This window comes from Billgrantia aerodenitrificans, assembly GCF_021404405.1.
In the GTDB taxonomy this organism is placed as follows: Bacteria; Pseudomonadota; Gammaproteobacteria; order Pseudomonadales; family Halomonadaceae; genus Halomonas; species Halomonas aerodenitrificans.
Map to the genome: position 1 here is coordinate 1 of NZ_JABFTV010000010.1, position 218,179 is coordinate 218,179.

Consider the following 218,179-nt stretch of genomic DNA (forward strand, 5'->3'; position numbering starts at 1 on the left):
TCAAAGCTTCTCAAAAGACCCGAAGGTCTCGACGAGTCGCTTGCCTTGAAATGGTGTGACTTCTCACCACCTCATCGACAAGCGCCCACATGAATTACCTGATCGATTGTTAAAGAGCGGCCCCGGGCTCTATAGAGAGTGGAGCGTCTCGCTTGCTGTCGGGGCCGTCGATCCTGTGACCGAGGGGCCTCGCCAGCGCCCTGCGAGGAAGGCGTATTCTACTGAAGCGCCGGAGTTTGTCAACTCTCTTCGAGGCCGTCACCGAGGTGACCCTGACATCGAAGACCAGCCGGAGCCGGCGACCGCAAGCCCGCTTCCGGACTTGCTTTCGAGTGGGGCGCATTCTACCGAATCCGCCGCGGGCGTCAAGTGCGAATTCTGCGAAGCGAATCGAAAAACTCAAACAACGACAACCACTTACCACTCTCCCCACCGCCTGCAACGTTGCTCGTCACCGGCAGCGGATGCGTACTTTACGGCTTTCCCCCGAGCCCCGCAAGGGCCGGCTGTAAAAATATTTCAGGATGATGGCGAAGCGGTGACGAGACGCGGGCGAGTCAGCTATCCACAGCCGCTCGCAGGCGAGGGGCTGTGGATGGTTTTGCCCCAGGAGTGAAGACGACGACGCCCGCACGGGGCGGGCGTCGGTAGAGCAACTGACTTGTCATCAGTTGGCCTGAGAGCCGGTGGAATGACTCAGCGTAGCGTGACCCGGGCATAGCGCTTCTTGCCGGCCTGAATCACGTAGCTCTTGCCGGTGTCGAGCATGGCATCCTTGGCCGCTACTTCGCCGTCGACCTTGACCCGACCGTTGCCCAGCATGTCCTTGGCCTGGGCGCTGTTGTTGGCCAGCCCCGCCCGGTTGAGCACCGCGGCGATGGGCGCCTGGGCGCTGCCCTCGAAGTCGACCTCTACCTCGGGCAGGTCTTCGGGCAGCTCGCCTTCGGCCAGGCGGTTGCCGGCCGACTTGTGGGCATTGGCCGCGGCCTCTTCGCCGTGGTAGCGGCCGATCAGCTCGCGGGCGAGGATCATCTTGATGTCGCGCGGGTTGGCACCGGCCTCGACGTCGCGCTTGAGCGCTTCGATCTCTTCGTTGGATTTCAGCGAGAGCAGTTCGAAGTAGCGCCACATCAGGCTGTCGGGCATGGAGACGAGCTTGTTGAACATCGAGCCCGGCGCCTCGTCGACGCCGACGTAGTTGCCCAGCGACTTCGACATCTTCTGCACGCCGTCGAGACCTTCGAGCAGCGGCATGGTGATGACCACCTGCGGCTCCATGCCGAAGTGCTTCTGGATCTCGCGCCCCATCAGCAGGTTGAACTTCTGGTCGGTGCCGCCCATCTCGACGTCGGCTTCGAGCGCCACGGAGTCGTAGCCCTGCACCAGCGGGTAGAGAAACTCATGAATGGAGATCGGCTGACCCGACTTGTAGCGCTTGTCGAAGTCGTCGCGCTCGAGCATGCGCGCCACGGTGCTCTGGGCGGCCAGCTCGATCATCTTGGCCGCGGTGAGCTCGCCGAACCACTCGGAGTTGAAGCGCACCTCGGTCTTGTCGGGATCGAGGATCTTGAACACCTGCTCCTTATAGGTCTGGGCGTTGGCACGGACCTCTTCTTCGGTGAGCGGCTTACGAGTGACGTTCTTGCCAGTGGGGTCGCCGATGCGCCCGGTGAAGTCGCCGATCAGGAAGATGATCTGGTGGCCCAGATCCTGGAACTGGCGCATCTTGGTCAGCAGCACACTGTGGCCGAGGTGCAGGTCGGGAGCCGTGGGATCGAAGCCCGCCTTGATGCGCAGCTTGCGGCCGGACTCGAGCTTCTTGATCAGCTCGTCCTCCAGCAGGATCTCCTGGGTGCCTCGTTTCAGCAGCGCCAGTGCGCTTGCGACCTCGCTCATCTCTCCCACTCCAAATACGTTGATCGCCCGTGCGGGCTGGGTCCATCGAATGGGGCACGATGGTAGCATGACTTGATGCCTCGCGGTCCCCCCAGCCTTAGGGAGAAGTAGAGATGCCACTATTCGTTGGTCTGATGTCCGGCACCAGCCTGGACGGCATCGATGCCGCCCTGGTCGAGATCGATTCCACGGGGAGCGCGAGCCTGCTTGCCACCCACGCCGAACCGATGCCCGAAGCGCTGCGCGAGCAGCTGCTCGAGCTCTGCCAGGCCGAACGGGTCGCCTTTGCCGAGCTGGCCAGCGCCGAGGATGCCTTCTGCCGGCTTCAGGCCGTCGCGGTCCAGCATCTGCTCGAAGGCTATCTATCCGAAGGTAAGGGCATCGCCATCGGCGAGATTGCCGCCATCGGCAGCCACGGCCAGACCATCGAGCACGCCCCCTGGGGCCACGCCGACGGGCCGGCCTATACGCTTCAACTCGACAATCCCAGCCTGCTGGCCGAGCTGACAGGCTGCACGGTGGTGGCCGACTTTCGCCGTCGTGACCTGGCCGCCGGCGGTCAGGCCGCTCCGCTCGCGCCGGCCTTCCACGAGGCGCTGTTTCGGCGTGCGGGGCAGTGGCAGCTGGTGCTCAACCTGGGCGGCTTCGCCAACCTGACCCTGCTGCCCCCCGCGGAGAGCGAGGCCGAGGTGATCGGCTTCGATACCGGCCCGGCCAACGCGCTGCTGGATGCCTGGCACGCCCGCCATCGTGGCGGCCGCTACGATCCCGACGGCGCCTGGGCCGCTTCGGGCCAGGTGGATGACTCCCTGCTGGAGCGCCTGCTTGCCGAGCCCTTCTTTCATCGCCCACCGCCGCGCAGCACCGGGCGCGAGGTGTTCCACCTCGACTGGCTCGAAGGCCATCTCACGGGAAAGGAGAGTCCTGCTGACGTGCAGGCAACCCTGGCGGAGCTGACCGCCACCAGTGTGGCTCTGGGCATCGAGATGGCACGCGAGCTGGCCGGCGCTCCGCCGGCCTCGGCGCTGATCCCCTGCGGCGGTGGCGCCCACAATAGCGATCTGCTCGGCCGTCTGGCCCGCCACCTGCCGGAAACCGCCCTGGTACCCAGCAGCGACTGGGGATGGCCGGCCGACTGGCTGGAAGCCGGCGCCTTCGCCTGGCTCGCCTGGCGCCGCCTGGAAGGGCTGCCCGGCAACCTGCCCAGCGTCACCGGCGCTGCCGGCCCGCGCATCCTCGGCGGCGTCTACGCGCCCTAAACTATTCGAGGCTAAAAGTCGTCGTCGTCGCGCAGTGACAGCCGCTGCGCCGACTCCTGCGCCTTGGCCAGCACGTCGCTCTTCTCGTCGCCGTACTTGATCATCATGCGCAGCTCGTTGGCCGAGTCGGCGTGCACCATGGCCACTTCCTCGCTGATCCTGCCCGCCTTGTAGAGGTCGTACAGGGCCTGGTCGAAGGTCTGCATTCCCTGATCGCGGGAGCGGCCCATGACGTTCTTGATCTCGCCCACGTCGCCCTTGCGGATGAGATCGGCGATGAGGGGCGTGCGCTGCAGGATCTCGATGGCCGGACAGCGACCGCCGTCGCGGGTGGGCAGCAGTTGCTGGGCGACGATGGCGTGCAGGTTGAGCGACAGGTCGAGCCAGATCTGCTCGTGGCGCTCGTGGGGGAAGAAGTGAATGATGCGATCCAGCGCCTGGTTGGCGTTGTTGGCGTGCAGCGTGGCCAGGCACAGGTGGCCGGTCTCGGCGAAGGTCAGGGCGTGCTCCATGGTCTCGCGGGTGCGCACCTCGCCGATCAGCACCACGTCCGGCGCCTGGCGCAGGGTGTTCTTCAGCGCCACTTCGAACGACTCGGTGTCGATGCCCACTTCACGCTGATTGATGATCGCCTTCTTGTGCGGATGCACGTATTCGATGGGGTCCTCGACGCTGATGATGTGGCCGCCTACGGTCTCGTTACGCTGCTGGATCATCGACGCCAGAGTGGTCGACTTGCCGGTGCCGGTACCGCCGACCACGAACACCAGCCCGCGCTTGAGATTGGCCAGCTCGCCCAACTGAGGCGGCAGCGATAGTTCTTCGAGATGGGGAATCTCATAGGCGATGCGCCGGATGACCATCGCCAGCTGATTGCGCTGCTGGAAGGCGCTGACCCGGAAGCGACCGCGACCGCTGAGACTCAGGGCGAAATTGGCCTCACGCTCCTGCGCGAAGCGCTCCTTGAGTCCTTCAGGCACGGCCACGTTGACCAGCTCGCGCACCTGCTCCACCGAGAGCCGCTGATCGCCCAGCGCGGTGAGCTTGCCGGCGGTCTTGATGGTGGGTGGCGCCTGAACCGAGATCAGCAGATCCGAGGCCTCCTGCCGGGCCATGATGTCGAGCAGCTGCTCAAGCCATTCCTGTGCTTTCATCTCCCCACCCCCTTGTCGTCATCATCGAACACTCAACTGGTCAGTGCGCTCTTGGCCCGGGCCTGGGCTTCATCGCGATTGACCACGTTCTCCGCCACCAGCTTGGCCAGCGCGGCGTCGAGTGTCTGCATGCCGATGTTGCCGCCGGTCTGGATGGCCGAGTAGATCTGCGCCACCTTGTCCTCGCGGATCAGGTTGCGTACCGCCGCGTTGGCGATGAGGATCTCGTGGGCCGCCACGCGTCCGCCGCTGCGCCGCTTGAGCAGCGTCTGGGAAATGACCGCCTGCAGCGACTCCGACAGCATCGAGCGCACCATGGCTTTCTCTTCGCCGGGGAAGACGTCGATGATCCGGTCGATAGTCTTGGCCGCCGAGGTGGTGTGCAGGGTGCCGAACACCAGATGGCCGGTTTCGGCGGCGGTGAGCGCCAGGCGAATGGTCTCGAGGTCGCGCATCTCGCCCACCAGGATCACGTCGGGGTCCTCGCGCAGGGCGCTGCGCAGCGCCTGGGCGAAGCCGTGGGTGTCGCGATGCACCTCGCGCTGGTTGATCAGACAGCGCTTGCTGCGATGCACGAATTCCACCGGGTCCTCGATGGTGAGGATATGGTCGTAACGGTGATCGTTGATATAGTCGATCATGGCGGCCAGGGTGGTGCTCTTGCCCGAGCCGGTAGGCCCGGTGACCAGCACCAGCCCGCGGGGCAGCAGAGCAAGGCGGCGGAAGACCTCACCCAGCCCCAGGTCCTCCATGGTCAGCACTTCGCTGGGGATGGTACGGAATACCGCGCCGGCGCCACGCGCCTGGTTGAAGGCGTTGACACGAAAGCGCGCCACGCCCGGAACCTCGAAGGAGAAGTCGGTCTCGAAGAACTCCTCGTAGTCACGGCGCTGGCGGTCGCCCATGATGTCGTAGATCAGCTTGCGGACTTCCTTGTCATCCATGGCCGGCACATTGAGGCGGCGAATGTCGCCGTCGACGCGGATCATCGGCGGCAGGCCGGCCGACAGGTGCAGATCGGAGGCGTTCTGTTTTGCCGAGAACGCCAGCAGTTCGGTAATATCCATGCGATTCCCCTGCTCCCGATTAAGGTTCCAGCGAGTATGACAGACCTTGCGGACATGAAGGACTTCATGTGGCTGAGATGACGGATACCATGCTTTCCGAGTCGCTGGCCAGCGCTCGCCGACGTTTGGCCACCGCCTTGTCGGCGGCCGGACGCACGCCCGATGCGGCCCGGCTGCTGGCCGTGAGCAAGACCAAGCCGGCCGGCATGATTCGCGAGGCGTGGCAGCTCGGCCAGCGGGAATTTGGCGAGAACTACGTCCAGGAAGCGCTGGAGAAGCAGACCGAACTGGCCGACCTGAAGGGCATCGTGTGGCACTTCATCGGCCCGCTGCAGGCCAACAAGACACGCGCCGTGGCCGAGCACTTCGACTGGGTGCATAGCGTCGACCGCGTGAAGATCGCCCGACGCCTGAACGACCAGCGCCCCGAGGCACTGGGCCCGCTCGAGGTCTGCCTGCAGGTCAACGTCAGCGGCGAGGCCAGCAAGTCGGGCGTGGCTTTTGACGAACTGGAAAGCCTGGCGCAAGCGGTGGTTTCACTGCCACGCTTGCGTCTGCGCGGGCTGATGGCCATTCCGGCGCCGGCGGCAACCGTGGCCGAGCAGCGAGCCCCGCTGGCACGCCTGCGCCAGGCCCTGGAAGCGTTGCAGCAGCGCTTCCCCGAGGCCCCGCTGGACACCCTGTCGATGGGCATGAGCGACGACCTGGAAGCCGCCATTCTCGAGGGCGCCACCCTGGTACGACTGGGCACGGCCATTTTCGGCGCACGGAACACATCGCGTCGCTAGACGCACTCGCACCGGCACGTGGCCGGTCGCTGGATAACAGAAGAAGGACGAATCGCAATGGCCAGCAGAGTCACCTTCATCGGCGCAGGCAACATGGCCAGCGCCATCATCGGCGGCATGATCGACAACGGCCACCCGGCCACCGCCATCACCGCCACCTCGCCCAGCGATGCCTTCCTGGCGCCGGTGCATGAGCGCTACGGCATTCGCACCAACACCGACAACCAGGCCGCGGTGCGTGACGCCGACATCGTGGTGCTGGCGGTGAAGCCTCAGGTCATGCGCGAGGTCTGCGAAGGGCTGCGCGACACCCTGCAGCGCCAGCGCCCGCTGATCATCTCGGTGGCGGCGGGACTCACCGCCGAGTCGCTGCAGGCCTGGATGGGTGGCGGCCTGCCGCTGGTGCGCTGCATGCCCAATACGCCGTCGCTGGTCGGCGCCGGTGCCGCCGGCCTGTACGCCACTGTCGAAGTGAGCGACGAGCAGCGCGCCCAGGCCACCGAGCTGCTCGAGGCCGTGGGTCTGGTCGAGTGGGTGGCGGAAGAGTCCCTGCTGGATGCCGTGACCGCCGTTTCCGGCAGCGGCCCGGCCTACTTCTTCCTGATGTTCGAAGCCATGGAAGAGGCCGGCGTCAAGCTCGGTCTGCCGGCCGAGACGGCACGGCGACTGGCGATCCAGACGGCGCTCGGCGCGGCGCGCATGGCACAGCAGAGCGAGCTCACCCCGGACCGCCTCAAGCGCAACGTGATGTCTCCCGGTGGCACCACCGAGCGTGCCGTGGAGCACATGGAGCAGGCCGGCCTGCGCGGCATCGTGGCCGACGCCATGGATGCCTGCGCCGCCCGCGCGCGGGAGATGGCCGAAGAGCTCGGCCAGCGATAGCCTTCTCGGCCAACGATAGTCTTTCAGGCCGCTCCCGCTGACGGAGCGGCCATCTCGACGACATGGAGGAGCCCACATGGGCCAAATGGGAAATGCCGGCCTGCTGCTGGTCAACACCCTGATCAACATCTACCTGTTCCTGATGATGCTGCGCTTTCTGCTGCAGGCATCCCAGGCCGACTACTACAACCCCATCAGCCAGTCGGTGGTGAAGATCACCCAGCCAGTGGTGCGCCCCTTTCAGGGCTTCCTCGGCCCGGTGATGGGACGCTTCGACATGGCCACCCTGGCCGCGGCCTTCGTGCTCAAGGCGGTCAGCATCGTGGCGATCCTGCAGATCGCCGGCATCGGCATGCCGCCGATCACCCAGGTGGCGATCGGCGCCATTGCGGCCATCGCCAACGCCATTCTCAAGATCTATTTCTTCGCCTTGATCGTGATGATCATCCTGAGCTGGGTCGCGCCCAACGCCAGCCATCCCGGGGCGCTGCTGGTGATGCAGTTGGTGGAGCCGATCATGGCACCGGTGCGCAAGGTCATTCCGCCGCTGGGCATGATCGACCTGTCGCCGATCGTGGTCTTCATCGCCATCAGCATCGTCGATGGTATCGTGGTGGGCGCGCTGACCCGTGCCGCCGGTATCGCCGGCGCTCTGGTGGGGCTGTGATCCACACTGTCGCCGTGATGGACCTCAACGACTGGACCCTCAACGACTGGACATAGAACGACAAGATGCCCGAGCTTCCCGATGACTCGGTCGGCCTGGTGACGCCGCAGACGGCGCACTTCGACGACCCCCTGGCCCTGGCCTGCGGCAGAACCCTGCCCGCTTACGATCTCGTCTACGAGACCTATGGCACGCTCAACGCCGAGCGTTCCAATGCGGTACTGATCTGCCATGCCCTGTCGGGACACCACCATGCCGCCGGCTACCATGACGCCGACGAGCGCAAGCCCGGCTGGTGGGACGCCCATATCGGCCCGGGCAAGTCGATCGATACCAACCGCTTCTTCGTGGTGTCGCTGAACAACCTGGGCGGCTGTCACGGCAGCACGGGGCCGATCAGCACCAACCCCGCCACCGGCCGTCAGTGGGGGCCCGACTTCCCCATGGTCACGGTGAGCGACTGGGTGCACAGCCAGGCGCGCCTAGCCGATCGCCTGGGCATCGAGCGCTTCGCCGCTGCCATCGGCGGCAGTCTCGGCGGCATGCAGGTACTGCAGTGGACCCGCCTCTATCCAGAGCGGGTCGCCAACGCGGTGATCATCGCCGCCACGCCCAAGCTCTCGGCGCAGAACATCGCCTTCAACGAGGTGGCGCGCCAGGCGATCCGCTCCGACCCGGACTTCCACGACGGCTGGTACGCCGAGCACGGTACCGCCCCCCGACGCGGCCTCAAGCTGGCGCGCATGGTGGGGCACATCACCTACCTCTCGGAAGACGCCATGGGCAGCAAGTTCGGCCGCGACCTGCGCAGCGAGGACCTCAACTTCGGCTACGACGTGGAGTTTCAGGTCGAATCCTACCTGCGCTACCAGGGCGACACCTTCTCCACCGCCTTCGACGCCAACACCTACCTGCTGATGACCAAGGCGCTGGACTACTTCGACCCAGCAGCGGAGCACGGCGGCGTGCTGGCCGATGCCGTCGCGCCCAGCCAGTGCCCATTCCTGGTGGTGAGCTTCACCAGCGACTGGCGCTTCCCGCCGTCGCGCTCCCGCGAGCTGGCCAACGCCCTGATCCGCGCCGGCAAGCGGGTGAGCTACGTCAACATCGACTCGCCCCACGGTCACGACGCCTTCCTGCTGCCGGAGCCGCGCTACCAGGCGGTGTTCGCCGCCTTCATGTCTCGCGCCGCCCGCGAGCTGGGCTTGGAGGAGACCGCATGATGCGTGCCGACCTGGAGCTGATCCATCGCTGGGTGCCCGAAGGCGCCCACATTCTCGACCTGGCCTGCGGCGACGGCACCCTGCTCGAAGCCCTGGCGCGGGACAAGGGGGTCACCGGCTACGGCCTGGAGATCGACCCGGCGGGCATCACGGCCTGTATCGCCAAGGGGGTGAGCGTCATCGAGCAGAACCTCGACGAGGGGCTGGTGCACTTCGAGGACGACACCTACGACCTGGTGGTCATGACCCAGGCCCTGCAGGCCCTGCGCCGCCCCGACCGCATGCTCGACGAGATGCTGCGGGTGGCCAACGAGTGCATCATCACCTTCCCCAACTTCGCCTACTGGCGCCATCGGGTGCACCTGGGGATCCGCGGCTACATGCCGGTCTCCAAGTCGCTGCCTCATGCCTGGTACGATACGCCCAACATCCATCTCTCGACCTTCAACGACTTCGAGCACCTGTGTCGCGAGAAGGGGCTACGCATCACCGACCGTGCCGTAGGCATCGGCGATCACGAGGGCCATTGGGCCACCCGGCTGCGGCCCAACCTGTTCGGCGAGATCGCGATCTTTCGCGTCGAACGCCAGGATCGCCGCTGAGGCCGTACCGCGGGCCCGCCATTTCAAGGCAGGCCCGCCATTTCAAGGAGAGAGTGCCATGTCGAGCCATCGCATCCTGCCGCTTCGTCACCTTGCCGCCGGTCTGCTGCTGGCTCTGGGCCTGCTGTCGCTGTCGGCGCAGGCCCAGCAGTACGAACAGGTCGGCGCCTACCAGATCCACTACAGCGCGGTGAGCACCGACTTCCTGCCCGCCTCCGTGGCCGAAGCCCACGGTATCCAGCGCAGCCCGGCCATGGCACTGCTCAACGTCAGCGTGCTGGAGGAGGTCGAGGGCGAACTGCGACCGGTCAATGCGCCGGTCAGCGGTACGGTCGGGGAGCTGCAGGGACAGAATCGCACGCCGCTGGAGTTCCGCACCCTGCGTGAGGGCAATACCCAGTCGCAGGTGGCGGTGTTCCGCATTCGCGACGACGAGCCCATGCGCTTCGACCTGGAAGTGCGCTACGACCGCAACCGGCAGCCGGCCGAAGTGGGCTTCGTCCAGCGCTTCCATATCGACCGCTGAGCCATGTCCCAGCCCATTGCCCACCTGGCGCAGTTCGACACCTCGTCCTCGCGGGGTGTGGCGCTGCCCGACGGACGCCACGCCTTCCTGGTGCGCGTTCACGGCCGGGTCAGCGCCTTCGTCAACCGCTGCCCGCATCAGCAGGTGCCGCTCAACCTGCCGGAAGGCGACTTTCTCGAAGCGAGCGGCGAACTGATCCAGTGCGGCATGCACGGTGCGCTGTTCCTGCCGGAAAGCGGCGAGTGCGTGTTCGGCCCCTGCCAGGGCCGCTTCCTGGAGCCGCTGGCGATCTCAATCGACGCCGAGGGCAATATTCACTTGGCGAGTGAGTGACACCGCAAGCCGCTCACCCAGCGCGACCGACACCGGCCGTGACTCGTGCCAGCCGAACTCGCAGCCGTAGGCCAGCACTTCCACTCCCCGCGCTGCCACGGCCTCGAGCGTGGCGGCATAGGCCGGGTCGAGGTGTGCTGCCGGCGCCACGTCGCGAATGCCGCCGTGGGCAACGCAGAACAGCAGCACCGCACGCTGCCCCTGCTCGGCAAGGGCCGCCAGCGCCAGCAGGTGCTTGCGCCCGCGCTCGCTCACCGCATCGGGAAAGTAACCGTGGCCGTCCTCTTCCTTGAGCGTGACCTGCTTGACCTCGACGAAGGCGGTGCCGCGCTCGGGGTCGTCGAGACGAAAGTCGAGCCGCGCGCCCGCCACCTTGGCCTCGCGCCGGAGTTCGGCATAGCCGGCCAGCGCGGCAATTCGCCCCCCTGCCAGCGCCTCCTCGACGATGCGATTGGTGCGCCCGGTATGCACCGACGCCAGCGCCACGCTGCCGTCGGGCTGGGTCAGCTCGATTAGCTCCCAGGTCCAGGCCAGCTTGCGTGCCGGATTGTCGCTCGCGGCCAGCCATACCCGACAGCCGGGCACATTGACCGCCCGCATCGAGCCGGTATTGGGGCAGTGGGCCACCACCTCGCGGCCGTCGTCGAGGCGCACGTCGGCCAGAAAGCGCTTGTAGCGGCGCAGCAGCACGCCGGGAACCAGTTGGGGATAGTCCATCTCGCCGCCTACCGTCGCGCCAGGAAGCGCTCGAGCCGTCTCACCGCCTCCTCCAGGCGTTCGACCCCGGTGGTGAAGGCGATACGCACGTGGTGCTCGCCGCCCACCACGGCAAAGTCGATGCCGGGCGTGATGGCGACGTTCTCCTCTTCCAGCAGGCCCTGACAGAACGCCTGGCTGTCGCGGCTGTAGCGCGAGATGTCGAGCCACAGGTAGAAGGCCCCCTGGGGCGGCAGCGAGGGCACCAGCCCCAGGCGGGCGAGCCCGGCCAGCAGCGCATCGCGGCGGCGGCCGAGTTCGCTGCGTCGGGCTTCGAGCAGCTCCCGGCACTCGGGGGTGAAGGCGGCAAGCGCCGCATGCTGGGCCGGGGTGGGGGCGGCCAGAAAGACGTTCTGCGCCAGCCGGGTCAGCGGCTCCACGGCCTCCTGCGGCGCCAGCAGCCAGCCCAGGCGCCAGCCAGTCATGCCGAAGTACTTGGAGAAGCTGTTGACCACGAAGGCATCGCTACTCAGCGAGGCCACCGACAGCGGCGCGATGTCGTAGCTGAGCCCCTGGTAGATCTCATCCACCAGCAGGTGGCCGCCGCGCTCGGCCACCATGTCGGCCACCGCCTGTAGCTGTGCCGCATCGAGCATATGGCCGGTGGGGTTGGACGGCGTGGCGAGCATCGCCAGTCGGGTCGCCTCTTGCCAGTGCTGCGCGACGAGGCTGGCATCGAGCTGCCAGCCGCTCTCCGGGCCGACGGGGACGGTATCCACCTCGGCCCCTGCCAGCGCCATGAAGTGGCGATTGCAGGGGTAGTTGGGGTCGGCCATCAGCACCCGGTCGCCGGGCCCTACCAGCAGTTGACTGGCCAGCAGCAACGCCCCAGAAGCCCCGGGCGTGACCAGAATCCGCCTGGGGTCGACGTCGGCACCGAAATGCTCGCTGTAGTGGCCGGCGATCGCCTGGCGCAGGGCCGGCAGCCCCGCCGCCGGGCTGTAGCGCGTGTACCCTGCGGCCAGCGCCGCCTGCCCGGCTGCCACCACCGGCTCGGGAGTGGCGAAGTCGGGCTCCCCCACCTCGAGATGAATGACGTCGTGGCCGGCCGCCTCGCGCGCCTGAGCGGTCTCCAGCAGGCTCATCACACGAAAGGGGGCGACGCGATCAACGCGCGGATTCCACGACATGGCTGACTCCTGAAACACAAGATAGATGACCGACGTTGGGCACTTTTCCCGTTCCCACGGTCAAAAAACCATACCATTGATTTGACTCACCTGGGGATGCCAGGCGTTGCTGCCAGGTATTGCAAAGTTGGTCAATATCCGATAAACAAGCATGCCTTTGGCGTGAGATACCTTGCACCAGGTTGCGGCGGGTATTGATCAGCAGTCACTCAAGTAATGAGGCAGTCCCATGCCAGTAGCAGACAAGAAAACGGAAGCGCCCAAAAAGTTCACCCCGTACGAGTCGGCACCGGGTGAAGAGTACATGAACGAGCAGCAGCTTGAGCACTTCCGACAGATCCTGCTGGGCTGGAAACAGGAGCTCATGGAAGAAGTCGATCGCACCGTGCGCCACCTGCAGGAAGAGGCGAACAACTACGCCGACCCTGCGGACCGGGCCACCCAGGAAGAGGGGTTCAGCCTGGAGCTGCGGACCCGCGATCGCGAGCGCAAGCTGCTCAAGAAGATCAACGAGACCCTCGAGAAGATCGATGAGGAGGACTACGGCTACTGCGAGGCGTGCGGCGTCGAGATCGGTATTCGCCGGCTGGAGGCTCGCCCCACCGCTACGCTGTGCGTCGACTGCAAGACCCTGGCCGAACTGAAGGAAAAGCAGCTCGGCGGCTGAGGTCCCTAGCGTGTGGGTCGCGTCACTTCGCAACGGGCACCCCTGGGTGCCCGTTCGCATGTCGGCCATCGTCTCCGGGAGCGCGTCATGACCGGTTATCGCGGTCGCTTCGCCCCGACCCCCTCGGGCGCCCTGCACTTCGGTTCGCTGATCGCCGCCCTGGCCAGCTTTCTCGATGCGCGCCGGGCCGGCGGCGAGTGGCTCGTACGCATCGAGGACATCGACCCGCCGCGCTGCCCCGCAGGAGCCGCCGATACCATCCTGCGCCAGCTCGAGGCGTTCGGCCTGCACTGGGACGGTCCCGTGCTGTGGCAACACTCACGCGACTCGGCTTATGCTGCGGCACTGGAGCGGCTCGAGGCGCTGGGGCTGGCCTATCCCTGTAGCTGCTCGCGCAAGCAGTGGCGTGACTTTTCGGTCTACCCCGGCTGGTGCCGTGAAGGTCCGCGCGAACCGGACAAGCCGCTTGCCTGGCGCCTGCGCAGCGACCTCGGCCTGCGTCCGGTGGTATGGCAGGACCGCCTGTTCGGCGAGCAGCGCTTCGATCCGGCCGAGCTCGGCGACGTGGTGCTCAAGCGCAAGGACGGCCTGTGGGCCTACCAGCTGGCGGTGGTAGTCGACGACGCCGATCAGGGCATCACGGATATCGTTCGCGGCTTCGACCTGCTCGACAACACGCCCTGGCAGCGCCAGCTGCAGCAGGCGCTGGAGTTGGCCGAGCCGCGCTATCTGCACCTGCCCTTGATCGTCAATCGCGACGGCCAGAAGCTCTCCAAGCAGAATCTGGCCCCGGCGCTGCCGTGCGAGGAGAGCGCCGTACGGCCGCTGCTGTACCGCGCCCTGGCGGCACTCGACCAGGCGCCGCCCGCCGAACTGGACACGGTGCCGGTGCCAGAGCAGCTGGCCTGGGCCATCGACCACTGGGAACCGAGCCGAATCCGCCCCGAGGCCCACCGCCAGGAGTGAGGAGCGCCCATGTACGTCTATCGCATCATGCTGTTCCTGGTTCTGGCCGGCTATCTGCTGTCGCCGCTGCTGATGAGCGGCTGGTCGAGCCCCGGAGTCGCCTGGTACCGCCCCTTCGTCATCTGGGGCGTACTGATCGCCCTGACGCTGTGGCTGGAGCAGAAGAGGAAGCTCGATGAACGCTAGCCTGGTCAGCGTGTTCGCCCTCGGTACCGGCTTCCTGCTGCTGATGTTTCTCTGCGCCCTGGCGGTGGAGCGGGGCTGGCTGAGCCGCCGCGTGACCCGTCATCCGGCCGTCTACACCCTGGCGCTGGGCGTCTATGCCAGCGCCTGGGCGATCTACGGCAGCCTGGAGCTGGCCTCGAGCTCGGGCTACGGCTATCTCGCCTATTACCTGGGCGTGGCCGGCGCCTTTCTGCTGGCCCCGGTACTGCTGGTGCCCATCCAGCGCATGACCCGTACCCACCAGCTCGCCTCGCTGGCCGACCTGTTCGCCTTCCGCTTCCGCTCGCGCTGGGTCGGCACCATGATCACGGTGATCAGCCTGCTGGCGGTGATGCCGCTGCTGGCGCTGCAGGTGCAGACCTTGGGCGATGCCATCTTCCTGATGACCGGCACCGCCTCACCGTCGCTGCTCGCCCTGGCGCTGTGCGCCCTGATCGCGCTGTTCGCGATGATCTTCGGCGCCCGCCACGGCAAGGGCCCGGCGCGGCACGATACCCTGCTGGCGGTCATCGCCCTGACCTCGGTAGTCAAGCTCTTCGCCATGCTGGCACTGGGCGCCATCGCCCTGTTCGTCGTCTTCGATGGCCCTGCCGACCTGCAGCACTGGCTCGACGGCCCCGGCCAGCTGTACCAGGCCGGCGTGGTGCAGCCGGACGCCGCCCACTGGCGCACCCTGCTGCTGCTGTTCTTCGCCGCCGCGCTGCTGATGCCGCACATCTTCCACATCACCTTTGCCGAGACTCTGTCGCGACATACTCTGCTGCAGGCGAGCTGGTCGCTACCGCTGTTCCTGCTGCTGATGGCGATTCCGGTCCCGCTGATTCTGTGGGCGGGCCAGCGGCTGGGCAGCCACGAGCTGGTGGGCGCCGCCTACCTGGCCTTCGGACTCTCCGACGCCTTCTGGGTCCAGGCGCTGGCGTTCCTCGCCGGCCTGGCCGCCAGCAGCGGCACCATGGTGATCATCGCCATGGCGCTCTCCGGCATGATCCTCAACCACGTGCTGCTGGTGGCTCACCCGCCCGAGGCCCAGCCCAACCTCTACCGCTGGCTGCGCTGGCTGCGCCGGGCGCTGATGGCCGCCGTCATCCTCAGCGGCTGGCTGTTCTATCGCACGGTCGGCGTCAACCACGACCTGACCACCCTGGCCCTGGCGGCCTTCGTCGGCATGGCCCAGTGCCTGCCAGGGCTGCTGGCGCTGCTCTACTGGCCGGGCGCCAACCGCAAGGGCATGGTCTCGGGCCTGGTCGTCGGCGTCGTCATCTGGCTCGTCGGCCTGTGGCTGCCGCTGCTCACCGGCCTGCCCACCCTGATCCTGATCCCGCCGGGCCTGGAACTGCTCGACGGCGAGCCGGACTGGTACGTGGTCACCCTGGTGTCGCTGGCGCTCAACGTGCTCGTCTTCATCATCGTCTCGCTGGCCACGCGCACCTCCGAGGGCGAGCGCGCCGCTGCCGAAGCCTGCTCGGTGGATGCCGTGATCCGGCCCAAGCGCATGCAGCTGATCGCCGCCACCGGCGAGGAGTTCAAGCAGCCGCTCGCCCAGGCGCTGGGCGAGGAGGTCGCCCAGCGTGAGGTGGAGCGCGCCCTGACCGACCTCGGCATGTCGCCGCTGGACGGCCGCCCCTATGCCCTGCGCCGGCTGCGCGATCGTATCCAGGCCAACCTCTCCGGCCTGATGGGCCCCTCGGTGGCCCAGGACATCGTCGACCGCTACCTGCCCTATCGCCGCAGCGGCCAGGAGCCCACCGACGACATCCACTTCGTCGAGAGCCGGCTGGAGGCCTACCGCTCGCGACTGACGGGACTGGCCCGCGAACTCGACGGTCTGCGCCGCTACCATCGGCGCATCCTCACCCGCCTGCCGGTGGGGCTGTGCGCCTTCGGCGTCGACGACGAGCTCTTGATGTGGAACGACGCCCTGGCCGAGCTCTCCGGCATCGACGGCGGCAGCGTCGTGGGGGCCAGACGCGACGGCCTGCCGGCGCCCTGGTCCGAGCTGCTGGGCCGCGCCCTGGTCGAGCCCAACGACCACCTCTACAAGCAGCCGGTCGAGCTGAGCGGCAACATCCGCTACCTGACCTTCCATCGCGCCGAGCTGCAAGCCGACGACGACGTGCGCGGTGGCACCGTGATCCTGGTCGAGGACCACAGCGAGATGAAGTGGCTCGAGGACGAGCTGGTGCATGCCGCCCGGCTGGCCTCGATCGGTCAGCTGGCGGCCGGGGTCGCCCACGAGATCGGCAATCCGGTGACCGGCATTTCCTCGCTGGCCCAGAACCTGCGCTATGACACAGACGACCCCGAAGTGCTGGAAACCGCCCGGCAGATCCAGCAGCTGACCGACCGTATCTCGCGCATCGTCAGCTCACTGGTGGGCTTCGCCCACGGCGGTCGTCATGTGAAGGACACCACCCTGGCGTCGGTCTCCATTGCCGCCATCGCCGACGAGGCGCTGCACTTGATCCGGCTGGCACGCTCGGGCGAGGATGTCAGATATCGCAATCTCTGTCCTCCCGCGTTGAAGGTGCTCGGCGACACCCAGCGGCTGCAGCAGGTGATGATCAACCTGCTGAGCAATGCACGGGATGCCAGCGAGCCTGGCGGCAAGGTGGACATCGATGCCGAGCCGGATGGCGACACGGTGAAGGTTACCGTGACCGATGAGGGGCATGGGCTCGACGACCGGGTGCGCGAGCACCTCTTCGAACCCTTCACTACCACCAAGCCACCGGGCGAAGGCACGGGACTCGGTCTGCCTTTGGTCTACAGCATCGTTGCCGAGCATCATGGCAGGATAGAGATCGAATCGCCGCCCCCCGGGGCTGAGCGGGGCACCCGCATCTGTCTGTGGCTGCCCACCGAACGAGAGGATGGTGAACATACCGATGAGCCGGATTCTGATCGTTGAAGACGAAGCCATCATCCGCACCGCACTGCGCCGGCTGCTGGAGCGCCACGACTACCAGGTGAGCGAGGCCGGCTGCGTGGACGAGGCGCTGGCGCTGGAGCCGCGCGGCTTCGATCTGGTGATCAGCGACCTGCGCCTGCCCGGCGAGCCCGGCACCGACCTGATCGAGCACGCCGCGCCGACCCCGGTACTGATCATGACCAGCTATGCCAGCATGCGCTCCGCGGTGGAGGCGCTCAAGCAGGGCGCCGTGGATTACGTGGCCAAGCCCTTCGACCATGACGAGCTGCTGGAAACCGTGGCCCGGGTGCTCCATCAGCGGTCGACCCACAGCACCTCTCCCCCCGACATCACCGATGCCGGCGGTACACGCCAGCCGATGATCGGCGAGTGCGCAGCAATGCAAGCGGTCTATACCCGCATTCGCAAGACAGCCCCCGCCGACGTCACCGTGCTGATCCAGGGTGAGTCGGGCACCGGCAAGGAGCTGGTCGCGCGTGCCATCCACCAGCAGAGCCAGCGCGTCCACGCCCCGCTCATCTGCGTCAACTGTGCTGCCATTCCCGAAACCCTGATCGAGTCGGAGCTGTTCGGCCACGAGAAGGGTGCCTTCACCGGCGCCAGCGCCGCCCGCACCGGCCTGGTCGAAGCCGCCGATGGCGGCACGCTGTTTCTCGACGAGATCGGCGAGCTGCCGCTGGACGCCCAGGCCCGCCTGCTGCGTGTGTTGCAGGAGGGCGAGATCCGCCGCATCGGCTCGGTGGAGACCCGCCATGTCGACGTGCGTCTGATCGCCGCCACGCATCGCGACCTGCGCGCACTGTCGAAGACCGGCGAGTTCCGCCTCGATCTCTACTACCGGCTCAACGTGATGCAGATCGACCTGCCGCCGCTGCGCGAGCGCGAGGACGACATCCTGCTGATCGCCGACGTACTGCTGGAGAAGGCCTGCCAGCGCCACCATCGCGACGGCTTGCGCCTGTCGCGAGCGGCGCGGCGCGAGATACGCGACTACCCCTGGCCTGGCAACGTGAGGGAGCTGGAGAACGCGCTCGAACGCGGCGTGATCCTCGCCGAGGGCCATCTCATTCACCCCGACGATCTGGGCCTCAGGCCGAGCCTGGCACCGGCGCCCCGCAGCATCGTCGAATCCCAGCCGGCCACCGCCCAGGTCGAAAGCGAAGCGCTGGACGCCGAAGAGGACCTGTCGCTGGAGGACTATTTCCAGCACTTCGTGCTCGAACATCAGGATCACATGAGCGAGACGGAGCTGGCCCAGAAGCTCGGTATCAGTCGCAAGTGCCTGTGGGAGCGGCGTCAGCGCCTGGGCATCCCGCGCAAGAAGCAGGCCCGCCGCAGCAGCGCCTGACCGCTTCGCCCCTTTCTACGACTAATGTCCAAGCGTCTCGTGCGGCTTCGCCGAGGCGCTTTTTTGTGCCCTTCCATGCGCCCATGCACCAAGTGTTACCTTCCCACCCAGAACCTGCCCCCTCGTGGCGCAACCGGGGTAACACATTCTCCGCGCCATGCCGGGACGCATCCGAGACGACGAAATAACCCATTGTTTTGCATGAATTAAAAAAACCTTGGCATATGCCGTGCAACATTCATGGCAAGAAAAACAACATCCGGCTGCATCCCGAGCCAACAACAATAACAAGGCATCGGGGGAGCAGGGCCTGCGCCAACAACAACAATGGCAGGCTGTGATAGAGACGCGGCGAGGGGCAACAACAACAAGATGCCCCGGAGAACGCTGCCCTTCGCTTCGACTGCAACAACAACAAGACACGAGCGAAGCACCGGATCCATCAGGACGCGACGCGCCAACCCCGGCCACCAACAAGAACAATGGCCGCAAACGCGCACCTTCGGCAACAATGCCAACAAGCCGAAGGGAGGCATATCTTCCATGCCGTCGTGGTTGGATTATTGTTTTGAATACGAGGCGGTCGCATAACCAGGAACGTCAACAATCACAACAACACTGTTTGCCTGTGACTCTTGGTGACTGTGGTGCGTATTCAAGGCGATGCGCCATCACGAAGAAGAAACAGCCGCAAGGACGCAGCAACATTTTTGCTTGTGAGAGGAGGCCCACGGGCCTCCTCTTTTGCATATCTCTGCTGCGATACCGTCGCGATGATCCGTGCGCCGCTTTGCAAGGTGTCGGCGGTCCGCTACACTCTAGTACTTTCGCACACTGCGAGTCGATATCGCCGCATGTTCAAAGGATTTACCCGCTTTCTGCAGAGCCCTGGCGCGCATTTCAGGACACTTTTCGGCCCCCAGGATGCCTCAGGGGGGCACGCAGGCCCTCGAATCATTCCTCGTGATCAGCACCCCGTGTCGCGTCAGCACTTCAGCGAGCCGGCGCTCAAGGTGCTCTATCGCCTGCACAATGCCGGGTTCGAGGCCTACCTGGTCGGCGGCTGCATTCGCGACTCGCTGCTGGGCAAGATGCCCAAGGACTTCGATGTCGCCACCGATGCGACGCCCGAGCAGGTACGCGAACTGTTTCGCAATTCGCGCATCATCGGCCGCCGCTTTCGCATCGTGCACGTGCGCTTCGGCCGCGAGGTGATCGAGGTCACCACCTTCCGCGGTACCCACAGCGACGACCATGGCGACCATATCGCCCAGCAGTCGGAGCACGGCCTGCTGCTGCGCGACAACGTCTGGGGCAGCATCCAGGAAGACGCCATCCGCCGCGACTTCACCGTCAATGCCCTTTATTACAGCATCGCCGATTTCTCGATTCACGACTTTGCCGACGGCATGCGTGACATCGAGTCGCGCACCCTGCGGCTGATCGGCGATCCGGCCGTGCGCTACCGCGAAGACCCGGTACGCATGCTGCGTGCGGTTCGCTTCGCCGCCAAGCTGGACTTCCATATCGCCGCCGATTCGGAAGCGCCGATCGAGAAGCTGGCACCGCTGCTGCTGCAGATTCCGTCGGCACGGTTGTTCGATGAGGTACTCAAGCTGTTCATGGCCGGCCATGGCGTGGCAACCTTCCGCCTGCTGCGCCATTACGGCCTGTTTGCCATGCTCTTCCCCGAAACCGATGAGGCGATGGTGGAGCAGCCCTGGGCCGAACCGCTCATCGAGCACGCCCTGGCCAGCACCGACAAGCGCATCCATGAGGAGCGCCCGGTCACGCCGGCTTTCCTCTTCGCCGCCCTGCTGTGGGGGCCCGTGCAGCGCCGCCAGGCCGCGCTGGAGGCCGACGGCATGCCACCCATTCCGGCACTGCAGCTGGCCTCGCAGCAGGTCCTGTCGCGCCAGCTGCAGCACATCTCGATCCCCAAGCGCTTCAGCATGCCGATGCGCGACATCTGGGACCTGCAGCAGCGCCTGCCCCAGCGGCGCGGCAAGCGCGCCCTGCAGACCCGCGAGCATCCGCGCTTCCGTGCCGCCTACGACTTCCTGCTGCTGCGTGAAGCCGCCGGCGAGATCGAGGCGGGACTGGGCGAATGGTGGACCGCTTATCAGGAAGGCGACGAGCACGAGCAGCGGCGTCTGCTCGAGAAGGCCGGCGCCGATGCCGGACCCGGCGGTAGCGACTCGCGCCGTCGGCGCCCACGCAAACGTCGCCGGCGCAGCTCCTCCGGCCCCTCATGACGCCTCTCGTCGACGTCTATGTCGGGCTGGGCAGCAATCTCGAAGACCCCATCGCCCAGGTGCGCCTGGCGCTCGAAGCGCTCGGCACACTGCCGTTGACCGAGCGCGTCGCCGCCTCGCGGCTGTACGTCAGTCGGCCGCTCGGTCCACAGGACCAGCCCGACTTCATCAATGCCGTCGCCCATCTGCGTACCCGTCTGTCCCCTCTCGCCCTGCTCGACCAGTTGCAGGCCCTGGAACAGCGCCATGGCCGTGTGCGCCGGCGCCACTGGGGGCCCCGCACGCTCGACCTCGACCTGCTACTGTACGGTGACGAGTGCCTGGAATTGCCGCGCCTGCGGGTGCCGCACCCCGAGATGACCGCGCGCAGCTTCGTCCTGCTGCCGCTCGCCGAGCTGTCGCCGCAACTGCAGCTGCCGGATGGGCGCCCTGTGGCGGCCCTGGCGAGCGCTCTTGCGACAAGCGATGAGATCGAAGTGTTACCTGAGTAGCGCTGAGTGAGGGACCAAGTGTTACCAGTCGACACGACTGCCTTATTCTGGTAACAATCATGCGCAGCATTGGTGCAGGCGGCTCCAGACCGCTCGCCCGAGACACAACGAGAGCACGCCATGAAAACCGTCACGCTAAGCACACTGCAGGCCTACAAGCGCGCTGGAGAAACCTTCAGCTGCCTGACCGCCTATGATGCTACCTTCGCCCGCACCGCAGCCGAGGCGGGTATCGAGGTACTGCTGGTCGGCGACTCCCTGGGCATGGTGCTGCAGGGGCATGACAGCACGCTGCCGGTGACCCTCGACGACATCTGCTACCACACCCGCTGCGTGGCGCGCGCCAAGGGCGCCAGCCTGCTGATGGTCGACCTGCCCTTCATGAGCAACGCCACCACCGAGCGCATGCTCAACGATGCCGGTGAGCTGATGCGCGCCGGTGCCGAGCTGGTCAAGGTCGAGGGCGAAGCCTGGATGGCCGAGGGCATTCGTGAGCTGACCCGTCGCGGCGTTCCCGTCTGCGCCCACCTGGGCCTGACACCACAGACCGTGCATCAGCTCGGCGGCTACAAGGTGCAGGGGCGCGATGCCGAACGTGCCGCACAGATCCTCGAGGATGCCCGCACCCTGGCCGATGCCGGCGCCTCGGTCATTCTGCTGGAGTGCGTGCCGGCCAGCCTCGGCCGTGCCGTCACCGAGGCCCTCGACGTACCGGTGATCGGTATCGGTGCCGGCCCCGATACCGACGGTCAGATCCTGGTCATGCATGACGTACTGGGCGTCACCCATGGGCGCACACCGCGCTTCGTCAAGAACTTCCTGGCCGAGGCCAACGACATCCCTGATGCGTTCCGCCGATACCACGAAGCGGTCAAGGCGCGCCGCTTCCCGGCCAAGGAACACAGCTTCTGATACTGCGCTTTCCTTCCAGGAGTCATGCCGATGCGTACTCTGCGAGACATTCCGGCGCTGCGTGAGGCACTCGGCGAGTATCGCCGACGCGGGCAGCGCATCGGCCTGGTGCCGACCATGGGCAATCTTCACGCCGGCCACCTGTCCCTGGTGGAAACTGCCAGGCGACATGCCGACGTGGTGATTGCCACCGTTTTCGTCAATCCGCTGCAGTTCGGCGCGGGCGAGGATCTGGATGCCTACCCCCGCACCCTGGCCGACGATCAGGCCAAGCTCGAGGCCGCCGGCTGCGATCTGCTCTTCGCCCCCAGCGATGCCACGCTCTACCCCCGCGGCCTGCAGGGCCTCGCCCAGGTGCGCGTACCGGTGGTCAGCGAGGGGCTTTGCGGCGGCTCGCGCCCCGGCCACTTCGACGGCGTCGCCACCGTGGTTTCCATTCTCTTCAACCTGGTGCAGCCCGACGTGGCCTGCTTCGGCGAGAAGGACTACCAGCAGCTGGCAGTGATCCGCAAGATGGTGGCGGATTTGCACTTCCCCATCGAGATCGTCGGCGTGCCCATCGTGCGCGCCGAGGACGGCCTGGCACTCTCCTCACGCAACGGCTACATCGACGCCCGTGAGCGCGACACGGCAGCGGAGCTGCAGCGCACCCTCGTCGCCCTGCGCGAGGTCCTGGAAGCCGGAGCGCCGATCGAGGCGACCCTAGAGACGGGGCTGGCCCGGCTGCGCGAGGCCGGCTTCGAGCCCGACTATCTGGAACTGCGCGCCGCCGACCTGACACCGGTGGATGCCACCACCCGTGGCGCCGTGCTGCTCGCCGCCGCACGCCTGGGCAAGACCCGCCTGATCGACAATCTGACCCTGACCCTGCCGCACTGAGGCGGTTCCCAGCGCTACCTGGAGGTAAAAACCCGCATGTTCACCATCATGCTCAAGGCCAAGCTGCACATGGCCCGCGTCACTCATGCCGTCCTCAACTATGAAGGCTCATGTGCCATCGACGGCGAGCTGCTGGACATGTCCGGCATTCGCGAGAACGAGCAGATCCAGATCTACAACGTCGAGAACGGCCAGCGCTTCACCACCTACGCCATTCGTGCCGAAGAGGGCTCGCAGGTCATCTCCATCAACGGCGCCGCCGCGCATCTCGCCGGTCCCGGCGACCGCGTGATCATTTGCAGCTATGCTCATTACAGCGAGGCCGAACTGGAGCACCACCAGCCACGCCTCGTTTACCTGCAGGAAGGTAACGCCGTCAGCCACACCAGCAACGCCATTCCCGTCCAGTTCGCCTGAACTGAGGGGTGACTCGCGGCAGTGTCGTGCACCGTCACGCCAGCGGGGGATTGCCGCGCTGCACAATAGTCGCCTATGCTGGTCGGGCTGACGCCAGTGAACGACTCGGGAGAATGACAATGCAAGACGTGGTGATCGTTGCCGCCCGCCGCACCGCCATCGGCGCCTTTGGGGGCTCACTTTCCGGCATCGCCGCCAGCGACCTCGGTGCGCTGGTAATCAAGGACATACTGGCCACCACAGGCGTGGCCCCGGAGCAGGTAGACGAGGTATTGCTCGGTCAGGTGCTGACCGCCGGCGTGGGCCAGAACCCGGCCCGCCAGGCCGCCATCAAGGCAGGCCTGCCCGCCGCCGTACCCGCCATGACCATCAACAAGGTGTGCGGCTCGGGCCTCAAGGCCCTGCACCTGGCAACTCAGGCGATCCGCTGCGGCGACGCCGAGCTGATCATTGCCGGCGGGCAGGAGAACATGTCGGCCTCGCCCCACGTACTGCCCAACTCGCGCAACGGCCAGCGCATGGGTGACTGGAAGGCCATCGATACCATGGTGCACGACGGCCTGTGGGACGCCTTCAACAACTACCACATGGGCATCACCGCCGAGAACCTGGCAGAAAAGTACGGCATCACCCGCGAGGAGATGGACGAATTCGCCGCTGCCTCGCAGCAGAAGGCCGCCGCCGCCATCCGGGAGGGCCGCTTCAAGGGTCAGATCGTGCCGGTGGAGATCCCCCAGCGCAAGGGTGACCCGGTGGTGTTCGACACCGACGAGAACCCGCGCGAAGTGAGCGCCGACAAGCTCGCCGGCATGCGCCCCGCGTTCAAGAAGGACGGCACCATCACCGCCGGCAACGCCTCCTCAATCAACGACGGCGCCGCTGCGGTGATGCTGTGTTCCGCCGACAAGGCACGCGAACTCGGACTCGAGCCGCTGGCACGCATCGTGGCCTACTCCAACGCCGGCGTCGACCCGGCGATCATGGGCATCGGCCCGGCACCGGCGACCCGACGCTGCCTGGAGAAGGCCGGCTGGAGCCTGGACGACCTCGACCTGGTCGAGGCCAACGAGGCCTTCGCCGCCCAGGCGCTGGCGGTCAACAAGGAGCTCGGCTGGGACGTTTCCAAGGTCAACGTCAACGGCGGCGCTATCGCCCTGGGTCACCCCATCGGCGCCTCCGGCTGCCGCGTGCTGATCAGCCTGCTGCACGAGATGATTGCTCGTGACGCCAAGAAGGGCCTGGCCACGCTGTGTATCGGTGGTGGGCAGGGTGTCGCCCTCGCCATTGAGCGCTAAGCACGTACCGCGGCACGAGCGGCGCCGGGGGCAGGACGTAGCGGAGGTCTTTTGCCAGGGAAGGCAAAAGTAGCGCCCAGGGAAGGGTTTACAGCGCCTCCGCAAAGGCCTGTCGCCGGATCAGCCGCGATGCTAAAAAACCGCCCCCATGGCCAGAGGCCATGGGGGCGGTTCGCGTTTCGGCGTCGGGTGCGGCTTACAGCGCGACCTCGGCCTCGGCGGCTTCGAAGGCAGCCTTCTCTTCCGCGCCGATCTCCTTGATGGTGAGCTTCACGCGGTTGCGGTTGTCGATGTCGAGCACCTTGACCACCACCTCGTCACCCTCATTGAGGAAATCACGCACGTCGTTGACCCGCTCGGGCACGATCTGCGAGATGTGCACCAGGCCGTCGGTACCCGGCATGATGTTGACGAAGGCGCCGAAGTCGGCGATACGCACCACCTTGCCGCGGTAGAGCTTGCCGATCTCGGCCTCGGCGGTGATCGACAGCACGATGTCGATGGCCTTCTTGGCCGCCGCCTTGTCCTCGGCGTAGATGCGCACGGTGCCGTCGTCGTCCAGATCGATGGAAGCGCCGGTGTCCTCGCAGATCTTGCGGATGGTGGCGCCGCCCTTGCCGATGACGTCGCGGATCTTCTCCGGGTCGATCTTGATGGTGGCCATGGAGGGTGCGTTCTCGGAGACCTCGGAGCGACTCTGGCCGATCACCTCGTTCATCTGCTCGAGAATGTGCAGACGGGCCTCGTGGGCCTGCTGCAGGGCGATCTCCATGATCTCCTCGTTGATGCCCTCGATCTTGATGTCCATCTGCAGCGCGGTGACGCCGGCGGCGCTGCCGGCCACCTTGAAGTCCATGTCGCCCAGGTGGTCTTCGTCGCCGAGGATGTCGGTGAGCACGGCGAAGCCGCTCTCATCCTTCACCAGGCCCATGGCGATACCCGCCACCGGCGCTTTCATCGGCACACCGGCGTCCATCAGGGCCAGCGACGAGCCGCACACCGAGGCCATGGAGCTGGAGCCGTTGGACTCGGTGATCTCGGAGACCACACGGATGGTGTAGGGGAAGTCCGCCTCATCGGGCAGCATGGCCTGCACGCCGCGGCGCGCCAGTCGGCCGTGGCCGATCTCGCGACGCTTGGGTCCGCCCATGAAGCCGGCCTCACCCACACTGTAGGGGGGGAAGTTGTAGTGCAGCAGGAAGCGGTCCTTGCGCTCGCCTTCCAGCGACTCGATCAACTGGGCGTCGCGCAGGGTGCCCAAGGTGGCGATGACGATGGCTTGGGTCTCACCGCGGGTGAAGATCGCCGAGCCGTGGGTCTTGGGCAGGCTGCCCACCTCGATGGCCAGCGGACGCACGGTCTTGTGGTCGCGGCCGTCGATACGCGGCTCGCCCTTGACCACACGGCTACGTACTACGCGCTTCTCGAGGCCGGCGAAGGCGCCCTTGACCTCGTCGGCGTCGAACTTACCCTCTTCCTCGCCGGCCAGCTGCTCCACCGCCTGCTCCTTGAGCGCGGCCAGCGCGTCCTGACGCGCCATCTTGTCGGTGATGCGATAGGCTTCGCCGACCTTGGCCTCGAAGGCGTCAGCGATGGCCTGCTTGAGCGCGGTGTTCTCGGCGGGGGGCTGCCAGTCCCACTTGGGCTTGCCGGCCTCGGCGACCAGCTCGTTGATGGCGCGGATGGCAACCTGCATCTCCTGGTGGCCGAAGAGCACGGCACCCAGCATCTCGTCTTCGAGCAGCTCTTCAGCCTCGGACTCGACCATCAGCACGGCCTTCTCGGTACCGGCGACCACCATGTCCAGCTCGGAGCTGGCCAGCTCTTCCACGGTGGGGTTGAGGAAGTAGCCCTTCTCCTCGTCGAAGCCGACGCGGGCGGCACCGATGGGGCCGTTGAACGGCACGCCGGAGATCGCCAGCGCCGCCGAGGTGCCGAGCATGGCAGCGATGTCCGGGTCATGGTTGCGGTCGGTGGAGAGCACCGTACAGATGACCTGCACCTCGTTCATGAACCCCTTGGGGAACAGCGGGCGGATGGGGCGGTCGATCAGGCGCGAGGTGAGGGTTTCCTTCTCGGTAGGACGCCCCTCACGCTTGAAGAAGCCGCCGGGGATCTTGCCCACCGCATAGGTCTTCTCCTGATAGTGCACGGAGAGCGGGAAGAAATCCTGCCCGGGCTTGGTGTCCTTGCGGGCCACGACGGTACACAGCACCACGGTTTCGTCCATGGTGACCATGACGGCACCGGTGGCTTGGCGGGCAATGCGCCCGGTTTCCAGGGTGACGGTGCTGCGACCGTATTGAAACGTTTTCTTGACCGGATTCACGGCGACTTCCTTCAACTTTTCTCTACATGTATGGGTCGTTTTGACTCGGCGACCATTTTAGGGGTTGACGCGCGTGAGAGCCACCTATACCGCCGCTTTCGTCCTGAAAACGCAAAACGGGCAGCCCCCGGTGGGGACTGCCCGTTTCGTTTCCAGCTTCGCGTCGTTTAACGACGGAGACCGAGGCGCTGGATCAATGCCTGATAGCGCGCCAGATCCTTGCGCTTCAGGTAGTCCAGCAGCTTGCGGCGCTGGTTGACCATGCGGATCAGACCACGACGGGAGTGGTGATCCTGCTTGTTGGTCTTGAAGTGGTCCTGCAGGCCGTCGATGTTGGCGCTCAGCAGGGCCACCTGAACCTCGGGGGAACCGGTGTCGTTGTCGCCACGGGCGAATTCCTTGACGATCTCGGCCTTCTGTTCAGCGGTAAGTGCCATCTGTTTCTCCAGTAAGCAATATGCCTGAAACGTGAATGTGTGAGACCACGCATATTTGCAGTCTCGGGCGTCTCTCCTTACGGGACGGCGCTCGCGCCACCCCTCAATCGGCTGCCGTATTGAGCAGCCGCTTCGGTGCCACCTCCTGTGGCCCCGTCACCACGCCGAGCCCGATGAAGGTCTCGCCGCAGTAAAGTCTCGTCAGCTTGCCGGCCTGCTCGCCGCCGGCATCGACGCTTGCCGCCTGACCGTGCACGAGCCGCTGCCTGGCGCTCTCGTCGACGTCGAGCTTGGGCAGATGCGCCACCAGCACGTCGACCGGCAGCAGCGCCGCCTCCCGCTCGTCCTGACCCGACAACGCTTCCAACGCCTCGATGGGCAGCATGCCCTCGCTGTCGAAGGGGCCGGTGGCCAGCCGCCGCAGGGCGGTAATGTGCGCTCCGCTGCCAAGAGCCCGGCCGATGTCCTCGGCCAGGGTACGCACGTAGGTGCCCTTGCTGACCCGGACTTCCAGCTCGAAGGCATCGCCGTCGAAGGCAAGCAGCCGGGCATCATACACCGTCACGCGGCGCACTGCACGCTCGACGCTCTTGCCCTCGCGGGCCAGTTCGTAGAGCTTGCGCCCCTGATGCTTGAGTGCCGAGTACATTGGCGGCGTCTGCTCGATCTCGCCGCGAAAGCGCTCGAGCACACGCTCGACGTCCGCCGCCGTCAGCGGCGGCACCGCGCAGCGCTCGATCACCTCGCCTTCGGCGTCGCCGGTGTCGGTCACCGCGCCCAGCTGGACCCGGGTGCGATAGACCTTGTCGGCCTCTAGCAGGTGCGCCGAGAACTTGGTCGCCTCGCCCAGGCACACCGGCAGCAGCCCGGTGGCCATCGGGTCCAGGGTGCCGGTATGGCCCGCCTTCTGCGCCTGCAGCAGGCGTCGCACCCGCTGCAGGGCATGATTGCTCGACGCGCCCTTGGGCTTGTCGAGCAACAGCACGCCGTTGACCGGCAGGCCGCGACGACGCCGCGCCATCAGCCGCGCTCTCCCTCGCCGCTGCCGTCCGGGCCGTGCTCGTCATCGTCGTGACGGGCACGGTCGCTGGAAACGGCCTCGTCGATCAGCGAGGAGAGCCGCTGGCCACGCACCACGCTCTCGTCGTAGTGGAAGCGCAGCTCCGGCACGTGACGCAGCTTGATGCGTCGGGCGATCTGACTGCGCAGGAAGCCCGCCGCCTGCTTGAGAACCTTGAGGTTCTCCTTGATGCGCTCGGGGCTGTCCTCGCCCAGCAGGGTCACGTAGACGTCGGCGTAGCCGAGGTCACGGCTGACCGTGACCCCGCTGACGGTGACCATGCCCAGGCGCGGGTCCTTGACCTCGCGCTGGATCAGCACGGCCAGCTCCTTCTGCAGCTGGTCGCCGACCCGATCGGTACGCTTGAACTCGCGCATGCACTACTCCCGCTGCGATTACAGCGTCCGCTCGACCTTGACCTGGTCGAAGACCTCGATCTTGTCGCCGACCTGGACGTCGTTGTAGTTCTTGACGCCGATACCGCACTCCATGCCGCTGCGCACTTCCTGCACGTCATCCTTGAAGCGGCGCAGCGATTCGAGCTCGCCCTCGTAGATGACGACGTTGTCGCGCAGCACGCGGATCTTCTTGTTACGGAAGACGGTACCCTCGACCACCATACAGCCGGCCACGGCGCCGATCTTGGGCGCGCGGAAGACGTCGCGAACCTCGGCCACGCCGACGATCTCTTCCTTCCACTCCGGTGCCAGCATGCCGCTCATGGCCTGCTTGACCTCGTCGATCAGCTGGTAGATGACGCTGTAGTAGCGCAGATCCAGCCCTTCGCGCTCGATGATCTCGCGGGCAGCGGCGTCGGCACGCACGTTGAAGCCGACCACGATGGCCTCGGAGGCCAGCGCCAGGTTGGCGTCGGTGCCGGTGATGCCGCCCACGCCGGAGGAGACCACGGAGACCTGCACCTCGTCGGTGGAGAGCTCCTCGAGAGCGCCCTTGATCGCTTCCAGCGAGCCCTGCACGTCTGCCTTGAGCACGATGTTGACCTTGGCCACTTCGTCCTGACCCATCTGGCTGAACATGTTCTCCAGCTTGGCCTTCTGCTGACGCGCCAGACGCACCTCGCGGTACTTGCCCTGACGGAAGTTGGCGACCTCGCGAGCCTTCTTCTCGTCGGCCACGACCATGAAATCGTCACCGGCATCCGGAGTGCCGTCGAGGCCCTGGATCTCCACCGGCATGGCGGGGCCTGCCGAGTCGACCTGCTGGCCGAGCTCGTTGGTCAGCGCGCGCACGCGGCCGTAGTGCAAACCGGCCAGCACGATGTCGCCCTTCTTCAGGGTGCCGTTCTGGACCAGCACGGTGGCCACCGGGCCGCGGCCACGGTCGAGGCGCGATTCGACCACCACGCCCTTGCCGGGCGCTTCCGGCACGGCCTTGAGCTCGAGCACCTCGGAAACCAGCTGGATCGCCTCCAGCAGGTCCTCGATGCCTTCGCCGCTCTTGGCCGAGACGTGGACGAACTGGGTGTCGCCGCCCCACTCCTCGGAGATGACGCCGTGCTGGGACAGCTCGTTCTTGACCCGGTCCGGATCGGCCGCCGGCTTGTCGATCTTGTTGACCGCCACCACCATCGGAACCTCGGCCGCCTTGGAGTGCTCGATCGCCTCGATGGTCTGGGGCATGACGCCGTCGTCGGCCGCCACTACCAGGATGACCACGTCGGTGGCCTTGGCGCCGCGCGCACGCATGGCGGTGAACGCCGCGTGACCCGGGGTATCGAGGAAGGTCACGCCGCCGTGCTCGTCCTCGACGTGGTAGGCACCGATGTGCTGGGTGATGCCGCCGGCTTCGCCGGTGGCCACCTTGGCCTTACGGATGTAGTCGAGCAGCGAGGTCTTGCCGTGGTCGACGTGACCCATCACGGTCACTACCGGCGAACGGGTGATCTCCTCGCCCTCGTAGGAGATGCCTTCGAGCATTTCGGTCTCGAGGGCGTCGTCCTTGATCAGCTTGGGCTTGTGACCCATCTCCTCGACCACGATGGCCGCGGTGTCCTGATCGATGGTCTGGTTGATGGTCACCGCCGCGCCCATGGTGAACATGGTCTTGATGACCTCGTTCGCCTTGATCGACATCTTGTCGGCCAGCTCGGCAACGCTGATCGATTCGGGGATGGTGACCTCACGCACGATCGGCTGCGTCGGCTTCTGGAAGCCGTGCTTGCCGCCGCCGCTCTGGCCGGAACCGCGGCGGCCGCCGCGACGCTCGGCGCGCTTGACCTTCTTGCCGCCGCCACGGCGACGCTCCTCGCGGTCGCCACGGTCGTCGTCGTCGCGGTCGTGACGCCCCTTCTTGGCCGAAGCCTTCTTGGGCGGCGCGGTACGACGGTCGGTACGGCCCTCCTTGGGCGGCGCCGGCGGCTCGGGCTGGGCAGCCGGCTCTTCTTCCGACTCCACCAGCTCGGGCACCGCAATCTCGGGCGCTTCAGCCTTGGCGGCTTGAGCGGCCTCGGCAACTTCGGCCTTGGCGGCCTCTTCGCTGGCGGCCTGCTCAGCGGCGCGCGCCTTGGCTTGCTCGACCTGCTCGGCCTCGCGCTTGGCCTGGGAGTCGGCCATATCGCCTACCAGTTGGCGCGGCCCGGTCTCTTCCACCGGCTCCGCCTTGGGTGCCTCTTCCTCTTCGGCACGCTTGACGTAGGTACGCTTCTTGCGCACCTGCACCTCGATGGTCTTGCCACGCTCGCCGGTCTTGATCTTGCTGCGCGTCTTGCGCGTCAGCGTGATGCGATTGCGCGCACCGGCACCGGTGCCGCCATGGCTCTTGGTCAGGTAGTCGAGCAGCTTGCGCTTGTCCTCCTCGGACACAGCGTCGCCCTCCGACTTGTGCTCGAGCCCGGCTTCTTTCATCTGTTCCAGCAGTCGGGGCACGTCGCGCCCAACCTTCGCTGCAAAATCCTTAACGGTCATTTCCGACATCTCGACCCTCCTCAGCCCGTGACCCGTTTACTGTTCGTTCTCGAACCAGGGCGCACGGGCAGTCATGATCAGTGCTGCAGCGCGCTCCTCGTCCATGCCCTCGATGTCCATCAAGTCGTCGACGGACTGCTCGGCGAGATCCTCCATGGTAACGATGCCCCGGCTGGCCAGAATGAAGGCCAGATGACGCTCCATGCCATCCATCTCCAGCAGGTCGTCGGCCGGCTGAGCGCCGTCGAGTTCCTCTTCGGAGGCGATGGCCAGCGTCAGCAGCTCGTCCTTGGCGCGGGCACGCAGCTCTTCCACCAGTTCTTCGTCGAGCTCCTCGATCTCGAGCATCTCCTCGAGGGGCACGTAGGCGATCTCTTCCAGCGTGGTGAAACCCTCTTCCACCAGCAGCCGGGCGAGGTCGTCCTCGATCTCCAGATGCTGAATGAAGTTCTCGACCAGACTGTCGATTTCCTGCTCGCGCTTGTCTTCCGCCTCGCTCTCGGTCATGACGTTGATCCGCCAGCCGGTGAGTTCGGAAGCCAGACGCACGTTCTGACCGCTGCGGCCGATGGCCTGAGCCAGGTTGTCCTCGGCCACGGCCACGTCCATGGCATGCGCATCCTCGTCGACCAGGATCGAGCCGACATCGGCCGGTGCCATGGCGTTGATCACCAGCTGAGCGGGATTGTCGTCCCACAGGATGATGTCGACCCGCTCGTTCTGCAGCTCGCTCGACACCGCCTGAACGCGTGAACCGCGCATGCCGACGCAGGCACCGACCGGATCGATGCGGCGGTCGTTGGTCTTGACCGCGATCTTGGCGCGGGAGCCCGGGTCGCGTGCGGCGCCCTTGATCTCGATGAGCTGCTCGGCGATCTCCGGCACCTCGATCTTGAACAGCTCGATGATCAGCTCCGGGCAGGTGCGCGACAGGATCAGCTGGGCGCCACGCGCCTCGGCGTCGACCTTGAGCAGCAGCGCGCGAACGCGATCGTTCATGCGGTAGCGCTCGCCGGGAATCATCTCGCTGCGCGGCAGGAACGCCTCGGCGTTGTCGCCCAGGTCGATGATCAGACCGTCGCGGGTGGTCTTCTTGACGATGCCGGCAACCAGCTCGCCCTCGCGCTCGGCGTACTGCCGTACCACCTCGGCGCGCTCGGCCTCGCGCACCTTCTGCACGATGACCTGCTTGGCGGTCTGGGCGGCGATGCGACCGAAGGCAGCATTCTCGATCTGCTCCTCGACCACATCACCCAGCTTGAGCGGCGTCTCGCGACGCGCGGCGAAGGACTCCTTGATCTCGGCGTCGGGGTTCTCGAACTCGTCGTCCTCCACCACCTCCCAGCGGCGGAAGGTTTCGTAGTCACCCGTTTGACGATCGATATGCACGCGCACGCTGACCTCGCGACCTTCGAAGCGCTTGCGTGACGCGCTGGCCAGCGCCGCCTCCACCGCCTCGAAGATCACTTGGCGGGGTACGCCCTTCTCGTTTGAGATCGCATCGACGACCATCAGAATTTCTTTACTCATGCCTTTGCCTCGCCAGAAAACCTGTTCTTGTGCACCGAACCTGGCCTGCGCCTCAGTCCTCGAATCGCGGGACTACCCGTGCCTGATCGATGCTTTCGATGGGAAAGCAGTATTCCTCGCCGTCGAGCTGCAGCAAGACCTCGTCTTCCTCGATACCGGCCAGCAACCCCTGGAACTTGCGCCGTCCGTCGAAGGCCACGCGCAGTTTCAGTGCTACCTCGTGCCCAGCGTAGCGAGCGAACTGATCGAGGGTGTAGAGCGGACGATCCATCCCCGGTGACGACACCTCCAGGCGATACTCGCCCGGGATGGGATCCTCCACGTCGAGCACGGCACTGACCTGACGGCTCACGTCGGCGCAGTGGTCCACGCTCACACCGTCGGCATGATCAATGTAGATCACCAACTGGGAGTGCTTGCCCTGGGGGCGATACTCGATGCCCCAGAGCTCGAATCCCATGGCGGTGACCACCGGTTCGATCAGCGCATGCAGCGCAGCGTCCTTGAGTGCCACAGAAAAAGCTCCTACAGCCGTTGCATCAGGCACCTGGCCGGGAGTGAACAGGAAAGCTAGGTGGCTGATTGGCATTGCCCGGATAAGCACTGCCGACCCATGCCGGCAGTAAGCTGCTAACAAAAAGCCCCTTCGCAGGAAGGGGCCTTTCACAAGAAACCTGTAGTACCACTTTCGCCACTCTGCATCCCTTATAGGAACACCTGGCTGAAAATGGTAGCGGGGACCGGATTTGAACCGATGACCTTCGGGTTATGAGCCCGACGAGCTACCAGACTGCTCCACCCCGCAACATTCCAGGTCGGCGATTGTAGGCGTGGAAAGCGCTTGCGTCAAGGAGACTTGCGCTAACACGGACCTGCAATCTTCCTGGTGCCAATCCTGCTTCTGACGACTCACGACCCCATTGGGCTCGCAGCGTTTCAGATGGTGCCGAAGGCGGGACTTGAACCCGCACGACCTTACGGTCACTACCCCCTCAAGATAGCGTGTCTACCAATTCCACCACTTCGGCTTGCTTGACTGCCGGAAGCGCGACTCAGTCGCCGCTTTCCTCCAGCACTGGCGCGGTATTATCCACGTCGCGGGCTTCATCGTCAAGCGTTGGCAAGCCGCGCTGCTGTTCGATCAGGCGCGCATCGGGAATTCCCGCTTCCGGCGCCTGCCCGGCCTGGGTGGCGAAGTAGGCCAGTGTCAGCGAAGTGGCGAAGAAGGCCGCCGCCAGCACCGCCGTGGTGCGCGAAAGAAAACTGCCGGTCCCGCGCGAGCCGAATACGGTCTGCGAGGCACCGCCACCGAAGGCGGCACCGGCTTCGGCGCCCTTGCCCTGCTGAAGCAGGATGAGAACGACCAGGGCGACGGCAATCGCCACATGGATCATGAGAATGGCAACTTGCATGAGTTCAACCTGCTGACTGACAAATGGCTAGGAAATCGTCGACCTTGAGCGAAGCACCGCCCACCAGGCCGCCGTCGATGTCGGGCTGAGCCAGCAGCTCAGCCGCGTTGTCGGCATTCATGCTGCCGCCGTAGAGCAGACGCAGGCCCGCCGCTAGAGCACGATCATAGCCGGCCTGGTATTCGCGAATACCGGCCATGACCTCCTGGGCCTGCTCGGGCGTGGCCGTGCGGCCGGTACCGATCGCCCAGACCGGTTCGTAAGCGATGACGACACGCTCACGCTGATCGGGCTCCAGCCGGGCCATCACATAGCCCACCTGACGCAGCACCACTTCCATGGTCTTGCCGGCATCGCGCTCTTCCAGCGTCTCGCCCACGCACAGAATCGGGGTTATCCCCACGTTCAGCGCGGCCAGCAACCGGTCGAGCACGGCCTCGTCATCCTCGCGATAGAGCTGACGACGCTCGGAGTGGCCCGCGAGGGCGTATTCCACGCCGAACTCCTTGAGCATGCGCCCGCTCACCTCGCCGGTGCGGGCACCGGAGTGCAGCGGGTTCAAGGTTTGCGCCCCCAGGCGGATCGGCGTGCCATCGAAGGCGCGCCGGGCCGCGTCCAGATAGGGAAAAGGCGGCAGAACGACCACGTCCAGCGACGCCGGGAGCGTCTTTTCGGCGAAACGCTGACCGAACTCCTCGACCAGCGCGGCCGAACCGTTCATCTTCCAGTTCCCGGCAATCAGCGGCGTGCGCATGCTGCATCCTCTTTCAAAGTGGAGCGAAATGGTATAGGAGGTGCCTAGTCAAGACAACCGTTGCGGCGGTTGTCAACCCAACTCTCCCTCGACCTGAGCGGCCAGGCGCTGCGCCAACCCCTCGACGTCGAGATGCGCGCGCCCTTCGACCATGACGCGAATCAGCGGCTCGGTGCCCGAAGGGCGCAGCAGTACGCGTCCCTCGTCGCCCAGCTCCGCCTCCGCCTCGGCCACGGCATCCTTGACGGCCGGGCTCGCCATCAGCGCCTTGGCATCGCTGCCCGGCGTCAGGCGCACGTTGACCAGTACCTGCGGCACCTTCTCCAGCCCGGCGAGCAGCGTGTGCAGAGGCTTACCCTCGCTGATCATGATCGCCAGCACCTGCAGCGCCGAGACGATACCGTCACCGGTGCTCTGCACGTCGGCGCAGACGATGTGACCGGACGACTCGCCGCCCAGCTGCCAGTCATTGGCCAGCAGGCGCTCCACCACGTAGCGGTCGCCGACCTTGGCACGCTCGAAGGGAATGCCCATGTTCTCGAGCGCCATGGCCAGGCCAAAGTTGGTCATCAGGGTGCCGACCACGCCGCCCACCAGCTGGCCGCGCTGATGGCGGTCGCGGGCGATCAGGTAGAGGATGTCGTCGCCATCGATCTCGCGACCGTCGGCATCGACCATCAGCACCCGGTCACCGTCGCCGTCGAAGGCGATGCCCAGGTCGGCGCTCTGTTGAATCACCGCCGCCCGCAGGGAGGCCGGCGAGGTGGAACCGACGTCACGGTTGATGTTGAGGCCGTCGGGGCTGGCCCCGACCAGGCTGACCTCGGCACCCAGCTCGCGGAACACGCTGGGCGCAATGTGGTAGGTGGCGCCATGGGCACAGTCGAGCACCATGCGCAGCCCGTGCAAGCTGACCCGGTTGGGAATGGTCGACTTGCAGAATTCGATGTAGCGACCGGCCGCGTCGTCGATGCGCATCGCCTTGCCCAGCCTGTCCGCCGCCACCGTGGTCAGCGGCTCGTCCAGCATCGCCTCGATACGCTCTTCGAGCTCATCGGCAAGCTTGGTACCCGCGGTGGAGAAGAACTTGATGCCGTTGTCGGCAAAGGGGTTGTGCGACGCCGAAATGACGATACCGGCATCGGCGCGGAAGGTGCGCGTGAGATAGGCGATCGCCGGGGTGGGCATCGGACCGAGCAGCGCCACGTCGACGCCGGCGGCGGAGAGGCCCGCCTCCAGGGCCGATTCGAACATGTAACCCGAGATGCGCGTGTCCTTGCCGATCAGGACTCGTGCGCGCCCCGACTCACGGGCCAGCACCCGCCCCATGGCCCAGCCCAGCTTGAGCATGAAATCCGGCGTAATGGGGTACTCGCCGACCGTCCCACGAATGCCATCCGTACCAAAGTATTTTCTAGTCATTCTCGCAGCCTTCCCTAAGCACGGCCCAGGTCATGTTCACCGCATCCATGGCAGGGCCAACGTCATGGACGCGCAGGATACGTGCGCCGCGCTCGATCGCCAGCGACGCCAGCGCCAGCCCGCCGGGCAGACGCTCCTCCACCGGCCGTCCCAGCACCTTGCCGATCATGCTCTTGCGCGACATGCCCACCAGCAGCGGCAGCTCGAGTTCGGCCAAGCGCTCCATGCGGTTGAGCAGGCGCAGATTGTGCTCCACGGTCTTGCCGAAGCCGAAGCCGGGGTCGAGCAGCAGCCGCTCACGACGCAGCCCCGCGGCCTCGCAGGCCGCCACCCGGGCGGCGAGGAATCCGGCCACCGCCTCCTCGATAGGCTCATCGTAGTGGGGCGCCTGCTGCATGTCGCGTGGTTCGCCCTGCATGTGCATCAGGCACACCGGCAGGCCGGTACCGACTGCCGCCTCCAGCGCACCCTCGCGCTGCAGGGCGCGCACGTCGTTGAGCATACCGGCGCCCAGCTGAGCGACCTCGCGCATCACGTCGGGATTGCTGGTATCCACCGACACCAGCGCATCGAGTTCGCACACCAGCCGCTCGACCACCGGCGCCACGCGGTCCAGTTCCTCCTGCGTGGCCACCGGCTGCGAGCCGGGGCGGGTCGATTCGCCGCCCACATCGATGATCGCCGCGCCCTCAGCCAGCATGCGCTCGGCGTGACGCAGGGCATCGTCGATGGCGACATGGCGGCCGCCGTCGGAGAAGGAGTCGGGAGTGACGTTGAGAATCCCCATCACGCGGGGGTAGGAGAGGTCCAGACGATGCCGCCCACACGGCAGCCAAATCGCTGAAGGAGAATCTGTCATGTCATGCATCCTGTGACATGGGTCGGGTCAGGTCGCCCCACGGCAAAGGCGCCCCGGTGGGGCGCCTGTGTCGGCATCGCGGCTCACGATCCGGCGGGACCGCCCAGCGGATCGGAGGGACGGCGGCGAGGCTCGTCGTCCTCATCCTCGTCACCGTGGTCTCCGCCATCGCCGCCGTCGCCACTGCTATCGGTCGGCTGCGGTGCCGGCTCCGCTTCGGGCTTGGGCTCTGCCTCGCCGCTTACTGGCGCGCCGGTGCCCGAGTCACCGTCTTCCCAGTCCTTGGGCGGACGCGGCGTACGGCCTTCCATGATGTCCTTGAGCTGATCGGCGTCGATGGTCTCGTACTGCATCAGCGCTTCGGCCATGGCGTCGAGCTTGTCGCGGTTTTCCTCGAGGATCTGCTTGGCCTTGGCGTAGCACTCGTCGATGACCTTGCGCACCTCCTTGTCGAGCTTGGAGACGGTCTCGCCGGACTTCAGCTTGCCGCCGCCCTGGCCCGGGCCGCCGAGGAACTGATGCGACTCGTCCTCGTCGTACATGATCGGGCCCATCTCCTCGGAGAGGCCCCACTTGGCGACCATGTTGTGGGCCAGCTCGGTAGCGCGCTTGATGTCGTTGGAAGCCCCGGTGGTGACACCGTTCGGCCCCAGGGTCATCTCCTCGGCGATACGGCCGCCGAACAGCGAGCAGATCTGACTGAGGATCTGCTGACGCGACAGGCTGTAGCGATCCTGCTCGGGCAGGAACATGGTCACACCCAGGGCACGACCGCGCGGAATGATGGTGACCTTGTAGACCGGGTCGTGCTCCGGCATCACCAGACCGATGATGGCGTGGCCCGACTCGTGGTAGGCGGTGTTGAGCTTTTCCTTGTCGGTCATGACCATGGAGCGGCGCTCGGCGCCCATCATGATCTTGTCCTTGGCCAGCTCCAGCTCTTCCATGCCCACCAGGCGCTTGTTGCGCCGCGCGGCGAACAGCGCCGCCTCGTTGACCAGGTTGGCCAGGTCGGCACCGGAGAAGCCGGGGGTACCGCGGGCGATCAGTGACGGCTTGACGTCGTCGGCCAGCGGCACCTTGCGCAGGTGCACGTTGAGGATATGCTCACGGCCGCGGATGTCGGGCAGCGGCACCACCACCTGACGGTCGAAGCGGCCCGGACGCAGCAGCGCCGGGTCGAGCACGTCGGGACGGTTGGTGGCGGCGATGACGATGATGCCCTCGTTGGCCTCGAAGCCGTCCATCTCCACCAGCAGCTGGTTCAGCGTCTGCTCGCGCTCGTCGTTGCCGCCGCCCATGCCGGCGCCGCGCGAGCGGCCCACGGCGTCGATCTCGTCGATGAAGATGATGCAGGGGGCCTGCTTCTTGGCCTGTTCGAACATGTCGCGCACGCGGGACGCACCCACGCCGACGAACATTTCGACGAAGTCGGAGCCGGAGATCGAGAAGAACGGCACCTTGGCCTCGCCGGCGATGGACTTGGCCAGCAGCGTCTTACCGGTACCCGGCGGCCCCACCATCAGTACGCCGCGGGGAATGGTGCCGCCCAGACGCTGGAACTTGGAGGGGTCGCGCAGGAAGTCGACCAGCTCCTCGACCTCTTCCTTGGCCTCGTCGCAGCCGGCGACGTCGGCGAAGGTGGTCTTGATCTGATCCTGGGAGAGCAGCTTGGCCTTGGACTTGCCGAAGCTCATCGGCCCGCCCTTGCCGCCGGCGCCACCCTGCATCTGGCGCATGAAGAACATGAAGATGGCGAGAATCAGGAGGATCGGGAAGCTGGCGATCAACAGCCGGGTCCACAGGCTCTGCTCCTGCGGCTCGCGACCTATCACGGTGACGTTATGGGTGAGCAGGTCGTCGATCAGCTTGGGATCTTCCGCCGCCGGACGGATGGTCTGGAACTGCGAGCCGTCGGCGCGCTCGCCGGTGATCCGGTAGCCGTCGATGGTCACGCTGCGGACCTGCTGGTTCTGCACCTGCTGGACGAACTGGGAATAGTTCATCGTCTGCGGTGTCGTATCGACGGTGAAATTGTTGAACACCGTCAGCAGCACTGCCGCGATGACCAACCAGAGGATCAGATTCTTCGCCATATCATTCAAGGGTCTACCCTCATTGCAAGCTACTCTCGGCCAACGATGCCTGGCTCTAAGACCACGAATGGAGCGGCCATGTTCCGCCTCGCGGGCCGCACCCGCGCCACCACACACTGTGGCACAGTTGGGCGGCCATGTCTGGTCATGGAGCTGTTAGTCTTAAGCTATTGTCGATCGCCCAGGGACGGCACCGCCGCACCCTGGCTCGTGTCGTCGGGCCGAGCCGCGGCTCAGCCCCGAAATCCGTCTGCCAGCAGGTAGACCTCGCGCGAACGGGCGCGGGATGCCTCCGGCTTGCGCGTCACCACCTTGGTAAAGCTCTCACGCAGCTCCTTCAGGTAGGCATCGAAGCCTTCGCCCTGGAACACCTTGGCCAGGAAGCGACCGCCGGGGCGCAGGGTCTGGCGCGCCAAGTCCAGCGCCAGCTCCACCAGGTACATGGCCTGGGGTTGGTCGATGGCGCTCATACCACTCATATTGGGGGCCATGTCGGACATAACAAGGTCCACCGGCCTGCCATCGAGGGTGGCGAGTATCGCCTCCAGCACGGCCTCCTCGGTGAAGTCGCCCTGAATGAACTCGACGCCGGCCAGGGCATCCATCTCGAGGATGTCCGAGGCGATCACCATGCCTTCAGGACCCACGCGGTCGGCCGCCACCTGACTCCAGCCGCCCGGGGCCGCGCCCAGGTCGATCACGCTCATGCCGGGCTTGAACAACCGGTCCTTCTCGTCGAGCGCCAGCAGCTTGTAGCTGGCACGGGAGCGATAGCCGTCCTGCCAGCTCTGCTGCACGAAACGGTCGTCGAAGTGCTCCTTGAGCCAGCCGGCGCTGCTCTTGCTGGCATTGCTCTTGCTGGCATTGCTCTTGCCGGCGCTGCCCTTGCTGGCACTGCCTTTGCTGACACCAGGCTGCTGACGGCGCGAGCCGTCGGATGCGCCGTTGCGGGACGAGGAAGTGGATCGAGCCACACGATCACCTTGACTGAAGACGCCGAGCGGAGCGCAGACATGCCGGCCCGGTTCGGTGTGATGCAGAGCTGGACGAGGGCCCGGCGGGCCTTGCCATGCTTTCGCCGGCGCGCATTTCACCGTACCATGACAGGTTACGCGCAACCGGGAAGACGCAAGATACCATGAGCTTGTCACAGGCACAAAAGAAAGCATTTCGCAGCATCGGCCACCATCTCAACCCGGTGGTGACGGTGTCGGAGAACGGTGTCTCCGAGGGCGTGCTGGCGGAACTCGACCGGGCGCTGTCCGATCACGAGCTGATCAAGGTCAAGCTGGCCCTGCCGGAGCGCGACGACCGCGCCGCCATGCTCGAGGAGCTGCTGGCGGCCAGCGGCGCCGAGCGCGTGCAGACCATCGGCAAGATGGCACTGCTCTACCGCAAGAGCCCCCAGGCCAACCCGAAGCTCTCCAACGTCAAGCGCTTCGAGAACCACCACGGTCGGCACTGAAGCAAGCCGCAGAGGCAAGGCCCAAAAAGAGCCAAGGCCTAAAAAAACAAGCCCGCGACATGATGTCGCGGGCTTTTTCGTACCGGCCCGGGCTGGACTGAACTCAGCTGGGCTCAGCGGTGATCGACGCTGGAAATCTCGTACTCGACCTCGCCGCCCGGCGTGCTGACCACCACCACGTCGCCCTCTTCCTTGCCGATTAGAGCACGGGCAATGGGTGAAGTGACGGAGATCTTGCCGGCCTTGATGTCGGCTTCGTCCTCGCCGACGATCTGGTAGCTGACCTCCTCGTCGTTGCCGAGATTGATCAGCTCCACGGTGACACCGAAGATCACCTTGCCGGTCTGCGGCAACTTGGCCACATCGATCACCTGGGCGTTGGAGAGCTTGCTCTCGATCTCCTGGATACGCCCCTCGATGAAGCCCTGCTGCTCACGCGCCGCATGGTACTCGGCGTTCTCCTTGAGATCGCCATGCTCACGGGCTTCAGCGATGGCCGCGATCACCTTGGGCCGCGCCTCGCTCTTGAGCTCCTCGAGTTCCTTGCGCAGGCGTGCTTCGCCGGCAACGGTCATCGGGACCTTGTTCATTGCGTTGCTCCTGCATGCAGTTCCTGTAACCGCCGCACCGTGATCTCGTTGCCATATTCCAGTGCCATGCAAACGGCACTGGCCCCTGCCAACGTAGTGGCATAGGGCACCTTGCGGGCCAGTGCGGTGCGGCGGATCACCGAAGAGTCGTTGATCGCCTGGCGACCCTCGGTGGTATTGACGATATAGGCGATGTCGTCGTTCTTGAGCAGATCGACGATATGCGGACGACCTTCATAGACCTTGTTGACGACTTCCACCTCGAGGCCGGCGGCTTCGAGGGCTGCGGCGGTGCCGCGAGTCGCGCACAGGGTGAACCCCAATCCTAGCAGAGAACGGGCGATCTCGATAACTCCCGCCTTGTCCGGTTCACGTACCGAGAGGAACGCCTTACGCTCGCCTTCGAGCTTGGGAATCGCCTCGCCGGCACCCAGCTGCGCCTTGTAGAAGGCCTCGGCAAAGGTTTCGCCCGAGCCCATCACCTCGCCGGTGGACTTCATCTCCGGCGACAGGATCGGGTCGACGCCGGGGAACTTGTTGAACGGGAACACCGCCTCCTTGACGCTGTAGAAGTGCGGCACGATCTCGCGGGTGAAGCCCTGCTCGACCAGGCTCTTGCCGGCCATGCAGCGTGCGGCGATCTGGGCCAGCGAGGTGCCGATGCACTTGGAGACGAAGGGCGCGGTGCGCGAGGCGCGCGGGTTGACCTCGATGACGTAGATCTCGCCGTCCTGCCACGCCAGCTGCACGTTCATCAGGCCCACCACGCCGAGCTCGACGGCCATGCGCTTGACCTGATCGCGCATCTCGTCCTGCACCTCGGCGGGCAGCGAATAGGGCGGCAGCGCACAGGCGGAGTCGCCGGAGTGCACGCCGGCCTGCTCGATGTGCTGCATGATGCCGCCGATTACCACTTCGTGGCCGTCGGAAACGGCATCGATGTCGATCTCGATGGCAGCATTGAGGAAGTGGTCGAGCAGCACCGGCGAGTCGTTGGAGACCTTGACCGCGTGGGTCATGTAGTTCTCCAGCTCGTCGGCGGAGTAGACGATCTCCATGGCACGACCGCCGAGCACGTAGCTCGGCCGCACCACCAGCGGGTAGCCGATCGCCTCGGCCTTGGCGAAGGCCTCGTCGAAGCTGCGCGCGGTGGCGTTGGGCGGCTGCTTGAGGCCCAGCTTGTCTATCATCTGCTGGAAACGCTCGCGGTCCTCGGCACGGTCGATGGCGTCCGGGGTGGTGCCGATGATCGGCACGCCGGCGGCCTCGAGCTCACGGGCGAGCTTGAGCGGGGTCTGGCCGCCGAACTGCACGATCACGCCGACCGGCTGCTCCTTGTCGGCGATCTCCAGCACGTCCTCCAGGGTCACCGGTTCGAAGTAGAGGCGGTCGGAGGTGTCGTAGTCGGTGGAGACGGTCTCCGGGTTGCAGTTGACCATGATGGTCTCGTAGCCGTCGTCGCGCATGGCGAAGGCGGCGTGGACGCAGCAGTAGTCGAACTCGATGCCCTGACCGATGCGGTTGGGCCCGCCGCCCAGCACCATGATCTTCTGACGGTCGCTGACCTCGGCCTCGCACTCCTCCTCATAGGTGGAGTACATGTAGGCGGTGTCCGAGGCGAACTCGGCGGCACAGGTGTCGACGCGCTTGTAGACCGGGCGGATGCCGGCCTTCTGGCGGGTCTTGCGGAATTCCTTCTCGGAAACGCCGAGCAGCTTGGCCAGGCGCGCGTCGGAGAAGCCCTTGCGCTTGAGACGGAACAGCTCCTGGGCGCTGAACTCTGAGAGCGAGCGCTTGGCCACGTCCTGCTCGATACGCACCAGTTCCTCGAGCTGGACCAGGAACCAGGGGTCGATATTGGTCAGGGTGAAGATCTCTTCCACGCTCAGGCCGGCGCGCATGGCGTCGGCGATGTAGAAGATGCGCTCGGCGCCGGCGGCCTGCAGCTCACCCTTGATGTGCTGCATCGCCTCTTCGGTGAACTCGCTCACCTTGGGGTCGAGGCCGTCATTGCCGGTCTCGAGCCCGCGCAGCGCCTTCTGCAGCGACTCCTGGAAGGTACGCCCGATGGCCATCACCTCGCCCACCGACTTCATCTGGGTGGTGAGGCGGTCGTTGGCCTGGGGGAACTTCTCGAAGGTGAAGCGCGGAATCTTGGTGACCACGTAGTCGATGGAGGGCTCGAACGAAGCCGGGGTGCGGCCGCCGGTGATGTCGTTGGAGAGCTCGTCCAGGGTGTAGCCCACCGCCAGCTTGGCGGCGATCTTGGCGATCGGGAAGCCGGTGGCCTTGGAGGCCAGCGCCGAGGAGCGCGACACCCGCGGGTTCATCTCGATGACCACCATGCGCCCGGTCTTGGGGTCGACGCCGAACTGCACGTTGGAGCCGCCGGTCTCGACGCCGATCTCGCGTAGCACCGCAAGCGATGCGTCGCGCATGATCTGGTATTCCTTGTCGGTCAGCGTCTGCGCCGGGGCCACGGTGATGGAGTCGCCGGTATGCACGCCCATGGGGTCGAAGTTCTCGATCGCGCAGACGATGATGCAGTTGTCGTTCTTGTCACGAACGACCTCCATCTCGTACTCCTTCCAGCCCAGCAGCGACTCGTCGATCAGCAGCTCCTTGGTGGGCGAGAGGTCGAAGCCACGATCGCAGATCTCCTCGAACTCCTCCTTGTTGTAGGCCACGCCGCCGCCGGAGCCGCCCATGGTGAAGGAGGGGCGGATGATCACCGGGAAGCCGAGCTCGGCCTGGATCTCCCAGGCCTCTTCCATGGAGTGGGCGACCTTGGCCCGCGGGCACTCCAGTCCGATGTTCTTCATCGCCTTGTCGAAGCGGTCGCGGTCTTCGGCCTTGTCGATGGTGTCGGCGTTGGCGCCGATCATCTCCACGCCGTACTTCTCGAGCACGCCGTGCTTGTCGAGCGCCAGCGCACAGTTCAGCGCGGTCTGGCCGCCCATGGTGGGCAGGATGGCGTCGGGGCGCTCGGCCTCGATGATCTTCTCCACCGCCTGCCAGGTGATCGGCTCGATATAGGTGGCGTCGGCCATCACCGGGTCGGTCATGATGGTGGCCGGGTTGGAGTTGACCAGGATGACCCGGTAGCCCTCCTCACGCAGCGCCTTGCAGGCCTGGGCGCCGGAGTAGTCGAATTCGCACGCCTGGCCGATGACGATGGGGCCGGCGCCAATGATCAGGATGCTGTTTATGTCGGTACGCTTGGGCATGTCGGTTCCCGCGGCTGGATTCGTTGATAGCAGGCGATAAGACGAAGGCGGCGCCGCTCAGCGGCGCTCACGCATCATCGTCACGAAGCGGTCGAACAGCGGCGACACGTCGCGCGGTCCGGGGCTCGCTTCCGGGTGGCCCTGGAAGCTGAAGGCCGGGCGGTCGGTCAGCTCGATGCCCTGCAGCGTGCCGTCGAACAGCGAACGGTGAATGGCGCGCACGTTGCCCGGCAGGCTCGCCTCGTCGACGGCGAAGCCGTGGTTCTGGCTGGTGATCATCACGTGGCCGCTGTCGAGATCCTGCACCGGGTGGTTGGCACCGTGGTGGCCGTGGTTCATCTTCACCGTCTTGGCACCGGCGGCCAGGGCCAGCAGCTGATGGCCGAGGCAGATGCCGAACACCGGCACGTTGGTCTCGAGAATCTCCTGGATCGCCTTGATGGCGTAGTCGCAGGGGGCGGGGTCGCCGGGACCGTTGGCCAGCAGGATGCCGTCCGGATTGCGCGCCAGCACGTCGCTGGCCGGGGTCTGCGCCGGCACCACGGTGAGGCGACAGCCGCGGGAGGCCAGCATGCGCAGGATGTTGTACTTCACGCCGTAGTCGTAGACCACCACGTGGAAGGGGCGCTCGCTGCCACTGGCATCGACGTTACCCTGGCCCAGCACCCACTCTGCCTCGTTCCACTCGTAGGCCTGCTTGCAGCTGACTTCCTTGGCCAGATCCATGCCCTTGAGCCCGGGGAACGCCCGCGCCGCGGCCAGCGCACGCTCGACGGCGTCTTCGCCCTCGGCCTCCCGCCCCGCCAGGATGGCGCCGTTCTGGGCCCCCTTGTCGCGCAGGATGCGGGTCAGGCGGCGGGTGTCGATATCGGCGATGCCGAGCACGTTCTGGCTCTTGAGGTAGTCGGAGAGCGACTGCTCGGAGCGGAAGTTGCTGGCGATGAGCGGCAGGTCGCGGATCACCAGGCCGGCGGCGGCGATCGAGCCCGACTCGACGTCTTCGGCGTTGACGCCGGTGTTACCGATGTGCGGGTAGGTCAGGGTCACGATCTGTCGGGTGTAGGAGAGATCGGTGAGGATCTCCTGATAGCCGGTCATGGCTGTATTGAACACCACCTCGCCGCTGGTCTGCCCATCGGCGCCGATGGCGGTGCCGTGAAACACGCTGCCGTTTTCCAGGGCCAATATCGCGGGTCTGCTCAATGCGGGGCTGTTCAAGACAAGGTCCTCCCATGCTGGTGCGAGCCTGAGGGGCGCAGGCTCGGCGGCTATCGTCGCGGCGACAGATTTGGCTCGTAAAAAAGCGGGACGAAGCCGATGGAACCGGTTTCATCCCGCTTGTTGTCTCTGTTTGCTCGGGGCTGGCCACGCAACAAGCGCGCAGTTGGACTGCTGTATTTCAGGCGCCCGGCCAAAATTTTGGAGATGTTACAGGAAATGGCGCTCAGCGGCTACCCCCATCGGGCAGTCCAGAGCAGTTGGCGATGTCCTCGGGACTACCCCGTCGACAGCTCCCTCTCTCCTTTTTTCAACCTGTCCCCGGCGTCTCGCGTGGCTTGCCCTGCGCTTACAGGCCCAACACGTCCTGCATGCCGTAACGTCCATTACTCTGGTCGGCGACCCAGCGCGCCGCCCTCACCGCGCCCTTGGCGAAGGTCATGCGGCTCGAGGCCTTGTGGGTGATCTCGATGCGCTCGCCCTCGGTGGCGAACATCACCGTGTGCTCGCCGACGATGTCGCCGGCGCGCACCGTGGCGAAACCGATCTCCTTGGGGTCCCGCGGCCCGCACTGGCCGACACGCTCGAACACGCCGTGCTCCTTGAGCGTGCGCCCCAGCGCCTCGGCCACCACCTCGCCCATCTTCAGCGCGGTGCCGGAGGGCGCGTCGACCTTGTGCCGGTGGTGAGCCTCGATCACCTCGATGTCGTAGCCCTCGTCGCCCAGCGCCCGGGCCGCAGTCTCGAGCAGCTTGAGGGTCAGGTTCACTCCGACGCTCATGTTGGGGGCGAAGACGAAGGGCAGCCGCTCGCGATAGCCGTCAAGCTCGGCCAGCTCGTCGTCGGCAAGTCCGGTGGTGCCGATCACCATGCGCTTGCCGTGCGCCGCGCAGAAGGACAGGTTGGCCAGCGTGACCTGGGGGGCGGTGAAGTCGATCAACACGTCGAAGTCGTCGACGATGGCCTCGAGGGAGTCCACCGCGGCGACGCCCAGCTTGCCGAGCCCCGCCAACTCGCCGATATCGGCCCCAACCAGCGAACTGCCCGGCTCGACGATACCGCCGGCCAGGGTGGCGCCGGCATCCTCCTGCACGGCGTTGACCAGGGTGCGGCCCATGCGGCCGGCGACACCGACGATGGCGATACGGGTCATGCGGACTCCTGCGAAAGCTGACGAGTGGGAATCGAAGCAGTATATCAGAGCATCGACCGGGCTGGCCGGGCGCTTGGGCAGCGGCGGCGGAATCGCCCACACTGGGCATGACGCCCCCACACAAGGAACGCCATGTCTGAGCCGATGCCGCCCGACACCACCCGCGTAGCCGCCTTGGTCGAGCTGCTCGAACGACATCCGCGCGTGCTGCTCACCGGCCCACCCGGCAGCGGCAAGAGCACCCTGGCACGAAGCGCGGCGGCGGCCCTGGCCGAACGCGGCCAGGTGTGTCGTTGCCTGGCCGCCGACCCCGGTCTGCCCGGCTTCGGCCCGCCCGGCGCCGTATGCCTGGGGCACTGGGATGAGCGCCTGGGGCGCTGGGATGCGCGCCTGGGCGACTGGCAGCTGGAAGCCATCGAGGCACTGGCCACGCTGGACAGCGCCCGCTTCCGCCTGCCGCTGATAGAAGCCGTACGCCGCATGGTCGCACGGCTCGACGCGACGCCGCTGCTCATCGACGCTCCTGGCGTGGAGCGCGGTATCGGCGGCGCCGAGCTGCTGCCGGCACTGGCCAACGCCGGCCGGGTGAGTGCCGTGGTACGCCTGGCGCCGGCGCAGGAGCGCGATCCGTATCCACATGAGCGCTCCGCCCTTGGCCTGGCGACGCTGAACCTGCCCGCGCACCCTCAGGCGCGCCACCCCGGCAAACAGCTGCGCCGCCAGTGGCGCACCGGCGCCTGGGACGCCTATCTCGACGGCGCCGAGACGCGGGAACTCGACCTGTCGGCGCTGATCATCGTCGGCGCCCCGCCGCCCGGCGATGCTCCTCATGCCTGGCCAGGACGCCAGGTCGGCCTGCTCGATGCCGCCGGGACGAGCCTGGCCATGGGCGAAGTCATCGCTGTGGAGAGCCATCGGCTCAGCGTGCGCACTCCGCCCCTGACGAACACGCCGCGCACCCTGGTCATTCGCGATGCCCGGCGCAACGCCGAGGGTCAGCTCGGCACGGCGCGCCCCCATCCTCGCCCCTCGTCGACCGCATCCGGCGAAGAGCCGACGCTCTCGACTACCCCTCAGGAAAACACCACCGGCCCCCGCCCGACGCTGCGCTTCAATGGACTGCGCGCCACGCTGGTCAACGGCGTATTCGGCGACCCGCTGCTGCATCTGCGCCTGCGCCACCGCAAGCGCAGCCTGCTGTTCGACCTGGGCGACCCCGGCCGACTACCGGCGCGGCTGGCCCACCAGATCAGCGACGTCTTCATCAGCCACGCCCACGTCGACCATGTCGGCGGTTTCCTGTGGCTGCTGCGCTCACGCATCGGCGACTATCCGGCCTGCCGTGTCTACGGCCCGCCCGGGCTCGCCACTCACTTGGATGGTTTTCTGCGCGGCATCCTGTGGGACCGGGTCGAGGAGAAGGCGCCCCGCTTCGAGGTCTTCGAGCTGCACGGCGAGCGCCTGGCCCACTATCGCCTCGTTGCCGGGCAGCCGATGCAGGTACTCTCCCCACGCGAGGTGGATGGCGGCGTGATCCACGCCGAGCCCGGCTTTCGCGTGCGCGCCGCCACGCTGGATCACGGCACCCCGGTGCTGGCCTTCGCCTACGAGCCGGCGACGCAGCTCAAGGTGCGCAAGGAGTGCCTGGACGCCCACGGCTGGGCGCCCGGCCCCTGGCTCGGCGAGCTCAAGCAGCGCGCGCTGGAAGGCAACGCAGACGAGATTGCCCTGCCCGACGGCAGCCGGCACTCCGTCGTCGAACTGGCCGAGCAACTGCTGTTCGCGCAGCCGGGCCAGCGCCTGGTCTATGCCACCGACTTCGGCGACACGCCGGAAAACCGCGAGCGCCTAGGTGCGCTTGCCCACGGCGCCGAGGTGCTGTTCTGCGAGGCTTCGTTTCGTGAAGACCAGGCCGAGCAGGCCCGGCTTACCGGCCATCTGACCGCCCGCGCCTGCGGTGAAATCGCCGCCGCGGCCGGGGTCGGCCAGCTGGTGCCGTTCCACTTCTCGCGCCGTCACGTGGAGGACGTGAGCGAGCTCTACGCCGAAATTCGCCGCCATTTTGCGCGGCTGGCCGCGACGCCAGGTAGCGAAGCCACGGATGACGACAAGCTGGATTAACGGGCCGCTTTGCCATCCTGACACAGCAGCAGCCCGATGGCGGCGAGCACCAGAGCGCTGCCCGGCAGCCAGTGCCAGCCGAGCTGCTCGGGGGCGTTGACGAATAGCAGCAGCATGGAGACGAAGGGCACCATGTAGCCGTAGGCGGTCACGGCTCCCGGCGTGAGCACCGAGGTAGCGCGCTGCATCAGCCAGAAGGTGAGCGCACTGGAGAAGAGCCCGAGATAGACCACCAGAGCCAGATCCTGCCAGCGCATGGTAACGAGCTGCGTGGCGGGTTCGATGGCGAGTCCCAGCAGGCCGATGGCGATGCCGCCCAGCCCCAGGCTCCAGAAGGTGCGTACCGCCGCCGACTCTGGCAGCCACTCCCGCGCCAGCCCCCATTTGCTCAGCACCGGATAGAGCGCCGACGACACGCAGCCGAGGAAGAACACCGCCTCGCCGACCCCCACCCGCATGCCTTCGCCGTGGCTGCGGGCCTCAGCGAAGGCGAGCGCCAGTGCCCCAGCAGCTCCCAGCGCGAGAATGGCCGGCAGCTGCCAGCCCAACCGCTCGACGCGAAAACCGAGCCCCAGCAGGTAGGCCAGCAGCGGCACGGTGACGTAGAGGGTGGCCATGGAGAGCGCGGTGGCGTGATGGGCGGCCCAGAACATGGCGCCGAAGAAACCGGCCAGGCACAGCCCCATCAGGGTGTAGAGCGGCAACACCCGCCAGGGCGGGAGGAAGTCGGACGAGCGCCGCGCCAGCCACCACAGCCCGGCACAGGCGATGGCAAAACGCAGGGCGGTGAGCGACAGCGGCGGCAGCTCGCTCATCAGCCCCACGGCGGGAAACGACAGCCCCACCAGCAGGGCCCACAGCAGCATGCCGAGGTGGGCCAGGCGGAGCGACGTCGGCGCGCTCAATTTTCCCAGACGATAGCCAGTTCCTCGTCGCCCGCCATACGCTGCAGGTGGGAATCCACCACGCCCTCGAGCTGATCGAGCACCTCTTCGTCCAGCGCCTCGATGGCTACCAGCAGCTTGCCCGGCTCGACGCGCATCACACAGGAGCCGCCCTCGAACGCCACGCGACTCTGCTCCGCGCCCTGCTCCACCTCCAGCTTGTGCGCCCAGTGCTTGCACAGCCGGTTCATCACCCTCGCCCCGGATTCGGTGGCGATCACCGCACGCGACATCGGCATAGCAACGATCTCCATTCGTATCTGAGCCAACAGACTAAGACGCCGGAGCGGGTTGGCGCCAGCCCCGATGCACAGCGCAGGGCGGAACGCTGGGTTCGAAGGAACCGTTCACGCCGAAAACGCAAAAGCCCCCGACACCGCCAGGGCTCGGGGGCTTTCGTGGCGCAGTTCCGCCTTACGGCTTCATGTCTTCGAAAAACTTCTTCACGCCGTCGAAGAAGCCGCTCTTCTTCGGCGAGTGGTGAGCGCTGTTGCTGCCCCCCAGGCTCTCCTGAAGCTGGCGCAGCAGCGCCTTCTGGTCTTCGCTGAGGTTGACCGGGGTCTCCACCACCACCTTGCACAGCAGGTCGCCGGGGGGGCCCCCGCGAACCGGCTTGACGCCCTTGCCGCGCAGGCGGAACAGCTTGCCGGTCTGGGTCTCGGGCGGAATCTTGAGCTTGACCCGGCCATCCAGGGTGGGCACTTCGAGCTCGCCACCGAGTGCGGCATCGACGAAGTTGATCGGCACCTCGCACTGCAGGTGCTTGCCGTCGCGCTGGAAGATACGGTGTGGCTTTATCGCCACCTGCACGTAGAGATCGCCGGGCGGGCCGCCGTTGATGCCGGACTCGCCCTCGCCGTTGAGACGAATGCGGTCGCCGGTATCGACCCCAGCGGGAATCTTCACCGACAGGGTGCGGGTCTCACGCACACGGCCTTCACCGTGGCACTTGTGACACGGCACCTTGATGTGCACGCCGCTGCCGTGACAGGTGGGACAGGTCTGCTGCACGGCGAAGAAGCCCTGCTGCATGCGCACCTGACCCAGGCCGTTACAGGTGGGGCAGGTCTCCTTGGTGGAGCCCGGCTCGGCGCCCTCGCCGTCGCAGCGGCTGCACTCCACGTGACGCGGCACGCGAATGTCCACCGTGGTGCCGGCCACCGCGCTCTCGAGATCGAGCTCGAGGTTGTAGCGAAGGTCGCTGCCGCGCTGCGGCGCATGGGGGCTGCGCCGACCGCCGCCGCCACCGAAGATGTCGCCGAACACGTCGCCGAAGATGTCGCTGAAGCCGCCGGCACCCGCACCGCCGAAGCCGCCAGCGCCGAAACCTCCGGCCTGTCCGTCTACGCCGGCATGGCCGAACTGGTCGTAGGCGGCACGCTTCTCGTTGTCGGAGAGGATCTCGTAGGCCTCGGAGACCTCGCGAAACTTCTCGGCGGCCTTGTCATCGTCCGGGTTACGGTCCGGATGATACTTCTGCGCCAGCCGCCGGTAGGCCTTCTTGATCTCTTTGGTGTCGGTCCCTCGTTCGACACCGAGCACCTCGTAATAATCGCGTTTGGACATGGGTCCATGCGCCTCCTGGTCTAGGCAGTGCTGCCCGATCCGCGGAAACGGCAACGCGGGAGTCGTCCCCCCGCGCTACCGTCGTCCGTGGCATCGCCTTGGCGATTACTGCTTCTTCTGATCGTCGTTGACTTCTTCGTACTCGGCGTCGACCACGTCGTCTTCCTGCTTGGCACCGGCCTCCTGGCCCTCGCCACCGGCCTGCTGGGCGGCCTCGGCCTGGGCGGCATACATCTTCTGCGCCAGGTTACCGGAGAGCTCGGTCAGCTTGTCCAGCTTGGCCTGGATGTCGTCCTTGTCGTCGCCCTTGAGCGCTTCCTCGAGTTCGGAGGCGGCCGTCTCGATGGCCTGCTTCTCCTCGTCGGTGCCATGCTCGCCGGCTTCCTGCACGGTCTTGCGCGCGGCGTGGACCATGCCGTCGGCCTGGTTGCGCAGCGCCACCAGCTCCTCGAACTTCTTGTCCTCGTCGGCGTGGGCCTCGGCGTCGCGCACCATCTGCTCGATCTCTTCATCGGTCAGACCGCTGGAGGCCTTGATGACGATCGACTGCTCCTTGCCGGTGGCCTTGTCCTTGGCGGACACGTTGAGGATGCCGTTGGCGTCGAGGTCGAAGGCCACCTCGATCTGCGGCACGCCGCGCGGCGCCGGCGGAATGTCGGCCAGGTCGAAGCGGCCCAGCGACTTGTTCTGGCCAGCCTGCTTGCGCTCACCCTGAAGCACGTGAATGGTCACGGCAGTCTGGTTGTCATCCGCGGTCGAGAAGGTCTGGGTCTTCTTGGTCGGGATGGTGGTGTTCTTCTCAATCAGCGGAGTCATCACGCCGCCCAGGGTCTCGATACCCAGGGTCAGCGGAGTGACGTCGAGCAGCAGCACGTCCTTGACGTCGCCGCCCAGCACGCCGCCCTGGATCGCCGCACCCACGGCCACGGCCTCATCCGGGTTGACGTCCTTGCGCGCTTCCTTGCCGAAGAAGTCAGCAACCTTCTTCTGCACCAGCGGCATGCGGGTCTGGCCGCCGACCAGGATCACGTCGTCGATCTCGGAAGCGGACAGGCCGGCGTCGGACAGCGCGGTCTTGCACGGCCCCAGCGAGCGCTGCACCAGCTCTTCCACCAGCGACTCCAGCTTGGCCCGGGTCACCTTCACGTTGAGGTGCTTGGGCCCGGTGTTGTCGGCGGTGATATAGGGCAGGTTGACGTCGGTCTGCTGCGCGCTGGAAAGCTCGATCTTGGCCTTCTCGGCGGCTTCCTTGAGGCGCTGCATGGCCAGGTTGTCGCCGGACAGGTCGATGCCGCTGTCGGCCTTGAACTGATCGACCAGGTAGTTGATCAGCGCCATGTCGAAGTCTTCACCACCGAGGAAGGTGTCGCCGTTGGTGGCCAGCACCTCGAACTGGGTCTCGCCGTCGACGTCGGCCACCTCGATGATGGAGATGTCGAAGGTACCGCCGCCCAGGTCGTACACGGCGATGGTCTTGTCGCCGCGCGACTTGTCCATGCCGTAGGCCAGCGCCGCCGCGGTGGGCTCGTTGATGATGCGCTTGACTTCGAGACCGGCGATACGACCGGCGTCCTTGGTGGCCTGACGCTGGCTGTCGTTGAAGTAGGCCGGCACGGTGATCACCGCCTCGGTGACCGGCTCGCCCAGGTAGTCCTCGGCGGTCTTCTTCATCTTCTTCAGCACTTCGGCGCTGACCTGCGGCGGTGCCAGCTTCTTGTCCTTCACCTGCACCCAGGCGTCGCCGTTGTCGGCCTCGGTGATGCCGTAGGGCACCATCTTGATGTCCTTCTGCACCACGTCATCCTTGAAGCGACGACCGATCAGGCGCTTGATGGCGTACAGGGTGTTCTGCGGGTTGGTCACCGCCTGGCGCTTGGCCGACTGCCCCACCAGAATCTCGCCATCATCGGTATAGGCGATGATGGAAGGCGTGGTGCGGGCACCTTCGGCGTTCTCGATCACCTTGGCGCTGTCGCCGTCGAGCACGGCCACACAGGAGTTGGTGGTCCCCAGGTCAATACCGATGATGCGTCCCATAGGAAATCCTCGAAAATTCGTTTGCCTTGAATCCATCGCTGCGGCAGTTGCCGCGGTTGACGTCTATCTGGGGGCGCCGGGTGGCTTTTCAAGCCCCGCCCCCGTTTTCATTCGCTAGGCCTCAGCCGGTGGCCTGACTGACCACCACCATGGCCGGACGCACCAGGCGCCCGTTGAGCAGGTAGCCCTTCTGGATCACTTCCATCACGCTATTGGGCTCGAGCTCGGGGTTGGGCACCATGGCCATCGCTTCGTGGAACTTCGGGTCGAACGGCTCGCCGGCCGGCTCGACCGTTTCGACGCCGAACTTGGCCAGCACGTCCTGCTGCATCTTCAGCGTCATGGCCACGCCCTCGCGGTGAACATCGCTGGCGTCCTCGCCCATGGCGTCCAGCGCCTTCTCCAGGCTGTCGACCACCGGCAGCAGTTCCTTGACGAAGCGCTCCAGGGCGAACTTGCGCGCCTTCTCGGCCTCCTGCTCGGCGCGGCGCCGCACGTTCTGCGCTTCGGCGGCGGCGCGCAGCGCCTGGTCCTTGGCCTCGGCCAAGCTCTGCTCCAGCTCCTCGACCTGGGCTGCCAGCATGTCGGCCTCGGGGTTGTCGCTCACCTCCGTCGGCTCCTCGGAAGCCGCGGCGTCGTCCTCCACGAGGCTAGCCGCATCGTCCAGCTCGCCTTCCAGCGGCTCCGGACGGGCCTCTTTCTCGCGCCGCGCCAGCTCGTCGTCAAGCGGGGTCTGGGGTTCTTTAGCCATGCGCATCTCCTGAAGCAGCACCGGCCCAGCGAGGCCGGAAAGATTTCGAATCGGCAAATGCCTTGTAAGGTCTGCGGCCTATATGGGGGTCCTCGCCGCAAACTCAAGTGATCGGGCATCAACGATGGGGTCTGTTTTGCGCATGTGTTGTGAGCGAACCTCGACTACTGTATAAAAACGCAATAACGTGTATGGATATCCAGCTCACCAGGATACCGGCCGCCGGGAGGTCCCATGCTGACTCAGCTTGCCATTCGCGATTACGCCATCGTCGATACGCTCGATCTGGAGCTTGCCGGCGGCATGACCGCCATCACCGGCGAGACCGGCGCCGGCAAGTCGATCCTGCTCGGCGCCCTGGGGCTGTGCCTGGGCGAGCGCAGCGACGCCGCCAGCGTACGCCACGGCTGCGAGCGCGCCGATCTCTCGGCGCGCTTCGACATCGCCGCCCTGCCCGCCGCCCGCGCCTGGCTCACGGAGCGCGAGCTGCCCGACGACGACTGCCTGCTGCGCCGGGTAGTGACCGCCAGCGGCCGCTCCAAGGCATGGATCAACGGCCAGCCGGCCACGGTGGCCGATCTCAAGGCACTGGGCGAGCACCTGGTCGAGATCCACGGTCAGCATGCCCACCAGCTGCTGCTGCGCGAGGAGACCCATCTGCGTCTGCTCGACGACTTCGCCGGCAACCGCGCCGCGGTGAACGAACTCAGCGAGACGTTCCGCCGCTGGCAGGCGACCCGCAAACGCCTGAAGCAGCTGACCGAGAGCGGCGACGAGGTGCAGGCGCGCCGCCAGCTGCTGCGCTATCAGGTCGAGGAGCTCGATCTCCTGGCGCTAGGTGACGAGGAGCTCACCACCCTGGAGCACGAACAGGAGCAGCTCGCCCACGCCGAGGAGACGCTGCGCGAGGCGCAGCACGCCGCCGAATGCTGCGACAACGACGAAGGCGGCGTATTGACTCTGCTCAATCAGGCGATGCATCGGCTCGATCCGCTGCCGGGCAGCGACCGCGGCGCACTGGCCGAGATCCTCGCCATGCTGGGCGAGGCGCGTATCCAGGTCGAGGAAGCCGTGCGCGAGCTGCACCGCTTCGCCGACGCCACCGAGCTGGACCCGGAGCGCCTGGCCTGGGTCGAGTCGCGCCTGGGCGAGGTGCATCGCATCGCGCGCAAGCATCACGTCATGCCCGAGGAGCTGCCCGCCCTGCACCGCCGGCTGCAGGTCGAGTTGGAAAGTCTGGAAGGCGGCGAACACGACCTCGAGGCTCTGCGCGCCGAGGTCGAGAGCCTGCGCGACAGCTGGCGCGAGCAGGCACGAAGCGTTGGCGAGACCCGCCAGCAGGCAGCGGCCAGGTTCGGCAAGGCGGTGCAGGAGCAGCTCGCCTTCCTGGCCATGGGCAAGGCGCGTTTCGAAGTGGAAGTCACGTCGCGCCAGAGCCCGCAGGCAGACGGCATGGAGGAGGTGCGCTTTCTGATCAGTGCCAACCCCGGCCAGCCGCCGCGCCCGCTGGCCAAGGTCGCTTCGGGCGGCGAATTGTCGCGAATCAGCCTGGCGATCCAGGTGGTCGCCGCGCGCCACTCGACCATCCCCAGCCTGGTGTTCGATGAGGTCGACGTGGGCATCTCCGGCGCCACCGCCGAGATCGTCGGTCAACTGCTGCGCCGGCTGGGCGAGCAGGGCCAGGTGATGACCGTGACCCACCTGCCCCAGGTGGCGGCACAGGCCCACCACCACCTGCACATCGAGAAGCAGGCCAAGCGCGACACCACCCTGACCCGCATGGCGCTGCTCGACGAGGCCGGCCGGGTCAGCGAACTGGCGCGCATGCTGGGCGGGGTGAATCTTTCCGACCGCACCCTGGCCCACGCACGCGAGATGCTGGATGCCAGCCAGCAGGGTGCGTCGCACTGAGGGCCCACAGCCTGCGACCGGTTGACGCACCGTAAAGCAAAGCGGCCCCGATCGATGATCGGGGCCGCTTTGCCATCAAGCTTTGATAGCTGATGATAGCTGATCGCTTATTTTCGCGGCGTGCCGTCCTGGCGAGTGGCATTGGAGCCGCGCGGGCGCACGTAGAGCACCAGAGCGTGATCGACCAGCTCGAAGCCGTGCTCTTCGGCGATCTCCTGCTGGCGCCGCTCGATGGTCTCGTCGAAGAATTCGATGATCTCGCCGCTGTCGAGACACACCATGTGGTCGTGATGCTCCTCCTGGGAGATCTCGAACACGGCATGGCCGCCATCGAAATTGTGACGAATCACCAGGCCCGCCGACTCGAACTGGGTCAGCACGCGGTAGACGGTTGCCAGACCGACATCCTCTCCGGCTTCCAGCAGGGTCTTGTAGACATCCTCAGCGCTCAGGTGGTGCTGACCCGTGGCATTCTCGAGGATCTGCAGGATCTTCACTCGGGGCAAGGTGACCTTCAGGCCTGCCTTGCGCAGTTCATGGTTCTGGTCGGCCATGTTCGCTCTTCGCAGTATCAGGTAGGGTCGGGTATGATCGACCGAATCCACGATAGTGAAGAACGGACACAAATGCAAAAGCTGATCAAAACCCTCCCTCTCGTCATCGCCCTGACCATGGCCGGCGGCTGCGTCTACAAGCGGGATCTGCCCCAGGGCAACTACATCACCGAGGGCATGGTGCAGCAGCTCCAGCCCGGCATGAGCCGCTCTCAGGTCATCGACGTGATGGGCCGCCCGCTGCTGGAAGCGCCTTTCAATGCCAACCAGTGGGACTACGTGTTCCGCCTCGACGAAGCCTACGGCGGCGTACAACAGCGCCGGGTCACGCTGACCTTCGACGGCGAACGCCTGGTCAACGTGCAGCGCGAAGGCGACTTTTCCGAGGATATCGAGCTGCGGCCGCAAAACGGTGTCGGCCCGGCCATCGAAGGCGCCGACCCCATGGGCGAACTGCCGGCCACCCAGCCGGAAGCCGCTCCCGAGGCCGCACCTGACGCTGGCGGCACTCTGCCCCAGGGCGGCGAGCCGGCAACCACCGAACCGCTGGCACAGTAACGCGAACGCGCAGCCGGGTTAACGCCCGGCGCGCCGGAGTCGTGCCTCCTTGGGGTCGATCTCGAGGGGGCGATAGACCTCGACCCGGTCGCCGGCACGCAGGCGGTGGGTGTCGGGATCGCGCAGCAGTTGGCCGAAGATGCCCAGATCCGCCGCGGCGAAGTGCGCCGCCGGCAGTTCCGGGAAGTGCTGCTCCAGCTTGGCCAGAGCGACTGCCTGGCGCGCCGTGGTGCCCGCGGGCACCTCCAGCGTCACGATGCGCTGCCGCTCGGGCAGCGCGAAGGCGACCTCTACCTGAAGCCCCACCTTAGCGTCCGTACAGCTCGTCGGCACGACGGGTGAAGGCGTCCACCAGCTGGCCGGCAACCTGCTGGAACAGCTTGCCGAAGGCCATGCCCAGCAGCCGGTTGGCGAACTCGAACTCCAGCTCGAGGCACACCTTGCAGGCGCCCTCGCCCATCGGCAGGAACAGCCAGCGCCCACGCAGACGCTTGAAGGGGCCGCTGACCAGCGACATTTCGATGCGCTCGGGTTCGATCAGATCGTTACGCGTGGTGAAACTCTGCTCGATACCCGCCCGTCCCAGGGTCATCTCACCGATCAGGTGCGACTCGTCGCGCTCGAGCAGCCGCGCCCGCCGACAGCCGGGCAGGAATTCCGGATAGCGCTCGAAGTCGTTGACCAGTTCGAACATGTCCCGAGGGGTGTGCCGCACCAGGGCGGACCGATTGACCATTGGCATTGAGCTCTCCGCTGACTTCACAGTGCCCAGGGCGTATCATGAGCGGTTATTTCATGCCTTGAATGGTAACACGCTTCCCCTCATATCGAAGGAAGGGTGCCATCAGCAGAACGTGACAAGAGGTTCCATGGCCGACAAGAAAGGCAAGGGCAAGGGCCCCGGTGGCGGCGTCATCGCCCAGAACAAGAAAGCTCGCTTCGAGTACCACATCGACGAGACCTTCGAGGCCGGCCTGGTGCTGGCCGGCTGGGAGGTGAAGAGCCTGCGCGCCGGCAAGGCCCAGCTCACCGACACCTACATCCTGATCAAGGATGGCGAGGCCTGGCTGTTGGGTAGCCACATCACACCGCTCAACACCGCCAGCACCCACGAGATCGCCGACCCGTCCCGCACTCGCAAATTGCTGCTGCACCGCAAGGAGATTGCCAAGATCTTCTCGCGCTCCCAGGAGAAGGGCCACACCTGCGTGCCGCTCAAGCTCTACTGGAAAGGCAACAAGGTGAAGTGCGAGCTGGCCCTGGTGACGGGCAAGAAGCTGCACGACAAGCGCGCCACCGAGAAGGACCGCGACTGGCAGCGGCAGAAGGGCCGCATCATGCGGGAACATACCAAGGCCTGAGGCGTCATAGCGTAGGAGACATTGGTTGGCTCCCCGAAAACGGCAAGAATCGGAGAGATGAGGGAACCAGCCCCGCCAACAGGTGTCATAGACGTACCCATGCTGGTAAGATGGGACTGCTACGGGGGCGACATGGCTTCGACGCCGATGACAACCTCCTAGGTGCATGCCGAGAGCGTGATGTATCTCGTAAATCCAACATCACGACTAAATAGTCGCAAACGACGACAACTACGCTCAGGGCGCGCTGGCAGCTTAATAGCTGTTAGCTTCTAGTCCGGCCCCAAAGCGATGTGCCCATTCATCGCGGAGGGGATATGAGCCAAGACTGATGGGATCGCGGTTGGTGGTGTCCTCTCGCCAATCGCTAAACTTTAGAGGAATCGCGTAGCTGGATCCTGCCCGTTGGAGCCAGATGCGTTAAACCAAAAAACGGACCTAAGCATGTAGAGCCGAAGAGCGAGTGTCGGCGGACGCGGGTTCGATCCCCGCCGCCTCCACCAATCGAGTAACGAGAAAAGCACCCCTAGGGTGCTTTTTTCGTTTCGGCCGTCCTAACCCTCGTCGCCCGCGCCTTCGTCGCCGATGCAGCATGAGCCAGTGAAGAACCCAATGAAATGCTGGGCTAATGAAAGCCGTGGAACGCCGGGGAAAGCGTTTCGTCGATATAGGTATCGTTGAACTCGACCAGCCGCGCCAGCGCCTGCGGGTCGGGCAGCACCACGTGCTGGCGGTCGCGCACCACCAAGCCCTCGTCACGCAGCATGGAGAAGGTCCGACTCACGTGCACGGCACTCAGCCCCAGCGCATCGCCGACCTGCTCCTGCGACAGCGGCATCACGAAGCCGTTGTCCGTCACCGCACCGATCCGCTTCAATCGCAGGTAAAGCTCGTAGAGAAAATGCGCCAGCCGCTCGTGGGCCGCATAGCGACCGAGATAGACCAGCCGCTCGGTGAGCATCGCCTGCTGACGCACGACGGTGGCGATGATGCTCGCCGCCAGCGCCGGCGAGCGTCCGATGAGCTCGAACAGCTGCTGATGCGTGAACGGGCTGATCACCCCATCGTTGATCATCGCGACACCCGCCAGCCGCCGCGCGAAGCCAAAATCCCGCATGCCGATGATGTCACCGGGCAGGTAGACCTTGAGAATCTGCATCGAACCGTTGCCGAGGTTGCGGTAGGAGTAGGCCCAGCCCTCCTTGACCACGCAGAACAGGTCCACGTCCGCACTCTCCTGCCACAGCACTTCGCCGGCAGCGGCTCGTCTGGGATTGAGTTCCAGGTCCAGCAGCAGGGTCTTTTCTTCTGCCGTCAAAGCGCCGTGTCTGCCCAAGCCCTGCATCACTATACTGTCCAGTAGGGTCACGCTCTGCCTCTCCGGCTTATGGTTGATTCTGCGCAATACTAAAACACAAGCTTATATAGAGATTCATAACGCAGGTTATAGACGAGAAATAATGCTAAAACGCCCCACAGCTCATGGGCTCCGAGCGGCGCCACCCCCTTCTTTGGTCTAACGTGTCATGACAAAATCACTTGCCCCCGGCTTCGCTGGGGGCCATCATCAGCGCGCAAGCGACGAGCGAGACCGGGGTGGCATCGGGCACGGGCATGCGAGATGGCCGAAACACCGATAAGACCCTACGCTTTCATACACATCCCCGATCTGGATTCGAGAGGCCCATGAGCAAAGTCCTGATTATCGGCGCCGGCGGCGTCGGAGGCGTCGTCACCCATAAGTGTGCCCAGCACCCCGAAGTGTTCAGCGAGATCTGCCTGGCCAGCCGCAACGAAGCGAAGTGCAAGGCCATCGCCGCCCAACTGGATCGCCCGATCCAGACCGCCCAGGTGGACGCCGACAGCGTCGACGACCTGGTCGCGCTGATCGAATCGTTCAAGCCGGACGTGCTGATCCACGTGGCCCTGCCCTATCAGGACCTGACCATCATGGAGGCGTGCCTGCAGACTGGCGTGCCCTACCTCGACACTGCCAACTACGAGCACCCGGACGAGGCCAAGTTCGAGTACAAGGAGCAGTGGGCCTTCCACGACCGCTACGTCAAGGCCGGTAACATGGCCACCCTGGGCTGCGGCTTCGACCCGGGCATGACCAACATCTACTGCGCCTACGCCCAGAAGAACCTGTTCGACGAGATCCACCGCATCGACATCCTCGATGCCAACGGCGGCGACCACGGCTACCCCTTCGCCACCAACTTCAACCCGGAGATCAACATTCGCGAGATCACCGCGAAGGGTCGCTACTGGGAGAAAGGCGAGTGGAAGGAGACCGACCCGCTGGCGGTGAAGCGCAAGTTCGACTTCGACGGCATCGGCGAGAAGGACATCTACCTGCTCTACCACGAGGAGCTCGAGTCGCTCAGCCAGAACATCAAAGGGCTGGAGCGCATTCGTTTCTGGATGACCTTCTCCGAGAAGTACATCACCCACCTCAAGGTGCTCGAGAACGTCGGCATGACTAGCATCGAGCCGATCGAAGTGGGCGGTACCAGGATCGCCCCGCTGGAGTTCCTCAAGGCGGTTCTGCCCGACCCGGCCTCGCTGGGCCCGCGCACCAAGGGCAAGACCAACATCGGCATCATTGCCGACGGCATCAAGGACGGCAAGCGGCGCAAGGTGTACATCTATAACATCTGCGACCACGAGGCCTGCTACCGCGAGGTCAAGTCCCAGGCGATCTCCTACACCACCGGCGTGCCGGCGGTGACCGGCGCCATGCTGATGCTGGAAGGCATCTGGAAGGGCGCGGGCGTGTTCAATGTGGAGCAGCTCGACCCCGATCCCTTCATGGAGCGCATCGGCGACATGGGCCTGCCGTGGCAGGTGGTCGAACTCGACCCGGAGCACGACCCGCTGGCATGAGTAGCATGACGAGCCCCGACTTCGACATCCACGCCTGCCCGTCGCCGGCCTACGTGGTCGACGACAAGCTGCTGCGCAAGAACCTGGAGCTGCTGCGGCAGGTCCAGGAAGCGAGCGGCGCGAGGATCCTGCTAGCGCTGAAGGGCTTCGCCATGTGGGACACCTTCCCGCTGGTCAGCCAGTACCTGGTGGGCACCACCGCCAGCGGGCAGGACGAGGCGCGCCTGGGCGCGGAGACCTTCGGTGGCGAGGTGCACGTCTACTCGCCGGCCTTCACCCCCGAGGAGATGGCGGTGGTGCTGCAGTACGCCGACCACATCAGCTTCAACTCCCCGGGGCAGTGGCGCCGCTTCCGCGAGACCGTCGCGGCGGCGCCGCGTCAGGTCTCCTGCGGCTTGCGAGTGAACCCCGAGCACTCCACCGGCGCGGTACCGCTCTACGATCCCTGCGCACCGGGCTCGCGGCTCGGCACGCGGGTGTCGGATCTCGCCGAGGGCGACCTGGAAGGACTCGAGGGGCTGCACTTCCACACCCTGTGCGAGCAGAACAGCGACGCCCTGGAGGAGACCCTCGCTGCGTTCGAGGAGAAGTTCGGCCAGTACCTGGCCGGGCTGAAATGGGTCAACTTCGGCGGCGGCCATCACATCACCCGCACTGACTACGACATTGAGCGGCTGGTGCGGGTGGTGCGCGGTTTCCGCGAGCGTCATCCGCACCTCACCGTCTACCTGGAACCGGGCGAGGCAATCGCGCTGAATACCGGCTATCTAGTGTGCTCGGTGCTGGATATCGTGGAAAACGACGGTCCCAACCTCATCCTCGACACCTCGGCCACGGCGCACATGCCGGACGTGCTGGAGATGCCCTACCGACCGCACATCATCGGTGCCGGCGAGCCGGGCGAGAAGCCCTTCACCTATCGCCTGGGCGGCACCACCTGCCTGGCCGGCGACGTGATCGGCCGCTACTCGTTCGATCAGCCACTCGCCATCGGCGACCGCCTGGTGTTCACCGACATGGCCCACTACACCATGGTCAAGACCACCACCTTCAACGGCATTCGTCTGCCCTCGATCTGCCGGATCGACGAGCGCAGCCGCGAGGTGCGTACGGTGAAGACCTTCGGTTACGAGGACTACATGCAGCGGTTGAGTTGAGACACCGCTGCACGAAGAAAGCCCCTGCGGGGGCTTTTTTCGTATCTGCACCGTCACTTGCACGGCATGCCGGGCGCCCCTTTCGCTGGCCGCCGTTATGACCCATGGTGTAGGGCACGACGTCACCAGACAGGGAGAGCCCGACATGACGACCGTATTCAAGTTCGGCGGCGCCTCGATCAAGGATGCCGATGCCATACGCCACCTGACTCCGCTGCTTGAGCAGCATCGCGACCGCCCGCTAATCGTGGTGGTCTCGGCCATGGGCAAGACCACCAACAAGCTGGAAGCGCTGCTGGCCGCCGCCCGCGGCGAGGGTGGAACGCAGGGAGACGAGTACCGCCAGTGCTTCGACGCCCTGCAGGCCGAACACCGCGAGGCGCTGGAGGCGCTGTTCGGTGACACCGCCGACTCACCGCGTGAGCGCGTCGACGCCCTGTTCGACGAACTCGACGCCCAACACCGCAGGCACCGCGAAAGCGCCTATGCCAGGCACTACGACCAGACCGTGTGCTACGGAGAGCTGATCTCCACCACCATCGTCGCCGCCTGGCTCAACCACTGCGGCATTGCCAGCGACTGGCACGATGCCCGCGAACTGGTACGCACCGATGCCTGCCATCAGGCCGCCAATCTCGACTGGTCCGCCACCGCCGAGACCGTTCGCCAGCGCCTGGCGAACAGTGACCGCGTCATCCTGACCCAGGGCTTCATCGGCGGCACCGAGGAGGGCGAGGCTACCACCCTGGGCCGCGAGGGCTCGGACTTCAGCGCGGCGATTTTCGCCCACTGCCTCGATGCCCGCGAGGTGGTGATCTGGAAGGACGTCACCGGGCTGTTCAACGCCGACCCCCGGCGCTTCGACAACGCCGTGCAGCTCGAGCGGATCTCCTACGCCGAGGCCACCGAGCTGGCCTGGCACGGCGCCAAGGTGATCCATCCCAAGACCCTGGGGCCGCTGCAGGAGAAGTCGATTCCGTTGACGGTGCGCTCCTTCGAGACGCCCGATGCCGAGCCCACCGTCATCGACGCCGAGCGGCGCTTCGACAGCGACGTGGCCAGCTGTATCCTGCGCGAAGAGCAGGTGTGGGTGGAAGTGAGACCGCGCGACTTCTCCTTCATGGACGAGCCGCGCCAGCATGACATTCTCGGCCGCCTGGTAAAGGCCGGCATGCACGCCAACCTGGTCGACAGCGGCGCCATGCGCTTCGCCTTCTGCCTCGACGACAAGCCCGAGCGGCTCGAGCCCCTCATCGAGTCCCTGCAGGGCGACTACGAGGTCGGCCGCGAAGACGCGCTGACACTGCTCACCGTGCGCCACCCCCACCCCGGCATGATGGATACCCTCAGCGAGGGGCGCGAAGCGCTTGCCGAACGCCGCAACGCCACCACCGCCCAGCGGCTGTTTCGCAGTCGGGAGTGCCCAGAGACCTGGCACATTCCCGAGTAAGGCCGCCTCAAGCACGAAAAGACCGCGCATGCTCACATGCGCGGTCCATCGGTAGTTGCCTGACGGCAGCGAAATCAATCGCTGAGATCGATATCGTCCTCGTCGGTCGCCGCACCGGTCGCGGCACCTGCGCCAGCGCCGATCGCCGCCCCGGTAACCGGGCTTCCGCCAGTAGCGGCACCTGCCGCCGCCCCGGTGGCGGCGCCTACACCGGCGCCGCTGGCGGCACGCTCGCCGGTTCCGGTACCACAGCCCGCCAAGCCCAGCATCAGCGATGCGGCAAAGACCACCAGGGCGCTACGCATTCCATAACGGCTCATGAGCTACCTCCTATTCCATGGATGTACCCATTAACCGTAGTCAATGGTCCCGGTGAGAAGCCAAGCGAAGCGGCGGGCAGAGGCCTCAGTGCAACGCGATCCAACTGCCCACGACATGCGAATGCTCAATGGCTTCAATGAGGCGATTGACTCGCCAAGCCTCACGAAAGTCGGGATAAAGCGGCTTGTTACCCGCTATGCCCACTACCAAATCCCGGATCTCGATGATTTTTTGATCGTTGTAGCCCAACCCATGTCCAGGGGCCGGGCTGAAGGCGGCGTAGTCGGGATGCGCAGGGCCAATCAGAAGGGTGCTGAAGCCTCGCCGACCCGGAAGGCCTTCACTCTTGTAAAGCTGGAGCTCGCTCAGGCGTTCCTGGTCGAAGATGATCGAGCCCTTGGTGCCAGTCAGGGTATATGCCAGTCCCATCTTGCGCCCGGTGGCGACACGAGAAGTCTCGATATTGCCGATCAGGCCACCATCGAAACGCAGCAGCGCCTGGGCCTGATCATCGTTCTCGACCTCCCCCATGCCGCCACTGCCATCGGGTAAAGGGCGCCTGGGAATCAACGTCTGCAGCTGGCCGAACACCTCACTGATGCGCTGACCGGTCAAGTATTCCGCCATATTGAGGATGTGTGAGCCTACGTCGCCCAGTGCCCCGGCACCCGCAGTGGCCCGCTGAACATGCCAGTCCAGCGGTTTGGCTGGATCGCTTAGATAGTCTTCGTTATGGCGGCCGCGGAAATGGATCAGCTCGCCGATCTCGCCGCTGGCGACGATCTCCCGGGCCAGTTGGGTGGCCGGGTTGCGAATGTAGTTGAAGCCCACCAGCGTCTTGACCCCGGCCTTCTCCGCCGCCTCGGCCATTTCCCCGGCATCAGCGGCGGTGAGTGCCAGCGGCTTCTCGGCGTAGACGTGCTTGCCCGCAGCAATGGCGGCCAGGGCCATCTCTTTGTGCAGGTAGTTGGGGGCGCAGATATCCACCACGTCTACCTCAGGGTCCTTTACCAGCAGCCGCCAGTCACCTGTAGCGCGGGCGAAACCCAGCTCGAGAGCTTTGCGCTCGGCCAGCGCGTCATCGACCTCGGCAAGCAGATCGCAGAACGGCTGAGCCGGCAGGTCGAACACGGCGGGAGCGGCCTTGAGGGCAATGGAATGCGCTTTGCCCATGAAGCCGGTGCCGATCAAACCGATATTGAGTGTCTCCATCTCGTCCATCCTTTCATCACCAGGCATATCTCACCGAGCCGGGCTGGGATCCGACTCGGTGCGAAATGAGGGGGGTAGCAGCGCGATCAGTGGGTCGGCATGGTGAAGTGGTTGGTTTCCTCGCGAATGCCGCTGGGCCAGCGCTGGGTGACGGTCTTCATGCGGGTGTAGAAGCGCACACCGTCAGGGCCGTGCATATGTAGCGGACCGAACAGCGAGCGCTTCCAGCCGCCGAAGCTATGGAAGGCCATGGGTACCGGGATCGGCACATTGACGCCCACCATGCCTACCTGGATCTGTTCGCAGAACTGGCGTGCGGCATCGCCGTCGCGAGTGAAGATGGCGGTACCGTTGCCGTACTCGTGATCGTTGATCATCGTCACGGCGGCATCGAAGCTGGGCACCCGGGCGATGCAAAGCACCGGACCGAAGATTTCCTCGCGGTGGATGCGCATGCCCGGCTTGACGCGATCGAACAGGGTGCCACCAACGAAGTAGCCGTTGCCGGCCCCTTCGATGCGCGCCTCGCGGCCATCCACCACCAGCTCCGCTCCCTCATCCACGCCGACCTGGATATAACCAAGCACCTTCTTCAGATGCTCGCGAGTCACCAGCGGCCCCATATCGTTGTCGGGGCCATCCACCTGTCCCGGGCCGACGCGCAGCTTGTCGAGTTCCACCACCAGCTTCTCGCGCAGGCGCTCGGCGGTCTCCTCGCCTACCGGCACGGCCACCGATATTGCCATGCAGCGCTCGCCGGCGGAGCCATAGGCAGCTCCCATCAGGGCGCCCACGGCCTGGTCGAGATCGGCGTCGGGCATGATCACCATATGGTTCTTGGCGCCGCCCAGGGCCTGGACCCGCTTGCCATGGGCCGAAGCGGTGGCATAGATGTATTCGGCGATGGGAGTCGAACCGACGAAGCTGACCGCCTGCACCCGCTCGTCGGTAAGCAGCACGTCCACCGACTCCTTGTCGCCGTTGACCACGTTGAAGACACCGTCCGGAAGGCCGGCTTCCCCAAGCAGCTCGGCCAGCCGCATCGGCGTAGACGGGTCCTTCTCCGAAGGCTTCATGATGAAGGTATTGCCGCAGGCGAGCGAGATGGGGAACATCCACATCGGCACCATGGCAGGAAAGTTGAACGGTGAGATACCGGCGCAGACGCCCAGCGGCTGCATGAGAGAGTAGCTGTCCACCCCGGTGCCTACATTGAGCGAGTGCTCGCCCTTCAGCAGGTGCGGGATACCGCAGGCGAACTCGACCACTTCCAGGCCGCGGGTCAGCTCGCCCTTGGCGTCGGATAACACCTTGCCATGTTCGCTCGAGATCAGCCGCGCCAGCTCGTCGGCGTTGGCTTCCACCAGTTCCTTGAACCTGAACAGAATGCGCGCCCGCTTCAGCGGGGACACCCTGGACCATTGGGCGAATGCCTCCTGGGCCAGGCGAATCGCCTCGCGGGTCTCGTTGGCCGTGGCCAGAACGACCTGAGCGCTCTGCTCACCGGTGGCGGGGTTGTAGACAGGCGCAAAACGGCTGCTCTCGCCCTGGGCAACGCTGCCACCGAGGTAGTGGTGAATCTGATTCATGGAAGGCTGCTCTCTCGTGTCTGTCATCGGAAAATCAGTCGGCAACGGTGAATCCGGCCTGTTCGGCCAGAGCACGCAGGTTGCGATAGCCCATGCGGGCGTAGGTGAGCGGATGCGCCACTTCGGGGTCCTGCTCGGCCTCCACCACCAGCCATCCCCGGTAACCAGCCTCGTACAGGTGGGTCAGGGCCGGCAGGAAATCCACGTTTCCATCCCCGGGCACAGTGAAAAGGCCATCGAGCACCCCGTCCAGAAAGCTCTTGTCACGATTGCGAAGCTCTTCCAAGACCGGCAAGCGCAGGTCCTTGCAATGCACGTGATTGATCCGAGCGGCATAGCGTCGTGCCACTGCCAGAGGATCACCGCCGGCACCGCTCAGGTGGCCGAAGTCGAGCAGCAGGCCGACAGAATCGCCGGTGCTGTCGAGCATCCGCTCCACGTCCTGCTGGCTCTCCACCACGGTGCCCAGGTGGTGGTGGTAAGCCAGCTGTATCCCCTGCTCCTTGAGATAATCCCCCACCGCGTCGAGCCCCGTGGTCAATCGTTCCCAGTCGGCGTCGCTGAGCAGGGGGCGTCGGGACAGGGGTAGCGCCTGGTGACCATGGATACAGCGGCTCACCTCGCAGAACACCATCACCTTGGCGCCACAGGCCTTGAGCAGCCCGAGATGCTCCTGAATCGCGGCGATCTCCTCCTCGGGGCTGCGCTCCAGCAGCCGGGCGGAGTACCAGCCGGAGACCAGCTCCAGGTCATAGCGGCCCAGCACCCGGGAAAGCACTTCCGGGGTGCGGGGAAACTTGTTGCCGAGTTCGAAGCCTGCAAACCCGGCCTCGCGTCCTTCTTCCAGGCAGACCTCGAGCGGGGTGTCGGCTCCCAGGCTCGGCAGGTCGTCGTTGGTCCAGGTCAGGGGATTGATCCCCAGGCGTACGGTAGACATGACGTGCTCCTTGCGAGCGGGCCGCCCGGCCCGCCCATGGCTGAGTGAACGAGTGAGTCGCTGAGCGCCGCTGCGTACTCAGCGGTACTGGCGCCGTTTGGCCTCGCGGTAGCCGGCATAGGCCTCGCGCACCTGCTCGCGCTCGGAGACCTCGGGTACCGCCACCTCCCACCAGGCGCCACCCTCAGCGGTGCTGGGCCTCGGATCGGTATCCAGGGCGATGACGTAGGTCGTGTCGGCCTGGCGGGCACGTCGCAGCGCCTGTTCCAGCGCCTGGATACCTCTCACGCTCTCCGCCTGGCAGCCCAGCGCCCGGGCGTGGGCTGCGAAATCCAGCTTGGGTGCGCCTTGCGGCACCGTGCGACAATCCTCGAGCAGATTGTTGAAGCCGGCACCTCCGGTGGCCTGCTGCAGGCGGCTGATACAGCCGAAGCCGCGGTTGTCGAGCACCACCACGATCAGCTTGTGACCGAGCATCACCGAAGTGGCGAGCTCCGAGTTGTGCATCAGATAGGAGCCGTCGCCCACCATGACGAACACTTCGCGCTCGGGGTGTGCCATTTTGACCCCGAGGCCGCCGGCGATTTCGTAGCCCATACAGGAGAAGCCGTACTCCACGTGGTAGCTTCCCGGCCCTGCGGCCTGCCACAGCTTGTGCAGCTCGCCGGGCAGGCCGCCTGCGGCGCAAACTACCGTGCCGTCATCCCCCGCCTGGCGGTTGACCGCGCCGATCACCTGGGCATCGGTGGGTAGCTCGCGTCCCTCATCGGCAGTTACACGGCTCACTACCTCAGCCCATTCACGCTTGAGGCTACCGGCCTGCTCCCGCCAGGCATCGCCGGCCCGCCACTCCCCCAGACCGGCATCCAGCGCCGCGAGGCCGTCGAGGGCGTCGCCGGTCAGCGGCAGGGCGTGATGCTTCAGGCTGTCGAAGCGGCCCACATTGAGGGCCACCAGGGAAAGATCTTGGCGCTCGAAGAGCGCCCGGGAGCCGGTGGTGAAGTCCTGCAGCCGGGTGCCCACAGCGAGAATGACGTCTGCCTGCTCGGCGAGCCGGTTGGCGGCAGCGCTGCCAGTGACGCCGATGGCCCCCACCGCGCAGGGATGGGCATCAGGCAGTGCGCCCTTGCCGGCCTGGGTCTCGGCGACCGGGATGCCGCGCATGCGGGCCAGTTCTGCCAGGCGCTCGCAGGCCCCAGCATAATGCACGCCGCCCCCGGCAATGATCAGCGGGCGCTCGGCCCGAGCCAGGGTGATGAGGGCTTCCTCCAGCTCGTGGGGGTCCGGCTGGGGACGCCGAATCCGGTGCACCCGAGGCGTGAAGAAATGCGCCGGATAGTCGTAGGCAAAGGTTTGAACGTCCTGGGGCAGTGCCAGGGTCGCGGGGCCGCAGTGTTCGGGGTCGAGCAGGATGGCGATGGCCTGGGGCAGGCTGGTCAGCAGTTGTTCGGGACGGGTGATGCGGTCGAAGAAGCGCGACACCGGGCGGAAGCAGTCATTGACCGTGATGCCGGGGTCACCGAAGTGTTCCACCTGCTGCAGCACCGGGTCGGGTTCGCGGGTAGCGAAGGTATCCCCCGGCAGCAGTAGGATCGGAAGACGGTTGGCATGGGCCAGGGCCGCAGCGGTCACCATATTGGTAGCCCCCGGCCCGATGGAACTGGTGGCCGCCATCAGGCGCCGCCGGCCGTTGGCCTTGGCGAAGGCGATGGCAGCGTGGGCCATGGTCTGCTCATTGTGGGCACGCAGGGTCGGCAGCCTATCCTGAGCGTGATAGAGCGCCTCGCCGAGGCCGGCCACGTTGCCGTGACCGAAGATGGCGAAGATCCCTTCGAACAGCGGGAGCTCGCGCCCCTGATGCTCGATGCGCTGGGCCGCCAGGTACTTGACCAGGGCCTGGGCCATGGTGAGTCGAAGAGTACGCATCTCAGGCTTCCTCCAGTTGGGGGGCGGTGCTGCGCAGGCGTCGCCACGCCTGGATCAGTTCGGCATAGTTGTCGGCAACCCGGCTTACCAGGGTGGCATCGTCAATGCGCCCGGCCAGCCACTCGCGGCTGGCTGCGGCGAAAAGGGTGCGACCCACGGTGAAGCCCTTGCAGCGCGCCTGGCGCGCGGCGCAGCCGAAGCCGCGCTTCATCTCCTCCATGGGGGCATCCAGGCCCAGCAGCACGACCCCTCGACAGTGAGGATCCTGGGCATCGATGATCCGCCCCACGGCCCGCCACGCAGACTCGGACATGGCCGGCAGCTTCCACCAGTCGGGACGAATACCCAGGTTGTAGAGACGCTGCAGACTGCGCGGCAGGGTGGTGTCATCCTGCGGCATGCCGGCCGGCGGAATAACCTCCACCAGCAGCTCCAGGCCGTTGTCGCAGGCCGAGCGGTAGAGCTGGCGCAGACGCGCCTCCTGCTCCAGACGCAGGCCAATGGCATCGTCCGGGTGATAGAACACCAGGCACTTGATGATGTGCTCGGCGGGCCAGTGGCGCAGGCAGCTGCCCAAATCGTCACCATGCTGGAAGCGCAGCGGGCGAGAGCCGGGCAGCTCCACCGGGCGGCCGATCCACCAACCGCGCCCCGACGCCTCGCTGAGGGCATCCTGACCGAGCACGTCGTCCACCAGGATGGCCGGCTTGGCCAATCCACAGCGCCGCCCCCCCTCCTCCGCCGCTTGTACCAGCAGGCGCTTGAGCTGCGGCAGACACGCCGGGTCGGCGTGCTCTTCGCGGGCCATGTCGGTAAGCTGGCGGCGGTGGTCGAAGGCCAGGCCGCACACCTCGGGCCACGCGGTGGGCACTCTAGTGGTGACACGATGCAAGTGGTTGAGACGTTCGTCTCCGTCGGGGCGGGGCACCTCATCACGGCGCTCCAGGTAATCGAACAGCTCCTCCTCGGTGGGCATGGCCGGTGCACAGCCATGGCGAGAAACCACTAGCGCCCCGCAGGCATTGGCGTAGCTGGCACTGGTCGCCCAACCCTCGCCGCGCAGCCAGCCTCGCAAGAGACCGCTCATGAAGGCGTCACCGGCCCCCAGCACGTTGAGTACCTCGACCGACACGCCACGAACCAGGATGCCTTCCTCGATCCGCGCGGGAATCTCGCCCTCGATTACCACACAGCCCAGGGGCCCGAGCTTACAGACCAGGGTGGCAGCGCTGATCCGGCGCACCGCTCGCAGCGCCGCCAAAGTATCGGTGCTGCCACCGGCGATGTGGAACTCCTCCTCGGTGCCGACAATCAGATCGAAGTCGCCGAGCCACTGCTGCAGGTCGCCGGTGACCCTCTCATCGGCCACGAAGCGAGTTTCACCGTCGCCCGGCGCAGTAAGGCCCCACAACACCGGTCGATAGTCGATATCGAGCACCCGCTTGACGCCATGGGCGACGGCTGCGTCCAACGCCTTGCGGCAGGCAAGCCGCGTCGTCTGGGTCGAGAGATGGGTGCCGGTGATGGCCAGCGCCCGGGCTCGCCCGATGAAAGCTGGATCGATTGCCCTATGATCGATGGCCATGTCGGCGCAGTCCCGCCGGTAGAAGAGCAGCGGAAAGGTGTCGCGATCCTTGAGCGCCAGCAGTACCAGGCCGGTGTGGCGCTCTGGATCGGTCTGCAAGGCCGAGGTGTCGACCCCTGCGCGCTGCAACTCCTCGCGCACGAAGTTGCCCATCTGCTCATTGCCGACCCGCGACAGCATCGCCGACTTGAGCCCCAGCCTCGCCGTACCGTAGGCCACATTGCCGGAGCTGCCGCCCAGGTATTTGGCGAAGCTGGTAACATCCTCAAGGCGGCTACCGACCTGTTCCGCATAGAGGTCGACGGCGACGCGGCCCAAGCAGATCAGATCCAGGGGGCGGTTGTCGGTGTTAACATCTTGCATGGCGTTCCTCCGCGTCGCGTGTCGTCTGGCGCCCAGCAGGCTGGGTGGTCAGACAGCATCCGTCGAGCACTGCGCCGACGTTCCATTCACAGGGTGGATAATGCGGACCAGGCCCGGGCCTGCTCTGCCGCTCTCTTAATAACCGCCGGCCAGGCGAGCCTGGGACCGGGAGGAAGGGGCGGTGGCTGCGGATGATGCATGCGCTTTTCGAGGCGACCCCCGTGACTCCTGATCGCTGCGCTGAAACTCGGCCAGTTCGGCATCGAGACTCTCGAGCTCGGCACCTCCGGCCATCATGTTGAGCACCTCCTCGCGGCTCACCTCCTCCTTGCGGAAGGTGCCCAGGCTCGAGCCACGCTTCAACAGAGTGAAAGCGTCGGCGACCGGGTAGGCATGATGAACGTTATGCGTGATGAAGATCACCGCCAGCCCATCGGCCCTAGCCTTGGCGATATAGCGCAGCACCACCGAAGCCTGCTTGACCCCCAGCGCCGAAGTCGGCTCATCGAGTATCAGCACCTTGGCCCCGAAATAGACCGCTCGGGCGATGGCTACGCACTGGCGCTCGCCGCCGGAAAGGGTGCCCACCGGCTGAGTCGGGTCACGCACGTCGATGCCGATCTTAGCCATCTCCTCCATGGCGACCCGGTCAGCGTACTTCCAGTCGATGCGCTTGAAAGGCCCCCAACCCACGGTGGGTTCGCGCCCCATGAAGAAGTTGCGTGTGATCGACATCAGCGGAATCATTGCCAGGTCCTGAAAGACCGTGGCAATACCGGCATCCAGGGCATCCGCTGGCGATGTGAAGTCGGCGGGCCTGCCATCCACCAGGAACTCTCCCTGCGTGGGCGGATGCACGCCGGAAAGCGTCTTGATCAGAGTCGACTTGCCGGCACCGTTGTCCCCTAGCAAGCACATCACCTCGCCGCTGTGGACTTTCATTGAGATATCGCTCAGAGCAATGACGCTGCCGAAGTGCTTGTGCACACCGCGCATCTCTATCATCGGGGTCTGGGTGCTCATCAGTGGGCCTCCAGTGCTTTCTTGCGCACGAAATTGTTGAACAGCACGGCCACCAGCAGCATCGCGCCGAGGAAGACTTGGAACCAGTCGGTGTTGACGCCGGTATAGAAAATGCCCATCTGGACCACACCGAAGATCAGCGCACCGAAGGAAGCACCGATGGCGGAGCCGTAGCCGCCGGTGAGCAACGCCCCGCCGATCACCACGGCAATGATCGCTTCGAGCTCCTTGAGCATGCCGCGCATACTGTCTGCCGAGCCGGTGTCCATGACCTGCAGAGCGGCGTAGACGGTGGCGCAGAAGGCGGTGAACATGAACAGGGTTATCTTGACCAGGTTGACCGGCACACCCACGTTACGCGCGGCGTTCTTGTCACCACCACAGGCGAAGATCCAGTTGCCGAAGCGGGTCCCCAGCAGCACCCAAGTGGCCAAGGCCGTCAAGCCGACCCACCACACCACGGCGACCGGAATGCCGGACACCACCGGGTTGCCGGCGAAATTGGTAGCCAGCAAGCCGACCTCCGCTAACCACTGGAAAAGACTCGCCCCCACCACACCGGAAAAGAGTGGCGCCAGCCAGTCGCCGGCCATGGTCTCGTGAATGCCACCGATCTGGGTACGCCCGGTGAACAGCCGCGGCAGGCCGATGGCCAGGCCTCGCAAGATGAACAGAAAGCCCAGGGTGACGATGAAGGAAGGCAGGCCCGTCCTGACCACCAACCAGCCGTTGATCGCCCCCACCAGCAAAGCACTGGCAAAGGCGAACAACAGGGCAGCCCACAGCGGCCAGCCGTACTGCACGGCGGGAATCGCAATCAGAATGCCAGCAAAACCGATCATCGAACCGATGGAAAGGTCGAACTCGCCACCTATCATCAGCAGGGCGGCAGCCACTGCGATGATGCCGAGCTGAGCCGAGACCTCGAGAAAGTTGATCATGCCCCGGGCCGTGAACATGCCGGTACCGGCGGCGACGACGCTGAAGAAGGCGATCACCAGGATGGCGCCTGCCACGGCGCCAAACTCAGGGCGACTCAGCGCCTTTTTCAGCGGACTGGCCTTCTTCAACCGCTCGTCATCTGACATTTGCTTGGCAGAGGTAGCTGTCATGGTAGGAGTCTCCAGAGGTGATTAACGAGACATCCGCCTCAGCGGATGCCGCGTTCGGTCAGCTCGATGACCTGTTCGGCAGTCTCAGGGGTGACAAAGGCAGGCCCGGTGAGCAGGTCGGTAGCCGGCATCAGCAGGTGCTTGACGTACTGATTGATGGTCACGACGCCTTGATAGCCCTGCAGGTAGGGCTGCTGGTCGATAGCGAAATCCATGTCTCCCGCCGCCACCGTCTGCAGAATGCGCGGTGAGAGATCGAAGGTACCGAACTGCAGCTGCCCTAGAGCGCCTTCGCTGCGCAGAGCCTCGATCACCGGCTCGGTGCTCAGCGGCCCAAGGCCGAGGATGGCGTCTACTTCACGATTCTGGTCGAGGTATGCGATCAAGGAGTTGCGAATTTCGGTAGGGTCAATGGTAGTGGCCAGTTGGGAGGCATTGCCCCCGAACCCCTCCAGAAAACCCTCACAGCGCTGGTCGAGGCCCACATTGCCCTGCTCGTGGTTGACGCATAGCCCATGGCTGGCACCGTTCTCGATCATGCGCTCGGCGGCCATCTTGCCGGCCAGATGTTCGTCCATGCCGATATAGAGATCGGCACCGTAGTCTCGGGCCACATGCCCCCCGGAGTTGATCACCACGACCGGTATTCCTTCGTCCTTAGCCCCCTGCATCAAGCTGCCCATGGCATCGGGGCTGGTCAGCGTCAGAATGATGCCATCAGGCTCGGAAGCAATGGCCGCTTCGAGCAGCTGTCGCATGCGTGCCACGTCGAAGGTGGTAGGCGCGCGATACTCCAGACGCACACCAAGCTCATCGGCGGCATCCTCAGCCCCCGTCTTGACGATGGACCAGAAGGGATCGGCAGCCTGGCCGTGGGTGATCATGATGTAGCGCTGGCTGTCGGCCTGGGCGGCGGCGCTGAGCAGAGTCGCTGTGGCCGAGGCGGCCAGCAGATAGGAGAGACGTGCCATGGTGGTTTCCTCGCGGTTGTCGTTATGTGGTGCTCGCTAGGTGAAACGCATTTACGGCATGAAATATAGATTCCACCCTCCGGGTAAATCAAATCATTTATTCCATACTTTGGTTTAAATGGAATTTTCATTCCAATACACCTAGACTGCTCACTAAGCATTCGAGCCAGCCCCATGCGACGGCAAGGAACCAGGACAAATGACCACACCCCAGGACTTCGACGAGTTGGAGGCACGTATCACGACGGACTACCCGTCGCTAAGCCGGCGCCTACAACAGACGGCTCGCTTCCTGCTTGACCACCCTCAGGAGGTGGCATTCGCCACCGTGGCAAAACTTGCCGAGCAGGCCGGGGTCACCCCCTCGACTCTGATCCGCTTTGCCAACAGCTTCGGCTTCAAGGGTTTCTCGGAGATGCAACAGCTGTTCCGCACACGGCTAGTGGACGAACTGCCCAACTACACCGAGCGGATCCGTGCGGTGCGCAGCGCCACTGGCGAGACACCCGACAGCACCCAACTGCTGTGGGAGTTCGCCGATGCCAATCGAGAGGTCTTGGAGCAGTTGCCGGGGCGCATCGATCCCCGCCAGTTGGAACAGGCCCTGGACATCTTCGAACGAGCCCAGGCGGTCCATGTGATGGGCGCCCGGCGCAGCTTCGTGGTGGCCAGCTATATGACCTATGCGCTGCACCACATCGACAAGAGAACTGTGCTGGTCAACGGCCTAGGTGGGATGTACGGCGAACAGGTACGCGCCATCGGCAGTCAGGACGCCCTGCTGGTGATCAGCTTCTCGCCCTATGCGGAAGAGAGTCGGCAGGTGGCGGAGGCTGCCAGGGAACGCGGCCTACCCCTGGTAGTGATCACCGATTCCAACCTGAGCCCGCTGGCCCGTCTGGCCGACGTAGCGCTGGTCGTGCACGAAGCCGAGGTCAAGAGCTTCCGCGGCCTCACCGCCTCGTTCTGCTTGGCTCAGACCCTGGCCATCTCATTGGGTGTACGTCAGGACAAGGCGCGTGATCGACTTCCCGCTGGAGACACCGCCGGACGGGCCTGATATTGCCCTGTTCACGGCTCGCTTCGACCAACCACAACTCATCAGGAGCCACCATGAAAATTGCCCTGATCGGCGCCGGTCGCATCGGCAAGGTGCATGCGTTTTCCATTGGCCAGCACCCAGCCGTGACGCTAGCCGCCGTTAGCGACTGCCACGCACCCGCCGCCGAGGCACTGGCCGCCCACTATGGCACCCGAGCTCTGAGCGCCGAGGCTATCTTCGCCGATAGCGACATCGATGCCGTGCTGATCGCCTCCAGCACTCCAACCCACGCCGAGTATTTGGAGCAGGCAGCCCGTGCCGGCAAGGCGATCCTCTGCGAGAAGCCCATCGCCCTGGATCTGGACCGCACCCGGGTGGCCTTGCAGGTGCTTGAAAGCCACCCCGTCACCTGTGCCCTGGGTTTCAACCGCCGACACGACCCCCAGTTCGCCGCCCTCAAGAAGGCACTGATGGAGGGTCGCATCGGCACTCTCGAAACGCTGACCATCATAAGCCGCGATCCAAGCCCACCCCCGGCGGAGTATGTCGGCGCCTCCGGCGGCCTGTTCCGTGACATGACGATCCACGACTTCGACATGGCCCGCTGGCTGCTCGACGAGCCCATCAGCCATGTCCACGCCGAGGGCAGCTGCCTGATCGACCCTGCCATTGGCGAGGCCGGCGATGTGGACACCGCCATGCTGACCCTGACCACTGTCAGCGGCCGGCTTTGTCATATCGGCAATTCGCGCCGCGCCTGCTATGGCTATGACCAGCGCATCGAGGCCTTCGGCAGCGAGGGTATGCTGCAAGCCCAGAACGAGAGCGAGACCCGCCTGCGCTTCACCGGCGAACCGGGCCAGGTAGAGGAGAAACCCAAGTGGTTCTTCCTGGAACGCTACGCCGAGGCCTACAGCCGCGAAATCGGCGACTTCGTCGAGGCATGGCAGACACAGCGCCCTCCACTTGCCGGCGTCAACGACGGCCTGGAGGCTCTGCGCCTGGCCGAGGCCGCCGAACGTTCGCTGAAGGAGGGCCGCCGCATCGCCCTCGACGACATTCACTGAATGCCACAGGAGCGCCCCATGACGTCACTACTGGTACACCCCCACGAGCCCGACGCCCAGGGCAAGGTGCTGGAGGTCACCCCGCAATCCGCCGGCTGGGAGCACGTCGGCTTTCGCGTGCACGAGCTAGCTCGTGGCCAGCGCCTAGAAGCCAATACCGAGGATCGCGAGCACTGCCTGGTGCTGCTCTCCGGCCGCGCCACCGTGACCAGCGGTGAGCATCGCTGGGAAGAAATCGGCAAGCGCATGGACATCTTCGAGAAGATCCCGCCCTATGCCGTCTACCTGCCGAATGGCGTGAGCTACAGCGTCGAAGCTACTACCGACTTGACGCTGGCAGTCTGCAGCGCTCCGGGGTTCGGCAGCCACCAGCCGCGACTGATCGCCCCGGAACAGATCAAGCGCAGCACCCGTGGCAGCGGCACCAACACCCGCCATATCCAGGACATCCTGCCGGAAACCGAGCCGGCGGATAGCCTGCTGGTGGTGGAGGTCTACACGCCGGCAGGCAACTGGTCGAGCTATCCGCCTCACAAGCATGACACGGACAACCTGCCCGAGGAGTCGGTCCTCGAGGAGACCTATTACCACCGCGTGAACCCGTCTCAGGGCTTCGCCTTCCAGCGGGTCTATACCGATGACCGCTCCCTGGACGAAACCATGACGGTGGAGAACGGCTGCTGCGTGATGGTGCCGTACGGTTATCACCCGGTGGGTGCCGCCCACGGCTACGAGCTCTACTATCTCAATGTAATGGCCGGACCCAAGCGGGCATGGAAGTTTCAGAACGACCCTGCCCATGAGTGGATCGTCGAGCAGCAAAGCAGTTGAGAAAAGCTGTGGCCCGGCAGCACCGGTCTGACCGTCTCTATCACCAAGCCCTCAGCTAGCCCCAAGCCAAGCGAAGCGGCGGGGTCAGCAAAATCTGAATGGTCGAGCGCCGGCGCGAATCTTCGCTCCGGCGCTCACGGTTCCGGCCACTCGGTCCGTATCGACGTGTCAGGCCGCTTCGCGCTTGGCATCGCCCGCGGCATGCATGGCCAGCGCCGTGTCGAGCATGCGGTTGGAGAAGCCCCATTCGTTGTCGTACCAGGCCATCACCTTGACCAGGCGACCGTTCACCCGGGTGTGGTTGCTGTCGAAAGTGGAAGAGTTGGCGTCGTGGTTGAAGTCGATGGAAACCAGCGGCTGGGCGTTGACCGCCAGCACCGGCGAGGCCTCGGCGGCCTTGGCGAGGATCTCGTTGATCTCTTCTCTGGTGGTGTCGCGTCCGGCGGTGAACACCAGATCCACCAGCGAGACGTTGATCACCGGCACCCGCACCGCCAGGCCGTCGAACTTGCCCTTCAGTTCCGGCAGCACCAGCCCCACCGCGGCAGCAGCGCCGGTCTTGGTCGGGATCATCGAGTGAGTGGCACTGCGCGCCCGGTAGGGGTCGCTGTGGTAGACGTCGGAGAGGTTCTGATCGTTGGTGTAGGCGTGCACCGTGGTCATTAGGCCATTCTCGATACCCACCGTATCGTTGAGCGCCTTGGCCACCGGCGCCAGACAGTTGGTGGTGCAAGAGGCGTTGGAGACCACCTTGTGCTCGGGCTTCAGCACCTGCTCGTTGACCCCGAACACGATAGTGGCGTCGGCGTCCGGGCTCGGCGCCGAGATGAGCACGCGCTTGGCCCCCGCCTCGAGATGCTTGGCGGCGGCCTCACGCTTGGTGAACAGGCCGGTGCACTCCATCACCAGGTCCACGCCCAGCGTCTTCCACGGCAGTGCGCCCGGATCGCGCTGGGAGAAGATGGCAATACGGTCGCCGTCCACGCTGAGGCTCTCCTCGTCGTGCTCCACCTTGAACGGAAAATGGCCGTGCACGGTGTCGTGGCGCAGCAGGTGGGCGTTGAGCGCGGGATCGCCCAAGTCGTTGATGGCGACGATCTGGACCTGCTTGCGATAGCCGTTCTCGTACAGAGCGCGCAGCACGTTGCGGCCGATGCGACCGAATCCGTTGATGGCGATCTTGAGCGTCATGGTGGGTGTCCTCCGTAAGCAGTGTTGTCGGTATGGAGACGAGCCGATAGGTGATAACTCCAAATGTGACGCAGCAGGGCGACAGACTCAAGATTTTTTTAGTAACTTTACAACATAAAGAATGAGCCCCTCGTTCGCTACGGCACTGAAGATTCATATCATTTTCGCTTTCATGCTCGCGAAAATGTCGCCAACCCCGGCATTGCTCCGCAGTTGACGGTTTCTTTCCTCGCCGCTTTTTGTAGTAATATTACCTTGTTAGCGTTACCGTATACGAACAATACGCCACCTCGCCGGAGGAACCCCATGTCACCCCAGTCGCCACATACCCCCATCCGCCGCACCAAGATCGTTGCCACCCTGGGCCCGGCCAGCGATCGCGAGGGCATGCTGGAAGCCATGATCCGCACCGGCGTCGACGTGGTGCGCCTCAACTTCTCCCACGGCAGCGCCGCCGACCACCGCCGCCGCCTGATCGCCGTGCGTCAGATTGCCGACCGCCTGGGGCGCAGCGTGGCCGCCCTGGGCGACCTGCAGGGGCCCAAGATTCGCATCGCCCGCTTTCGTGACGGCGCCGTGACCCTCGAGGTGGGCCAGCCCTTCGTGCTCGACATGGCGCTGGACAGCGACGCCGGCGACGCCAGCCGCGTCGGCTGCGACTACAAGCAGCTGATCGACGACGTCGCCCCCGGCGACCGCCTGCTGCTCGACGACGGCCGCCTGGTGCTCGACGTCGAGCGCATCGAGGGGCAGCAGGTGCATACCGTCGTGGTCACCGGCGGCAAGCTCTCCAACAACAAGGGCATCAACAAGCAGGGCGGCGGGCTCTCGGCCCCGGCCCTCACCGACAAGGACAAGGCCGATCTCGAAACCGCCATCGAGATCGGCGTCGACTATCTGGCCGTCTCCTTCCCGCGCCACGCCGAAGACATGCGCGAAGCCCGTCGCCTGCTCGGCGAAGCGGGCAAGGAGATCGGCCTGGTCGCCAAGCTCGAACGCGCCGAGGCGGTGGCCGACGACGAAACGCTCAACGGTATCATCGAGGCCAGCGAGGCGGTGATGGTGGCCCGCGGCGATCTCGGCGTGGAGATCGGCGACGAGAAACTGATCGGCATGCAGAAGCGCATCATCAAGCGCGCCCGCACCCTCAACCGTGCGGTGATCACCGCCACCCAGATGATGGAGTCGATGATCGGCTCGCCGCTGCCCACCCGCGCCGAGGTGTTCGACGTCGCCAACGCCGTGCTCGACGGCACCGACGCGGTGATGCTCTCCGCCGAAACCGCCGCCGGCGACTACCCGGTCGAGACCCTCGAAGCGATACGTCGGGTGTGCCTCGGCGCCGAGCGCGAGCGTGTGGCTCAGGAGTCGGGGCACCGCATCCACGAAGGCTTCTCGCGCATCGACGAGACCATCGCGCTGTCCGCGATGTACGCCGCCAACCACCTCACCGGGGTGGCCGCCATCGCCTGCATGACCTCCACCGGTTACACGCCGCTGATCGCCTCGCGCATCCGCTCGGGGCTGCCCATCGTCGGGCTGGCCCACAGCCCCATCGCCCAGCGGCGCATGGCGCTCTACCGCGGGGTGGTCTCGCTGCCGTTCGACACCAGTGCGATGGCGGCCAGCGAACTCAACGACCGGGCGCTGGCGCTGCTGGTGCAACAGGGGATTGCCGAACCGGGGGATCATGTCATCCTGACCCGGGGCGATCACATGAACGCCCACGGTGGAACCAATACCCTGAAGATTCTCGAGGTAGGCCAACCATGACCGACAACCGCCCCCAGCGCAGCGTGCGCCGTACCCTGCCGGCACGCAAGCGCATCGCCCTGATCGCCCACGACGGCAAGAAGGCCGAACTATTGGAGTGGGCCACACGCTGGCGCGATACCCTGGCCAGGCATGAGCTGGTCGGCACCGGCACCACGGCGGGGCGCCTCTCGGCCAGCCTGGAACTCGCGGTGGAAGGCTTGATGAGCGGCCCGTTGGGGGGCGACCAGCAGATCGGGGCGCGCATTACCGAGCAGCGCCTCGACCTGCTGATCTTCTTCTGGGACCCCTTCGCACCCCAGCCCCACGACCCGGACGTCAAGGCGCTGCTGCGCCTGGCGGCGCTGTGGAACGTACCGGTGGCGTGCAATGCGGCCAGCGCCGATTTCCTGGTCAGCTCGCCCTGGCTCGACCAGCCCTACGAGATGGCCATTCCCGACGCCGAGGCCTGGGTGGCCTCACGCAACCCCTGACAACGAGATGGCGGGCCGCGCCCGCACGTGCGAGGAAACCATGTTCCATCTGACCCGCAGCGTCACCTGGCAGGCTCTCCAACGGCTGCAGCAGGCCACCGCCCAAGACCGCATCAGCGACTATTTTGCCGCCGACCCGCAGCGCTTCGACAAGATGAGCCTGCGCGTCGGCGGGCTGTTCCTCGACTACTCCAAGCATCACGTCTCCGAGGCGGTGCTGGCCAAGCTGCTCGAACTGGCCGACCACTCGGCGCTGGTGCAGCGCCGCGCCCAGATGTTCTCCGGCGACATCATCAACGTCACCGAAGACCGCCCGGTGCTGCACACCGCCCTGCGCAACCTCGGCGAGGGCCCGCTTATGGTCGACGGCAAGGACGTGATGCCCGAGATCCAACGCACCCGCGAGCAGATCAGGCTGTTCTCCGAGGCGGTGCGCAGCGGCGAGTGGCGCGGCTACAGCGGCGAGCGCATCCGCGACGTGGTCAACATCGGTATCGGCGGCTCGGACCTCGGCCCCAACATGGCCTGCCGGGCGCTTCTCAAGTACCGCCACAGCGAGCTCAATTTCCACTTCGTCTCCAACGTCGACGGCACCCATATCCAGAAGGTGCTCAAGCGGCTCGACCCGGCCACCACGCTGTTCATCGTCTCGACCAAGACCTTCTCCACCCAGGAGACGCTGCTCAACGCCAAGACCGCCCGCCGCTGGTTCCTCGACAATGCCGGCGAGGGTGCCGACGTGGGCGCTCACTTCGTCGCCGCCTCGACCAACAGCAAGGCGGCCATGGAGTTCGGCATCCGCGAGGAGAACGTGTTCGAGTTCTGGGCCTGGGTCGGCGGCCGCTACTCGATGTGGTCCTCCATAGGCCTGCCCATCGCGCTCTCCATCGGCTTCGATGGCTTCATGGAGATGCTAGAGGGCGCCTATGCCATGGACCAGCACTTCATCGAGGCCCCCAACGCCCGCAACATGCCGGTGCTGATGGCGCTGATCGGTATCTGGTACATCAACTTCCTCGGCGCCGAGACCCAGGCCATCGTGCCTTACGACCAGGCACTGCATCAGCTGCCGGCCTTCCTGCAGCAGCTCGACATGGAGTCCAACGGCAAGTCGGTGGACATCTTCGGCCATCCGGTGAACTACAAGACCGGGCCCATCGTCTGGGGCCAGACCGGCTCCAACGGCCAGCACGCCTTCTTCCAGTTGCTGCACCAGGGCACCCGCTACGTACCCATCGACTTCATCGCCTCGCTCAAGCCCGAGCCCGGCGTCGAGGAGCACCACTTCGCCCTGCTCACCAACATGCTGGCCCAGGCCAACGCCTTCATGATGGGCAGCCAGGAGGGTAGCCAGCTCGACCCCTACAGCTGCCCCGGCAACCGCCCCTCCAGCGTGCTGCTGCTCGACGAGCTGACGCCGCGCAATCTCGGTGCGCTGATCGCGCTCTACGAGCACAAGGTGTTCGTGCAGGGGGTGATCTGGAACATCAACTCCTTCGATCAGTGGGGGGTGCAACTGGGCAAGCGCATCGCCGGCGAGATCAGCGAGCGCATCGACGAGCGCAGCCAGGAGTTCGATGCCTCGACCCAGGGCCTGCTGGCGCTGGTGCGCGAGCACTTCCGCTCCGCCCCCGAGACGGAGGAGACGGTGGAGCCGGCCAAGACCGGCAAAGCGGAGAAGAAGGTGGCAAAGGCCAGGCGCTGACAGCGCCGGAGAAAAAGGGAGACAGCGCCGCAGGGAGCCAGGCGCGGGCCCGTCAGGCGTGACGGGCTCGCACGAAGCGGTCGCCCCACCAGGCCGCTGCCAGCCACAGCGGAACGCTGAGCAAGACGTAGAGCAGCGCCAGGCCGGGGCGGCCGAGTTCGAGCAGGAAGAGCGTCTCCAGGCTGAACAGCGAGAAGGTGGTGAAGCCGCCGCAGAAGCCGGCCACCAGGAACGGCTGCCAGCGCGCCACTCTGCCGCCGACCCGCAGGGCAGCATAAGCGGCGAAGGCGGCGATCAGCCACGAGCCCAGCAGGTTGACCGCCAGCGTGCCCCAGGGGAAGGCCGGGCCTAGCGTGGCATGGGTGGCCAGCGATACCAGATAGCGCAGCGTCGTGCCCAAGGCGCTGCCCAGCCCCACCGCCGCATAGGCGCGCCAGCCGTTCATGTCAGTCGCCCCGTCAGCCACCAGCCAAACGCTGCCAATGCCAGCCCGGCTACCAGGGTGACGGCAACGTTGCCGATCGCCCCCCGGCGGTGGCCGCTCTGCCACAGGGTCAGGCTCTGCAGGCTCAGCGAAGAGACGGTGGTATAGCCGCCCAGCAGGCCGACGACCAAAAACAGCCAGCCGCCCGTCATCTCGCCCCCTCGGGCCAGGCCGAACCAGCCGGCCAGCGCACCGGCCAGCAGCGCCCCGCTGAGATTGACGAACAGAGTGCCCCAGGGAAAGGCGGTACCCACCCACCTGGCAAACAGGTTGGTGATTGCCAGGCGTGCCATGCCACCCAAGGCACCGCCCGCTGCTACCATTAGCACTAGCCCCACGCTCGCATTCATGCGCCTCTCTCGTCGCTGTCGCCAGCCGATGCTAGCCGACTCGGGTGGCCGAGACAAAAAGAAAGCCACCCAGGGGATGGGTGGCGAAGAGGGATGTCGAACTTGGTGCAGGGAATCGCGCCACAAGGGGGATGGCGCAGGTTAAATATTACACAACAATCAAATGATGTACAATAGCTGAATAAGAAAGCCGGGCGTGCAGCACAAGCATTCGTTCCTCACGCCTTGAACCCGTATGATTGGCTCAGTACGCTTCGCTGCCCGCCGACACGCCCGAAATGGAGGACCTGCGTGATTGCCCAACGGATTCTTGCCTGCCTACTGGTCTGGCTATCTATCGCCCTGCTGGCGTCTTCGCCGGCCTTGGCGCAACCCGCCGACAACGGCGCCGCTCCGGCCCCTGAAGTACTGGCCGAGCTGCTCGAGAACGAGCAGACCCGTCAGCAGCTGATCGAACATCTGCGTCGTCAGGCTGCCGCCGACCCGGGGCTGGCTGCCGAACCGGATGGCGCGATATCGCTGCCCAGGCAGCTGGCCGAAATGACTAGTCGCGTCGTCAGCGATATCGGTGGCGAGATGCGCAACCTGTTCGACGTGGTGGCCGGCCTGTTCACCGCCGAGACCGACACCACCGCCATCGACTGGGGCGACTTTCTCACTGCGGCGATCAACCTGGGGCTGGTCATCGCCGCCACCTTCGCCCTGTTCATGGTATTCCGCCGCTTTGAGCGGCCACTCTTCGTTCGCTTGAGCCATTGGAAACAGCAGAAAGGTGGGCTCAATCCCACCATTCGACTCGTTCTAGGGGTACTGGCCGCTGCCGTTGCCGACGTGCTGGTGGTGGCGCTGGCCTATGTGGGCGGCAACCTGATCGCCACCTTCGCCGTGGGCGAGACCGGCGAACTCTCGACCCGCGCCTCGCTGTTCCTCAACGCCTTCTTGATCATCGAGCTGATCAAGGCGGCCGTTCGCATGCTGTTCGCCTCGCGCTACGAGGGGCTCAGGCTGCTGCCCATCTCGGCGGCCGAGGCCTCCTACTGGAACCGCTGGCTGGCCCGGCTGATCGGCCTGGTCGGCTACGGCCTGCTGGTGGTGGCGCCACTGACCAGCGTCTATCTGGCCCCGACCATGGGCCAGGCGGTCGGCGTGCTGATCATGTTCGGCGCCTTCATCTATGCCGTGGCAGTGGTGCTGAAGAACCGCCTGCGCATCCGCGATGAGCTGAATGCCATGGCGGCGCGCTCCGACTTCACCGCGACCCGGGTCACCCTGCAGTTGTTCGCACGCACCTGGCACCTCTTTGCTTTGCTCTATTTCCTGATAGTGCTGGTGCTGACCCTGACGCGCCCGGTCGATGCGCTGCCTTTCGTTCTGATTGCCACCCTGCAAACCTTGGCGGTGGTGATCGTAGGCATGCTACTTTCCAACCTGCTGACCCACTCCATCGGACGGCGTATCCGCCTCTCCGACGACCTGCGTCGCAAACTGCCGCTGCTCGAGCCACGGCTCAACAGCTACGTGCCCAATGCGCTGCGGTTCATCCGCACGATCATCCTCATCGTCGTGGTGCTGCTGATACTTAATGCCTGGGGCGCCTTCGACCTGGCCGCCTGGTACGCCTCCGAAGCCGGCCGAAGCGTAGTGGCCATGGTCGCCAGCGTAGCCACGATTCTGGCCCTGGCCGTTGCCGTATGGCTGGCACTAGCCAGCCTGATCGAGCACAAGCTCAATCCGGAGACCGGTACCGGTGAGCCCGATGCCCGCGCCAAGACGCTGCTGACCCTGTTCCGCAATGCGCTGGCCATTGCGCTGATCACCATGACCGGGATGATCGTGCTGTCGGAGATCGGCATCAATATCGGCCCACTGATCGCCGGTGCCGGGGTGCTGGGTCTTGCCATCGGCTTTGGCGCCCAGAGGCTGGTGCAGGACATCATCACCGGCATCTTCATTCAGGTGGAGAACGCCATGAATACCGGCGACGTGGTCTCGGTGGGCGGCATCACCGGCACCGCCGAGCGGCTCAGCATTCGCTCGGTTGGCATCCGCGATCTCGCCGGCACCTACCACATCGTGCCCTTCTCCAGCGTGGATACCGTCTCCAACTTCATGCGTGATTTCGGCTACCACGTCGGCGAATACGGCATCGCCTACCGCGAGAACATCGACGAAGCGATCATCGCCTTGCGCGAGGCATTCGATGAACTGGCCGCCGACGAGACCCACAAGATGAACATCGTGGCACCGCTGGAGGTGGCTGGCGTCACGGCTCTGGCAAACAGCTCGGTAAATCTTCGCGTGCGCATCAAGACCACGCCCGGCACTCACTGGGGCATCGGTCGCGCCTACAATCGCCTGGTCAAACTGCACTTCGACGCCAGGGGCATCGAGATTCCCTTCCCGCACACCACGCTCTACTTCGGCCAGGACAAGACCGGCTCGGCCCCGCCCGCCAACCTGCGGGTCATGCAGCAGGACTTCACCATCGACGGCAGCCCCGCGGGCCAACCCAAATCGGAAGATAGCCATACCGACGACCGCTACGACCCCAGGGCAAGACCCAATCCGAAATTCAAAGGGGATTTCGACGAGGAAACCTGACCTTCCACACCTCGGCGGATGAGCTACTGGTGTAGTCATCCGCCATAGCGACTGCCTTTTTAAGCGCGCCCCGGCAACTGCCGACAGCGACTTCAGCCAGGCTTGCCCAACAAAGCTGCACTCGTTATATTAATCAACCACTTAAAATCAAAGCGCACGTTAAACCACAGTGCATTCATAAACGCTACTCACATACACGGGCTTATGGACAAGGATATGAGTCTCTGATAGCGCCGACTCGGGGCCTAGCGAATGGACACTATCAACACCCTGTTTCTACTTTCCGGCTCCTTGCTGGCGCTGAGCATCCTGGCCAGCCGGCTCTCCTCCCTGTTCGGCTTGCCCTTGCTGGTTCTCTTCCTCGCCTTGGGCATGCTGGCAGGCGAGCAGGGCCTGCTTGGCATTCGCTTTGACGATTATCCCCTCGCCTTTACCATCGGCCACCTGGCATTGGCGCTGATCCTATTGGACGGTGGCCTTCGCACCCGCCTTTCGACCTTTCGCTCGGCCTTCAAGCCGGCTCTCTCGCTGGCCTCCATCGGAGTCTTTCTCACCAGTGGCATCACCGGCCTGATCGCCATGTGGGTCTTCGACCTCAGCTTGATCGAGGGACTGCTGATCGGTGCCATCGTCGGCTCTACCGATGCGGCTGCCGTCTTCTCGATGCTGAGCGGAAAAGGCGTGAACCTCAACGAACGGGTCGGGGCGACGCTGGAGATCGAGTCAGGTACCAACGACCCGATGGCGATATTCCTCACTATCATGCTGATTGAAGTGCTGGTCGGGGATATCGGGGGAGTAGTGGAAACCACGCTTTTCTTCTTCCAGCAGTTCGGTGTCGGAGTGGCAATGGGGGTCGCGGGTGGCTGGCTGATCGCGCGCTTCATGCGCTGGGTCGACCTGGAGCCCGGCCTCTACTCGCTTCTCGCCCTCGCTTTGGGCTTCTGCGTCTTCGGTCTGACTAGCGTCGCGGGTGGCAGCGGCTTCCTGGCCATCTATCTTGCCGGCTTGATGATCGGCAACCAGCCGGGCAAGCACTTGAATTTCATACTGCCCGTCAATGACGGCCTGGCTTGGCTCAGTCAGATAGGCCTGTTCCTGGTGCTGGGCCTACTGGTCAATCCCACCGACCTACTCGAGTATGCCTTACCGGCCACCATCGTGGGACTGGCCCTGATCTTCGTGGCGCGCCCGCTGGCCGTAGTGCTCACGATCAAGCCTTTCTTCAAGTTCCGCTGGCACGAAATCGGCTTCATCTCCTGGGTCGGGCTGCGTGGCGCGGTGCCCGTCGTTCTGGCGATCTTTCCCGTAATCGGCGGAGTCGAGAACGCCTCGCTCTACTTCAACGCAGCCTTTGCCGTGGTACTGATGTCGCTGCTGATCCAAGGCGGCACCATTCCCTTGATGGCCCGTCTGCTGAAGGTCGAGGTACCGCCGGGGGTGACACCCGAACAGCGCGGGCCGCTCGGCATCCTACCGGAGGACGATTACGAGTTGTTCGTCTATCGGGTCGAGAACCAAGCGCTGGACGATGTGCCAATCCGTATGCTGCGCTTTCCCTCCGGGGCCTTGATTTCGGCGCTATTCCGCGAGCGCGACATGCTCCATCCCAAGGGCAGCACCCGTCTACAGCTTGACGACGTAGTCTGCGTGATTGGCCGCAACCATGATCTGCCGGCGTTGAACAAGCTGTTCAGCGGCGAGAAGCGCCTGAAGAAAGCCCAGGAATTCTTCGGCCCCTTCGTGATTGACGCTGAGGCCCGCATGGCCGATATCGCCAAGGCGTATGGGCTCTCGGTGACGCCCGGCGAGGGTGACGTTTCGCTTGGTGATTTCATCTCCAAACGCGTAGGCGGCCATCCGGTAGTGGGCGACGACGTCAGTTGGCATGGCATCCACTGGGTGGTCAGCGAGGTGGCGGGCGACAAGGTGCTCAAGGTAGGGGTACGCTTCTATTGAGCCGGCGCTTGCCTTGGCCAGGCCAACCACAGCGCCTTGACCAGGGTGGCCAGGGGAATCGAGAAGAACAGCCCCCAAAAGCCCCAGATGCCGCCAAAGAACAGCACCGCCACGATGATAGACACGGGATGCAGGTTCACCGCTTCGGCGAACAGCAGCGGCGCCAATACGTTACCGTCCAGCGCCTGGATCACGCCGTAGGCCAGGATCACGTAGAGAAAGGGCTGGGTGAGACCAAAGTGGAAGCCCGCCACGGCGGCAACGGGAAGGGTGACGACGGCAGCACCGATATACGGAAGCAGCGTCGAGAGCCCTACCAGGATGCCCAGCAGCAGCGCATAGGGCAGCCCGAACAGGGCAAAAGTGGCATAGCTGACCGTGCTGACGATGAGGATCTCGAGCGCCTTGCCCCTCACGTAGTTGCTCAACTGCACCTCCATTTCCGCCCAGACCTGGCTCATCAAGGTGCGCTTCTCCGGTAGGAAGGGCAGGAAGAAGCCCAGCAGCACTGCGCGATCCTTGAGCAGGAAGAACACCAGGATCGGTACCAGCACCAGATAGATGATGAGCGCCATGACATTACCCAGCGAAGCCAGCGACAGCGCCAACAGCCGCTGGCCGAGCTGGGTGGCCTCGCGTCCGGCCATGGCGGTCCACACCTGCATCTGCTCAGGGCTCACCAGATTGGGGAAGCGCATCTCCAGTTGCCCCAGCAGCTCCTGGCCCTGACCGACGATGTAGGGGATCTCCTGCACCAGGGCAGTCAGCTGTGACCACACCAGCGGAATCAGCAGTAGCACGACCTTGAGCAGCAGCCCGATGAACACCACGAAGACCGTGATCACCGCCGTCAGGTGCGACATGCCCCGCCGCGTGAGCCGCGTTACCGCCCCCTGTAGCAGAAAGGCGAGCACCAGTGCCGTGAGGAAAGGCGCCAGCATGCGCCCCAGCCAGAGTACGGTGGCAAAGCCGACGATGAGCAGGACGAGCAGGATCACCGCCTGTTCGTCGGAAAAGTATCGGGACGTCCAGCGCTGCCAGACCTGCTTGAGTGCCACGGTGTCCTCCTGCGACACGGGAAAGGGGCGCCGTGGCGCCCCTTACGTTGCCTTGCGACGGTTTGAAGCCGACTCAGCTAGCCTTGGGAGAGGCCGGCTTCGCATTCGTTGCCTCGGCGGGTTCGGCCGGCTGCGGCAGCGAGGGTAGCGACTTGTCGAGCAGTTCGACGCTCTGGCGATAGTAGAGCTGGCTCTTGTTGTGCTCGCCCAGGTTGGCATAGAGCCGCGCCAGCTCGGCGCAGACCAGCCCGCTGGGTCGCTGGCGCTGGCTCGCCTCGAAGTACTCCTGGGCCTTGCCCCAATAGGCGTTGCGCAGTGCCAGACGGCCCAGGGTCAGCAGCAGGTCGGGGTCGTTGGGGCGCTCCTGAAGCCACTTCTCGGCATGCACCAGCTGACGTGCTGGGTCGACGTTTAGCAGCCCGTAGCGCAGCACCAGGCGACTGTCCCAATGCTCCTTGAGCGAATGGCGCAGCAGACGCTCGGCGATACCCTCCTCGTCGCCCCGTACCAGCGCTTCGGCATACAGCACGATCAATTCGACGTTGCCGCGTAGCGAATCCGGCATATCGGCCCACAGGCTGCGAATGCGCTCGACATTCCCCGGGTCACGCGACTCGTGTACCAGCAGCTCCTTGTAGGCGCGCAGCTCCAGTTGGCCGCGCTCCTGGGGCGAGATCAGTTGGCGCGAGGCCAGACGCGGCATCAGGCGACGCAGACCCTCCCAGTCGTTGACGCTGAGATAGGCCTGCTTGAGCTGCTTGAGCACCTGAGGGTGGTTGGGCAGCTGACGGTCGAGGCGGGTCAGGATGGCCAGCGCTTCCTCGTACTGCTGACGGTCCAGCATCAGTTGGACCTGCATCAGCCCCACTGCGGTGTCGGCGCCTTCGGTGGAGAGGTGGGCACGCTTGAGCAGCGTGTCGGCCTGCTCGTAGCGGCCCTGATAGTGGGCCGCCAAGGCGGCGGAAAGATAGTTGACCAGGGGCGTGCTGGAGTCGTCGGCGGCCTTGACCAGTGACTTCTCGGCGCGCTTCCAACGTCCTTCGGCCAGCGCCACCAGGCCGCGCACGGTGCGCTTCATGGCGTTGCGATGTCGCGTGCGGCGATTCCACACCTTGAGCCGGCTGACGGGATGGCTCATGCGCATCAACAGGCGCAGCACGAAGTGCAGGACGAGGAAGGCGGCCAGCAGCAGTACCAGGCCGAACCAGAACGAGGTCTGGTAGGAGGTATCGCCCACGCGCACCAGCCAGTAGCCCGGCACCGATACCATCAGCTGGCCGAGCAGCGCTCCCAGCGCCAGGCCGAAGAGAACGATCAGCAGCAGCTTTCTCATGCCTCATCTCCCCGCTCGCCGCGCGAACCGAAACGACGCTCGATGAACTCGGCCAGAGCCTGCTGGGAGCCGCTGATGTCGGGCAGTTCGGGCTGGATGTTCTCGCCCTTGAGCTCCTCGAGCCGCGCGATGACGGCCTGGACTTCGTTACGCTCAGTGTCGTAGTAGCCTTCGATCATGGCCAGGGCCTTGTCGAGGCTGGCCTCGTAGAGTTCCTGCTCCTCCTTGAGCAGCGCCAGCTGGGCCTGCTCGAGAATCAGGCGAGCGCTTTGACGCAGGTAGGACTCCTGCTCCGGCGTGACCAGCGCCTCGAGCGCCTCGTCGTGATGACGGATCACCACGAGTTCGCGCAGCTCCTGACCGAAGCGGGAGAGCTGATCCTGCCATCCGCCGGTGGGCGCTTCCTCGATGCCGGGGCGTGCCGGGATCTCCTCCAGCTCGCGGGACAGCGGCAGCTGTGCCAGACGCTGTTGCTGGGCGTTGAGCGCCAGATAGAGGCCGCTGCGGTCGACGCGGGGCACGCCGTCGAGTACCGAAAGCTCGGCGGCGATAGCACGTCGTACGGAGAGCAGCGCCGGGTTGTCGGCCTCGTTCAGACGGGCATCGGCGGTACGCAGCAGCGCCGCGGCTCCTTCTACGTCACGCTCCAGTTGCAGCCGCTGGTTGGCCAGGCGCAGCAGGTAGGCGGCTTCGGCATGGAGCCATTCGCGCTCGTCGGCATCCTGCTCACGGGAAAGCTCGGCCAGCACCTGGTCCAGGGCGCCGTCGACTTCGCTGCGGTAGCTGGCGAATTCGCTGCGCATGGTTTCGATCGCCTCGGCTACCTCGGCGTCGCGGGTCTCGTCGGCACGCTCCAGCTCCTCGCGCAGGGTGGCGACCTCGTCGGCGGACGCCGCGCCTTCGGCGCGCTGCTCGAGTTCGGCCAGGCGCTGCTGCTGTTCGTCGAGACGCTCCCAGGCGTTCCAGGCGAACAAACCGGCGCCGATGCCCAGAAACAGCACCAGGATCAGGGCCAGAACACCGGCGGCACGGCCACCACCCTGGCCGCCGCCGCTGGCAGTAGCTGCCGGCGGCGGGGTCGCCGCGCCGCCGACCGGTGCCGCCTTGGCAGCGGCGCCGTCGCTCTTGCCGGTGCTCTTCCCAGCGCTCTTGCTGCCACTGTCGCTGGCCGCAGGCTTGCCCGCTGTGGCCGGTTTGTCGGCAACCTTGTCAATAGCCTTGTCGCTACCGGCAGGCTTGGCGGGCTCGGGCTTGGCCGCAGCCGGCTTGTCGCCGTCCTTCTCCTGAGCGGCCTTTTCCTGGGCGGCCTTGGTCTCGGCAGGGGCCGGGGCGGCGGGCTGGGCCGGCTTGTCGGCAGCGCTGGCAGTATCTTTGGCAGCAGCAGGGCCGACTTCCTTCTTGTCAGCAGGGCCGCTGGCGCTCGGGGAGTCGCCCGCAGGCGCGGCGGCGGGCTTCTCGCCGCTCTTGGCGTCGCTGCCCGGCGCTGGCGAAGACGCCGCACTCTTGCCGCTGTCGCTGGCGGGCTTCGCCTTTGCCTCCGCCTCGCGGCCCTTGCCGTCCTGTCCCTTGCCGGAAGACGCCTTCCGTTCATCCTGATCGTTGGTCTGCTTGCTCATCTGTCGCTAGCCCTTTTCGAGATCGTCTTGATCGACATCGGCATCCTCCTGGTTACAGGCCGCGGCCACGGCACTGGCGAGAGCCGCCGGCGTGGCACCCGCCGCTACCACGGGAGTGCGAAAACCCAAGTTGCTGGCCAGTGTAGCCAAACGGCGACTGGACACGATTAGCGGTTGGTTCAAGGTGACCCTGGTGCACCATCTTGCCAGATGTTCGAGCAGTTCGCCGCTGCTGACCACCAGCGCCCGAAACTCGCCGCGTGCCAGGCGCTGCTGAAGCTCCGGCGGGGGCGCCTGCAGCCGCCGACGGTAGAGCGCCACCCGCGTGACCCTGGCGCCGCGCGCTGCCAGAGTATCGGCTAGCAGCGTACGCCCCCCTTCGCCGGCCACCAGCAGCACGCGCTGATCGTTCAGCGAGCGCAGCGAGGCGAGTTCGAGCAGCGCCTCGCTGGTGTCCTCGCCGGCAGCGGCCGAGGGCAGGTGCACCCGTACGCCGAGCCGCTCATGGAGAGCCTCGGCGGTCGCCGCACCCACCGCATACCATTGGGTGCCCAACGGCAGCTGCGGCCAGTAGCGATCCAAGGCGTGGTAGAGGCATTCGGCAGCGAAGGGGCTGACCACCACCACCTTGTGGAAATGATCGAAGTCGAGCCAAGCCTGGCGCAGCGCCGGATCCTCCGGTAGCGCTTCCAGCGTCATCGCCTCGAGGTTGATCGCCGGATAGCCCACGGCCTCAATGGCCGCCGTCAGCGCAGCGGCGCGCTCACCCGGGCGGCAAATGAGAACGGCGGGCCCGGCAGCCATTCAGGCGCCGTAGACCTGCGCCAGGATGTCACCGGCACCCTGCTCCAGCAGCTCTTCGGCCACCCGAACGCCCAGCGCCTCCGGCTCATGAATCGAGCCGCGCCCCTCGGCGCGCAGCACCTGGGTGCCCTCGGGGTTGCCCACCAGCGCTCGCAGCCAGAGCGTCTGGCCGTCGTTCTCGAAGGTGGCGTAACCGCCGATGGGCACCTGGCAGCCGCCCTCGAGGCGGGTGTTCATGGCCCGCTCGGCGCGTACCCGGGTGGCGGTGATGGGGTCGTCCAGCGGCGCCAGCAGCGAGATCAGCTCCGGGTCGTTGATACGACACTCGATTCCCAGTGCCCCCTGACCACAGGCCGGCAGACACACCTCCGGCGCCAGCTCCTGGGCGATACGCTCGCCGAGCCCCAGCCGCTTGAGGCCGGAGGTCGCCAGGATGATGGCATCGAACTCGCCGGCATCGAGCTTGGCCAGGCGGGTCTGGACGTTGCCGCGCAGGGTCAGGATCTCCAGATCGGGGCGCTGCTCGCGCATCTGCAGCCCGCGACGCAGGCTGGAGGTGCCGATGCGGGCGCCCTCGGGCAGCTCGTCGAGCGAGCCATAGTCGTTGGAGACGAAGGCATCGGTGGGCTCGGCACCGGCAAAGATCACCGACAGGCCGAGACCCTCGGGGAAGTGCATGGGCACGTCTTTCATCGAGTGCACGGCGATGTCGGCGCGGCCGTCCAGAATCGCCTCCTCGAGCTCCTTGACGAACAGGCCCTTGCCGCCGATCTTCGCCAGCGGCGTATCGAGAATCTTGTCGCCGCGGGTGGAGAGCGCCACCAGCTCGACCTCGAGCCCCGGGTGTTCGGCCATCAGCAGATCGCGAACGTGTTCGGCCTGCCACATGGCCAGTAGACTCTTGCGGGTGGCAATGCGCAGCGTGTTGATGGATCGCACGTGGTTCTCCCCAGGCAGCGGGCCCCGGCGGCCCTGCTCAACGATGATTGCCGCAACATTATCGGTCACGGTCGGCAGTCGGTCATTGACGTTCATCATAAAGCACCGGGCGAGGCAGGAAAAATCGAGCGCCCCGAGCACGCCTGCCGCCCCTCGCCACCCGCGCCGACTCTGGTACACTGCAAGACCTGACTGCCGCCGCCGCAGGCGGCTTCCCGATGAACGCCACAGCACGCAACGCGCAGGATGTCCACGCCGATGAGCTCTAGTCCCACAACCCCCGGCACCAACCAGTCCTGGGGCGGTCGCTTCAGCGAACCCACCGATGCCTTCGTCGAACGTTTCACCGCTTCGGTCGGTTTCGACCAGCGCCTGGCTCTTCAGGACATCCAGGGCTCCATCGCCCATGCCACCATGCTGGCCCGGGTCGGCGTGCTGACCGACGACGAGCGCGACGCCATCGTCGCCGGGTTGACGGAGATCCGCGGCGAGATCGAGCGCGGCGAGTTCCAGTGGTCGGTGAAGCTCGAAGACGTGCACATGAACGTCGAGGCGCGCCTGACCGACAAGATCGGCATCACCGGCAAGAAGCTGCACACCGGCCGCTCGCGCAACGACCAGGTGGCCACCGACATCCGCCTGTTCCTGCGCGACGAGATCGACGTGGTCGAGGCCGAGCTCAGCCGCCTGCGCGAGGGGCTGATCGCGCTGGCCGAGCGCGAGGCCGACACCATCATGCCCGGCTTCACCCACCTGCAGACCGCCCAGCCGGTGACCTTCGGCCACCACCTGCTGGCATGGCACGAGATGCTCGCCCGCGATCACGAGCGCCTGCTCGACTGCCGCAAGCGGGTCAATATCATGCCGCTGGGCGCCGCCGCACTGGCCGGTACCACCTACCCCATCGACCGCCACGTCACCGCCGAGCTGCTGGGCTTCGAGCGCCCGGCCGAGAATTCGCTGGACGCGGTGAGCGACCGCGATTTCGCCATCGAGTTCGCCAGCTTCGCCAGCATCCTGCTGATGCACCTGTCGCGCATGAGCGAGGAGCTGGTGCTGTGGACCAGCGCCCAGTTCGACTTCATCGACCTGCCCGACCGCTTCTGTACCGGCAGCTCGATCATGCCGCAGAAGAAGAATCCCGACGTGCCCGAGCTGGTGCGCGGCAAGACCGGGCGCGTCTACGGTCATCTGATGGGCCTGCTGACGCTGATGAAGTCGCAGCCGCTGGCCTACAACAAGGACAACCAGGAGGACAAGGAGCCGCTGTTCGACACCCTCGACACGGTGCGCGACTGCCTCAAGGCCTTCGCCGACATGGTGCCGGCCATCGAAGCGCGCAAGGAGAGCATGTACGAGGCGGCCCGCCGTGGCTTCTCCACCGCAACCGACCTGGCCGACTACCTGGTGCGCCGCGGCGTGGCCTTCCGCGACGCCCATGAGATCGTCGGTCAGTCCGTGGCCTTCGGCATTCGCGAGAAGAAGGACCTCTCCGAGATGAGCCTCGACGAGCTGCGCCAGTTCTCCGACGTGATCGAGAGCGACGTGTTCGAGGTGCTGACCCTGGAGGGCTCGGTGGCCGCGCGCAACCACATCGGCGGCACCGCCCCGGACCAGGTGCGCGCCGCGGCAAGCCGTGCCCGCGAGGCCCTGAACGCCCTGCGAGGCAGCCGCCCATGAGCCGGCTCGCCCTGGCTGCGCTGACGCTGGCGGCCAGCCTGCTGCTGGCCGGCTGCGGCCAGAAGGGGCCACTCTATCTACCCGACGACGAGGCCGCCGCCGAACGCTACGGCACGGGCGCTGCCGCCCCCAACGACGACGAGAGTTAACGGACCCACATGGATCACTTCGAATACCGCGACGGCGTACTCTACGGCGAGGAGGTCCCGCTGACCCAAGTGGCCGACGAGATCGGCACGCCTTGCTACGTCTACTCTCGCGCCACCCTGACCCGCCACTACCGGGCCTACACCGAGGCGCTGGGCAGCCACCCTCACCTGATCTGCTACGCGGTCAAGGCCAACTCCAACCTGGCGGTGCTGAACCTGCTGGCGCGCCTGGGCGCCGGTTTCGACATCGTCTCGCTGGGCGAGCTGGAGCGCGTGCTGGCCGCCGGTGGCGACCCGGCCAAGGTGGTGTTCTCCGGCGTGGCCAAGCAGGAGCACGAGATGGCCCGGGCGCTCGAGGTGGGCATCAAGTGCTTCAACGTCGAGTCGCGCGCGGAGCTCGAGCGCCTGTCCGCCGTGGCCGAGCGGCTGGGCAAGGTGGCGCCGGTGTCGCTGCGGGTCAATCCCGACGTCGACGCCGGCACTCACCCCTATATCTCCACCGGGCTCAAGGACAACAAGTTCGGCATTGCGGTGGACGAGGCGCTCGAAGTATACGAGCTGGCCGCACGCCTTCCGGGACTGAACGTCGTCGGCATCGACTGCCACATCGGCTCGCAGCTCACCGAGCTGGCGCCCTTCCTCGACGCCCTGGACCGCCTGCTGGTGCTGCTCGAGCGTCTGCACGAGCGCGGCATCAAGGTGGAGCACCTCGATCTCGGCGGCGGTCTCGGCGTGCCCTACCGCGGCGAGCGGCCGCCCCAGCCCTTCGACTATGCCGCCTCGCTGCTGGAGCGCCTGGCCCAGTGGAAGCACGGCGAGAACCTGACCCTGCTGTTCGAGCCGGGCCGTTCGATCGCCGCCAATGCCGGCGTGCTGCTGACCCGGGTCGAGTTCCTCAAGCCCGGCGAGACCAAGAACTTCGCCATCGTCGATGCCGGCATGAACGACCTGATCCGGCCCTCGCTGTATCAGGCGTGGCAGGCGATCATTCCGGTGGACACCCGCCACGTGCGCGAAAGCGCCGTCTACGATGTAGTCGGCCCGGTGTGCGAAACCGGCGACTTCCTCGGCAAGGAGCGTGAGCTGGCCATCGGCCCCGGCGACCTGCTGGCGGTGCGCTCCGCCGGCGCCTACGGTTTCGTCATGGCCTCGAACTACAACAGCCGTCCGCGTCCCGCCGAGGTCATGGTCGACGGCGACGGCTATCACGTGGTGCGCCAGCGCGAGAGCGTCGAGTCGCTGTGGGCCGGCGAAGCGCTGCTGCCCCATGAGAGCAAGACGAGTGAAGGAGGCGCGCGCTGATGCTATTGCACTTCACCAAGATGCATGGCCTCGGCAACGACTTCATGGTGATCGATCTGATCACCCAGCGGGCGCGGCTGCGCGACGAGCAGATCCGCAAGCTCGCCGACCGCCGCTTCGGCATCGGCTTCGATCAGCTGCTGGTGGTCGAGCCGCCGCGCAGCCCCGACATGGACTTCCGCTATCGGATCTTCAATGCCGACGGCAGCGAGGTGGAGAACTGCGGCAACGGCGCTCGCTGCTTCGCCCGTTTCGTGCTCGATCAGCGTCTGACCCACAAGCGCGAGATCCACGTGGAGACCGCCGGCGGGCCGCTGACGCTAGTGGTCAATGACGACGACCAGATCACGGTGGACATGGGCACCCCGCGCTTCGAGCCCACGGCCCTGCCCTTCGATGCCGCCGAGGATCGCCCGCTGCATGCGCTCGAGGTCGACGGCGAGCGCTACGAGATCGGCGCCGTTTCCATGGGCAACCCCCACGCCGTGCTGCGCGTCGACGATGTCGACAGCGCTCCCGTCGAACGCCTCGGCCCGCTGATCGAGCGCCATCCGCGCTTCCCGCGCCGGGTCAACGCCGGCTTCATGCAGGTGGTGTCTCCCCACGAGATCCGTCTGCGGGTGTTCGAGCGCGGTACCGGCGAGACCCTGGCCTGCGGCACCGGCGCCTGTGCCGCGGTGGCCAGCGGCATCCGTCAGGGTCTGCTGGAGAGCCCGGTCACGGTCCATCTGCGCGGCGGCGACCTGCGCATCGAATGGGCCGGCGACGAGACGCCGCTGCTCATGACCGGCCCCGCCGAACGCGTCTTCGAAGGGCGTATCGCCCTGGCCTGATGTGACGGGCCAACCCCGAACCGTAGGAGTCACTGCATGACCCGAGCCGTTCCCGAACCGCGCAAGACCCTCGATCCGGACCGGGTAGCCGAGTGGCTGGCCCGCCATCCGGACTTCTTCGTCGGCCGCGAGGGGCTGCTGCAGCAACTCAAGGTGCCCCATCCGGAGGCCCACGGCACCACCTCGCTGCTGGAGCGTCTGGTTCACGACCTGCGCCGCCGCGCCGAACAGGCCGAGTGGCGGCTGGAGCAGCTGCTGGAGTCGGCGCGCCACAACGAGGTGCAGTACCGCCGCACCCGCGAGCTGGTGCTGGCGTTGCTGGATGCCGAGGATGCCGACGCCCTGGGCCAGGCACTGGCCACGCAGATCGCCGAACGCTTTCAGATCCCCGCCGTGGCCCTGTGGTGTCCCGCCCAGCTCACCAACCACGAGCCGCTGCCGCCGCAGCCGCCGCGCCACGTGCTCGACGAACACGCCGGCGTACGCCTGGCCGCGCTGCTCGACGGACGCACCAGCCGCTGCACCCGACTCACCCCCACCGACTGGGGTCGCCTGTTGCCCCACGCCAAGCCGCCGCGCCAGGCCGGCTCCTGCGCCCTGACCCGGCTGACCCTGGGCGAGCCGATGGGCTACCTGGTGCTGGCCAGCCCCGATCCTGACCATTTCCGCGCCAGCATGGACACCCTGTTCACCGAGTACCTGGGCGACGTGCTGGCCCGGCTGCTGCTGCGCCATGCGCCCAGCGTGCATGACAGCCCCCCGGCCCATGGCTGAGAGCGCGCTGCGCCACCAGCTGGGCGCGTGCCTCAAGCGGCTGGCGCAGCAAGCCAGTCCGGCCACGCTGAGCGCCTACCGCCGCGACCTCGAAGCGCTGGCGGAATTTCTCGAGACCCGCGACATCCATGACGCCGCGCACCTGGACCTGAGCCTGGTGCGCCGCTTTCTCGGCGCCGAGCGCAGCCGCGGGCTGGCCCCGCGCAGCCTGGCCCGCCGCCGTGCCGCCGTGTCGCACTTCGGTGCCTTCCTGGTGAACGCCGGCGTGCTCGGCCACAACCCCGCCGAACTGGTGCCGACGCCCCGCCAGGGCGCCCACCTGCCCAAGCCACTGGATGCCGACCAACTTGCCCAACTGCTCGATACGCCCCACGACGGCTCGCCGCTGGCGCTGCGCGACCAGGCGATGCTGGAGCTGTTCTACTCCAGCGGCCTGCGTCTGGCGGAGCTGGCCGGACTCGACCTGGGCGACGTCACCAGCCGCCGCGTTCGGGTCATGGGCAAGGGCAGCAAGCCGCGTCAGGTGCCGGTCGGCCGCAGCGCACGGCGCGCCCTGGAGGCGTGGCTAGCCGTGCGCGGCAGCCTGACCGGCGATGGCGAAACGGCGCTGTTCGTCGGCCGCGGCGGCAGCCGGCTCGGTCATCGGGCGATTCAGAAACGCCTGGCCGAGGTGGCCCGCCAGCGCGGCCTGCCCGAGCACCTGCATCCGCACCGGCTGCGCCACTCCTTCGCCAGCCATCTGCTGGAGTCGAGCCAGGACCTGCGCGCGGTGCAGGAGCTGCTGGGACACGCCAACCTCTCCACCACCCAGGTCTACACCAAGCTCGACTGGCAGCACCTGGCGGCCAGCTACGACGCCGCGCACCCCCGCGCGCGGCGCCGCCGCGACGACTCTCCGGGCACCTGACACCATGCTTCGAACCGCGCCGCTCCAGGCCATCACCTTCGACCTCGACGACACCCTGTGGGACAACCACGGCGTCATGGTCGCCACCGAGACCGGCCACTACGCCTGGCTCGATCGCGAACTCGGCGCCTGGCTGAGCATGCGCGGGCAGCAGGGCTCGCCCTCGTTCGCCGAGCGCTTCCCGCTGGAAGCCTTCGAACAGCACCGCCGCGCCCTGGCGCGCTCCCACCCGCTGCGCCGCGGCGACTTCACCTGGCTGCGCGAGCGAGCCCTGCGCGAGATGCTGGCGGAGTTCGGGCTCGACCCGGCCGCCGCCCGACTCTGGGCCGAGGCGGCCATGGAGCGCTTCATGGAGCTGCGTCATCGGGTCGAGCCGCACCCCGAGGTGGAACCGCTGCTGGCCGGGCTGAGCCGGCACTACCGCCTGGCCAGCATCACCAACGGCAACGTGGCGGTGCAGCGCCTGGCGCTGGGCCGGCACTTCCCGGTGGCCATTGCCGCCGGTGAGATGTTCGCCCCCAAGCCGGACCCGCGACCCTTCCTGGCGGCCCTGGGGCGCCTGGGTGTGACGCCGGCCCGCGCCATGCACGTGGGCGACTCCTGGCGTGAGGACGTCGAGCCGGCCAGACGCCTGGGCATGCAGGCGGTGTGGATTTCTCCGCAGGTGGATACCTTGCCCCTGCCGCCCGGCGTGCATCACCTCGACCACGTACGCGAACTGCCCGCACTGCTGCGCCGGCTGGGTCAGGAAGCTCCGGAGCTGCCCGATTCCTGATTCCCGGTGGGCTCATTCAACCACTGGTCCAGGCGGGCGCACGCCTCGTCGACTCCCTCGCGCTTGAGCGAGGAGAACAGCTGCACCGTTACCAGGTCTTCCCACTCGCGCAGGCGGCTGCGCACCTGCTGCAGGGCGTTCTTGGCCGCGCCGGACTTGAGCTTGTCGGCCTTGGTCAGCAGGATGTGCACCGGCTTGTCCTGGTCGTCGGCCCAGCCCAGCAAGGTCTGGTCGAACTCGGTCAGCGGATGGCGCACGTCCATCACCAGTACCAGACCGCGCAGCGAATGCCGCCCCTCAAGGTACTCGGCCAGGTGACGCTGCCACTCGAGCTTGACCGCCTCCGGCACCTTGGCATAGCCATAGCCGGGCAGATCGACCAGCCGACGGCTGATGTCGTCGCCCAGCGAGAAGAAGTTGATCAACTGGGTACGGCCCGGCGTGCGCGAGGTGCGCGCCAGCGCCTTCTGCCGGGTCAAGGTGTTGATCGCGCTCGACTTGCCGGCGTTGGAGCGGCCGGCGAACGCGACCTCGGCACCGTCATCGACCGGGCACTTGGCAAGCGTGGGGGCGCTGATCAGGAAACGCGCGCTCTGGTAGTTAAAACGGGACATGACCTCGACTTCCTACGGCATGGGCATCAGGGAACAGCGCCGGGTTCTTGACCTGCATTCCCGATGCCGGCTTGTTTCGTTATAATGCGATGTCTTTTGTCTGCGACCTGGGCGCGCTAGTGTACCACCGTGCTCTTGCCGGCAGCGACCGACGCACGCGGCGCTCGCTTCGGCAGGGTGAACCCGGCCTGGCTCGTGAGAGGCTCGGGCAGCTCCCAGGATGCGTACCGGTACAACCCATAACGGCATAGTGAAACAGCGATGAGAAAGTTACTGGCAAGCCTGGCATTTACCATCGGCGCCGTTGGCGTCGCCCACGCCGATCTGGAAGCAGACGCCGATCCTGCCGCCGGACGTGAGCTGGCACAGCCCTGTGCCGCCTGTCACGGTCAGAACGGCATCAGCTCCGCTTCTTCCTTCCCGCATCTCGCCGGTCAGAACATGACCTATACGGCCAAGCAGATCATGGACATCCGCGATGGCAACCGCGTGGTGCCGGAGATGGTCGGTCAGGTCGACGACTTCTCCGACGAGGATGCCTGGGACGTGGCCGCCTTCTATGCCGAGCAGGACCCCCACGTCGGCCAGGCCGATGCCGACGAGGAAGCGCTGATGCGCGGCCAGGAGCTCTACCGTGCCGGCGACATGACCAAGGGCATCCCCGCCTGTGCGGCCTGCCATGGCCCCACCGGGGCCGGCATCAACACTGCCGTCTACCCGGCGCTCTCCGGCCAGTTCCCGGCGTACACCGTGTCGACGCTGCAGGACTTCGCCAGCGGCGAGCGAGCCAACGACCCGAACAACATGATGGCCGACATCGCCGCCAAGATGAGCGATGCCGACATGCAGGCCGTGGCCAACTACATCTACGGTCTGCACTGAATCGCTGCCGACAGGCATGCGCCGGCTCCGAGCCGGCAGCGGAAGGCGGCTTCGGCCGCCTTCTCCGTAGGCAGCGGCAGAGGGTTCGTGGGGAACCGTAACCGACTCCAGCCCTCAAAGTGAGCAGCAAATTCGCTATGCTGGCATTGCCGCCCTAACCTGCGGCATCTCAAGGAGTTCAATCCATGTTCAAGCCTTTCCGCCTTCTTCAGTCAGCCGTGATTGCCGTGGCCGGCCTCGGTCTGGCATCGCTCGCCTCGGCCAATGTGGTCGAAGGACAGCACTACGAGCGCCTGCCCGAGCCCGTCGAGACCCGCGTCAAGGAGGATCAGATCGAGGTGGTCGAAGCGTTCTGGTACGGCTGCCCGCACTGCTACAACCTGCAGAGCAGCGTGACGGCGTGGTACGAGACCCTGGGTGACGACGTCAGCGTGGAGCACCTGCCCGCCACCATGGGCGGCGAATGGAACACCCATGCCGCGGTGTTCTATGCCGCCGAGGAGCTAGGCATCCGCGAAGAGGCCCATGCCGACATCTTCAACGCCATTCATCAAGAGGGACGCCGGCTGACCGATACCGACAGCATTGCCGCCTTCTTCAGCGAATACGGCGTCAGTGAGGAAGAGGCTCGTAAGGCACTGGACTCCTTCGGCGTCAAATCGCAGGTCAACCAGGCCCATGCACGGATGCGCAGCATGCGCCTGATGGGCGTTCCGGCGCTGATCATCGACGGCCGCTATCTGGTCACCCCGAGCAGCGCCGGCAGCCTGGAGAACATGCCGCAGGTGGCCGATGCCTTGATCGAGCGCGTGCGTCAGGAGCGCGAAGACTGACCGTGACTGCCGAGAACTCGCACCTGGCCCAGGCCAGGACCCCGACCCTCGAAGGTGGGCACCTCAAGCTGCTCACCTTCAACATGCAGGTCGGTATCCAGACGTCGGCCTATCACCACTACCTCACCCGTAGCTGGCAGCACCTGCTGCCGCACCCGCATCGGGCGCGGCGGCTCGACATGGTCAGCAGCGTGCTGAGCCGCTTCGACATCGTCGGCCTGCAGGAGGTCGACGGCGGCAGCTTTCGCTCGAGCAACGTCAACCAGGTCGAGTACCTGGCCACCCGGGGCGGCTTTCCCCACCATTTCCAGCAGCTCAACCGCAACCTGGGACGCTTCGCCCAGCACAGCAACGGTCTGCTGTCGCGGCTCGCCCCGACGCTGGTCGAGGAGCACCGCCTGCCCGGCACGCTGCCGGGCCGCGGCGCCATCCACGCCCGCTACGGCGACGGCCCGGACGCCCTGCACCTGTTCGTCGCCCACCTGGCCCTGAGCCACCGGGCGCGGATGCGTCAGTTCGACTATCTCAGCGAGATCATCCAGCCGCTGCGCCACGTGGTGGTGATGGGCGACCTCAACTGCACGCCGGAGCAGCTGCACTCGCATTCGCGCTTCTGCGCCTCGCTGCCGCTGCATCCCGTGCGTCCGCTGCTCAGCTACCCCTCCTGGCAGCCGCGCCGCGCGCTGGACCACATCCTGCTCTCCGATTCGCTGGAGGCGCGGGACGTGCGCGTGCTCGATCACCTCTTCTCCGACCACCTGCCGATCGCCGTCGACGTCGCACTGCCGTCATCCTGCCAGGCGGTGCTGGAGGCGCTGCACAAGAAGCAGACCCTCTAAGGAAACACTGCACAAATGCCTGCGCGAGCGAATCGCTGCGTTGCGCGGTGCTCGGAATCCTCACATATACCCCATATGCTCCGGTTCCTGTGCTCCGTGCGCCTTGCGCTTCATCTCGCTCGTCAATTTGTTCAGCGTCTCCTAGTTCCGCATCCTATAGACCGGGGCGTTGAGGACCAGGGATGACGCCCGCGGCGGAATCGGCGATGATGCGGTCCCTGAATTCGCTTCGACACGAGACCCTCCATGCCTACCGCGAACCGTGATCCGGTCCTGCTCGCATGGCTCGACGGCTTTACCGAGGTCGTGGGCCGCTCCATCGCCTGGCTGGTGATCATCATGATGGCCGTACAGTTCGCCATCGTGGTGATGCGCTACGTCTTCAGCATCCATAGCATCGTGATGCAGGAATCGGTCATGTACATGCACGCCATGGTGTTCATGCTGGGGGCCGCCTGGACCCTGCGTCACGACGGCCATGTGCGGGTCGACATCTTCTACCGCAAGCTCTCCGCCCGCGGCCGCGCCTGGATCGACCTCGGCGGCACGCTGTTTCTGCTGTTCCCGGTGGTGCTGTTCATCGCCTGGTCGAGCTACGGCTACGTGCGCAGCAGTTGGGCGATCCTCGAGCGCTCCCCCGACGGCGGCATCCCCGGCGTCTATCTGCTCAAGACGCTGATCCTGGTGATGATGGCGCTGCTGCTGGTGCAGGGCGTGGCTCAGGTGATGCGTCAGATTCTGATCCTGCGCGGCAAGGCGCCGGGTAATACTCCCGACCACGACGAGGTAGTCTGACGTGGAAGCCCTGCTCGAGTTCATGCCGCTGTTCCTGTTCCTCACCGTCTGCGCCGTGCTGATGCTGGGCTATCCGGTGGCCCTGGCACTGGCCGGTACCGCGCTGATCTTCGCCGGCCTCGGCCACCTGCTGCTGCAGATGGGCGTGCCGGTGCCCTTCGAGGCGCGCATGATGGGTGCGATGCCCAACCGCCTCTACGGCATCATGACCAACCAGACCCTGCTGGCGGTGCCGCTATTCGTGCTGATGGGGGTGCTGCTGGAGAAGTCCCGCGTGGCCGAGACCCTGCTCGACGCCATGGCGCTGCTGTTCGGCACCCTGCGCGGCGGCCTGGGCATCTCGGTGATCCTGGTCGGCATGCTGCTGGCCGCCTCCACCGGCATCGTCGGCGCCACCGTGGTCACCATGGGCCTGCTGTCGCTGCCGACCATGCTCAAGCGCGGCTACTCGCCGGCGCTTGCCACCGGCAGCATCTGCGCCACCGGCACCCTGGGCCAGATCATCCCGCCCTCCATCGCCCTGGTACTGCTCGGCGACGTGCTCTCCAACGCCTACCAGCGCGCCCAGTTGGCCATGGGCGTGTGGAGTCCCAAGACCGTCTCGGTGGGCGATCTGTTCGTCGGCGCGCTGATTCCCGGCCTGCTGCTGGTAGTGGCTTATATCGTCTACATGATGGCCGTCGCGTGGCTGAAGCCGGAAAGTGCTCCGGCCGCAGACCGGGACGTACTGAAACAGGAGCTTGGCCACACCGGCAGCATCCTGCCGCTGCTGATCAAGGGGCTGATTCCGCCGGTGCTGCTGATCGTCGCCGTGCTGGGCTCGATCCTGGGCGGTTTCGCCACCCCCACCGAGGCCTCGGCGGTGGGCGCCACCGGCGCCTTCCTGCTGGCGCTGGTCAACCGCCGGATGAACCTGCCGATGCTGCGCGAGGTGGTGTTCACCACCACCAAGGTCACCAGCATGGTGTTCCTGATCCTGATCGGCGCCGCGCTGTTCTCGCTGGTGTTCCGCGCCTACGGCGGCGAGGAGCTGGTCAAGGAGATGTTCGAGGCGCTGCCCGGCGGCGTGGTCGGTGCCACCCTGGTGGTGATGCTGGTGATCTTCCTGCTCGGCTTCATTCTCGACTTCATCGAGATCACCTTCGTGGTGGTGCCGATCGTCGGCCCGGTGCTGCTGATGATGGGCCTCGACCCGATCTGGCTCGGCATCATGATCGCGGTGAACCTGCAGACCTCGTTTTTGACGCCACCGTTCGGCTTCGCGCTGTTCTACCTGCGTGGAGTGACGCCGGAGTCGGTGCCCACCTCCGCGATCTACCGCGGCGTGGTGCCCTTCATCCTGATGCAGCTCGGCATGCTGGGGGCGCTGGCTCTGTTCCCGGGGCTGGCCACCTGGCTGCCTTCGGTATTGAGGTAAGCTTGGCCCGGTCTTGAGCCTGGCTTGGTCTGACATTACTGGCAGAGCGGGGCCAGCCACGCCTGGGCCAGGTAGAGCACTACGGCGTAGCGCGTCCCCTTGGCCACGGTGATCAGCAGGATGGCCCGCCACCAGGGCAGGCGGAAGATGCCGGCCAGCACGGTGAGCGGGTCGCCGATCACCGGTGCCCAGGAGAGCAGCAGGCTCCACTCGCCGAAGCGGTGATACCAGCCCTCGGCGCGGGCCAGGCCCTGGGGCGAGGCGGGAAACCAGCGCCGGTCCTGGAAACGGCGCGCATAGCGACCCATCCAGACATTGACCACACTGCCCAGGGTATTGCCCGAGGTGGCCACCAGCCACAGCGCCAGCACCGGCTGTCCCAGGCACCACTGGCGCGCCAGCCACACCTCGGAGCCACCCGGCAACAGGGTGGCACTGACGAACGCCACCACGAAAAGACTCAGCATCCAGCCCCCTACACACCGCCATTCTGTTTGCGAGAGGACGCCATGACGACCCACCGCCCCGCTCCCAATGCGCTCACCATCGCCGGCTCCGATCCCAGCGGGGGTGCCGGCATTCAGGCCGATCTCAAGAGCTTCTCGGCGCTGGGCGCCTATGGTACCAGCGTCATTACCGCGCTGACCGCCCAGAACACCCTTGGCGTGCGGGGTGTGCAACCGATACCGGTGGAGTTCATTCGTCTGCAGCTCGAAACCCTGCTCGATGACGTGACCATCGATGCGGTGAAGATCGGTATGGTTGCCAGCCGCGAGGTGGCCGAGGCCATCCGCGACGCACTCGAGGCCAGGCGCCCCCGCTGGGTCGTGCTGGACCCGGTGATGGTGGCCAAGAGCGGCGACATCCTGGTCGACGACGTGGGCATCGCCGCGGTGCGCGAGGTGCTGGTGCCGCTGGCCGACCTGATCACCCCCAACCTGCCCGAGGCCGCGGTGCTGCTGGGACGTTCGGCGCCGGCCAGCCGCGACGAGATGCTGGCCATGGCACCCGCGCTGGCCGGCCTGGGCGCCGGCGCCGTGCTGCTCAAGGGGGGCCATCTGCGCGACGAAAGCTGCCCCGACCTGCTGATCGAGGCCGGCGAGAGCCGTTGGATCGAGGGCACCCGCATCGCCACCTCCAACCTGCACGGCACCGGCTGCTCGCTCTCTTCCGCCATCGCCGCCCGCCTCGCCCTGGGCGATGAGCTGCCCGCCGCCATCGCCGCTGCCAAGCGGTGGCTCGAGACGGCGCTGACCGAGAGCCGGCGGCTCGCGGTGGGCCAAGGCCACGGGCCGGTTCACCACTTCCATCGCTGGTGGTAACGAAACGGCCTTGCAGCCTCGCCAAGTGGCGCCCATGCTGAAGTCTGCCTCGCCAGGCTCATCGCATCGGAGAGACGCCATGACCCAGACCCTGCTGTTCGCCTGCGACCTTTCGGCCGAGAACCGCGCTGCCTTCGCCCGGGCCATTCGCCTGGCCACCGAGAGCGGCGCACGCCTTGACGTGATCCACGTTCTCGACCCCTATCTGCCGCGCCGCGTGCTGCACGATCTCGAGGCCGCCGTGGTCGACGACATGCAGGCCATCATGACGGACATCCGCGAGGACTATGCCCTACCGGAGCCCAGCGTCATGCTGCAGACCGTGGCCGGCGCCACCTATGCCGAGATCGTCCGCGAAGCCCACGACCGTGAAGTGGACATGATCGTGCTCGGCTCTCACCGCAAGCGCGGGCAGAACGATCTGATCGTCGGCACCACCCTGGCTCGCGTGCTGCGCAGCGCACCCTGTCCGGTACTATCGGTGATCCAGCCGGCCAACCGCGACTGGCAGGAGGTGCTTCTGCCCGTGGACTTCTCGCTGGCCAGCCGCAACACACTGCGCGAGGTGCTCAAGCGCTTCCCCGAGAGCCACCTGACCCTGCTGCACGCCTGGGACATCCCCGGCGAACGCGAGATGGGCTCCGACAGTGACTATGCCCGCTGGCGCGACCGCGAGGTGGAGCGCCTGCGCTGCCAGCTCGAACGCGAGACTGACCAACTGATGGGCGAGCTCGACAGCGTGCCCGACGTCGACCTGGTGTTGGAACAGGGCGACCCGCTGGAAGTGCTGGTCACCCGACTGCGGCGCCAGCCGCCCGACCTGCTGGCGCTGAGCAGCCGCGGTCAGTTGGGGCGTCAGAGCCCCATCACCGAGGCGCTGCTGGCGGAGCCGCATTGCGACATCATGTTGTGCCGCGCCTGGTAACACCCTCTGCCGGGCGTGATACCCTTTCGACCAACTTGAGTCAGAAAGGGAAACTCGCCGCATGAAGGCCCTGATACAGCGCGTGCGACGCGCCAGCGTGACGGTGGACGAGCGAACGGTGGGCGCCATCGATCATGGCCTGCTGGCCCTGGTGGGCGTGGAGAAGGGCGACGACGAAGCCGCCGCCGAGCGCCTGCTGCACAAGCTGCTGCGCTACCGGGTGTTCAGCGACGAGGCGGGCAAGATGAACCTCGACCTGCAGCAGGTCGAAGGCGGGTTGCTGCTGGTCTCGCAGTTCACTCTGGCCGCCGATACCCGCAAGGGGCTGCGCCCGAGCTTCTCCAGCGCCGCGCCGCCGGCCGACGGCGAGCGGCTGTTCCACTACCTGCTCGACCGCGCCCAGGCGACCTGGCCCAGGGTCGAGAGCGGTGAGTTCGCCGCCAACATGCAGGTCGAGCTGATCAACGACGGGCCGGTAACGTTTCTGCTAGAGAGCTGAAGGCACCATGCTAGCCGTATCCCGCGGCTGATCCGGGGACAGGCCATATTTCAAGCCCCACTTTCGAGCAGCTCCGCCTCCATCGCCTCGAGCGCCTCTTCAGCGGCCAACCAATCGGCTTCCAGCGTCTCCAGCCGTGACTTGAGCTCGCCCTGCCGGGCCAGCCGCTCGGTGAGCTCGGCCTTGCGCGCCGGGTCGGTGTAGAGCTCAGCCTCACCCAGCGCCTCCTCCACCGCAGTCAGCTCCGCCTGGGCCTTCTCCAGCGCCTGCTCGGCGCGGTCGCGCGCCTTCTTCAGCGGCCGTAGCTTCTCGCGCAGCTCGGCGGCGGCGCGGCGGCTCGCCTTGCGGTCCTCCTTGGGCGCGGCGCTCTCCGCCTGGCGCTCGGCCTTGTCGGCCCGCGCCTCGCGCCGCTCGCCCTCCAACCGCGCCTTGAGCCAGGCGCGATAGTCCTCCAGGTCGCCGTCGAAGGGCTCGACGCGATGGTCGGCCACGCGCCAGAACTCATCGACGGTGGCACGCAGCAGGTGGCGGTCGTGGGAGACCAGAATCACCGTGCCCTCGAAAGCGGCCAGCGCCTCGGTGAGCGCCTCGCGCATCTCCAGGTCAAGGTGGTTGGTGGGCTCGTCGAGCAGCAGCAGGTTGGGCTTGCGCCAGGCCACCAGGGCCAACGCCAGGCGCGCCTTCTCGCCGCCGGAGAAGCGCCCCACCTCGCCGAAGGCGTCGTCGCCCTGGAAACCGAAGCCACCGAGGAAGGTGCGGATCGACTGGTCGCTCGCGGTAGGCGAGAGCCGCTGCACGTGCATGAACGGCGTGGCCGCCATGTCGAGCCCCTCGAGCTGATGCTGGGCGAAGTAACCCACGGCGAGATGCTCGCCCGGGATACGCTTGCCCGCCAACAGCGGCAACTCACCGATCAGCGACTTGATCAGTGTCGACTTGCCGGCCCCGTTGGGCCCCAGCAGACCGATGCGCTGCCCCGGCAGGATGGTCAGCTTGACCTCATCGAGCTGGAGCTTTTCTTCGCCTGCGGCGTCGCGGTAGCCAAGCCGCGCCTGGTCGAGCACCAGCAGCGGATGCGAGGTCTTGTCCGATGAGGGAATGGTGAAGTGGAACGGCGAGTCGGCGTGGGCCACGGCGATGTCGCCCATGCGTTCGAGCATCTTCATGCGGCTCTGGGCCTGGCGCGCCTTGCTCGCCTTGGCCTTGAAGCGCGCCACGAAGCGCTCGATCTCCTCGCGCCGGGCCTGCTGCTTGGCCGCCTCGGCCTGCTGCAGCGCCAGCTTCTCGGCGCGGGTACGCTCGAAGGTGGAGTAGTTGCCGCGGTAGAGCACCAGCCGGCGCCGGTCGAAATGGACGATGTGGTCGCATACCGCGTCGAGAAAGTCGCGGTCGTGGGAGATCAGCAGCAGGGTGCCGGGGTAGCGCACCAGCCACTGCTCGAGCCACAGCAGGGCGTCGAGGTCGAGGTGGTTGGTGGGCTCGTCGAGCAGCAGCAGATCCGACGGCATGAACAGGGTGCGCGCCAGGTTGGCGCGCATGCGCCAGCCGCCGGAGAAGGCCGAGAGCGGGCGGCTCAGATCGGCCTGGCCGAAGCCCAGCCCGATCAGCAGCTGAGCGGCCCGCGACGGCGCGCTGTAGCCGTCCAGCGCCTCGATGTGGCCGTGCAGCTCGGCTTCGCGGTTGGCATCGCCCTGGCGACGCGCCTCTTCCAGAGCGGCCTCGGTCCGGCGCAGCTCGTGGTCGCCGTCGAGCACGTAATCGACGATGGGCCGGTCGAGGGCATCGACTTCCTGGGCCATGTGGGCGATGCGCTGGCCGCCGCTCATCTCGATCTCGCCGCGGTCGGGGGCAAGCGTGCCCAGCAACAGCCCGAACAGGCTGGACTTGCCGGCACCGTTGGGGCCGACGATACCGGCCTTGTGGCCGGCGTGCAGGGTCAGTTCGGCTTCCTCGAGCAGGGTCTGGGTGCCGCGTTGCAGGGCAACCTGGCGCAGTGCAATCATGCAGGCTCCAACTGGCGATACAGGGTACGGTCGCGGCCCGGTGCTCACTATCGAGAGACAGCGGCGGCGACATCCGAAACATGAGCGACGATTCTACCGCAACCATGGCGTCTCTGCGGGCCGGGCTTGCCGCCGACCCGCTGTGGGACTTCGCCCTCTCCTTCTATGCCCGCCCCGGGGTGGAGGCGGCCTGCCTGCTGCTGCAGGATGACGCCGGTGTCGATGTCTGCGAGCTGTTGTGGCGCTGCTGGCTGCATCGTCACGGCTTGGCGCCTGCCGGAGAGCTCGACGAACTGTCAGCGATACGCCGCTGGCAGGACGAGGTGACGGTGCCGCTGCGGACGCTGCGCCGACAGTTGAAGGCCCAGGCCGCCCACGACCCCGGCACCGCCGAGGTGCGCCGCTGCATTCAGCAGGCCGAGCTTGCAGCCGAACGCGAAACGTTGCTGCGACTGCAACATCTGGCCCTGCGCACGACGCCGCCGACGGCCCTGTCCGCCGCCACTCCCAACCTCGAAAATTCCCTTGCAAGTCGCTGGAAATTACAGAAAAAAGAGCAACTTTTGGCGGTTCAAACCCTCGAATGCCAGCTTGACCCTCTGTAGGCGGCACGCTAGCCTGAAAAAAGATGTGTAGCGTTTTGTGGCTACCAATGCCTGTCGATGCCGCTTATTTCACGGGCCAAACCTGCAAGGAGAACATAATAATGAAGGCAACCAAGCTGTTGACCACTGCCAGTATCGGCGCACTGCTGTTCGGCATGTCGGCTGCCGCCCATTCCGCCAACTGGCGCTATGCGCATGAGGAATTCGAAGGTGACGTTCAGGACGTTTTCGCCGTCGCCTTCAAGGAGTACATCGAGGAAAACTCCGATAATACCGTCCAGATTTACCGCTTCGGCGAGCTGGGTGAATCCGACGATATCATGGAGCAGACCCAGGCCGGCATCCTGCAGTTCGTCAACCAGTCGCCCGGCTTCACCGGCGCCCTGATTCCCGAAGCCCAGATCTTCTTCATCCCCTATCTGCTGCCCACCGACGAAGAGACCGTTCTGCAGTTCTTCGACGAGAGCGTGGCGATCAACGAGATGTTCCCGGAGCTCTATGCCGAACAGGGCCTGGAGCTGCTCAAGATGTACCCCGAAGGCGAGATGGTCATCACCGTGGATGAGCCGATCCGCACTCCGGAAGACCTGCGCGGCAAGAACATCCGCACCATGACCAACCCGCTGCTCTCCGAGACCTATCGTGCCTTCGGCGCCACGCCGACCCCGCTGCCCTGGGGTGAGGTCTACGGCGGCCTGCAGACCGGCATCATCCAGGGTCAGGAGAACCCGATCTTCTGGATCGAATCCGGCGGTCTCTATGAGGTGTCCCCGCACCTGGTCTTCACCGGTCACGGCTGGTTCACCACCGCGATGATGGCCAACCAGGACTTCTTCGACGGCCTCTCCGAGGAGGAGCAGCAACTGGTGCGTGACGCCGCCGAGGCGGCCTACGAGCACACCATGGAGCACATCTCCGGCCTGGCCGACGAATCGCTGGAGAAGATCCAGGCCGCCTCCGACGAGGTCACCGTGACACGTCTCGACGAGGACGAGATCGAGGCCTTCCGTGAGCGTGCACCGCGGGTCGAGGAACGTTTCATCGAGATGACCGGCGATCGCGGTCGCGAACTCCTCGAGCAGTTCAAGGCAGACCTCGAAGCCGTCACCGGCGACGAGTAAGCCGCGAGCGATTCGACGTGCAAGCATGCGAGGGGGTAGCCGGTCGGCTGCCCCCTCGGCGTTTGGACGGCTACCCGACCGAGACTCAACCCAACCCGACTCTGCGCATCATCCCGCGCAGCGGAGCCTGGAGCCTGCCGCCATGGACATGAGTGAAGAAGACATCGCCGAGAAGAACTACCGTTCCACGCTCCCCGGCCCCCTCGGCGTCGTCGATACCTGGATCAGCCGCGTCGAGGCCATCATCCTGGCCATGGGTGTGATCCTGATGGCGATCAATACCGTTGCCAACGTGATCAGCCGTTTCGCCTTCGGCGAGAGCCTGCACTTCGCCGAAGAGATCAACCGTATCCTGATCATCATGATCACCTTCGCCGGCATCGGCTATGCGGCGCGCCACGGACGCCATATCCGCATGTCCGCCTTCTACGACGCTCTGCCCACCGGCGGCCGTCGCACCCTGATGATCTTCATCTGCCTGTTCACCGCGCTGGTGATGTTCGTGCTCTGCTACTTCTCCATCGGCTACATCCAGACGCTCTACGGACGCGGCCGGGTGCTGCCCTCGCTAAGCATCCCGGTGTGGACGATCTATCTCTGGGTACCCATCGGCTTCGCCATCACCGGCATCCAGTATCTGCTCACCGCGTTCAAGAACCTCACTTCACGCGACGTCTATCTGTCGACCCATGTGGTCGACGGCTACAAGGATACCGAGACGGAAGTCTGACGCAGGGCGACAAGGAACAATAACCATGACAGCCATCATTCTCTCCATCATGATCGTGCTGCTGCTGCTGGGGTTTCCGATGATGATTCCCCTGGCCACGGCGGCCTTCGTCGGCTTCTACATGACCTTCGGCGGCATGGGTCAGATGGAAACCCTCATCCAGCAGATGATGGGCGGCATCCGGCCCACGGCGCTGATCGCCGTGCCGATGTTCATCCTCGCCGCCGACATCATGACCCGCGGCCAGTCGGCCGGCCGTCTGATCGGCTTGGTCATGAGCTTCGTCGGCCACATCAAGGGCGGCCTGGCCGTCAGTACCGCGGCCTCCTGCACCCTGTTCGGCGCCGTATCGGGCTCCACTCAGGCCACCGTGGTGGCGGTGGGCTCGCCGCTGCGCCCGCGCATGCTCAAGGCTGGCTACAAGGATCCCTTCACCCTGGCGTTGATCATCAACTCCAGCGACATCGCCTTTCTGATACCGCCGAGCATCGGCATGATCATCTACGGCGTCATCTCGGGCACTTCCATCCGCGAGCTGTTCATCGCCGGCATCGGCCCAGGGCTGCTGATCCTTGCCATGTTCTCGGTCTACAGCATTTTCTACGCCATCATCCACAAGGTTCCCACCGAGCCCAAGGCCACCTGGAAAGAGCGTGCCTTGGCACTACGCGACTCATTGTGGCCGCTGGGCTTCCCGGTTCTGATCGTGGGCGGCATCTATGGTGGTGTGTTCAGCCCCACCGAGGCCGCCGCGGCCTGCGTGCTCTATGCCGTGCTGCTCGAATTCGTGATCTTCCGCTCACTGAAGATGTCGGACATGTATTCCATCGCCAAGTCCACCGGGTTGATCACCGCGGTGGTGTTCATTCTGGTGGCGGTGGGCAACGGCTTTTCCTGGATCATCTCCTTCGCCCAGATCCCGCAGACCCTGCTCGAGGCGTTCGGCATCAACGAGGCGGGGCCGGTCGGCGTGCTGATCGCCATCTGCGTGGCCTTCTTCATCGCCTGCATGTTCGTCGACCCCATCGTGGTGATCCTGGTGCTGACGCCGATCTTCGCCCCAGCCATCGCCGCCTCCGGTCTCGACCCGGTCCTGGTGGGCGTGCTGATCACGCTGCAGGTGGCGATAGGCTCGGCGACGCCACCCTTCGGCTGCGACATCTTCACCGCCATTGCGATCTTCAAACGACCCTACTGGGAGGTGATACGCGGCACGCCGCCCTTCGTCTTCATGCTGATCCTGTCGGCTGCGCTGATCATCATGTTCCCGCAGATCGCCCTGTTCCTGCGCGACATGGCCTTCCGCTAGCGGCCCGATGCTGAGGAGACGCTGAGATGTTCAATCGCATACTGATACCGGTGGACGGTTCGAAGGGCGCCCTGAAGGCGCTGAAGAAGGCAGTGGGCCTGCACCTGCTGACCGGCGCCGAGCTCTACGTGCTGTGCGTGTTCAAGCACCACAGCCTGCTGGAGGCCTCGCTCTCCATGGTGCGTCCGGCGAAGCTCGACATCCCCGACGATGCGCTAAAGGCGTACGCCACCGAAATCGCCGTGCAGGCCAAGAGCGAGGCGGTGGGGCTGGGGGCCGACCCCGACAAGCTGCGCGCCTTCGTCAAGGGTGGCCAGCCTTCGCGCACCATCGTGCGCTTCGCGCGCAAGCGTGAGTGCGACCTGATCGTGGTCGGCGCCCAAGGCACCAACGGCGAGAAGAGCCTGCTGCTGGGCAGCGTGGCGCAACGGGTGGCGGGAGCCGCCCACTGCCCCACTCTGGTGGTGTGACCCGCAGGCCGGGTTCGTCATGCACCATGCATGTGCGGAACCGGCCCCGCCCTGATAGAGTCCGAGTACTGTTATCGAGCCGACCGCTCCCAAGGGAGCGCAGTACAAATCGCCCAACGATCAATCGCCCAAGACTATTCGATAGGACTCTGCATGAAGACACTGCTGACTTCCGCCTCCCTGGCTGCCCTGGTGGCCGCGGCGCCTTTCGCCCTGGCTGCGCCGGAGACAGAGGATGAGCGTCTCAGCTACAGCCTCGGCATCGCCTACGGCCAGAGCATCGCCCAGGAGTATCCCGAGCTCGATGTCGACGCCTTCAGCGCTGCCATTCGCGACATCATCGAGGGTAACGACACGGCCATGAGCGCCGATGAGATGGCCGAGACACTAAGCCAGTTCCAGCAGGACGCGCTGGCGGCCCGCCAGGCCGAAGCCGAGCAACTGGCCGAGCGCAACCTCGCCGAAGGTCAGGCCTTCCTGGCCGAGAACGCCGAGCGTGAGGAGGTCACCACCACCGACTCGGGCCTGCAGTACGAGGTACTGGAGAGCGGCGACGGCGAAAGCCCGGGGCCCAGCCACCATGTGGAAGTGCACTACGAAGGCACCCTGGTCGACGGCACGGTGTTCGACAGCTCCCTGGAGCGCGGCCAGCCGCTGAGCTTCCGCGTCGACCAGGTGATCGAGGGCTGGCAGGAGGCTCTGCAGCTGATGAGCGTGGGCGACACCTGGATGCTGTTCATTCCTCCGGAGCTGGGCTACGGCGCCCAGGGCCAGGGCCCCATCGGCCCCAACGAGACGCTGATCTTCCGCGTCGAGCTGCTCGACGTCATGGAGTGACGCGACGCCATGAGAGCCTCGTCACTACTGGTCGCCGGCCTGCTGCTGGCGACCGGTGCGCAGGCCGCCGAGCGCCTGCCGGAACTGCCCCGGCTCGGCATCGAGCCTGAGGGAGTCAGCGTGATCGGTGTCTCCTCGGGTGGCTACATGGCCACCCAGTTGGCCGTTGCCTGGCCGGAGCGCTTCACCGGCGTGGCCGTACTGGCGGCCGGCCCCTGGAGCTGCGCGCAGGGCGGCCTCGGCCAGGCGCTGGGCCAGTGCATGGCCACGCGTCGTGGACCACCCGGCCTCACCGCACTGGACGTGCGCCTGCGGGACTATCAGGCCCGCGGCCTGGTGGGGGAGGCGGAAGCGCTGGCCGAACTGCGGGCCTTCGTCTGGCATGGTGACGAGGACGGCGTGGTGGATCCCACCCTGGGCGCGGCACTGGCGGAGCAGCTCTCCGGCTGGCTGGCCAGCCCCAACGAGCAACTCAGGGTCGTGCGCTCACCCGGTGTCGGCCACGGTTGGCCCGTGCAGGCCGACGAGCAGGTCCCACCGAGCCAGCTGGCGCAGTGTCGTCTCGGCGGGGGAACCCATATGCTGGCCTGCGATCTAGACATCGCCGGCGAAGCACTGAGCTGGCTACACGGCACGCTGACGCCACCCCAGCAGGGCACCGATAGTGAGCTACTGCGCTTCGATCAGGCCCCGTTCGCTGCTCGCGGCCTGGGCAAGGCCGGCTATGTGCTGATTCCTGAAGGCTGCGAGGCGGGCGGCTGCGAGTTGACGATTGCCCTGCATGGCTGCGGCATGACCGAGGAGCAGATCGACCGCGCCTTCGTGGAGCACAGTGGTCTCAACGAGTGGGCCGAGGCCAACCAGCGCGTGGTGCTCTATCCCCAGGCCACCACCAGCCTGGCCAACCCCCAGGGCTGCTGGGACTGGTGGGGCTTCACCGAGAGCACCTGGCAGCTCGACCCGCTGCACGACACCCGGGAAGGCGTACAGGTCAAGGCACTGATGAGCATGCTCGAACGGCTCGGACAGAGCCCCGAGTGACCAAGTCCTGAAGGAGAGTGAGAGGTAAGAGCTCGGCGGCCTCAGCCGCCGAGCTCTTGCTCCAGCGCCGAGCGCAGGGCATGCGGCGCCGGCGAGTAGAGGACGCGCTGACGGATCGTGCCCTCGCGATCGACCAGATAGAGCGAGGAGCTGTGATCGACGGTGTACTCCATCGCCGACTCGGGCGTTTCCACCCGGCGCCAGACCACACCATAGCGCGCGGCCAGCTCTTCGAGCTGCTCCTGGCTGCCGGTGGCGCCGATGAAGTCGTCGCCGAAGTAACCGACGTATTCGGTGAGCCGCTCGATGGTGTCGCGCTCGGGGTCCACCGAGATCAGCACCGGCACCACACGGCGGCGCTGCTCGTCGTCCAGCCCCTGCATCACTTGGCGCATCACCGCCATGCTCATCGGGCACACGTCGGGACAGTAGGTGTAACCGAAGAACAGCACGGCCAGCTGGTCGTCCTCGAGCTGGGTCAGCGAGAAGTCGCCCTGGGTCGAGGCCAGCTCCACCGGGCCGCCCCGCGGGCTGCCGTCGTCGTCATCCTGGAACTGCTGGTAACCGAACAGCCCCCCCAGGCCCACCACGACGATCAGCACCCCCAGCGCCATCCACATACGTTGCCGTTTCATGGCAAACTCCGCTCCACCGTGAAATCGAATCGGCTCCCCAGCCGGCCTTCAGGTGTCTCCACCACCACCTGGGCCTGCCAGCGCATGACCGATTCGGTACAGATCGGCACCTGGCCGACACCTTCGAAATGCCCTCTATCCTGCTTGCTCAAGGGGAAACGATGCAAGCCCATATCCATGTCGCTGCCAACGAAGTCGACCCTGACCGACTGCGCCTCGACGCCATCAACATGGACCTTCAGCGGCAGGAGCTCCAGCGCCCGAATGCTCCCGGGCGCATCGACATCGAGGGTCAGCCTGCGCCCTTCGCCCAGGGTGGCACTGCACTCGCCGCGCTGAAGCTCGCAGGGAAAGGTGGCGAGATGCCAGTCGACATCGGCGTCGCCACGCAGCAGATGCGAAGCCAAATACCACAGCGCCACGCAAAGCGTCAGCAGCGTGGCCAGGATCAGCAGACGAAGCCCCGGAAAGCGGGACTTGCCGACGTTAGGCAGGGTGGGCGAAGACATGGCAGCGAAAGCAGCACTTCACGAAACGGCGGTAGAGGGTAAGCTTAACAGCATTTGCCGGTCGCCCTGGCGTGTACCGTTGTCGCAGGGTTTAACGGTTCCGGCAGCTCAAACCCCGAGAACGACAAGGACATCGAGATGGATGGCGTTACCAATGCGCTGGGCCCTCTGTTCCTGCTGATACTGCTCGGCGCCGCGCTGGGACGATTGCGTCAGCCGAGCGACGACTTCTGGGTACAGCTCGAGAAGGTCATCTATTTCCTGCTCTTTCCCGCCATGCTGGTCGCCACGCTGGCTACCGCCAACGTGGGTGAGGTGCCGGTGGTGCGCCTGGCCATCGCCCTGCTCGGCGGCATGCTGGTCTTCGCCGGGCTGCTGTGGGCAACACAGCGGCGGCTGGGCCTGGAGCCGGCGGCCTTCACATCGGTGTTCCAGGGTGCGCTGCGCTTCAATACCTACGTGGGGGTCGCCGGGGCCGCCGCCCTGCATGGCTCGGCCGGCGCCACGGTGGCGGCGGTCGCCGTGGCGCTGATGGTGCCGGTGGTCAACGTGCTATGCGTGGCCAGCTTCATCGCCGCCGGCACCCTGGGCCCCTCGAGCCTGGGCAAGAGCCTGGCGGCCCTGGTGCGCAACCCCTTGATTCTCGCCTGCCTGGCCGGTATCGCGCTCAATCTCTCCGGTATCGGCCTGCCCGGTTGGAGCGGTTCGGCGGTGGAGCTGCTAGGCCGTGCCGCCTTGCCACTGGGGCTGGTGGCGGTTGGTGTCGCCCTGCGTCCTCAGGCGCTGCTGCGCCTGGATCGCGGGGTGTGGACATCCAATCTGGTCAAGCTGATGCTGATGCCAGCGCTGGTGTTCGGTCTGGCGCTACTGCTGGGGCTGGACGCAGTGAGCCGCGACGTGGCGCTGCTCTTCGCCGCCCTGCCCACCGCCACCTCGGCCTACATCCTGGCCCGTCAGTTGGGCGGCGACGCCGAGCTGATGGCAGCCCTGATCACCGGCCAGACGCTGCTCGCCATGGCGACACTACCCTTGTGGCTGCATCTCGCCGGGAGCTGAAATAAAAAACATTCGCATTCGTGTTGACATCGATAATGAGAATGGATTACATTGAATGCGTGGTGTTGATGAGGCACCACGGCCATTAGGGGAACCGCCAGTTTCCCGCTATGGTTTCTCCCCCTCATTGCTAGTCACGGTCTTGCCTGCGCCCTCTACGAGGGCGCTTTTTTTGTGCAAAAAACAAATCCCCCTCATTGCTGCTCTTTACCAGGTCAGGGTCTTGCCTGCGCTTCCCCTGGCGGCGCCTTTTTTTGTTCAGAAAACACATCCCCTCATTGCTGCTCTTTACCAGGTCAGGGTCTTGCCCGCGCCTCCCAATCATCCCGCCGCTGCGCTGCGCCAGGGGCCGCGTCCGCGCAGGCGCTCACGCAGCAGGTCGGCCAGGGCCTGGGCGGCGGGCTGCGACGCAGGTTCGATGGCGCGGGCGAAATGCAGCCGCGCCTCGCAGCGGCCGAGCGCGGGCAAGCCTTCGGCCTCGCCTAGCTCGCGCATGGCGGGAGTCAGGCGTTCGCGGTCGAGCACGCTGATCGCCAGGCCCGTCTCTACTGCGCGCTCGATGGCGTGGATGCTGGTACTGGTGAACAGCGCATGCCAGGGCCTGCCGAGCCGCTCCAGGGCTTCGGTGGCCAGCGCCCGGTAGGGGCAGTCGACCTCGTGCAGGGCCAGCGGCAAGCTCTCCCGCTCGATCAGGTTAGCGTGGCGCGGTGCGGCCCATACCGGCGTGGTACGCCATAGCGGCTCGCCACCGGGCAGTGCGATGGGCCGGTCCAGCACCACTGCCAGGTCCAGCCGCGAGCGCTCCAACTGCCGCACCAGCTCGCCGCTGGTGGCCGTCACCGCTTGCAGCAGCACCTCCGGGTGGTGGGCGGTGAACTCGGGCAGCACGTCGCCGAGCAACTCGCGGGCGTAATCCTCGGGCAGCCCGAAGCGCACCTTGCCCCGTAGCCCGCGCCCGGCATAGCGAGCAAGCATCCCATCGTGCATGCGCAGCAGCTCCCGCGCCTCCTGCAACAGCGCCTCACCGGCGGTAGTGGGCACCACGCCGCGAGGGCCCCGCTCCAGCAGGCGGACGTCGAGCAACGCCTCCAGGCGCTTGATCTGCATGCTGATGGCGCTGACGGTACGGTGCCTCTGCTCGGCCGCCGCCGCCAGCGAACCAAGCTGGGCCGCAGCCTGGAAACTGCGCAGCAGTTCGAGATCCAGCGTTGCCGATGAGACTTCAGCCATATTGAACTCTACCTACAAAAGATATCGCTTCATTGAAACCGGGATGACCTTCAAGCTCAAGCACCGTCATCGAGAAGGAGTACGACGATGCCAGCACAGGTCCCCGCGCTACTGATCGCCGCCGGCTTCGTGGTGTGCTGGAGTTCGGGTTTCGTCGGTGGGCGGCTGGCCAGCGAGCTCGACACGCCGGTGCTCGACCTGTTCGCCTGGCGCTTTCTGCTCGCCGCGCTGCTGGTGGCGCTGTGGTGTCGCCTGACGCTTGGCGCGCTTCCGGCAATGCGCGACATGGGACGGGAGATGCTCGTGGGCAGCCTGACCATGGGCGGCTACCTGCTAGGAGTGATCGTGGCCATCGATCTCGGTGTCAGCGTCGGCATCACGGCGCTGATCGCGGCTCTGCAGCCGCTGCTGGCGGCAGCACTGGCCGGACGCTGGCTGGGCGAGCGCCTGGGCGCCTTCGGCTGGTTGGGGATGGTGCTGGCCACCCTGGGCGTGGCGCTGTGCGTGGGTGACGACATGCAGCGCTCGCTGGATGCGCCGGGCTGGGCCTATCTGCTGCCACTGTTGTCGGTCGCGGCAGTGACGCTCGGCAGCCTGCTGGCGGTGCGCCAGTCCTCGGTACTGCCGCTGCCGGCGGCGCTGCTGGCGCAGCTGCTCGCGGCCGGCGGTATCTTCCTGGTGGCCGCCTGGGCGATGGGGGGCGGCAAGCTGACCGCCCCTGGCTTTGAACCTGCCGTGCTGGTGAGCATGAGCTGGCTGGTGGTGCTGTCGAGCCTCGGGGGCTACGGCTTCTTCGTCGTCAGCCTGCGTCGGCTCGGGGTCACCCTGACCTCGGCACTGGTGCATCTCACGCCGGGAGTGACGCTGCTGTGGGCCGCGGCGATGTTCGGCGAACGCCTCGGCCCCACCGGCCTTGCGGGAATGGCGCTCGCCGGGGCGGGCGCCGGTCTGGCTATTCGCAGCGCTCGAAGATCAGATCCCACACGCCGTGCCCCAGGCGCTCGCCACGGGCCTCGAACTTGGTCAGCGGACGAAACTCAGGACGCGGCACATAGGGCGCCGTCGCGGGCGTCGCCGTATTGACGTAGCCCGGCGCGACTTCCATCACCTCGGCCATCCATTCGGCATAGGCCTGCCAGTCGGTGGCCATGTGCAGCTTGCCGCCCAGCTCGAGACGGCTACGAATCAGCTCGACGAAGGCGGGCTGAACGATACGCCGCTTGTGGTGCTTCTTCTTCGGCCAGGGGTCGGGGAAGAACAGCTGCAGGGTGGCGAGGCTGGCCTCCGGCAGGCACTGTTCGAGCACTGCCAGGGCGTCCTCACGGTAGACGCGGATATTGGTCAGGCCGCGCTTGTCGGCCTCGTCGAGCAGCTTGCCCACGCCCGGAGCATGCACCTCGATGCCGATGAAGTCGGTATCGGGATGGGTCTCGGCTTGCTCGATCAGCGAGGCGCCCATGCCGAAGCCGATCTCCACCACCCGCGGCGCCCGGCGTCCGAACAGGGCGTCGAGATCCTGCCGCCCCTCGGCCAGGGTCAGGCCCAGCCGCGGCCAGACCTCTTCCAAGCCGCGGGTCTGGGCCTGGGTCATGCGGCCGGCGCGCAGCACGTAGCTCTTGATGCCGCGACGATGCAGCGGGGCGTCCGGCCCTTCCGGGCCGGTGGTCGAGGGGTCGCGTTGCGGGTCACTCATGGATTCGTTGCGGCTCCGGTGGATTCAGCCGTTGATGCGGCCGGCAAAGGGAGAGGAGGGGTCGGCGCTCTGGCGGCGCGGCATGCGCCCGGCGAGGAACGCCTCGCGCCCGGCCTCGACGGCCTTCTTCATGGCGCTGGCCATCAGCACTGGCTGACGGGCGTGGGCGATGGCGGAGTTCATCAGCACGCCGTCGCAGCCCAGCTCCATGGCCATGGCGGCGTCGGAGGCGGTGCCGATACCGGCATCCACCAGCACCGGCACGTTGGCGTGCTCGATGATCAAGCGGATGTTGTGCGGGTTCTGGATGCCATGACCGGAGCCGATCAGCGAGCCCAGCGGCATGATCGCGCAGCAGCCCAGGCGCTCGAGCTCCTGGGCCACGATGGGATCGTCGCTGGTGTAGACCATCACGTCGAAGCCGTCGCGGATCAGCTCTTCCGCCGCCTTGAGGGTTTCGACCACGTTGGGGTAGAGGGTGGAGTCGTCACCGAGCACCTCGAGCTTGACCAGCTTGTGGCCGTCGAGCAGCTCGCGGGCCAGCTTGCAGGTGCGCACGGCATCCTTGGCCGTGTAGCAGCCGGCGGTGTTGGGCAGCAGGGTGAAACGCTCCGGCGGCACCACGTCGAGCAGGTTGGGGCCGTCTTCCTGGCCGAGATTGGTGCGGCGCACGGCGAAGGTGACGACCTCGGCCCCCGAGGCGGCGATGGCCTCGGCGGTCTCGTCGAAGTCCTTGTACTTGCCGGTACCGACCAGCAGGCGTGAGGTGAAGGCGTGGCCGGCAATCCGCAGCGGCTGATCCTGAAAGAAGTCTGTCATCGCGTGGGCCTGTGTCTGTAGCGGGTCTTGAAGCGGTAACCGTCGGCAGGTGGCAATCAGCCGCCACCGATGGCGTGAACGATCTCGATGCGGTCGCCGTCGGCCAGGCGCGTGGCATCGTGCTCGCTCTTGGGCACGATCTCCTCATTGCGTTCGACGGCGATGCGCCGACCGCTCAGGCCAAGGTCGTCGACCAACTGCGCCACCGTGAGGTCGGGGGCAAGGTCGCGGGGCTCACCGTTGAGCTGGATCTGCATGGCGTCCCTCTTCAGTTGACGAGTGTCGCGGGCCCATATTGTAGCCCCTTAACGCCTCCCGGGGTACGGTAGGCGCCAATCCCAATCCCCGAAGGAGGACGAGATGCGCGATCGCGGATGGTGGTGCCTGGCGGCGCTGTCGGGCGGAGTGGCGGTCATGGCCGGCGCCTTCGCCGCTCATGCCCTGCAGGGTCAGCTGCCGGAGCGGCTGCTGGCCGCCTTCGAAACCGGCATGCGCTACCAGATGTGGCACACCCTGGCGATGCTCGGCGTGCTCGCCTGGCGCGCCACGCATCCGCGGCACGGGTTCGGCATCGTGCTGGGCCTGTGGGCCGTGGGGGTGCTGCTGTTCTCAGGTTCGCTGTATGCCATGGCGCTGACCGGCCTGCGCGGCCTGGGCATGATCACTCCGTTCGGCGGCGTGCTGATGATCGCCGGCTGGCTGACACTTGCCGTGGGAGCCTTGCGCGCCGGGCGCGACGCTCAGTCGGAGTCGGGAATGGCGTAGGTGGCGGTGACGTGGGCCACAGGACGCTCGTCGCCGGCGGAGAAGAGCTGTACCTCGCCCACCGCCAGGCGGCGGCCCAGCTTGATCACGCGGGCATTGGCGATGAGGTCGCGGTCGCCGCGGGCACGGCGCAGGAAATGGCAGTTGAGATCGGTGGTCACGGCCATCGGCTCGGGGCCGATCTGGGCCAGGATGGCCACGTAGAGACAGACATCGGCCAGCCCCATCATTGTCGGTCCGGAGACGCTGGAGCCGGGCCGCAGATGCTCGTCCTCGATAGCCAGACTCATGGTGGCGCGCATGTGATCGACCGCCTCGATGGTGCCGGCACGCTGGGGAAAGACCTCGTCGAGAAAATCTTCGATGGCGGCGGCGGTCATCACGGTCATCGTCGGGCTCCCTGCTGGTTGTGCTCGTGGCGAGCGGTTGTGATCGTGGAGCCCAACATAACCCAAAGCGCCCCGGGCGGGTACCCGGGGCGCAGTGGATCAGACGTCGGCCTGAGGAAGCAGCGTCAAGGCATCAACGCGCCTTGTGCACCGCCCGCCAGTGGTGCAGCAGCGGCTCGGTGTAGCCGGAGGGCTGCACGCGGCCCTTGAAGACCAGGTCACTGGCCGCCTTGAACGCGGTGGAGGCCGCGAAATCGGCGCTCATCGCGGTATAGGTCGGGTCGCCGGCGTTCTGCTCGTCGACCACCTTGGCCATGCGCTCCAGGGTCTTCTGCACGCGCTCGGCGTCGACCACGCCGTGGTGCAGCCAGTTGGCGATATGCTGGCTGGAGATACGCAGCGTGGCACGGTCCTCCATCAGGCCCACGTCGTGGATGTCCGGCACCTTGGAGCAGCCCACGCCGTGCTCGACCCAGCGCACCACGTAACCGAGAATGCCCTGGCAGTTATTGTCGAGCTCCTGCTGCAGCTCAGCGTCGGACCACTCGGCCTTCTCGGCCACCGGCACGGTGAGCAGCTTGTCGAGCAGCTCCTCCAGCAGGGCAGGCTCGCCCTGGGCCTCCAGCTCGCGCTGGATCTCGCTGACGTCGATCTGATGATAGTGCAGCGCATGCAGGGCGGCGGCGGTGGGCGACGGCACCCAGGCGGTGTTGGCACCGGCCTTGGGGTGGCCGATCTTCTGCTCCAGCATGGCCGCCATCAGGTCCGGCATGGCCCACATGCCCTTGCCGATCTGGGCCCGTCCGCGCAGGCCGCAGGCCAGACCGACCAGCACGTTGTTGCGCTCGTAGGCGCCAATCCAGGCGGCATTCTTCATGTCGCCCTTGCGGATCATGGGGCCTGCTTCCATGGCGGTGTGCATTTCGTCGCCGGTACGGTCGAGGAAGCCGGTGTTGATGAACACCACGCGCGAGGCGGCCTCGGCAATACACGCCTTGAGGTTGACCGAGGTGCGACGCTCCTCGTCCATGATACCCATCTTGAGCGTGTCACGGGCCAGGCCCAGCAGGTCCTCGACGCGGCCGAACAGCTCATTGGAGAAGGCGACTTCCTTCGGTCCGTGCATCTTCGGCTTGACGATGTAGACCGAGCCGCTGCGGGAGTTGCGCGGATCGTTCGCGCCCTTCTTGAGATCATGAATGGCCAGCAGGCTGGTCACGATGCCGTCGAGAATGCCCTCGGGCAGTTCGTTGCCGTCGGCGTCGAGCACCGCCGGGGTGGTCATCAGGTGGCCGACGTTGCGCACGAACATCAGCGAACGGCCGGGCAGGGTCAGGTTGCCGCCGTCCGGGGTAGTGTAGCTACGATCGGCGTGCAGACGACGGGTGAAGGTCTTGCCGCCCTTCTCGATGGCCTCTTCGAGATCGCCCTTCATCAGGCCCAGCCAGTTGGCGTAGACGCCGACCTTGTCCTCGGCGTCGACCGCGGCCACGGAGTCTTCGCAGTCCATGATGGCGGTCAGCGCGGCCTCGACCAGCAGATCCTTTACGCCGGCCGGGTCGGTCTTGCCGATGGGGTGGCTGGGATCGAACTGGATTTCCAGGTGCAGGCCATGGTTGGAAAGCAGAATCGACTCCGGGCTTGCCGCCTCGCCGCTGTAGCCGACCAGCTTGCCCGGCTCCTTGAGACCGGTCTCACGGCCGCCTTCGAGACTCACGACCAGGTGGCCGTCGCGCAGCACGTACTTGACGGCATCGCGGTGGGAACCGGTGGCCAGCGGTGCGGCCAGGTCGAGCACGCCGCGGGCGTAGGCAATGACCTTCTCGCCGCGCTTGGGGTTGTAGCCCGAGCCCTTCTCGGCGCCGCCCTCTTCGGAGATGGCGTCGGTGCCGTAGAGCGCATCGTAGAGGCTGCCCCAACGCGCATTGGCGGCGTTGAGCGCATAGCGCGCATTGCTCACCGGCACCACCAGCTGCGGGCCGGCCTGAATGGCCACTTCACGGTCGACGTTGGCCGTGGACACCGTAACCTGTGCCGGGGCGTCCACCAGGTAGCCGATCTCCTCGAGAAAGGCGCGATAGACGCTCATGTCGCGTACCGGACCGGGATTCTCACGATGCCAGGTATCCAGCTGCGCCTGCAGCCGCTCGCGCTCGGCGAGCAATTCACGATTTTTCGGTGTCAGATCATGAAAGATGGCGTCGACCCCGGCCCAGAAGCTCTCGGCATCGATGCCGGTGCCCGGCAGGGCCTGGTCGTTGATGAAACGGTCCAGCTCAGCGGCCACCTGGAGACGATGGCGAGTAACGCGTTCGGACATGGAAGAGTCTCCTCCTGCGTGGCGGCCGAATATCCTGCTCTCGGCTCGCCGCAATTCGTGGGGGTGATACCACTGCGAGGCGCCAATTTTGTGGAAAACTGTTCCATATGTAAACCCGAAGGAAGGGCTACCCTACTAGACATAGGGTTAAGAGTCGTTTTTCTGACCAAATGGTCAACAAATATCGGCTACCGCAGCGATCTTTCGGGAAGCGCTGCACAAGTCGATGAGCGAGTGCAGTGGTTTCCCTCACTCGACAGCATGGCCGGAAGTTATACTCACTGCACGCTCGGTGTCGCGACAGATGAAAGGAATCGAAGGGAAAGTGTCTTGATCCGCTGGAGCACGTCATGACCGACTTTACGCCCCTGCAGGCGCTGGGACCGGTGGCGCCCTTTCGTGCCGAAGGCGAGCCTTCGCTGGCGAGCTATCTGGCGCATTACGGCCTGGCGCCGCTGCTCACCGAACATGTCGGACTCTACGTTGGCTATACCGGCACTCAGCGCTATCAGCTGTGGACTCAGGTATGGAACCCCGCGGAGCCCATCGGCACGGCCTTCGTGGTGCACGGCTACTACGATCATCTCGGTCTCTACCGCCACCTGCTGCAGCGGCTGCTGGAGCGTCGCTGGCGGGTGGTGATGTGGGACCTGCCAGGCCACGGCCTGTCCAGCGGCAAGCGCGCCTGCATCGACGACTTCGCGCATTACGGAGAGTGCCTGAACGCGTTGCAGGAGCAGCTGGAAGGTAGCGGGTTGGCCCCCCGGCCCTGGCTGGGAGTCGGCCAGAGTACCGGCGCCGCCATTCTCGCCACCGACGCCCTGAGTCACCCCGACGAGGATCGCTGGGCTGGCCTTGCACTGCTCGCGCCCCTGGTGCGCCCTTTCGGCTGGCCCCAGGCGGGGTGGCTGCACAGCCTGGTGGGCCCCTTCGTCGAGACCCTGCCGCGTCGCTTCGGCGCCAACTCCACCGACGCCGAGTTTGCCGCCTTCCTGCGCGAACACGATCCCCTGCAGCCGGAGCACCTGTCGCTCAATTGGGTCAGCGCCATGCGCCGCTGGATGCCTCAGCTGCTTGCCCTGCCCCCGCGTGACCTTCCCACCCTGATCCTTCAAGGGGAGCAGGACGTCACCGTCGATTGGGAGTGGAATCTGGCGGTATTGGAGCGAAAATTTCCCAAGGCCCGCATCGAGCGTCATCCTGAAGCGCGCCATCATCTGGTCAACGAAGCCGAACCCATCCGCGACGCTCTGTTCAGATCACTCGACGGCTTCGTCGAAGAGCTGGAGCAGCGCCTGGCACCGGCCGCTCAGGAGCCTAACATTCGATGCTGAGACACATCGCGCCGCTCGCTCTTCTCATCCTGCTGGCGGGCTGTGCCGCCCAGCCTCCCGAGCCCGATCCCATTCGCCGCGCCCTGCAGAACCTGAGCGACCGTGCCGTCGACCGGGTGATCCAGGTGGATGCCTTGCAGCCCCCCGCCGAGCAGGTGCTGCTGCTGGTCTCGCCCCAGGTGGACGATAGCCTCGAGATCGACAGCGACCGCTTCCTCGAAAGCCTCACCCGCGCCCTGTTGGGCGTGAGCGACGGCCCCCAGGTGATCGACTGGCGACCGGCGATGGCCGGAGAAGGCGGCGCTCACCAGTGGCGCATGGAGAGCCGGCTGGAAGCCACCGCGCCGCGCCTGCGCCTGACCGACCGCGACCTGCTGCCCTACCGCCTCACACTGTCGCTGCATCGCCCCGACAACGACGGCGCCCTGTGGCAGACCGAGGTCGAAGGCGCCTTCGACGCCACGGCTCTGTGATCCCCTATCCCTGTCGTAATTGGCGATCCAACTGCCGATACCCGATCGCCTCCATCAGCTCGCCGCGCTCCGGGTGCGGCTTTTCGGCCAGATCGGCCAGGGTCAGCGCCACCCGCAGCACCCGGTGGTAGGCCCGCGCCGAGAGCCGCAGGCGTTCGAGCACCCCAGCCAGCCAGGCACGGTCGGCCGTGGAGAGCGCGCAGGCCGCCTCCAGCTCGCGCCCGCCCAGGTGGGCATTGAGGGCGCCGCGGGCGTACTGGCGCTGGCGAGCGGCCATGACCCGGGCACGCACCACGGCAGAGCTTTCGCCCACCTCACGTGACGTCAGCTGCTCCGGCGGCAGCGCCGGCACCTCGATCTGCAGGTCGATGCGGTCGAGCAGCGGCCCGGAGAGGCGCGACTGATAGCGCTGGATCTGCGCCGCAGTGCATTGGCAGGCCTGGCGCGGGTCGCCCAAATGGCCGCAGGGACACGGATTCATCGCTGCAACCAGTTGAAATCTAGCGGGAAACTTACGTTCGTGGTTGGCCCGGGCGATATGAATGCGCCCTGACTCGAAGGGCTGGTATGATTACCAAACTTCTTGCTTTTTGGCTCAGGAACTCCCCCATGCCTACAGCCTATGCCTATGTCCGCTATTCATCCGCCATTCAGGCCGATGGAGACAGCATCGAGCGACAGACCACCCCGCTAGCCCTATTCTCAGAGCGTTTCGGCGTAGAGATTGCCCAAACCTTCATTGACGAAGGGGTTTCCAGCTTCAAAGGCGACAACATCAAGCGTGGTCGATTCCGCGACATACTCGAAATGATCGAGAGCGGAGCCATCAAGCGTGGTGATTACCTAGTTATCGAGAGCATAGACCGCATTTCTCGCCAGCAGATGGACGAGACGGCGACACAACTTTACGACATTCTCAAAAAAGGGGTCAATATATACACTACCGCAGATGAGCGGTTATATTCGATTGAGGACAGGAATAAAGACCTAGAAAACTACATGATGATCGGCTTGATTGCGAAGCGAGCCAACGAAGAAAGCGAGATGAAAAGCCGTCGTCGCAAATCGGCTTGGCGTCGGGCAAAGCGTGAAATCAAGGAAGAAAACAAGATTTTCAACACACCGAACAATACCCCGTATGGGTTACGGGTTGTGGATGGAAAATTTGAAATTGTGGAGGAAGAAGCCAAGGAGATCCGCGAGGTATTCGACCGCTTGAAGTATCAAGGAGTCCTAAGCACAGTCCGCGAAGTTAATAAGCACTCCAAGCGAAAATGGGCTAACAGGCATGTCCATTTAATGATAGAAAGCAAGTATGTCATCGGAGTTTATCGATCCCAGCGACGAGAAAACGGCAAGAAAGTTTTCGAGGAGAATATCGAAGGCTACTACCCCGAGATCGTCAGTGCCAAGGACTTCTATGAAGCAGTAGGGGCAATGAAGCGGAGAGCCAACAAAACCCACTACGGCAACGAAAGCACTGGAAGCCTGAACATATTTAAACACTGCATCAAGTGTGATAAATGCGGTGAATCCATGCGGTTTTATCGCGGTAAAAACTCAAAAGGTCAGCAATTCGCTTATGTTGCCTGCATAACCAAGCGTGAGCTTGGAAGCCAGAAATGCAAAGAACAGGTTTTTCGCTTTGATTATGCTGTTGGCAATTTGCTGAAATATCTTCGCGGACTCTATTACCAGCATCTTGAAGGTTTGGAATATCCGGCATCCTTGCCAGATACTGACCATTTGCCCGGCGATGAAAACACAAGCATACTAGAAAAACATTTGCCCGCCCAGACGCCCCCAGAAAGCTTGCAGAAGGCCGATAGCCTTTTTCTTGATATGATGAGAAGGGTGGAGGCTGGAAACGCCTCAGAGGTGGAAAATAAACAGCGTGAGCTAGCACAGGCGAAATCCAAGCTAGCTAACCTTATCGAGTCGGTGGAAGCCTTCGAGGGCAAAATCCCTACTCATATTATGAAGTCGCTTGGCGAGACAGAGGAACAAGTTGAAACCCTAGAGGAAGAACTAAACACAATAGAGGCAAATAAGGCCGAAAGCCTTGATATTATCCATTTTGACGAGTTTCTAGAGCTTCTGCATAGTGAGCGTGGTAGACAGCGCATAAACCGCTTTTTTAAAGATGGCGAATACACCTTTCATTTCAGGTATGACAAAGGCTTCAGGGCGCTGTATATGGCAATAAAGCGGAATGGTGAGATTGTCGGCAGGCACGCGGAGAGCTTCGAGCTACATCACCCGCTTTTGAGAGATTTTGGGATCAAAAATTATAATGATTTAGGGGTTAAATAATGAAAACGCCAGCTATTAAGCTGGCGTCTTGTCTTATAGCTGATCTTCACCCCTTGGACAGGTTCCCCACACTGGCATTCGATCATTTTTTTCCCAACTTAAAGTAGTAGATGAAAATGAGTTTGGTTCCGATGAAATTAAGCTTACACACCAACCTGAAAGATATTGATTAAATGTTCTAGCATTACTAAACATACCAGTCATTGATCTAACATTAGATGTATCCCAACCACTAATATCTTGATTAAAAAAAATACTTCCATTAAACATCAGCTCCATATTTTCTACATTTGAGACATCCCAGCCACTGATATCTTGATTAAAAGTACCACTGAACATATCTCTCATATTAGTAACATTTGAAGTATCCCAGTAGCCAATGTCTGGCCCACCGTTTTCAAATATTCTTCCTCTAAATAGTTCTGACATATCTGTTACTTGACCTGTGAAAACATTATGCTCACTATAGCCAAGGGTATAGTTTATATCATTATGATTTATCGTATAATTATTATTTCTTATTGCAACGTTTAGCATTGTCCTGTCTACAATTAACATACCGTCACAAGCAGATTCTGTACCTATTTGACCTACACTTGAAGGATCGTAACAAGCCACAACTGGCTCAGGTAATTCAGGAACAGTTATGCTGGAAGCAAGTGTTTCGATTTCATCGGTCACTTCTACATATAAAACATCACCACCCACAGGGACAGGGCTAAGCAGTGAGGAAAAATCACCATTTTCAAGAGAAACAGTCTGACCTAATATTGAATTACCAAGCTCGTTATAAATAGTCACTGTGCCAACATCACCTACGTTACCGCTTAATTCGTCATTATTTTCACTAAATAAAAATGAACTTGGCGTGGTTATATTGCTTATAACAGGTGGAGCTTCGGGTTCGCTTTCATTTTCATTAGCAATGTCGTTAATAACACCAGATGCTTTAACCCCATGTGCATGACTTCTATACACGTAGCTTTGCGCCATCGCATAACTTGAAGCCCCGACAAAACCAACTAACCCAATCATTACTAACATTCTCTTTATTTTCATTAACGTTCTCCCTTGTTATTTTAAACACTCACTATAATACAACATTTTAATTATAAAGCTTAGCTTTTATTAAATTAAACATTAAAACCACCACACCAAGGTAATCAATTAACTCGCTTACTCAATAACTAAAACAACCAAAACCGGCCTAAACATATAAGTATGTTATAATGTTTAAAGGTTGGTTTTAACTACTAAGCGAGCATACACAGGGGGCACTCGCTTCGCTCCCTTCCCTGTGATACTCGCAAAGGGGCTACGCCCCCTTGACCCCCAAAAACCAGACCCCAAAACCAACCCCAAACCAACGACCGATGGAGGGTAAAATTTTATTTTAGGAGGATTAAAATGAAGGCAGAGAAAAGAACAAAAATCGTAAAATCTCGTTTCAACGAAACGGAGATTGAGCTATTGAGAGCGAATGCAAATGGCGAACCACTGGGTGCATTTTTGAGAAATGTTGGACTCGCCAACACCATCAAAGAAGTTTTTAAAATCAAAAAGGTATATACACCAGTTGATCCAGATTTAATTTCTGAACTTCAAAAGTTGGGAATAAATTTAAACCAGATTGCACGAAAGGTAAACCAAGATTCAAAGGCAGGGAAGTCGCTTGAGATACTCCAAGTGTTATCGGAGTTATCAAAAATAACAGAATCTATAAATGAGATTAAGGAGGCTCATAGTTATGATCGTAAAGTTTTTTAAATATGGAAGAAATAAAAATAACCCTGTGAAAGCTGTTAAGCAGGCGGTTGGTTATCTGTATAGCGAACAGGATGCAAACAAAACACAGCGTTCTGTTAAGCCTGAAACTGTCAGAGGAGACCCACAGGGCTTTTCAGATGTTGTCGCCTATGGAAACCATGCAGGACGCTATACAAGCGGTGTTTTGAGCTTTGCGGAAAGCGACCTTGACGAAGATGCACAGGAAAAAATCATAGACGATTTTGAAAAGACATTGTTGCCTGGGCTTGAGTTTGACCAGTATTCAAGTTTGTGGGTTAGGCATAGAGACAAAGGCAGGCTAGAACTTCATTTCATGTTTGCAGGTGAAGAACTCTATACTGGCAAAAGGTTAAATGCCTACTATCACAGAGCAGACATTACCAGAATAAACGCTTGGAAAGATGCTATCAATGTTGAATATGGACTAAAAGACCCAAACCATCCTTCGAGTAAGGAGCGCTTATCGTACTCTGGAAATCTACCCAAAGAAAGGAAGGAGATTATTGAAGCATTAAGCGATTACATGCTTGAAATGATAGGGGAAGAAGTTATAGAGCCAAGTAGAGATGGTATTTTACAAGGATTAAAAACACTAAATTTGGAGGTGGCGCGTGAAACAAAAACAAGCATATCAATCAAAAACCCCGAAGGAGGCCAAAACATCCGACTCAAAGGCTCATTATGGGAGCGAGATTTTAAGCCGGATCGACACACGAAAGAAGCTGTTAGACGAAGAGGCCAAGCATATGACAGCAGGAGTCAGGAAAGAGCTAGAATCGCTAGAGACCGAGTTAACGAACTATGTGAAAGGCGTGAAAGGCTTAACAGGGAGAAATATGCGAAGCCTCAACCTATGGAGAGTCTACGCCCCGATAACAGCCCTGCTAGTCGTGTTGACGGTAGGAATAGCCTTGGGAGCGGGAGCGATGCACTACCTAGAAAACAAAGCCATCGTGACCACACACCCCGACCACCGGAACCTAGTCCAGTGCCAGCAGTTCCACGAAGTAAACAACCAGAAGTATTGCCAACTATAACAAAGGAGAAGGAAAGCGATGCAGACACAAATAGAAAAAGAAATAATGCAATTTATGAAGAATTTCTCGAAGGGATACGAAGAAAAAGAAGAGAGCTTAAACGAATCCTTGGAGGAATTTACCAAACAGTTAAATCAAATCTTGAAAAATCAAAAGAGCATGGAGAAGAATTACAACGACATTCTCGAATCTTACGAGATAATCTTACAAAATTACGAGAGCTTGGCCGAGAGAGTGAGCATCGTAGAAGAGAGTCAAAGAAATTTGCACTCAAGGTGAAAAATGCTAATAAGTCCAGAAATTACCCGAGAATGGATTATCACCCTAAATGGTGATTAAAACGCCAGCAATTAGCTGGCGTTATCTTTATCGATTGCTACAACGCTTTGAGTGCTTCAATGAGATTGGCAATATTATTCCTATAACCTTTTTCAGCAGCTTCTCTTTCAACCAAATGATACGGCCTGAAGAAATTTCTATTTGTGACTTCCCCATCGCCAAGAATAACCTCATTAAACACAACTTCATCATTACTGTTTTTTAATGTATATTCAACAATAATATTTCTATTCTTATTGCCAAGACTTACTCCCCATGCTGACCAATCATTATTTTCTAACAAATTGGCCTCAAGAATATAGCCTGAACCATAAAGGTTAGCATTGACTAAGCTATGCTCTAGGTAATCCTTAAATTCTTTGTTACTTAGGTTAGGGTTAGTGTTTCCTGTCATCGAAATTACACTTGTTCCAGTAAAGCCAGCCACTTCTCCTACGGAAACAGTATTGCTTAAGCGGTGATCGGCACCAACAGGGGCTGTATCCTGGTATACAACATTATCTTCTCTTGGCGTTCCAGTAACGGTAACACATCCCGTCATGGCGAGCGAGAAAAAGGCTAATAACACTACTTTAAACACTCTTTTCATATTCTTCGTCTCTGCGTAGTGGCTATTTTAATATAGACAACTCCCAGAGGTTACAAAAAAACAAGGACTCGATCAAACAATCCTCGCGTTGATGAGTCTCGGGTTTTTTTTATTGACTTCAACGCTCTTCGGAAGTATAACCGCCGGCGAGACAATATTGGATAACACTATTTGCAAAATCACGTAGGGATTGATTGAAATGGAAGATATTAAAAAACACCTCCGTCCAGTCCTGGCTGGAATACTTTTTTATTCTATACTTAACTTTACTCCCTTTTTGGGCATAGTTTATAACAGCATTGTTTCACCTGTTTTTGATTCGGCTGTTGCAACATATTTTTTAGCTTGTTTTATTGCTTTTCTCCCGGTTCCATTTATTGCTGGGGATCGAAGAAAAGGCTTAATTGCTGGTCTTGTTGCAGTTTTCGCCTTTACTTTTCCAATCAAAACAAACCTGTTTTTTAATAACTTTTTCTCTAGCAGTTGGCTCGTGGTTCTTTCCTGTTATATAGGCGTTATATCAGCCAATCTACTTATCAAAGAACTTTTCAGTGGGAAAAGTGATAAAGACTTCACAAAATCACTTAAGCAAGATCCTGAAAGCGCTTTAGTTAGAAAAAGGGTCGTTGTTCTTTCCCTGGCTCACAGAGATGATTCTACCGTTTCTGTTGATTCAGTTACAACGGATAAAATGATTACCGTTGGTGATTCAACCACATTCGTTCCTCATACTACATACACCTTTAGAAACAATGAAAAGAAGGTGCAGGATATTTGGTATAAGGACGACAAGGGTGAAGAGAAAAAACTTCGTCTTATCAATATAGAAGTTGATGTCAGAGAAGGGCATGAGCTAGAACTTATTTATACATCGCATGGCCCATTGGAATATATAAAGAATCACAACACAGGGGTAACGGTGCCAATCTACAATTACGTCTTTGATTACAAAGTAATAAATTCTTCAGATGTCATTGCAAGGTTGTTGTTTTCCATAGCTTCAGCCATCCCCTTTATTGGTGCTTTGCTTTCTTTCTTCAGCATAACCACCTCTTACAGCTTCCTAAACAAGCCATTCAAAAGGTCATATTTAGGAAAATCAACCCTTATAGCATCCATATTTGCTACTGCCATCTCGGCCCTATTTAGCTTGGCAGTATATTCACGTTTTAGCACTGGCAACTTATCATTTGAGTTCACTCTCAAGGGAATCATCGTCGTTGCCATAGCTATAATGATTGCTCAAAGTATAGCTTTATTCCTTGTTTCTTGGCGCTCTAAGAAAATGGAGAAAAAACTGGTCAATCTAATATAAGAAATCCACTTCAGTATATTTAAGACTTCTCGATCTAGGCCAGCTATTCGCTGGCCTATTATTAAATTAACTTGGGCGTATATTCAGACCAGCTGGACTTATATTTAGAACACCTTACTTTTTAAACCCACCTTTAACAACTCTTTCGCCATCGGCTGTATAAGTTATTGAAAGCTCAAAATCTTCTCTTCTTTTCCTTATGTCAGCCCAATCACCCTTTGCAAAATATTTTGGATTAAACTCATAAATCCCGCTATCAACAGCTCTAATAACCCCCTCTTTTTTCATTTTGCTTAATGCGTTATCAATTTGCTGTGCAGGCTTGCCCTTAGTAAGCTTTAACCCTAAAACTTCCATAATCTGCCTCTTCCTTGCGCTATTCAAAACTATGGTTCCGTCATAGTCTATACGCTTCACCAATTCCATCATAACCCTAGTGCAACTGGTGGGGAGGTTGTGAAGCCTGCTTATATCTTCTAAATACAATTTAACAAAACTTGGCTCTTGCGGTAGTCTTATTACTTTCTTGGTATCAGTCTGTGATACTTCACCAGTTTCGTGATTAAAGCTTGTGTTTGTTTCTGAATATGAAATTTTTTTTACATTTCCCATACTGTCACCTCGCTAATTGTTTTTAGTTAGTAGATTGTCATCAATTTTTCAAAAATCTAACTGAGACCCGCTCCATTATAACACATTTTTTAATTAGTCAATAAGAAAGCCATGATCACTTTTATCTAATCATGGCAGTTAGCAGTTTGTCGGCTTGGTATTTGGCGGTTTGTTGAGAATTTTAACATATATAATAATTCCACATCTACCTAACTGCTAATTGTCACAGTTAGTCGAGCTAACTGTCACAGTTAGCATGGCTAATTCTCACAGTTAGTATCTGCTTTGTTAAATACTAAGTTCTTTTGCTTATGTTTTGACATTTTTAGGGCCTGTCCGCCCTCTATTATATTAAGGCGGTATTTTCCGATATTGAAAACAACCCCCAAAGCTCGCTTCGCTCCCTTGTTTTATTGTTTTTAATCTCTCCCGCCCTTCGGTTGGGGTTATTGAGCAAGGAAGTATTAGTTTTCTTCGGAGGCGATGAACAAGAAAAGCTGAACTACCGCAGTTAGAGAACTCCATCACGACAGCTTGGTTTTCACGAAGTAAAGTGGTTGTGCATATTTTTAAAGAACGATTCTCATTTTCTTTTTCCGCCTAGGTGGTTTCATACCTCTGCCCACATAAGATACTACTACTTTTGTGTAAAAGGGCGAGGAAATAAACACACTTCTCATACGATGTCAATGATTGATTGCGAGAAAATTAGTTCCCCGCCTGTACGGCTTTCTAAGCCGTTTGGGAAGCTTGGGGCTAATCGCCCTAGGGTAGTGGGGTAAAACGGCTGGAAAGGCGGTTTTTTTAGCTTCTCGCGGGTGCTGTAATGCCATCGGCATGGCTTAGCTCAAGGGGCAGGCGTCTTGCTGGAATTTTGTTTGGTTTTCAGGTTGCCCATTCTCCATCGGCTCGCGCATCACCTCCAGCACGTGGCGACTGAACTCAGGCAGCTCGTCGAGAAACAGCACACCGTGATGGGCCAGGGAGATCTCCCCCGGGCGCGGCCAGGAACCGCCGCCGACCAGGGCCACGGCGCTGGCGGTGTGGTGCGGTGCGCGAAACGGCCGGCGCCCCCACTGCTCGGCCAGGGGCAGACCGCATACCGAGCGGATGGCGGCGACTTCCAGCGCCTCCTCCTCGGTGAGCTCGGGCAGGATGCCGGGCAGGCGGCTCGCCAGCATGGTCTTGCCGGTACCGGGCGGGCCGGCGAACAAGAGGTTGTGCGAACCCGCCGCGGCAATCTCCAACGCACGTCGCGCCTGGTGCTGGCCACGCACGTCGGCCAGATCACCTTCACGCACGGTGGCAACCGGCGGCGCCTCGAGACGATGCGCGGCGATGGGCTGCTGCCCTAGCAGGTGCGCCATGACATCGAGCAGGTGTTCCGCCGGCAGCACCTGCAGATCGCCGGCCAAGGCCGCCTCGTCGGCATTCTCCTTGGGCACGATCAGCTTGCGCCCGGCCTTGCGTGCCGCCAGGGCCAGCGGCAATACGCCGCTGATGGGACGCAACCGGCCGTCCAGCGCCAGCTCGCCGACGCTCTCGATGCCCTCCAGCGCCTCACCCGGCACCTGGCCTGAAGCCACCAGAATGCCCAGCGCGATGGGCAGGTCGAAACGCCCGCCGACCTTGGGCAGGTCGGCGGGCGCCAGGTTGAGTACGATTCTGCGCGTGTTTGGGAAGTCGAAGCCAGCGTTGGTGAGGGCGCTGCGCACCCGTTCGCGGCTCTCCTTGACGGCGGCCTCGGGCAGACCCACCAGGGTCATTCCCGGCAGGCCGTTGGCCAGATGTACCTCGACCTGCACCTCGGGCGCTTCCAGCCCCAGGCCGGCCCGCGTGGCAACGATCGCCAGCATCTTGCGGTCCCTCGCTCCATTAGCTAAGGGTTAGATACTAGCACTGTGCTACCACGGGCTCTCCACGCTGGCTCAGCGCTTGGCTTCGCCGGGCTCGTCAGCGTCCTTGCCCGCATCCTCGGGCAGCGTGAGGGTCGCCTGGGTCACCGGGGTCTCGCGGGCCGCCAGCGCCTTCTCCAACGCCGCCACCTGCTGCTCCAGCGCCTCGACCCGGATGCGCGTGCGCTGCAGCACGTCCATCAGGATGTCGAAATCCTCCCGCGATACCAGCTCGAGGCGGTCGAAGGCGCCGCGTACGACCTGCTGTATTCCCTTCTGCAACTCTTCCGGCGCCTGGGCCGCCCCCTGCAGGCGCTCGCCGAGCTGCTGCGCCAACCGGCTGATGGGGTCCTGACTCGCCATGGTGCGCTTCTCCTTTCGCCTGGGCATGTTGCTCTACAGCATACGCAAGGCGCTGCAACGACGCATTCCCTTCTCACGCTCCGACATGGCGCGCCTGCACCACAACAAGGCACCAAGCTGGTGCACGGGCGCGTAACCCTCCTCTCCCTCTTGGTGAATCGAGCCTATCTCGTCCTGAAAAACGGCTGTAAGAAAAGGTTTTTTTCGGAAATGGCACGTAATGCGCATAAGCAAGACACAGCAGCTGGCAACCCATCGCCCAATACCAGCATGGAGAGACGCTAATGAAGCTCATCACCGCCATCATCAAACCGTTCAAGCTCGACGACGTACGGGAGGCCCTGGCCGACAACGGCGTGCAAGGCATCACCGTGACCGAAGTGAAAGGCTTCGGCCGTCAGAAGGGCCACACCGAGCTCTACCGCGGCGCCGAATACGTGGTCGATTTCCTGCCCAAGGTCAAGGTCGAGGTGGCCGTGGACGACTCCCGCGTCGAGAGCGTGCTGGATGCCATCTGCGGTGCGGCCAACAGCGGCAAGATCGGCGACGGCAAGGTCTTCGTGACGCCGCTGGAGGATGTGATTCGCATCCGTACCGGCGAACGCGGCGCCGAAGCCGTCTGATCGACATAACGAGAACAACGGAGAACAGCCATGAGTGAACTTGCCGAGTTGAGCTATGCGCTCGACACCTTCTATTTCCTGATCTGCGGCGTGCTGGTGATGTGGATGGCCGCCGGCTTCTCGATGCTGGAAGCCGGCATGGTGCGCGCCAAGAACACCGCCGAGATCCTGACCAAGAACATCGCCCTGTTCGCCATTGCCTGTACCATGTATCTGCTGGTGGGCTACTCGATCATGTACTCGAGCGATGCCGGTGGCATCCTGCCCAACCTGGGCGTACTGATCGGCGGCGAGAACAGCGTCGATGCGGTCACCGCCGGTGGTGAAGACGCCCCCTACTACTCCATGCGCGCCGACTTCTTCTTCCAGGTAGTGTTCGTCGCCACCGCCATGTCGATCGTCTCCGGCGCCGTGGCCGAGCGCATGAAGCTGTGGGCCTTCCTCGCCTTCGCCGTGGTCATGACCGGCTTCATCTACCCGGTGTCCGGCTACTGGACATGGGGCGAGGGCTGGCTCGACGAGCTGGGCTTCTCCGACTTCGCCGGCTCCGGCATCGTGCACATGGCCGGTGCGGCCGCGGCACTGGCCGGCGTGCTGGTCCTCGGCCCGCGCAAGGGCAAGTACGGCAAGGACGGCAGCATTCACGCCATCCCGGGTGCCAACATGCCGCTGGCCACCCTGGGTACTTTCATCCTGTGGATGGGCTGGTTCGGCTTCAACGGCGGCTCGGAGCTCAAGCTCTCCGACGTGGCCTCGGCCAACAACGTGGCCCAGGTGCTGGTCAACACCAACGCCGCGGCGGCCGGTGGCGTCATCGCCGCGCTGATCCTGGCCAAGGTTTGGTTCCGCAAGGCCGACCTGACCATGGCCCTGAACGGCGCCCTCGCCGGCCTGGTGGCGATCACCGCCGAGCCGCTGGAGCCCACGGCGCTGGGCGCGACCCTGATCGGTGCCGTGGGCGGCATCATAGTGGTGGCCGCCATCGTCACCCTCGACAAGCTGAAGATCGACGATCCGGTCGGCGCCATCTCGGTGCACGGTGTGGTCGGCATCTGGGGTCTGCTGGCGGTGCCGCTCTCCAACGACGGAGCCACCTTCGGTGCACAGATCATCGGCGGCCTGGCGATCTTCGCCTGGGTCTTCGCCGCCAGCCTCGCCGTGTGGCTGATCATCAAGGCGATCATGGGCGTACGCGTCAGCGAAGAGGAAGAGTACGAGGGGGTCGATCTGGCCGAGTGCGGTATGGAAGCCTACCCCGAGTTCAGTGTCGCCCGTGTCTACGGCGGCAGTGGTGGACGTCCGCAGTCCGGCGGCTACGCAGCCGGCGCACCGGTCGGTCAGCCCCGCCCAGAATAAACGCTTACCCCTTCCGGGCTCCCTGCGGGGAGCCTTTTTTCTTCCTGCCAAGGGCGGTGTATGCTTGAGGCCAGCCGATTCGTACCCGCCCGGGTTCGAGCGAAGAACCCCGCACGACAACGAGGAAACAGACCATGAAACTGGTGACCGCCATCATCAAGCCGTTCAAGCTCGACGACGTTCGCGAGTCGCTTTCGGAGATCGGGGTGCAGGGTATCACCGTGACCGAGGTGAAGGGCTTCGGTCGTCAGAAGGGCCACACCGAGCTCTATCGCGGTGCCGAATACGTGGTCGACTTCCTGCCCAAGGTGAAAGTGGAGATCGCCATCGACGACGACCTGATCGAGCAGGTGATCGATGCCATCACCCAAGTGGCCAATACCGGAAAGATCGGCGACGGCAAGATCTTCATCACGCCGCTTGAGCAGGTGATCCGGATTCGTACCGGCGAAACCGGCAAGGATGCGGTATAAGCCCAGTCAAACAAAAACCCACGACCGCAAGGCCGTGGGTTTTTTGAAGCTCGCCAAGCACCGAACGCCCCTTTTTATTTCTCGACGAAGGCGCGCTCGATGACGTAATCGCCGGGTTCGCCCATGCGCGGCGAGATGTTGAAGCCCAGGTCGTCCAGCAGGGCGCTGGTCTCGTCGAGCATCGCCGGGCTGCCGCAGATCATGGCGCGGTCCTGCTTGGGATCCATCGGCGCAATGCCGGTGTCCTCGAACAGCTTGCCGCTGCGGATATGGTCGGTGAGGCGGCCCATGGTGTGGAACTCCTCGCGGGTCACCGTGGGGTAGTAGACCAGCTTCTCGCGGATCTCGTCGCCCAGGTATTCGTGAGCCGGCAGCTCCTTCTGAATGAAGTCGGCATAGGCCAGCTCGCTGACACTGCGCACGCCGTGCACCAGGATCACCTTCTCGTAGCGCTCGTACACCTCCGGGTCCTGGATCAGGCTCATGAACGGGGCCAGACCGGTACCGGTGGAAAGGAAGTAGAGGTTGCGCCCCGGCAGCAGGTCGTCGGTGACCAGGGTGCCGGTGGGCTTGCGGCTGACCATGATCTGGTCGCCCACCTTGAGGTGCTGCAGGCGTGAGGTCAGCGGGCCATCGGGCACCTTGATGCTGAAGAACTCGAGGTGGTCCTCGTAGTTGGGGCTGGCGATGGAGTAAGCACGCATCAGCGGCTTGCCGTTCACTTCGAGGCCGATCATCACGAACTGACCGTTCTTGAAGCGCAGGCTGCGCTCGCGGGTGGTGCGGAAGCTGAACAGGGTGTCGTTCCAGTGGTGGACACTGAGAACCTCTTCCAACGCAAACTTGCTCATGCCGGCTCCTAGATATTCCTATATCGAATAAAGCATTGGGCTAGATGATTTGCTTGCATTATAAGAGCGCAAGGTTTATCTGTTAATTGGATTGTATGGATATCCTTTATCCAGATTGCTGATATAGATCAACATCGAGCCGTTTCATGCATTTCACCCTGCGCCAACTCGAGGTCTTCGTCGCCGTCGCCCAGCACGAGAGCGTCTCGCGCGCCGCTCGGGCGCTCTCCCTGTCGCAGTCGGCCACCAGTACCGCCCTGGCCGAACTCGAGCGCCAGTTCGACTGCCAGCTGCTCGACCGTATCGGCAAGCGGCTGCGGCTCAACGCGCTGGGCTTTCAGCTGCTGCCCAAGGCGGTGGCGCTGCTCGACCGCGCCGAGGAGATCGAGGAGATCCTGCACGGTCAGCAGGGCATCGGTTCGCTCGACGTGGGCGCCACCCTGACCATCGGCAACTACCTGGCGACGCTGCTGATCAGCGATTTCATGCAGCGCCATCCGGGCAGCCGAGTACGCCTGGCGGTGCGCAATACGCGGGAGATCATCGACCGCGTGCGTCAGCACGAGCTCGACCTGGGGCTCATCGAAGGGCACTGCGAGGAGGAGGACGTGATCACCCAGTCCTGGGTGGAGGACGAACTGTCGGTGTTCTGTTCGCCCCGCCATCCGCTGGCCGGCCAGGGGCCGGTGGAGCTGGAGCGCCTGCTGCGCGAGGCCTGGATCATGCGCGAGCAGGGCTCGGGCACGCGCATGACGCTGGAGCAGGCCGCGAGGCACCGCCGCGGGCGCTTCAATACGCTGCTGGAGCTGGAACATACCGAGGGCATCAAGCGCGCGGTGGAGTCGGGGCTCGGCATCGGCTGCGTGTCGAAACTGGCGCTGCGTGACGCCTTCCGCCGCGGTAGCCTGGTGCCGATTCCCACTCCCGAGCTCGACCTGAGCCGCCAGTTCGCCTTCATCTGGCACCGCCACAAGTACCTGGCCACCGGCATGCGCGAATTCCTGCGCCTGTGCCGGCAGATGACCGAGGGGGTCAGGCGCAGCGACGAGATCGACCTGCCGCCGGTCTCCTGACCCTCCTGTTGCCTTACCCCAGGGTCCCTTGGCCCCTGCCGTCAGCGATCGCGCAGACGGAACCCGCCGACGACCTGGGCCAGACGATCGGCCTGCTCGCTGAGCTGCTCGGCGGCGGTGGTCGACTCCTCCACCAGCGCGGCGTTCTGCTGAATCGTACGGTCGAGGTCGGCCACGGCCACGCTGACCTGGCCGATGCCGTCGCTCTGCTCACCAGCGGCCATACTGATCTCGCCGAGCATGTTGGCTACCCGGTTCACGCTGGCCATCAGCTCGCCCATGCTCTCGCCGGCGCGTCCCACAAGCTCGGTACCGGTGATGACACGCTGGCTGGAGGCCTCGATAAGGGAACGGATGTCGCGCGAGGCCTCGGCGCTGCGCGTGGCCAGTTGGCGCACCTCACCGGCCACCACGGCGAAGCCGCGGCCGTGCTCGCCGGCCCGGGCGGCTTCGACCGAAGCATTGAGCGCCAGCAGGTTGGTCTGAAAGGCGATGCCGTCGATGACCTTGACGATCTCGCCGATCTGCTGCGACGAGCGGCTGATCTCCTGCATGGTGTCCACCACCTGGCCGACCGTTTCGCCGGAGCGCTGGGCGACCTCGGCGGCCGACTTCGACAGGCCGTTGGCTTCCCGCGAGGAGGCCGAGGTGTGCTCTACCGTGGCCGAGATCTGCTCCATGGAGGCGGAGGTCTGCTGCAGACTGGCAGCGGCCTGCTCGGTGCGCCGCGACAGATCCTCGCCGCCGTTGGCGATCTCGCTGGCCGCTATACGTACCGATTCGCTGCTGGCGCGCACGTCGAGCAGCACGTCGTGAATCTTGTCGACGAAGGCATTGAACTGAATGGCGAGCTCGGCGCTCTCGTCGCGCCCTCGTACCGGCAGGCGTTGGGTCAGATCGCCGTCGCCGGTGGCGATCTCACGCATGCGTTCGGCCAGCAGGCGCAGCGGCCGCGACACGCGGGTGCCGACCCACCACAGGGCGGCGAGCCCCAATGCCGCCAGCAGCAGGCCGACCAGCGCCATGCCCAGGGTGTCGGCCCGGCGCTGCTCGTTCATCATCGCCTGCAGCGCCGTTAGCTCTGCCATCACCGCCGCTTCGGGCAGCCGGATCATCAGCGTCCAGGGCTGCTCGCTCTCGCCGATGGTGAAGGGCTGATAGCGCTCCAGCATGCCATCCCGCACCAGGCTCACGCTGGAGCCCTCCGCCTGAGCCTGCTCGAGGGCCGACAGCACCTGAGCATCGAAGGCTTCGCTTGCCGCATCGCCGAGCCGCTCGGCATTGGCGGTATAGGCCACCAGCCCCCCGCGCCCCGCCACCAGGGCCATTTCGCCCGCCCCTCCGTAGAGCGACTGGTTGGCCTCGAGCAGCAGTGCCTGGATGAAATCCAGCGACAGGTCGACACCGGCCACGCCGCGAAACGCCCCCTCGACCAGGATCGGCACGTTGAACGAGGTGACCAGTAGCGTCTCGCCGCCGAAGTCGTAGGGCGCCGGGTCGATGATACAGGGGGCGAGGCTCTCCCGCGGGCAGAGGTAGTATTCGCCCTCACGCACGCCATTGCCGAGCAGCGCCGTGCTCTCCATGGTCTCGCCCAGCGGCAACACCTCGACGCCGCCCTCCCCGGTGCGATACCACCAGGGCATGAAGCGACCGCTGCCGTCGTAGCCGTCGCTTTCGCCAAGATCGGCATACAGCGCATCGCGGCCGAAAGCATCAGGCTCCCAGCCGATGAAGGCGTCCAGCAGCGAAGGGTTCTGCACCACCGTCTCGCGCACCAGATTGGAGAGCTCGCGCCGGCTCAGGCCAAGGGCGGTGCGGCCGCTGCCGTCCCGCTGGCCCATCAGCGCGTTGGTATCTGCCAACTGGGTGGCCAGGGTCAGGGCATGCTCGAGTTCGCGCTGGATCCTGCCGGCCTCGGCGTCCGCCAACACCGCCAGGCGCTCGTCTACGGCCCCTTCGAGCAGTTCGCGCGTGTGGGTCTCGACGGTCTGCTGGGTACGTGCCGAGGAGAACAGGGCATAAACGACCAGAGCCACGACCACTGCCAACAGGCAGGGTCCGGCCAGCATGACCACGAATTGGCGGATCGATCTGAGGTGCATGGGCGTTCTCGCTGAAGTGGATAGCATGTTGCAGCGAAGTAAACTTCACAGCCATGCTCCTTCTATCGGCAAGAACGCCCCTTTCTTGAGTGCACGCTTGAGTTCAGGCTCGAGCGCGAGGCCAAAGTCGCTTCAGCGCATGTCGCTGACGGCTTTCTGGATATCGTTCAGCGGCGCCTTGGAGAGATCCTTGTCCAGGGTGTGGATGATCAGCTTGCTGGTCGGCCCGTCGATCTTGTCACGCAGCACGCCCAGGAAGCGGGGCGGAGCGACGAGGATCAGCTTGTCCATGCTGTTGTCGACCCTGGCCTTGTAGATTCGCTCGGCGATCTGCTTGGCGAAGATCTCCGCCTCATGGTCCAGCGCCACGCTGTCACCGCGACTGGAACGCCGAGTGTGAGAGGTCGACTCGTCGACGGCTCCCGTCTCGCCGGTGACCAGGTCTCCCTCGTGCAGACGCCCTTCGGCGTGCACCAGGCTCTCCTTCTCCTCCAGCTTCAGCGCGTCGCGGGTGAATACGCGCGCCCTAGCCGCATCGGCCACCACGATATACGTTGTCATAGCCTCTCCTTGATGCAGTGAATGGAGCCCCATCGCGGGACCTCGATTTCAACATGGCAAGGGCAGCCGGGAAGGTCAACCGACCAACAAGCCGTCGTCCCTCAGAGCACCTTGCGTCGCAGCAGGCCCGTCACCGCCTCGCCGATCAGCACTAGCACGATGATGGCGATGAGGATGGTGGCCACCGTGGGCCAGGCGAAGGTGTCGATCGCTCCCTGCAGGATCACCCCGATACCGCCGGCGCCGACCAGACCCAGCACCGTCGATTCACGGATGTTGATGTCCCAGCGCAGGATGACGATGGCGAAGAAAGCCGGCATCACCTGGGGCACGACGGCATAGGCGATGACCTTGGCCTTGGAGGCGCCGGTGGCTTCCATGGCCTCCACCGGGCGACGGTCGATCTCCTCGATGGCCTCGCCCATCAGCTTGCCGATGAAGCCGATGGAGCGAAACATGATGGCCAGGATTCCCGCCAGAACCCCGGGGCCGAAGATGGCCACGAACAGCAGTGCCCAGATGATGGTGTTCACCGAGCGGCTGGCTACCAGGATGAAGCGCCCCAGCCACAGGCAGGCGCGGTTGGGCGTGGTGTTCTGGGCCGCGATGTAGGAGACCGGCAGCGCAATGAAGATCGTCAGCAGGGTCGCCAGGGTGGCGATGTGCACCGTCTCCAGCAGCGCGTTGGTGATCGCGGCAAGCCGCGAGGGGTCGGGCGGCCACATGCGCGCGCCCAGGCTCGAGATCTGGTTGGGAGCGTCCCACACCCAGGGCCAGAAGATGTCGATGTCGCGTATCGCCCAGTAGACCACCATCACGGTAATCAGCAGCACGCCGTAGCGGATCAGCTGCTGCTTGCGGTCGTAGCGCCGCCAGACGCGGTCGGCCAGGGCTCCGGCATGATCTACCATATCTTCTTCCTCACCCAGCCGCTGATGCCTTCACTGACCAGAATCACGGCAATGATCATGAGCAGGATGGCAAAGGCGAAATCGTAGTCGTAGCGACCGAAGGCATTCATCAGGGTACCGCCGATGCCGCCGGCGCCGACGATGCCGACCACCGCCGAGGCGCGCAGGTTGCTGTCGAGCTGGTACATGGAGAGCCCCACCTGGCGCGGCAGGATCTGCGGAAACACGGCATAGATCAGCGTCGCCAGGTAGCCCGCTCCGGCGGCTTTCATCGCCTCGACCTGGCCCCAGTCGATCTCCTCGATCTCCTCCGCCAGCAGCTTGCCGACGAAGCCGATCGAGTAGATCGTGAGCGTCAGGATCCCGGCCAGCGGACCGAAGCCCACCGCTGCCACGAACAGGATGGCGACGATCACCGGATGGAAGCTGCGCGAGACGATGATCACCGCACGTCCGAGAAGGTAGATGGGCTTGGGCGCCACGTTCTTGGCCGCCATCACGGCGAAGGGGATCGACAGCGCTACCCCCATCAGGGTGGCCAGAATGGCGATCTGGAAACTCTCCTTGAAGCCGGTGATCAGCAGCCCGCTGCGCTCGAAGCTGGGAGGAAAGCCGCCGCCGAAGATACGTGCCGCCCGTGGCAGGCCCTCGCTGATGCGCGCCCAGTTGAACGGCAGCGAGCCGAAGGCCCACACCAGGTAGACGATCACCACCAGCCACAGCCCATAGCGCAGCACCGGGTTGGCGATGAAGGGCGGTTTGCGCCAGGTACGCGGCGCGGCGGCCTGGTCAGGTCGAGTCATGAGCCACCCCCTGCTGCGCCGGGCGGCCGGGCTCCTCGGTGATCTCGTCTTCGGCTGTCTCGATGCCGCCGTAGATGGCGTCCAGCGCCTCCTTGCCGAAATCGGCCGGCGCGCCGTCGAAGATCATCCGGCCATGGCGCAAGCCGACGATGCGTTCGGTGTAGGCCTTGGCCTGGGCCACGTTGTGAATGTTGATCAGCACCGGCAGTGAGAGTTCGCTGGCCAGGCTCTGCAGCAGCTTCATGATCTGCTCGGAGGTACGCGGGTCGAGCGAGGCCGTGGGCTCGTCGGCGAGCAGGATTTCCGGTTCCTGCATCAGCGCCCGTACCACGCCGACCCGCTGACGCTCACCTCCGGAAAGCTCGTCGGCCCGCTTGTTGGCATAGTGGGCGATGCCCACCCGTTCCATCAGCGTGAAGGCGCGCTCAATATCGCTCTGGGGATAGCGGCGGGTAATCGCCTGGTAGAGATTGACGTAGCCGAGCCGCCCTGCCAGCACGTTCTCCATCACCGTGAGACGGTCGATCAGGTTGAAGCCCTGAAACACCATGCCGATCTTGCGCCGGGCACGGCGTAGTTCGCGCCCGCGCAGGTGAACCAGCTCGGTACCGTTGAGCTTGATCGAACCCGAGGTGGGCTCCACCAGGCGGTTGATACAGCGCAGCATGGTGCTCTTGCCGGCCCCGGAGGCGCCGACGATGGAGACCACGCTGCTGCCTTCGACCGTCAGATCCAGCTCCTTGAGCACCGGCTCGTCACGGCCGTAACGCTTGACCAGCTTTGAAATTTCCAGCATTCACCCACCTCGCGGAAAGAGAAACGGAGACGCCCCCGGCGAAGCCGAGGGCCCCGGCTGCACGCTGCCAGGTTTACTCCTGCTCCAGGTCCTCGCGGGTGTAGCGCACGTCGTTGGCGGCCTGGATGGTACGGATGACCTCCCAGTGCTCCTGGTAGTTGATGGGGATGAACTTGTCGACGCCCTCGAACTCATCGCCCAGCGCCGTGCCTTCGAAATCGAAGGTGAAGAAGGCTTCCTTGATCTTCTCGACCAGGTCAGGGTGGAGGTTGTGCGCGTAGTTGTAGGAAGTGGTGGGGAACGCATCGGTCTCGTAGATGATCTTGACCTCGTCCGGATCATAGAGACCCCGCGCCGCCATGCGCTCGACCACCTCGGAGGCCACCGGTGCGGCGTCATAGTCGCGAGCGACCACGCCCAGCATCGACTGGTCGTGACTGCCGGAGTAGACCACCTCGTAGTCCTCATCGGGCACGATGCCGAGCTCCGGGAACAGCGCCCGCGGCGCCAGATTGCCGGAGTTCGACGTTGGCGAGGTGTGCGCCACCCGCTTGCCACGCAGGTCCTCCAGATCGTCGATGCCGGAATCGACGTGAGTGTAGACCTGCAGGGTATAACCGAACTGACCGTCGTCGGAGCCCATCAGGGCGAACGGCACCGCGCCGGCCAGGTTCACCGCGAACGGCGTCGGGCCGGTGGAGAAGCCGGCGATGTGCAGTCGCCCGCTGCGCATGGCCTCGACCTGAGCCGAGTTGGACTGCACGGCGAAGAAGCGTACGTTACGCTCGGTCACTTCCTGGAGATGATCAATGAAGGGCTGCCAGATGTCGGAGTAGATGGCTGGATCCTCCACCGGGGTATAGGCGAAGATCAGCGTATCGGGGTTGGCCCACTCGGATTCGTCGGCGGGCAGATCGGCGACCATGTCGCCATCCTCGTCGCAGAATAGAGTGTCCAGGGCGCCGCGGGGGCAGTCGGCCTGGGCCTGCGCCGAGATCAGCAGGGCCAGAGGCAGCAGGCTGGACAGAGCCAGTGAATTCAGGGCGGCGCGGCCGAAAGTCTTGGGTGTTGTCATTGGCGTGTCTCTCTGATCTTTGTCGTTATTCGAGTTATTGGATTCATGTATGCCGATCTTGCGGCAAGACGCGGGATGACCTGTGCCGGCATCCCGCCTAGCCTGCTCGAAAGTGAACATGCTGAAGCCCGCATGATCGCAAACGAAACTAACCTTCAATCTAGGTAGTGTGACAAGACGATGTCAAACCGATTTCAATTCTCTTCGGGCTCGCGCCACAACCGCTACCTGCTGATGCGGCATGGTCACAGCGAGGCCAACGAGCGGCACCTGATCATCAGCACCCCGGCCAGGGGGCTCTCGGCGTTCGGCCTCTCCCACCAGGGCGAGGCACAGCTGCAAGCGCTGCTCGACGACTGGCGCTGGCCATCGCCGACTCGCATCCTGCATTCCGACTTCCTGCGTACCACCGAAACCGCCACCCGAGTGGCCACTCACTTCGGGCTCGCGCTGCAGGCCGAGCCGCGCCTGCGCGAGCGCGACTTCGGCGATTTCGAAGGTGGGCCGGACTGCCGTTATCCCGACGTCTGGGCGCTGGATGCCCAGGACCCGGAGCATTGCGAGCATGGCGTGGAGAGCGCCGCCAGCGTCGCCGCTCGCATGCAGGGGGTAATCGCCTCACTGGAGCAATCGCTGCGCCAGGAGACCGTGCTGCTGGTGAGCCACGGCGATCCGCTGCAGATCCTGCTGACCGCCCTGGCGGGCCGTGCGCTCGGTGAGCACCGCGCCCGCGACGCGCTGCTACCGGCCAGCATCACCCTGCTCGACTGAGCGGCGAAGCGCTGCCCGACGTAACGGCTGACGCTGGCCGCGATCTGGGGTAGCATCGAACCGCCGGCAGGGATGTCGGACCGTTCATCGTATGCCGATGTCCCTAAGGGAGGAGCCCGATGCGCCAATTTCTGTTTCCCAGCCGCCCCATGTCCCGCGGCTTCCTACTCTTCTTGCACCTTCTGTTGCAGATGGGGCTGCTTGTAACCGCCGCTCTATGGCTGCTGCCACGCACCCCTTGGTTCGCTGCCAGCGACTGGTACCTGGCCTGGCCCGAACTGGCAGCGGGTGCCGGGCTGTGGCTGGCGGCAGCATTCACGCTGCGCCTGCTCATCGAGCTCTGCCTGTTGCCTCATCACCTCGCCGCTCGTGCCGGTTTCGCACCCGGCGACGTGGTGACGCGCTCCTTCGAACGCCGCCCTGCAGTACATGATGCCCAGGCCGCCTGGACCAGCGAGGCACGCTCGGTCGAGATCGAACCCAGCGTGCTGGGCAGCGCACGAGTGACACGCCCCGCCGAGCCCCTCAAGCCTCAGGGCAGCATCTGACCTACGGCCGGCCAGGATTCGTCACTTTCATCGTGCACGTTGCGGTGTAACAGAAATGTAAGCCTCTGTTATGATCGGTCTACCGCCCGATGGATGAGTCGACCCATGACGGTTCCGATCCAGCCCGACGCCATGCGCCTCCTCGCCGCTCTCGCCAAGGGCAGCCGGGCCTTGATGAAGGGACGTTTCTGGGGCGACGGCGTCGATGCACTGCTGGGCGAGATCGGCCGGGCCTCGGGGGCCAGCCGGGTATGGATCTTCCAACTGCTGGAGCTGCAGGACGAAGCGGTCATTCAGGACTATGTGTTCGAGTGGGCCGCCAAGCCACGCTATCGCCAGCTCACGCAGAAGCGCTTTCGCTTCTTTGCCAGCGTTTTCGATGACCCCACCTACCGCCACATGGTCGCCGAGCGTCAACGCGGCATGTCACAACGCTTCATCACCGAACGAATGGCGCCGGGGCCGCTGCGCGAGAACCTCGAGAGCCAGCAGATACTCTCGATGATCACGGTCCCCATCATGGTGGACGGCCGCTGGTGGGGCACGCTGGGAATCGACGACTGCGAGCGCCCCCTCGACTGGGAGGGCGCCGGGCTCGACGCACTCGTCATCGCCGCAGAACTGATCGCCTCGTCACTCTATCGCCACCAGCTCGCCAGCCGCCGACGCCAGTTCGAGCTGTTTCAACAGGTCGCCGAATGCGGGATCTGGGAAATCGACCTACATAGCGGTTCGACCTGGTGCTCTCGCGCCCTGCTGCGCACGCTGGGCTACCCCGACGACTATGCCCGCCTGCCGCTGCGACGGTTGCTGGCCCATATGCTAAGAGCCGACCGGCGGCGCCTGTGGAAGCGGATGCGCCAGTGCCTGAACGGCTCGGATGCAGGCCAGAGCTTTCGCCTGGACGTGCGGCTGCAACGCCCTGGAACCCCGGCACGCTGGCATGAGCTCGTCGCCGAACTGGCTTGCGACACCAGCGGCCGGCCCAGCGTCATATCGGGGCTGGTCATCGACATCAGCCGTCGCAAGCAGGGAGAGGAGCGAGCCATGCTCGCCGCCGAGTACGATGAACTCACCGGCGTGATGAACCGGCGCGGCCTGACACGCCATCTACAGACGACACTGAAGCGCTCCTCGACCACGCTCTGCCACCTGTTGATGCTCGACATCGACCACTTCAAGCAGATCAACGATCGCTACGGGCACCCCGCCGGCGATGCCCTGCTCAAGCTGGTCGCCACACGGCTGGACAACGAGCTGCGCGGCCAGGACGTGCTGGCCCGCATGGGCGGCGAGGAGTTTGCGGTATTCGTCAGCGGGCTCGACGATGCTCTGGCGTGGCTGCTGGGCGAACGTCTGAGGGCCAGCATCGCCGATACCCCCTTTTCGCTTCCCCCGCTGGCGGGCATGGCCGCAGCACCGCCCGTCACCATCACGATCAGCATCGGTATCGCCCGGCTGATTCCCGGCGAGGATCTGGAGCACGCCCAGAGCCTGGCCAGCACTCAGGCCGACCAGGCGCTCTATGCCGCCAAGCGCACGGGACGCAACCGTGTCATGGCGTATCCTCAGGCGACGCTGGCGATGCAGCAAGCCACACCGCCGCCGGTCTCGCCTCCTAGTGACCGAGGATCTGACTGAGGAAGAGCTGGGTACGCTCGGACTGCGGGTTGTTGAAGAAAGGCTCCGGCGCATTCTCCTCGATGATCTGTCCCTGATCCATGAAGATCACGCGGTCGGCCACGGTCTTGGCGAAGCCCATCTCGTGGGTCACGCAGAGCATGGTCATGCCCTCGTTGGCCAGCTCGACCATGACGTCGAGCACCTCCTTGATCATCTCCGGGTCGAGCGCCGAGGTGGGCTCGTCGAACAGCATCACCTCGGGGTGCATGCACAGCGAGCGGGCGATCGCCACGCGCTGCTGCTGGCCGCCGGAGAGCTGGCCCGGGTACTTGCGCGCCTGCTCGGCGATACGCACCCGCTCCAGGTAGCGCATGGCCTGCTCCTCGGCCTCGCGCCGCGGCTTCTTCTGCACCCACATGGGCGCCAGACAGCAGTTCTCCAGCACCGTGAGGTGCGGGAAGAGATTGAAGTGCTGGAACACCATACCCACGTTGCGGCGGATCTGCTCGATGCGCTTGACGTCCTGTGTGAGCGGAATGCCGCCGACCACGATCTCGCCGGCCTGATGCTCCTCGAGATGGTTGATGCAGCGGATCAGCGTCGACTTGCCCGAGCCCGAAGGGCCGCAGATGACGATTCGTTCGCCGCGCTTGACCTCGAGATCGATGTCGCGCAGCACGTGGAAGTCGCCGTACCACTTGTTGACGCCGCGCATCTGGACCATGGGGGTCTCGTTGCCGGCCTGGGTTGCTTGTTCAGTCATTGTTCTCATTCCTATCTCTTATGGCCGGTGTGCAGCTTCCGCTCGAGGTACTGACTGTAGCGCGACATGCTGAAGCAGAAGATCCAGAACATGAACGCGGCGAACACGTAGCCCTCCAGGGCGAAGCCCAGCCAGCGGGAATCCGACAGTGCCGCCTGGACGATGCCCAACAGGTCGAACAGACCGATGATCATGACCAGGGTGGTGTCCTTGAACAGCGAGATGAAGGTGTTGACGATACCGGGAATCATCATCTTCAGCGCCTGGGGCAGCACGATCAGGCCCATGCGCATCCAGTAGCTCATGCCCAGCGCCGCCGCCGCTTCCTCCTGGCCGCGGGGTATCGCCTGCAGCCCGCCACGGATGACCTCGGCCATGTAGGCGCTCTGGAACAGGGTGATACCGATGAAGGCGCGGATCAGGCGGTCGACGCTGACGCCGGTGGGCATGAACAGCGGCAGCATCACCGAGGCCATGAACAGCACCGTGATCAACGGCACGCCGCGCCAGAACTCGATGAACACCACGCAGAAGCTCTTGACGATGGGCATCTGCGAGCGCCTTCCGAGCGCCAGCAGGATACCGATCGGCAGCGCTCCCACCATGCCCACCACGGCCAGCACCAGGGTCAGCATCAGACCGCCCCAGCGATGGGTCTGCACGACGGGCAGGCCGAAGTGGCCTCCGTAGAGCATGACGTAGGCGAACACCGGGAAGGCCACCAGGGTTGCCAGCGCCACCCAGCGCTTGAACGGTAGGCGCGGAATCATCAGCCAGGCGATCATGCCGACGAAGACGGCGAAGGTCACATCGACCCGCCAGATCTGGCTGCGCGGATAGAGGCCGTAGATGAACTGGGTGAAACGGGTGCTGACGAAGACCCAGCAGGCCCCCTCCCGTGAGCAGTCGTCTCGGGTGGTACCGACCCAGTCGGCATTGATGAGGGCCCACTGGATGGTCGGTACCAGCAGCAGATAGAGCAGGTAAAGGCCAAGCAGGGTGAAAATGGTGTTCACCGGCCCGCTGAACAGGTTGGCACGCAACCAGGCGACAGGCCCCACCGTATTGCTGGGCGCAGGACGCGCCTCGATCATCTTGTATTGAATCGTCATGGCGCCTCTCCTAGCGTTCCACCAGCGCCACGCGGGCGTTGAACCAGTTCATGAACATCGACACCAGCAGGCTGATGGTCAGATAGACCGCCATGGTCATGGCGATGACCTCTATCGCCTGACCCGTCTGGTTCAGCGTGGTACCGGCGAATACCGAGACCAGATCGGGGTAGCCGATGGCCGTGGCCAGCGAGGAGTTCTTGATCAGGTTAAGGTACTGGCTGGTCAGCGGCGGAATGATCACGCGCAGCGCCTGAGGCACCACCACCAGGCGCAGCACCAGGTTCTGCGGCAGGCTCAACGCCTGGGCCGCTTCGGTCTGACCATGGGAGATCGCCTGGATACCGGAGCGTACGATCTCGGCGATGAACGACGCCGTGTAGATCGATAGCGCCAGCCACAGAGCGAGGAACTCGGGGATGATGGTGATGCCGCCGCGGAAGTTGAAGCCGCGCAGCTCAGGCACGTCCCAGGTGACGGGCACACCGGTCGCCACCAGAATGAATAGCGGTAGGCCGACGATCAAGGCCAGCGAGATCCAGCCCGCAGGCAGGCGCTTGCCGGTGGCCTCGTGGCGGCGCTTGTTCCAGATCGTCAGCGCGATGCTGGCGACCACGGCGATACCGAAGGCCAGCGGGATCAGGCCGAAGCCCGACTCGAACAATGGCTCGGGCAGAAACAGCCCGCGTACGTTGAGAAAGATGACTTCGCCGAAAGCCAGGCTATCGCGCGGACCGGGCATGGCCCGCAGCACGGCGAAGTACCAGAAGAAGATCTGCAGCAGCAGTGGAATGTTACGGAAGATCTCGATATAGCCGCTGGCCAGCCGGGCGATCAGCCAGTTGGGCGACAGCCGCGCGATACCGACGATGAAACCGATGATGGTGGCGGCCACGATACCCAGTGCCGATACCAGCAGCGTATTGAGCAGGCCCACCACGAAGGTACGACCGTAGGTGCTCTGGGACGAATATTCGATCAGGGTCTGGCCGATGCCGAATCCGGCGGTTCTTTCGAGAAAGCCAAAGCCGGTGGTGATGCCGCGGGCGGCCAGGTTGGCCTGTGTATTGCCGATGATGTAGAGCAGAAAAGCGATGACAGCGGCAATCAGCAGCGCCTGGAAGATCAGGGCGCGCTTGGCGCGGTCGCGCCAGAAAGGCGGTTTGGGGCCCAGCGAGTGAGCCTTGGAGCGAACGGACATGAAGGGACTCTCCGCCTGGATCCGTCAAGCAGTTATCAAACCCCGGCCTGGGGTGTCCGGGCCGGGGCAGGGTTGGATCGAGGCACCTCAGGTGACTCGGGCGGTCGATCAACGAATCGGCGGAGCGTACTGGAAGCCACCGTCGGTCCACAGGGCGTTGGCACCACGCTCGATCTGCAGCGGTGAGTCCATGCCCACGTTGCGCTCGAAGCTCTCGGCGTAGTTACCCACTTGGCTGACGATGTTGTAGGCCCAGTTGGCATCGAGGCCCATGCCCTCGCCGTAGTTGCCGTCCTGACCGAGCAGGCGGGCGATGTCCGGGTTGCTGGAGTCGCGCATCTCGTCGGCGTTCTCGCTGGTCACGCCCAGCTCTTCGGCGTTGAGCATGGCGAACAGCGACCACTTGACGATGTTGAACCACTGATCGTCGCCCTGGCGCACCACCGGGCCCAGCGGTTCCTTGGAGATGACATCGGAGAGGACCACAGCGCTGTCGGGATCGGAAAGCTGGATGCGCAGTGCGGCGAGCTGGGAGGTATCGGAGGTCAGCACGTCACAGCGGCCAGCCTCGAAGCCGCCTACGGTCTGCTCGGAGGTATCGAAAACGATGGGGTCGAACTCCATGCCGTTGGCACGGAAGTAGTCGGCCAGGTTCAGCTCGGTAGTAGTACCCGACTGGATACAGACCGCAGCGCCGTCGAGCTCGCTCGCGCTGCTCACGCCCAGGTCACGCGAGACGAGGAAGCCCTGACCGTCGTAGAAGTTCACACCGGCGAAGTTGAGGCCCAGAGTGGTATCGCGAGTGGTGGTCCAGGTGGTGTTGCGCGAAAGGATGTCGACCTCGCCGGACTGCAGCGCGGTGAAACGCTCCACGGCGTTCAGCGAGATGTAGCGCACGGCTTCGGCATCGCCGAAAACCGCAGCTGCCACGGCACGACAGACATCGACGTCCAGCCCCTGCCATTCGCCCTGGTCGTCGGGGGCGGAGAAGCCCGGCAGGCCGTCGCTGACGCCACACTGGACGGCGCCACGCTCGAGGGTGTTCTGCAGGGTGTTGGCCGAGGCCAGGGAGGCGCTACCCAGTGCCAGTGCCGCTGCGGAAGTGGCCAGTAGCCACTTGTTCTTGTTGTCACGCATGAAAAATATCCTCGATGGGTTATTGGTCTTCTTGAGTGATGCATGCCTGGGCATGTGCCCAGCACCTTAGCAAGGATTGTTCCAGGACAGGGATAGAGCAGGCAAAACACTTATTCAACGGTCGCAGCCAAGGCGATCCGTCCTGTGAGAGCGCACCGCCTTAGTGCGCCCAGAGCCTACCGGCAGCCCACTTGCACCTGCAGAGTGCCACCTGGAAGGAGGAGCGCCAGGCGGAGATCGAGACCGCTGAAAAGACGATGCCCTGCAGGTCATGGCCTGCGGGGCATCGAGTGAAGCGGCGGCCGGCAACGAGTTCCCGTTGCCGGCCGCGGACGTCAGTGACGTATTAGGGCGTCAGTGGCGAATCAGATAGTCGAAGGCGCCAAGTGCGGCCTTCGAGCCCTCGCCCATGGCGATGACGATCTGCTTGTAGGGCACGGTGGTGACGTCGCCGGCGGCGAAGATACCGGGCACCGAGGTCATGCCGCGCTCGTCGATCACGATCTCGCCGCGCGACGAGAGCTCGATGGGCGAATCGGTAAGCCACTCGGTATTGGGCACCAGGCCGATCTGGACGAAGATGCCCTCCAGCTCGAGCCGCTTGATCTCGCCGCTGGCACGCTCCTCATACGACAGGCCGTTGACCCGAGTGCCGTCGCCGTTCACTTCGGTGGTGCGCGCGCCGAGGATGATCTCGACGTTGGACAGGCTGCGCAGCTTCTTTTGCAGCACCGCGTCGGCACGCATCTCGTCCATGAACTCGATCAGCGTTACGTGACCGACGATGCCAGCCAGATCGATGGCCGCCTCGACGCCGGAGTTACCGCCGCCGATCACCGCCACGCGCTTGCCCTTGAACAGCGGACCGTCGCAGTGGGGGCAGTAAGCCACGCCCTTGTTGCGGTACTCGGCCTCGCCTGGCACGTTCATCTCGCGCCAGCGGGCGCCGGTAGAGAGAATCAGCGTCTTGCTCTTGAGGCGCGCGCCGGAGGCGAACTCCACCTCATGCTCGCCGCCCTGGTCGGCGGCCGGGATCAGCCTGACCGCACGCTGCAGGTTCATGATGTCGGCTTCATACTCCGTGACGTGCTGCTCGAGGGCCGCGGCCAGCTTGGGGCCTTCGGTGTAGGGCACGGAGATGAAGTTCTCGATGGCCATGGTATCGAGCACCTGGCCGCCGAAGCGTTCGGCCGCTACGCCGGTGCGGATTCCCTTGCGCGCGGCGTAGATGGCCGCTGCGGCGCCGGCCGGGCCACCGCCCACCACCAGCACGTCGAAGGCATCCTTCTCGTTGAGCTTGGCCGCCTCGCGCTGGGCCGCGCCGGTGTCGACCTTGGCCAGGATCTGCTCCAGGCTCATACGCCCCTGGTCGAAGGGTTCGCCGTTGAGGTAGATGCTCGGCACCGACATGATCTGGCGCTGTTCGACCTCGTCCTGGAACAGCGCGCCGTCGATGGCGACGTGGCGCACGCCCGGGTTGAAGATGGCCATCAGGTTGAGCGCCTGCACCACGTCGGGGCAGTTCTGGCACGACAGCGAGTAGTAGGTCTCGAAATGGAACTCGCCTTCGAGCGCCTTGATCTGGGCGAGGGTGTCGTCGCTGACCTTGGGCGGATGACCGCCCACCTGCAGCAGCGCCAGTACCAGCGAGGTGAACTCGTGGCCCATGGGGATACCGGCGAAGACCACGCCGGGCTCCTCGCCGGGACGGTTCAGGGCGAAGGAAGGCTTGCGCGCATCCGTACCGTCCAGGCGCAGGGTGATCTTGTCGCTCAGGGCGACGATGTCCTTCAGCAGCCCATGCAGCTCCTGGGATTTCGCGCCGTCATCGAGGGATGCGACGATCTCGAACGGCTGCGTGACCTTCTGCAGGTAGGCTTTTAGCTGACTTTTCAGATTGTCGTCCAACATGACAGCGGTTTCCTTCATGTCTGGGCTGGAAAATGGCAAGACGATGCTCTCAGCGCTGACGTGGCGTCGGCACAGGCATGGGCTTGCACGTATCGGAAAATCGCCCGGGCAGCACATGCCCGGGCGGGAACGCGAGGCCGGCTCGCAGCCTCGCGATGATTCGACTTAGGGAACTGCTGATTCATGTCGCGAGCGAAGAGAGGTTGGCCACCGCCGGAGCGCAGAAACCGGAGCCTATGCGGTACTAGGTGAGGATTTCGAGCACCGCCGGTGGCCAAGATATCGAGCGCAGCAATGAATCAGTGTTTCCTTAGATCTTGCCGACCAGATCCAGGGAGGGAGCGAGAGTCTGCTCGCCTTCCTTCCACTTGGCCGGGCAGACTTCGTTCGGGTTGTTGCGAACGTACTGGGCGGCCTTCAGCTTGCGCAGTGTCTCGGCGACGTCGCGGGCGATGGCGTTGTCGTGGATCTCCAGGGTCTTGATCACGCCTTCCGGGTCGATCACGAAGGTGCCGCGCAGGGCCAGACCGGCTTCTTCGATATGCACACCGAAAGCGCGAGTCAGCTGGTGAGTCGGGTCACCGACCAGCGGGAACTTGGCCTTGCCCACCGCCGGGGAAGTCTCGTGCCATACCTTGTGCGAGAAGTGGGTGTCGGTGGTGACGATGTAGACCTCGGCACCGGCCTTCTTGAACTCCTCGTAGTGCTCGGCGGCGTCCTCGACTTCGGTCGGGCAGTTGAAGGTGAACGCGGCCGGCATGAAGATCACCACGGACCACTGGCCCTTCAGGTCCTCGTTGGAGACTTCGACGAACTCGCCGTTGTGGAAAGCGGTGGCCTTGAACGGCTGGACTTCGGTGTTGATCAGGGACATTCAGTAATGCTCCGTGTCATTGGTGGGGTGATCCGAATACGGGGGCTATCTTATCCATCGCAACCCATAGGCGAAAATTGATTGCCGCCATGGTTCCGATAAGGGTTCTCTATGGTGTCACCGAAACGCTATTGCAAGGCTATCGCCTCACCCTGACGATTCAGCGCCAGGAAGCTCTGGGTATTGCCCATCTGCAGCGACTGCACCATGCGCTGCAGATGGTTCTCGGCCTCTTCGCTGGTGGGCGCCTCTCGACCGCGGCCGGACAGCGCGCCGACGAAGACGACGTCCCACTCAATGCCGGTGTGCTGCGACTCCGCCACCAGCGCATCCATGTCACTGAGCTCCTCGGGCGCCTTGTCGACGCACAGTACCGGGGTCAGCGCGCCACCCTCCCCCTGCTCGAAGCGCTCACGCTGCTCCTGGGTGGGGTTGTCCGGCAACTCGGCGCGGGTGAAGACGAACAGCAGCCGCTGCGGCTCTGGCTGACGACGCGCCTCGTCCAGCAGATCGGCAAAACGGGAAATGGCCAAGGCAATCCTCCAGCAGATTCCGTGCGCTTTCGCGACATGATCGAGTCGTGCGCCGGGCATCCGGCGGCTCCCGATACGATAGCGCATCGAGCACCGCTGCGTGCAAGCGATCAGGGCGACCAATCGACGCGCAGGGCCGTCTCCTCGAGCGGCCAGGCGCCGGTGGTCGTCTCGTCGCCGTCCACGATCAGGTAGCCATGCGCCAGCTGGTGGCGCAGGCTGCCCAGCAGGCGCATGAGGGTCTCCCGGTCGTCAGCGCTGATTGCCGTCACGGTGGTGCCGGGCAGGGTCCAGGCCCGTGCCTGGCCACGTTGCGCCATGTCGAGGACGACACCATCGAGCCCCTGGCCCTCGAGCCAGCCAGCGACGGGCTCGGTCAGCCCCACCAACAGCAGCGGCGGCGCGCCTTCTGCCAGCGACATCCCCTCGCTGGCAGAAGGCAGCGGGGCACCCAGGGCCTGCCTGACCGGCTCGGCCAGCGAGGCCTCCAAGGCCAGCAGCCGACTGGCAGGATCGAGCGCCACCCGGCGCAGGATCGGCGGTCCGCCCACCCGGCGCAGCAGGTCGAAGTCGGGGTCGACGAGAAGCGCGAGCGGCTCATGCTCCAGTTGCAGCGAGAATTCGACGCGCTCCTCTTCGAGCGAAACACGGTGCCGCTCCACACCGGCGACGGTCTCGACCCTGAGCGGCACCTGGAGCGGCCAGGGGGCACCCACCCCGCTTTGCTCGAGCACCCCCGCTAGCGTCCAGCCGTCCGGCGTCTCACGGCGAGTGGCCTCGACACCCAGCGCTGGACGCCCCGGCTGCTGCGCCCAGGCTTCGACAAACGCCTGAAGCGACTCGCCGGCGGCCTCGCCCAGCGCCGTCGCGAGGTCGCCCCAACCGGCCTCACGATGCATATGGCGCTCGGCGAAGCGGCGCAGCCCCGCATCGAAGGCTTCGTCGCCGATACGCTGGCGCAGCATGTGCAGCAGCATGGCGCCGTGCTGATAGCCCAGCAGGCGTAGCGCCGGGTCGCGCTGGCCGCGGAAATCAGTCAGGCGGCGGTCGTAGCCATCCGGCAGCGCCGCCAGATCGAGCAGCCAGCGGCGGCGGGTCTCCCGCGCCTCGCCGCGGGCTTCGTCGAGGGCATAGTCGGCCAGGTAGGTGGTCAGCGCCTCGGACCAGTTGCCGCCGATCCCGTCTTGGTTGGAATAGTCGACCAGCACCCCGGCACCCCACCAGGCGTGCATCAGCTCGTGGGCCAGCGAAGTGCGAGGGATGAACGGCAACGGGATGACCCGCTCGCCGAGCAGGGTGAAGCCGGGATAGGCCAGCCCAACCGGGGCCGGCGAGGCGGCGATGCTGAAACTGGCGTAGGGATAGGGGCCGACGCGTTCGACGAAGCGCTGCAGGTAGTCGGCGGCGTGGTCCAGGTAGGTTTCGGCGTGGGCGGCATCGAGCGCCTCGGGGAACAGCGTGCGCAAAAGCACGCCGTCGACCTCGCGGCTGCGCTCCACCCACGGGCCGGCGGCCAGCTCCACCACCCGCGTGCGCGGATGCTCATGGCGCACGCGATAACCCACCTCGTCGACCCGGGGCTCGCCCTGCAGCGAACCGGTGCCCACCGCCCGCTGCCCTGGGGGTAGCGCGATCTGCAAGGTCAGTGCAAAAGGGCCGAGGTCGTCGAAGCGCGGATACCAGCCGCCGTGGGCCGGCAGCAGGCTGCCACGAGGCGAGAGCATTAGCCGCTCGCCGTCCTCCAGACGCCCCTGCCAGCGCAGCGTCAGCGTTTCGGCTCCCGGCGGCAGCGCCAGCCGGTGGCGTCCATCGCCGTCAGGCTCGGCCGCGATGGCGTCGCCGTCGGCCTGCGCGGCAACCAGCTCGAGGCCGGGCAGAAGCGTGAAGTCACTCGACTCGGGCGGCGGCGAGAAGGACATCTCCCCCGCCAGGCGGCCACTGTCGGGATCGAGCGAGATATCGAGGCTGACCTGGGGCAGCGCCTCGGCCCGCGCCGCAGCGATGCCGAAAAGCAGGGCGAACGCCGTCAGCCCGGCCAGGAGTGCGCGCAGCGCGTTCGGCATGGCCCGGCTCATCGCGTGTCGCTGCCGCCGTCACTCGGCGGGAAACGCGCCAGGATCTCGCGCCGCTCACCGTTGCGCTCCACCTCCAGCGGCAGCAGGGTGCCGGGCGGCTGCCGCTGCACCCGTTGGGTCAGATCGGCAGGCCTCGCCAGCGCCTCACCCGCGGCGCGCATAATGATATCCCCCTCCTCCAGGCCCGCGCTCTCGGCCACAGAGCCACTCTGAATGCCGCGCACCTCGATCCCGGCCTCATGGGGCACGATATAGACCCCGAGCTGCATCGGCGGCTGGGCCTGCGCCGGGGTCTCGGCCAGGGTGAATACGGCATGCGCCAGCCCCTCCGGCGGCAGCTCGCAGCCGTCGACTTCCACCGCCCAGGGCAGCAGGGTAGCGTGGGCGTCTACATCCAGGTCGTTGAGCTGATGGGGCACCCCGTGCTCGTACTGCAGGTGGCCTTGGCCGATCAGCCCCACCGCCAGCGCCCCCTCGGCAGTGGCTTCGGCCAGCCCTGTGGCCATGGCGCGGTCCCATACGAGCTGCGCGGCGATGAAGCGCTCGAGGCTCGCTTCATCGTCCCCCGCGCTGGGATGCTGGGCATGCACGGCGGCCAGACGCTCGCGATAAGCCGGCAGCGCCTCGGCCGGCGCGGTAATACCGAAGCGTTCGTCTTCCGGCACCCCATCCCAGCCCTCACCGGCCAGGCGGCCGCGCAACTCGGGGGTGACGTTGATCGCCTTGAGCGGCACCTGGTTCAGGCGGGCGAAGTGCAGGATCGGCAGGTAGAGCTCCGGATCGAAGCCCCAGGCGCTGCGCCAGTTGCTGGCGTCGAGGAACTCCGCCTCGTCGAGCTCCCCCGCCACCCAGGCATCCAGCGCGGGCTGGGCCTCGCGGGGCAGCATCTCCAGGCCGATCACCATGTCCGGGCGCAGGGCGTGCAGGCCAGCCAGGGTGTGCAGCTGCCAGCGGTGGTGATCCATGCGGTCGTGCTGCTCGCCGAGCAGCACCACGTCGCGCTCGGCGAGATTGGCGAACAGTGCCGCCGAATCGAGCCGCTCGCCGCCGGGCTGCAGCCATTGGCCCGGCGGCGGGCAGCTGTCGGCCTGTACGGTCATGGGCAGCGCCAGGCAGGTCAGCAGGCCCAGCGCATGGCCCAGCATACGGGGCAGGGCGAATGAACGTCGCATCGGTCTTTTTTCTCCCTCTGAGGGCGTCCCCCATGATGGCGCATTCGCCAGCCTCAGGCAGCCTCTTCCCGCGACGTCCCCGCGGCCTCCTCGAAGTGGAACTCCATCTGGGTCGGCTCCAGGCGCGGATCGAGCTCGGTGAAATGCGGCGTCTCCAGGGTCGGCACCGCCACGAAGGGCTCCTGCTCGACTTCCTCGATCGGCTCACCGGGACGACGGCGCAGGCGCAGCGTCACGAACAGCGCCAGCGCCAGCGAGGCGCCGCCGAGGAACATCCACAGCCCATCGGGGCCGATCGCCTGCATCACCAGCGAGGCCGAGAAGGGGCCGATGATCGAGCCGATGCCGTACCAGATCATCAGCTTAGCATTGGCGGCGACGATCTCGCCGGGCTCCAGCCAGTCGTTGGTATGGGCCAGGCTCAGAGCGTAGAGGGTATGCAGCATGGCGGTGTGGAAGCAGGCCACCAGTACCAGCAGCCAGAAGTCGATGCGCACCAGCATCGACACCAGGACACCGGAAATCGTCATCACCACCGCCATGCCGAGGATCACCTTGCGCCGGTCGATACGGTCGGAGAGCCGCCCGAGCCCCCACTGGGCGAACAGCGCCACCATGGTGGTGATGGCCATGAAGCGCGCCGTTTCGCCAGTGGTCAGGCCGATCTCCTGACCGTAAAAGGGCGTCATGGCGAAGAAGGACTGCACCATCAATCCGGCGGTGAATGCCCCCACCAGCCCCACCGGTGCGCGTTTGAACAGCGTCTTGAGCGGGATCTTCTGCGGCTGGATGTCGTGGGTCTGGCGCGGACCGTGGATGCGCACGATCGACAGCGGCACCAGCGCCAGGGCGAATAGCATACCGACCAGTGAGAACAGCGCCGGGCCGGCCGGATCGGCCAGGTTGAGCATCCACTGCCCGCCGGCCAGCGACAGGGTCGAGATGATCATGTAGATCGCCAGCACCCGGCCGCGATTGTCGTTGGTCGACTCCCCCGAGACCCACGACTCCATCACCATCAGCATGCCGGCCGTGGCGACCCCGCCGAGCAGGCGCCAGACCAGCCAGGCCCAGGCGTCGACCCACAGGCCGTGAAGCATGGCGGTCACCGCCAGGATGCCGGCGCAGGCGGCGAACACACGGATATGCCCCACGCTGCGAATGCGCTTTTCCAGCAGGTAGCTGCCCAGCACGAAGCCGAGCGAAAAGCTCGACATCAGCAGGCCCGCCATGTGCGAGGGGAAGCCCTCGATGGACATGCGCACCCCGAGCAGGGTCATGATCAGACCGTGCCCGAGCAGGAAGCTGATTTCACAGACGAACAGGATCGGAAGGGTGGCCGGTAAACTGCGCAAGATGTCACTCCATTGACGATGCCGGACGATGGACGATGGACGATGCCGGACGCGAAACGAACGTGACCACCCCGGCATCCCATCGGGCGGCCTGGCTCCAGTGTAGAAAGGCGTAGCGAGAGATTGCCACTCATCGAACCCAGGCTCCTCGCTGTCGGCCTCAGCCGACAGGGTCTACGCTGGGTGTGTGAGAGCGGCAGGCAAGGAGGCAAGCATGGCAGCCAAGACATTCCCCCCTATGCTGCTGGGAGCCATCATGCTCTGGTCGGCCCCAGCACTGGCCACCGAGCCGGCCACACCGGATGAGAGCGCCGCCGGCATGGACCCGGCAGAGATCACCGAAGCGCCGGATGTCACCACCGGTCGGGCCGGCACCACCAGCGGTATCACCGGTGCGGACATGGAAGAGGAGGATCAGGGCAGCGGCAGCGGCGAGACCCAGGGCGACGAGCTGTTCCAGACGCCCGCCGCCGCATCCGATGCCGGCCCGGCCTACGAGACCCAGTCGCCCGAGCGCGAGGAGGATGGCGAAGGCGATGACGAGGTCATGCCCGACGAACCGCTGGGCGCCGACGACAGCGGTCGACAGGAAGACGGCGAGCCCCAGGCCAGCGGCGATCAATCGCCCTGATGACCCGGCGACAGCCATCCCGCGGCAGCCATTCGTTACCAACGGAAACCAACGACGAACCGCGATCCTGTCAGGAGTCGCTACGCTTAATACAGACCGCTAGCAAAGATGCATAACGATACAATGGGTACGGGAACCAGGCAGGAGGCCTCATGACCCTCAGGGTTTCGCGCAGACAGTTCTTCAAGCTCGGTGCGGCGGGGATGGCCACATCCAGCATGGCGATGATGGGCTTCGCCCCGGATCCCGCCATCGCCTCGATTCGCCACTTCAAGCTCACCGGCGCCAAGATCACGCGCAGCAACTGCACCTACTGCTCGGTGGGCTGCGGCGTGCTGATCTATGCCCGCGGCGACGCCGCGATCAACAACATCGACGACATCTATCACGTCGAAGGCGACCCGGATCACCCGGTGAGTCGCGGCTCGCTATGCCCCAAGGGCGCGGGGCTGCTCGACTACATCCGCAGCGAATCGCGCCTGCGCTATCCCCAAGTACGCGAGGCCGGCAGCAGGGAGTGGAAGCGGATCAGCTGGGACGAGGCCTTCACCCGCATCGCCCGACACATGAAGGACGATCGCGACGCCAACTTCGTTACCCAGGACGACGAAGGCAATACGGTCAATCACTGGACCACTACCGGCATGCTGGCGGCCTCGGCCTCGACCAACGAGACCGCCTACTGCACTCACAAGATCGCCCGCAGTCTGGGCATGGTGGCGTTCGACAACCAGGCGCGCGTCTGACACGGACCGACGGTGGCAGGTCTTGCCCCAACATTCGGTCGCGGTGCCATGACCAACCACTGGGTCGACATTCGCAATGCCGACCTGATCATCGGCATGGGTGGCAACCCTGCCGAGGCTCATCCTGTTGGCTTCCGCTGGGTGATGGAGGCGCGCGAGCACAACGACGCCCGGCTGGTGGTGGTCGACCCGCGCTTCACCCGCACCGCCGCGGTGGCGGACTATTTTGCCGAGATACGCACCGGCACCGATATCGCCTTCCTCGGCGGGCTGATCCATTACCTGATCGAGAGCGGTCGCTTCCAGCGCGACTACGTGCTCGCCTACACCGACGCCAGCCTGCTGGTGGCCGATGAGTTCGGCTTCGAGGACGGTCTGTTCAACGGCTACGACGCCGACAACGGCGAATACGAGATGGAGGGCTGGCAGTACCAGTACGACGAGGACGGCCACGCCCTGCGCGACGAGACACTCGAGCACCCGCGCTGCGTGTTCCAGCTGATGCGCCAGCACTACAGCCGCTACACCCTCGACGTAGTCTCCTCGGTGTGCGGCACGCCGCGCGACAAGATCCAGCACGTGTGGGACATGGCCGCCGAAACGGCCGCCCCCGACAAGACCATGACTTTCCTCTATGCGCTGGGCTGGACGCAGCACTCCATCGGCTCGCAGATCATCCGCACCGCGGCCATCGTCCAGTTGCTGCTGGGCAACATGGGCATGCGCGGCGGCGGGGTCAACGCTCTGCGCGGCCACTCCAACATCCAGGGACTGACCGACCTGGGGCTGCTCTCCGATCAGTTGCCCGGCTACCTGACCCTGCCCGACGACGACGAGCAGGACTACGAGGATTTCATCCTCGAACGTGCACGGCCACCGCTGGTGCCCGAAGAGATCTCCTACTGGCGCTACTACGAGCGCTTCCACGTCAGCCTGATGAAGGCGTGGTACGGCGACGCCGCCACCGAGGCCAACGACTGGTGCTACGACTGGCTGCCGAAGATGGGCGAGGACCTCTACGACATCCTGCACACCTTCGAACGCATGCATCGCGGCGAGATGACCGGCTACCTGTGCCAGGGCTTCAATCCGCTGGCGGCCTTCCCGCACAAGGCCAAGGTCACCGAGGCGCTGTCGCAGCTGAAATTCCTGGTGGTGATCGACCCGCTGCGCACCGAAACGGCGGAGTTCTGGATGAATCACGGCGAGTATCACGACGTCGATCCTGCCGCCATCGACACCGAGGTGTTCCGCCTGCCCACCACCAGCTTCGCCGAGGAGGACGGTACCATCGTCAACAGCTCGCGCTGGCTGCAGTGGTTCTGGCAGGCCGCGCCACCGCCGGGCGAAGCCAAGCCCGACACGGCGATCCTGGCCGGCATCTTTCTGCGCATGCAACGGCTCTACCAGGAAGAAGGCGGCGCCTTCCCCGACCCCATCCTCAACCTGCACTGGCCCTACCGCCGGCCGGAGGAGCCGAGCCCCGAGGAGCTGGCCCGGGAGTACAACGGCTGGGCGCTGGAGGACGTCTTCGACGAGGACCGCAACCTGGTGGTACGCGCCGGCGAGCAAATCGAGGATTTCGGCTTCCTGCGCGCCGACGGCTCCACTGCCTGCGGCTGCTGGATCTTCGCCGGCTGCTGGACCGAGGGCGGCAACCAGATGGTGCGCCGCGACAACTCCGACCCCTACGGCACCGGCCAGACCCTTGGCTGGGCCTGGTCGTGGCCGGCCAACCGCCGCATCCTCTACAACCGCGCCAGCGCCCGCCCCGACGGCACGCCGTGGGCGGCCAACAAGGCCGTGGTGTGGTGGGACGGCGAACGCTGGGTGGGTAACGACGTGCCTGACTTTCCCGAGGACTCGCCACCCGAGGCGACCCAAGGCCCGTTCATCATGAATCAGACCGGGCGCGGCCAGCTGTTCGCCCGCGACCGCATGAAGGAGGGGCCCTTCCCGGAGCACTACGAACCCTTCGAAACGCCAGTCGCGAACAACCCGCTGCACCCGGACAACCCGCTGGCCAAGCACAACCCGGGAGCGCGCATCTTCCCGCAGGATCGCGAAAACCTCGGCACCTTCGAGGAGTTCCCCCATGCCGCCACCAGCTATCGCCTGACCGAGCACTTCCACTACTGGACGATGCACAACCGGCTCAACGCCATCGCCCAACCGGAGAAGTTCGTCGAGATCGGCGAGAGCCTGGCCCAGGAGCTGGGCATCGCCAAGGGTGATCGGGTGCGGGTCAGCTCCAAGCGCGGCTACATCGATGCGGTGGCGGTGGTGACCAAGCGCATTCGTCCGCTGCAGGTGGCCGGCAAGACGGTGCATCAGGTGGGCATTCCGCTGCACTGGGGCTTTCTCGGCGAGACCAAGAAGGCCCATCTGACCAACACGCTGACCCCATCGGTGGGCGACGCCAACACCCAGACGCCGGAGTACAAGTCGTTCCTGGTGCGCGTCGACAAGCTGTAGCGCAAGGAGGCCAAGATGAGAGGCGAACAGGTCAATCTGCAGAACATCATCGCCCGCTCGGCGACCACGGTGCCCTCGCCCCAGGAGCGAACGGGGGGCATCGACCCGGTGACCAAGCTAATCGACGTGTCGCGCTGCATCGGCTGCAAGGCGTGCCAGGTCGCCTGCGCCGAGTGGAACGACCTGCGCGATGAGGTCGGCAACAACGTCGGCGAGTACGACAACCCGCTCGATCTCACCCCCAATACCTGGCAGGTGATGCGCTTCGACGAGTACGAGAACGAGCAGGGCAACCTGGAGTGGCTGATCCGCAAGGACAACTGCATGCACTGCGCCGACCCCGGCTGCCTCGAGGCCTGCCCGGCACCCGGCGCCATCGTGCAGTACGCCAACGGCATCGTCGACTTCAACTCCGAGCACTGCATCGGCTGCGGCTACTGCGTCACCGGCTGCCCCTTCGACGTACCGCGCATTTCGGAGGTGGACGGCAAGTCCTACAAGTGCACGCTGTGCTCCGACCGGGTGTTCCACGGCCTGGAGCCGGCCTGCGTCAAGTCGTGCCCCACCGGTTCGATCATGTTCGGCACCCGGGACGACATGCTCGACCTGGCCGAGACCCGCACCAACTTTCTCAAGAGCCGCGGCTACGACAACGCCGGGGTCTACAACCCCGAGGGCGTGGACGGCACCCACGTGATCTACGTGCTGCAGCATGCCGACAAGCCGGGGCTCTACAGCGCCCTGCCGGAGGATCCCCGCATCAGCCCGATGGTCAGCGCCTGGAAAGGCGTGACCAAACCGCTGGCCTCGGCGGCCATCGGCCTGGCCGCCCTGACCGGCTTTCTCCACTACGCCACCGCCGGCCCCAAGGAGCACGGCGAGGAGGACGAACAGGCGGTGCGCGACGACGAGGCCCGCCAGAGGGAGCGGGAGGCCAGAGAAGAACGAGATGAGCGGGAGGAGCGACCATGAGCCTGGCCAAGACGGATCCGCAGCTGCTGCGCTACGGCGTCTGGACACGCCTGCTGCACTGGCTCGTCGCCATCAGCTTCGTACTGCTGGTGCTCAGCGGGCTGCCCTTCTTTCACCCCTTCTTCTGGTCGCTGACCGGGCTGTTCGGCGGCCCCACCATGACCCGCATCCTGCACCCCTGGATCGGCCTGTTCATGTCGCTGCTGTTCGTGCTGATGGCGATCCGCTTCTTCAAGGAGAGCCTGTTCAAGCGTCACGACGTGCAGTGGCTCAAGCAGATCGACGACGTACTGGCCAATCGCGACGAAAAGCTGCCGCCGGTGGGCAAGAACAATGCCGGCCAGAAGCTGGTGTACTGGGTCATGCTGCTGTGCGTACCGCTGCTGCTGATCAGCGGCGTGCTGATGTGGCAGCCCCTGGTCGGTGAAGAAGTGCCGATCACCCTGCGCCGGCTGGCCTCGATGGGCCACGCCTACCTCGCCTTTCTCGCCATCATCACCCTGATCATCCACATCTACTCGGGCATCTGGGTCAAGGGCTCGTTCCAGGCCATGGTGCGCGGCCGGGTGAGCAAGGCCTGGGCCCGCCATCATCATGACCTGTGGTACGAGGAGGAGATGGAGAAGGAGCGCAAGCACCGCGAGATAAGCCGCCGCCACGAAAGCCGCAAAGGGGAGTCGCCGTGACCCACGCCTATGGCAATGCCCCCACGGGGATCATGCAACCGCCCGAGGTTCGCCTGCCCGGCGACGACCATTTCGCCCGGCGCGCCCAGCGCCTGCAGGCGCTGGCCGAGCGCAACGCACCGCTGGGGGAGTTTCTCGGTTTCATGGCCCAGCTGGCCACCGCCCAGCAGGTGGCACTGGAACGGGCCACGGGCTGGCAGCCCGATCCCGAGGCGTTTCGCCTGGCGCTGGAGCACGGCATGCCGCCGCTCAATGCCCAGGCGCTGCAGGGCGACATCGACATCCAGGGCGAGCTGACGGCCCTGCTCGGCGCACTGGAGCTGCACGTGGGCGAAGCGCAGCGCCCCCTCATCGCCGCCCTGCGCGAACTGCCCGACGCCACGCTGAAGCAGCTCATGGCCCAGCTCCTGGCCGGTGAGGCCGGTGACGAGCAGCACTGTGGGTTGATGCCGCTGATCGCCGCTGCTCTGCAGGTGGCCTGGCAGCGGCTGGTGCAGGCGCTGCCGCATGCCCCGGCCCGCCCCAGCGGCGAGACACGTACCCTGTGCCCCTGCTGCGGTTCGCCGCCAGTGGCCAGCGTGATCGAGAGCGAGGCCAGCTGCAGCGGCGTACGCTACCTGCAGTGCGGCCTGTGCGCGACCCAATGGTACTTCGAACGCTCCCTGTGCAGCGTGTGCGAGCAGAGCGGCAAGCTCAGCTACCTGAGCCTGGCGCCGCAAACGGGCGAAGGGGAAGACGAAGCGACTGCCGAGGCGGCCCAGGCCGAGGCCTGCGGCGACTGCGGCAGCTATCTCAAGATATTCCCCCGCACGCTGGACGCCGAGGCCGAGCCGCTGGCCGACGACCTGGGCAGCCTGGCGCTGGACCTGCTGCTGGGCGAGGAGGGGCGCTACCGACGCAGCGGCTTCAACCCGCTGCTGATCGCCGAGGGCTGAGCCGGCGGTTGGACGCCGCCCGGTCCGGCATGCTATGCCATAGGGAGCCCAACCACGAAGGGGCGCACGGGGAGAGTCCCGCGCCCCACAAGAACGTGGGTGACCCCTGACATGGACATGAGCACGACAATGGACGTTCGACGCCGTCTGCCCGCAGTGGATACCCTGCTGGCCCATCCCGCCGTGGCCGCCGCCCGCGCCCGGCATGGCCACCGCCTCGTGCGGCGCGCGGTGCGCCAGACCCTGGACGAGGCCCGCCAGCAGCTCGCCGCTGACCAGAAGACCAGTGAAAGCGTCGATGGCGACGCCCTGGCCAACGCCGCCATCGAGCGGCTCACCGAGCTGGCCCGCCCGGCTTCCCGCGCGGTGTTCAATCTCACCGGTACCGTGATCCACACCAACCTGGGCCGCTCCACCCTCGCCGAGGCGGCCATCACGGCCATGGCCGATGCCGCACGCCACCCCATGGCGCTGGAGTACGATCTGGACGATGGCGGCCGCGGCGACCGCGACCGCCTGGTCGAGGATCTGCTGTGCGAACTGACCGGCGCCGAGGCCGCCACCGTGGTCAACAACAACGCCGGCGCCGTGCTGCTGGCGCTGGGCGCCCTGGGAGCCGGACGCGAGGCGCTGATCTCCCGCGGCGAGCTGATCGAGATCGGCGGTGCCTTCCGCATGCCCGACATCATGCAGGCGGCCGGCTGCCGGCTGCGCGAGGTGGGCGCCACCAACCGCACCCACCCGCGGGACTTCGAGTCCGCCATCGGCGAGCACACCGGGCTGATCGTCAAGGCGCACACCTCCAACTACGCCATCACCGGCTTCACCAAGAGCGTGCCGGAACCCACGCTGGCCGAGATCGCCCACGCTCACGGCGTCCCCCTGCTGGTCGACCTGGGCAGCGGCGCGCTGGCCGACTTCACCGCCCTCGGCCTGCCCTACGAGGCGCAGCCGAATGACGCCATCGCCGCCGGCGCCGATGTGGTCACCTTCAGCGGCGACAAGCTGCTCGGCGGCCCCCAGGCGGGCATCATCGTCGGCCGCCGGGAAGCCATCGCCACCATCAAGCGCCACCCGCTCAAGCGCGCCCTGCGTCTGGACAAACTGACCCTGGCGGCGCTGGAGGCCACCCTGCGCCTCTATCGCGACAGCGACGCCCCCGAGCGCGACATCCCCACCCTGGCGCTGCTGACACGCCCCGAGGCGGAGATCGCCGCCACCGGCGAACGCCTGCTGCCCCATGTGAGCAGTCTGCTCAGCGACTTCGAAGTGACGCTCGCGCCCTGCGCCAGCCAGCTCGGTAGCGGCTCACTGCCGGTGGACCGGCTGCCAAGCCGGGCCCTGACATGGCGCCCCCGCGCCGAGCAGCGACGCCAGCGCGAGCGTCAGCTGCATCGCCTGGAAGGCGCCCTGCGCCAGCTGCCGCGCCCGGTCATCGGGCGCATCGGCGACGGTGCCTTGCACCTCGACCTGCGCTGCCTGGCCGGCGAGGCGGAAATCGCCATCTTCATCGGTCAGCTGGAGCAGCTGCCCCGCCTGTATGGCGCTGCCCCGCCGGGAGACACGCCGTGATCGTCGGCACCGCCGGCCACGTCGACCACGGCAAGACCGCCCTGATCCAGCAGCTCACCGGTATCGACACCGACCGGCTGAAGGAGGAGAAAGCACGTGGCCTGACCATCGAGCCCGGCTTCGCCTATCCCGAGGTGGCCGAGGGCGTCGAGCTCGGCTTCGTCGACGTGCCCGGTCATGTGCGCTTCCTGCATCACATGGTGGCCGGTAGCGCCGGGGTCGATACGGTGCTGCTGGTGGTGGCCGCCGACGACGGCGTGATGCCGCAGACCGTCGAACACCTGCAGATCCTCTCCCTGCTGGGGCTCGACCGCGGCCTGGTGGCACTGACCAAGGTCGACCGTGTCGACGCCGCGCGCCGCCGTCAGGTGCGCGAGGAGATCGCCGCTCTGCTGGCCGGCACGCCGCTGGCCGAGGCGCCGCTTCACGAGGTGTCGAGCACAAGCGGCGAAGGGGTGAATGCCCTGCGCGAACGGCTGTGGGCGATGGCCTCGGCGCAGCGCGACACCGTCGTGCGCGGCCATTTTCGCTTCGTCGTCGACCGGGTCTTTACCAAGCGCGGCGCCGGCGTGGTGGTGACCGGTACTGCACTGGCCGGCCGGGTGAACGAGGGCGACACGCTACGCCTGGCCCTCGGCGGCCATAAGGCCAGGGTGCGCGGCCTGCGTCGCCAGAACCGCGAGAGCGAGTGGGCGCATCAGGGCGACCGCGTGGCGCTCAACCTGGCCGGCAGCGACGTCGACCGCGACCTCATTCAGCGCGGTGACTGGCTGGTTGCCGACGCGCTCGAGACACCGCCACTACGCCGCCTGGACGCGACACTGCAGCTGCTCGACTCGGCCCCGAGCGTGAAGCACTGGACGCCGGTGCAGGTACACCTAGGCGTGGGCCGCTATGGCGGGCGCCTCTCGCTGCTGGAAGGCCAGCACCTCGCCCCCGGTGAGAGCATGCTGGGCCAACTGGTGCTGGATGAGCCGGTGCACGCCTGCCTGGGCGACCGCTGCGTGATTCGCGATCCCGCAGCGGGCATCACCCTGGGCGGGGCCACGGTGCTGGAAGGCGACCCGCCGCGCCGCGGTCAGCGCCGTCCCGAGCGCCTGGCCTGGCTCGCCGCCCTGGCCGAGTGCGCTGCCGTCACACCGCTGCAGCTGCAAGAGTTACTGGAAACGGGACTGCGCCTGCAGTCGACCGGTGTCGATCTCGACGCCCTGGCACGCAACGCCAACCTCGAGCTGACAGCGCTGATCGACGCGGTAGCAGCGCTGGGTGGCGTTACGCTACCGAACCGGGAACGGACCCGCGTCTTCTCCGCCGAGGCCATCGCAGCCCTGGAAGCCCGGCTGCTCGACAGCGTGGCCACTAACCACGAGCGCGAGCCTTCGATGCTGGGCACCGAGCGCGGCCGGCTGACGCGCCAGGCCGTTCCGCAGCTACCCGAAGCGACGGGCCGGCAGCTGATCGAGCGGCTAGTGGCCTGCGGCAAGCTGGTGCCCCACGGCCCCTTCGTCGCCCTGCCCGGCCACCAGGCCAGCCTCGGCGAGGAGGACGAAGCGCGGTGGCAGCGGCTCGAACCGCACATCGCCGAGGCTGGCTTCCAACCGCCGCGAGTGCGCGATCTGGCCGCCAGCGAAGGCTTCGCAAAAGAGAGCCTCGACGAAGCCCGCATCCGCGAGGTGCTCATCGCCTGCTCCCGTCTCGGCCGGCTCTATCAAGTGCGTCGCGACCACTTCTACCCGGCCGCCACGGTAGCCGAGATGGCCGCCATCGTGCAGGCACTCGAACGCGAACACGGCAGGATCCGTGCGTCCGCCTTTCGCGACCGCATCGGCACCGGCCGCAAGCTGGCCATTCACATACTCGAATTCTTTGATAAGGTAGGCTTCACGCGCCGTATCGGAGACGAACGCGTGATACGCAACGCCGAGATGTGGCCGTAGGGCAACGGCCTATCATGAAGAACCGCTCAAGGAAGAGGATCGACCCCCGGTGGGGCGGCCAGACTTCAAATCTGGTAGGGGCTGCCAGCGGTCCCTGGTGGGTTCGACTCCCACGCTCTTCCGCCAGCTCCTCCTATTGCACAAGACTTTGCCTAGCCCTTGATCACCACCCGTGTGCCGATGCGCAGCCACGGGTCGAGTGCACGAATCTCCTCGTTGCTGACCGCCACGCAGCCCTCGGTCCAGTCGAAGCTGCGATGGATCTCGGGGTCGCCCTGCCCTAGGCCATGAATCCCGATCAGCCCGCCCAACGCCGTGGTATGCGGTGCCCGGCCGTGGCGCGCCCGGTAATTCTCGATGTGCCAGTACTCCTGCATGGTGATCTTGCCGCTGCGCAGCGCTTCTTCGGCGACTTGGGCATTGGGATAGTCGAAGCCGAAGAACAGGCCGAAGCGCGAGGCGCGGTTGATGCGGTCTACGCGGAACTCGCCGATCGGCGTCATCGAACTGCCCCTGGCGCGCAGCGGCGCCGCACCGCCGGCACCGAAGGCGAGGTGTTCGATGCGCTTGATCTCACGCTCGCCGCGCATCACCCGCACCCGGCGGTTGCGCAGATCGATGCTGAGCCAGACCTCGTCGGCGGTCAGCCCTTCGGGCTGCGCCACCGCGTCCAGCACCTGCCACAGCGTCGGCAGCTCCGGCATCACGCCATTGAGTGTATGAGAAGATTCGGGAATATTGGCCTGGGCCGTCGGCCCAAACGCGAAGAAGCCTGCCGTCATGGCGGCAGCCTGGAAGAATGCCCTGTTCATGAGCCCCTGCCCGTGCGTAGTGGAGTTATCGTCGACTCGAGCCGATCGAATTATTCGGACCCGCCATGGCCCGCGCCATGAGGATATGGCACGACTCCCTTCGAGGGGACGTCATCGCATGGAAGCCGGGGCAAAGATCCTGGACCGGGCCCTATCGGCCCGCTGTCGAGGTCGCCAACCGAACCATGAGACGCATGGGCCGAATATACCATAGGCACGCTAAGGCAAAAGAGGGGCTCGCCTCCTTTCGTTGAAAAAGCGCGTGAAAGACCGGTATCGGGCGTCAGGCGCTCGCCGAATGCGTCTCGCTCTGGCTCTGTGCCAGCCGCTCGATGGCCTGCCGGGCCAGGGGCGACAGCTCGCTGCCGTCCTGTTGGAGATAGTCGACGATCTGGCGCTTCATGCTGCGCGCCCAGAACTTCTTCAGGTGGGTATACACGCGCTCGGCGGCGACATCGCCGTAGTGGGCATTGTTGGCGGCGATCTGATTCGCCATGTGGATCAGGGTATCGAGCTGACTGCGGCTCATGGCGACTTCAACCTCCGCTGGCTTGAACGACCGGCACGGCTTCGCGTACCGGCTGATGATAAATGACGTGGCGCCCCGTGCGGGCGAAGCCGACCAGCAGCAGGCCGGCATGGCGCGCCTGCTCGATGGCGAGCGAGGTGGGAGCCGATACGGCGACGAGGCAGCCGATGCCGGCGCTGGCGCACTTCTGCACCATCTCGTAGCTGGCCCGGCTGGAGACCAGCGCAAAGCCGTCCGCCACCGATAGACGACGACTCAGCATGGCGCCGATCAGCTTGTCCAGGGCGTTGTGGCGACCGACGTCCTCGCGTGCCAGTTGGATCTGCCCGCCGAGGTCGCACCAGGCGGCGCCGTGGGTGGCGCCGGTTTCGCGCTGCAGCGGCTGGTGCCACTTCAGCGCCTCCAGTGCCTGCTGAATGGCAGCGTCGTCAATGGCCGGCGCTGCCACCCGGCCGATGGGACGGATCGCCTGCTCCAGCGACTCGGTGCCGCACAGCCCGCAGCCGGTGCGCCCGGCCATGCTGCGGCGGCGCTGCTTGAGCTCCATGAAGCGCTGGGTGGCGATCTCCAGATGGACAGCAATGCCGCCATCCTCCTGGCGCACCTCGATGGCGTAAAGCTCATCCGGCGAGTGCAGGATGCCCTCGGTGAGGCTGAAGCCGAGAGCGAAGTCGTCGAGATCGTCCGGCGTGGCCATCATCACCGCATGGGAGATGCCGTTGTAGACCAGCGCCACCGGCGTCTCCACCGCGATGCTGTCCTCCAGCCGCTCGGCGCTGCCGGCCCGGCGCACGTCCACCGGAACCCGGCAGCGGCTGTGGTCGTCACTCATTCACGCGCTCCGCTGAGAGCCTGGCCCGCTTCGTCCTTGTTCCCACCGCGCAGCAGCTCGAGCTGCAGCCGGTCGAAGGTCTGGAACTGTTGCTGCCAGGCGGACGGCTGGCTGACCTTCTCGACCTGCACGGCGGTCACCTTGTACTCCGGACAGTTGGTCGCCCAGTCGGAGCTGTCGGTGGTAATCACGTTGGCTCCGCTGCCCGGATGGTGGAAGGTAGTGTAGACCACCCCCGGCGGCATGCGGTCGCTGATCCGCGCACGCAGCACCGTCTGGCCGGCGCGGCTGGTGATGCCGACCCAGTCGCCGTCGCGCACGCCGCGCAGCTCGGCGTCGGCCGGGTGCAGTTCGAGCACGTCCTCGTCGTGCCAGGCCTGGTTGTGCGTGCGTCGGGTCTGGGCGCCGACGTTGTACTGGGAGAGGATGCGCCCGGTGGTCAGCAGCAGCGGGAAGCGGCGGTTGCTGAGCTCGTCGCTGGCCACGTAGTCGGTGATGGCGAACTGACCGAGGCCGATGGGGAAGTCCTCGATGTGCATGGTCGGGGTGCCCTCGGGGTGCGCCTCGTTGCACGGCCACTGAATGCTGCCCAGCGCGTCGAGCCGCGCGTAGCTGACGCCGGTGAAGCTCGGCGTCAGGCCGGCGATCTCGTCCATGATCTGCGACGGATGGTCGTAGTGCATGGGATAGCCCAGCGCATTGGCCAGATCCACGGTCACTTCCCAGTCCTGCTTGCCGGCCAGCGGCGGCATCACCTTGCGCACCCGGTTGATGCGGCGCTCGGCGTTGGTGAAGGTGCCGTCCTTCTCCAGGAACGAGGAGCCCGGCAGCAGCACGTGGGCGAACTTGGCCGTCTCGTTGAGGAAGATGTCCTGCACGATCAGGCACTCCAGCGAGCGCAGCGCCTGCTCGACGTGCTGGGTATTGGGGTCGGACTGGGCGATGTCCTCGCCCTGCACGTAGAGCGCCTTGAATTCGCCGGCCACGGCGGCATCGAACATGTTGGGGATGCGCAGGCCCGGCTCGTCGTCGATGGGCACGCCCCAGGCCGCCTCGAATCGCTCGCGCACGGCGGGGTCGCCGACGTGCTGGTAGCCCGGCAGCTCGTGGGGGAAGGAGCCCATGTCGCAGGAGCCCTGGACGTTGTTCTGCCCGCGCAGCGGGTTGACGCCCACCCCTTCGCGGCCGATGTTGCCGGTGGCCATGGCCAGGTTGGCGATGCCCATCACCATGCTCGAGCCCTGGCTGTGCTCGGTGACGCCGAGCCCGTAGTAGATCGCGCCGTTGGGCGCCTGGGCGTAGGTGCGCGCGGCACGGCGCACCTGCTCGGCGGGCACTCCGGTGATCGCCTCAACGTTCTCCGGCGCATGGCGCGGGTCGAGGATGAACTCGCGCCAGGCCTGATAGCCCGCCGCGTCGCAGCGCTTGGCGATGAACTCGCGATCCTCGAGCCCTTCGCTCATCACCACGTGGGCCAGGGCGTTGATCATCGCCACGTTGGTGCCGGGGCGCAGGGCGAGATGCTGGGCGCCGCGATGATGCGGGGTCTTGAGCAGGTCGATGCGGCGCGGGTCGACGACGATCAGCTCGGCGCCCTGGCGCAGGCGACGGCGCATCTGCGAGGCGAACACCGGGTGGGCGTCGGTGGGGTTGGCGCCGATGACCACGATCACGTCGGCCTGCATCACCGAGTCGAAGGTCTGGGTGCCGGCGGACTCGCCCAGCGTCGTCTTGAGGCCGTAGCCGGTGGGCGAATGACACACCCGGGCACAGGTGTCGGTGTTGTTGTTGCGGAAGGCCGCACGCACCAGCTTCTGCACCAGGTAGGTCTCCTCGTTGGTGCAGCGCGACGAGGTGATGCCGCCGATGCTCTCGCGGCCGTACTTGGCCTGGATCGCCTTGAGCCGCTGGGCGGCGAAAGCGATCGCTTCCTCCCAACCCACCTCGCGCCAGGGCTGGTCGATCGACTCGCGGATCATCGGCGTCTTCAGGCGGTCGGGGTGGGTGGCGTAGCCGAAGGCGAAGCGGCCCTTGACGCAGGAGTGGCCGTGGTTGGCGTCGCCGCCCTTGTACGGCACCATGCGCACCACCCGGTCGCCCTGCATCTCGGCCTTGAACGAGCAGCCCACGCCGCAGTAGGCGCAGGTGGTCACCACGCTGTGCTCCGGCTGGCCCTGTTCGATCACCGATTTTTCCATCAGCGTCGAGGTCGGGCAGGCCTGCACGCAGGCGCCGCAGGAGACGCATTCGGAATCCATGAACGCCTCGCTCTGGCCGGCGGCGACCTTGGACTCGAAGCCGCGCCCTTCGATGGTCAGGGCGAAGGTGCCCTGTACCTCTTCACAGGCGCGCACGCAGCGCGAGCAGACGATGCACTTGCTGGGGTCGAAGCTGAAGTAGGGGTTGGAGTCGTCGGTCTCGGCGTCCAGGTGATTCTCGCCGTCGAAGCCGTAGCGCACCTCGCGCAGCCCCACCGCACCGGCCATGTCCTGTAGCTCGCAGTCGCCGTTGGCCGGGCAGGTCAGGCAGTCCAGCGGGTGGTCGGAGATGTAGAGCTCCATCACGTTGCGCCGCAGCTTGGCCAGCCGCTCGTTCTGGGTGGTGACCTTCATGCCGGCCGCGACCGGCGTGGTGCAGGAGGCCGGCAGGCCGCGCCGGCCCTCGATCTGCACCGCACACAGGCGGCACGAGCCGAACGCCTCGAGGTTGTCCGAGGCGCACAGCTTGGGAATGTTGATGTCGGCCAAGGCCGCGGCGCGCAGCACCGAGGTGCCTTCGGGCACGGTGATCGCGACGCCGTCGATCTCGAGGCTGACCAGCGTCTCGGAGAGCCGCGCCGGGGTGCCGTAGTCGCGCTCCGGCAAGAAATGCTGCGGAGCGGGCGTCTGCTTGGGATCGTAATAGTTCAACATATCGGGCCTCCTCCCGCTCAATGCGGCTGCGCGTCGCGCTGCAGATCGTCGGGAAAGTGTTTCATCACGCTCTGTACGGGAAAGGGCGTCATGCCGCCCATGGCGCAGAGTGAGCCGTCCACCATGGTCTCGCACAGGTCGGCGAGCAGTATGAGATTGGCCTCACGACGCTCGCCGGCACGGATGCGGTCGATCACCTCGACGCCACGCACCGCACCGATGCGGCAGGGGGTGCACTTGCCGCATGACTCCACCGTGCAGAACTCCATGGCGAAGCGCGCCTGCTCGGCCATGTCCACCGTGTCGTCGAACATCACCACACCGCCGTGGCCGAGCACCGCGCCGACCTCGGCGAAGGCCTCGTAGTCGAGCGGCAGGTCCCACTGGCTCTCGGGCAGGTAGGCGCCCAAGGGGCCGCCTACCTGCACCGCACGCAGCGGTCGTCCGGTGAAGGTACCGCCGCCGAATTCCTCCATCAGCTGGCGCAGGGTGGTGCCGAAGGCCAGCTCCACTAGCCCGCCGCGCTGGACGTTGCCGGCCAGCTGCAGCGCCAGGGTCCCGCGTGAACGGCCCATGCCGTAGTCGGCGTAGGCTTGCCCGCCGTCGCTGAGGATGAAGGGCACCGCCGCAAGCGACAGCACGTTGTTGACCACGGTGGGCTGACCGAACAGGCCTTCGATGGCCGGCAGCGGCGGCTTGAAGCGCACCATGCCGCGTTTGCCTTCGAGGCTTTCGAGCAGCGAGGTCTCCTCGCCGCAGATGTAGGCGCCGGCCCCCAGACGCACCTCGAGGTGGAACGTCCGGCCGCTGCCGAGGATGTCGCCACCGAGATAGCCGGCGGCCTCGGCGCGGGCGATGGCCTCATTGAAGATCTCCTGGGCCAGCGGATACTCCGAGCGCAGGTAGACGTAGCCCTGGGTGGCACCCACGGCGAGGCCGGCGATGGCCATGCCCTCGATCAGCAGGTAGGGGTCGCACTCCATCACCAGGCGGTCGGCGAAGGTGCCGGAGTCGCCCTCGTCGGCGTTGCAGACGATGTACTTCTGCGCGGCGGGGGCGTCGAGCACGGTCTGCCACTTGATGCCGGTGGGGAACGCCGCCCCGCCGCGACCGCGCAGGCCGGAGGCCTTGACCTCGTCGACGATGGCCTGGGGAGCGAGACCAAGCGCCCGGCGCAGGCCGCGGAAGCCGTCGTGGGCGCAATAGTCCTCCAGCGACAGCGGGTCGGTGACACCGATGCGCGAAAAGGTCAGACGCTGCTGGGCCTGTAGATAGGGAATCTCCTCGGCCGGCCCCTGGCACAGCGACGATGCCTCACCGCCTTCGAGCAGGCCGGCATCGAACAGCCCGGCCACGTCCTCGGGGGCCACCGGCCCGTAGGCGATGCGCCCGGCGGCGGTCTCGACCTCGACCAGCGGCTCCAGCCAGAACAGCCCGCGGGAGCCGTTGCGCACCAGTTCGATCTCGACGCCACGGGCCTCGGCCTCGGCCTCGATGCGCTGGGCGACCTCGTCGGCGCCCAGCGCCAGCGCGGTGGTCTCGCGGGGAACGAAGAGTTTCGTGGTCATCAGCTCACCTTCAGCACTTGGGTGGTCAGTTCATCGACCAGCCGGTCGAAGCGCTCGGGGGTGACCCGGGCCAGGATGCGATCGTCGACGCGCAGCGACGGGCCGCAGGCGCAGTTGCCCAGGCAGTAGACCGGCTCCAGGGTGATCTCGCGGTCGGCGGTGGTCTGGTGGTAGTCGATCCCCAGAGTGTCCCGCGCGTGCATTTCCAGCGCCCGTGAGCCCCGCGCCTGGCATGCCTCGGCGCGACAGATCTGTACCACGTGGCGCCCCGGCGGCGTGGTGCGGAAGTGATGGTAGAAACTGATCACGCCGTGCACCTCGGCCCGGGTGAGCTGCAGCGATTCGGCGATGAGCGGCACCGCCTCGCGCGGCACGTAGCCGCAGCGGTCCTGGATCGCGTGCAAGATGGGGAGCAGAGCGCCGGGCTTGTGCTTCAGGGCGTCGATCTCGTCCTGAATCAGCTGGGGCGTCCATGAAGGGAATGGGCTGTTGAGCATGGCCTGGCCTCGAAGCGAACGTATGGAGCGCATCTTCTGGCGACTTGCGCCGGTACGTTCGAAGCTGCTGGTTACGGTCTAGTTATGTACCACTTATTTATGTACTACAGTGCATATATTGGATAAGGTGCCCGTAGCATCATTGATGGTGCGTATTTGTGAAGGTAGCAGTCCTGCCTGGGTTACGAAATATGAAAAACACATCATATGAAACGTATTAAAATTGAACCTGCCTGGTCCTTCACCGACGAGGCCGGCAACCGCCTGGATCCGCAGCTGTTCGGGCTGCTGCAGGGCATCCATCGCAGCGGCAAGCTGACCGAGGCCGCTGCCGAGGCCGGTATCTCCTACCGCCATGCCTGGAACCTGCTCAACAAGTGGGCGGAATTCTTCGGCGTTACGCTGGTGGAAATGCAAAAGGGGCGCGGCGCACGGCTCACTCCACTGGGCGACAAGCTGCTGTGGGCACGCCAACGGGTGGCCGCCCGGCTCGGTCCGCAGCTGGAGAGCCTGGGCTCGGAGCTCAATCTCGAGCTGCAGCAGCTGTTCGAGGGCGTCGAACCGGTGCTGCGCATGCACGCCAGCCACGGCTATGCAGTGGCGCTGCTGCCCAGGTTCGCCAGCGACTTTCAGCTCGATCTACAGTACTGCAGCCCGGCAGAGGCCCTGGCCGCGCTGAATCGCGGCGCCTGCGACGTGGCCGGCTACCACATGCCGACCTCGGCGACCCGGGGTCCGCTGATGCAGGGCTACCGCCGTCAGCTGCGGCCGCGCAGCCATTGCATCATTCGCTTCATCACCCGCTGTCAGGGGCTGATGCTCGCACCGGGCAATCCCAAGGGTGTGGCCGGCCTGGCCGATCTCGTGCGTGGCGACGTGCGCTTCATCAACCGCCAGCAGGCTTCCGGCACCCGGGCGCTGCTCGATATCCTGCTGCGGGAAGTGGGCCTCTCGGCGCAGCGCATCCGTGGCTTCGAGCTGGAGGAGTACACCCACTCCGCGGTGGCCGCCTACATCGCCGCCGGCATGGCCGACGTCGGCTTCGGCGTCGAGGCCGCCGCGCGTCAGTTCGGCCTGGACTTCCTGCCGCTGGCCAGCGAGCACTATCTGCTACTGTGTCAGCGCAGCAGCCTGGCCGACCCCAGCGTCGTACGTCTGCTCGAGATGATCCGCAGCGCGCCGTTCCAGCAGGCCGTGCGCGAGCTGCCCGGCTATTCGCTGGACCGTTGCGGCGAGGTGTGCAGCGTCGACGAGCTGTTCGACGAGTCACGCCACGGCTGAGCCTCGCCGGTGCCGTCGTCAGTAGTCGACCACCACGTCGCCCAGGGGCTTGCTGCAGCAGGAGAGGATATAGCCCTCTGCCACGTCTTCGTCGGTGATGCCGCCGTTGTGCTCCATGTCCACTTGCCCGGACTTGAGCCCTACCCGGCACGTGCCGCAGATCCCCATGCCGCAGGCCTTGGGGATGTGCAAGCCGAGCTTGGCGGCAGCCGAGTGAACCGTCTCGCCAGGCTGAATGCGTACGCTCTTGCCCGAGCCGACGAACTCGACGCTGAGCATGTCGGCGTAATCGATCTCCTCCGCCTCGGCCTCGGCTTGCTCGGCCAGCTCCAGCACCTCCTCGCGCACGTCAAGCGGCGTGGCGCCGAAGGATTCCTCGTGGTAGCGGCTCATGTCGAAGCCGTTTTCGCGCAGGATGTGCTTGATCGCGTTCATGTACGGCGTGGGGCCGCAGCAGAAGATCTCCCGCTCGAGGTAGTCGGGCGCCATCAGCTCGAGCATCGGCTGGGTCAAATACCCGCGATAGCCGGCCCAGGCCTCGCCGATGTCGTCCTTCTTCTCACAGACGATATGCAGTTTGAACTCAGGGATCCGCGAGAACATGTGCACTAGTTCGCGATGGTAAATGACATCCCGCGGGGCGCGCGCACTGTGGATGAACTCGACGTCGACGTTGGCGTTGGTGTCGAAGAACCAGCGTGTCATCGACATCAGCGGCGTGATGCCCACGCCACCGGAGAGGAACAGCACCTTGTCGGCGGGAAAGTCGATCGAATTGAAGTTGCCCACCGGGCCATGCACCGCCAGTTCGTCGCCGACCTTCAGGTTGTCGTGCAGCCAGTTGGAAACCTTACCGCCGGGCACCCGCTTGACGGTGATCGAGAAGCTGTAGGGAATCGACGGTGAACTGGAGATGGTGTAGGAGCGCATGATCGGTTCGCCTTCGATCTCCAGCTCCAGGGTCACGAACTGCCCCGGCTTGAAGAAGAACAGCACCGGCTGCTCGGCCATGAAGCAGAAGGTACGAACGTCCCAGGTTTCCTGGATCACCTTGACGCAACGCACCATGTGGCGGCCGTTGGTCCAGGTCTGGGTCGTGACGGGGTTGAGAAAGTTCATGGTCATGTCGAGTCGCCTGGCATTGATCAGCGTGGAAGGCTCCGACTGCGGAACACCGCCTGCCGTTGATCGAATTCTGCGTCAGCCGGCAAGCCCTCGACTTGCCTGACTGCGACACGAACGTACCCCTGGCTTCCACTTGGGGGGATTTTTCTGCACCCACTGGTCGCGACTGAACGCTTTCGGGTCGTCGGCAGACAACTGAACGACCTGAGGCTGATCCACACTCGCCGTATTCGTACTCGGCACCCAAGACAATTACCATGCCGCTCCCTGGCGAAAACCAACAATTCGACCGATGCCGCCACCGCGGCCAGCAATGAGGATGTCTCTCCATGGATCCGATCTCACCCACCACTCTGGACGATCCCCTGGACCCGGCGCGTGAAGCCGTCGTCGCGATGCTCGCCGAGCGCGAGCGCAACTTCTCGCTGCCCCAGGCGTTCTACAACGATGCCCGCCTGTTCGCCCTGGACATGCAGGAAATCTTCGGCAAGGAGTGGCTGTTCGCCGGCATGACCTGCGAGATTCCCGCCAAGGGCAATTACGTGACCCTGCAGGTCGGCGACAACCCGGTGATCCTGGTACGCGGCGACGGCGGCTCCATCCATGCTTTCCATAACGTCTGCCGTCACCGCGGCTCACGGCTGTGCGTCAGCGACAAGGGCAAGGTGGCCAAGCTGGTCTGCCCCTACCATCAGTGGACCTACGAGCTCGACGGCCGCCTGCTGTTCGCCGGCAGCGACATGGGCGAGAACTTCGACCTTTCCGCCTATGGCCTCAAGCCGATCCACGTGCGCACCGGCGGCGGTTTCATCTTCATCAGCCTGGCCGAGCAGCCGCCCGCCCTCGACGACTTCCTGCTCACTCTGGAGCACTATCTCGAACCCTACGAGATGGGCAACCTCAAGGTCGCCGTGGAGTCGAACATCGTCGAGCAGGCCAACTGGAAGCTGGTACTCGAGAACAATCGCGAGTGCTACCACTGCAACGGTTCCCACCCTGAGCTGCTCAACTCGCTGCAGGAGTTCGACGACACCGACGATCCCCGTGCCACGCCCGCCTACAAGGCATTGGTGGCGCAGAAGCAGTCGGACTGGGACGAGCAGCAGATCCCCTGGCAGCTCAAGCGCTTCGGCAAGCGCAACCGGTTGACCCGCACCCCGCTGCTGGATGGCGTGGTCTCGATGACCATGGACGGCAAGCCGGCCTGCAGCAAGCTGATGGGCCGCCTGACCAGCCCCGACATGGGCTCGCTGCGCATCCTGCACCTGCCCAACTCCTGGAACCACTTCATGGGTGACCACGCCATCGTGTTCCGCGTGCTGCCGCTGGGCCCGCAGGAGACCCTGGTGACCACCAAGTGGCTGGTGCACAAGGATGCCGTGGAGGGCGTCGACTACAAGCCCGAGGAGATGCGCCGGGTATGGGACGCCACCAACGCCCAGGACAAGCGCCTGGCCGAGGAGAACCAGCGCGGTATCAACTCCAAGGCTTACCAGCCGGGCCCCTACTCGGAGACCTACGAGTTCGGCGTGATCGACTTCATCGACTGGTACAGCGAGCGGATGCAGGAGAACCTGGGCCACAGCGCCCCTCACCTGCAGGTGGTGAAGGGCTAGGCCCCACCTACTCCTCGTGATGTGAAAGAAATCGCCCCCGGCCAAGGCCGGGGGCGATTTGTTTCACTCGGGTTCGAACAAAAGCCGACAGTGTTGCGGGCGCGTGCCGATGGCTAACCCGCGATTGGCCGCAGATGATTCACCAGCGCTTCGCGCACCTCGGGCAGCATGACGCCGGTCTGCGCCTCCAGCTCGGCGACCAGCGCCTCCAGACCGGGCACCTCCGACTCGGCCTGCCGCTGGGCGACAAGCCGGGCGCAGGTGTCGGGGTCGGCATCGGCAGGCAGGTCGATGCCCAGCGCCACCAGGCGCTGACGGAAGTCCTCCGCATCGATCAAGTCGGCGTACATCATCTCTCTCATCTCCCGCTACCGTCGTTCGCTCCGCTAGATTACCCGCTCGGCTGTCAGGCGGCCACGCTGCGCATGGGTCGAATAACGAAAATGGCTGGCGGCGCCGCTTTCAAGGTGCGGCGTCGGCCAGCTCGGGCTACTCCTTACGTCACCAAGCTTACTTACGCAGCTACGCTGCCGTGGGGATCGATGACGAATTTCTTCGCCGCACCACCGTCGAAATCGGCATAGCCCTGTGGTGCCTGATCCAGCGAGATTATCTGCACGTTGACCGCGTCGGCGATCTTGACCTTCTCGAACAGGATCGCCTGCATCAGCGGGCGGTGATACTTCATCACCGGGCACTGGCCGGTATGGAAGGAGTGAGACTTGGCCCAGCCGAGGCCGAAGCGCATGCTCAGCGCGCCCTGCTTGGCGGCGTCGTCGACGGCACCCGGATCCTCGGTCACGTAGAGGCCCGGGATGCCGATCTGGCCGCCAGCACGGGTCATCTGCATCGCCGAGTTGAGCACGGTGGCGGGCGCTTCCTTGCCGTGGTTGCAGCCACAGGCATGGGCCTCGAAGCCGACGCAGTCGACGAAGGCATCGACTTCGCGCTCGCCGAGAATCGCCTCGAGCTTGTCGGCCATGTCGCCATCCTGGGTCAGATCGATGGTTTCACAGCCGAAGCTGCGCGCCTGGGCCAGGCGTTCCTCGATCATGTCGCCGACGATCACGCAGGCCGCACCAAGCAGCTGGGCCGAGACCGCCGCCGCCAGGCCCACCGGGCCGGCTCCGGCGATATAGACGGTGCTGCCCGGACCGACGCCGGCCGTCACGCAGCCGTGGAAGCCGGTGGGGAAGATGTCCGAGAGCAGGGTCAGGTCACGGATCTTGTCCATGGCCTGATCGGTGTCGGGGAACTTCAGCAGGTTGAAGTCGGCGTAGGGCACCATGACGTATTCCGTCTGGCCACCGACCCAGCCGCCCATGTCGACGTAGCCATAGGCGGCACCGGGGCGCGCCGGGTTGACGTTGAGACAGATCCCGGTGCGGCCTTCCTTGCAGTTACGGCAGCGCCCGCAGGCGATGTTGAAGGGCACCGAGACCAGGTCGCCCGGCTTGATGAATTCGACGTCGCGTCCGCACTCGACTACCAGGCCTGTGATCTCGTGGCCCAGCACCAGGCCGGCGGGCGCAGTGGTACGGCCACGCACCATGTGCTGGTCGCTGCCGCAGATATTGGTGGTGACCACCTTCAGGATCACGCCGTGGTCGCATTTACGATTGCCAAGGGCGAGTTCCGGATAGGGGATGGATTCGACATCGACCTTACCCGGGCCCTTGTAGACGACTCCTCGGTTGGCTTGGCTCATGGCTGGCTCCAGTGCATTTGTTGTCATGGGGCGGCACATTCCGCCGCTTCAGCCTATGCCCTCCACCAAGTGGCACTTGCCCCACAGAGACCTCCACTTGCCTGCGCGAGACACGTCGCCGCGGCAATGAGCCAATGGATAGCTGGAGGTCGCTTTCACGACATACCCCTCGCCGCCCTGGCCCAACAATGATTCGCCCGGGAGCGCCTGCCGCTTGCGGATGCTAACAACAACATGCGAGGAATCCCCATGAAGCATGACGATGTGCCAATCCTCAAACCCGGGCAGGACAACGCCCAGGTGCTGGGGATGGACTTCCACCATCCCGTGTTCCCACTCTCGGCCGTGGCCATCCTGGCCTTCATCCTCTACGCCCTGGTCTATCCCGATGCCGCCAACAGCCATCTCACTGCGGCCCGTGGCTTCTCCATCGAGTATTTCGACTGGCTGTTCATGATTGCCGGCAACCTCTTCGTGCTGCTGTGCCTGGCGTTGATCGTCATGCCGTTGGGGCGCATCCGTCTGGGCGGCAGTCAGGCCCGCCCCGAGTACTCGACTACCTCATGGTTCGCCATGCTGTTCGCCGCGGGCATGGGCATCGGCCTGATGTTCTGGAGCGTGGCCGAGCCGGTGGCCTACTACACCGACTGGTACGGCACCCCGCTCAATGCCGAGGCGCACACCCCGGCCGGCGCCAGCGCGGCCATCGGCGCCACCATGTTCCACTGGGGCCTGCACCCCTGGGCAATCTACGGCGTGGTGGGGCTGTCGCTGGCCTTCTTCGCCTACAATCGCGGCCTGCCGCTGACCCTGCGCTCGGCCTTCACGCCGATCCTCGGTGAGCGGGTACGCGGCTGGTTCGGCCACATCATCGACATCGTCGCGGTACTGGCCACCATCTTCGGCCTGGCCACTTCGCTGGGCTTCGGTGCCTCCCAGGCGGCAGGCGGCCTCAACTACCTGTGGGGCGTGCCCAACACCATCGGCACCCAGCTGGCGATCATCGTGGTGGTTACCGCCGTGGCCCTGTTCTCGGTGTGGCGCGGTATCGACGGCGGTGTGAAGCTGTTCTCCAAGATCAACATGATGCTTGCCCTGGGCCTGCTCACCTTCGTGATTATCACCGGCGGTGTGCTGCTGTTCGTCAACAACCTGTGGCACACCACCTTCGCCTACGTCAGCCACGTCGTGCCGCTCTCCAACTGGATCGGTCGCGACGACACCACCTGGTACCACGGCTGGACCGTGTTCTACTGGGCCTGGTGGATCTCCTGGTCGCCCTTCGTCGGCATGTTCATCGCGCGGGTCTCCCGCGGGCGTACGGTACGTGAGTTCCTGATCGCCGTGCTGCTGGTGCCGACCCTGGTCACGCTGGTGTGGATGAGCGCCTTCGGCGGCACCGCCCTGACTCAGTCGGCGGCCGGTGTGGGCGCCCTGGCCGACGGCATCAGCGACGTCTCGCTGGCGATGTTCCAGATGCTCGAGCACCTGCCGCTGACCACCCTGACCTCCAGTCTGGCGATCCTGCTGGTGCTGATCTTCTTCATCACCTCGTCGGATTCCGGCTCGCTGGTGATCGACAACATCACCGCCGGCGGCAAGACCGATGCCCCCCGCGGCCAGCGCGTGTTCTGGGCGGTGCTGGAAGGCGTGATCGCCGGTATCCTGCTGTACGGCGGCGGCAGCACCGCACTGGGCGCCCTGCAAGCCGGCGCCGTGGCCACCGGGCTGCCCTTCACCCTGGTACTGCTGGGCATGGCCTACTGCCTGGTCAAGGGGCTGAGGGAAGAGCAGCGCGGACTGGCGGCCGCCAAGCCGGCCTGATACACCATCGACCTCACGCAAGAAACCACCACGCGACCCCGGCCTTGGCCGGGGTCTTCTTGTTGGGGAAGACAATAAGTCAAACTCCAAGCTCCAAGCTCCAAGAGACCAATCGGTTGGATCGCTGTCGCAAGCGATGCAAGGCCCGCCGCCGGTGCGCAGTTGGCGTGTGTGCCACTTGCCCTGGGTGCTGCCTATCTCCGCCAATACCGCCCCCCAACGCAACGACCCCGGCCAAGGCCGGGGTCGTTGTTGGGTTAGGGCGTTATCGTGAATGCGTTATCGAAAGCTAGCGCAGAACGCCCTCGTCCTTGAGCAGCTTGAAGATCGCCTCGGCGCCCTGCTCCGGGGTCACGTCGGTCAACACCTGGCCACTGCCGCCTTCGGCCTTGGCCGCGGCGGCCTTGAAGCGATCCCGCGCCGAGGCCGCCTTGACGATCTTGAGCCGCTTGGGACGCTTGCGGGCCGGTGTCACGTTCCACTCCGGCTGTGCCTCATCCCACTCGACCGCTGCCGACTCGGCCTCGATCTCACCGCGCTGGGCCGGGCCGAAGGCGCTCTGGCGGGCCGCGGCGGCGGCAGCGTCGACGGTGACGATGGCCGGCAGCCGCACCTGCAGCCGGCGGCGCTGGCCGCGAGGCAGGGCCTGGAGCAGGGTAGCTACGCCATTCTCGACCTTTTCCACGGCAGCCAGACCACCGACCAGCGGCCAGCCAAGACGCTCGGCCAGCAGGTAAGGCAGCATGCCGGAGCCTTCGCCCTGCTCGGCGCGCTCGCCGGCGATCACCAGCTGCGGCCGTGCTGCACTCAGCCTGTCGGCCAGAGCGGGAACCACGTCGGCACCAGGCAGCTGCTCGACCAGGGTCAAGGCGGAGAAGCCCATGCCCAGATAGCCGCGCAAGGCACTTTCGCTCTCCTCGTCGAGCGCGCCGGCGTGCAGCAGGGAGATGCGCGCCCCAGCGAGGGACAGGGCCAGCTCCACGCCGCGGGCGTCCTGATCGGCGCGCCGGGCGCGCCCGGTCACGGGGTGGCGGCCCACGGAGACCAGCACTGCCACTTCGAGCGCACCATCTTGCTGAGCACTAGTTGCTTGTGCACCTGTACTTGGCGCTCCAGGCGCTTGGGCATCAGGCCGCATCGCGCTTCTCCTCTCGTTGCCGTTGGACCATCTCGACCAGCGCCGCGAGTATGCTCGCCGAGTCGCCAATCACCGCCAGGTCGGCGCGCTTGATCATGTCGCACCCCGGATCGAGGTTGATGGCCACCACCTTGTCGCAGCTCTGGATACCCTGCAGGTGCTGAATGGCACCGCTGATGCCCACCGCCACGTAGACCCGTGCAGTGACCCAGGTCCCGGTAGCGCCCACCTGACGATGGCGCGGCATGAAGCCATCGTCCACCGCCACCCGCGAGGCACCTTCGGTCGCTCCCAATATCTTGGCGGCCTGATGGAAGCCCTCCCAGTCCTTGACGCCGTTGCCGGCGGAAAGAATGAACTCGGCCTCGGAGAGCGCCACGCCGGCCGGATCGACGGCCACCTGCCCCAGATCCTCGATGCGCCCCAGCAGAGGCGGCAGCGGCTGCGACAAGGCCAGCGGCTGAACCGCATGGCGGGTCTCGGAAACGGGCTCGGCGCATTCGGCCAGCGCCAGCACCACACGCGGCAGGGCGCGCTGGATATCGCTGGTACCGGCAGCACCGCGTCCGGTACAGCGCCAGCCCAACGCGCAGGCAGCGTCCCGTTCGACCTGCCAGATGCCGGCGGCAGGCCGTTCACCCAGGCGCGCCGACAGGCGCCGTCCCAGGTCGGCGCCGCCCAGCTTGGAGTCGGGAAACAGCCAGTGACGCGGGGCAAACTCGCCGTCGACGGCGGTGAGTGCCGCCAGGCGTGCCTCCGGCGCGTAGCCGTCGACATCATCGCCATCCAGCACGATCAGCCGATCGATGCCGGCTTCACCAAAACCAGCACGCTCTTTAGGCTCGCCGGAGCCCTCGCCAGGGCCAAAGAGCACTGCCACCACGGCACCCGGCCGCTCACCATCGGCATCGGCCAGCTGGCGGGCCAGGCCCAGCAGGTCGCGGTCGTGGCTGGAGAGACGCCCGCCGGGCATGTCCGGTACCACTGCGACCAGGAAGGCCGGGGCCTCGATGGTAACCTGCCGCCGTTCGTCGGCAGCGGCCTTGCGACCGGCACCGGCGCCACGTCCCGCTGCGGCAGCCTGCTGGACGCCGCTGCGGTCGATGCGCTTGATGCCGTTGGGTCCGATGAAGCCGACCGCATGGGGATTCTTGCGGATCACGCCGTTGGGGCCCATCCACTCCGTCGCCGCCATGCCATGTCCGGCACTCTGGCCAAGCTCGGCCAGCACCCGCTCGTGATCGGGATGCAGGCGATTGCGGGCGATCCACTCACGGCGCGGATCGCGACGAACGATCTCGCTCATGACGTGACCTCCTTCATCTCCGGGCGGGCACCGGCGGCAGACTGCGGGGCGCGGGTGCTATCGCTGCCGCCACCGGAGCCGGCGGGGCGCTCCACCAGGGCATCGGCCACCAGCTCGGCGATGTCGCGCACCTCGGCGGTGGCATCGACCACCCCCTCGAGCATGGCGGTGCACTGCGGACAGCCTACCGCCACCAGCTCGGCGCCGGTCTCCTTGACGTCGTTCATACGCATGTCGGGAATCCGCTGCTTGCCGGGGATGTCGGTGATCGGCGCACCGCCACCGCCACCGCAGCAGCGCGAGCGGAACCCTGAACGCTGCATCTCGGCCACGTCGATACCCAGCGCCTTGAGCACGTTGCGCGGTGCTTCGTATTCGCCGTTGTAGCGGCCCAGATAGCAGGGGTCGTGATAGGTGACACTGCCGCCCTTCCAGGGCGCGAAGTGCAGCCGACCCGCCTCGAACAGCTCGGCGATGTAGGTACTGTGGTGGCGTACCTCATACACACCGCCCAGCTCGCCGTACTCGTTTTTGAGGACATGGAAACTGTGCGGGTCGCAGGTGACGATGCACTGGAAGCGGTACTGCGACAGCGTTGCGATGTTGCGCTTGGCCAGCGACTGGAAGGTCGCCTCGTCGCCCAGGCGGCGCGCCACGTCGCCGCTGTCGCGCTCCTCGTTACCGAGCACGGCAAAATCGACACCGGCCGCACGCAGCACTTTCACCAGCGCTCTGAGCGTACGCTGATTGCGCATGTCGAAGACCCCGTCGCCCAGCCACAGCAGCACGTCGACCTGCCCCAGGTCGCGCATCAGGGGCAGATTGAGGTCCGCCGCCCAATGCATGCGCGAGCCGGGATCGAAGCCGCCGGGATTGTCGGTGGCGATCAGGTTGTCGAGCACCTCGGCGCCCTTGCCCGGGGTATTGCCATGCTCCAGGGTCAGGAAGCGACGCATGTCGACGATGGCATCGACGTGCTCGATCATCATCGGGCACTCCTCGACGCAGGCACGGCAGGTGGTGCACGACCACAGCGTCTCGGCATCCACCAAGGCCTGGCCCTCACGGGCAACGATAGGGCCATGGGGACTGCCGGCATGCTCGCCCACCGGTTTTCCTGGGTAAGGACTGCCGGCATAGTGGGCATCGCTGCCGCCGGCCAGGCCGACGACCATGTCCTGGATCAGCTTCTTGGGATTGAGCGGCTGACCGGCGGCGAAGGCCGGGCACATCGCCTCGCAGCGTCCGCACTGCACGCAGGCATCGAAGCCGAGCAGCTGGTTCCAGGTGAAGTCGCTGGGCGTCTCGACGCCCAGGGGCGCCTTGGAATCGTCCAGGTTCAGCGCCTTGAGCCCAGTGGAGCGGTTGCCCTCGCCCCCTTTTGTGGAAAAGCGCTCAGGGCGGCGATGGAAGGCCAGATGCAGGGCGCCGGCGAAGGCGTGCTTCATCGGCCCGCCCCAGGTCATGCCGAAGAACATTTCGCCAAGGCCCCACACCAGCACCGCGGCCAGCGCCAGAGCGAGGATCACGCTGCCCGTTCCGGCAGGTAGAATGCCCAGCGTCGGCAGGGTGAGCAGGAACACGCTCGCCGAGAACGCCATCAGGCTCTTCGGCAGGCGCATCCAGGGCCCCTTGGAGAGCCGCGCCGGCGGATTGCGCCGCCGTTTGGCGACGAACAAACTGCCGACGAACATGGCGGCGCTGGCCAGCAGCAGCAGCCCACCGAGGATTGGCCCCATTCTTTCTGAAGAGCCGAGCCCCAGGCCATGTACCAGGATCATCAGCACGGCCGCCGCGACGAAACCGCCGGCGGTGGCCACGTGGGTGTTGGACATGACCTTGTCACGTGCCACCACATGGTGCAGATCGACCAGGTAGCGCCGCGGCATGGCGGCGAGCCCGCGCAGCAGATCGACCCGAGCGGGTCGACCCTGGCGCCACAGGCGAATGCGCCGCACGGCGCCGATCACGGCCAGCGCCAGGGCGGAGAAGATCAGTATTGGCAGCAGGGTCTCGAGCATCTCGCTCACCTCGCAGGCTAGAAATGATGGCTCGACGCAGGAGTGGGAAGGGGAGCCGGCGTCGCGCCCTTAGCATTCGCCCGAGCCGAGGCGCCGCGACGCGGTCCTGTCGAAGGAACTCGACTCCACTTTCTCCTTACCCGAGCGCAATAGCTTTCAAAGGTCTTTGCATAGCCGCAGGGCGTCGTAGATTGCCGCATGCGTATTGCGCGGCGCGGTGCAGTCGCCCAGGCGGAACAGCAGGTAACCCTCGCCCTGCTCACTCAAAGAGGGCTGCGCCGTGGCGGCGTAGAGCGCCTCGAGATCCACCTGGCCGCGGTTGCGCGAGCGCTCCTTCAGCGCGTAGTAGAGCGCTTCGTCCGGGCGTACGCCGTTCTCCACCACCACCTGATCGACCACCCGCTCCTCCATGGCGCCGGTGTACTCGTTCTCGAGCACCGCCACCAGGGCGTCGCCCTCGCGGTAGACCTTGTGCAGCATCAGGTCGGAGGTCATGATCACCTCCTTCTCGTAGAGACTGCGGTAATAGGTCGGGAAGGTGGTGCCACCCACCGCCGCGCCAGGCTTGATGTCGTCGGTGACGATCTCGACCTTGGCTCCCTTGTCGGCCAGATAATCCGCCGCCGAAACGCCGGAGAACTCGCAGATGGAGTCGTAGATCAACACGTTCTTGCCCGGCGCGACCTTGCCAGAGAGCACGTCCCAGGTGCTGACCACCAGGCTCTCCTCGGGGTTCTCCGAGTAGCCCCACTCCGGGTACTGGCTGAGGAAGGGCTGGCCGCCGGTGGCCAGTACCACGACGTCCGGGCGCAGGTCCTCGATGGTAGCCTCGTCGGCGCGGGTGCCGAGGCGCAGGTCCACCTTGAGGCGTGCCAGCTCCAGCTGATACCAGCGGGTGATACCGGCGATCTGGTCGCGCTGCGGCGCCTGGGCGGCGATGGTGATCTGGCCGCCGAGCTGATCCGCGGCTTCGAACAGGGTCACGTCGTGGCCGCGCTCGGCGGCGACACGAGCCGCCTCCATGCCGCCGGGGCCACCGCCCACCACTACCACCTTGCGCTTCGGCCCCTCGGTCTTCTCGATGATGTGCGGCAGACCCATGTACTCCCGCGAGGTCGCGGCGTTCTGGATGCACAGCACGTCGAGGCCCTGATACTGGCGGTCGATGCAGTAGTTGGCGCCTACGCACTGCTTGATCTGGTCGATCTGGCCCATCTTGATCTTGGCGATCAGGTGCGGGTCGGCGATGTGCGCCCGGGTCATGCCCACCAGGTCGACGTAGCCCCCTTCGAGGATACGCTGGGCCTGGTTGGGATCCTTGATGTTCTGGGCGTGGATCACCGGTACCTTGACCACTTCCTTGATGCCCGCCGCCAGGTGCAGGAAGGGCTCCGGCGGGAAGGACATGTTGGGAATGACGTTGGCCAGGGTGTTGTGGGTGTCGCAGCCGGAGCCGATCACGCCGAAGAAGTCGACCTGGCCGGTGGCGTCGTAGTAGGCGGCGATCTGCTTCATGTCCTCGTGGGTCAGGCCGTCCGGATGGAACTCGTCGCCGCAGATGCGCATGCCGACGACGAAGTCGTCGCCCACCTCGGCACGCACCGCCTTGAGCACCTCCATGCCGAAGCGCATGCGGTTCTCGAAGCTGCCGCCCCACTGGTCGGTACGCTTGTTGACCCGCGGACTCCAGAACTGGTCGATCAGGTGCTGGTGCACCGCGGAGAGCTCGACGCCGTCAAGACCGCCCTCCTTGGCCCGCCGCGCGGCCTGGGCGTAGTCGCCGATGATGCGCCAGATCTCCTCCTCCTCGATGGTCTTGCAGGTGGAGCGATGCACCGGCTCGCGAATGCCGGAGGGCGACACCAGAGTCGGCCAGTCGAAGCCGTCCCAACGCGAGCGACGCCCCATGTGGGTGATCTGGATCATGATCTTGCCGCCGTGCTTGTGCACGGCATCGGCGAGATTCTGGAAGTACGGGATGATGCGGTCAGTGGACAGGTTCACCGAGCTCCACCAGCCCTGGGGGCTGTCGATGGAGACGACGGAGGAGCCGCCACAGATGCACAGGCCACAGCCGCCCTTGGCCTTCTCCTCGTAGTACTTGACATAGCGCTCGGTGGTCATGCCGCCGTCGGTGGCATGCACCTCGGCGTGGGCGGTGCTGACCACGCGATTGCGGATGGTCAGCTTGCCGATCTGGATCGGCTCGAAGATCGCGTCGAATGCCATGGAAACCTCCTCAACCCTGGGCGTCGGCCAACGGCTGAACGGTGAAGATGCCTACCTCGCAGCCGGGCTCGGCGGCGCTCTGGGTCTGTTCGGCGACGGTGCGCAGGGCACTGCCACGGGCGGCGAGGATTTGGTCCATGGCGCCGGCGAACCAGCCGGTGAACATGTACTCCTCCTTCTGCCCCGTCTTGCCGAGCTGATAGACGAAGGCGCTGTGCTCCAGGCGCACGCGGGCGGTACCGGCATCGAGGTCGATGGCCTCGGTGACGAACTTGCCCCAGCCGCGCTGGGAGAGACGCAGCATGTAGTGCTCGAACACGTCGACGCCTTCCAGGCCGTGCAATTCGGCCTCCTTCTCGCACCAGTGCCAGGCGCTCTTGTAGCCGGCGCGGTAGAGAATCTCGGCATACTTATCCACACCCAGCGCTTCGGCGACGGCCGTGTGGTTGTTGATAAAGAAGTGCCGCGGTACGTACAGCATCGGCAGGGCGTCGGTGGTCCACACGCCGGTTTCGCTATCCACCTCGATGGGAAGCTCAGGGGCCATCTTGGTCACGGTCTTGATCCTCGAAATCGTTGTTCTAAGCGCTGGTAATTTGGTTCACGAATAAGTCCGGGCCGTCATGAGCGCAGCGAGAACAAGGCGCGAAGTCGAGAGAAAGCGGAGTGGACTGTTGTCCATGAGCATTTCGAACGACTTCGCAACGCAGTAATCGCAAGCGCAATAGGCCCGAGGGCCGGTTAAGAACCCCATACCTCTTTCAATATGCGTACCCAGTTTTCGCCCATGATCTTGCGAACCTGGGTCTCGCTGAAGCCGCGGCGCAGCAAGGCTTCGGTCAGGTTGGGGAACTCACCGATGGTGCGGATGCCCTCGGGATTGATGATCTTGCCGAAGCTGGTCAGGCGACGGGCGTAGCCCTTGTCGTGGGTCAGCCACTCGAAGAAGTCCTTGCCGTGGCCCTGGGTGAAGTCGGTGCCGATGCCGATGGCATCCTCGCCGACGATGTTCATCACGTACTCGATGGCCTCGACGTAGTCGTCGACAGTGGCGTCGATCCCGGCGCGCAGGAAGGGGGTGAACATGGTCACGCCGACGAAGCCGCCGTGCTCGGCGATGAAGCGCAGCTCCTCGTCGGACTTGTTGCGCGGGTGCTCCTTGAGCCCGGACGGCAGGCAGTGGGAGTAGCAGACCGGCTTCTTCGATTCGAGAATCACCTCTTCGGAGGTCTTCGAACCGACGTGGGAGAGGTCGCACATGATGCCGACGCGGTTCATCTCGGCGACGATCTCACGACCGAAGCCGGAGAGCCCCCCGTCGCGCTCGTAGCAGCCGGTGCCCACCAGGTTCTGGGTGTTGTAGCACATCTGCACGATGCCGACGCCGAGTTGCTTGAAGATCTCGACGTAGCCGATCTGATCCTCGAAGGCGTGGGCGTTCTGGAAACCGTAGATGATGCCGGTCTTGCCCTCTTCCTTGGCCCGGGTGATGTCGGCGGTGGTGCGCACCGGGCGTACCAGGTCGCTGCACTCGGCCATCAGCTGGTTCGATTTGACGATGTTGTCGACGGTGGCCTGAAAGCCCTCCCACACCGAGACGGTGCAGTTGGCGGCAGTGAGTCCGCCGCGACGCATGTCCTCGAACAGTTCGCGGTTCCACTTGGCGATGATCAGGCCGTCGATGACGATGGCATCGTCGTGCAGGTCTTGGGGCGTCATGAGGGCGTGCTCCGGATGGATTGACTTGAAGGCAGCATAGCGCTGGCATGGTGAGTCCCGACTTCTGGAAGCGACGGCGATAATTCCAAAAACGTCACCCCTGTCGCGACTGCGACGAACAGCACAATGCACCTCTCCTGCCGCCTTCCGCTGAGAGGGCGGAAACCGGTCACGTAAATGCCTCTCCCGCGCCGGGCGGGAGAGGGAAGCAATCGACAAGAGAAGTGGGGAAACGGCCCACGGCGCCCTGGCCGCGAGCCGCCGGGCTCAGTGGTCCAGGCGCACGCTGGCGTAAGTGGGCTCGCCGCGGGCATTGTCGAGCGCCACCAGCGCCGCCGAGATCGGTTGCTCCGACACGGGCTCGAGGCTGACCGGCTGCAGCAGCAGGCTCTCGGCCGGCGGTTCAGGCAGCGGCGGCTGGCGCAGCGGGCTCATGCCCAGCCGCTCCTCACGCGGCGGCAGGCCGAAGAATTCCCGATAGCACTTGGAGAAGTGGGGCGTGGAGACGAAGCCGCAGGCCGAGGCCACCTCGATGATCGGCATCGAGGTCTGCTTGAGCAGTTGGCGGGCCCGGGTGAGGCGCAGCTTGAGGTAGTAACGCGACGGCGAGCAGTGCAGGTACTTCTGGAACAGCCGCTCGAGCTGGCGGCGCGAGACGTCGACGTAGTCGGCCAGCTCGGCGAGCTCGATGGGCTCCTCCAGGTTGGCTTCCATCAGCGCCACGATTTCCAGCAGCTTGGGCTGGGTGGTGCCCAGCACGTGCTTGAGTGGCACGCGCTGATGGTCGTTCTCGCCGCGCACGCGGTCGCAGATGAACATTTCGGAAATGCCCGCCGAAAGTTCGCGCCCGTGTTCGCGTTCGATCAGGGTCAGCATCATGTCGAGCGGTGCGGTACCGCCGGAGGCGGTGGCGCGGTCACGGTCGATGGTGAACAGCCGGGTGGTCAGCACCGTCCGGGGGAACGACTCGCGCATCGCCGCCAGACACTCCCAGTGCACGCTGGTCTCGTAGCCGTCCAACAGCCCGGCCTTGGCCAGTGCCCAGCTGCCTGTGCAGATGCCGCCCAGTCGGCGCGACAGGCGCGCCTGGGACTGCAGCCAGACGACGTGCTCGCGCTGCACGGTACGGGATGGTCCCACGCCGCCGCAGACGATGATCATGTCCAGCGCCAGCGGCATGGTGATGGCGCCATCCGGCGTGACCCGCAGGCCATCGCTGGCCGAGATCGGCCCGCCGTCCACGCTCAGCGTGAACCAGCGATACAGCTCGCGACCGGCCAGTTGATTGGCCATGCGCAGCGGCTCGATGGCCGAGGCCAGAGAGAACAAGGTAAAGTTTTCCAGCAGCAGAAAACCCAGCGTTTGGGGCATGGGTGTCTTGCGCAGGGCGTGAGCCGGGGAGGCCGAAGCCGGGGGCATCGTGGACATGTTTCATACTCCAATGCCGTGAATCGTTATAGGTTGTATCGGCATTCAACTCGTCAGGGTCTGGGTGTCGCTTTCAGGCAAATCTGTCTGGCAAAGGTATAGCAATTTGTCGCTCACAGATATGCTTAACATCGTCCAGACGCAGAAAGTATGCCAGTAACGGCAAGCGCATATGTCGCAAAATGGATGGGTGGGCGTCGTATTTGCCCAGTACTGGCGCATTGACTAGGCTGAGTCTGCCCCGCCCGCCCCCCCCAGAGCGAAAACAGAGCGAAGACAGAGCGAACACAATGACAAAACGCATCGTCGCCTACACCCGCCTCAAACCGATCCACCTCGATCAGCTTCGCCAACGTTTCCACGTCGATTACTTCGAGGCCTTGAAGAGTACCGACGACCCCGACTTTCGCCAGGCCCTGGGGCAGGCGCACGGGCTGGTCGGCTCCAGCCTCGTCATCACGCCGGAGCTGCTCGACCTGGCGCCTCAATTGGAGGCCGTCGCCACCATCTCGGTGGGCTACGACAATTACCCCGTCGAGGCGCTGACCCGGCGCGGCATTTTGCTCTGCAACACGCCCGACGTGCTCACCGAGACCACCGCCGACACCGGCTTTCTGCTGATCATGGCGACCGCCAGGCGCGCCATCGAGCTGGCCGATCTGGTCAAGCGCGGCGACTGGACGGCCAGCATCGGCGAGCCCCACTTCGGCACCGACGTACACGGCAAGACGCTGGGCATGGTCGGCTTCGGCCGCATCGGTGCCGGCGTGGCCCGCCGCGGCGCCCTGGGCTTCGGCATGCGGGTGCTCTACGCCTGCTCCTCGCCCAAGCCCGCACTGGAGCAGGAGCTGGGTGCCGTGCGCTGCGAACTGGACGAGCTGCTGGCCCAGGCCGACTTCGTCTGCGTCACCGTGCCACTGACGGCGGAGACTACGCATCTGATCGGCAGGCGCGAGTTCGGGCTGATGAAGCCCTCGGCGATCTTCGTCAACATCGCCCGCGGCAAGGTGGTCGACGAAGCGGCGCTGATCGCAGCGCTGGAAACGGGCGAGATCCATGCCGCCGGGCTCGACGTCTTCGAACAGGAGCCGCTCTCGCCGGAGTCGCCGCTGCCGCACATGGTCAACGTGGTGGCCCTACCGCACGTGGGTTCGGCAACTCACGAAACCCGCGACGCCATGGCCCAGCGCGCGGTGGACAACATCATCCTGGCGCTGGAAGGCAAGCGTCCGCTCAGCCTGGTCAACGAAACAGCGTAGCGAGGGGAAACGCCATGAACCGCTGAGCCTCCTCAGCGGCAAAGCAGCCGACTCGGCGGCGATGTCCGTCAACCCGACCCCGAACACTGCCATGCAGCGCCCGCGGCGCACTGGATCGACGCGACGGCATCGTCTACGGTAGGCTTGTATGACAGGTAGCACGACATACCATCACCAGCGATTCGTTGCATGCCCGCGCAAGGAGCTCCCATGACACTGCAAGGCACATCCCTGATCGGCCGCACGGCCGTCACCGGCAGCCGCGGCGAGATTCGCGCCGTCAATCCTGCGACCGGAGCACCGCTCGATCCCATCTATCATGGCGGCAGTGAAGCCGAGGTGGAGCGCGCCTGTGCCCTGGCCGAAGCGGCGTTCGGTGTCTATCGCGAAACGACCCTCGACGCGCGTGCGGCGTTCCTCGAAGCCGTGGCTGGCGAGATCGAGGCCATCGGCGACGAACTGATCGAGCGCGCCATGGCCGAGACCGGCCTGCCCCGCGCCCGCCTCAAGGGCGAACGCGGCCGTACCTGCGGCCAGCTGCGCCTGTTCGCCTCGGTGGTACGCGCCGGCGAGTGGCTCGACCTGCGTCTCGATCCGGCCCTGCCCGAGCGTCAGCCGCTGCCCCGTGCCGACCTGCGCCAGCGCCACATTCCGCTGGGCCCGGTGGCCGTGTTCGGCGCCTCCAACTTCCCGCTGGCCTTCTCCGTGGCCGGCGGCGATACCGCCTCGGCACTCGCTGCCGGCTGCCCGGTGATCGTCAAGGCGCACTCCGCCCACCCCGGCACCTCGGAGCTGGTGGGCCGTGCGGTGCAGCGGGCGGTGGAGAAGAGCAACCTGCCCGAAGGGGTGTTCTCGCTGCTGTTCGGTTCGGGCCGCGAGGTGGGCCAGGCCCTGGTGGCCGATCCGCGCATTCAAGCCGTCGGCTTCACCGGCTCCCGTGCCGGCGGCACCGCCTTGATGAAGACCGCCCAGTCCCGCCCCCAGCCGATCCCGGTCTACGCCGAGATGAGCTCGATCAACCCGGTGTTCCTGCTACCCGAGGCGCTCAAGGCGCGCGGCGCCCAGCTCGCCGAGGGCTTCGTCGCCTCGCTCAACATGGGCGCCGGGCAGTTCTGCACCAACCCCGGTCTGGTGATCGGCGTGAAGGGCGCCGAGCTTTCCGCCTTCGTCGAGGCCGCAGGCGCCGCCGTTAAGCAGAGCGCCGGTCAGACCATGCTCACCCCGGGCATTCACAGCGCCTACGAGCAGGGCGTGGACCGACTGGCATCGAACATAAAAGTCAGGGAAGCGGCCCGCGGTCAGGTGGGCGAGACCGCCCATGCCTGTCAGGCGGGGCTGTTCGTCACCACCGCCCAGGACTTCCTCGCCGAGCCTGAGCTGCAGGAAGAGGTATTCGGTGCCACCTCGCTGGTGATCGAGTGCGCCGACACGAGCGAGATGCGCCAGGTTGCCTCGCAGCTCGAAGGCCAGCTCACCGCCACCCTGCAGATGGACGACGGCGATCTCAACGCGGCGAAACAGCTGCTGCCGATCCTCGAACGCAAGGCGGGGCGGATACTCGCCAACGGCTGGCCTACCGGGGTCGAGGTGTGTCACGCCATGGTTCACGGCGGCCCCTTCCCGGCCACCTCCGACGCACGCACCACCTCGGTGGGCAGCGCGGCGATCTTCCGCTTCCTGCGCCCGGTGTGCTACCAGGCGCTGCCGCAAGGGCTCTTGCCCGAGCCGCTGCGCGACGGCAACCCCTGGGGCGTATCGCGCCTAGTAGACGGCAAGCGCGAAATGTAACAAATGCCTACGCGAGCGAATCGCTGCGTTGCGCGGTGCTCGGAATCCTCACATATACCCCATATGCTCCGGTTCCTGTGCTCCGTGCGCCTTGCGCTTCATCTCGCTCGCCGATTTGTTCGGCGTTTCCATCTCACCTATTTCTCTGAAACCTTTGGCGGCCTTCGGGCCGCCTTTTTCATGTCACTGCCTTCCGGTTGGCAAGCCGTTTCAACTGCGCCATACTTAACCGAACATCAGGCTAGCAGCCTATCATACAGGTATGGGTACCATGCGACTGCAGCACAAGACCGCGCTGATCACCGCCGCCGGCCAGGGCATCGGTCGTGCCACGGCCCTGCGCTTCGCCGCCGAGGGCGCTCGGGTCATCGCCACCGACATCGATGCCGGCAAGCTGCGCGACCTCGAAGATACGCCCGGCGTCGAGGCGCGCCGCCTGGACGTACTCGATGCCGAGGCCGTCGCGGCCCTGGGCAACGAGCTAACCTCGCTGGACGTGCTCTTCAACTGCGCCGGCTACGTCGCCAGCGGCGCGCTGCTGGAGGTCACCGATACCGACTGGGAGCGCTCGCTGGCCCTCAACGTCACCGCCATGCTGCGCCTGACCCGCACCCTGCTGCCGACCATGATCGCGAGCGGTGGCGGCAGCATCATCAACATGGCCTCGGTGGCCTCCAGCCTCACCGGCGTGCCCAACCGCTGCGCCTACGGCACCACCAAGGCCGCGGTGCTCGGCCTGACCAAATCGATCGCCTCCGACTACATCGACCGCGGTATCCGCTGCAACGCCATCTGCCCCGGCACGGTGGACTCCCCTTCCCTGCGCCAGCGCATCCGCGAGCAGGCCGAACGCCAAGGGCGCCCCGAGGCCGAGGTATACGCCGAATTTCTCGCCCGCCAACCCCTGGGGCGACTCGGCACGGCCGAGGAGATCGCTGCCCTGGCCACCTATCTGGCCGCCGACGAATCGGCCTATACCACCGGCACCGCTCAGGTCATCGACGGCGGCTGGCTCATCTGATCGGAGGAGAACTCGATGAAACTGCTGCGCTTCGGCCCCCGGGGCCACGAGAAGCCCGGGCTACTCGACGCAGAGGGCGTGATCCGCGACCTTTCGGCCCACCTGACCGACCTCGACGGCGCCCATCTGGGGCGCGACACCCTGGCCCGGCTGGCCGAGCTCGACCCCTCCCGGCTGCCGGCGGTAGCTGCCGACACCCGTCTCGGGCCCTGTGTGGGCCGCGTAGGCAAGTTCATCTGTATCGGCCTCAACTACTCCGACCATGCCGCCGAGACCGGCGCCGAGGTGCCGCCGGAGCCGGTGGTCTTCGCCAAGTGGACCAGCGCCATCTGCGGCCCCAACGACGACGTCATCATCCCCCGCGACTCGCGCAAGACCGACTGGGAAGTGGAACTCGGCGTGGTGATCGGCAAGAGCGCGCGCTACGTGGACGAGGCCGATGCCATGGAGCATGTAGCGGGTTACTGCGTGGTCAACGATGTCTCCGAGCGGGAGTTCCAGCTCGAACGCAGCGGCACCTGGGACAAGGGCAAGGGCTGCGACACCTTCGGCCCGCTCGGCCCCTGGTTGGTGACGCCGGACGAAATCCGCGATCCCCATGAGCTCGATCTCTGGCTCGAGGTGGACGGCCATCGCTACCAGGACGGCAGCACCCATACCATGGTCTATCGCATTCCCTTCCTGATCAGCTACCTGAGCCGCTTCATGAGCCTGCAGCCGGGCGACGTCATCTCCACCGGCACCCCGCCCGGGGTCGGTATGGGCCAGACGCCGCCGGTCTATCTGCAGCCCGGCCAGCGGATGCGCCTGGGTATCGAGGGGCTCGGCGAGCAGGTCCAGAACGTGATCGCCGAACCGCAGTGACGAGCCTCTGTAACGGGCTGCCATAAGGAATACCGCCCATGACCACCCAGACTATCGCTAGCGATCACGGACATCTCGACAGCCTGCGCGTTCATCACGCCGACAACGTGCGCGTGGCCCTCAAGGACCTGCCCGCCGGCCACCCCGTGGAAGACGGCGATCAACGCCTGCACCTGGCCGAAGCCATCCGCCACAAGCACAAGTTCGCCCTGCGCGACCTTGCCGTCGGCGACGCGGTGGTCATGTACGGCGTCACCGTGGGCCGTGCCACCCGTCCCATCCCAGCGGGAGCAGCCATCACCACCGACAACACCGCCCACAGCACCGCCACCAGCGAGCCCCAGGCCCGCCGCGGCCAGTGGCAGGCGCCGGACGTCTCGGCCTTCGCCGGCGCCACTTTCGACGGCTACCACCGTCCGAACGGCCAGGTGGGTACCGCCAACGTCTGGCTGGTGGTTCCGCTGGTGTTCTGCGAGAACCGCAACATCGAGGTGCTGCGCCAGTGCGTCGCCGACGCCCTGGGAGAGGATCCCTATCGCGACTACAAGCGCATGGCCCGGGAGCTGCTGCACGGCAGCAGCGGGACGGCGCCGGCCGAACCGAGCGGCGAGCGCCTCTTCCCCAACGTCGACGGCGTGCGTTTTCTGACCCATACCCTGGGCTGCGGCGGCACCGACGACGATGCCCAGGCGCTGTGCCAGCTGCTGGCGGGGTATATCTGCCACCCCAACGTGGCCGGCGCCACGGTGCTCAGCCTGGGCTGTCAGAAAGCGCAGATCGAGATGCTGCAAAACGCCGTGGCCGAGCGCGATCCGCGCGGGCTGCGCCCGGTACACTACCTGGAACAGCAGGCCAGCATCAGCGAAGAGGCGCTGATTCGCGAGGCCCTGACCACCATCTTCGACGGCCTGAGTGAAGCCAACCGCACGCCGCGCACACCGGCCCCGCTCTCGGCGCTGACCCTCGGCGTGGAGTGCGGCGGCTCCGACGGCTTCTCGGGGCTCTCCGCCAATCCCCTGGTGGGGGCCGTGGTCGACCGCCTGGTTGCGCTGGGTGGCAGCGGTATCCTGAGTGAGTTTCCCGAACTGTGCGGGGTGGAGCACGAGTTGATCGCCCGCTGCCGCGACGATGCCGTGGCCGAGCGCTTCGCCAAGCTGATGGAGGCGTATCAGCGCCATGCCGCCCGGGTCGGCGCCGATTTCTCGATGAACCCCTCGCCCGGCAACATCCGCGATGGCCTGATCACCGACGCCATGAAATCGGCCGGGGCCGCCAAGAAGGGCGGCGACAGCCCGGTGGTGGACGTGCTCGACTACACCGAGCCGCACACCCGGGCCGGGCTGAGCCTGCTCTGCACCCCGGGCAACGACGTGGAGTCGACCACCGCCCTGGCCGGCTCCGGGGCCAACCTGATCCTGTTCACCACCGGACTCGGCACGCCCACCGGCAACCCCGTGACCCCGGTGCTCAAGATCTCCAGCAACAGTGAACTGGCCGCACGCATGGGCGACGTCATCGACTTCGACGCCGGCCCCATCATCCGCGGCGAGACGAGCATCGACGAGCTCGCCGAGCGGCTGCTAAGGCTGTGCCTCGACACCGCCTCGGGGCGCTACCTGCCCCGCGCGGTGGAGCTGGCGCAGTATGATTTCATTCCCTGGAAGCGCGGCGTCTCTTTATAGTGGTCAACGTGGCTGCGCTCGACGAGGGGCGCCGGGGACAGGTCGAAGAGGAGGTCTTTTGCCATGGCCTCCTCCTAGACCTGTCGACGGATCAGCGCCGAGTCAACTTGCAGCTGATCGCTACTCAGAAAGGCGCTTCTTGAGCTTCATATAGGTCCCATAATGCCGGTCGAGGTGGCGCCGCATGGCCGCCTCGGCGGCATCGGGGTCGCGGGATTCGATGGCCTCGACGATCTCGATATGGGCCGCCATCGCCGCCTTGTCCTCGTCCTTCTGCTGCAGCACCTGAGCGCGACGGTCGTCGAGCCACTCGGAGAGCGCCACGTGGATGGCGTCGAAGATGGGGTTGCGGGCGATGCTTGCCAGCACGCCGTGGAAGTCGTTGTCGGAGCGCTTGAAGCGCGCCTCGTCGCCCACGGCCTCGCGGTTGTCCTGCAGCGCCGCACGTAGGTTCGCCAGGTCCTCGTCGCTGGCGTGGCGAGCGGCGTAGCGGGCCAGGGAGATCTCGAACAGAGCCCGCGCCTCCTGGAAGTACTGCTGGCCGTCGGGCTTGGCGAGCAGCTGGCGGGTGACCCCGGAAAGGCGCGCCATGACCGACTCGGCGGTGGGGCGAATGACCCTGGCCCGGGTACCGCTGTTGATGGCGATCAGACCCAACTGCTGCAGATGGAAGAGCGCCTCGCGCACCGCCGGGCGGCCCACGCCGAACTGCTCCATCAGCTCCCGCTCCGAGGGCAGCTGATCGTTCTCGCTCAGTCGCCCCTCGAGGATATCCGCCTCGAGCTGCTCGGCGACCTGCTCCGAGAGCGTCTTGCGCTCTATCCGATATCGGCTCATGGGCTGGGGCTCCTGTCAGTCACGATTGTTGCGGCTATCTTACTGCATCGCCGCGCCAGATGCGCTCAGCTCAGCGGCCGCAGCGGCGGTACGTCCAGACGCTCGGCCAGCTCGGCGTAGGCGGCCTGATTGGCGCTGTCGAGGGGAATGCCCCGGGCGTCGCGCTGCGCCTGGCAGGCCCACTCCCGGTCGCCGGGCACCAGCACTTCGCCCCCGTTGCGCCCCGGCTGGGCGCGCAGATCGTCCAGGTAGCGCCGCAGGCAGGCGGGAAAGGGATCGCCCGGCGCGAAGGCATCAGGCCTGAGCGCCATGACGAAGTGGGCGATACCGCGCGGCGAGGCCATGTCGGGTCCACCCATGGGCAACAGCCGATAGCCATGCTGCATGCCGGCGAGCATCGAACTGAGAACCTCTACCATGCCGCCAAGGCCGGCGCCCTTGAAACCAAACTCGCTGCCGCCCAGGGGCAGCAGTGCCGCCACCTCGCCCGGCGTGCGGGTCACCCGGCCCCCAGCATCGGCGGCCACCTGGTCGGGCAGCTCGCGGCCGATGGCACCGTACTGCTGCACCCGGTTCCAGGGAATGGCGCTGGTCGCCATATCGAGCAGGTAGGGCTGCTCTCCCGCCACCGGCGCGGCAAAGGCGATGGGATTGGTGCCGTGGAACGGGCGGCTACCCTGGTGCGGCAGCACGAAAGGGTCGGAGTTGCACGTGACCAGCCCGATCAGCCCGCGCTCCGCCGCCGCCAGGGCGTAGCAGCCCGCCGCACCAAAATGTGAGGCGTTGCCCACCGCCACCGCCCCCATGCCGACCTGCTCGGCCATCTCGACGGCATGCTCCATGGCGCTATAGGCGGCCAGGTGGCCGAGGCCGTCGTCGGCATCGAGATAACCGGTGGCGGGCAGCCGGCGTTCGAAGCGCATCCGGGGCACGCCTTTGAGGCGGCCACCCTGCAACGCCTGCACGTAATGGGGCAGGAGCCGCAGGCCGTGGCTGTCGGTACCCATCCGCGAAGCGGTGACCAGGGCCCGCGTCGCGGCGCTGGCCGAGGCTTCGTCGGCGCCGGCACGCCCCAGCACCGCCTTCATGAAGCGCTCCAGCGCTTCCCGCTCCACTCTGAAGTCCGTCGTTTCACTCATCGTTCCCTTTCCTTGTGGATCGTCGTCTCAGCGATAGACCAGGGTGGGCAGCCACATGGAGATGGCCGGCACGAAGGTCACCAGCAGCAGGCACAGCACCAGCGGGATAAGGAACGGGATCGTCCCGCGCATGCAGCGCTCGAAGCTGACGTTGGAGACCCGTGACAGTACGTAGAGCACCATGCCCACCGGCGGCGTCAGCAGGCCGATCATCAGGTTCAACACCATGATCACCCCGAAGTGCACCGGGTCGACGCCCACCGCAACGGCCAGCGGCAGCAGCACCGGTACCAGAATGGTGATGGCGGCGATGGTCTCCATGAAGCAGCCGATGATGATCAATACGATGTTGGAGAACAGCAGCACGGCGATCTTGCTATCCGCGAACGGACCGAGCAGAACCACCAGATGCTGCGTTACCTGATTGCTGGAGAGGATCCAGGCGAAGATGGAGGCGGCGCCCACGATGAACAGGATGATCGCCGTGGTTTCGATGGTCTCCATGCTCACCTTGAGCAGCTTGCGCCAGGTCAGGGTGCGATAGATCCCCACCCCCAGGAACAGCGCATAGACCACCGCAGCCACGGCGGATTCGGTGGGCGTGAACATCCCGGTGATGATGCCCCCCACGATGATCACGGGCGTCATCAGCGACAGCACCGCGCGCCCGAAGGTCCTGCCCAGCACGCCCACCGAGAAGCGGGCATCGGCGGTATAACCGCGGCGCCGGGAGATGATGAAGATCATCCCCATCAGCATGGCGCCCATGAGCAGACCCGGCAGCAGGCCGGCAGCGAACAGCTGCCCTACGGACGCCGAGGCCATGACGCCATAGATCACCATGGGCAGACTGGGCGGAATGATGGGCCCGATGGTTGAGGATGCCGCGGTGATACCGACGGCAAACTCCTCGTCGTAGCCGGCATCCTTCATCGCCTTGACCTCGATGGTGCCCAGCCCGCCGGCGTCTGCCACCGCGGCACCAGACATGCCGGAGAAAACGATGCTCGCCCCCACGTTGACATGGCCGAGGCCGCCACGCATCCAACCCATCAGTGCCTTGGCGAAATCGAAGATACGCTCGGTGATGCCGGCGTTGTTCATCAGGCTGCCGGCGAAGATGAAGAACGGAATGGCCAGCAGCGGAAAGCTGTCGATGCCGTTGATCATGCGATGCGCCACGACGATATCCGGCACCTGACCGGAGATCAGCACGAACATCAGGCAGGCGCCGGCCAGACTGATGGCGATCGGCACCCCCAGCACCAGCATGGTGAACAGCGAGAAGAACAGAAAGGAGAGGTAGTAGCCGGTCACTGCCAGGATCACGCAGCCGAGCACGGCAAGCGCGGAGAGCAGTGGCGTGACGACCGGCGCTCGCCAGCGCAGCATGGAAAGTCGACTCATGGATGGCAGCCCTTACTGACGCGCTGCGCGAAGGCGCAGGACGATTCTCTGAATGCCGCGAAACGCCATGACGACGAAGGCGGCAAAGACCGTGAAGTAGATGATGTTCTTGGGCAGGTCGACCGAGATCATCATGCTGCCGGTGCGATCGGCGAGCTTGTAGGTGACCCAGGCCATGGCGATGTAGAACCCCACGCTCACGCCCTCGGCCACGCCGGCCACGATCTTACCCAACCAGCCGGGCATGTAGCGGTAGAAGAACTCCACCATGATGTGGGTGCCCTTCCTCACCGCCAGCGCACTGCCGGCAAAGCCGACCACGATCAGCAGATAGCGCGCGATCTCTTCCGTCCAGGTGGTGGAGTCGCCCAGCACGTAGCGGGTGAAGAACTGCAGCGAGACGACGAAGATCAAGGCCCAGAAGATCACCAGAGTGAAGTAGTCCTCGATGGCATAGTCGCCAAAGCGGAACTCCTCGCTATCGAACGCCGACTCGAAGTCGAGCATGGGGTCGACCGCTTCATCGAGTTCGTCGATCCGTTTCGACATCTCACGCCTCCCGGCGTCCACCGCCCGTGGCGGTGGACGCACCCGTCGATGATCACTGGTGGCTTACTGGCCCAGGGCCTGCAGCCGCTCGTAGGTCTCTTCGTCCCAGTCCGCATCGTCGCCGAGGTGGTAGGGCACGGTGACATCCCGGAACGGTTCGCGATCCACCTCGTTGATGGTGTTGCCCTGCTCCTCGAACCAGGCCGCCAGCTCCGCCTCGGCCTGCAGGATGTCGTTGGTATTGTTCTGCGCGGCCTCCTGCAGCACCTCACGGAAGATCTCCTGATCCTCCTCGGAGAGCTGGTTCCAGCGTATGCCGCTGATGATGGTGACCAGCGAGTCCGTCACGTGGCCGGTCAGGTTGATGACGTCCTGTACCTCGTGGAAGGCCATGGCACGGATCGCCGGCAGAGGATTTTCCTGGGCATCGACCACCCCCTGCTGCAGGGCCAGGTAGGTTTCGTCGAAGGCGATGGGGGTGGGATTCGCACCGGCCGCACGCGGGAACATCATGTAGAGGGGAGCGCCGGGCACGCGGATCCGCAGCCGCTGCATGTCCTCCGGCACGTTGATCGGCTCGTTGGAGGTGACGTGGCGCTCACCGTAGTAATTCAGGGCGATGGGTACGTTGTTGGTGGCGTCCTGGAAGCCCTCGGCTATCTCCTGGAACAGGTCGCTCTCGGCATAGGCCTGCCAGTGGTCGAAGTCGCGGAACATGTAGGGCGCCCCGGCAATGCCCATCGGCCCGTAATAGCGGCCCGCGAACTGGGTACCGGTATAGATGATGTCGACGGTGCCCAGCCCAAGCGCCTCGTTGATGTCCTGTTCGTTACCCAGCGACGAGGCAGGATGCACGCTGATCCTGTAACGGCCCTCGGTGCGCTCCTCGATCTCACCGGCGGCCCATTCCGCCCAGCGATGGAAAGGCTCCGACGTCTCGTACACGTGGGCAAAACGCAGGGTCTCGGTGGCTTGAACCGCCCCGGTGAAGCCGATACCCGCCGCGATCAGGGCGGCGCTCAGCAGGGACGTCTTGAGGTGGCGTTGGCTCTTCTGGCTCATCATGAACTCCTCGCGATTTGTCGATGTTGTTATGCGTATCGAGCAGGTCTGAGTTGGGTCTTGTCGGGCAGGCAGCTTCCATCGCTGTGAATGTCTTTCAGTGCGAACATCCAGCTGTCCTGCTGTATACGTATCATACCATCAAGCTAACACTAGCCCTCCTCCGAGCGGTGCGCAACCCGGTCAAGAAGTCGACAAGGACGACGCACTCTCCAGGCCAAGGCGATCATGTAGCCGCACCAGCAGATCCGCGTCGCCGAAGCCCCCCGCCTTGGTCATCACCAAGCGCTGCGGCGCACCTTCCAGATGCCCCAGGGCAATCCCGGGGGCCCACTCCGCCTCCACCGCGATGACCGCGCCCCCCAGCCGGGAGAGGGTCGCCACGGCGATATCGCCGCCGCTGAGAAAGAGCAACCCCGTAGCCGCCTCTGGCCAGTGCGATACCGTCCGCAATGCCGCCTCGCCCATGGCGGCGGCAATCTGCGACGGCGCCAGCTCGGTATCGTCATCAGCGCCGGGGGTCAGCAGCACTGCCGTGGCCGCTTCATCGCCCCCCTTCAGCGCCGTCAACCGGGCCAGAGCCGGGACATGCTCTCGCAGCCGCCGCTCCTGCTCCTGGGTTCGTTGCGCGCGGGAGCCCACCGCGTAGAGCACGCGCTCGACGCCTACCAGCGGACAGGGGGCGACTCGCAGCAGGCCAAAGCAGCGCTGGGCGACGGCCGTCGCCAATCCTGCGGCTCCCACCAGCAGCCAGTGGCCGGGCGCCCGCAGTACCGCATCGTAGAGGCAGGCCAGCTCGCGGTCGCTTGCCGCATCGGCCACGCAGTCGCCCTCGGGAAGCGGCGCGTCACAGGGCCTGGCGTGCCTGACCAAGGGCACCCCTGCGGCGCCAAAAGCACGCTCCAGGGAGTCGCCCAGCGGTTCCCCCTCGACCCACACCCGCCCCTCGCGCACCGTTCGCCCCTGGGCCGGCACCGCCGGTGCCACCAGCAAACGCCGCGGGACGACGTCACGCATGGCCAGGCTCTCGGCCACCACCTGGCCGCGCAGGGTGGAGTCGACCTTCTTGAACCACACCGTGGGGGTGTATGGGGCGAGACGCCGGGTCACCGTGGCCACCCGCTCGGCAGCCTCGGCCGCCGGTAGATGGCGCGACTCCGTGTTAACGGCAATCACTTCTGGCGGGGCTTCGCCCCAAGCGCTCAGCGCCGCCTCGAGCCGCTCGGGGGCGATCACCACCCGCGCCTGCGCCCCACGGGCGGCAAAGGGAGCCGCTGCATCCAGTGCGCCGGTCAAGTCGTCGGCGACGATGGCGACCCGGCAGCCGTTCATGACCCGCCGCCCGCGGCCAAGCGGCGCGCATAGGCGATGGCCGCGCCCAGATTGGTGGCGTCCGCGCGGCCCTGCCAGGCGATATCGAAGGCGGTGCCGTGGTCCACCGAGGTGCGCTGAATCGGCAGCCCTAGGCTGACGTTGACCGTGGTGTCGAAGGCGATCAGCTTCACCGGGATATGGCCCTGGTCGTGATACTGCGCCACCACCAGGTCGAACTCGCCGCGCGAGGCGCGATAGAAGACGGTGTCCGCCGAGATCGGCCCCTGCACCTCGAAGCCGCGTTCGCGCAGCTCACGCACCGCCGGCGCAATGATCCGCTCATCCTCGTCGCCGAAAATGCCACCTTCACCGCAGTGAGGGTTGAGTCCGGCCACGGCGATACGCGGCTGCGGAATGCCCATGCTCACCAGGTGCTCGTGCCCCACCGCCACGGTGGCGGCGATGCGCGCCTCGGTGACCCGCTCGATGGCATCGCGTAGCGACACATGAGTGGAAACGTGCAGCGTGGAGAGCGTCTCGGAGGCGAGCAGCATGAAGGAGGAGGGCGCACCGGTGAGCGCCGCCAGCATGCCGGTATGGCCATCGTAGTGATGCCCTGAGGCATGCAGCGCCGCCTTGTTCAGCGGCGCGGTGACGATCACCCGGGCGCGGCCCGCCTGCACCAGCTCCACCGCCCGTTTTACACAGCGAAAGGCCAGGTCACCGCCAGCAGCACTAATGCGGCCATCGGCGATCTCTGCTTCGGCAGCCACCTCGGCCACCGCTATCTTGCCATCGCCGGCACGGGCCTCCTCCAGTGCAGCGAAGTCGAGCGCGGCGCCGAGCAGGGCGGCAGCCCGGCGATAGATGACCGGATCACCCACCAGCAGGGTGCCGTCACGCTCCTCCGGCGACATTTCTGCCAGGGCACGACAGATGATCTCCGGGCCGATGCCCGCCGGGTCGCCCATGGTGATGGCGATTGCACCTCCGTTGACCTCGAACATCGTTTGCCCCTCGCGGTTCGTCTCGCCCAATCTTGCTCCTCGACCCATCTGCGCCCTTGCGATAGAGTTAGGAGAGCTGGCATACCTGTCATACATACCTACATCAATAACATGATAGGCGGAACCTGGCCAGGCGCCACTCCGCCCTCACCGGAGACCCCCATGACCCCTCTCTCGTTACGCGACTGCCTGCCTCGGGACCTGGACCGTGCCTGCCTGGTCGGCCGGGTCTGGTGCGACACACCGAATCCCGGCCCCGTCCTGATCACGGTGCGCAACGGAGAAGCCATCGACGTCACCCAACTGGGACCAACCATGGCCGACCTGCTCGAGCGCGACGACCTGCTCGAGGCGTTGGCGAATGCCGAGGGCCCCTCGCTGGGCTCCGTGGAGCAGCTGCTGGAGAACGCCCTGGCCGAGCCGCAACGGACCCCTTACCTGCTGGCCCCCTGCGACCTGCAGGCGGTGAAGGCCTGCGGCGTGACCTTTGCGGTGAGTCTGCTCGAGCGGGTGATCGAGGAGCAGGCGGGGGGCGACCCGGCCCGGGCCAGCGCCCTGCGCGCAGAGCTGCAGGCGCTGATCGGCAGCGACCTGTCACGCATCGTGCCGGGCTCCGAAGAGGCCATGACGCTAAAGCGCGAGCTGCAGGCCCGCGGGGGCTGGTCGCAGTACATGGAGGTCGGCATCGGTCCCGACGCCGAGGTGTTCACCAAGGCGCAGCCGCTCTCCTCGGTGGGCTTCGGCGCCGGTGTGGGCCTGCACCCGGCGTCGCAGTGGAACAACCCGGAACCGGAGATCGTGCTGGCGGTGGACAGCCGCGGCACGGTCAGAGGTGCTGCCCTCGGCAACGACGTCAACCTGCGCGATATCGAGGGGCGCAGCGCCCTGCTACTGGGCAAGGCCAAGGACAACAATGCCTCCAGCGCCATCGGTCCCTTCATTCGGTTGTTCGACGAGAATTTCGGCATCGATGACGTGCGCCGCGCCCGGGTCACCCTGCGCATCGAGGGCACCGACGACGACTTCCTGCTCGAGGGCGAGAGCGACATGGGCGAGATCAGCCGCGACCCGCTCGACCTGGTCAGCCAGACCCACGGCGCCCACCACCAGTACCCCGATGGCTTCATGCTCTACCTCGGCACCATGTTCTCGCCGATCCAGGACCGCGACGGCGCCGGCCAGGGCTTTACCCATCACCTGGGCGACCGGGTCACCATCGCCACGCCGGCGCTGGGCGCCCTGGTCAATCACGTGGACAGAAGCGATGCCCTGCCGCCCTGGCGCTACGGCCTGCGAGCGCTGATGCGCGATCTTGCCGCCCGCTGAGCCTCGGCAACTTTTGCACGTGCGGTCAGGCCGGGCGGAAACGCCCTGCCAGGCCGCGCAGCGCCTGGGCCAGCAGCAGGGCATCGATACCCACCCCGACGAAGCCGCACCCCGCCGCCAGGTAGTCGTGGGCCTGCTGCTCGTCCAGCGTGAGAATGCCGGCCACGCTGCCGGCGGCGCGGATCCTGACGATGGCGTCGTCGATGGCAGCACGCACTTCCGGGTGCCCCGGGTTGCCGCGATGGCCCATCGCCGCGGAGAGATCTGCCGGCCCCACGAACAGCGCATCGACCCCTTCCACGGCGGCGATAGCCTCGAGATTGGCCAGCGCACGGGGGCTCTCCAGCTGCAGGATCAGGCAGATCTCGTCATCGGCGCGGGCGACATAGTCTTCGACCTGGCCCCAGCGCGAGGCTCGCGCCAGCATACTGCCCATGCCGCGAATGCCGTGCGGGGGATAGCGCGTGGCCGCCACCAGCTCGGCGGCTTGCTCGGCGGTTTCCACCATGGGAATCAACAAGTTCTGCGCCCCGATATCCAAGTACTGCTTGAGCAGCGCGGTGTCGCCATGGGGCGGACGCACCACCGGTTGACTGGCATAGGGAGCGATGGCCTGCAGCTGGCCGAGCAGGCTGGCCAAGTCGTTGGGGGCATGCTCGCCGTCCAGCAGCAGCCAGTCGAAGCCCGCAGTGGCCGCCAGCTCTGCCACGTAGGAACTGGCCAGCCCCAGCCAGATGCCGGTCAAGGGCTCCCCCGCGAGCAGCCGCCGCTTGAAGTCGTTGCGTCCCATGTTCATCCACCCCCCTCGTGTCTGGCGAAGCCACCTCGCCATGATGATGACCCGGTCAACTTGTCATACAAGCATACATGCTCTAATAGTGAATCCGCATGCCGACAGGCAAGCCTCTCTCCGGCCACCGTCGGTATGGAGCTCTGCGCAATCGAGGAGACCCCCGGTGAGAATCACCCGACTCAAGACCTGGCAGGTGCCGCCGCGCTGGCTGTTCCTCAAGATCGAGACCGACGAGGGCTGCTACGGCTGGGGCGAGCCGGTCATCGAGGGTCGTGCCGCCACGGTGGAAGCTGCCGTGCACGAGCTGGCCGACTACCTGATCGGCCAGGATCCGCATCGCATCGAGCACCTGTGGAATACGCTCTACCGTGCCGGCTTCTACCGCGGCGGCCCGATCCTGATGAGCGCCATCGCCGGCATCGACCAGGCGCTGTGGGACCTCAAGGGTCGCGACCTGGGCGTGCCGGTGCACCAGCTGCTGGGCGGCGCGGTACGTGAGCGCATGCGCATGTACGCCTGGACCGGCGGCGACCGCCCGAGCGAGGTGGGTGCCGGCGCCAGAGAGCTGGTGGCGCGGGGCTTCACCGCGTTCAAGATGAACGGCACCGCCGAGATGCAGATCGTCGACTCGCACCGCAAGATCGACGAAGCGGTGGCGCGGGTTGCCGAGGCGCGCGAGGCGGTGGGACCCGAGGTGGGCATCGCCATCGATTTCCACGGCCGCGTGCACCGTCCCATGGCCAAGGCGCTGCTGCGCGAGCTGGAGCCCTACCACCCGATGTTCGTCGAGGAGCCGCTGGCACCCGAGCACCTGCCGGCGCTCAAGCACATCGCCGGCGGCCTGGGCTATCCGCTGGCCACCGGGGAACGGCTGCACACCCGCTTCGAATTCCGCGACCTGCTGGCCGAGGGCATGATCGACATCGTCCAGCCCGACCTCTCCCACTGCGGCGGTATCAGCGAGGGGCTGAAGATCGCCGCGCTGGCTTCGGCCCACGACGTGGCCCTGGCGCCGCACTGTCCGCTCGGCCCGCTGACCCTGGCCGCCTCGCTGCAGTTGGACGCGGTGAGCCACAACGCCTTCATCCAGGAGCAGAGCATGGGCATCCACTACAACCAGGGCAACGACGTGCTCGACTACCTGGTCGACAAGTCGGCGCTGGCCATCGAGGAGGGCTTCTGCGCCGTTCCCCAGGGGCCGGGACTCGGCGTGGAGATCGACGAGGCCTTCGTCGAGGAGCGGGCCAAGCTGGGGCATCGCTGGCGCAACCCGGTGTGGAGCCACGCGGACGGCTCCATCGCCGAGTGGTGAGGAGACCGAGCATGCGCGAGGAAATCCATGAACGGCTCGCCTGGATCGCCGTGGACTGGGGCTCGAGCCATCTGCGCGCCTGGGGCCTGGACGAGCATGGCGAGGTGCTGGCCCGGGGCGGCAGCGACAAGGGCATGCTGGCGCTGACACAGGTGGAGTATGAGCCCGCACTACTTGAGGCCATCGGCGAGTGGCTGCCGCCATCCGGCCACGTGCCGGTGTGGGTCTGCGGCATGGCCGGCGCTCGTCAGGGCTGGCGCGAGGCGGCCTATCTGCCGCTGCCGGCGCGCCTGGACCAGTTGGCCCGCGGCGCCGTGGCACCGCCGGTGTGCGACCCACGCTTGGACGTGCAGCTGCTGCCCGGCCTCTGTCAGTACGCCGACGGCGCGCAGCGGGGCTTCGACGTGATGCGCGGCGAGGAGACCCAGCTCGCCGGCCTGGTGGCCCGCGAGCCGACGTTCTCGGGCCTGGCCTGCCTGCCCGGCACCCACGCCAAGTGGGTGTGGCTGGACGCGGGCAGGGTGGTGCGCTTCGCCACCTGCCTGACTGGCGAACTCTACGGCCTGCTGGCCGGCCAGTCGGTGCTCAGGCACTCGGTGGCCGACGCCAGTCTCGATGAACCCGATTGCCGCGAGGCCTTCGCCGATGCGGTACGCGAGGCCGCCAGCGCGCCTGGCCGCTTCAGCCAGCAGCTGTTCGGCCTGCGCGCCGCCGACCTGCTCGACGACTCGCTGCCCCACGGCCAGGCACGACGCGCCCGCCTGGGTGCACGTCTCTCCGGGCTCACCATCGGGCTCGAGCTGTCTGCGCTCACAGACGAGCTGCCGGGCGATACCGCCGTCATCCTGATCGGTAACGCAGCCCTCTGCGACCGCTACGCGCTGGCACTGAGCACCCTGGGCCGAAGCAGCCGGCACCTCGACGGCGAGACCGCGGTCTTAGCTGGACTCGAGTTAGCCGGGCTCGGGCTGGCCGCGGCCGGCATGGGCGAGGCGCACCCAACAGGAGAAACGCCATGAGCCTGCCCTTGATCGCCATATTGCGCGGCATTACCCCCGACGAGGCAGTGACGGTGGGCGAGGCGATACTCGCCGCCGGCATCACCACCCTCGAAGTCCCGCTCAATTCCCCCGAGGCGCTGGAAAGTATCCGCCGCCTGAGCGAGGCGCTGGGCGAGCGCGCCCTGGTGGGCGCCGGCACCGTGCTCACGGAAGAAGAGCTCAGCGAGGTACACGCCGCCGGTGGCCGGCTTGCCGTCTCGCCCAACTGCCGCCCGGCGGTGATCGCAGCCGCCCGCCGGCTCGGCATGCAGAGCTGGCCCGGCGTGCTCACCCCCAGCGAGGCGTTCGACGCCCTGGATGCCGGCGCCACCGGGCTCAAGCTCTTTCCCGCGGTCCAGTTGGGCACCGAAGGCATGCGGGCACTGCGCGCAGTGCTGCCCCCCGGGACGCTGCTGTATGCCGTGGGCGGTATCGATGCTGACACCATGGCAGCCTGGCGTAGCGCAGGCATCGACGGCGCCGGCCTGGGCAGCGCCCTCTACCGGCCCGGCCAGACGCCCGAGCGGGTCGCCGAACAGGCGTGCGCCCTGGTGGCAGCCTGGAAGGCGGCGGCAAAGGAGAGATCAGGATAAACATTAAAAAAGCCCCACGCAGAATGAACTGCACCCCGAAAGTTGGACACCCAATCCAACCTTCGGGGTGTTTTTATGAGCAATCGATACGATGAGGGGTTCAAGCTGCTGGTGGTGCAGCAGTGTTTGCACGATGACACCAGCT

196 protein-coding genes, 3 tRNA genes, 1 other RNA gene and 3 pseudogenes are annotated in these 218,179 nt (G+C 65.2%); 95 read left to right on the forward strand and 108 right to left on the reverse strand.

Annotation, left to right across the window (positions count from 1 at the left end; translation table 11 throughout):
- Positions 1-696 precede the first annotated feature (696 nt).
- Positions 697-1,896, reverse strand: coding sequence for a tyrosine--tRNA ligase (tyrS, locus tag HOP59_RS17675; RefSeq protein WP_010625669.1), 1,200 nt, complete (start codon positions 1,894-1,896; stop codon positions 697-699).
- Between the two features lie 113 nt (positions 1,897-2,009).
- Between tyrS and HOP59_RS17680 the strand changes: the two genes are divergently transcribed.
- Positions 2,010-3,155, forward strand: a complete 1,146-nt coding sequence (locus tag HOP59_RS17680; RefSeq protein WP_010625670.1) for an anhydro-N-acetylmuramic acid kinase — start codon at positions 2,010-2,012, stop codon at positions 3,153-3,155.
- 11 nt (positions 3,156-3,166) lie between these two features.
- On the opposite strand, the gene HOP59_RS17685 is transcribed toward HOP59_RS17680, so the two are convergent.
- Together HOP59_RS17685 and HOP59_RS17690 are read right to left on the reverse strand one after the other, a co-directional pair.
- A complete protein-coding gene (locus HOP59_RS17685) occupies positions 3,167-4,309 on the reverse strand; it encodes a PilT/PilU family type 4a pilus ATPase (RefSeq protein WP_010625671.1) in 1,143 nt (380 codons plus the stop codon).
- A gap of 32 nt (positions 4,310-4,341) precedes the next feature.
- Positions 4,342-5,376 carry a type IV pilus twitching motility protein PilT gene (locus tag HOP59_RS17690; RefSeq protein ID WP_010625672.1) on the reverse strand — a complete coding sequence of 345 codons (1,035 nt, stop codon included), beginning with the start codon at positions 5,374-5,376 and terminating at the stop codon, positions 4,342-4,344.
- A 77-nt stretch (positions 5,377-5,453) separates the two neighbouring features.
- Here HOP59_RS17690 and HOP59_RS17695 point away from each other — a divergent pair, with 77 nt between their 5' ends.
- The 7 genes from HOP59_RS17695 (at position 5,454) to HOP59_RS17725 (ending at position 10,397) form a co-directional block, all read left to right on the forward strand.
- Positions 5,454-6,164 (forward strand): YggS family pyridoxal phosphate-dependent enzyme, encoded by a 711-nt coding sequence (locus HOP59_RS17695; protein ID WP_010625673.1) that lies wholly within the window; start codon positions 5,454-5,456, stop codon positions 6,162-6,164.
- 57 nt (positions 6,165-6,221) lie between these two features.
- The gene (gene proC / locus HOP59_RS17700) at positions 6,222-7,046 is read left to right on the forward strand and encodes a pyrroline-5-carboxylate reductase (RefSeq protein WP_234254827.1); all 825 of its coding nucleotides are present in this window, start codon (positions 6,222-6,224) and stop codon (positions 7,044-7,046) included.
- Between the two features lie 76 nt (positions 7,047-7,122).
- Entirely contained in the window at positions 7,123-7,713 is a 591-nt protein-coding gene (locus HOP59_RS17705; RefSeq protein WP_010625676.1) for a YggT family protein, read from the forward strand.
- A gap of 65 nt (positions 7,714-7,778) precedes the next feature.
- A complete protein-coding gene (gene metX / locus HOP59_RS17710) occupies positions 7,779-8,936 on the forward strand; it encodes a homoserine O-succinyltransferase MetX (protein ID WP_010625677.1) in 1,158 nt (385 codons plus the stop codon).
- Positions 8,936-9,538, forward strand: coding sequence for a methionine biosynthesis protein MetW (metW, locus tag HOP59_RS17715; protein WP_010625678.1), 603 nt, complete (start codon positions 8,936-8,938; stop codon positions 9,536-9,538). The genes metX and metW overlap by 1 nt, the downstream gene beginning before the upstream one ends.
- A 58-nt stretch (positions 9,539-9,596) precedes the next feature.
- Positions 9,597-10,064, forward strand: a complete 468-nt coding sequence (locus HOP59_RS17720) for a DUF4426 domain-containing protein (RefSeq protein WP_010625679.1) — start codon at positions 9,597-9,599, stop codon at positions 10,062-10,064.
- 3 nt (positions 10,065-10,067) lie between these two features.
- Complete coding sequence (locus HOP59_RS17725) at positions 10,068-10,397, forward strand: Rieske (2Fe-2S) protein (RefSeq protein ID WP_010625680.1); 330 nt, start codon at positions 10,068-10,070, stop codon at positions 10,395-10,397.
- Here HOP59_RS17725 and sfsA read toward each other — a convergent pair.
- Both sfsA and HOP59_RS17735 read right to left on the reverse strand, forming a co-directional pair.
- Positions 10,356-11,114 (reverse strand): DNA/RNA nuclease SfsA, encoded by a 759-nt coding sequence (gene sfsA, locus HOP59_RS17730; RefSeq protein WP_010625681.1) that lies wholly within the window; start codon positions 11,112-11,114, stop codon positions 10,356-10,358. The two genes, HOP59_RS17725 and sfsA, sit on opposite strands and share 42 nt — an antisense overlap.
- Positions 11,115-11,122: 8 nt before the next feature.
- Positions 11,123-12,283, reverse strand: a complete 1,161-nt coding sequence (locus HOP59_RS17735; RefSeq protein WP_234254828.1) for a pyridoxal phosphate-dependent aminotransferase — start codon at positions 12,281-12,283, stop codon at positions 11,123-11,125.
- A 229-nt stretch (positions 12,284-12,512) separates the two neighbouring features.
- Here HOP59_RS17735 and dksA point away from each other — a divergent pair, with 229 nt between their 5' ends.
- From dksA to HOP59_RS17790, 11 genes are all read left to right on the forward strand, one after another.
- Positions 12,513-12,950 carry an RNA polymerase-binding protein DksA gene (gene dksA, locus HOP59_RS17740; protein ID WP_010625684.1) on the forward strand — a complete coding sequence of 146 codons (438 nt, stop codon included), beginning with the start codon at positions 12,513-12,515 and terminating at the stop codon, positions 12,948-12,950.
- An 87-nt stretch (positions 12,951-13,037) separates the two neighbouring features.
- A complete protein-coding gene (gene gluQRS / locus HOP59_RS17745) occupies positions 13,038-13,916 on the forward strand; it encodes a tRNA glutamyl-Q(34) synthetase GluQRS (RefSeq protein ID WP_010625685.1) in 879 nt (292 codons plus the stop codon).
- Between the two features lie 9 nt (positions 13,917-13,925).
- Positions 13,926-14,102, forward strand: a complete 177-nt coding sequence (locus HOP59_RS17750; RefSeq protein WP_010625686.1) for a hypothetical protein — start codon at positions 13,926-13,928, stop codon at positions 14,100-14,102.
- Positions 14,092-17,049 (forward strand): ATP-binding protein, encoded by a 2,958-nt coding sequence (locus HOP59_RS17755; protein WP_010625687.1) that lies wholly within the window; start codon positions 14,092-14,094, stop codon positions 17,047-17,049. Before HOP59_RS17750 ends, HOP59_RS17755 begins: the two co-directional genes overlap by 11 nt.
- Positions 17,027-18,418: a sigma-54-dependent transcriptional regulator gene (locus tag HOP59_RS17760; RefSeq protein ID WP_010625688.1), complete on the forward strand. Its 1,392-nt coding sequence runs from the start codon at positions 17,027-17,029 to the stop codon at positions 18,416-18,418. Before HOP59_RS17755 ends, HOP59_RS17760 begins: the two co-directional genes overlap by 23 nt.
- An 854-nt stretch (positions 18,419-19,272) precedes the next feature.
- Positions 19,273-20,673, forward strand: a complete 1,401-nt coding sequence (pcnB, locus tag HOP59_RS17765) for a polynucleotide adenylyltransferase PcnB (RefSeq protein WP_026037775.1) — start codon at positions 19,273-19,275, stop codon at positions 20,671-20,673.
- Positions 20,670-21,164, forward strand: coding sequence for a 2-amino-4-hydroxy-6-hydroxymethyldihydropteridine diphosphokinase (folK, locus tag HOP59_RS17770; protein ID WP_010625690.1), 495 nt, complete (start codon positions 20,670-20,672; stop codon positions 21,162-21,164). The genes pcnB and folK overlap by 4 nt, the downstream gene beginning before the upstream one ends.
- Before the next feature lie 120 nt (positions 21,165-21,284).
- Complete coding sequence (gene panB / locus HOP59_RS17775; protein WP_010625691.1) at positions 21,285-22,076, forward strand: 3-methyl-2-oxobutanoate hydroxymethyltransferase; 792 nt, start codon at positions 21,285-21,287, stop codon at positions 22,074-22,076.
- A 30-nt stretch (positions 22,077-22,106) separates the two neighbouring features.
- Positions 22,107-22,955: a pantoate--beta-alanine ligase gene (panC, locus tag HOP59_RS17780; RefSeq protein ID WP_234254829.1), complete on the forward strand. Its 849-nt coding sequence runs from the start codon at positions 22,107-22,109 to the stop codon at positions 22,953-22,955.
- Positions 22,956-22,991: 36 nt separating this feature from the next.
- Positions 22,992-23,372, forward strand: a complete 381-nt coding sequence (panD, locus tag HOP59_RS17785; protein WP_010625693.1) for an aspartate 1-decarboxylase — start codon at positions 22,992-22,994, stop codon at positions 23,370-23,372.
- Between the two features lie 119 nt (positions 23,373-23,491).
- Positions 23,492-24,667 (forward strand): acetyl-CoA C-acetyltransferase, encoded by a 1,176-nt coding sequence (locus HOP59_RS17790; RefSeq protein ID WP_010625694.1) that lies wholly within the window; start codon positions 23,492-23,494, stop codon positions 24,665-24,667.
- 196 nt (positions 24,668-24,863) lie between these two features.
- Here HOP59_RS17790 and pnp read toward each other — a convergent pair whose 3' ends face one another.
- The 15 genes from pnp to rlmE form a co-directional block, all read right to left on the reverse strand.
- Positions 24,864-26,996, reverse strand: coding sequence for a polyribonucleotide nucleotidyltransferase (pnp, locus tag HOP59_RS17795; RefSeq protein ID WP_010625695.1), 2,133 nt, complete (start codon positions 26,994-26,996; stop codon positions 24,864-24,866).
- 167 nt (positions 26,997-27,163) lie between these two features.
- Positions 27,164-27,433 (reverse strand): 30S ribosomal protein S15, encoded by a 270-nt coding sequence (rpsO, locus tag HOP59_RS17800; RefSeq protein WP_010625696.1) that lies wholly within the window; start codon positions 27,431-27,433, stop codon positions 27,164-27,166.
- 103 nt (positions 27,434-27,536) lie between these two features.
- Complete coding sequence (gene truB / locus HOP59_RS17805) at positions 27,537-28,454, reverse strand: tRNA pseudouridine(55) synthase TruB (RefSeq protein ID WP_010625697.1); 918 nt, start codon at positions 28,452-28,454, stop codon at positions 27,537-27,539.
- Positions 28,454-28,870: a 30S ribosome-binding factor RbfA gene (gene rbfA / locus HOP59_RS17810; RefSeq protein WP_010625698.1), complete on the reverse strand. Its 417-nt coding sequence runs from the start codon at positions 28,868-28,870 to the stop codon at positions 28,454-28,456. The genes truB and rbfA overlap by 1 nt, the downstream gene beginning before the upstream one ends.
- 18 nt (positions 28,871-28,888) lie before the next feature.
- Positions 28,889-31,426, reverse strand: a complete 2,538-nt coding sequence (gene infB / locus HOP59_RS17815; protein ID WP_010625699.1) for a translation initiation factor IF-2 — start codon at positions 31,424-31,426, stop codon at positions 28,889-28,891.
- A 27-nt stretch (positions 31,427-31,453) separates the two neighbouring features.
- Positions 31,454-32,947 carry a transcription termination factor NusA gene (gene nusA / locus HOP59_RS17820; protein WP_010625700.1) on the reverse strand — a complete coding sequence of 498 codons (1,494 nt, stop codon included), beginning with the start codon at positions 32,945-32,947 and terminating at the stop codon, positions 31,454-31,456.
- Positions 32,948-32,999: 52 nt separating this feature from the next.
- Positions 33,000-33,461 carry a ribosome maturation factor RimP gene (rimP, locus tag HOP59_RS17825; protein WP_010625701.1) on the reverse strand — a complete coding sequence of 154 codons (462 nt, stop codon included), beginning with the start codon at positions 33,459-33,461 and terminating at the stop codon, positions 33,000-33,002.
- A gap of 214 nt (positions 33,462-33,675) precedes the next feature.
- Positions 33,676-33,752 (reverse strand) — tRNA-Met (locus tag HOP59_RS17830).
- 136 nt (positions 33,753-33,888) lie between these two features.
- Positions 33,889-33,975 (reverse strand) — tRNA-Leu (locus HOP59_RS17835).
- Between the two features lie 24 nt (positions 33,976-33,999).
- Positions 34,000-34,359, reverse strand: coding sequence for a preprotein translocase subunit SecG (gene secG, locus HOP59_RS17840; protein WP_010625702.1), 360 nt, complete (start codon positions 34,357-34,359; stop codon positions 34,000-34,002).
- A gap of 4 nt (positions 34,360-34,363) precedes the next feature.
- Positions 34,364-35,113 (reverse strand): triose-phosphate isomerase, encoded by a 750-nt coding sequence (gene tpiA, locus HOP59_RS17845; protein WP_010625703.1) that lies wholly within the window; start codon positions 35,111-35,113, stop codon positions 34,364-34,366.
- A 72-nt stretch (positions 35,114-35,185) separates the two neighbouring features.
- Positions 35,186-36,535, reverse strand: a complete 1,350-nt coding sequence (gene glmM / locus HOP59_RS17850) for a phosphoglucosamine mutase (protein WP_026037776.1) — start codon at positions 36,533-36,535, stop codon at positions 35,186-35,188.
- On the reverse strand, positions 36,528-37,394 hold the full coding sequence (gene folP / locus HOP59_RS17855; protein WP_026037777.1) for a dihydropteroate synthase: 867 nt from the start codon (positions 37,392-37,394) through the stop codon (positions 36,528-36,530). The genes glmM and folP overlap by 8 nt, the downstream gene beginning before the upstream one ends.
- An 83-nt stretch (positions 37,395-37,477) precedes the next feature.
- Positions 37,478-39,499 (reverse strand): ATP-dependent zinc metalloprotease FtsH, encoded by a 2,022-nt coding sequence (gene ftsH / locus HOP59_RS17860; protein WP_026037778.1) that lies wholly within the window; start codon positions 39,497-39,499, stop codon positions 37,478-37,480.
- A gap of 224 nt (positions 39,500-39,723) precedes the next feature.
- Complete coding sequence (gene rlmE / locus HOP59_RS17865; RefSeq protein ID WP_010625707.1) at positions 39,724-40,464, reverse strand: 23S rRNA (uridine(2552)-2'-O)-methyltransferase RlmE; 741 nt, start codon at positions 40,462-40,464, stop codon at positions 39,724-39,726.
- 164 nt (positions 40,465-40,628) lie between these two features.
- On the opposite strand from rlmE, the gene yhbY reads away from it, so the two are divergent.
- Positions 40,629-40,955, forward strand: a complete 327-nt coding sequence (yhbY, locus tag HOP59_RS17870) for a ribosome assembly RNA-binding protein YhbY (RefSeq protein WP_010625708.1) — start codon at positions 40,629-40,631, stop codon at positions 40,953-40,955.
- Positions 40,956-41,068: 113 nt separating this feature from the next.
- On the opposite strand, the gene greA is transcribed toward yhbY, so the two are convergent.
- The 4 genes from greA to dapB form a co-directional block, all read right to left on the reverse strand.
- Positions 41,069-41,545 (reverse strand): transcription elongation factor GreA, encoded by a 477-nt coding sequence (gene greA / locus HOP59_RS17875; protein ID WP_010625709.1) that lies wholly within the window; start codon positions 41,543-41,545, stop codon positions 41,069-41,071.
- Positions 41,542-44,772 carry a carbamoyl-phosphate synthase large subunit gene (gene carB / locus HOP59_RS17880; RefSeq protein WP_010625710.1) on the reverse strand — a complete coding sequence of 1,077 codons (3,231 nt, stop codon included), beginning with the start codon at positions 44,770-44,772 and terminating at the stop codon, positions 41,542-41,544. Before carB ends, greA begins: the two co-directional genes overlap by 4 nt.
- Before the next feature lie 57 nt (positions 44,773-44,829).
- Complete coding sequence (gene carA / locus HOP59_RS17885) at positions 44,830-45,975, reverse strand: glutamine-hydrolyzing carbamoyl-phosphate synthase small subunit (RefSeq protein WP_010625711.1); 1,146 nt, start codon at positions 45,973-45,975, stop codon at positions 44,830-44,832.
- A gap of 364 nt (positions 45,976-46,339) precedes the next feature.
- Entirely contained in the window at positions 46,340-47,143 is an 804-nt protein-coding gene (gene dapB, locus HOP59_RS17890) for a 4-hydroxy-tetrahydrodipicolinate reductase (protein WP_010625712.1), read from the reverse strand.
- 132 nt (positions 47,144-47,275) lie between these two features.
- Between dapB and HOP59_RS17895 the strand changes: the two genes are divergently transcribed.
- Positions 47,276-49,264, forward strand: coding sequence for an MBL fold metallo-hydrolase (locus HOP59_RS17895; protein ID WP_010625713.1), 1,989 nt, complete (start codon positions 47,276-47,278; stop codon positions 49,262-49,264).
- Here HOP59_RS17895 and HOP59_RS17900 read toward each other — a convergent pair.
- From HOP59_RS17900 to grpE, 5 genes are all read right to left on the reverse strand, one after another.
- The gene (locus HOP59_RS17900) at positions 49,261-50,169 is read right to left on the reverse strand and encodes a DMT family transporter (protein ID WP_010625714.1); all 909 of its coding nucleotides are present in this window, start codon (positions 50,167-50,169) and stop codon (positions 49,261-49,263) included. The genes HOP59_RS17895 and HOP59_RS17900 overlap by 4 nt on opposite strands.
- Positions 50,166-50,447 (reverse strand): DUF2218 domain-containing protein, encoded by a 282-nt coding sequence (locus HOP59_RS17905; protein ID WP_234254830.1) that lies wholly within the window; start codon positions 50,445-50,447, stop codon positions 50,166-50,168. The genes HOP59_RS17900 and HOP59_RS17905 overlap by 4 nt, the downstream gene beginning before the upstream one ends.
- 175 nt (positions 50,448-50,622) lie before the next feature.
- Positions 50,623-51,774, reverse strand: a complete 1,152-nt coding sequence (gene dnaJ, locus HOP59_RS17910; protein WP_010625716.1) for a molecular chaperone DnaJ — start codon at positions 51,772-51,774, stop codon at positions 50,623-50,625.
- A 105-nt stretch (positions 51,775-51,879) separates the two neighbouring features.
- The gene (dnaK, locus tag HOP59_RS17915) at positions 51,880-53,811 is read right to left on the reverse strand and encodes a molecular chaperone DnaK (protein WP_010625717.1); all 1,932 of its coding nucleotides are present in this window, start codon (positions 53,809-53,811) and stop codon (positions 51,880-51,882) included.
- 121 nt (positions 53,812-53,932) lie between these two features.
- Entirely contained in the window at positions 53,933-54,562 is a 630-nt protein-coding gene (gene grpE / locus HOP59_RS17920; RefSeq protein WP_010625718.1) for a nucleotide exchange factor GrpE, read from the reverse strand.
- Between the two features lie 234 nt (positions 54,563-54,796).
- Between grpE and recN the strand changes: the two genes are divergently transcribed.
- Positions 54,797-56,473, forward strand: a complete 1,677-nt coding sequence (recN, locus tag HOP59_RS17925) for a DNA repair protein RecN (protein WP_234254831.1) — start codon at positions 54,797-54,799, stop codon at positions 56,471-56,473.
- Between the two features lie 107 nt (positions 56,474-56,580).
- Here recN and fur read toward each other — a convergent pair whose 3' ends face one another.
- A complete protein-coding gene (gene fur / locus HOP59_RS17930) occupies positions 56,581-57,027 on the reverse strand; it encodes a ferric iron uptake transcriptional regulator (RefSeq protein WP_010625721.1) in 447 nt (148 codons plus the stop codon).
- Between the two features lie 72 nt (positions 57,028-57,099).
- On the opposite strand from fur, the gene HOP59_RS17935 reads away from it, so the two are divergent.
- Positions 57,100-57,585, forward strand: a complete 486-nt coding sequence (locus tag HOP59_RS17935) for an outer membrane protein assembly factor BamE (protein ID WP_010625722.1) — start codon at positions 57,100-57,102, stop codon at positions 57,583-57,585.
- A gap of 18 nt (positions 57,586-57,603) precedes the next feature.
- On the opposite strand, the gene HOP59_RS17940 is transcribed toward HOP59_RS17935, so the two are convergent.
- Entirely contained in the window at positions 57,604-57,891 is a 288-nt protein-coding gene (locus HOP59_RS17940; RefSeq protein ID WP_010625723.1) for an RnfH family protein, read from the reverse strand.
- Position 57,892: 1 nt separating this feature from the next.
- A complete protein-coding gene (locus HOP59_RS17945; RefSeq protein ID WP_026037779.1) occupies positions 57,893-58,327 on the reverse strand; it encodes a type II toxin-antitoxin system RatA family toxin in 435 nt (144 codons plus the stop codon).
- 127 nt (positions 58,328-58,454) lie between these two features.
- Between HOP59_RS17945 and smpB the strand changes: the two genes are divergently transcribed.
- Both smpB and ssrA read left to right on the forward strand, forming a co-directional pair.
- Complete coding sequence (gene smpB, locus HOP59_RS17950; RefSeq protein WP_010625725.1) at positions 58,455-58,946, forward strand: SsrA-binding protein SmpB; 492 nt, start codon at positions 58,455-58,457, stop codon at positions 58,944-58,946.
- 123 nt (positions 58,947-59,069) lie between these two features.
- Positions 59,070-59,449: a transfer-messenger RNA gene (ssrA, locus tag HOP59_RS17955) on the forward strand.
- A gap of 122 nt (positions 59,450-59,571) precedes the next feature.
- Here ssrA and HOP59_RS17960 read toward each other — a convergent pair.
- Positions 59,572-60,315: a Crp/Fnr family transcriptional regulator gene (locus HOP59_RS17960; protein WP_141638464.1), complete on the reverse strand. Its 744-nt coding sequence runs from the start codon at positions 60,313-60,315 to the stop codon at positions 59,572-59,574.
- Between the two features lie 317 nt (positions 60,316-60,632).
- On the opposite strand from HOP59_RS17960, the gene HOP59_RS17965 reads away from it, so the two are divergent.
- The 3 genes from HOP59_RS17965 to HOP59_RS17975 all read left to right on the forward strand — a co-directional run bounded on the left by HOP59_RS17965 (position 60,633) and on the right by HOP59_RS17975 (position 64,439).
- On the forward strand, positions 60,633-61,832 hold the full coding sequence (locus HOP59_RS17965; protein WP_010625727.1) for a saccharopine dehydrogenase family protein: 1,200 nt from the start codon (positions 60,633-60,635) through the stop codon (positions 61,830-61,832).
- Positions 61,829-62,989 (forward strand): carboxynorspermidine decarboxylase, encoded by a 1,161-nt coding sequence (gene nspC / locus HOP59_RS17970; protein WP_035589660.1) that lies wholly within the window; start codon positions 61,829-61,831, stop codon positions 62,987-62,989. The genes HOP59_RS17965 and nspC overlap by 4 nt, the downstream gene beginning before the upstream one ends.
- Positions 62,990-63,134: 145 nt before the next feature.
- On the forward strand, positions 63,135-64,439 hold the full coding sequence (locus HOP59_RS17975) for an aspartate kinase (RefSeq protein ID WP_010625729.1): 1,305 nt from the start codon (positions 63,135-63,137) through the stop codon (positions 64,437-64,439).
- 74 nt (positions 64,440-64,513) lie between these two features.
- Here the strand turns inward: HOP59_RS17975 and HOP59_RS17980 are convergent, their stop codons facing one another.
- The 9 genes from HOP59_RS17980 to HOP59_RS18020 form a co-directional block, all read right to left on the reverse strand.
- Positions 64,514-64,759: a hypothetical protein gene (locus HOP59_RS17980; RefSeq protein WP_010625730.1), complete on the reverse strand. Its 246-nt coding sequence runs from the start codon at positions 64,757-64,759 to the stop codon at positions 64,514-64,516.
- An 85-nt stretch (positions 64,760-64,844) separates the two neighbouring features.
- Positions 64,845-65,972, reverse strand: a complete 1,128-nt coding sequence (locus HOP59_RS17985; RefSeq protein WP_010625731.1) for a Gfo/Idh/MocA family protein — start codon at positions 65,970-65,972, stop codon at positions 64,845-64,847.
- 86 nt (positions 65,973-66,058) lie between these two features.
- On the reverse strand, positions 66,059-67,561 hold the full coding sequence (locus tag HOP59_RS17990; protein WP_010625732.1) for a CoA-acylating methylmalonate-semialdehyde dehydrogenase: 1,503 nt from the start codon (positions 67,559-67,561) through the stop codon (positions 66,059-66,061).
- A 34-nt stretch (positions 67,562-67,595) separates the two neighbouring features.
- A complete protein-coding gene (gene iolE, locus HOP59_RS17995; protein ID WP_010625733.1) occupies positions 67,596-68,498 on the reverse strand; it encodes a myo-inosose-2 dehydratase in 903 nt (300 codons plus the stop codon).
- A gap of 78 nt (positions 68,499-68,576) precedes the next feature.
- Positions 68,577-70,424 (reverse strand): 3D-(3,5/4)-trihydroxycyclohexane-1,2-dione acylhydrolase (decyclizing), encoded by a 1,848-nt coding sequence (gene iolD / locus HOP59_RS18000; protein WP_010625734.1) that lies wholly within the window; start codon positions 70,422-70,424, stop codon positions 68,577-68,579.
- A 1-nt stretch (position 70,425) separates the two neighbouring features.
- The gene (locus HOP59_RS18005) at positions 70,426-72,372 is read right to left on the reverse strand and encodes a bifunctional 5-dehydro-2-deoxygluconokinase/5-dehydro-2-deoxyphosphogluconate aldolase (protein WP_010625735.1); all 1,947 of its coding nucleotides are present in this window, start codon (positions 72,370-72,372) and stop codon (positions 70,426-70,428) included.
- A 135-nt stretch (positions 72,373-72,507) separates the two neighbouring features.
- Positions 72,508-73,395, reverse strand: a complete 888-nt coding sequence (locus tag HOP59_RS18010) for an ATP-binding cassette domain-containing protein (protein WP_010625736.1) — start codon at positions 73,393-73,395, stop codon at positions 72,508-72,510.
- Positions 73,395-74,507, reverse strand: a complete 1,113-nt coding sequence (locus tag HOP59_RS18015) for an ABC transporter permease (protein ID WP_010625737.1) — start codon at positions 74,505-74,507, stop codon at positions 73,395-73,397. Before HOP59_RS18015 ends, HOP59_RS18010 begins: the two co-directional genes overlap by 1 nt.
- A 38-nt stretch (positions 74,508-74,545) precedes the next feature.
- Entirely contained in the window at positions 74,546-75,478 is a 933-nt protein-coding gene (locus HOP59_RS18020) for a sugar ABC transporter substrate-binding protein (RefSeq protein WP_010625738.1), read from the reverse strand.
- 199 nt (positions 75,479-75,677) lie between these two features.
- Between HOP59_RS18020 and HOP59_RS18025 the strand changes: the two genes are divergently transcribed.
- The 3 genes from HOP59_RS18025 to iolB are packed head-to-tail and all read left to right on the forward strand — an operon-like array spanning position 75,678 to position 78,418.
- Positions 75,678-76,538 (forward strand): MurR/RpiR family transcriptional regulator, encoded by an 861-nt coding sequence (locus HOP59_RS18025; RefSeq protein ID WP_234254832.1) that lies wholly within the window; start codon positions 75,678-75,680, stop codon positions 76,536-76,538.
- A 53-nt stretch (positions 76,539-76,591) separates the two neighbouring features.
- Positions 76,592-77,587 carry an inositol 2-dehydrogenase gene (iolG, locus tag HOP59_RS18030; protein WP_010625740.1) on the forward strand — a complete coding sequence of 332 codons (996 nt, stop codon included), beginning with the start codon at positions 76,592-76,594 and terminating at the stop codon, positions 77,585-77,587.
- A gap of 18 nt (positions 77,588-77,605) precedes the next feature.
- The gene (gene iolB, locus HOP59_RS18035) at positions 77,606-78,418 is read left to right on the forward strand and encodes a 5-deoxy-glucuronate isomerase (RefSeq protein ID WP_010625741.1); all 813 of its coding nucleotides are present in this window, start codon (positions 77,606-77,608) and stop codon (positions 78,416-78,418) included.
- A gap of 168 nt (positions 78,419-78,586) precedes the next feature.
- On the opposite strand, the gene gap is transcribed toward iolB, so the two are convergent.
- Positions 78,587-79,609, reverse strand: a complete 1,023-nt coding sequence (gene gap / locus HOP59_RS18040) for a type I glyceraldehyde-3-phosphate dehydrogenase (protein WP_010625742.1) — start codon at positions 79,607-79,609, stop codon at positions 78,587-78,589.
- Positions 79,610-79,915: 306 nt separating this feature from the next.
- Here gap and pyk point away from each other — a divergent pair, with 306 nt between their 5' ends.
- Genes pyk through pgi form a run of 3 tightly spaced genes read left to right on the forward strand, consistent with a single transcriptional unit; the run spans position 79,916 to position 83,560 of the window.
- Positions 79,916-81,382, forward strand: a complete 1,467-nt coding sequence (gene pyk, locus HOP59_RS18045; RefSeq protein WP_234254833.1) for a pyruvate kinase — start codon at positions 79,916-79,918, stop codon at positions 81,380-81,382.
- Positions 81,379-81,855, forward strand: coding sequence for a methylglyoxal synthase (locus tag HOP59_RS18050; RefSeq protein ID WP_234254834.1), 477 nt, complete (start codon positions 81,379-81,381; stop codon positions 81,853-81,855). The genes pyk and HOP59_RS18050 overlap by 4 nt, the downstream gene beginning before the upstream one ends.
- Positions 81,856-81,895: 40 nt before the next feature.
- Positions 81,896-83,560: a glucose-6-phosphate isomerase gene (gene pgi / locus HOP59_RS18055; protein ID WP_234254835.1), complete on the forward strand. Its 1,665-nt coding sequence runs from the start codon at positions 81,896-81,898 to the stop codon at positions 83,558-83,560.
- Positions 83,561-83,612: 52 nt separating this feature from the next.
- Here pgi and crcB read toward each other — a convergent pair whose 3' ends face one another.
- Both crcB and HOP59_RS18065 read right to left on the reverse strand, forming a co-directional pair.
- Positions 83,613-84,005, reverse strand: a complete 393-nt coding sequence (gene crcB / locus HOP59_RS18060) for a fluoride efflux transporter CrcB (RefSeq protein WP_234254836.1) — start codon at positions 84,003-84,005, stop codon at positions 83,613-83,615.
- Entirely contained in the window at positions 84,002-84,394 is a 393-nt protein-coding gene (locus HOP59_RS18065) for a fluoride efflux transporter FluC (protein ID WP_234254837.1), read from the reverse strand. Before HOP59_RS18065 ends, crcB begins: the two co-directional genes overlap by 4 nt.
- A 291-nt stretch (positions 84,395-84,685) precedes the next feature.
- Between HOP59_RS18065 and HOP59_RS18070 the strand changes: the two genes are divergently transcribed.
- Together HOP59_RS18070 and HOP59_RS18075 are read left to right on the forward strand one after the other, a co-directional pair.
- Positions 84,686-86,995 carry a mechanosensitive ion channel domain-containing protein gene (locus HOP59_RS18070; RefSeq protein ID WP_086511739.1) on the forward strand — a complete coding sequence of 770 codons (2,310 nt, stop codon included), beginning with the start codon at positions 84,686-84,688 and terminating at the stop codon, positions 86,993-86,995.
- A 252-nt stretch (positions 86,996-87,247) separates the two neighbouring features.
- The gene (locus HOP59_RS18075) at positions 87,248-88,954 is read left to right on the forward strand and encodes a potassium/proton antiporter (RefSeq protein WP_234254838.1); all 1,707 of its coding nucleotides are present in this window, start codon (positions 87,248-87,250) and stop codon (positions 88,952-88,954) included.
- Here HOP59_RS18075 and HOP59_RS18080 read toward each other — a convergent pair.
- The 5 genes from HOP59_RS18080 to hemC all read right to left on the reverse strand — a co-directional run bounded on the left by HOP59_RS18080 (position 88,948) and on the right by hemC (position 94,704).
- Positions 88,948-90,012, reverse strand: coding sequence for an AI-2E family transporter (locus HOP59_RS18080; protein WP_234254839.1), 1,065 nt, complete (start codon positions 90,010-90,012; stop codon positions 88,948-88,950). The two genes, HOP59_RS18075 and HOP59_RS18080, sit on opposite strands and share 7 nt — an antisense overlap.
- Positions 90,013-90,085: 73 nt before the next feature.
- Positions 90,086-91,345, reverse strand: coding sequence for a heme biosynthesis HemY N-terminal domain-containing protein (locus HOP59_RS18085; protein ID WP_010625751.1), 1,260 nt, complete (start codon positions 91,343-91,345; stop codon positions 90,086-90,088).
- A complete protein-coding gene (locus HOP59_RS18090; RefSeq protein WP_234254840.1) occupies positions 91,342-92,961 on the reverse strand; it encodes a uroporphyrinogen-III C-methyltransferase in 1,620 nt (539 codons plus the stop codon). Before HOP59_RS18090 ends, HOP59_RS18085 begins: the two co-directional genes overlap by 4 nt.
- 6 nt (positions 92,962-92,967) lie before the next feature.
- Positions 92,968-93,765 carry a uroporphyrinogen-III synthase gene (locus HOP59_RS18095; RefSeq protein WP_010625754.1) on the reverse strand — a complete coding sequence of 266 codons (798 nt, stop codon included), beginning with the start codon at positions 93,763-93,765 and terminating at the stop codon, positions 92,968-92,970.
- The gene (gene hemC, locus HOP59_RS18100; protein WP_234254841.1) at positions 93,766-94,704 is read right to left on the reverse strand and encodes a hydroxymethylbilane synthase; all 939 of its coding nucleotides are present in this window, start codon (positions 94,702-94,704) and stop codon (positions 93,766-93,768) included. It abuts the gene before it with no gap.
- Positions 94,705-94,962: 258 nt separating this feature from the next.
- On the opposite strand from hemC, the gene argH reads away from it, so the two are divergent.
- From argH to HOP59_RS18135, 7 genes are read left to right on the forward strand one after another with little or no spacing between them, the layout of a single operon-like run.
- Complete coding sequence (argH, locus tag HOP59_RS18105) at positions 94,963-96,384, forward strand: argininosuccinate lyase (protein ID WP_234254842.1); 1,422 nt, start codon at positions 94,963-94,965, stop codon at positions 96,382-96,384.
- Positions 96,381-96,533: an LPS translocon maturation chaperone LptM gene (gene lptM, locus HOP59_RS18110; protein WP_234254843.1), complete on the forward strand. Its 153-nt coding sequence runs from the start codon at positions 96,381-96,383 to the stop codon at positions 96,531-96,533. Before argH ends, lptM begins: the two co-directional genes overlap by 4 nt.
- Positions 96,534-96,542: 9 nt before the next feature.
- Positions 96,543-97,835: a diaminopimelate decarboxylase gene (lysA, locus tag HOP59_RS18115; RefSeq protein ID WP_234254844.1), complete on the forward strand. Its 1,293-nt coding sequence runs from the start codon at positions 96,543-96,545 to the stop codon at positions 97,833-97,835.
- Complete coding sequence (gene dapF / locus HOP59_RS18120) at positions 97,835-98,668, forward strand: diaminopimelate epimerase (RefSeq protein ID WP_010625759.1); 834 nt, start codon at positions 97,835-97,837, stop codon at positions 98,666-98,668. Before lysA ends, dapF begins: the two co-directional genes overlap by 1 nt.
- A gap of 36 nt (positions 98,669-98,704) precedes the next feature.
- Entirely contained in the window at positions 98,705-99,442 is a 738-nt protein-coding gene (locus HOP59_RS18125) for a DUF484 family protein (RefSeq protein WP_234254845.1), read from the forward strand.
- The gene (locus HOP59_RS18130; RefSeq protein ID WP_234254938.1) at positions 99,435-100,349 is read left to right on the forward strand and encodes a tyrosine recombinase XerC; all 915 of its coding nucleotides are present in this window, start codon (positions 99,435-99,437) and stop codon (positions 100,347-100,349) included. The genes HOP59_RS18125 and HOP59_RS18130 overlap by 8 nt, the downstream gene beginning before the upstream one ends.
- Before the next feature lie 4 nt (positions 100,350-100,353).
- The gene (locus tag HOP59_RS18135; protein WP_234254846.1) at positions 100,354-101,124 is read left to right on the forward strand and encodes an HAD family hydrolase; all 771 of its coding nucleotides are present in this window, start codon (positions 100,354-100,356) and stop codon (positions 101,122-101,124) included.
- Here HOP59_RS18135 and yihA read toward each other — a convergent pair.
- Positions 101,094-101,738: a ribosome biogenesis GTP-binding protein YihA/YsxC gene (gene yihA / locus HOP59_RS18140; RefSeq protein WP_010625762.1), complete on the reverse strand. Its 645-nt coding sequence runs from the start codon at positions 101,736-101,738 to the stop codon at positions 101,094-101,096. The genes HOP59_RS18135 and yihA overlap by 31 nt on opposite strands.
- Before the next feature lie 261 nt (positions 101,739-101,999).
- Between yihA and HOP59_RS18145 the strand changes: the two genes are divergently transcribed.
- The 5 genes from HOP59_RS18145 to HOP59_RS18165 all read left to right on the forward strand — a co-directional run bounded on the left by HOP59_RS18145 (position 102,000) and on the right by HOP59_RS18165 (position 106,504).
- Positions 102,000-102,620 carry a c-type cytochrome gene (locus HOP59_RS18145; RefSeq protein ID WP_010625763.1) on the forward strand — a complete coding sequence of 207 codons (621 nt, stop codon included), beginning with the start codon at positions 102,000-102,002 and terminating at the stop codon, positions 102,618-102,620.
- A 185-nt stretch (positions 102,621-102,805) separates the two neighbouring features.
- On the forward strand, positions 102,806-103,453 hold the full coding sequence (locus HOP59_RS18150) for a thiol:disulfide interchange protein DsbA/DsbL (RefSeq protein ID WP_010625764.1): 648 nt from the start codon (positions 102,806-102,808) through the stop codon (positions 103,451-103,453).
- 83 nt (positions 103,454-103,536) lie between these two features.
- On the forward strand, positions 103,537-104,292 hold the full coding sequence (locus tag HOP59_RS18155; protein WP_234254940.1) for an endonuclease/exonuclease/phosphatase family protein: 756 nt from the start codon (positions 103,537-103,539) through the stop codon (positions 104,290-104,292).
- Positions 104,293-104,538: 246 nt separating this feature from the next.
- Entirely contained in the window at positions 104,539-105,087 is a 549-nt protein-coding gene (locus tag HOP59_RS18160) for a TRAP transporter small permease subunit (protein WP_234254847.1), read from the forward strand.
- A gap of 10 nt (positions 105,088-105,097) precedes the next feature.
- Positions 105,098-106,504, forward strand: a complete 1,407-nt coding sequence (locus HOP59_RS18165) for a TRAP transporter large permease (RefSeq protein ID WP_234254943.1) — start codon at positions 105,098-105,100, stop codon at positions 106,502-106,504.
- Positions 106,505-106,539: 35 nt separating this feature from the next.
- Here the strand turns inward: HOP59_RS18165 and HOP59_RS18170 are convergent, their stop codons facing one another.
- The gene (locus HOP59_RS18170; protein WP_234254848.1) at positions 106,540-106,971 is read right to left on the reverse strand and encodes a YqaA family protein; all 432 of its coding nucleotides are present in this window, start codon (positions 106,969-106,971) and stop codon (positions 106,540-106,542) included.
- 42 nt (positions 106,972-107,013) lie between these two features.
- On the opposite strand from HOP59_RS18170, the gene thiD reads away from it, so the two are divergent.
- The 3 genes from thiD to dtd all read left to right on the forward strand — a co-directional run bounded on the left by thiD (position 107,014) and on the right by dtd (position 109,250).
- Positions 107,014-107,826, forward strand: coding sequence for a bifunctional hydroxymethylpyrimidine kinase/phosphomethylpyrimidine kinase (thiD, locus tag HOP59_RS18175; RefSeq protein WP_234254849.1), 813 nt, complete (start codon positions 107,014-107,016; stop codon positions 107,824-107,826).
- A gap of 79 nt (positions 107,827-107,905) precedes the next feature.
- Positions 107,906-108,751: a universal stress protein gene (locus HOP59_RS18180; RefSeq protein WP_234254850.1), complete on the forward strand. Its 846-nt coding sequence runs from the start codon at positions 107,906-107,908 to the stop codon at positions 108,749-108,751.
- Positions 108,752-108,812: 61 nt separating this feature from the next.
- Entirely contained in the window at positions 108,813-109,250 is a 438-nt protein-coding gene (gene dtd / locus HOP59_RS18185) for a D-aminoacyl-tRNA deacylase (RefSeq protein WP_010625772.1), read from the forward strand.
- Positions 109,251-109,300: 50 nt separating this feature from the next.
- Here dtd and HOP59_RS18190 read toward each other — a convergent pair whose 3' ends face one another.
- Positions 109,301-111,253, reverse strand: coding sequence for an ATP-binding cassette domain-containing protein (locus tag HOP59_RS18190; RefSeq protein WP_234254851.1), 1,953 nt, complete (start codon positions 111,251-111,253; stop codon positions 109,301-109,303).
- A gap of 80 nt (positions 111,254-111,333) precedes the next feature.
- On the opposite strand from HOP59_RS18190, the gene HOP59_RS18195 reads away from it, so the two are divergent.
- The 7 genes from HOP59_RS18195 to HOP59_RS18225 all read left to right on the forward strand — a co-directional run bounded on the left by HOP59_RS18195 (position 111,334) and on the right by HOP59_RS18225 (position 117,366).
- Positions 111,334-111,858, forward strand: a complete 525-nt coding sequence (locus tag HOP59_RS18195) for a TIGR02444 family protein (RefSeq protein WP_234254852.1) — start codon at positions 111,334-111,336, stop codon at positions 111,856-111,858.
- A gap of 101 nt (positions 111,859-111,959) precedes the next feature.
- Positions 111,960-112,979, forward strand: a complete 1,020-nt coding sequence (locus HOP59_RS18200) for a TRAP transporter substrate-binding protein (RefSeq protein ID WP_234254853.1) — start codon at positions 111,960-111,962, stop codon at positions 112,977-112,979.
- Positions 112,980-113,121: 142 nt separating this feature from the next.
- Entirely contained in the window at positions 113,122-113,709 is a 588-nt protein-coding gene (locus HOP59_RS18205; RefSeq protein WP_010625777.1) for a TRAP transporter small permease, read from the forward strand.
- A 25-nt stretch (positions 113,710-113,734) separates the two neighbouring features.
- Positions 113,735-115,018 (forward strand): TRAP transporter large permease, encoded by a 1,284-nt coding sequence (locus HOP59_RS18210; RefSeq protein WP_010625778.1) that lies wholly within the window; start codon positions 113,735-113,737, stop codon positions 115,016-115,018.
- A gap of 26 nt (positions 115,019-115,044) precedes the next feature.
- Positions 115,045-115,488 carry a universal stress protein gene (locus HOP59_RS18215; RefSeq protein WP_010625779.1) on the forward strand — a complete coding sequence of 148 codons (444 nt, stop codon included), beginning with the start codon at positions 115,045-115,047 and terminating at the stop codon, positions 115,486-115,488.
- A 153-nt stretch (positions 115,489-115,641) separates the two neighbouring features.
- On the forward strand, positions 115,642-116,325 hold the full coding sequence (locus tag HOP59_RS18220; protein WP_010625780.1) for a BamJ family beta-barrel-assembly machinery protein: 684 nt from the start codon (positions 115,642-115,644) through the stop codon (positions 116,323-116,325).
- Between the two features lie 9 nt (positions 116,326-116,334).
- Positions 116,335-117,366 carry a PHB depolymerase family esterase gene (locus tag HOP59_RS18225; RefSeq protein ID WP_234254854.1) on the forward strand — a complete coding sequence of 344 codons (1,032 nt, stop codon included), beginning with the start codon at positions 116,335-116,337 and terminating at the stop codon, positions 117,364-117,366.
- A gap of 41 nt (positions 117,367-117,407) precedes the next feature.
- Here the strand turns inward: HOP59_RS18225 and HOP59_RS18230 are convergent, their stop codons facing one another.
- Together HOP59_RS18230 and HOP59_RS18235 are read right to left on the reverse strand one after the other, a co-directional pair.
- Entirely contained in the window at positions 117,408-118,001 is a 594-nt protein-coding gene (locus HOP59_RS18230) for an SCO family protein (RefSeq protein ID WP_026037785.1), read from the reverse strand.
- The gene (locus HOP59_RS18235; RefSeq protein ID WP_234254855.1) at positions 117,998-118,510 is read right to left on the reverse strand and encodes a hypothetical protein; all 513 of its coding nucleotides are present in this window, start codon (positions 118,508-118,510) and stop codon (positions 117,998-118,000) included. The genes HOP59_RS18230 and HOP59_RS18235 overlap by 4 nt, the downstream gene beginning before the upstream one ends.
- A 138-nt stretch (positions 118,511-118,648) precedes the next feature.
- On the opposite strand from HOP59_RS18235, the gene HOP59_RS18240 reads away from it, so the two are divergent.
- Positions 118,649-119,566: an AEC family transporter gene (locus HOP59_RS18240; RefSeq protein WP_234254856.1), complete on the forward strand. Its 918-nt coding sequence runs from the start codon at positions 118,649-118,651 to the stop codon at positions 119,564-119,566.
- A 321-nt stretch (positions 119,567-119,887) separates the two neighbouring features.
- Here HOP59_RS18240 and HOP59_RS18245 read toward each other — a convergent pair whose 3' ends face one another.
- On the reverse strand, positions 119,888-120,796 hold the full coding sequence (locus HOP59_RS18245; RefSeq protein ID WP_234254857.1) for a LysR substrate-binding domain-containing protein: 909 nt from the start codon (positions 120,794-120,796) through the stop codon (positions 119,888-119,890).
- Between the two features lie 87 nt (positions 120,797-120,883).
- Between HOP59_RS18245 and HOP59_RS18250 the strand changes: the two are divergent.
- Positions 120,884-121,738, forward strand: a pseudogene (locus HOP59_RS18250) (DMT family transporter); the annotation flags it as partial.
- 10 nt (positions 121,739-121,748) lie between these two features.
- On the opposite strand, the gene trmB reads toward HOP59_RS18250, so the two are convergent.
- The 3 genes from trmB to thiS are packed head-to-tail and all read right to left on the reverse strand — an operon-like array spanning position 121,749 to position 123,565.
- Positions 121,749-122,489, reverse strand: coding sequence for a tRNA (guanosine(46)-N7)-methyltransferase TrmB (gene trmB / locus HOP59_RS18255; RefSeq protein WP_234254858.1), 741 nt, complete (start codon positions 122,487-122,489; stop codon positions 121,749-121,751).
- A gap of 24 nt (positions 122,490-122,513) precedes the next feature.
- Complete coding sequence (locus HOP59_RS18260; protein WP_234254859.1) at positions 122,514-123,308, reverse strand: thiazole synthase; 795 nt, start codon at positions 123,306-123,308, stop codon at positions 122,514-122,516.
- Positions 123,309-123,364: 56 nt separating this feature from the next.
- Positions 123,365-123,565 carry a sulfur carrier protein ThiS gene (gene thiS / locus HOP59_RS18265; protein WP_010625790.1) on the reverse strand — a complete coding sequence of 67 codons (201 nt, stop codon included), beginning with the start codon at positions 123,563-123,565 and terminating at the stop codon, positions 123,365-123,367.
- A 103-nt stretch (positions 123,566-123,668) separates the two neighbouring features.
- Between thiS and HOP59_RS18270 the strand changes: the two genes are divergently transcribed.
- A complete protein-coding gene (locus HOP59_RS18270) occupies positions 123,669-124,073 on the forward strand; it encodes a DUF423 domain-containing protein (protein ID WP_234254860.1) in 405 nt (134 codons plus the stop codon).
- Here HOP59_RS18270 and HOP59_RS18275 read toward each other — a convergent pair.
- Both HOP59_RS18275 and HOP59_RS18280 read right to left on the reverse strand, forming a co-directional pair.
- Positions 124,049-124,462, reverse strand: a complete 414-nt coding sequence (locus HOP59_RS18275; RefSeq protein ID WP_010625792.1) for a PaaI family thioesterase — start codon at positions 124,460-124,462, stop codon at positions 124,049-124,051. The genes HOP59_RS18270 and HOP59_RS18275 overlap by 25 nt on opposite strands.
- Before the next feature lie 133 nt (positions 124,463-124,595).
- Positions 124,596-126,782, reverse strand: coding sequence for a malate synthase G (locus HOP59_RS18280; RefSeq protein WP_234254861.1), 2,187 nt, complete (start codon positions 126,780-126,782; stop codon positions 124,596-124,598).
- A gap of 350 nt (positions 126,783-127,132) precedes the next feature.
- Here HOP59_RS18280 and HOP59_RS18285 point away from each other — a divergent pair, with 350 nt between their 5' ends.
- Entirely contained in the window at positions 127,133-128,116 is a 984-nt protein-coding gene (locus tag HOP59_RS18285; RefSeq protein ID WP_234254862.1) for an alpha/beta hydrolase, read from the forward strand.
- The gene (locus HOP59_RS18290; RefSeq protein WP_234254863.1) at positions 128,110-128,589 is read left to right on the forward strand and encodes a hypothetical protein; all 480 of its coding nucleotides are present in this window, start codon (positions 128,110-128,112) and stop codon (positions 128,587-128,589) included. Before HOP59_RS18285 ends, HOP59_RS18290 begins: the two co-directional genes overlap by 7 nt.
- A 4-nt stretch (positions 128,590-128,593) precedes the next feature.
- On the opposite strand, the pseudogene HOP59_RS18295 reads toward HOP59_RS18290, so the two are convergent.
- Positions 128,594-129,154 (reverse strand): annotated as a pseudogene (locus HOP59_RS18295) (ATP-binding protein); the annotation flags it as partial.
- Between the two features lie 44 nt (positions 129,155-129,198).
- On the opposite strand from HOP59_RS18295, the gene HOP59_RS18300 reads away from it, so the two are divergent.
- Entirely contained in the window at positions 129,199-130,902 is a 1,704-nt protein-coding gene (locus HOP59_RS18300) for a recombinase family protein (protein ID WP_234254864.1), read from the forward strand.
- A 33-nt stretch (positions 130,903-130,935) separates the two neighbouring features.
- Here HOP59_RS18300 and HOP59_RS18305 read toward each other — a convergent pair whose 3' ends face one another.
- The gene (locus tag HOP59_RS18305) at positions 130,936-131,961 is read right to left on the reverse strand and encodes a BspA family leucine-rich repeat surface protein (RefSeq protein ID WP_234254865.1); all 1,026 of its coding nucleotides are present in this window, start codon (positions 131,959-131,961) and stop codon (positions 130,936-130,938) included.
- A gap of 348 nt (positions 131,962-132,309) precedes the next feature.
- Between HOP59_RS18305 and HOP59_RS18310 the strand changes: the two genes are divergently transcribed.
- Together HOP59_RS18310 and HOP59_RS18315 are read left to right on the forward strand one after the other, a co-directional pair.
- Positions 132,310-132,669 carry a plasmid mobilization protein gene (locus HOP59_RS18310; RefSeq protein WP_234254866.1) on the forward strand — a complete coding sequence of 120 codons (360 nt, stop codon included), beginning with the start codon at positions 132,310-132,312 and terminating at the stop codon, positions 132,667-132,669.
- Positions 132,650-134,062 carry a relaxase/mobilization nuclease domain-containing protein gene (locus tag HOP59_RS18315; RefSeq protein WP_234254867.1) on the forward strand — a complete coding sequence of 471 codons (1,413 nt, stop codon included), beginning with the start codon at positions 132,650-132,652 and terminating at the stop codon, positions 134,060-134,062. Before HOP59_RS18310 ends, HOP59_RS18315 begins: the two co-directional genes overlap by 20 nt.
- Before the next feature lie 41 nt (positions 134,063-134,103).
- On the opposite strand, the gene HOP59_RS18320 is transcribed toward HOP59_RS18315, so the two are convergent.
- On the reverse strand, positions 134,104-134,655 hold the full coding sequence (locus HOP59_RS18320; RefSeq protein WP_234254868.1) for a hypothetical protein: 552 nt from the start codon (positions 134,653-134,655) through the stop codon (positions 134,104-134,106).
- Between the two features lie 199 nt (positions 134,656-134,854).
- On the opposite strand from HOP59_RS18320, the gene HOP59_RS18325 reads away from it, so the two are divergent.
- Complete coding sequence (locus tag HOP59_RS18325; protein WP_234254869.1) at positions 134,855-135,970, forward strand: hypothetical protein; 1,116 nt, start codon at positions 134,855-134,857, stop codon at positions 135,968-135,970.
- Positions 135,971-136,084: 114 nt separating this feature from the next.
- Here HOP59_RS18325 and HOP59_RS18330 read toward each other — a convergent pair whose 3' ends face one another.
- The 3 genes and pseudogenes from HOP59_RS18330 to HOP59_RS18340 all read right to left on the reverse strand — a co-directional run bounded on the left by HOP59_RS18330 (position 136,085) and on the right by HOP59_RS18340 (position 138,840).
- Positions 136,085-136,582, reverse strand: coding sequence for a replication/maintenance protein RepL (locus HOP59_RS18330; RefSeq protein ID WP_234254870.1), 498 nt, complete (start codon positions 136,580-136,582; stop codon positions 136,085-136,087).
- Positions 136,583-137,472: 890 nt separating this feature from the next.
- A pseudogene (locus HOP59_RS18335) lies at positions 137,473-138,438 on the reverse strand (YifB family Mg chelatase-like AAA ATPase); the annotation flags it as partial.
- Between the two features lie 72 nt (positions 138,439-138,510).
- Positions 138,511-138,840: an accessory factor UbiK family protein gene (locus tag HOP59_RS18340; RefSeq protein WP_234254871.1), complete on the reverse strand. Its 330-nt coding sequence runs from the start codon at positions 138,838-138,840 to the stop codon at positions 138,511-138,513.
- Between HOP59_RS18340 and HOP59_RS18345 the strand changes: the two genes are divergently transcribed.
- From HOP59_RS18345 to glnK, 4 genes are all read left to right on the forward strand, one after another.
- A complete protein-coding gene (locus tag HOP59_RS18345; RefSeq protein ID WP_158409627.1) occupies positions 138,839-138,976 on the forward strand; it encodes a hypothetical protein in 138 nt (45 codons plus the stop codon). The genes HOP59_RS18340 and HOP59_RS18345 overlap by 2 nt on opposite strands.
- Before the next feature lie 148 nt (positions 138,977-139,124).
- The gene (locus HOP59_RS18350; RefSeq protein ID WP_010625805.1) at positions 139,125-139,463 is read left to right on the forward strand and encodes a P-II family nitrogen regulator; all 339 of its coding nucleotides are present in this window, start codon (positions 139,125-139,127) and stop codon (positions 139,461-139,463) included.
- Positions 139,464-139,493: 30 nt separating this feature from the next.
- Entirely contained in the window at positions 139,494-140,819 is a 1,326-nt protein-coding gene (locus tag HOP59_RS18355; RefSeq protein ID WP_010625806.1) for an ammonium transporter, read from the forward strand.
- Positions 140,820-140,953: 134 nt separating this feature from the next.
- Complete coding sequence (gene glnK, locus HOP59_RS18360) at positions 140,954-141,292, forward strand: P-II family nitrogen regulator (protein WP_010625807.1); 339 nt, start codon at positions 140,954-140,956, stop codon at positions 141,290-141,292.
- A 74-nt stretch (positions 141,293-141,366) separates the two neighbouring features.
- Here the strand turns inward: glnK and HOP59_RS18365 are convergent, their stop codons facing one another.
- Positions 141,367-142,143 carry a ferredoxin--NADP reductase gene (locus HOP59_RS18365; RefSeq protein WP_010625808.1) on the reverse strand — a complete coding sequence of 259 codons (777 nt, stop codon included), beginning with the start codon at positions 142,141-142,143 and terminating at the stop codon, positions 141,367-141,369.
- A 146-nt stretch (positions 142,144-142,289) separates the two neighbouring features.
- On the opposite strand from HOP59_RS18365, the gene HOP59_RS18370 reads away from it, so the two are divergent.
- Positions 142,290-143,216 (forward strand): LysR family transcriptional regulator, encoded by a 927-nt coding sequence (locus HOP59_RS18370; protein ID WP_010625809.1) that lies wholly within the window; start codon positions 142,290-142,292, stop codon positions 143,214-143,216.
- Between the two features lie 41 nt (positions 143,217-143,257).
- Here HOP59_RS18370 and HOP59_RS18375 read toward each other — a convergent pair whose 3' ends face one another.
- The 6 genes from HOP59_RS18375 to phnD all read right to left on the reverse strand — a co-directional run bounded on the left by HOP59_RS18375 (position 143,258) and on the right by phnD (position 149,467).
- A complete protein-coding gene (locus HOP59_RS18375) occupies positions 143,258-145,321 on the reverse strand; it encodes a methyl-accepting chemotaxis protein (RefSeq protein WP_010625810.1) in 2,064 nt (687 codons plus the stop codon).
- A 132-nt stretch (positions 145,322-145,453) separates the two neighbouring features.
- Positions 145,454-145,882: a host attachment protein gene (locus HOP59_RS18380; protein WP_010625811.1), complete on the reverse strand. Its 429-nt coding sequence runs from the start codon at positions 145,880-145,882 to the stop codon at positions 145,454-145,456.
- 101 nt (positions 145,883-145,983) lie between these two features.
- A complete protein-coding gene (gene phnE, locus HOP59_RS18385; RefSeq protein WP_010625812.1) occupies positions 145,984-146,793 on the reverse strand; it encodes a phosphonate ABC transporter, permease protein PhnE in 810 nt (269 codons plus the stop codon).
- Complete coding sequence (gene phnE / locus HOP59_RS18390) at positions 146,787-147,596, reverse strand: phosphonate ABC transporter, permease protein PhnE (protein WP_010625813.1); 810 nt, start codon at positions 147,594-147,596, stop codon at positions 146,787-146,789. Before phnE (HOP59_RS18390) ends, phnE (HOP59_RS18385) begins: the two co-directional genes overlap by 7 nt.
- A complete protein-coding gene (gene phnC, locus HOP59_RS18395; protein ID WP_010625814.1) occupies positions 147,583-148,392 on the reverse strand; it encodes a phosphonate ABC transporter ATP-binding protein in 810 nt (269 codons plus the stop codon). The genes phnE (HOP59_RS18390) and phnC overlap by 14 nt, the downstream gene beginning before the upstream one ends.
- A gap of 73 nt (positions 148,393-148,465) precedes the next feature.
- A complete protein-coding gene (gene phnD, locus HOP59_RS18400) occupies positions 148,466-149,467 on the reverse strand; it encodes a phosphate/phosphite/phosphonate ABC transporter substrate-binding protein (protein ID WP_010625815.1) in 1,002 nt (333 codons plus the stop codon).
- Between the two features lie 180 nt (positions 149,468-149,647).
- On the opposite strand from phnD, the gene HOP59_RS18405 reads away from it, so the two are divergent.
- The 3 genes from HOP59_RS18405 (at position 149,648) to HOP59_RS18415 (ending at position 152,427) form a co-directional block, all read left to right on the forward strand.
- Positions 149,648-150,238 carry a histidine phosphatase family protein gene (locus tag HOP59_RS18405; protein WP_010625816.1) on the forward strand — a complete coding sequence of 197 codons (591 nt, stop codon included), beginning with the start codon at positions 149,648-149,650 and terminating at the stop codon, positions 150,236-150,238.
- Positions 150,239-150,357: 119 nt separating this feature from the next.
- On the forward strand, positions 150,358-150,786 hold the full coding sequence (locus HOP59_RS18410; protein ID WP_010625817.1) for a hypothetical protein: 429 nt from the start codon (positions 150,358-150,360) through the stop codon (positions 150,784-150,786).
- Between the two features lie 105 nt (positions 150,787-150,891).
- The gene (locus HOP59_RS18415) at positions 150,892-152,427 is read left to right on the forward strand and encodes a sensor domain-containing diguanylate cyclase (RefSeq protein ID WP_234254872.1); all 1,536 of its coding nucleotides are present in this window, start codon (positions 150,892-150,894) and stop codon (positions 152,425-152,427) included.
- Here the strand turns inward: HOP59_RS18415 and HOP59_RS18420 are convergent.
- The 10 genes from HOP59_RS18420 to HOP59_RS18465 form a co-directional block, all read right to left on the reverse strand.
- Positions 152,405-153,133 (reverse strand): amino acid ABC transporter ATP-binding protein, encoded by a 729-nt coding sequence (locus tag HOP59_RS18420; RefSeq protein WP_035589725.1) that lies wholly within the window; start codon positions 153,131-153,133, stop codon positions 152,405-152,407. The two genes, HOP59_RS18415 and HOP59_RS18420, sit on opposite strands and share 23 nt — an antisense overlap.
- 50 nt (positions 153,134-153,183) lie before the next feature.
- Positions 153,184-154,284 carry an amino acid ABC transporter permease gene (locus tag HOP59_RS18425; protein ID WP_010625820.1) on the reverse strand — a complete coding sequence of 367 codons (1,101 nt, stop codon included), beginning with the start codon at positions 154,282-154,284 and terminating at the stop codon, positions 153,184-153,186.
- A gap of 10 nt (positions 154,285-154,294) precedes the next feature.
- Positions 154,295-155,485: an amino acid ABC transporter permease gene (locus HOP59_RS18430; RefSeq protein ID WP_010625821.1), complete on the reverse strand. Its 1,191-nt coding sequence runs from the start codon at positions 155,483-155,485 to the stop codon at positions 154,295-154,297.
- A 108-nt stretch (positions 155,486-155,593) separates the two neighbouring features.
- Complete coding sequence (locus HOP59_RS18435; protein WP_010625822.1) at positions 155,594-156,622, reverse strand: amino acid ABC transporter substrate-binding protein; 1,029 nt, start codon at positions 156,620-156,622, stop codon at positions 155,594-155,596.
- 354 nt (positions 156,623-156,976) lie between these two features.
- Complete coding sequence (gene ahpF, locus HOP59_RS18440; RefSeq protein WP_010625823.1) at positions 156,977-158,533, reverse strand: alkyl hydroperoxide reductase subunit F; 1,557 nt, start codon at positions 158,531-158,533, stop codon at positions 156,977-156,979.
- 310 nt (positions 158,534-158,843) lie between these two features.
- Positions 158,844-159,407, reverse strand: coding sequence for an alkyl hydroperoxide reductase subunit C (ahpC, locus tag HOP59_RS18445; RefSeq protein WP_010625824.1), 564 nt, complete (start codon positions 159,405-159,407; stop codon positions 158,844-158,846).
- A 128-nt stretch (positions 159,408-159,535) separates the two neighbouring features.
- Positions 159,536-159,940, reverse strand: coding sequence for a hypothetical protein (locus HOP59_RS18450; RefSeq protein WP_010625825.1), 405 nt, complete (start codon positions 159,938-159,940; stop codon positions 159,536-159,538).
- 110 nt (positions 159,941-160,050) lie between these two features.
- Positions 160,051-162,003: a M1 family metallopeptidase gene (locus HOP59_RS18455; RefSeq protein WP_010625826.1), complete on the reverse strand. Its 1,953-nt coding sequence runs from the start codon at positions 162,001-162,003 to the stop codon at positions 160,051-160,053.
- An 8-nt stretch (positions 162,004-162,011) separates the two neighbouring features.
- Positions 162,012-163,187: a ChaN family lipoprotein gene (locus tag HOP59_RS18460; protein WP_234254873.1), complete on the reverse strand. Its 1,176-nt coding sequence runs from the start codon at positions 163,185-163,187 to the stop codon at positions 162,012-162,014.
- A 53-nt stretch (positions 163,188-163,240) separates the two neighbouring features.
- Positions 163,241-164,542: an MFS transporter gene (locus HOP59_RS18465; RefSeq protein WP_234254874.1), complete on the reverse strand. Its 1,302-nt coding sequence runs from the start codon at positions 164,540-164,542 to the stop codon at positions 163,241-163,243.
- A 214-nt stretch (positions 164,543-164,756) separates the two neighbouring features.
- Here HOP59_RS18465 and HOP59_RS18470 point away from each other — a divergent pair, with 214 nt between their 5' ends.
- From HOP59_RS18470 to HOP59_RS18505, 8 genes are all read left to right on the forward strand, one after another.
- Positions 164,757-165,173: a hypothetical protein gene (locus tag HOP59_RS18470; protein ID WP_234254875.1), complete on the forward strand. Its 417-nt coding sequence runs from the start codon at positions 164,757-164,759 to the stop codon at positions 165,171-165,173.
- 227 nt (positions 165,174-165,400) lie between these two features.
- A complete protein-coding gene (gene fdnG, locus HOP59_RS18475) occupies positions 165,401-168,394 on the forward strand; it encodes a formate dehydrogenase-N subunit alpha (protein WP_234254945.1) in 2,994 nt (997 codons plus the stop codon).
- 15 nt (positions 168,395-168,409) lie between these two features.
- Positions 168,410-169,366 (forward strand): formate dehydrogenase subunit beta, encoded by a 957-nt coding sequence (gene fdxH / locus HOP59_RS18480; protein WP_010625832.1) that lies wholly within the window; start codon positions 168,410-168,412, stop codon positions 169,364-169,366.
- Entirely contained in the window at positions 169,363-170,052 is a 690-nt protein-coding gene (locus tag HOP59_RS18485) for a formate dehydrogenase subunit gamma (protein WP_234254876.1), read from the forward strand. The genes fdxH and HOP59_RS18485 overlap by 4 nt, the downstream gene beginning before the upstream one ends.
- Complete coding sequence (gene fdhE / locus HOP59_RS18490; RefSeq protein WP_234254877.1) at positions 170,049-170,987, forward strand: formate dehydrogenase accessory protein FdhE; 939 nt, start codon at positions 170,049-170,051, stop codon at positions 170,985-170,987. Before HOP59_RS18485 ends, fdhE begins: the two co-directional genes overlap by 4 nt.
- Positions 170,988-171,116: 129 nt before the next feature.
- A complete protein-coding gene (selA, locus tag HOP59_RS18495) occupies positions 171,117-172,559 on the forward strand; it encodes an L-seryl-tRNA(Sec) selenium transferase (protein ID WP_010625835.1) in 1,443 nt (480 codons plus the stop codon).
- Positions 172,556-174,496 (forward strand): selenocysteine-specific translation elongation factor, encoded by a 1,941-nt coding sequence (selB, locus tag HOP59_RS18500; protein ID WP_234254878.1) that lies wholly within the window; start codon positions 172,556-172,558, stop codon positions 174,494-174,496. Before selA ends, selB begins: the two co-directional genes overlap by 4 nt.
- Positions 174,497-174,526: 30 nt before the next feature.
- Positions 174,527-174,622 (forward strand) — tRNA-Sec (locus HOP59_RS18505).
- A 26-nt stretch (positions 174,623-174,648) separates the two neighbouring features.
- Here HOP59_RS18505 and HOP59_RS18510 read toward each other — a convergent pair.
- The 6 genes from HOP59_RS18510 to HOP59_RS18535 form a co-directional block, all read right to left on the reverse strand.
- Entirely contained in the window at positions 174,649-175,308 is a 660-nt protein-coding gene (locus HOP59_RS18510; protein WP_010625837.1) for a L,D-transpeptidase, read from the reverse strand.
- A 283-nt stretch (positions 175,309-175,591) separates the two neighbouring features.
- The gene (locus HOP59_RS18515) at positions 175,592-175,837 is read right to left on the reverse strand and encodes a formate dehydrogenase subunit delta (protein WP_010625838.1); all 246 of its coding nucleotides are present in this window, start codon (positions 175,835-175,837) and stop codon (positions 175,592-175,594) included.
- A gap of 7 nt (positions 175,838-175,844) precedes the next feature.
- Entirely contained in the window at positions 175,845-176,669 is an 825-nt protein-coding gene (gene fdhD / locus HOP59_RS18520) for a formate dehydrogenase accessory sulfurtransferase FdhD (protein ID WP_234254879.1), read from the reverse strand.
- On the reverse strand, positions 176,666-179,581 hold the full coding sequence (gene fdhF / locus HOP59_RS18525; RefSeq protein ID WP_234254893.1) for a formate dehydrogenase subunit alpha: 2,916 nt from the start codon (positions 179,579-179,581) through the stop codon (positions 176,666-176,668). The genes fdhD and fdhF overlap by 4 nt, the downstream gene beginning before the upstream one ends.
- A 17-nt stretch (positions 179,582-179,598) precedes the next feature.
- Positions 179,599-181,149: a formate dehydrogenase beta subunit gene (locus HOP59_RS18530; protein WP_234240439.1), complete on the reverse strand. Its 1,551-nt coding sequence runs from the start codon at positions 181,147-181,149 to the stop codon at positions 179,599-179,601.
- On the reverse strand, positions 181,149-181,646 hold the full coding sequence (locus HOP59_RS18535) for a formate dehydrogenase subunit gamma (protein ID WP_010625842.1): 498 nt from the start codon (positions 181,644-181,646) through the stop codon (positions 181,149-181,151). Before HOP59_RS18535 ends, HOP59_RS18530 begins: the two co-directional genes overlap by 1 nt.
- Positions 181,647-181,853: 207 nt before the next feature.
- On the opposite strand from HOP59_RS18535, the gene HOP59_RS18540 reads away from it, so the two are divergent.
- A complete protein-coding gene (locus HOP59_RS18540) occupies positions 181,854-182,927 on the forward strand; it encodes a substrate-binding domain-containing protein (RefSeq protein ID WP_191223564.1) in 1,074 nt (357 codons plus the stop codon).
- A gap of 18 nt (positions 182,928-182,945) precedes the next feature.
- Here HOP59_RS18540 and HOP59_RS18545 read toward each other — a convergent pair whose 3' ends face one another.
- The gene (locus tag HOP59_RS18545) at positions 182,946-184,052 is read right to left on the reverse strand and encodes an FAD-binding oxidoreductase (RefSeq protein WP_234254895.1); all 1,107 of its coding nucleotides are present in this window, start codon (positions 184,050-184,052) and stop codon (positions 182,946-182,948) included.
- 329 nt (positions 184,053-184,381) lie between these two features.
- Here HOP59_RS18545 and HOP59_RS18550 point away from each other — a divergent pair, with 329 nt between their 5' ends.
- Positions 184,382-185,668 (forward strand): aromatic ring-hydroxylating oxygenase subunit alpha, encoded by a 1,287-nt coding sequence (locus tag HOP59_RS18550; RefSeq protein WP_234254897.1) that lies wholly within the window; start codon positions 184,382-184,384, stop codon positions 185,666-185,668.
- 113 nt (positions 185,669-185,781) lie between these two features.
- On the opposite strand, the gene HOP59_RS18555 is transcribed toward HOP59_RS18550, so the two are convergent.
- Entirely contained in the window at positions 185,782-186,021 is a 240-nt protein-coding gene (locus HOP59_RS18555) for a hypothetical protein (protein WP_010625846.1), read from the reverse strand.
- Positions 186,022-186,182: 161 nt separating this feature from the next.
- On the reverse strand, positions 186,183-187,376 hold the full coding sequence (gene fdhA, locus HOP59_RS18560; RefSeq protein WP_234254899.1) for a formaldehyde dehydrogenase, glutathione-independent: 1,194 nt from the start codon (positions 187,374-187,376) through the stop codon (positions 186,183-186,185).
- A 249-nt stretch (positions 187,377-187,625) separates the two neighbouring features.
- Here fdhA and HOP59_RS18565 point away from each other — a divergent pair, with 249 nt between their 5' ends.
- Positions 187,626-189,200, forward strand: coding sequence for a BCCT family transporter (locus tag HOP59_RS18565; RefSeq protein WP_234254901.1), 1,575 nt, complete (start codon positions 187,626-187,628; stop codon positions 189,198-189,200).
- Between the two features lie 289 nt (positions 189,201-189,489).
- Here HOP59_RS18565 and etfB read toward each other — a convergent pair whose 3' ends face one another.
- The 7 genes from etfB to gbdR all read right to left on the reverse strand — a co-directional run bounded on the left by etfB (position 189,490) and on the right by gbdR (position 199,041).
- Complete coding sequence (gene etfB / locus HOP59_RS18570) at positions 189,490-190,257, reverse strand: electron transfer flavoprotein subunit beta (RefSeq protein WP_422676803.1); 768 nt, start codon at positions 190,255-190,257, stop codon at positions 189,490-189,492.
- Between the two features lie 70 nt (positions 190,258-190,327).
- Positions 190,328-191,644 carry an electron transfer flavoprotein subunit alpha gene (etfA, locus tag HOP59_RS18575; RefSeq protein WP_234254906.1) on the reverse strand — a complete coding sequence of 439 codons (1,317 nt, stop codon included), beginning with the start codon at positions 191,642-191,644 and terminating at the stop codon, positions 190,328-190,330.
- Positions 191,641-193,665: a (Fe-S)-binding protein gene (locus HOP59_RS18580; protein WP_234254908.1), complete on the reverse strand. Its 2,025-nt coding sequence runs from the start codon at positions 193,663-193,665 to the stop codon at positions 191,641-191,643. The genes etfA and HOP59_RS18580 overlap by 4 nt, the downstream gene beginning before the upstream one ends.
- Before the next feature lie 156 nt (positions 193,666-193,821).
- On the reverse strand, positions 193,822-195,894 hold the full coding sequence (gene dgcA / locus HOP59_RS18585; protein WP_234254911.1) for a dimethylglycine demethylation protein DgcA: 2,073 nt from the start codon (positions 195,892-195,894) through the stop codon (positions 193,822-193,824).
- 10 nt (positions 195,895-195,904) lie between these two features.
- Positions 195,905-196,450: a DUF5943 domain-containing protein gene (locus HOP59_RS18590; RefSeq protein WP_010625860.1), complete on the reverse strand. Its 546-nt coding sequence runs from the start codon at positions 196,448-196,450 to the stop codon at positions 195,905-195,907.
- Positions 196,451-196,635: 185 nt separating this feature from the next.
- The gene (locus tag HOP59_RS18595; RefSeq protein WP_234254913.1) at positions 196,636-197,613 is read right to left on the reverse strand and encodes a dipeptidase; all 978 of its coding nucleotides are present in this window, start codon (positions 197,611-197,613) and stop codon (positions 196,636-196,638) included.
- A 267-nt stretch (positions 197,614-197,880) separates the two neighbouring features.
- Positions 197,881-199,041 (reverse strand): choline metabolism transcriptional regulator GbdR, encoded by a 1,161-nt coding sequence (gene gbdR / locus HOP59_RS18600; protein ID WP_010625862.1) that lies wholly within the window; start codon positions 199,039-199,041, stop codon positions 197,881-197,883.
- 290 nt (positions 199,042-199,331) lie between these two features.
- Between gbdR and HOP59_RS18605 the strand changes: the two genes are divergently transcribed.
- The 5 genes from HOP59_RS18605 (at position 199,332) to HOP59_RS18625 (ending at position 205,655) form a co-directional block, all read left to right on the forward strand.
- On the forward strand, positions 199,332-200,300 hold the full coding sequence (locus HOP59_RS18605) for a 2-hydroxyacid dehydrogenase (RefSeq protein ID WP_234254915.1): 969 nt from the start codon (positions 199,332-199,334) through the stop codon (positions 200,298-200,300).
- Positions 200,301-200,510: 210 nt separating this feature from the next.
- Positions 200,511-202,088, forward strand: coding sequence for an aldehyde dehydrogenase (NADP(+)) (locus HOP59_RS18610; RefSeq protein WP_234254917.1), 1,578 nt, complete (start codon positions 200,511-200,513; stop codon positions 202,086-202,088).
- A 271-nt stretch (positions 202,089-202,359) separates the two neighbouring features.
- Positions 202,360-203,109, forward strand: coding sequence for an SDR family oxidoreductase (locus HOP59_RS18615; RefSeq protein WP_234254918.1), 750 nt, complete (start codon positions 202,360-202,362; stop codon positions 203,107-203,109).
- A 15-nt stretch (positions 203,110-203,124) separates the two neighbouring features.
- Positions 203,125-203,973 carry a fumarylacetoacetate hydrolase family protein gene (locus HOP59_RS18620; RefSeq protein WP_234254920.1) on the forward strand — a complete coding sequence of 283 codons (849 nt, stop codon included), beginning with the start codon at positions 203,125-203,127 and terminating at the stop codon, positions 203,971-203,973.
- A gap of 38 nt (positions 203,974-204,011) precedes the next feature.
- A complete protein-coding gene (locus HOP59_RS18625; protein ID WP_234254922.1) occupies positions 204,012-205,655 on the forward strand; it encodes a UxaA family hydrolase in 1,644 nt (547 codons plus the stop codon).
- A gap of 120 nt (positions 205,656-205,775) precedes the next feature.
- Here HOP59_RS18625 and nanR read toward each other — a convergent pair whose 3' ends face one another.
- The 7 genes from nanR to pdxA form a co-directional block, all read right to left on the reverse strand.
- Positions 205,776-206,492 (reverse strand): transcriptional regulator NanR, encoded by a 717-nt coding sequence (nanR, locus tag HOP59_RS18630; RefSeq protein ID WP_010625868.1) that lies wholly within the window; start codon positions 206,490-206,492, stop codon positions 205,776-205,778.
- A 65-nt stretch (positions 206,493-206,557) separates the two neighbouring features.
- Positions 206,558-207,631 (reverse strand): Ldh family oxidoreductase, encoded by a 1,074-nt coding sequence (locus tag HOP59_RS18635; RefSeq protein WP_234254925.1) that lies wholly within the window; start codon positions 207,629-207,631, stop codon positions 206,558-206,560.
- A gap of 27 nt (positions 207,632-207,658) precedes the next feature.
- The gene (locus tag HOP59_RS18640) at positions 207,659-209,038 is read right to left on the reverse strand and encodes a TRAP transporter large permease (protein WP_026037793.1); all 1,380 of its coding nucleotides are present in this window, start codon (positions 209,036-209,038) and stop codon (positions 207,659-207,661) included.
- Between the two features lie 12 nt (positions 209,039-209,050).
- Positions 209,051-209,587 carry a TRAP transporter small permease gene (locus tag HOP59_RS18645; RefSeq protein WP_010625871.1) on the reverse strand — a complete coding sequence of 179 codons (537 nt, stop codon included), beginning with the start codon at positions 209,585-209,587 and terminating at the stop codon, positions 209,051-209,053.
- Positions 209,588-209,650: 63 nt separating this feature from the next.
- The gene (locus HOP59_RS18650; RefSeq protein ID WP_234254927.1) at positions 209,651-210,649 is read right to left on the reverse strand and encodes a sialic acid TRAP transporter substrate-binding protein SiaP; all 999 of its coding nucleotides are present in this window, start codon (positions 210,647-210,649) and stop codon (positions 209,651-209,653) included.
- A 183-nt stretch (positions 210,650-210,832) separates the two neighbouring features.
- Positions 210,833-211,981 (reverse strand): four-carbon acid sugar kinase family protein, encoded by a 1,149-nt coding sequence (locus tag HOP59_RS18655; RefSeq protein ID WP_234254929.1) that lies wholly within the window; start codon positions 211,979-211,981, stop codon positions 210,833-210,835.
- Positions 211,978-212,970 (reverse strand): 4-hydroxythreonine-4-phosphate dehydrogenase PdxA, encoded by a 993-nt coding sequence (gene pdxA, locus HOP59_RS18660; RefSeq protein ID WP_234254932.1) that lies wholly within the window; start codon positions 212,968-212,970, stop codon positions 211,978-211,980. Before pdxA ends, HOP59_RS18655 begins: the two co-directional genes overlap by 4 nt.
- 162 nt (positions 212,971-213,132) lie before the next feature.
- On the opposite strand from pdxA, the gene HOP59_RS18665 reads away from it, so the two are divergent.
- Positions 213,133-214,296 (forward strand): fumarylacetoacetate hydrolase family protein, encoded by a 1,164-nt coding sequence (locus HOP59_RS18665; protein ID WP_010625875.1) that lies wholly within the window; start codon positions 213,133-213,135, stop codon positions 214,294-214,296.
- A 25-nt stretch (positions 214,297-214,321) separates the two neighbouring features.
- On the opposite strand, the gene hpaI is transcribed toward HOP59_RS18665, so the two are convergent.
- Positions 214,322-215,092: a 4-hydroxy-2-oxoheptanedioate aldolase gene (gene hpaI, locus HOP59_RS18670; RefSeq protein ID WP_010625876.1), complete on the reverse strand. Its 771-nt coding sequence runs from the start codon at positions 215,090-215,092 to the stop codon at positions 214,322-214,324.
- Positions 215,093-215,252: 160 nt separating this feature from the next.
- Between hpaI and dgoD the strand changes: the two genes are divergently transcribed.
- From dgoD to HOP59_RS18685, 3 genes are read left to right on the forward strand one after another with little or no spacing between them, the layout of a single operon-like run.
- Complete coding sequence (dgoD, locus tag HOP59_RS18675; RefSeq protein ID WP_234254933.1) at positions 215,253-216,401, forward strand: galactonate dehydratase; 1,149 nt, start codon at positions 215,253-215,255, stop codon at positions 216,399-216,401.
- A gap of 11 nt (positions 216,402-216,412) precedes the next feature.
- Positions 216,413-217,420 (forward strand): 2-dehydro-3-deoxygalactonokinase, encoded by a 1,008-nt coding sequence (locus tag HOP59_RS18680; protein ID WP_234254935.1) that lies wholly within the window; start codon positions 216,413-216,415, stop codon positions 217,418-217,420.
- The gene (locus HOP59_RS18685; protein ID WP_234254936.1) at positions 217,417-218,034 is read left to right on the forward strand and encodes a 2-dehydro-3-deoxy-6-phosphogalactonate aldolase; all 618 of its coding nucleotides are present in this window, start codon (positions 217,417-217,419) and stop codon (positions 218,032-218,034) included. The genes HOP59_RS18680 and HOP59_RS18685 overlap by 4 nt, the downstream gene beginning before the upstream one ends.
- Positions 218,035-218,179 lie beyond the last annotated feature (145 nt).

Excerpts from the sequence above, each read along its gene's own strand:
- grpE (WP_010625718.1), bottom strand. The coding sequence starts at position 54,562 with ATGGCTAAAGAACCCCAGACCCCGCTTGACGACGAGCTGGCGCGGCGC.
- etfA (WP_234254906.1), bottom strand. The coding sequence starts at position 191,644 with ATGAGCGAGATCGTTCGTCGCGATCCGCGCCGTGAGTGGATCGCCCGC.
- dapB (WP_010625712.1), bottom strand. The coding sequence starts at position 47,143 with ATGACCCGTATCGCCATCGTCGGTGTCGCCGGCCGCATGGGCCGCACC.
- secG (WP_010625702.1), bottom strand. The coding sequence starts at position 34,359 with ATGCAAGTTGCCATTCTCATGATCCATGTGGCGATTGCCGTCGCCCTG.
- HOP59_RS18210 (WP_010625778.1), top strand. The coding sequence starts at position 113,735 with ATGACAGCCATCATTCTCTCCATCATGATCGTGCTGCTGCTGCTGGGG.
- HOP59_RS18355 (WP_010625806.1), top strand. The coding sequence starts at position 139,494 with ATGAGTGAACTTGCCGAGTTGAGCTATGCGCTCGACACCTTCTATTTC.
- panB (WP_010625691.1), top strand. The coding sequence starts at position 21,285 with ATGAAAACCGTCACGCTAAGCACACTGCAGGCCTACAAGCGCGCTGGA.
- HOP59_RS18410 (WP_010625817.1), top strand. The coding sequence starts at position 150,358 with ATGCGCCAATTTCTGTTTCCCAGCCGCCCCATGTCCCGCGGCTTCCTA.
- HOP59_RS18245 (WP_234254857.1), bottom strand. The coding sequence starts at position 120,796 with ATGGCTGAAGTCTCATCGGCAACGCTGGATCTCGAACTGCTGCGCAGT.
- truB (WP_010625697.1), bottom strand. The coding sequence starts at position 28,454 with ATGGCGCGGCGTCGTCGCGGCCTGCCGGTCAACGGCGTGCTGTTGCTC.
- HOP59_RS17750 (WP_010625686.1), top strand. The coding sequence starts at position 13,926 with ATGTACGTCTATCGCATCATGCTGTTCCTGGTTCTGGCCGGCTATCTG.
- HOP59_RS18025 (WP_234254832.1), top strand. The coding sequence starts at position 75,678 with ATGACCACACCCCAGGACTTCGACGAGTTGGAGGCACGTATCACGACG.
- HOP59_RS18190 (WP_234254851.1), bottom strand. The coding sequence starts at position 111,253 with ATGATTGCACTGCGCCAGGTTGCCCTGCAACGCGGCACCCAGACCCTG.
- HOP59_RS18620 (WP_234254920.1), top strand. The coding sequence starts at position 203,125 with ATGAAACTGCTGCGCTTCGGCCCCCGGGGCCACGAGAAGCCCGGGCTA.
- HOP59_RS18605 (WP_234254915.1), top strand. The coding sequence starts at position 199,332 with ATGACAAAACGCATCGTCGCCTACACCCGCCTCAAACCGATCCACCTC.
- HOP59_RS18225 (WP_234254854.1), top strand. The coding sequence starts at position 116,335 with ATGAGAGCCTCGTCACTACTGGTCGCCGGCCTGCTGCTGGCGACCGGT.
- smpB (WP_010625725.1), top strand. The coding sequence starts at position 58,455 with ATGGCCGACAAGAAAGGCAAGGGCAAGGGCCCCGGTGGCGGCGTCATC.
- rbfA (WP_010625698.1), bottom strand. The coding sequence starts at position 28,870 with ATGCGCGAGTTCAAGCGTACCGATCGGGTCGGCGACCAGCTGCAGAAG.
- dksA (WP_010625684.1), top strand. The coding sequence starts at position 12,513 with ATGCCAGTAGCAGACAAGAAAACGGAAGCGCCCAAAAAGTTCACCCCG.
- HOP59_RS18550 (WP_234254897.1), top strand. The coding sequence starts at position 184,382 with ATGGATCCGATCTCACCCACCACTCTGGACGATCCCCTGGACCCGGCG.
- HOP59_RS18220 (WP_010625780.1), top strand. The coding sequence starts at position 115,642 with ATGAAGACACTGCTGACTTCCGCCTCCCTGGCTGCCCTGGTGGCCGCG.
- HOP59_RS18685 (WP_234254936.1), top strand. The coding sequence starts at position 217,417 with ATGAGCCTGCCCTTGATCGCCATATTGCGCGGCATTACCCCCGACGAG.
- nusA (WP_010625700.1), bottom strand. The coding sequence starts at position 32,947 with ATGAGTAAAGAAATTCTGATGGTCGTCGATGCGATCTCAAACGAGAAG.
- pcnB (WP_026037775.1), top strand. The coding sequence starts at position 19,273 with ATGTTCAAAGGATTTACCCGCTTTCTGCAGAGCCCTGGCGCGCATTTC.
- HOP59_RS17790 (WP_010625694.1), top strand. The coding sequence starts at position 23,492 with ATGCAAGACGTGGTGATCGTTGCCGCCCGCCGCACCGCCATCGGCGCC.
- rpsO (WP_010625696.1), bottom strand. The coding sequence starts at position 27,433 with ATGGCACTTACCGCTGAACAGAAGGCCGAGATCGTCAAGGAATTCGCC.
- dapF (WP_010625759.1), top strand. The coding sequence starts at position 97,835 with ATGCTATTGCACTTCACCAAGATGCATGGCCTCGGCAACGACTTCATG.
- HOP59_RS18135 (WP_234254846.1), top strand. The coding sequence starts at position 100,354 with ATGCTTCGAACCGCGCCGCTCCAGGCCATCACCTTCGACCTCGACGAC.
- gap (WP_010625742.1), bottom strand. The coding sequence starts at position 79,609 with ATGACGCTCAAGATCGCCATCAACGGATTCGGTCGCATCGGCCGCAAC.
- HOP59_RS18270 (WP_234254860.1), top strand. The coding sequence starts at position 123,669 with ATGCGCGATCGCGGATGGTGGTGCCTGGCGGCGCTGTCGGGCGGAGTG.
- HOP59_RS18305 (WP_234254865.1), bottom strand. The coding sequence starts at position 131,961 with ATGAAAATAAAGAGAATGTTAGTAATGATTGGGTTAGTTGGTTTTGTC.
- HOP59_RS18215 (WP_010625779.1), top strand. The coding sequence starts at position 115,045 with ATGTTCAATCGCATACTGATACCGGTGGACGGTTCGAAGGGCGCCCTG.
- iolE (WP_010625733.1), bottom strand. The coding sequence starts at position 68,498 with ATGTCTACCGTACGCCTGGGGATCAATCCCCTGACCTGGACCAACGAC.
- HOP59_RS18645 (WP_010625871.1), bottom strand. The coding sequence starts at position 209,587 with ATGTCGAAACGGATCGACGAACTCGATGAAGCGGTCGACCCCATGCTC.
- HOP59_RS17990 (WP_010625732.1), bottom strand. The coding sequence starts at position 67,561 with ATGAATCAGATTCACCACTACCTCGGTGGCAGCGTTGCCCAGGGCGAG.
- HOP59_RS18680 (WP_234254935.1), top strand. The coding sequence starts at position 216,413 with ATGCGCGAGGAAATCCATGAACGGCTCGCCTGGATCGCCGTGGACTGG.
- HOP59_RS18635 (WP_234254925.1), bottom strand. The coding sequence starts at position 207,631 with ATGAGTGAAACGACGGACTTCAGAGTGGAGCGGGAAGCGCTGGAGCGC.
- tpiA (WP_010625703.1), bottom strand. The coding sequence starts at position 35,113 with ATGCGCACGCCGCTGATTGCCGGGAACTGGAAGATGAACGGTTCGGCC.
- HOP59_RS18125 (WP_234254845.1), top strand. The coding sequence starts at position 98,705 with ATGACCCGAGCCGTTCCCGAACCGCGCAAGACCCTCGATCCGGACCGG.
- HOP59_RS18330 (WP_234254870.1), bottom strand. The coding sequence starts at position 136,582 with ATGGGAAATGTAAAAAAAATTTCATATTCAGAAACAAACACAAGCTTT.
- HOP59_RS18460 (WP_234254873.1), bottom strand. The coding sequence starts at position 163,187 with ATGCGACGTTCATTCGCCCTGCCCCGTATGCTGGGCCATGCGCTGGGC.
- HOP59_RS18380 (WP_010625811.1), bottom strand. The coding sequence starts at position 145,882 with ATGACAACGTATATCGTGGTGGCCGATGCGGCTAGGGCGCGCGTATTC.
- HOP59_RS18610 (WP_234254917.1), top strand. The coding sequence starts at position 200,511 with ATGACACTGCAAGGCACATCCCTGATCGGCCGCACGGCCGTCACCGGC.
- iolG (WP_010625740.1), top strand. The coding sequence starts at position 76,592 with ATGAAAATTGCCCTGATCGGCGCCGGTCGCATCGGCAAGGTGCATGCG.
- HOP59_RS18420 (WP_035589725.1), bottom strand. The coding sequence starts at position 153,133 with ATGGTCCAGATGCGCGGCGTCAACAAGTGGTACGGCGACTTCCACGTG.
- HOP59_RS18050 (WP_234254834.1), top strand. The coding sequence starts at position 81,379 with ATGACCGACAACCGCCCCCAGCGCAGCGTGCGCCGTACCCTGCCGGCA.
- HOP59_RS17760 (WP_010625688.1), top strand. The coding sequence starts at position 17,027 with ATGAGCCGGATTCTGATCGTTGAAGACGAAGCCATCATCCGCACCGCA.
- crcB (WP_234254836.1), bottom strand. The coding sequence starts at position 84,005 with ATGAACGGCTGGCGCGCCTATGCGGCGGTGGGGCTGGGCAGCGCCTTG.
- HOP59_RS18230 (WP_026037785.1), bottom strand. The coding sequence starts at position 118,001 with ATGAAACGGCAACGTATGTGGATGGCGCTGGGGGTGCTGATCGTCGTG.
- phnE (WP_010625812.1), bottom strand. The coding sequence starts at position 146,793 with ATGGTAGATCATGCCGGAGCCCTGGCCGACCGCGTCTGGCGGCGCTAC.
- HOP59_RS17980 (WP_010625730.1), bottom strand. The coding sequence starts at position 64,759 with ATGAGCCGTTATGGAATGCGTAGCGCCCTGGTGGTCTTTGCCGCATCG.
- HOP59_RS18555 (WP_010625846.1), bottom strand. The coding sequence starts at position 186,021 with ATGATGTACGCCGACTTGATCGATGCGGAGGACTTCCGTCAGCGCCTG.
- HOP59_RS18170 (WP_234254848.1), bottom strand. The coding sequence starts at position 106,971 with ATGCTGAGTCTTTTCGTGGTGGCGTTCGTCAGTGCCACCCTGTTGCCG.
- fdxH (WP_010625832.1), top strand. The coding sequence starts at position 168,410 with ATGAGAGGCGAACAGGTCAATCTGCAGAACATCATCGCCCGCTCGGCG.
- HOP59_RS18300 (WP_234254864.1), top strand. The coding sequence starts at position 129,199 with ATGCCTACAGCCTATGCCTATGTCCGCTATTCATCCGCCATTCAGGCC.
- glmM (WP_026037776.1), bottom strand. The coding sequence starts at position 36,535 with ATGACTAGAAAATACTTTGGTACGGATGGCATTCGTGGGACGGTCGGC.
- gbdR (WP_010625862.1), bottom strand. The coding sequence starts at position 199,041 with ATGTCCACGATGCCCCCGGCTTCGGCCTCCCCGGCTCACGCCCTGCGC.
- HOP59_RS17685 (WP_010625671.1), bottom strand. The coding sequence starts at position 4,309 with ATGAAAGCACAGGAATGGCTTGAGCAGCTGCTCGACATCATGGCCCGG.
- HOP59_RS18005 (WP_010625735.1), bottom strand. The coding sequence starts at position 72,372 with ATGCAAGATGTTAACACCGACAACCGCCCCCTGGATCTGATCTGCTTG.
- HOP59_RS17680 (WP_010625670.1), top strand. The coding sequence starts at position 2,010 with ATGCCACTATTCGTTGGTCTGATGTCCGGCACCAGCCTGGACGGCATC.
- HOP59_RS18150 (WP_010625764.1), top strand. The coding sequence starts at position 102,806 with ATGTTCAAGCCTTTCCGCCTTCTTCAGTCAGCCGTGATTGCCGTGGCC.
- HOP59_RS18535 (WP_010625842.1), bottom strand. The coding sequence starts at position 181,646 with ATGCTCAACAGCCCATTCCCTTCATGGACGCCCCAGCTGATTCAGGAC.
- HOP59_RS18200 (WP_234254853.1), top strand. The coding sequence starts at position 111,960 with ATGAAGGCAACCAAGCTGTTGACCACTGCCAGTATCGGCGCACTGCTG.
- HOP59_RS18365 (WP_010625808.1), bottom strand. The coding sequence starts at position 142,143 with ATGAGCAAGTTTGCGTTGGAAGAGGTTCTCAGTGTCCACCACTGGAAC.
- HOP59_RS18235 (WP_234254855.1), bottom strand. The coding sequence starts at position 118,510 with ATGTCTTCGCCCACCCTGCCTAACGTCGGCAAGTCCCGCTTTCCGGGG.
- HOP59_RS18425 (WP_010625820.1), bottom strand. The coding sequence starts at position 154,284 with ATGACGATTCAATACAAGATGATCGAGGCGCGTCCTGCGCCCAGCAAT.
- HOP59_RS18205 (WP_010625777.1), top strand. The coding sequence starts at position 113,122 with ATGGACATGAGTGAAGAAGACATCGCCGAGAAGAACTACCGTTCCACG.
- HOP59_RS18095 (WP_010625754.1), bottom strand. The coding sequence starts at position 93,765 with ATGGCTGCCGGGCCCGCCGTTCTCATTTGCCGCCCGGGTGAGCGCGCC.
- HOP59_RS18320 (WP_234254868.1), bottom strand. The coding sequence starts at position 134,655 with ATGAAAAGAGTGTTTAAAGTAGTGTTATTAGCCTTTTTCTCGCTCGCC.
- HOP59_RS18625 (WP_234254922.1), top strand. The coding sequence starts at position 204,012 with ATGACCACCCAGACTATCGCTAGCGATCACGGACATCTCGACAGCCTG.
- HOP59_RS18540 (WP_191223564.1), top strand. The coding sequence starts at position 181,854 with ATGAAACGTATTAAAATTGAACCTGCCTGGTCCTTCACCGACGAGGCC.
- HOP59_RS17945 (WP_026037779.1), bottom strand. The coding sequence starts at position 58,327 with ATGCCAATGGTCAATCGGTCCGCCCTGGTGCGGCACACCCCTCGGGAC.
- HOP59_RS18130 (WP_234254938.1), top strand. The coding sequence starts at position 99,435 with ATGGCTGAGAGCGCGCTGCGCCACCAGCTGGGCGCGTGCCTCAAGCGG.
- nspC (WP_035589660.1), top strand. The coding sequence starts at position 61,829 with ATGAGTAGCATGACGAGCCCCGACTTCGACATCCACGCCTGCCCGTCG.
- dnaK (WP_010625717.1), bottom strand. The coding sequence starts at position 53,811 with ATGGGACGCATCATCGGTATTGACCTGGGGACCACCAACTCCTGTGTG.
- trmB (WP_234254858.1), bottom strand. The coding sequence starts at position 122,489 with ATGAGTGACCCGCAACGCGACCCCTCGACCACCGGCCCGGAAGGGCCG.
- yihA (WP_010625762.1), bottom strand. The coding sequence starts at position 101,738 with ATGTCCCGTTTTAACTACCAGAGCGCGCGTTTCCTGATCAGCGCCCCC.
- pyk (WP_234254833.1), top strand. The coding sequence starts at position 79,916 with ATGTCACCCCAGTCGCCACATACCCCCATCCGCCGCACCAAGATCGTT.
- hpaI (WP_010625876.1), bottom strand. The coding sequence starts at position 215,092 with ATGAACATGGGACGCAACGACTTCAAGCGGCGGCTGCTCGCGGGGGAG.
- HOP59_RS18015 (WP_010625737.1), bottom strand. The coding sequence starts at position 74,507 with ATGACAGCTACCTCTGCCAAGCAAATGTCAGATGACGAGCGGTTGAAG.
- fur (WP_010625721.1), bottom strand. The coding sequence starts at position 57,027 with ATGGCCGACCAGAACCATGAACTGCGCAAGGCAGGCCTGAAGGTCACC.
- HOP59_RS18240 (WP_234254856.1), top strand. The coding sequence starts at position 118,649 with ATGGATGGCGTTACCAATGCGCTGGGCCCTCTGTTCCTGCTGATACTG.
- recN (WP_234254831.1), top strand. The coding sequence starts at position 54,797 with ATGCTGACTCAGCTTGCCATTCGCGATTACGCCATCGTCGATACGCTC.
- HOP59_RS18595 (WP_234254913.1), bottom strand. The coding sequence starts at position 197,613 with ATGACGCCCCAAGACCTGCACGACGATGCCATCGTCATCGACGGCCTG.
- HOP59_RS18485 (WP_234254876.1), top strand. The coding sequence starts at position 169,363 with ATGAGCCTGGCCAAGACGGATCCGCAGCTGCTGCGCTACGGCGTCTGG.
- HOP59_RS18075 (WP_234254838.1), top strand. The coding sequence starts at position 87,248 with ATGGACACTATCAACACCCTGTTTCTACTTTCCGGCTCCTTGCTGGCG.
- phnD (WP_010625815.1), bottom strand. The coding sequence starts at position 149,467 with ATGACAACACCCAAGACTTTCGGCCGCGCCGCCCTGAATTCACTGGCT.
- glnK (WP_010625807.1), top strand. The coding sequence starts at position 140,954 with ATGAAACTGGTGACCGCCATCATCAAGCCGTTCAAGCTCGACGACGTT.
- HOP59_RS17720 (WP_010625679.1), top strand. The coding sequence starts at position 9,597 with ATGTCGAGCCATCGCATCCTGCCGCTTCGTCACCTTGCCGCCGGTCTG.
- HOP59_RS17755 (WP_010625687.1), top strand. The coding sequence starts at position 14,092 with ATGAACGCTAGCCTGGTCAGCGTGTTCGCCCTCGGTACCGGCTTCCTG.
- iolB (WP_010625741.1), top strand. The coding sequence starts at position 77,606 with ATGACGTCACTACTGGTACACCCCCACGAGCCCGACGCCCAGGGCAAG.
- HOP59_RS17690 (WP_010625672.1), bottom strand. The coding sequence starts at position 5,376 with ATGGATATTACCGAACTGCTGGCGTTCTCGGCAAAACAGAACGCCTCC.
- HOP59_RS17725 (WP_010625680.1), top strand. The coding sequence starts at position 10,068 with ATGTCCCAGCCCATTGCCCACCTGGCGCAGTTCGACACCTCGTCCTCG.
- HOP59_RS18280 (WP_234254861.1), bottom strand. The coding sequence starts at position 126,782 with ATGTCCGAACGCGTTACTCGCCATCGTCTCCAGGTGGCCGCTGAGCTG.
- HOP59_RS18160 (WP_234254847.1), top strand. The coding sequence starts at position 104,539 with ATGCCTACCGCGAACCGTGATCCGGTCCTGCTCGCATGGCTCGACGGC.
- HOP59_RS18650 (WP_234254927.1), bottom strand. The coding sequence starts at position 210,649 with ATGAGCCAGAAGAGCCAACGCCACCTCAAGACGTCCCTGCTGAGCGCC.
- phnC (WP_010625814.1), bottom strand. The coding sequence starts at position 148,392 with ATGCTGGAAATTTCAAAGCTGGTCAAGCGTTACGGCCGTGACGAGCCG.
- HOP59_RS18260 (WP_234254859.1), bottom strand. The coding sequence starts at position 123,308 with ATGACAGACTTCTTTCAGGATCAGCCGCTGCGGATTGCCGGCCACGCC.
- carB (WP_010625710.1), bottom strand. The coding sequence starts at position 44,772 with ATGCCCAAGCGTACCGACATAAACAGCATCCTGATCATTGGCGCCGGC.
- pgi (WP_234254835.1), top strand. The coding sequence starts at position 81,896 with ATGTTCCATCTGACCCGCAGCGTCACCTGGCAGGCTCTCCAACGGCTG.
- HOP59_RS18275 (WP_010625792.1), bottom strand. The coding sequence starts at position 124,462 with ATGACCGTGATGACCGCCGCCGCCATCGAAGATTTTCTCGACGAGGTC.
- dnaJ (WP_010625716.1), bottom strand. The coding sequence starts at position 51,774 with ATGTCCAAACGCGATTATTACGAGGTGCTCGGTGTCGAACGAGGGACC.
- HOP59_RS18665 (WP_010625875.1), top strand. The coding sequence starts at position 213,133 with ATGACCCCTCTCTCGTTACGCGACTGCCTGCCTCGGGACCTGGACCGT.
- argH (WP_234254842.1), top strand. The coding sequence starts at position 94,963 with ATGAGCTCTAGTCCCACAACCCCCGGCACCAACCAGTCCTGGGGCGGT.
- HOP59_RS18510 (WP_010625837.1), bottom strand. The coding sequence starts at position 175,308 with ATGAACAGGGCATTCTTCCAGGCTGCCGCCATGACGGCAGGCTTCTTC.
- tyrS (WP_010625669.1), bottom strand. The coding sequence starts at position 1,896 with ATGAGCGAGGTCGCAAGCGCACTGGCGCTGCTGAAACGAGGCACCCAG.
- folK (WP_010625690.1), top strand. The coding sequence starts at position 20,670 with ATGACGCCTCTCGTCGACGTCTATGTCGGGCTGGGCAGCAATCTCGAA.
- fdhF (WP_234254893.1), bottom strand. The coding sequence starts at position 179,581 with ATGTTGAACTATTACGATCCCAAGCAGACGCCCGCTCCGCAGCATTTC.
- HOP59_RS18290 (WP_234254863.1), top strand. The coding sequence starts at position 128,110 with ATGCTGAGACACATCGCGCCGCTCGCTCTTCTCATCCTGCTGGCGGGC.
- HOP59_RS17695 (WP_010625673.1), top strand. The coding sequence starts at position 5,454 with ATGACGGATACCATGCTTTCCGAGTCGCTGGCCAGCGCTCGCCGACGT.
- panC (WP_234254829.1), top strand. The coding sequence starts at position 22,107 with ATGCGTACTCTGCGAGACATTCCGGCGCTGCGTGAGGCACTCGGCGAG.
- greA (WP_010625709.1), bottom strand. The coding sequence starts at position 41,545 with ATGAACAAGGTCCCGATGACCGTTGCCGGCGAAGCACGCCTGCGCAAG.
- HOP59_RS18565 (WP_234254901.1), top strand. The coding sequence starts at position 187,626 with ATGAAGCATGACGATGTGCCAATCCTCAAACCCGGGCAGGACAACGCC.
- lysA (WP_234254844.1), top strand. The coding sequence starts at position 96,543 with ATGGATCACTTCGAATACCGCGACGGCGTACTCTACGGCGAGGAGGTC.
- HOP59_RS18370 (WP_010625809.1), top strand. The coding sequence starts at position 142,290 with ATGCATTTCACCCTGCGCCAACTCGAGGTCTTCGTCGCCGTCGCCCAG.
- HOP59_RS17735 (WP_234254828.1), bottom strand. The coding sequence starts at position 12,283 with ATGTCGTGGAATCCGCGCGTTGATCGCGTCGCCCCCTTTCGTGTGATG.
- pdxA (WP_234254932.1), bottom strand. The coding sequence starts at position 212,970 with ATGTTCGAGGTCAACGGAGGTGCAATCGCCATCACCATGGGCGACCCG.
- proC (WP_234254827.1), top strand. The coding sequence starts at position 6,222 with ATGGCCAGCAGAGTCACCTTCATCGGCGCAGGCAACATGGCCAGCGCC.
- HOP59_RS17965 (WP_010625727.1), top strand. The coding sequence starts at position 60,633 with ATGAGCAAAGTCCTGATTATCGGCGCCGGCGGCGTCGGAGGCGTCGTC.
- HOP59_RS18285 (WP_234254862.1), top strand. The coding sequence starts at position 127,133 with ATGACCGACTTTACGCCCCTGCAGGCGCTGGGACCGGTGGCGCCCTTT.
- HOP59_RS18195 (WP_234254852.1), top strand. The coding sequence starts at position 111,334 with ATGAGCGACGATTCTACCGCAACCATGGCGTCTCTGCGGGCCGGGCTT.
- thiS (WP_010625790.1), bottom strand. The coding sequence starts at position 123,565 with ATGCAGATCCAGCTCAACGGTGAGCCCCGCGACCTTGCCCCCGACCTC.
- HOP59_RS18325 (WP_234254869.1), top strand. The coding sequence starts at position 134,855 with ATGGAAGATATTAAAAAACACCTCCGTCCAGTCCTGGCTGGAATACTT.
- HOP59_RS18315 (WP_234254867.1), top strand. The coding sequence starts at position 132,650 with ATGATCGTAAAGTTTTTTAAATATGGAAGAAATAAAAATAACCCTGTG.
- HOP59_RS18435 (WP_010625822.1), bottom strand. The coding sequence starts at position 156,622 with ATGCGTGACAACAAGAACAAGTGGCTACTGGCCACTTCCGCAGCGGCA.
- HOP59_RS18615 (WP_234254918.1), top strand. The coding sequence starts at position 202,360 with ATGCGACTGCAGCACAAGACCGCGCTGATCACCGCCGCCGGCCAGGGC.
- HOP59_RS18470 (WP_234254875.1), top strand. The coding sequence starts at position 164,757 with ATGGCAGCCAAGACATTCCCCCCTATGCTGCTGGGAGCCATCATGCTC.
- HOP59_RS18530 (WP_234240439.1), bottom strand. The coding sequence starts at position 181,149 with ATGACCACGAAACTCTTCGTTCCCCGCGAGACCACCGCGCTGGCGCTG.
- nanR (WP_010625868.1), bottom strand. The coding sequence starts at position 206,492 with ATGAGCCGATATCGGATAGAGCGCAAGACGCTCTCGGAGCAGGTCGCC.
- sfsA (WP_010625681.1), bottom strand. The coding sequence starts at position 11,114 with ATGGACTATCCCCAACTGGTTCCCGGCGTGCTGCTGCGCCGCTACAAG.
- HOP59_RS17905 (WP_234254830.1), bottom strand. The coding sequence starts at position 50,447 with ATGCCGATGTCGCGTGCGGTGATCGCCACCGAATCCGGGGCGAGGGTG.
- ahpF (WP_010625823.1), bottom strand. The coding sequence starts at position 158,533 with ATGTTGGACGACAATCTGAAAAGTCAGCTAAAAGCCTACCTGCAGAAG.
- HOP59_RS18405 (WP_010625816.1), top strand. The coding sequence starts at position 149,648 with ATGTCAAACCGATTTCAATTCTCTTCGGGCTCGCGCCACAACCGCTAC.
- HOP59_RS18375 (WP_010625810.1), bottom strand. The coding sequence starts at position 145,321 with ATGCACCTCAGATCGATCCGCCAATTCGTGGTCATGCTGGCCGGACCC.
- HOP59_RS18180 (WP_234254850.1), top strand. The coding sequence starts at position 107,906 with ATGACCCAGACCCTGCTGTTCGCCTGCGACCTTTCGGCCGAGAACCGC.
- HOP59_RS18515 (WP_010625838.1), bottom strand. The coding sequence starts at position 175,837 with ATGAGCCGCAGTCAGCTCGATACCCTGATCCACATGGCGAATCAGATC.
- HOP59_RS18085 (WP_010625751.1), bottom strand. The coding sequence starts at position 91,345 with ATGAGAAAGCTGCTGCTGATCGTTCTCTTCGGCCTGGCGCTGGGAGCG.
- HOP59_RS18455 (WP_010625826.1), bottom strand. The coding sequence starts at position 162,003 with ATGCCGAACGCGCTGCGCGCACTCCTGGCCGGGCTGACGGCGTTCGCC.
- selA (WP_010625835.1), top strand. The coding sequence starts at position 171,117 with ATGGACGTTCGACGCCGTCTGCCCGCAGTGGATACCCTGCTGGCCCAT.
- HOP59_RS18155 (WP_234254940.1), top strand. The coding sequence starts at position 103,537 with ATGCAGGTCGGTATCCAGACGTCGGCCTATCACCACTACCTCACCCGT.
- fdhD (WP_234254879.1), bottom strand. The coding sequence starts at position 176,669 with ATGAGTGACGACCACAGCCGCTGCCGGGTTCCGGTGGACGTGCGCCGG.
- HOP59_RS18430 (WP_010625821.1), bottom strand. The coding sequence starts at position 155,485 with ATGTCCGTTCGCTCCAAGGCTCACTCGCTGGGCCCCAAACCGCCTTTC.
- lptM (WP_234254843.1), top strand. The coding sequence starts at position 96,381 with ATGAGCCGGCTCGCCCTGGCTGCGCTGACGCTGGCGGCCAGCCTGCTG.
- HOP59_RS18010 (WP_010625736.1), bottom strand. The coding sequence starts at position 73,395 with ATGAGCACCCAGACCCCGATGATAGAGATGCGCGGTGTGCACAAGCAC.
- folP (WP_026037777.1), bottom strand. The coding sequence starts at position 37,394 with ATGACAGATTCTCCTTCAGCGATTTGGCTGCCGTGTGGGCGGCATCGT.
- phnE (WP_010625813.1), bottom strand. The coding sequence starts at position 147,596 with ATGACTCGACCTGACCAGGCCGCCGCGCCGCGTACCTGGCGCAAACCG.
- HOP59_RS17895 (WP_010625713.1), top strand. The coding sequence starts at position 47,276 with ATGTCTGAGCCGATGCCGCCCGACACCACCCGCGTAGCCGCCTTGGTC.
- HOP59_RS18310 (WP_234254866.1), top strand. The coding sequence starts at position 132,310 with ATGAAGGCAGAGAAAAGAACAAAAATCGTAAAATCTCGTTTCAACGAA.
- HOP59_RS18415 (WP_234254872.1), top strand. The coding sequence starts at position 150,892 with ATGACGGTTCCGATCCAGCCCGACGCCATGCGCCTCCTCGCCGCTCTC.
- HOP59_RS18580 (WP_234254908.1), bottom strand. The coding sequence starts at position 193,665 with ATGCTCGAGACCCTGCTGCCAATACTGATCTTCTCCGCCCTGGCGCTG.
- HOP59_RS17985 (WP_010625731.1), bottom strand. The coding sequence starts at position 65,972 with ATGGAGACACTCAATATCGGTTTGATCGGCACCGGCTTCATGGGCAAA.
- infB (WP_010625699.1), bottom strand. The coding sequence starts at position 31,426 with ATGTCGGAAATGACCGTTAAGGATTTTGCAGCGAAGGTTGGGCGCGAC.
- fdhA (WP_234254899.1), bottom strand. The coding sequence starts at position 187,376 with ATGAGCCAAGCCAACCGAGGAGTCGTCTACAAGGGCCCGGGTAAGGTC.
- metW (WP_010625678.1), top strand. The coding sequence starts at position 8,936 with ATGCGTGCCGACCTGGAGCTGATCCATCGCTGGGTGCCCGAAGGCGCC.
- HOP59_RS17935 (WP_010625722.1), top strand. The coding sequence starts at position 57,100 with ATGCAAAAGCTGATCAAAACCCTCCCTCTCGTCATCGCCCTGACCATG.
- thiD (WP_234254849.1), top strand. The coding sequence starts at position 107,014 with ATGACGACCCACCGCCCCGCTCCCAATGCGCTCACCATCGCCGGCTCC.
- gluQRS (WP_010625685.1), top strand. The coding sequence starts at position 13,038 with ATGACCGGTTATCGCGGTCGCTTCGCCCCGACCCCCTCGGGCGCCCTG.
- HOP59_RS18065 (WP_234254837.1), bottom strand. The coding sequence starts at position 84,394 with ATGAATGCGAGCGTGGGGCTAGTGCTAATGGTAGCAGCGGGCGGTGCC.
- HOP59_RS18345 (WP_158409627.1), top strand. The coding sequence starts at position 138,839 with ATGGTGCGCTTCTCCTTTCGCCTGGGCATGTTGCTCTACAGCATACGC.
- HOP59_RS17975 (WP_010625729.1), top strand. The coding sequence starts at position 63,135 with ATGACGACCGTATTCAAGTTCGGCGGCGCCTCGATCAAGGATGCCGAT.
- HOP59_RS18655 (WP_234254929.1), bottom strand. The coding sequence starts at position 211,981 with ATGAACGGCTGCCGGGTCGCCATCGTCGCCGACGACTTGACCGGCGCA.
- HOP59_RS18020 (WP_010625738.1), bottom strand. The coding sequence starts at position 75,478 with ATGGCACGTCTCTCCTATCTGCTGGCCGCCTCGGCCACAGCGACTCTG.
- HOP59_RS18090 (WP_234254840.1), bottom strand. The coding sequence starts at position 92,961 with ATGAGCAAGCAGACCAACGATCAGGATGAACGGAAGGCGTCTTCCGGC.
- yhbY (WP_010625708.1), top strand. The coding sequence starts at position 40,629 with ATGAGCTTGTCACAGGCACAAAAGAAAGCATTTCGCAGCATCGGCCAC.
- HOP59_RS18340 (WP_234254871.1), bottom strand. The coding sequence starts at position 138,840 with ATGGCGAGTCAGGACCCCATCAGCCGGTTGGCGCAGCAGCTCGGCGAG.
- HOP59_RS18640 (WP_026037793.1), bottom strand. The coding sequence starts at position 209,038 with ATGAGTCGACTTTCCATGCTGCGCTGGCGAGCGCCGGTCGTCACGCCA.
- iolD (WP_010625734.1), bottom strand. The coding sequence starts at position 70,424 with ATGCGTACTCTTCGACTCACCATGGCCCAGGCCCTGGTCAAGTACCTG.
- HOP59_RS17705 (WP_010625676.1), top strand. The coding sequence starts at position 7,123 with ATGGGCCAAATGGGAAATGCCGGCCTGCTGCTGGTCAACACCCTGATC.
- dtd (WP_010625772.1), top strand. The coding sequence starts at position 108,813 with ATGAAGGCCCTGATACAGCGCGTGCGACGCGCCAGCGTGACGGTGGAC.
- metX (WP_010625677.1), top strand. The coding sequence starts at position 7,779 with ATGCCCGAGCTTCCCGATGACTCGGTCGGCCTGGTGACGCCGCAGACG.
- HOP59_RS18545 (WP_234254895.1), bottom strand. The coding sequence starts at position 184,052 with ATGACCATGAACTTTCTCAACCCCGTCACGACCCAGACCTGGACCAAC.
- ahpC (WP_010625824.1), bottom strand. The coding sequence starts at position 159,407 with ATGTCCCTGATCAACACCGAAGTCCAGCCGTTCAAGGCCACCGCTTTC.
- HOP59_RS18145 (WP_010625763.1), top strand. The coding sequence starts at position 102,000 with ATGAGAAAGTTACTGGCAAGCCTGGCATTTACCATCGGCGCCGTTGGC.
- panD (WP_010625693.1), top strand. The coding sequence starts at position 22,992 with ATGTTCACCATCATGCTCAAGGCCAAGCTGCACATGGCCCGCGTCACT.
- HOP59_RS18350 (WP_010625805.1), top strand. The coding sequence starts at position 139,125 with ATGAAGCTCATCACCGCCATCATCAAACCGTTCAAGCTCGACGACGTA.
- dgcA (WP_234254911.1), bottom strand. The coding sequence starts at position 195,894 with ATGGCATTCGACGCGATCTTCGAGCCGATCCAGATCGGCAAGCTGACC.